This is a genomic window from Streptomyces sp. C1-1, from assembly GCF_050214755.1.
Classification (GTDB): Bacteria; Actinomycetota; Actinomycetes; order Streptomycetales; family Streptomycetaceae; genus Streptomyces.
In genome coordinates, this window is sequence record NZ_CP189826.1 from 858,332 (window position 1) to 1,083,648 (window position 225,317).

The 225,317-nt window shown below is 70.7% G+C and carries 213 protein-coding genes and 10 pseudogenes (2 of these 223 running past the window's edge); 110 read left to right on the plus strand and 113 right to left on the minus strand.

Annotated features, from left to right (window positions below; genetic code table 11):
• Positions 1–1,248 carry the 3' portion of a SpoIIE family protein phosphatase gene (locus ACQF4J_RS03800; RefSeq protein WP_351575941.1) on the plus strand. It extends 1,173 nt beyond the left edge of the window, so only the last 1,248 of its 2,421 coding nucleotides appear in the window; the start codon falls outside the window, past its left edge; it ends in the stop codon at positions 1,246–1,248.
• 219 nt (positions 1,249–1,467) lie between these two features.
• Here the strand turns inward: ACQF4J_RS03800 and ACQF4J_RS03805 are convergent, their stop codons facing one another.
• Entirely contained in the window at positions 1,468–2,517 is a 1,050-nt protein-coding gene (locus ACQF4J_RS03805; protein WP_427164542.1) for an aldo/keto reductase, read from the minus strand.
• A gap of 116 nt (positions 2,518–2,633) precedes the next feature.
• On the opposite strand from ACQF4J_RS03805, the gene ACQF4J_RS03810 reads away from it, so the two are divergent.
• Entirely contained in the window at positions 2,634–3,170 is a 537-nt protein-coding gene (locus ACQF4J_RS03810; protein WP_351801161.1) for a TetR/AcrR family transcriptional regulator, read from the plus strand.
• 48 nt (positions 3,171–3,218) lie between these two features.
• On the opposite strand, the gene ACQF4J_RS03815 is transcribed toward ACQF4J_RS03810, so the two are convergent.
• Together ACQF4J_RS03815 and ACQF4J_RS03820 are read right to left on the minus strand one after the other, a co-directional pair.
• Positions 3,219–3,716, minus strand: coding sequence for a pyridoxamine 5'-phosphate oxidase family protein (locus ACQF4J_RS03815; RefSeq protein ID WP_427164544.1), 498 nt, complete (start codon positions 3,714–3,716; stop codon positions 3,219–3,221).
• Positions 3,717–3,895: 179 nt separating this feature from the next.
• Positions 3,896–4,270 carry a hypothetical protein gene (locus ACQF4J_RS03820; protein ID WP_351575929.1) on the minus strand — a complete coding sequence of 125 codons (375 nt, stop codon included), beginning with the start codon at positions 4,268–4,270 and terminating at the stop codon, positions 3,896–3,898.
• A 279-nt stretch (positions 4,271–4,549) separates the two neighbouring features.
• Here ACQF4J_RS03820 and ACQF4J_RS03825 point away from each other — a divergent pair, with 279 nt between their 5' ends.
• The 4 genes from ACQF4J_RS03825 to ACQF4J_RS03840 all read left to right on the plus strand — a co-directional run bounded on the left by ACQF4J_RS03825 (position 4,550) and on the right by ACQF4J_RS03840 (position 9,648).
• Positions 4,550–5,353 carry an alpha/beta fold hydrolase gene (locus tag ACQF4J_RS03825; RefSeq protein WP_351801165.1) on the plus strand — a complete coding sequence of 268 codons (804 nt, stop codon included), beginning with the start codon at positions 4,550–4,552 and terminating at the stop codon, positions 5,351–5,353.
• Complete coding sequence (locus tag ACQF4J_RS03830; RefSeq protein WP_351576089.1) at positions 5,353–6,669, plus strand: PP2C family protein-serine/threonine phosphatase; 1,317 nt, start codon at positions 5,353–5,355, stop codon at positions 6,667–6,669. Before ACQF4J_RS03825 ends, ACQF4J_RS03830 begins: the two co-directional genes overlap by 1 nt.
• Positions 6,666–7,004 carry an STAS domain-containing protein gene (locus ACQF4J_RS03835; RefSeq protein ID WP_427164545.1) on the plus strand — a complete coding sequence of 113 codons (339 nt, stop codon included), beginning with the start codon at positions 6,666–6,668 and terminating at the stop codon, positions 7,002–7,004. The genes ACQF4J_RS03830 and ACQF4J_RS03835 overlap by 4 nt, the downstream gene beginning before the upstream one ends.
• Before the next feature lie 367 nt (positions 7,005–7,371).
• Positions 7,372–9,648 carry a catalase gene (locus ACQF4J_RS03840; protein WP_427164546.1) on the plus strand — a complete coding sequence of 759 codons (2,277 nt, stop codon included), beginning with the start codon at positions 7,372–7,374 and terminating at the stop codon, positions 9,646–9,648.
• A 74-nt stretch (positions 9,649–9,722) separates the two neighbouring features.
• Here ACQF4J_RS03840 and ACQF4J_RS03845 read toward each other — a convergent pair whose 3' ends face one another.
• Complete coding sequence (locus ACQF4J_RS03845) at positions 9,723–10,796, minus strand: alkene reductase (RefSeq protein WP_427164547.1); 1,074 nt, start codon at positions 10,794–10,796, stop codon at positions 9,723–9,725.
• A gap of 118 nt (positions 10,797–10,914) precedes the next feature.
• On the opposite strand from ACQF4J_RS03845, the gene ACQF4J_RS03850 reads away from it, so the two are divergent.
• Entirely contained in the window at positions 10,915–11,295 is a 381-nt protein-coding gene (locus ACQF4J_RS03850) for a MerR family transcriptional regulator (RefSeq protein ID WP_351575917.1), read from the plus strand.
• A gap of 18 nt (positions 11,296–11,313) precedes the next feature.
• On the opposite strand, the gene ACQF4J_RS03855 is transcribed toward ACQF4J_RS03850, so the two are convergent.
• Together ACQF4J_RS03855 and ACQF4J_RS03860 are read right to left on the minus strand one after the other, a co-directional pair.
• Complete coding sequence (locus ACQF4J_RS03855; RefSeq protein ID WP_427164549.1) at positions 11,314–12,507, minus strand: hypothetical protein; 1,194 nt, start codon at positions 12,505–12,507, stop codon at positions 11,314–11,316.
• 652 nt (positions 12,508–13,159) lie between these two features.
• A complete protein-coding gene (locus ACQF4J_RS03860; protein ID WP_427168555.1) occupies positions 13,160–13,594 on the minus strand; it encodes a MarR family winged helix-turn-helix transcriptional regulator in 435 nt (144 codons plus the stop codon).
• A gap of 186 nt (positions 13,595–13,780) precedes the next feature.
• Between ACQF4J_RS03860 and ACQF4J_RS03865 the strand changes: the two genes are divergently transcribed.
• From ACQF4J_RS03865 to ACQF4J_RS03895, 7 genes are all read left to right on the plus strand, one after another.
• Positions 13,781–14,953, plus strand: a complete 1,173-nt coding sequence (locus tag ACQF4J_RS03865; protein ID WP_351801175.1) for a PP2C family protein-serine/threonine phosphatase — start codon at positions 13,781–13,783, stop codon at positions 14,951–14,953.
• 133 nt (positions 14,954–15,086) lie between these two features.
• Entirely contained in the window at positions 15,087–15,986 is a 900-nt protein-coding gene (locus tag ACQF4J_RS03870; RefSeq protein WP_427164551.1) for an STAS domain-containing protein, read from the plus strand.
• The gene (locus ACQF4J_RS03875) at positions 15,983–16,402 is read left to right on the plus strand and encodes an STAS domain-containing protein (RefSeq protein WP_427164552.1); all 420 of its coding nucleotides are present in this window, start codon (positions 15,983–15,985) and stop codon (positions 16,400–16,402) included. Before ACQF4J_RS03870 ends, ACQF4J_RS03875 begins: the two co-directional genes overlap by 4 nt.
• A complete protein-coding gene (locus ACQF4J_RS03880; protein WP_351576083.1) occupies positions 16,402–16,845 on the plus strand; it encodes an anti-sigma regulatory factor in 444 nt (147 codons plus the stop codon). The genes ACQF4J_RS03875 and ACQF4J_RS03880 overlap by 1 nt, the downstream gene beginning before the upstream one ends.
• Positions 16,842–17,915: a SpoIIE family protein phosphatase gene (locus ACQF4J_RS03885; protein WP_351575899.1), complete on the plus strand. Its 1,074-nt coding sequence runs from the start codon at positions 16,842–16,844 to the stop codon at positions 17,913–17,915. The genes ACQF4J_RS03880 and ACQF4J_RS03885 overlap by 4 nt, the downstream gene beginning before the upstream one ends.
• On the plus strand, positions 17,912–18,787 hold the full coding sequence (locus tag ACQF4J_RS03890) for a hypothetical protein (RefSeq protein WP_351575896.1): 876 nt from the start codon (positions 17,912–17,914) through the stop codon (positions 18,785–18,787). Before ACQF4J_RS03885 ends, ACQF4J_RS03890 begins: the two co-directional genes overlap by 4 nt.
• Positions 18,765–19,949, plus strand: a complete 1,185-nt coding sequence (locus ACQF4J_RS03895; RefSeq protein WP_351575893.1) for a PP2C family protein-serine/threonine phosphatase — start codon at positions 18,765–18,767, stop codon at positions 19,947–19,949. The genes ACQF4J_RS03890 and ACQF4J_RS03895 overlap by 23 nt, the downstream gene beginning before the upstream one ends.
• Before the next feature lie 10 nt (positions 19,950–19,959).
• Here the strand turns inward: ACQF4J_RS03895 and ACQF4J_RS03900 are convergent, their stop codons facing one another.
• Positions 19,960–20,463 carry a MarR family winged helix-turn-helix transcriptional regulator gene (locus ACQF4J_RS03900; RefSeq protein ID WP_351801183.1) on the minus strand — a complete coding sequence of 168 codons (504 nt, stop codon included), beginning with the start codon at positions 20,461–20,463 and terminating at the stop codon, positions 19,960–19,962.
• Positions 20,464–20,650: 187 nt separating this feature from the next.
• Between ACQF4J_RS03900 and ACQF4J_RS03905 the strand changes: the two genes are divergently transcribed.
• Both ACQF4J_RS03905 and ACQF4J_RS03910 read left to right on the plus strand, forming a co-directional pair.
• Positions 20,651–21,106: an ATP-binding cassette domain-containing protein gene (locus tag ACQF4J_RS03905; RefSeq protein WP_427164554.1), complete on the plus strand. Its 456-nt coding sequence runs from the start codon at positions 20,651–20,653 to the stop codon at positions 21,104–21,106.
• Positions 21,106–21,249, plus strand: coding sequence for a hypothetical protein (locus ACQF4J_RS03910; protein WP_427164555.1), 144 nt, complete (start codon positions 21,106–21,108; stop codon positions 21,247–21,249). Before ACQF4J_RS03905 ends, ACQF4J_RS03910 begins: the two co-directional genes overlap by 1 nt.
• Before the next feature lie 76 nt (positions 21,250–21,325).
• Here ACQF4J_RS03910 and pntB read toward each other — a convergent pair whose 3' ends face one another.
• Both pntB and ACQF4J_RS03920 read right to left on the minus strand, forming a co-directional pair.
• The gene (gene pntB, locus ACQF4J_RS03915; RefSeq protein ID WP_351575887.1) at positions 21,326–22,792 is read right to left on the minus strand and encodes a Re/Si-specific NAD(P)(+) transhydrogenase subunit beta; all 1,467 of its coding nucleotides are present in this window, start codon (positions 22,790–22,792) and stop codon (positions 21,326–21,328) included.
• A 6-nt stretch (positions 22,793–22,798) separates the two neighbouring features.
• On the minus strand, positions 22,799–24,355 hold the full coding sequence (locus ACQF4J_RS03920; protein WP_351575884.1) for a Re/Si-specific NAD(P)(+) transhydrogenase subunit alpha: 1,557 nt from the start codon (positions 24,353–24,355) through the stop codon (positions 22,799–22,801).
• Positions 24,356–24,632: 277 nt separating this feature from the next.
• Between ACQF4J_RS03920 and ACQF4J_RS03925 the strand changes: the two genes are divergently transcribed.
• From ACQF4J_RS03925 to ACQF4J_RS03950, 6 genes are all read left to right on the plus strand, one after another.
• Positions 24,633–25,640 (plus strand): NADP-dependent oxidoreductase, encoded by a 1,008-nt coding sequence (locus ACQF4J_RS03925; RefSeq protein ID WP_427164556.1) that lies wholly within the window; start codon positions 24,633–24,635, stop codon positions 25,638–25,640.
• 8 nt (positions 25,641–25,648) lie between these two features.
• On the plus strand, positions 25,649–25,777 hold the full coding sequence (locus tag ACQF4J_RS03930) for a hypothetical protein (protein ID WP_427164558.1): 129 nt from the start codon (positions 25,649–25,651) through the stop codon (positions 25,775–25,777).
• Positions 25,778–26,343: 566 nt separating this feature from the next.
• Entirely contained in the window at positions 26,344–27,942 is a 1,599-nt protein-coding gene (locus ACQF4J_RS03935) for a glycoside hydrolase family 43 protein (protein WP_427164559.1), read from the plus strand.
• A gap of 55 nt (positions 27,943–27,997) precedes the next feature.
• Positions 27,998–29,050, plus strand: a complete 1,053-nt coding sequence (locus ACQF4J_RS03940; RefSeq protein ID WP_427164560.1) for an endo-1,4-beta-xylanase — start codon at positions 27,998–28,000, stop codon at positions 29,048–29,050.
• A gap of 368 nt (positions 29,051–29,418) precedes the next feature.
• Entirely contained in the window at positions 29,419–30,753 is a 1,335-nt protein-coding gene (locus tag ACQF4J_RS03945) for a ferredoxin reductase family protein (protein ID WP_427164561.1), read from the plus strand.
• Positions 30,754–30,909: 156 nt separating this feature from the next.
• Positions 30,910–31,467 carry a hypothetical protein gene (locus ACQF4J_RS03950; protein ID WP_427164562.1) on the plus strand — a complete coding sequence of 186 codons (558 nt, stop codon included), beginning with the start codon at positions 30,910–30,912 and terminating at the stop codon, positions 31,465–31,467.
• Between the two features lie 18 nt (positions 31,468–31,485).
• Here the strand turns inward: ACQF4J_RS03950 and ACQF4J_RS03955 are convergent, their stop codons facing one another.
• The 12 genes and pseudogenes from ACQF4J_RS03955 to ACQF4J_RS04010 form a co-directional block, all read right to left on the minus strand.
• Positions 31,486–31,782 (minus strand): hypothetical protein, encoded by a 297-nt coding sequence (locus ACQF4J_RS03955; protein WP_351584689.1) that lies wholly within the window; start codon positions 31,780–31,782, stop codon positions 31,486–31,488.
• Between the two features lie 128 nt (positions 31,783–31,910).
• Positions 31,911–33,233, minus strand: coding sequence for a ricin-type beta-trefoil lectin domain protein (locus ACQF4J_RS03960; protein ID WP_351584702.1), 1,323 nt, complete (start codon positions 33,231–33,233; stop codon positions 31,911–31,913).
• A 76-nt stretch (positions 33,234–33,309) separates the two neighbouring features.
• Entirely contained in the window at positions 33,310–35,292 is a 1,983-nt protein-coding gene (locus tag ACQF4J_RS03965) for an alpha-L-fucosidase (RefSeq protein WP_351584691.1), read from the minus strand.
• 31 nt (positions 35,293–35,323) lie between these two features.
• The gene (locus ACQF4J_RS03970) at positions 35,324–37,732 is read right to left on the minus strand and encodes a ricin-type beta-trefoil lectin domain protein (protein ID WP_351584696.1); all 2,409 of its coding nucleotides are present in this window, start codon (positions 37,730–37,732) and stop codon (positions 35,324–35,326) included.
• A 48-nt stretch (positions 37,733–37,780) separates the two neighbouring features.
• Entirely contained in the window at positions 37,781–39,613 is a 1,833-nt protein-coding gene (locus ACQF4J_RS03975) for an RICIN domain-containing protein (RefSeq protein ID WP_427164563.1), read from the minus strand.
• A 112-nt stretch (positions 39,614–39,725) separates the two neighbouring features.
• On the minus strand, positions 39,726–41,261 hold the full coding sequence (locus tag ACQF4J_RS03980) for an arabinofuranosidase catalytic domain-containing protein (protein ID WP_351582921.1): 1,536 nt from the start codon (positions 41,259–41,261) through the stop codon (positions 39,726–39,728).
• Positions 41,262–41,300: 39 nt separating this feature from the next.
• Positions 41,301–42,950 carry a glycoside hydrolase family 27 protein gene (locus ACQF4J_RS03985; RefSeq protein ID WP_427164564.1) on the minus strand — a complete coding sequence of 550 codons (1,650 nt, stop codon included), beginning with the start codon at positions 42,948–42,950 and terminating at the stop codon, positions 41,301–41,303.
• Positions 42,951–42,984: 34 nt separating this feature from the next.
• Positions 42,985–44,397 carry an arabinofuranosidase catalytic domain-containing protein gene (locus tag ACQF4J_RS03990; RefSeq protein WP_427168556.1) on the minus strand — a complete coding sequence of 471 codons (1,413 nt, stop codon included), beginning with the start codon at positions 44,395–44,397 and terminating at the stop codon, positions 42,985–42,987.
• A gap of 409 nt (positions 44,398–44,806) precedes the next feature.
• Positions 44,807–45,982, minus strand: a pseudogene (locus ACQF4J_RS03995) (endo-1,4-beta-xylanase); the annotation flags it as partial.
• Positions 45,983–46,067: 85 nt separating this feature from the next.
• On the minus strand, positions 46,068–47,222 hold the full coding sequence (locus ACQF4J_RS04000) for a ricin-type beta-trefoil lectin domain protein (protein WP_427164565.1): 1,155 nt from the start codon (positions 47,220–47,222) through the stop codon (positions 46,068–46,070).
• 53 nt (positions 47,223–47,275) lie between these two features.
• Positions 47,276–49,726, minus strand: a complete 2,451-nt coding sequence (locus ACQF4J_RS04005; RefSeq protein WP_351806896.1) for an RICIN domain-containing protein — start codon at positions 49,724–49,726, stop codon at positions 47,276–47,278.
• A 176-nt stretch (positions 49,727–49,902) separates the two neighbouring features.
• Positions 49,903–51,498: an arabinofuranosidase catalytic domain-containing protein gene (locus ACQF4J_RS04010; RefSeq protein ID WP_351806894.1), complete on the minus strand. Its 1,596-nt coding sequence runs from the start codon at positions 51,496–51,498 to the stop codon at positions 49,903–49,905.
• A 929-nt stretch (positions 51,499–52,427) separates the two neighbouring features.
• Here ACQF4J_RS04010 and ACQF4J_RS04015 point away from each other — a divergent pair.
• On the plus strand, positions 52,428–53,687 hold the full coding sequence (locus ACQF4J_RS04015; protein ID WP_427164567.1) for an RICIN domain-containing protein: 1,260 nt from the start codon (positions 52,428–52,430) through the stop codon (positions 53,685–53,687).
• Positions 53,688–53,771: 84 nt separating this feature from the next.
• Here ACQF4J_RS04015 and ACQF4J_RS04020 read toward each other — a convergent pair whose 3' ends face one another.
• The gene (locus ACQF4J_RS04020; RefSeq protein ID WP_351582917.1) at positions 53,772–54,794 is read right to left on the minus strand and encodes a LacI family DNA-binding transcriptional regulator; all 1,023 of its coding nucleotides are present in this window, start codon (positions 54,792–54,794) and stop codon (positions 53,772–53,774) included.
• Between the two features lie 238 nt (positions 54,795–55,032).
• Positions 55,033–56,157 (minus strand): GH12 family glycosyl hydrolase domain-containing protein, encoded by a 1,125-nt coding sequence (locus ACQF4J_RS04025; RefSeq protein ID WP_351582914.1) that lies wholly within the window; start codon positions 56,155–56,157, stop codon positions 55,033–55,035.
• An 846-nt stretch (positions 56,158–57,003) separates the two neighbouring features.
• Here ACQF4J_RS04025 and ACQF4J_RS04030 point away from each other — a divergent pair.
• Entirely contained in the window at positions 57,004–58,749 is a 1,746-nt protein-coding gene (locus ACQF4J_RS04030) for a glycoside hydrolase family 6 protein (protein ID WP_351582911.1), read from the plus strand.
• A gap of 102 nt (positions 58,750–58,851) precedes the next feature.
• Here the strand turns inward: ACQF4J_RS04030 and ACQF4J_RS04035 are convergent, their stop codons facing one another.
• From ACQF4J_RS04035 to ACQF4J_RS04045, 3 genes are all read right to left on the minus strand, one after another.
• Positions 58,852–59,721, minus strand: a complete 870-nt coding sequence (locus tag ACQF4J_RS04035) for a calcium-binding protein (protein ID WP_427164568.1) — start codon at positions 59,719–59,721, stop codon at positions 58,852–58,854.
• Positions 59,722–59,933: 212 nt separating this feature from the next.
• On the minus strand, positions 59,934–60,683 hold the full coding sequence (locus tag ACQF4J_RS04040; protein WP_351804851.1) for an SDR family NAD(P)-dependent oxidoreductase: 750 nt from the start codon (positions 60,681–60,683) through the stop codon (positions 59,934–59,936).
• Positions 60,684–60,839: 156 nt separating this feature from the next.
• Positions 60,840–61,745 carry an AraC family transcriptional regulator gene (locus tag ACQF4J_RS04045; RefSeq protein ID WP_351582902.1) on the minus strand — a complete coding sequence of 302 codons (906 nt, stop codon included), beginning with the start codon at positions 61,743–61,745 and terminating at the stop codon, positions 60,840–60,842.
• A 153-nt stretch (positions 61,746–61,898) separates the two neighbouring features.
• On the opposite strand from ACQF4J_RS04045, the gene ACQF4J_RS04050 reads away from it, so the two are divergent.
• The 3 genes from ACQF4J_RS04050 (at position 61,899) to ACQF4J_RS04060 (ending at position 63,729) form a co-directional block, all read left to right on the plus strand.
• Positions 61,899–62,216, plus strand: coding sequence for a putative quinol monooxygenase (locus ACQF4J_RS04050; RefSeq protein WP_351582899.1), 318 nt, complete (start codon positions 61,899–61,901; stop codon positions 62,214–62,216).
• 79 nt (positions 62,217–62,295) lie between these two features.
• Entirely contained in the window at positions 62,296–63,252 is a 957-nt protein-coding gene (locus tag ACQF4J_RS04055) for an alpha/beta hydrolase (RefSeq protein ID WP_427164570.1), read from the plus strand.
• Positions 63,253–63,408: 156 nt separating this feature from the next.
• On the plus strand, positions 63,409–63,729 hold the full coding sequence (locus ACQF4J_RS04060) for a hypothetical protein (RefSeq protein WP_351582893.1): 321 nt from the start codon (positions 63,409–63,411) through the stop codon (positions 63,727–63,729).
• A gap of 23 nt (positions 63,730–63,752) precedes the next feature.
• On the opposite strand, the gene ACQF4J_RS04065 is transcribed toward ACQF4J_RS04060, so the two are convergent.
• The 4 genes from ACQF4J_RS04065 to ACQF4J_RS04080 form a co-directional block, all read right to left on the minus strand.
• Positions 63,753–64,088, minus strand: coding sequence for a SpoIIE family protein phosphatase (locus ACQF4J_RS04065; RefSeq protein ID WP_427164572.1), 336 nt, complete (start codon positions 64,086–64,088; stop codon positions 63,753–63,755).
• Complete coding sequence (locus ACQF4J_RS04070; RefSeq protein ID WP_427164573.1) at positions 64,085–64,363, minus strand: GAF domain-containing protein; 279 nt, start codon at positions 64,361–64,363, stop codon at positions 64,085–64,087. The genes ACQF4J_RS04065 and ACQF4J_RS04070 overlap by 4 nt, the downstream gene beginning before the upstream one ends.
• Before the next feature lie 11 nt (positions 64,364–64,374).
• Positions 64,375–64,581 carry a hypothetical protein gene (locus tag ACQF4J_RS04075; RefSeq protein WP_427164575.1) on the minus strand — a complete coding sequence of 69 codons (207 nt, stop codon included), beginning with the start codon at positions 64,579–64,581 and terminating at the stop codon, positions 64,375–64,377.
• Between the two features lie 215 nt (positions 64,582–64,796).
• Complete coding sequence (locus tag ACQF4J_RS04080; protein ID WP_351582877.1) at positions 64,797–65,063, minus strand: hypothetical protein; 267 nt, start codon at positions 65,061–65,063, stop codon at positions 64,797–64,799.
• A gap of 276 nt (positions 65,064–65,339) precedes the next feature.
• Here ACQF4J_RS04080 and ACQF4J_RS04085 point away from each other — a divergent pair, with 276 nt between their 5' ends.
• Positions 65,340–65,699 carry a DUF6204 family protein gene (locus ACQF4J_RS04085; protein ID WP_351582871.1) on the plus strand — a complete coding sequence of 120 codons (360 nt, stop codon included), beginning with the start codon at positions 65,340–65,342 and terminating at the stop codon, positions 65,697–65,699.
• A 29-nt stretch (positions 65,700–65,728) separates the two neighbouring features.
• Here ACQF4J_RS04085 and ACQF4J_RS04090 read toward each other — a convergent pair whose 3' ends face one another.
• Positions 65,729–66,178 carry a spore-associated protein gene (locus ACQF4J_RS04090; RefSeq protein ID WP_351582869.1) on the minus strand — a complete coding sequence of 150 codons (450 nt, stop codon included), beginning with the start codon at positions 66,176–66,178 and terminating at the stop codon, positions 65,729–65,731.
• 154 nt (positions 66,179–66,332) lie between these two features.
• Here ACQF4J_RS04090 and ACQF4J_RS04095 point away from each other — a divergent pair, with 154 nt between their 5' ends.
• The gene (locus ACQF4J_RS04095) at positions 66,333–67,160 is read left to right on the plus strand and encodes an SAM-dependent methyltransferase (RefSeq protein ID WP_351582866.1); all 828 of its coding nucleotides are present in this window, start codon (positions 66,333–66,335) and stop codon (positions 67,158–67,160) included.
• Positions 67,161–67,289: 129 nt separating this feature from the next.
• Positions 67,290–67,610 (plus strand): hypothetical protein, encoded by a 321-nt coding sequence (locus ACQF4J_RS04100; protein WP_351582929.1) that lies wholly within the window; start codon positions 67,290–67,292, stop codon positions 67,608–67,610.
• 104 nt (positions 67,611–67,714) lie between these two features.
• On the opposite strand, the gene ACQF4J_RS04105 is transcribed toward ACQF4J_RS04100, so the two are convergent.
• Positions 67,715–67,906: a hypothetical protein gene (locus tag ACQF4J_RS04105; RefSeq protein WP_351804843.1), complete on the minus strand. Its 192-nt coding sequence runs from the start codon at positions 67,904–67,906 to the stop codon at positions 67,715–67,717.
• A gap of 271 nt (positions 67,907–68,177) precedes the next feature.
• On the opposite strand from ACQF4J_RS04105, the gene ACQF4J_RS04110 reads away from it, so the two are divergent.
• From ACQF4J_RS04110 to ACQF4J_RS04120, 3 genes are all read left to right on the plus strand, one after another.
• Positions 68,178–69,284 (plus strand): GNAT family N-acetyltransferase, encoded by a 1,107-nt coding sequence (locus ACQF4J_RS04110; RefSeq protein ID WP_351804841.1) that lies wholly within the window; start codon positions 68,178–68,180, stop codon positions 69,282–69,284.
• A gap of 47 nt (positions 69,285–69,331) precedes the next feature.
• Entirely contained in the window at positions 69,332–70,576 is a 1,245-nt protein-coding gene (locus ACQF4J_RS04115; RefSeq protein ID WP_427164577.1) for a DegT/DnrJ/EryC1/StrS family aminotransferase, read from the plus strand.
• A 240-nt stretch (positions 70,577–70,816) separates the two neighbouring features.
• Positions 70,817–74,878 (plus strand): beta-galactosidase, encoded by a 4,062-nt coding sequence (locus tag ACQF4J_RS04120; RefSeq protein WP_427168557.1) that lies wholly within the window; start codon positions 70,817–70,819, stop codon positions 74,876–74,878.
• A gap of 84 nt (positions 74,879–74,962) precedes the next feature.
• Here the strand turns inward: ACQF4J_RS04120 and ACQF4J_RS04125 are convergent, their stop codons facing one another.
• Positions 74,963–75,388 (minus strand): DUF6003 family protein, encoded by a 426-nt coding sequence (locus ACQF4J_RS04125; RefSeq protein ID WP_351563664.1) that lies wholly within the window; start codon positions 75,386–75,388, stop codon positions 74,963–74,965.
• 168 nt (positions 75,389–75,556) lie between these two features.
• Positions 75,557–75,835 (minus strand): GlsB/YeaQ/YmgE family stress response membrane protein, encoded by a 279-nt coding sequence (locus ACQF4J_RS04130; RefSeq protein WP_427164578.1) that lies wholly within the window; start codon positions 75,833–75,835, stop codon positions 75,557–75,559.
• Between the two features lie 255 nt (positions 75,836–76,090).
• On the opposite strand from ACQF4J_RS04130, the gene ACQF4J_RS04135 reads away from it, so the two are divergent.
• From ACQF4J_RS04135 to ACQF4J_RS04150, 4 genes are all read left to right on the plus strand, one after another.
• Complete coding sequence (locus ACQF4J_RS04135) at positions 76,091–80,218, plus strand: SpoIIE family protein phosphatase (protein ID WP_427168558.1); 4,128 nt, start codon at positions 76,091–76,093, stop codon at positions 80,216–80,218.
• Positions 80,215–80,517, plus strand: a complete 303-nt coding sequence (locus ACQF4J_RS04140) for an STAS domain-containing protein (protein WP_351804835.1) — start codon at positions 80,215–80,217, stop codon at positions 80,515–80,517. The genes ACQF4J_RS04135 and ACQF4J_RS04140 overlap by 4 nt, the downstream gene beginning before the upstream one ends.
• Positions 80,518–80,683: 166 nt before the next feature.
• On the plus strand, positions 80,684–81,571 hold the full coding sequence (locus ACQF4J_RS04145; RefSeq protein ID WP_351563668.1) for an MEDS domain-containing protein: 888 nt from the start codon (positions 80,684–80,686) through the stop codon (positions 81,569–81,571).
• On the plus strand, positions 81,565–81,981 hold the full coding sequence (locus ACQF4J_RS04150; RefSeq protein ID WP_351563670.1) for an ATP-binding protein: 417 nt from the start codon (positions 81,565–81,567) through the stop codon (positions 81,979–81,981). Before ACQF4J_RS04145 ends, ACQF4J_RS04150 begins: the two co-directional genes overlap by 7 nt.
• 3 nt (positions 81,982–81,984) lie before the next feature.
• Here the strand turns inward: ACQF4J_RS04150 and ACQF4J_RS04155 are convergent, their stop codons facing one another.
• The 4 genes from ACQF4J_RS04155 to ACQF4J_RS04170 all read right to left on the minus strand — a co-directional run bounded on the left by ACQF4J_RS04155 (position 81,985) and on the right by ACQF4J_RS04170 (position 87,572).
• Positions 81,985–84,003, minus strand: coding sequence for a S9 family peptidase (locus ACQF4J_RS04155; protein WP_351563672.1), 2,019 nt, complete (start codon positions 84,001–84,003; stop codon positions 81,985–81,987).
• Positions 83,976–85,760, minus strand: a complete 1,785-nt coding sequence (locus ACQF4J_RS04160) for an N-acetylglutaminylglutamine amidotransferase (protein WP_427164582.1) — start codon at positions 85,758–85,760, stop codon at positions 83,976–83,978. Before ACQF4J_RS04160 ends, ACQF4J_RS04155 begins: the two co-directional genes overlap by 28 nt.
• 160 nt (positions 85,761–85,920) lie before the next feature.
• Positions 85,921–87,105, minus strand: coding sequence for a carboxylate-amine ligase (locus ACQF4J_RS04165; protein WP_427168559.1), 1,185 nt, complete (start codon positions 87,103–87,105; stop codon positions 85,921–85,923).
• Between the two features lie 218 nt (positions 87,106–87,323).
• Positions 87,324–87,572, minus strand: a complete 249-nt coding sequence (locus tag ACQF4J_RS04170) for a DUF5133 domain-containing protein (protein WP_351563678.1) — start codon at positions 87,570–87,572, stop codon at positions 87,324–87,326.
• A 423-nt stretch (positions 87,573–87,995) separates the two neighbouring features.
• Here ACQF4J_RS04170 and ACQF4J_RS04175 point away from each other — a divergent pair, with 423 nt between their 5' ends.
• A complete protein-coding gene (locus ACQF4J_RS04175; protein WP_351563680.1) occupies positions 87,996–88,847 on the plus strand; it encodes a SigB/SigF/SigG family RNA polymerase sigma factor in 852 nt (283 codons plus the stop codon).
• Between the two features lie 22 nt (positions 88,848–88,869).
• Here the strand turns inward: ACQF4J_RS04175 and ACQF4J_RS04180 are convergent, their stop codons facing one another.
• Positions 88,870–89,583 (minus strand): VOC family protein, encoded by a 714-nt coding sequence (locus tag ACQF4J_RS04180; protein ID WP_351563682.1) that lies wholly within the window; start codon positions 89,581–89,583, stop codon positions 88,870–88,872.
• Between the two features lie 193 nt (positions 89,584–89,776).
• Here ACQF4J_RS04180 and ACQF4J_RS04185 point away from each other — a divergent pair, with 193 nt between their 5' ends.
• Both ACQF4J_RS04185 and ACQF4J_RS04190 read left to right on the plus strand, forming a co-directional pair.
• Positions 89,777–90,709: a hypothetical protein gene (locus tag ACQF4J_RS04185; protein ID WP_351563684.1), complete on the plus strand. Its 933-nt coding sequence runs from the start codon at positions 89,777–89,779 to the stop codon at positions 90,707–90,709.
• A gap of 116 nt (positions 90,710–90,825) precedes the next feature.
• Positions 90,826–91,401 carry a DUF4383 domain-containing protein gene (locus tag ACQF4J_RS04190; RefSeq protein ID WP_351563686.1) on the plus strand — a complete coding sequence of 192 codons (576 nt, stop codon included), beginning with the start codon at positions 90,826–90,828 and terminating at the stop codon, positions 91,399–91,401.
• A gap of 84 nt (positions 91,402–91,485) precedes the next feature.
• Here the strand turns inward: ACQF4J_RS04190 and ACQF4J_RS04195 are convergent, their stop codons facing one another.
• Both ACQF4J_RS04195 and ACQF4J_RS04200 read right to left on the minus strand, forming a co-directional pair.
• Positions 91,486–92,511 carry a MerR family transcriptional regulator gene (locus ACQF4J_RS04195; RefSeq protein ID WP_427164584.1) on the minus strand — a complete coding sequence of 342 codons (1,026 nt, stop codon included), beginning with the start codon at positions 92,509–92,511 and terminating at the stop codon, positions 91,486–91,488.
• A gap of 55 nt (positions 92,512–92,566) precedes the next feature.
• Positions 92,567–93,106 (minus strand): SRPBCC family protein, encoded by a 540-nt coding sequence (locus tag ACQF4J_RS04200; protein ID WP_427164585.1) that lies wholly within the window; start codon positions 93,104–93,106, stop codon positions 92,567–92,569.
• A 144-nt stretch (positions 93,107–93,250) separates the two neighbouring features.
• Between ACQF4J_RS04200 and ACQF4J_RS04205 the strand changes: the two genes are divergently transcribed.
• Positions 93,251–93,850, plus strand: coding sequence for a lytic transglycosylase domain-containing protein (locus ACQF4J_RS04205; protein WP_427164587.1), 600 nt, complete (start codon positions 93,251–93,253; stop codon positions 93,848–93,850).
• Between the two features lie 49 nt (positions 93,851–93,899).
• Here ACQF4J_RS04205 and ACQF4J_RS04210 read toward each other — a convergent pair whose 3' ends face one another.
• From ACQF4J_RS04210 to ACQF4J_RS04235, 6 genes and pseudogenes are all read right to left on the minus strand, one after another.
• Positions 93,900–94,439, minus strand: a complete 540-nt coding sequence (locus ACQF4J_RS04210) for an isochorismatase family cysteine hydrolase (protein ID WP_351563694.1) — start codon at positions 94,437–94,439, stop codon at positions 93,900–93,902.
• Between the two features lie 76 nt (positions 94,440–94,515).
• Positions 94,516–94,647, minus strand: coding sequence for a hypothetical protein (locus tag ACQF4J_RS04215; RefSeq protein WP_351563696.1), 132 nt, complete (start codon positions 94,645–94,647; stop codon positions 94,516–94,518).
• Between the two features lie 345 nt (positions 94,648–94,992).
• A complete protein-coding gene (locus ACQF4J_RS04220; RefSeq protein ID WP_351563701.1) occupies positions 94,993–95,565 on the minus strand; it encodes a transcriptional regulator in 573 nt (190 codons plus the stop codon).
• The gene (locus tag ACQF4J_RS04225) at positions 95,558–97,126 is read right to left on the minus strand and encodes a helix-turn-helix domain-containing protein (protein WP_427164588.1); all 1,569 of its coding nucleotides are present in this window, start codon (positions 97,124–97,126) and stop codon (positions 95,558–95,560) included. The genes ACQF4J_RS04220 and ACQF4J_RS04225 overlap by 8 nt, the downstream gene beginning before the upstream one ends.
• Positions 97,126–97,434, minus strand: coding sequence for a helix-turn-helix transcriptional regulator (locus tag ACQF4J_RS04230; RefSeq protein WP_351563705.1), 309 nt, complete (start codon positions 97,432–97,434; stop codon positions 97,126–97,128). Before ACQF4J_RS04230 ends, ACQF4J_RS04225 begins: the two co-directional genes overlap by 1 nt.
• A 51-nt stretch (positions 97,435–97,485) precedes the next feature.
• Positions 97,486–98,040, minus strand: a pseudogene (locus ACQF4J_RS04235) (MarR family transcriptional regulator); the annotation flags it as partial.
• A 225-nt stretch (positions 98,041–98,265) separates the two neighbouring features.
• Between ACQF4J_RS04235 and ACQF4J_RS04240 the strand changes: the two are divergent.
• The 7 genes from ACQF4J_RS04240 (at position 98,266) to ACQF4J_RS04270 (ending at position 103,288) form a co-directional block, all read left to right on the plus strand.
• A complete protein-coding gene (locus ACQF4J_RS04240; protein ID WP_351804810.1) occupies positions 98,266–98,931 on the plus strand; it encodes a DUF4097 family beta strand repeat-containing protein in 666 nt (221 codons plus the stop codon).
• Between the two features lie 177 nt (positions 98,932–99,108).
• On the plus strand, positions 99,109–99,534 hold the full coding sequence (locus ACQF4J_RS04245) for a signal peptidase I (protein ID WP_427164589.1): 426 nt from the start codon (positions 99,109–99,111) through the stop codon (positions 99,532–99,534).
• A gap of 153 nt (positions 99,535–99,687) precedes the next feature.
• Entirely contained in the window at positions 99,688–100,059 is a 372-nt protein-coding gene (locus ACQF4J_RS04250; RefSeq protein ID WP_427164590.1) for a hypothetical protein, read from the plus strand.
• 232 nt (positions 100,060–100,291) lie between these two features.
• Positions 100,292–101,638, plus strand: coding sequence for a GH25 family lysozyme (locus ACQF4J_RS04255; protein ID WP_427164591.1), 1,347 nt, complete (start codon positions 100,292–100,294; stop codon positions 101,636–101,638).
• Positions 101,639–101,664: 26 nt separating this feature from the next.
• Complete coding sequence (locus ACQF4J_RS04260) at positions 101,665–102,060, plus strand: hypothetical protein (RefSeq protein WP_351563716.1); 396 nt, start codon at positions 101,665–101,667, stop codon at positions 102,058–102,060.
• Between the two features lie 25 nt (positions 102,061–102,085).
• Positions 102,086–102,502 (plus strand): hypothetical protein, encoded by a 417-nt coding sequence (locus ACQF4J_RS04265; protein WP_351563718.1) that lies wholly within the window; start codon positions 102,086–102,088, stop codon positions 102,500–102,502.
• Between the two features lie 36 nt (positions 102,503–102,538).
• Positions 102,539–103,288, plus strand: coding sequence for a D-Ala-D-Ala carboxypeptidase family metallohydrolase (locus ACQF4J_RS04270; protein WP_351563720.1), 750 nt, complete (start codon positions 102,539–102,541; stop codon positions 103,286–103,288).
• 62 nt (positions 103,289–103,350) lie between these two features.
• Here the strand turns inward: ACQF4J_RS04270 and ACQF4J_RS04275 are convergent, their stop codons facing one another.
• A complete protein-coding gene (locus ACQF4J_RS04275) occupies positions 103,351–104,499 on the minus strand; it encodes a helix-turn-helix domain-containing protein (protein ID WP_427164593.1) in 1,149 nt (382 codons plus the stop codon).
• 283 nt (positions 104,500–104,782) lie between these two features.
• On the opposite strand from ACQF4J_RS04275, the gene ACQF4J_RS04280 reads away from it, so the two are divergent.
• The 4 genes and pseudogenes from ACQF4J_RS04280 to ACQF4J_RS04295 all read left to right on the plus strand — a co-directional run bounded on the left by ACQF4J_RS04280 (position 104,783) and on the right by ACQF4J_RS04295 (position 107,767).
• Positions 104,783–105,607, plus strand: a complete 825-nt coding sequence (locus ACQF4J_RS04280; RefSeq protein WP_427164594.1) for a class II aldolase/adducin family protein — start codon at positions 104,783–104,785, stop codon at positions 105,605–105,607.
• Between the two features lie 149 nt (positions 105,608–105,756).
• Positions 105,757–106,254: pseudogene (locus ACQF4J_RS04285) on the plus strand (hypothetical protein); the annotation flags it as partial.
• Positions 106,255–106,343: 89 nt separating this feature from the next.
• On the plus strand, positions 106,344–107,003 hold the full coding sequence (locus tag ACQF4J_RS04290; RefSeq protein ID WP_351563726.1) for a vitamin K epoxide reductase family protein: 660 nt from the start codon (positions 106,344–106,346) through the stop codon (positions 107,001–107,003).
• 47 nt (positions 107,004–107,050) lie between these two features.
• Positions 107,051–107,767, plus strand: coding sequence for a response regulator (locus tag ACQF4J_RS04295; protein WP_427164595.1), 717 nt, complete (start codon positions 107,051–107,053; stop codon positions 107,765–107,767).
• Positions 107,768–107,778: 11 nt separating this feature from the next.
• On the opposite strand, the gene ACQF4J_RS04300 is transcribed toward ACQF4J_RS04295, so the two are convergent.
• Positions 107,779–109,401: a GAF domain-containing protein gene (locus ACQF4J_RS04300; RefSeq protein WP_427168560.1), complete on the minus strand. Its 1,623-nt coding sequence runs from the start codon at positions 109,399–109,401 to the stop codon at positions 107,779–107,781.
• A gap of 296 nt (positions 109,402–109,697) precedes the next feature.
• Here ACQF4J_RS04300 and ctaD point away from each other — a divergent pair, with 296 nt between their 5' ends.
• Positions 109,698–111,428, plus strand: a complete 1,731-nt coding sequence (ctaD, locus tag ACQF4J_RS04305; RefSeq protein WP_427164596.1) for a cytochrome c oxidase subunit I — start codon at positions 109,698–109,700, stop codon at positions 111,426–111,428.
• A 1-nt stretch (position 111,429) separates the two neighbouring features.
• Positions 111,430–112,038 (plus strand): hypothetical protein, encoded by a 609-nt coding sequence (locus tag ACQF4J_RS04310; protein ID WP_351563732.1) that lies wholly within the window; start codon positions 111,430–111,432, stop codon positions 112,036–112,038.
• Here ACQF4J_RS04310 and ACQF4J_RS04315 read toward each other — a convergent pair.
• The gene (locus ACQF4J_RS04315) at positions 111,986–112,207 is read right to left on the minus strand and encodes a hypothetical protein (RefSeq protein ID WP_427168711.1); all 222 of its coding nucleotides are present in this window, start codon (positions 112,205–112,207) and stop codon (positions 111,986–111,988) included. The genes ACQF4J_RS04310 and ACQF4J_RS04315 overlap by 53 nt on opposite strands.
• Here ACQF4J_RS04315 and ACQF4J_RS04320 point away from each other — a divergent pair.
• Positions 112,202–112,611 (plus strand): annotated as a pseudogene (locus tag ACQF4J_RS04320) (phospholipase); the annotation flags it as partial. The gene ACQF4J_RS04315 and the pseudogene ACQF4J_RS04320 overlap by 6 nt on opposite strands.
• 76 nt (positions 112,612–112,687) lie before the next feature.
• Here the strand turns inward: ACQF4J_RS04320 and ACQF4J_RS04325 are convergent.
• Positions 112,688–113,365 carry a DUF2202 domain-containing protein gene (locus ACQF4J_RS04325; protein ID WP_427164597.1) on the minus strand — a complete coding sequence of 226 codons (678 nt, stop codon included), beginning with the start codon at positions 113,363–113,365 and terminating at the stop codon, positions 112,688–112,690.
• Positions 113,366–113,537: 172 nt separating this feature from the next.
• On the opposite strand from ACQF4J_RS04325, the gene ACQF4J_RS04330 reads away from it, so the two are divergent.
• The 11 genes and pseudogenes from ACQF4J_RS04330 to ACQF4J_RS04380 all read left to right on the plus strand — a co-directional run bounded on the left by ACQF4J_RS04330 (position 113,538) and on the right by ACQF4J_RS04380 (position 121,986).
• Positions 113,538–114,233, plus strand: coding sequence for a response regulator transcription factor (locus ACQF4J_RS04330; RefSeq protein ID WP_427164598.1), 696 nt, complete (start codon positions 113,538–113,540; stop codon positions 114,231–114,233).
• Positions 114,223–115,680 carry a HAMP domain-containing sensor histidine kinase gene (locus tag ACQF4J_RS04335; RefSeq protein WP_427164599.1) on the plus strand — a complete coding sequence of 486 codons (1,458 nt, stop codon included), beginning with the start codon at positions 114,223–114,225 and terminating at the stop codon, positions 115,678–115,680. Before ACQF4J_RS04330 ends, ACQF4J_RS04335 begins: the two co-directional genes overlap by 11 nt.
• Before the next feature lie 91 nt (positions 115,681–115,771).
• Positions 115,772–116,098 carry a rhodanese-like domain-containing protein gene (locus ACQF4J_RS04340; protein WP_427164600.1) on the plus strand — a complete coding sequence of 109 codons (327 nt, stop codon included), beginning with the start codon at positions 115,772–115,774 and terminating at the stop codon, positions 116,096–116,098.
• 46 nt (positions 116,099–116,144) lie between these two features.
• Positions 116,145–117,374, plus strand: coding sequence for an FAD-dependent oxidoreductase (locus tag ACQF4J_RS04345; RefSeq protein WP_427164601.1), 1,230 nt, complete (start codon positions 116,145–116,147; stop codon positions 117,372–117,374).
• Between the two features lie 126 nt (positions 117,375–117,500).
• The gene (locus ACQF4J_RS04350; protein WP_427164603.1) at positions 117,501–118,886 is read left to right on the plus strand and encodes a rhodanese-like domain-containing protein; all 1,386 of its coding nucleotides are present in this window, start codon (positions 117,501–117,503) and stop codon (positions 118,884–118,886) included.
• 95 nt (positions 118,887–118,981) lie between these two features.
• Entirely contained in the window at positions 118,982–119,563 is a 582-nt protein-coding gene (locus ACQF4J_RS04355; protein WP_427164606.1) for a rhodanese-like domain-containing protein, read from the plus strand.
• Positions 119,560–120,531 carry a sulfite exporter TauE/SafE family protein gene (locus ACQF4J_RS04360; protein WP_427164607.1) on the plus strand — a complete coding sequence of 324 codons (972 nt, stop codon included), beginning with the start codon at positions 119,560–119,562 and terminating at the stop codon, positions 120,529–120,531. The genes ACQF4J_RS04355 and ACQF4J_RS04360 overlap by 4 nt, the downstream gene beginning before the upstream one ends.
• Before the next feature lie 43 nt (positions 120,532–120,574).
• Positions 120,575–120,870: pseudogene (locus ACQF4J_RS04365) on the plus strand (metal-sensitive transcriptional regulator).
• A 30-nt stretch (positions 120,871–120,900) separates the two neighbouring features.
• Entirely contained in the window at positions 120,901–121,206 is a 306-nt protein-coding gene (locus ACQF4J_RS04370) for a three-helix bundle dimerization domain-containing protein (RefSeq protein WP_427164608.1), read from the plus strand.
• A complete protein-coding gene (locus ACQF4J_RS04375; RefSeq protein ID WP_427164609.1) occupies positions 121,203–121,370 on the plus strand; it encodes a hypothetical protein in 168 nt (55 codons plus the stop codon). The genes ACQF4J_RS04370 and ACQF4J_RS04375 overlap by 4 nt, the downstream gene beginning before the upstream one ends.
• Positions 121,371–121,380: 10 nt before the next feature.
• Positions 121,381–121,986, plus strand: coding sequence for a class I SAM-dependent methyltransferase (locus ACQF4J_RS04380; RefSeq protein ID WP_427164610.1), 606 nt, complete (start codon positions 121,381–121,383; stop codon positions 121,984–121,986).
• A gap of 27 nt (positions 121,987–122,013) precedes the next feature.
• Here the strand turns inward: ACQF4J_RS04380 and ACQF4J_RS04385 are convergent, their stop codons facing one another.
• The gene (locus tag ACQF4J_RS04385; protein WP_427164611.1) at positions 122,014–122,688 is read right to left on the minus strand and encodes a peroxiredoxin; all 675 of its coding nucleotides are present in this window, start codon (positions 122,686–122,688) and stop codon (positions 122,014–122,016) included.
• Between the two features lie 278 nt (positions 122,689–122,966).
• On the opposite strand from ACQF4J_RS04385, the gene ACQF4J_RS04390 reads away from it, so the two are divergent.
• Positions 122,967–123,257: a hypothetical protein gene (locus ACQF4J_RS04390; protein ID WP_427164612.1), complete on the plus strand. Its 291-nt coding sequence runs from the start codon at positions 122,967–122,969 to the stop codon at positions 123,255–123,257.
• A 17-nt stretch (positions 123,258–123,274) separates the two neighbouring features.
• On the opposite strand, the gene ACQF4J_RS04395 is transcribed toward ACQF4J_RS04390, so the two are convergent.
• Genes ACQF4J_RS04395 through sqr form a run of 4 tightly spaced genes read right to left on the minus strand, consistent with a single transcriptional unit; the run spans position 123,275 to position 126,026 of the window.
• Positions 123,275–123,946 carry a PIG-L deacetylase family protein gene (locus ACQF4J_RS04395; RefSeq protein ID WP_427164613.1) on the minus strand — a complete coding sequence of 224 codons (672 nt, stop codon included), beginning with the start codon at positions 123,944–123,946 and terminating at the stop codon, positions 123,275–123,277.
• 1 nt (position 123,947) lies between these two features.
• Positions 123,948–124,421, minus strand: a complete 474-nt coding sequence (locus ACQF4J_RS04400) for a DsrE/DsrF/DrsH-like family protein (RefSeq protein ID WP_058921951.1) — start codon at positions 124,419–124,421, stop codon at positions 123,948–123,950.
• Positions 124,422–124,449: 28 nt separating this feature from the next.
• The gene (locus ACQF4J_RS04405; protein WP_427164614.1) at positions 124,450–124,767 is read right to left on the minus strand and encodes a TusE/DsrC/DsvC family sulfur relay protein; all 318 of its coding nucleotides are present in this window, start codon (positions 124,765–124,767) and stop codon (positions 124,450–124,452) included.
• Positions 124,768–124,784: 17 nt separating this feature from the next.
• Complete coding sequence (gene sqr, locus ACQF4J_RS04410; RefSeq protein WP_427164615.1) at positions 124,785–126,026, minus strand: type III sulfide quinone reductase, selenoprotein subtype; 1,242 nt, start codon at positions 126,024–126,026, stop codon at positions 124,785–124,787.
• 277 nt (positions 126,027–126,303) lie between these two features.
• On the opposite strand from sqr, the gene ACQF4J_RS04415 reads away from it, so the two are divergent.
• Genes ACQF4J_RS04415 through trxA form a run of 3 tightly spaced genes read left to right on the plus strand, consistent with a single transcriptional unit; the run spans position 126,304 to position 128,860 of the window.
• Complete coding sequence (locus ACQF4J_RS04415) at positions 126,304–126,756, plus strand: OsmC family protein (RefSeq protein WP_427164616.1); 453 nt, start codon at positions 126,304–126,306, stop codon at positions 126,754–126,756.
• On the plus strand, positions 126,753–128,447 hold the full coding sequence (locus ACQF4J_RS04420) for an aminotransferase class V-fold PLP-dependent enzyme (RefSeq protein WP_427164618.1): 1,695 nt from the start codon (positions 126,753–126,755) through the stop codon (positions 128,445–128,447). Before ACQF4J_RS04415 ends, ACQF4J_RS04420 begins: the two co-directional genes overlap by 4 nt.
• Before the next feature lie 41 nt (positions 128,448–128,488).
• A complete protein-coding gene (gene trxA / locus ACQF4J_RS04425) occupies positions 128,489–128,860 on the plus strand; it encodes a thioredoxin (RefSeq protein ID WP_427164620.1) in 372 nt (123 codons plus the stop codon).
• 47 nt (positions 128,861–128,907) lie between these two features.
• Here trxA and ACQF4J_RS04430 read toward each other — a convergent pair whose 3' ends face one another.
• On the minus strand, positions 128,908–129,495 hold the full coding sequence (locus ACQF4J_RS04430) for a rhodanese-like domain-containing protein (RefSeq protein WP_427164621.1): 588 nt from the start codon (positions 129,493–129,495) through the stop codon (positions 128,908–128,910).
• Positions 129,496–129,577: 82 nt separating this feature from the next.
• On the opposite strand from ACQF4J_RS04430, the gene ACQF4J_RS04435 reads away from it, so the two are divergent.
• Positions 129,578–129,865 (plus strand): metal-sensitive transcriptional regulator, encoded by a 288-nt coding sequence (locus ACQF4J_RS04435; RefSeq protein ID WP_427164623.1) that lies wholly within the window; start codon positions 129,578–129,580, stop codon positions 129,863–129,865.
• An 18-nt stretch (positions 129,866–129,883) separates the two neighbouring features.
• On the opposite strand, the gene ACQF4J_RS04440 is transcribed toward ACQF4J_RS04435, so the two are convergent.
• From ACQF4J_RS04440 to ACQF4J_RS04450, 3 genes and pseudogenes are all read right to left on the minus strand, one after another.
• Positions 129,884–130,630, minus strand: a complete 747-nt coding sequence (locus ACQF4J_RS04440; RefSeq protein WP_427164625.1) for a sulfite exporter TauE/SafE family protein — start codon at positions 130,628–130,630, stop codon at positions 129,884–129,886.
• The gene (locus ACQF4J_RS04445) at positions 130,627–131,016 is read right to left on the minus strand and encodes a rhodanese-like domain-containing protein (protein ID WP_427164626.1); all 390 of its coding nucleotides are present in this window, start codon (positions 131,014–131,016) and stop codon (positions 130,627–130,629) included. The genes ACQF4J_RS04440 and ACQF4J_RS04445 overlap by 4 nt, the downstream gene beginning before the upstream one ends.
• Before the next feature lie 70 nt (positions 131,017–131,086).
• A pseudogene (locus ACQF4J_RS04450) lies at positions 131,087–131,230 on the minus strand (MBL fold metallo-hydrolase); the annotation flags it as partial.
• Positions 131,231–131,494: 264 nt separating this feature from the next.
• On the opposite strand from ACQF4J_RS04450, the gene ACQF4J_RS04455 reads away from it, so the two are divergent.
• A complete protein-coding gene (locus ACQF4J_RS04455) occupies positions 131,495–132,697 on the plus strand; it encodes an IS110 family transposase (protein WP_427164627.1) in 1,203 nt (400 codons plus the stop codon).
• Here ACQF4J_RS04455 and ACQF4J_RS04460 read toward each other — a convergent pair.
• Complete coding sequence (locus ACQF4J_RS04460; protein WP_427164629.1) at positions 132,667–133,944, minus strand: MBL fold metallo-hydrolase; 1,278 nt, start codon at positions 133,942–133,944, stop codon at positions 132,667–132,669. The genes ACQF4J_RS04455 and ACQF4J_RS04460 overlap by 31 nt on opposite strands.
• A gap of 176 nt (positions 133,945–134,120) precedes the next feature.
• Here ACQF4J_RS04460 and ACQF4J_RS04465 point away from each other — a divergent pair, with 176 nt between their 5' ends.
• Positions 134,121–134,525, plus strand: a complete 405-nt coding sequence (locus ACQF4J_RS04465) for a DUF302 domain-containing protein (protein ID WP_427164630.1) — start codon at positions 134,121–134,123, stop codon at positions 134,523–134,525.
• A gap of 683 nt (positions 134,526–135,208) precedes the next feature.
• Here the strand turns inward: ACQF4J_RS04465 and ACQF4J_RS04470 are convergent.
• A complete protein-coding gene (locus ACQF4J_RS04470; protein ID WP_427168713.1) occupies positions 135,209–135,502 on the minus strand; it encodes a hypothetical protein in 294 nt (97 codons plus the stop codon).
• Between the two features lie 137 nt (positions 135,503–135,639).
• On the opposite strand from ACQF4J_RS04470, the gene ACQF4J_RS04475 reads away from it, so the two are divergent.
• Positions 135,640–137,448 carry a copper resistance CopC/CopD family protein gene (locus tag ACQF4J_RS04475; RefSeq protein WP_427164631.1) on the plus strand — a complete coding sequence of 603 codons (1,809 nt, stop codon included), beginning with the start codon at positions 135,640–135,642 and terminating at the stop codon, positions 137,446–137,448.
• Between the two features lie 641 nt (positions 137,449–138,089).
• Here ACQF4J_RS04475 and ACQF4J_RS04480 read toward each other — a convergent pair.
• Positions 138,090–138,401, minus strand: coding sequence for a formate/nitrite transporter family protein (locus tag ACQF4J_RS04480; RefSeq protein WP_427164632.1), 312 nt, complete (start codon positions 138,399–138,401; stop codon positions 138,090–138,092).
• A gap of 170 nt (positions 138,402–138,571) precedes the next feature.
• Here ACQF4J_RS04480 and ACQF4J_RS04485 point away from each other — a divergent pair, with 170 nt between their 5' ends.
• A complete protein-coding gene (locus ACQF4J_RS04485) occupies positions 138,572–139,093 on the plus strand; it encodes a hypothetical protein (RefSeq protein ID WP_427164633.1) in 522 nt (173 codons plus the stop codon).
• A gap of 51 nt (positions 139,094–139,144) precedes the next feature.
• Here the strand turns inward: ACQF4J_RS04485 and ACQF4J_RS04490 are convergent, their stop codons facing one another.
• Both ACQF4J_RS04490 and ACQF4J_RS04495 read right to left on the minus strand, forming a co-directional pair.
• On the minus strand, positions 139,145–139,543 hold the full coding sequence (locus tag ACQF4J_RS04490) for a hypothetical protein (protein WP_427164634.1): 399 nt from the start codon (positions 139,541–139,543) through the stop codon (positions 139,145–139,147).
• Positions 139,544–139,640: 97 nt separating this feature from the next.
• A complete protein-coding gene (locus ACQF4J_RS04495) occupies positions 139,641–140,828 on the minus strand; it encodes an FAD-dependent monooxygenase (RefSeq protein ID WP_427164635.1) in 1,188 nt (395 codons plus the stop codon).
• Between the two features lie 237 nt (positions 140,829–141,065).
• Between ACQF4J_RS04495 and ACQF4J_RS04500 the strand changes: the two genes are divergently transcribed.
• Positions 141,066–142,466: an amino acid permease gene (locus ACQF4J_RS04500; protein ID WP_427164637.1), complete on the plus strand. Its 1,401-nt coding sequence runs from the start codon at positions 141,066–141,068 to the stop codon at positions 142,464–142,466.
• A gap of 16 nt (positions 142,467–142,482) precedes the next feature.
• Here ACQF4J_RS04500 and ACQF4J_RS04505 read toward each other — a convergent pair whose 3' ends face one another.
• Positions 142,483–142,686: a universal stress protein gene (locus tag ACQF4J_RS04505; RefSeq protein WP_427164638.1), complete on the minus strand. Its 204-nt coding sequence runs from the start codon at positions 142,684–142,686 to the stop codon at positions 142,483–142,485.
• Positions 142,644–142,925, minus strand: coding sequence for a universal stress protein (locus tag ACQF4J_RS04510; protein ID WP_427164639.1), 282 nt, complete (start codon positions 142,923–142,925; stop codon positions 142,644–142,646). Before ACQF4J_RS04510 ends, ACQF4J_RS04505 begins: the two co-directional genes overlap by 43 nt.
• Positions 142,926–143,184: 259 nt before the next feature.
• On the opposite strand from ACQF4J_RS04510, the gene ACQF4J_RS04515 reads away from it, so the two are divergent.
• The 5 genes from ACQF4J_RS04515 (at position 143,185) to ACQF4J_RS04535 (ending at position 147,828) form a co-directional block, all read left to right on the plus strand.
• On the plus strand, positions 143,185–144,864 hold the full coding sequence (locus ACQF4J_RS04515; protein ID WP_427164641.1) for a chloride channel protein: 1,680 nt from the start codon (positions 143,185–143,187) through the stop codon (positions 144,862–144,864).
• Positions 144,865–144,966: 102 nt separating this feature from the next.
• A complete protein-coding gene (locus ACQF4J_RS04520) occupies positions 144,967–145,212 on the plus strand; it encodes a hypothetical protein (RefSeq protein WP_427164642.1) in 246 nt (81 codons plus the stop codon).
• Positions 145,213–145,521: 309 nt separating this feature from the next.
• On the plus strand, positions 145,522–146,088 hold the full coding sequence (locus tag ACQF4J_RS04525; RefSeq protein ID WP_427164643.1) for a galactose oxidase early set domain-containing protein: 567 nt from the start codon (positions 145,522–145,524) through the stop codon (positions 146,086–146,088).
• 119 nt (positions 146,089–146,207) lie between these two features.
• The gene (locus tag ACQF4J_RS04530) at positions 146,208–146,972 is read left to right on the plus strand and encodes a DUF4142 domain-containing protein (RefSeq protein WP_427164644.1); all 765 of its coding nucleotides are present in this window, start codon (positions 146,208–146,210) and stop codon (positions 146,970–146,972) included.
• 115 nt (positions 146,973–147,087) lie between these two features.
• Complete coding sequence (locus ACQF4J_RS04535) at positions 147,088–147,828, plus strand: DUF4142 domain-containing protein (protein ID WP_427164646.1); 741 nt, start codon at positions 147,088–147,090, stop codon at positions 147,826–147,828.
• Here the strand turns inward: ACQF4J_RS04535 and ACQF4J_RS04540 are convergent, their stop codons facing one another.
• The 3 genes from ACQF4J_RS04540 to ACQF4J_RS04550 all read right to left on the minus strand — a co-directional run bounded on the left by ACQF4J_RS04540 (position 147,829) and on the right by ACQF4J_RS04550 (position 150,441).
• A complete protein-coding gene (locus ACQF4J_RS04540) occupies positions 147,829–148,509 on the minus strand; it encodes a hypothetical protein (RefSeq protein WP_427164648.1) in 681 nt (226 codons plus the stop codon).
• A gap of 272 nt (positions 148,510–148,781) precedes the next feature.
• On the minus strand, positions 148,782–149,318 hold the full coding sequence (locus ACQF4J_RS04545; protein ID WP_427164650.1) for a MarR family winged helix-turn-helix transcriptional regulator: 537 nt from the start codon (positions 149,316–149,318) through the stop codon (positions 148,782–148,784).
• Positions 149,319–149,352: 34 nt separating this feature from the next.
• Complete coding sequence (locus tag ACQF4J_RS04550) at positions 149,353–150,441, minus strand: PP2C family protein-serine/threonine phosphatase (RefSeq protein WP_427164651.1); 1,089 nt, start codon at positions 150,439–150,441, stop codon at positions 149,353–149,355.
• A 170-nt stretch (positions 150,442–150,611) separates the two neighbouring features.
• On the opposite strand from ACQF4J_RS04550, the gene ACQF4J_RS04555 reads away from it, so the two are divergent.
• From ACQF4J_RS04555 to ACQF4J_RS04580, 6 genes are all read left to right on the plus strand, one after another.
• Positions 150,612–151,118 carry a nitroreductase family deazaflavin-dependent oxidoreductase gene (locus ACQF4J_RS04555; RefSeq protein WP_427164653.1) on the plus strand — a complete coding sequence of 169 codons (507 nt, stop codon included), beginning with the start codon at positions 150,612–150,614 and terminating at the stop codon, positions 151,116–151,118.
• A gap of 297 nt (positions 151,119–151,415) precedes the next feature.
• Positions 151,416–151,961, plus strand: a complete 546-nt coding sequence (locus ACQF4J_RS04560; RefSeq protein ID WP_427164654.1) for a hypothetical protein — start codon at positions 151,416–151,418, stop codon at positions 151,959–151,961.
• A 70-nt stretch (positions 151,962–152,031) separates the two neighbouring features.
• On the plus strand, positions 152,032–152,676 hold the full coding sequence (locus tag ACQF4J_RS04565; RefSeq protein ID WP_427164655.1) for a TetR/AcrR family transcriptional regulator: 645 nt from the start codon (positions 152,032–152,034) through the stop codon (positions 152,674–152,676).
• An 11-nt stretch (positions 152,677–152,687) separates the two neighbouring features.
• Positions 152,688–153,347, plus strand: coding sequence for an ABC transporter ATP-binding protein (locus ACQF4J_RS04570; RefSeq protein ID WP_427164657.1), 660 nt, complete (start codon positions 152,688–152,690; stop codon positions 153,345–153,347).
• A complete protein-coding gene (locus tag ACQF4J_RS04575) occupies positions 153,334–154,134 on the plus strand; it encodes a hypothetical protein (RefSeq protein ID WP_427164659.1) in 801 nt (266 codons plus the stop codon). Before ACQF4J_RS04570 ends, ACQF4J_RS04575 begins: the two co-directional genes overlap by 14 nt.
• 106 nt (positions 154,135–154,240) lie before the next feature.
• Positions 154,241–154,888, plus strand: coding sequence for a hypothetical protein (locus tag ACQF4J_RS04580; protein WP_427164660.1), 648 nt, complete (start codon positions 154,241–154,243; stop codon positions 154,886–154,888).
• Positions 154,889–154,891: 3 nt separating this feature from the next.
• Here the strand turns inward: ACQF4J_RS04580 and ACQF4J_RS04585 are convergent, their stop codons facing one another.
• Positions 154,892–155,614 (minus strand): flavodoxin family protein, encoded by a 723-nt coding sequence (locus ACQF4J_RS04585; protein WP_358593646.1) that lies wholly within the window; start codon positions 155,612–155,614, stop codon positions 154,892–154,894.
• 650 nt (positions 155,615–156,264) lie between these two features.
• Between ACQF4J_RS04585 and ACQF4J_RS04590 the strand changes: the two genes are divergently transcribed.
• Complete coding sequence (locus tag ACQF4J_RS04590; protein ID WP_427164661.1) at positions 156,265–156,594, plus strand: TfoX/Sxy family protein; 330 nt, start codon at positions 156,265–156,267, stop codon at positions 156,592–156,594.
• A gap of 50 nt (positions 156,595–156,644) precedes the next feature.
• Here the strand turns inward: ACQF4J_RS04590 and ACQF4J_RS04595 are convergent, their stop codons facing one another.
• The gene (locus tag ACQF4J_RS04595) at positions 156,645–157,244 is read right to left on the minus strand and encodes a TetR/AcrR family transcriptional regulator (protein WP_427164663.1); all 600 of its coding nucleotides are present in this window, start codon (positions 157,242–157,244) and stop codon (positions 156,645–156,647) included.
• 122 nt (positions 157,245–157,366) lie between these two features.
• On the opposite strand from ACQF4J_RS04595, the gene ACQF4J_RS04600 reads away from it, so the two are divergent.
• Positions 157,367–158,023, plus strand: a complete 657-nt coding sequence (locus ACQF4J_RS04600) for a peroxiredoxin-like family protein (protein ID WP_427164665.1) — start codon at positions 157,367–157,369, stop codon at positions 158,021–158,023.
• On the opposite strand, the pseudogene ACQF4J_RS04605 reads toward ACQF4J_RS04600, so the two are convergent.
• Positions 158,020–159,972 (minus strand): annotated as a pseudogene (locus ACQF4J_RS04605) (galactose oxidase-like domain-containing protein). The gene ACQF4J_RS04600 and the pseudogene ACQF4J_RS04605 sit on opposite strands and share 4 nt — an antisense overlap.
• 242 nt (positions 159,973–160,214) lie before the next feature.
• Here ACQF4J_RS04605 and ACQF4J_RS04610 point away from each other — a divergent pair.
• A complete protein-coding gene (locus tag ACQF4J_RS04610) occupies positions 160,215–160,796 on the plus strand; it encodes an Rv1733c family protein (protein ID WP_427164667.1) in 582 nt (193 codons plus the stop codon).
• Between the two features lie 136 nt (positions 160,797–160,932).
• Complete coding sequence (locus ACQF4J_RS04615) at positions 160,933–161,301, plus strand: hypothetical protein (RefSeq protein WP_427164668.1); 369 nt, start codon at positions 160,933–160,935, stop codon at positions 161,299–161,301.
• Between the two features lie 263 nt (positions 161,302–161,564).
• Here ACQF4J_RS04615 and ACQF4J_RS04620 read toward each other — a convergent pair whose 3' ends face one another.
• The 13 genes from ACQF4J_RS04620 to ACQF4J_RS04680 all read right to left on the minus strand — a co-directional run bounded on the left by ACQF4J_RS04620 (position 161,565) and on the right by ACQF4J_RS04680 (position 176,636).
• Positions 161,565–163,085, minus strand: a complete 1,521-nt coding sequence (locus ACQF4J_RS04620; RefSeq protein WP_427164669.1) for a flotillin family protein — start codon at positions 163,083–163,085, stop codon at positions 161,565–161,567.
• A gap of 102 nt (positions 163,086–163,187) precedes the next feature.
• Entirely contained in the window at positions 163,188–163,697 is a 510-nt protein-coding gene (locus ACQF4J_RS04625; RefSeq protein WP_427164670.1) for a hypothetical protein, read from the minus strand.
• Between the two features lie 172 nt (positions 163,698–163,869).
• A complete protein-coding gene (locus tag ACQF4J_RS04630) occupies positions 163,870–164,229 on the minus strand; it encodes a hypothetical protein (RefSeq protein WP_427164671.1) in 360 nt (119 codons plus the stop codon).
• 90 nt (positions 164,230–164,319) lie between these two features.
• Positions 164,320–166,863, minus strand: coding sequence for an ATP-binding protein (locus ACQF4J_RS04635; RefSeq protein WP_427164672.1), 2,544 nt, complete (start codon positions 166,861–166,863; stop codon positions 164,320–164,322).
• 46 nt (positions 166,864–166,909) lie between these two features.
• Positions 166,910–167,593 carry a response regulator gene (locus tag ACQF4J_RS04640; RefSeq protein ID WP_427164675.1) on the minus strand — a complete coding sequence of 228 codons (684 nt, stop codon included), beginning with the start codon at positions 167,591–167,593 and terminating at the stop codon, positions 166,910–166,912.
• A gap of 115 nt (positions 167,594–167,708) precedes the next feature.
• Complete coding sequence (gene kdpC, locus ACQF4J_RS04645) at positions 167,709–168,320, minus strand: potassium-transporting ATPase subunit KdpC (RefSeq protein WP_427164676.1); 612 nt, start codon at positions 168,318–168,320, stop codon at positions 167,709–167,711.
• 5 nt (positions 168,321–168,325) lie between these two features.
• Complete coding sequence (kdpB, locus tag ACQF4J_RS04650; protein WP_427164678.1) at positions 168,326–170,464, minus strand: potassium-transporting ATPase subunit KdpB; 2,139 nt, start codon at positions 170,462–170,464, stop codon at positions 168,326–168,328.
• Positions 170,464–172,125 (minus strand): potassium-transporting ATPase subunit KdpA, encoded by a 1,662-nt coding sequence (kdpA, locus tag ACQF4J_RS04655; protein WP_427168561.1) that lies wholly within the window; start codon positions 172,123–172,125, stop codon positions 170,464–170,466. Before kdpA ends, kdpB begins: the two co-directional genes overlap by 1 nt.
• Positions 172,126–172,157: 32 nt before the next feature.
• Complete coding sequence (gene kdpF / locus ACQF4J_RS04660; protein WP_033264828.1) at positions 172,158–172,247, minus strand: K(+)-transporting ATPase subunit F; 90 nt, start codon at positions 172,245–172,247, stop codon at positions 172,158–172,160.
• A 228-nt stretch (positions 172,248–172,475) separates the two neighbouring features.
• Positions 172,476–173,234, minus strand: a complete 759-nt coding sequence (locus tag ACQF4J_RS04665) for a DUF4118 domain-containing protein (RefSeq protein WP_427164680.1) — start codon at positions 173,232–173,234, stop codon at positions 172,476–172,478.
• A gap of 198 nt (positions 173,235–173,432) precedes the next feature.
• A complete protein-coding gene (locus ACQF4J_RS04670) occupies positions 173,433–174,731 on the minus strand; it encodes an SLC13 family permease (protein WP_427164682.1) in 1,299 nt (432 codons plus the stop codon).
• Positions 174,728–175,981, minus strand: a complete 1,254-nt coding sequence (locus ACQF4J_RS04675) for a cation:proton antiporter (protein ID WP_427164683.1) — start codon at positions 175,979–175,981, stop codon at positions 174,728–174,730. Before ACQF4J_RS04675 ends, ACQF4J_RS04670 begins: the two co-directional genes overlap by 4 nt.
• Before the next feature lie 193 nt (positions 175,982–176,174).
• Positions 176,175–176,636 (minus strand): CBS domain-containing protein, encoded by a 462-nt coding sequence (locus ACQF4J_RS04680; protein WP_319749337.1) that lies wholly within the window; start codon positions 176,634–176,636, stop codon positions 176,175–176,177.
• 185 nt (positions 176,637–176,821) lie between these two features.
• Here ACQF4J_RS04680 and ACQF4J_RS04685 point away from each other — a divergent pair, with 185 nt between their 5' ends.
• Positions 176,822–177,733, plus strand: coding sequence for an alpha/beta fold hydrolase (locus tag ACQF4J_RS04685; RefSeq protein ID WP_427164684.1), 912 nt, complete (start codon positions 176,822–176,824; stop codon positions 177,731–177,733).
• A 116-nt stretch (positions 177,734–177,849) separates the two neighbouring features.
• On the opposite strand, the gene ACQF4J_RS04690 is transcribed toward ACQF4J_RS04685, so the two are convergent.
• Together ACQF4J_RS04690 and ACQF4J_RS04695 are read right to left on the minus strand one after the other, a co-directional pair.
• A complete protein-coding gene (locus ACQF4J_RS04690; RefSeq protein ID WP_427164685.1) occupies positions 177,850–178,062 on the minus strand; it encodes a hypothetical protein in 213 nt (70 codons plus the stop codon).
• A gap of 44 nt (positions 178,063–178,106) precedes the next feature.
• Positions 178,107–178,553: a hypothetical protein gene (locus ACQF4J_RS04695; protein ID WP_427164686.1), complete on the minus strand. Its 447-nt coding sequence runs from the start codon at positions 178,551–178,553 to the stop codon at positions 178,107–178,109.
• Positions 178,554–178,785: 232 nt separating this feature from the next.
• Between ACQF4J_RS04695 and ACQF4J_RS04700 the strand changes: the two genes are divergently transcribed.
• Complete coding sequence (locus tag ACQF4J_RS04700; protein ID WP_427164688.1) at positions 178,786–179,844, plus strand: PucR family transcriptional regulator; 1,059 nt, start codon at positions 178,786–178,788, stop codon at positions 179,842–179,844.
• Between the two features lie 136 nt (positions 179,845–179,980).
• Here ACQF4J_RS04700 and ACQF4J_RS04705 read toward each other — a convergent pair whose 3' ends face one another.
• Both ACQF4J_RS04705 and ACQF4J_RS04710 read right to left on the minus strand, forming a co-directional pair.
• Positions 179,981–180,505 (minus strand): TerD family protein, encoded by a 525-nt coding sequence (locus ACQF4J_RS04705; RefSeq protein WP_427164690.1) that lies wholly within the window; start codon positions 180,503–180,505, stop codon positions 179,981–179,983.
• Positions 180,506–180,666: 161 nt separating this feature from the next.
• Positions 180,667–181,428, minus strand: a complete 762-nt coding sequence (locus ACQF4J_RS04710; protein ID WP_427164691.1) for a class I SAM-dependent methyltransferase — start codon at positions 181,426–181,428, stop codon at positions 180,667–180,669.
• A 198-nt stretch (positions 181,429–181,626) separates the two neighbouring features.
• Between ACQF4J_RS04710 and ACQF4J_RS04715 the strand changes: the two genes are divergently transcribed.
• Both ACQF4J_RS04715 and ACQF4J_RS04720 read left to right on the plus strand, forming a co-directional pair.
• Positions 181,627–182,469 (plus strand): GNAT family N-acetyltransferase, encoded by an 843-nt coding sequence (locus ACQF4J_RS04715; RefSeq protein ID WP_427164692.1) that lies wholly within the window; start codon positions 181,627–181,629, stop codon positions 182,467–182,469.
• Positions 182,466–183,077 carry a GNAT family N-acetyltransferase gene (locus tag ACQF4J_RS04720; protein WP_427164695.1) on the plus strand — a complete coding sequence of 204 codons (612 nt, stop codon included), beginning with the start codon at positions 182,466–182,468 and terminating at the stop codon, positions 183,075–183,077. Before ACQF4J_RS04715 ends, ACQF4J_RS04720 begins: the two co-directional genes overlap by 4 nt.
• Before the next feature lie 241 nt (positions 183,078–183,318).
• On the opposite strand, the gene ACQF4J_RS04725 is transcribed toward ACQF4J_RS04720, so the two are convergent.
• The gene (locus ACQF4J_RS04725) at positions 183,319–183,825 is read right to left on the minus strand and encodes a MarR family winged helix-turn-helix transcriptional regulator (RefSeq protein WP_427164697.1); all 507 of its coding nucleotides are present in this window, start codon (positions 183,823–183,825) and stop codon (positions 183,319–183,321) included.
• 149 nt (positions 183,826–183,974) lie between these two features.
• Here ACQF4J_RS04725 and lgt point away from each other — a divergent pair, with 149 nt between their 5' ends.
• The gene (gene lgt / locus ACQF4J_RS04730) at positions 183,975–184,865 is read left to right on the plus strand and encodes a prolipoprotein diacylglyceryl transferase (protein ID WP_427164699.1); all 891 of its coding nucleotides are present in this window, start codon (positions 183,975–183,977) and stop codon (positions 184,863–184,865) included.
• Positions 184,862–185,692, plus strand: coding sequence for a phosphatase PAP2 family protein (locus ACQF4J_RS04735; protein ID WP_427164701.1), 831 nt, complete (start codon positions 184,862–184,864; stop codon positions 185,690–185,692). The genes lgt and ACQF4J_RS04735 overlap by 4 nt, the downstream gene beginning before the upstream one ends.
• Here the strand turns inward: ACQF4J_RS04735 and ACQF4J_RS04740 are convergent.
• A complete protein-coding gene (locus ACQF4J_RS04740) occupies positions 185,647–185,841 on the minus strand; it encodes a hypothetical protein (RefSeq protein WP_358593623.1) in 195 nt (64 codons plus the stop codon). The genes ACQF4J_RS04735 and ACQF4J_RS04740 overlap by 46 nt on opposite strands.
• Positions 185,838–187,291 (minus strand): annotated as a pseudogene (locus tag ACQF4J_RS04745) (MFS transporter). Before ACQF4J_RS04745 ends, ACQF4J_RS04740 begins: the two are co-directional and overlap by 4 nt.
• A gap of 241 nt (positions 187,292–187,532) precedes the next feature.
• Here ACQF4J_RS04745 and ACQF4J_RS04750 point away from each other — a divergent pair.
• Positions 187,533–187,652 (plus strand): annotated as a pseudogene (locus tag ACQF4J_RS04750) (three-helix bundle dimerization domain-containing protein); the annotation flags it as partial.
• A 266-nt stretch (positions 187,653–187,918) separates the two neighbouring features.
• Here the strand turns inward: ACQF4J_RS04750 and ACQF4J_RS04755 are convergent.
• Together ACQF4J_RS04755 and ACQF4J_RS04760 are read right to left on the minus strand one after the other, a co-directional pair.
• Positions 187,919–188,146, minus strand: a complete 228-nt coding sequence (locus tag ACQF4J_RS04755; RefSeq protein ID WP_427164703.1) for a hypothetical protein — start codon at positions 188,144–188,146, stop codon at positions 187,919–187,921.
• A gap of 500 nt (positions 188,147–188,646) precedes the next feature.
• On the minus strand, positions 188,647–190,455 hold the full coding sequence (locus ACQF4J_RS04760) for a stealth family protein (RefSeq protein WP_427164704.1): 1,809 nt from the start codon (positions 190,453–190,455) through the stop codon (positions 188,647–188,649).
• A gap of 247 nt (positions 190,456–190,702) precedes the next feature.
• On the opposite strand from ACQF4J_RS04760, the gene ACQF4J_RS04765 reads away from it, so the two are divergent.
• Positions 190,703–191,248 (plus strand): hypothetical protein, encoded by a 546-nt coding sequence (locus ACQF4J_RS04765; protein WP_427164705.1) that lies wholly within the window; start codon positions 190,703–190,705, stop codon positions 191,246–191,248.
• Positions 191,249–191,311: 63 nt separating this feature from the next.
• On the opposite strand, the gene ACQF4J_RS04770 is transcribed toward ACQF4J_RS04765, so the two are convergent.
• Positions 191,312–193,303, minus strand: a complete 1,992-nt coding sequence (locus ACQF4J_RS04770; RefSeq protein ID WP_351563742.1) for a hypothetical protein — start codon at positions 193,301–193,303, stop codon at positions 191,312–191,314.
• 283 nt (positions 193,304–193,586) lie between these two features.
• Between ACQF4J_RS04770 and ACQF4J_RS04775 the strand changes: the two genes are divergently transcribed.
• The 3 genes and pseudogenes from ACQF4J_RS04775 to ACQF4J_RS04785 form a co-directional block, all read left to right on the plus strand.
• Positions 193,587–195,341 carry a SpoIIE family protein phosphatase gene (locus tag ACQF4J_RS04775; protein ID WP_351804792.1) on the plus strand — a complete coding sequence of 585 codons (1,755 nt, stop codon included), beginning with the start codon at positions 193,587–193,589 and terminating at the stop codon, positions 195,339–195,341.
• Positions 195,342–195,398: 57 nt separating this feature from the next.
• Entirely contained in the window at positions 195,399–195,623 is a 225-nt protein-coding gene (locus tag ACQF4J_RS04780) for a hypothetical protein (protein ID WP_351563746.1), read from the plus strand.
• A gap of 68 nt (positions 195,624–195,691) precedes the next feature.
• Positions 195,692–195,823, plus strand: a pseudogene (locus ACQF4J_RS04785) (helicase-related protein); the annotation flags it as partial.
• A gap of 78 nt (positions 195,824–195,901) precedes the next feature.
• Here ACQF4J_RS04785 and ACQF4J_RS04790 read toward each other — a convergent pair.
• Both ACQF4J_RS04790 and ACQF4J_RS04795 read right to left on the minus strand, forming a co-directional pair.
• On the minus strand, positions 195,902–196,597 hold the full coding sequence (locus ACQF4J_RS04790; protein WP_351564033.1) for a GAF and ANTAR domain-containing protein: 696 nt from the start codon (positions 196,595–196,597) through the stop codon (positions 195,902–195,904).
• A gap of 312 nt (positions 196,598–196,909) precedes the next feature.
• Positions 196,910–197,602, minus strand: coding sequence for a GAF and ANTAR domain-containing protein (locus tag ACQF4J_RS04795; protein WP_351563748.1), 693 nt, complete (start codon positions 197,600–197,602; stop codon positions 196,910–196,912).
• Between the two features lie 180 nt (positions 197,603–197,782).
• Here ACQF4J_RS04795 and ACQF4J_RS04800 point away from each other — a divergent pair, with 180 nt between their 5' ends.
• Positions 197,783–198,121 carry a hypothetical protein gene (locus ACQF4J_RS04800; RefSeq protein ID WP_351563750.1) on the plus strand — a complete coding sequence of 113 codons (339 nt, stop codon included), beginning with the start codon at positions 197,783–197,785 and terminating at the stop codon, positions 198,119–198,121.
• Between the two features lie 54 nt (positions 198,122–198,175).
• Positions 198,176–198,919 (plus strand): SAM-dependent methyltransferase, encoded by a 744-nt coding sequence (locus ACQF4J_RS04805; RefSeq protein ID WP_427164709.1) that lies wholly within the window; start codon positions 198,176–198,178, stop codon positions 198,917–198,919.
• 48 nt (positions 198,920–198,967) lie between these two features.
• On the opposite strand, the gene rph is transcribed toward ACQF4J_RS04805, so the two are convergent.
• Both rph and ACQF4J_RS04815 read right to left on the minus strand, forming a co-directional pair.
• The gene (rph, locus tag ACQF4J_RS04810) at positions 198,968–201,568 is read right to left on the minus strand and encodes a rifamycin-inactivating phosphotransferase (RefSeq protein WP_427164712.1); all 2,601 of its coding nucleotides are present in this window, start codon (positions 201,566–201,568) and stop codon (positions 198,968–198,970) included.
• Between the two features lie 224 nt (positions 201,569–201,792).
• A complete protein-coding gene (locus ACQF4J_RS04815; protein ID WP_351563756.1) occupies positions 201,793–202,668 on the minus strand; it encodes a LysR family transcriptional regulator in 876 nt (291 codons plus the stop codon).
• 83 nt (positions 202,669–202,751) lie between these two features.
• Here ACQF4J_RS04815 and ACQF4J_RS04820 point away from each other — a divergent pair, with 83 nt between their 5' ends.
• The gene (locus ACQF4J_RS04820) at positions 202,752–203,477 is read left to right on the plus strand and encodes an SDR family oxidoreductase (RefSeq protein WP_351804781.1); all 726 of its coding nucleotides are present in this window, start codon (positions 202,752–202,754) and stop codon (positions 203,475–203,477) included.
• A gap of 6 nt (positions 203,478–203,483) precedes the next feature.
• On the opposite strand, the gene ACQF4J_RS04825 is transcribed toward ACQF4J_RS04820, so the two are convergent.
• Positions 203,484–204,197, minus strand: a complete 714-nt coding sequence (locus tag ACQF4J_RS04825; protein WP_351563760.1) for an SDR family oxidoreductase — start codon at positions 204,195–204,197, stop codon at positions 203,484–203,486.
• A 116-nt stretch (positions 204,198–204,313) separates the two neighbouring features.
• Between ACQF4J_RS04825 and ACQF4J_RS04830 the strand changes: the two genes are divergently transcribed.
• Complete coding sequence (locus ACQF4J_RS04830; RefSeq protein WP_351563762.1) at positions 204,314–204,925, plus strand: TetR/AcrR family transcriptional regulator; 612 nt, start codon at positions 204,314–204,316, stop codon at positions 204,923–204,925.
• 54 nt (positions 204,926–204,979) lie between these two features.
• Here ACQF4J_RS04830 and ACQF4J_RS04835 read toward each other — a convergent pair whose 3' ends face one another.
• From ACQF4J_RS04835 to ACQF4J_RS04845, 3 genes are all read right to left on the minus strand, one after another.
• The gene (locus ACQF4J_RS04835; protein ID WP_427164715.1) at positions 204,980–206,641 is read right to left on the minus strand and encodes a serine/threonine-protein kinase; all 1,662 of its coding nucleotides are present in this window, start codon (positions 206,639–206,641) and stop codon (positions 204,980–204,982) included.
• Between the two features lie 139 nt (positions 206,642–206,780).
• Positions 206,781–207,554: a polysaccharide deacetylase family protein gene (locus tag ACQF4J_RS04840; RefSeq protein WP_351563766.1), complete on the minus strand. Its 774-nt coding sequence runs from the start codon at positions 207,552–207,554 to the stop codon at positions 206,781–206,783.
• A gap of 197 nt (positions 207,555–207,751) precedes the next feature.
• Positions 207,752–208,888 carry an endonuclease/exonuclease/phosphatase family protein gene (locus ACQF4J_RS04845; protein WP_427168562.1) on the minus strand — a complete coding sequence of 379 codons (1,137 nt, stop codon included), beginning with the start codon at positions 208,886–208,888 and terminating at the stop codon, positions 207,752–207,754.
• 90 nt (positions 208,889–208,978) lie between these two features.
• Between ACQF4J_RS04845 and ACQF4J_RS04850 the strand changes: the two genes are divergently transcribed.
• From ACQF4J_RS04850 to ACQF4J_RS04865, 4 genes are all read left to right on the plus strand, one after another.
• Entirely contained in the window at positions 208,979–209,674 is a 696-nt protein-coding gene (locus ACQF4J_RS04850) for a response regulator transcription factor (protein WP_351563770.1), read from the plus strand.
• Positions 209,667–210,866 carry a sensor histidine kinase gene (locus ACQF4J_RS04855; RefSeq protein ID WP_427164716.1) on the plus strand — a complete coding sequence of 400 codons (1,200 nt, stop codon included), beginning with the start codon at positions 209,667–209,669 and terminating at the stop codon, positions 210,864–210,866. The genes ACQF4J_RS04850 and ACQF4J_RS04855 overlap by 8 nt, the downstream gene beginning before the upstream one ends.
• A 49-nt stretch (positions 210,867–210,915) precedes the next feature.
• A complete protein-coding gene (locus ACQF4J_RS04860; RefSeq protein ID WP_427164719.1) occupies positions 210,916–213,246 on the plus strand; it encodes a heavy metal translocating P-type ATPase in 2,331 nt (776 codons plus the stop codon).
• Positions 213,247–213,374: 128 nt separating this feature from the next.
• Positions 213,375–213,641 (plus strand): 2TM domain-containing protein, encoded by a 267-nt coding sequence (locus ACQF4J_RS04865; RefSeq protein WP_351563776.1) that lies wholly within the window; start codon positions 213,375–213,377, stop codon positions 213,639–213,641.
• A 22-nt stretch (positions 213,642–213,663) separates the two neighbouring features.
• Here ACQF4J_RS04865 and ACQF4J_RS04870 read toward each other — a convergent pair whose 3' ends face one another.
• The 9 genes from ACQF4J_RS04870 to ACQF4J_RS04910 form a co-directional block, all read right to left on the minus strand.
• Entirely contained in the window at positions 213,664–215,172 is a 1,509-nt protein-coding gene (locus ACQF4J_RS04870) for a hypothetical protein (protein WP_427164720.1), read from the minus strand.
• Between the two features lie 172 nt (positions 215,173–215,344).
• The gene (locus tag ACQF4J_RS04875) at positions 215,345–216,202 is read right to left on the minus strand and encodes a metallophosphoesterase family protein (protein WP_351804770.1); all 858 of its coding nucleotides are present in this window, start codon (positions 216,200–216,202) and stop codon (positions 215,345–215,347) included.
• Positions 216,203–216,306: 104 nt separating this feature from the next.
• A complete protein-coding gene (locus tag ACQF4J_RS04880) occupies positions 216,307–218,751 on the minus strand; it encodes an ABC transporter permease (RefSeq protein ID WP_427164722.1) in 2,445 nt (814 codons plus the stop codon).
• 20 nt (positions 218,752–218,771) lie between these two features.
• A complete protein-coding gene (locus ACQF4J_RS04885; protein WP_427164724.1) occupies positions 218,772–219,521 on the minus strand; it encodes an ABC transporter ATP-binding protein in 750 nt (249 codons plus the stop codon).
• Between the two features lie 155 nt (positions 219,522–219,676).
• The gene (locus ACQF4J_RS04890) at positions 219,677–222,376 is read right to left on the minus strand and encodes a cation-translocating P-type ATPase (protein WP_427164726.1); all 2,700 of its coding nucleotides are present in this window, start codon (positions 222,374–222,376) and stop codon (positions 219,677–219,679) included.
• 2 nt (positions 222,377–222,378) lie between these two features.
• Positions 222,379–223,260, minus strand: coding sequence for a universal stress protein (locus ACQF4J_RS04895; RefSeq protein WP_427164728.1), 882 nt, complete (start codon positions 223,258–223,260; stop codon positions 222,379–222,381).
• Between the two features lie 158 nt (positions 223,261–223,418).
• Positions 223,419–224,297 carry a universal stress protein gene (locus ACQF4J_RS04900; RefSeq protein WP_351563787.1) on the minus strand — a complete coding sequence of 293 codons (879 nt, stop codon included), beginning with the start codon at positions 224,295–224,297 and terminating at the stop codon, positions 223,419–223,421.
• 143 nt (positions 224,298–224,440) lie between these two features.
• A complete protein-coding gene (locus ACQF4J_RS04905) occupies positions 224,441–225,118 on the minus strand; it encodes a DUF429 domain-containing protein (RefSeq protein ID WP_351563789.1) in 678 nt (225 codons plus the stop codon).
• A 29-nt stretch (positions 225,119–225,147) separates the two neighbouring features.
• Positions 225,148–225,317, minus strand: partial view of an MFS transporter gene (locus ACQF4J_RS04910; protein WP_427164731.1) — the end only. Its footprint extends 1,090 nt past the window's final position; 170 of the gene's 1,260 nt are visible here — the last part of the coding sequence; the start codon falls outside the window, past its right edge — the gene reads right to left on this strand; its stop codon occupies positions 225,148–225,150.

Sequence of the window (225,317 nt, forward strand, 5' to 3'; positions counted from 1 at the left end):
CCACAGCACTCCACTTTCTCCCTGCGGGTGGCCCGGCTCGGAGAGCACCTCGTCGTCTCCTGGATCCGGCACGACATCGCCGCCCGAGAGGAACAGCGCCTGGCCGCTCTGCAACGCCTGGGCAACCTCGGCTGGGCCGACTGGAACCTCGTCACCGACACCATCACCTGGTCACCTCATGTGTTCACGATCTTCGACCGGGACCAGAGCCTCGGCCCCCTGCGACTGGAGCAACTGCCCGAACACGTCCTGCCGGAGGACCTGCCCGAACTCACCAAGGCCGCCCAGCAACTGCTGAGTGACGGCACCGCCATCGACCAGCCCTTCCGCATCACGACCCGAGCCGGGGTACGGCACCTCCGCATCGTCGCCGAAGCGACCGTCGACGCCGACGGCACACCGCTGGAGGTCCACGGCTTCTTCCAGGACCTCTCCGGCCAGCGCGACGCGGAACTCGCCCTGCTCAGCAGCGAGCGGGCCGTTTCCACCCAGCGCGGCCTGCTCCAGGCCGAACGCAAGGTGGCCGCCCGTCTGCAACAGGCCCTGCTGCCCCTGCCCACCGGCCCCGTCACGCTCGCCGGACTGTGGACCAACGCCTTCTACCACCCCGCGGAACGGGGCATCAGCGTCGGCGGCGACTGGTACAGCGCCATCGAACTCCCCGACGGCGACGCGCTCTTCGTGATCGGTGACGTCATGGGGCACGGCATCAACGCCGTCGCGACCATGGCACAACTACGCTTCACCGCCAAGGGCATGATCATCACCGGGTCCGGTCTGACCGACGCGCTCACGCGGTTGAACGCCCTGCTGATGCACATCCACTCACCCGGCGAGCGCCACACCACCGCGACCATGATCGTGGCGCGCTACCACCCCGCCGACCGCACACTCACCTGGGCACAGGCAGGACACCTGCCTCCCGTGCTGGTCCGCGACGGCGTGGCCCACACCGTCGAACGCCCCACCGGCATCCTGCTGGGCGCCACCCCGACCCCGCGGTTCACCGAGGCCACCCTCCGACTGCGGGAGGGCGATCATCTGCTGCTGTTCACCGACGGCCTGATCGAGCACCCCGGCCAGGACCTGTCGACGGGCCTGAACGCCCTGTCCGCCGCCGCCGCGACCGTACTGACCGCCCGCCCGGACAGTCTGAGCCGCCTGCACGCGTCCATGGCACGCCCCGACCATCGCGACGACGTCTGCGCCCTCCACATCAGCCTGCCGCCCACGTCCTCGGAGGAGTGAGGGATCGGCGCTTCTCACCTGCCGGTCATGCACCGACGCCGTGGGCGAGGAGGCTCTCCGCGTCGTGATCCCGGCCGAGCCGCGGTCGCAGGTCCGGGTTCAGGACGCCCAGGCCGCCGGTGAGCCATACGGGCGGTTCACGGGCGGGGGCCTTCGCGGCGCGCTCTCCGAGACGGTCACTCAGGATGCGGGCGGCCGCGTCGGAGCGGACGACGGCTTTCAGGCGAGGGCCATTCCGGGAACGCGCCGGCGGATGGCCTCCATCTCGGCTTCGTCCGAGATGCCCTGCCAGTCGTACCGGGGCGTGTACGGGGCCTGCAGAGCACGTACGTCGTCATCGGTGAGCACGACATCGAGGGAGGCGACGGCCTCGTCGATCTGCCGGACGGAGCCGGCGCCGACCAGCGGCGCGGTGACGACCTCCTGGCGTCGCAGCCACGCGAGCGCGACCTGGGCGCGGCTGACGCCGTGAGCGTCCGCCACCCGCCCGACGGCGTCGATGATCGCGCGGTTGGATGCCTCCTGCTCGGGCGTGTAGAGCAGGTCCGCGAAGGCGCCGTCCGTCTCGGAGCGCGCCGTCGAACGGGCGTCGTCCCACGCGCGGGCGAGGCGGCCCCGGGCCAAGGGCGACCAGACGATCGTGCCGACGCCCTCGTCCAGGCACAGCGGGATCATCTCCCGCTCCTCCTCGCGGGCGAGGAGGTTGTAGTGGTCCTGCATCGACACGAACCGTGCCCAGCCGTTCTGCTTCTGCAGACGCAGGGCCTTCGCGAACTCCCAGGCGTGCATGGAGGAGGCGCCGAGGTAGCGGACCTTTCCGGCCTTCACGAGGTCGCTGAGTGCCTCGAGCGTCTCCTCCCACGGGGTGGAGTGGTCGTTGCGGTGGATCTGGTAGAGGTCGATGTAGTCGGTTCCGAGGCGGCGCAGCGAATGGTCGACCTCGGTCATGACCGCCTTGCGCGACAGACCCCGGCCGTTCGGACCCAGCCGCATCGGATGGCGCAGCTTCGTGGCGATGACCACGGCGTCGCGGTCGGCGAAGTCCTTCAGCGCGCGGCCGAGGATCTCCTCACTGGAACCGTTGGAGTACATGTTCGCGGTGTCGAAGAAGTTGATCCCGGCCTCCAGCGCATGCCGGATGAGCGGTCGCGCCTCCTGCTCGCCCTTGGACCAGACCGGGTGGCCTCGGTCGGGCTCGCCGTAGGTCATGGCGCCGATCGCGATCGGTGACACGTCCAGACCGGTCGTGCCCAGCTTGATGTAGTGCATGACGCCCCTCTAAAGTAAGTGGAGAACTCTCCGAATAACGGTAGTGGAGAGTTCTCCACTTAGCAACTCCCGTCAGCAACTCCCGTCAGCACCCCGTCTCGGCAAGGTGAGGTCCTGTGGTTCGTTCAGACGCCCGCGAGAACCGGGCACGCATCCTCGCGGCCGCCCGCGAGGCGTTGACGGAGGACGGCGGTGCCTCGATGAACCAGATCGCGCAGCGCGCCGGCGTCGGCGCGGGCACGCTGTACCGCAACTTCCCCACCCGGGAGGCGCTGCTCCTGGCCGTCTACCAGGACGAGGTCGCACGCATCACCGCCACCGTGCCCGACCTGCTGTTCCAGATGCCGCCACTGGAAGCGCTCCGCCACTGGACGACCGACCTCGTCGAGGCCATGCGCAAGAAGCACGGCCTCGGGGACGCCCTCAGCGCCGGCGCCCACCAGGCGATGGCCGAGCAGAGCTACGGCCCCGTCATCACCGCCCTCACCCAGCTCCTCGACGCCGGCAAGAAGGACGGCACCATCCGCCGCGACGCCGACCCCGGCGACTTCCTCCAACTCACCGGCGCACTCTGGCGCGCCGCGTCCACCCCCGAAGACCGCGCCCCCCACATGCTGACCCTCATCCTGGACGGCCTCCGCCCCCACCCGTAGCGGGCCGGACGGCAGAGGCCGGGACGCAACCCCGCGCTCGGAACGGCCTCAGGCCGACTGTCGTTCGGCTCGCTGCCGTACCAGTTCCTCGACCGCGGTGGGGAGGGTGGTTTCGAAGTCGATCAGTTTCGCCCAGGTCGGGGTGATGACAATGCGGACCATGCCGTCGTAGAGGGAGCGCACTTCGGCCTCCCACTCCACCCGCTGCTCGGGGGTCATCTGGTAGCTGCCGTTCATCTGCAGGTACTCCTCCGGGATGCCGTCGACGACGTCGAGTTCGGCACGGCCGCGGATGAGCAGGATCTTGGGCGGGTGCACCTCGGTGTCGATCGTCAGCGCGACCTGGGGATTGCGGCGCAGCGAGGGGAGTTTCGGAGCGTTCCTCGTGGTGCACAGGACGATCTGCGCACCGTTCCACGTGAACGCGATCGGGATGTTGCGAGGCGTCCCGTCCTTGGCGACGTAGGCCAGGCGGCACACGTCACGAGCCAGCAGTTCCTGGCTGATCGGGCGGCTCAGGATCTCGGTGATCTGCTGCTGCTCCATGGTCCACACTCCCGTGGTCGATGCCTCATGGCCGGCCGTCCGGCCGCTCACACCCCTGGGACGGAGCGGGCCGGACGTTCTCGACATCCACGGCGAGGCAACTTCCGCCACGCCGCCACCACGGCGACGGGCCGGGACATCCCACGACGGGGAGTCCCGGCCCGTGCGCGGACAGGCGGCTACGGTCGGTTCAGAACGACCGAGTTGATCGGTGTCAGGTTGACGAGCTGGAAGTAGTTCATCTCGATGGTGATGCCGCAGTCGACGCCGTCGTAGCCGGTGCACAGGTCGGCGGTGGCGTTGGCGCCGCCGTACTGGTTGTTGAGCACGTAGTGGTTGCCGAACTGGTTGCTCAGATTGTGGGCACCGTAGCTGTAGAAGACGTCCGTCGGTGTGCTCGAGTGGATGTCCGCGTCCCGGGGGTAGATGCAGACCGCCCCGCCCGGGCAATGGAAGACGGTCCTGTCGCTCGCGTGTGCCGAGCCGGTGCCGATCGCCGCCATGGCGGCGGTGGCGACGGCGAGCGCTGCGGCGCCCCTCGTGATCCTGCGCATAGTGGTGTCCCTCCGTCCGCGGCCGACCCTCGTCGGCCGTCATCACCACCGACACCCGGCGAATGCCGGGCCGGTCCTCCCCCGACGGGTCGCGACCTGTAGTCGTTGCCCCACCCTGCGACGCTCACGTCGCCCGGTCCATGAATTCGATCCTGTTCAAAGCGCCGTGGCGGCCGGCCTTCCCGGTCGCGTGCGGACGGTTATGCAGGTGAGAGGCGCATTGTGGGCAGATTCGGTGTGGTGCACAAGCATCGGCCGGGAGTTGAGAGACTGGCGGGCATGGACATCGCGCGCAGGAACAACGTCACCGTCACGGGCAACCCGGACGGGCCGGCGGTCGTACTGGCCCACGGGTTCGGCTGCGACCAGAACATGTGGCGGTTGACGGTGCCCGCGCTGGCCCGGGAACACCGGGTCGTGCTGTTCGACTACGTCGGCTCGGGCCGTTCGGAGCTGTCCGCCTTCTCCCCGGACCGGTACGCCACCCTGCACGGCTACGCCCGCGACGTGGTGGAGGTATGCGCATCGCTCGATCTGCGTGAGGCGGTGTTCGTAGGGCACTCGGTCAGTGCGATGATCGGCGTGCTGGCCGCCGACGTGGCTCCCGAGCGGATCGGCGCACTGGTGATGGTCGCCCCGTCCCCGCGCTATATCGACGACGACGGCTACCGAGGCGGGTTCAGTGCGCAGGACATCGAGGAGTTGCTGGAGTCGCTGGAGTCCAACTATCTCGGCTGGTCGGCCGCGATGGCTCCGGTGATCATGGGGAATCCGGAGCGCCCCGAGCTCGGCGAGGAGCTGGAGAACAGCTTCTGCGCCACCGATCCGGACATGGCGCGCGTCTTCGCCCGCACCACGTTCCTGTCCGACTCCCGCGACGATCTGAAGAAGGTGCGCGTGCCCACGCTGGTGCTGGAGTGCACTCAGGACGCCATCGCTCCCCGGGAGGTCGGCGCCTTCGTCCACGCCGCGATCCCCGGCTCGACGCTGGTCACGCTCGATGCCACCGGGCACTGCCCGCACCTGTCGGCGCCCGAGGCCACCAACCACGCGCTCGTGGAGTTCCTGGCGGCCCTGCGATGATGTGCCGCTCCGGACCACAACCGGACCCGTCCGACCCCTGCGACCCCCGGCATTCCGACGACGGGGCAACAGCGAACGCGGCGTTCGCCGCATTGCTGGAGGACAGCGCCGAGGAACTGTACGAATCCGCGCCGTGCGGCTATCTGTCGACGCTGATGGACGGCACCATCGCGAAGATCAACGCCACTTTGCTGGACTGGCTCGGCCTGCCTCGTGAGGCCGTGGTGGGCCGGATGCGCTTCACGGACCTGCTGACCGTGGGCGGGAGGCTGTACCACGAAACGCATTTCGCGCCGCTGCTGCAGATGCAGGGCGCGATCAACGGCATCGCCCTGGACCTGAAAGACGCCGCGGGCGGCCGCATACCGGTCCTGGCCTCCTCGGTCGTCAAGTACGGCAGCATGGGCAGACCACTGCTGATCCGCACGACCCTCTTCGACGCCCGGGACCGCCGCGCCTACGAGGAGGAACTCCTACGCCGCCGTCAAGCGGCCGAAGAGGCCCGCAGACAGGCGGAGGCGGACCGGGCCCGGCTGCAGGACGCCCTCGCCGTGCTCCAGCGGTCCCTGTTGCCCGACACCCTCCCGCTCATCCCGGGTCTGGACACGGCCGCTTACTACCACACGGCCTCGCCCGACCAGCTCGGCGGCGACTTCTACGACGTCTTCCCGGTGGACGGCAAACGCTTCGCCTTCTTCCTCGGCGACGTGTGCGGCAAGGGCCCCCAGGCCGCCGCGCTGACCTCGCTGACCCGCTACACCCTGCGGGCCGCCGCCCTGCACGGACCCGACCCCGAATCCGCCCTGACCACCCTCAACAAGGTGCTGCACGAGCGGTACTCGGCCGGCGGCGACCCGCGCTACTGCACCGCCGTCTTCGGCATCCTCGAGATCGACGGGACCACGGGCCAGGTCTTCGTACAGCTGGCCTCCGGTGGCCATCCACCCGTGCTCGTCCTGCGCGCCGACAGCACGGCCCAGTACCTGCCGACCCCGGGCGGTCTCCTCGTCGGCGTCCTTCCCGAGGCCCGCTTCACCACGGCCACCACCACCCTCCGCCCGGGTGACACCCTCCTGCTCTACACCGACGGTCTGACCGAAGCCCGTACCGGCACGGACCGCTCCAGCCTCTACGGCGAAGACGCCCTGCTCACCTTCGCCACCCGCCACGCCGGAGCCCCCGCGCACGACCTCGTCCAGGCCCTGACCGCGTTGCTCGACGGTTTCGGCGACGGACTCGACGACGACACCGCCCTGCTCGCCCTCGGCGTGCCCGCCCGACCGGCCACCCTCCCGACGAGAAGAAGCCACCCATGACCCCGCTGAAGATCACCGTTCGAGACGCCGGCACCGGTCCCGTCTGGGAGATCACCGGAGCGCTCGACTACACCACCGCCCCCGAGCTGCGCGAACAGCTCACCACCCTCACGCTCCGGCCGGGCCAGCGTCTCGTCCTGGACCTGGCCGGCATGAACTTCTGCGACTCCAGCGGCATCACCGCCCTCATCAGCGCGCACCACCACACCCAGGCCGCACAGGCCGACCTGGCGCTCGCCGCGGTGCCCCCGTCCACGCTGCGCGTCCTAAGTATGGTCGGACTGGACCAGATCATCCCTCTGTACCCGGACACCGAGACCGCCACCGGCCGATGATCCGCGCCGCCCGCCGCTGCCCGCGGCGGGTGGAATCGTCCCTTGATCGCATCCGGCATCTTTCCGCATGCCTTGAGTCCCGCCACCTGGGTACGCAGTCGTGGCGGCAGCCCCATCGGGCGGGCGGAGGAGGGAGCGACATGGTGCCGGACAGGATTCGACCTGCGCCGTCCGGGCGCTTCACTCCCCTGACACGTGCTCGGTGTGCGCGTGATCGCGCCGTGAGACGTTGGCAGCCGTAGGCCCGATCTCGGCGGATTCGGGCATGTTTCGCCCATCGAGGCGCACCCGCCAGTCCTGAGTGATCCCCCCACATGCGCGGCCACGGTGACCGTGGCCGGTGATGAGCAGAGGAATCGGTACATCGATGAGTCAGCCCAACCCCCTCAAGCGGGCAGCAGAGAAGGTCACCGAAGCCGTCCAGGGCGGCGACAGCGGACCGGAGGACGGGATCCCCGGGAAGCCGGGTCCGCAGTCCCCGTCGGTCGCCGAGCCCACCGAACCCCGGGAGCCGCTGCCGCCGAAGCCGGACCAGAGCGGCCCGGAGACCATGTCCCCGACGGGACAGCCGACCGGTGACGCCCAGGCGCGCGTGGCCCAGTCCGGGGCCTATCTGACCGACGCCCAGGGCACCCGGCGGTACGACACCGACCACTCCCTCAAGGCCGGGCCGCGCGGGCCGGTCCTGCTGCAGGACCACCACCTGCGCGAGAAGGTCATGCACTTCGACCACGAGCGCATCCCGGAGCGCGTGGTCCACGCACGCGGCGCCGCGGCGCACGGCATCTTCCGCAGTTACGGCACCGCGGCCTCCGTGACGAAGGCGGCGTTCCTGGCCAAGGACGTGGAGACGCCGGTCTTCGTACGGTTCTCCACGGTGCTGGGGTCCCGCGGTTCGGCCGACACGGTGCGGGACACGCGGGGTTTCGCGACCAAGTTCTACACCGACGAGGGCGTCTTCGACCTGGTCGGCAACAACATGCCCGTCTTCTTCATCCAGGACGCGATCAAGTTCCCAGACGTCATCCACGCGGGCAAGCCGCACCCGGACCGGGAGATCCCGCAGGCCCAGAGCGCGCACGACACCTTCTGGGACTTCGTCACCCTGCACACCGAGGCCGCCCACCACACTCTGTGGAACATGTCCGACCGGGGCATCCCGCGCTCGTACCGCATGATGGAGGGCTTCGGCGTCCACACCTTCCGTCTGGTGGCCCCCGACGGCGCCACCACGCTGGTGAAGTTCCACTGGAAGCCGAAGCTGGGCGTGCACTCCCTGGTCTGGGAGGAGGCGCAGATCGCGGGCGGCGTCGACCCTGACTTCCACCGCCGCGACCTCGCCGACGCCATCGAGGCCGGCGCCCACCCCGAGTGGGAACTGGGCATCCAGACCTTCCCCGACACCCCTGAGCAGACCTTCGAGGGCATCGACCTGCTGGACCCGACGAACCTCGTGCCCGAGGAGCTCGCCCCCGTGCAGCCGATCGGGCTGCTGACGCTCAACCGCAACCCGTCGAACTACTTCGCCGAGACCGAGCAGGTCGCCTTCCACGTCGGCCACCTCGTCCCGGGCATCGACATCACCGACGACCCGCTGCTCGCCGGGCGGCTGTTCTCCTACCTGGACACCCAGATCACCCGTCTGGGCGGCCCCAACTTCCCGCAGCTGCCCATCAACCGGCCGCACTCCCCCGTCAACGACATGCTGCGCGACGGCATGCACCAAACGGCCGTGCACCGGGGCGTGGCACCGTACCGTCCCAACTCCCTCGACGGCGGCTGCCCGTTCACGGCGGGCGCGGACGCGGGTGCGTTCGTGGAGGCCCCCGTGCGCGTGCCGGAGGCGACGAAGGTGCGTGAGGCCCCCGAGTCGTTCGCCGACCACTTCAGCCAGCCCCGCCGGTTCTGGCTGAGCATGAGCCCGGTGGAGCGCGAGCACATCGTCGCGGCCTACACCTTCGAGCTCAACAAGTGCTACGAGCAGGCCGTCAAGGAGCGTGCGCTGCAGGTCCTGGCCAACATCGACCCCGAGCTGTGCGCGGGCGTCGCGGAGGGCCTCGGCCTGCCGGCGCCGAAGCCGAGCGTGCCGCTGGTGGAGGTCGAGCCGAGCCCGGCGCTCTCCCAGGTGGGCCACACCTGGCCGGCGGACGGCCGTGTCGTCGGCATCGTCGCCGGTCCGGACGGGGATCTGGACGCCGTACAGGCCGTACGGGAGGCGATCCTCGGCGCGGGCATGGTCCCTCTGGTCGTCGCGCCCAAGGGCGGCATCCTGGGCTCGGGAGACGCGGCGGTGACGGTCCAGCGGACGTACGCCACCGCGCGGTCCGTCGAGTTCGACGCCCTGCTGGTGGCCGGGCCGCCCGGGGTCGGCGGCGACGCGTTCGGCGCCCGTGACGTGAAGGCCCGGCCCTCGGGCGCGGCTGTCGCCGCGGCCGATCCCCGGGTCGGTCTGCTGCTGTCGGAGGCGTTCCGGCACGGCAAGGCGATCGGCGCCTGGGCCGGCGGCGAGAACGCCCTCCACGCGTCCGGGGTACCCGGTGACGCGCCGGGCGTCGTGGTCACCGAAAGCGGGACGGCCGCGCTGGAGCGGGTGCGGGAGCTGATGGGCTCCCACCGCGTGTGGGAACGCTTCACCGCGGCCTGACCGGTGTCCACCGGGGCCGGGCGGGGCGATCTTCCCGCGACCGCCCGCCCCGGTGGTCCCCACACTCTGTGGGCTCAGGCCGTGTGCTGGTACGAGGGGTGTGTCAGGTATCCCGCGTCGCCGCCCTGGTAGTACGTGGCTTCGTCGACCGGTGCGATCGGCACGCCGGTGCGCAGGCGCTCGACCAGGTCGGGGTTGGCGATGAACGCCCGACCGAAGCTGATGAGTTCGGCGCCCAGCTCCAGCCAGCGGTCGGCGTCGGTACGGCCGGTCTGCTTGGGGCCCATCGGAAGCACCGGGTTGACGATGAGGGTGCCCGGCCAGGCGCGGCGCAGGTCGAGCAGTACGTCGTCGTCCGCGGTCGCCTCCAGGTGGACGTACGCCACGTCCAGCCGGGCGAGCTCGGTCAGCAGCGCGGTGTAGAGCTCGGGGACGTCGCTTTCCTCGACCCCCCAGAACGTCCCGCCCGGCGAGAGCCGGATGCCGGTCCGGGCCCCGCCGATGGCATCGACGGTGGCGGACACGGCCTCGACGGCGAACCGGATCCGGTTGGTGACCGAGCCGCCGTAGCGGTCCGTGCGCAGGTTGGCGTTGGAGGAGAGGAACTGCGAGATCAAGTAGCCGTTGGCGCCGTGCAGTTCCACGCCGTCGAAGCCCGCGTCGACCGCGCGCACGGCCGCCTCGGCGAACGACCGGGCCTGCTCGGGCACTTCGGAGCTGTCCAGCGCACGGGGCACCGGTGCGGGCCGCGGGCCGGCCGGGGTGAACACGTCACCGACCGCGGCGACGGCCGAGGGTGCGACCGGCCGCGAGCCGGTCGTGTCCGGGTGCGAGACGCGGCCGGCGTGCATGAGCTGCGCGAAGATCCGCCCGCCGTTGGTGTGCACGGCGGCGGTCACCGGGCGCCAGGCGGCGACCTGTTCGTCGGTGTGCAGTCCCGGCGTGCCCGGACTCGACTGCCCGAGCAGACTCGGCTGCACGCCCTCGCTCACGATCAGCCCGGCGGTCGCCCGCTGGGCGTAGTACGTCGCCATCGACGCCGTGGCCAGCCCGTCGGCGGCGGCGCGCACTCGTGTCATCGGGGCCATCACCACCCGGTTGGGCAGTGTCAGGTTTCCGAACCGGTAACTGTCGAAAAGGGTCGTCACTTCATGACTCCATCAAGGTCCGCCGCGCCCGGATCTCGGGCACGGCGGTTACGCTAAAACCTCACATGGATGTCAGAGGCAAGGCTTTGTGGCTCAGGTCACAACCCGGAGGTCGACCATGCGCATCGGCGAACTCGCGTCACGGACGGGAGTAAGCGTCAGGTCCCTGCGCTACTACGAGGAGCAGGGGCTGCTCAACAGCTCGCGCAGTGTCAGCGGCCAGCGGCACTACACCGAGGAGGAGGTCGACAGGGTCGCCTTCATCCAACGGCTGTACGCCGCGGGCCTGTCCAGCCGCACCATCGCCGAACTGCTGCCGTGCGTAGACCTGCCCAGCGAGGAGCACTCCGACGCCGCGCTGGAGCGGATGGCACAGGAACGCGACCGGCTCTCCGAGCACATCACCGATCTCGTCCGCACCCGGGACGCGCTCGACGAGTTGATGGCCAAGGCCCGGCAGCACCGTGAAACCCTGCGGACGGCCGCCATGGCCGAGTAACCATCCCCGCACGCCGTCCTATTCGGCCGCGTGCGGTACCCAGACGGCGGCGTGGAACGGGCCGTTGGCCGTGACCGGGTCGGCCGGCGGCAGGGCCGCGCTGCCCGCGACGACGCCGTGACCGTTGACCTGTGCCGCGGCGGAGTTGAGGCCGCCGAGGGAGGGCAGGTAGGTGAAGTCGCCGTTGTCGACACGGGCGACGAAGGCGAACGAGTTGGGGGCGAAGTTGTCGCCGACGACGACGTCGCGGACGATCTGCCGGACCTCGGTGACACCTCGCCCGGACCCGATCATGTGGATCTCGTGTGTCTTGAGGTCGTACGAGCTGGAGAGCAGGCTGTCGCCGCCGACCACGGTGTCTCCGCTGATCAGCTGCGCGATGAGGAATCGCGGCCCCAGGTCCGTGCGGGTACCGGTGCGCAGGTCGTAGGCGTAACCGGACAGAGCGTTCGCGGCCGTTCGGGACTGACCGACCACGGTTGAACCGCTGATGTCGTTGGCCGTGCTGGAACTTCCGCCGAGGGTGCCGAGATCGGTCATCGTCCCGGTGCGCAGGCTGTACGCGAACCCGTGCGTCGTGGAGCCGGGACCGTCCGGCACGGAGGAACTGCCCACCACGATCGCGCCGTCGACGGCCGCCGCACTGCTGTGGCCCGACGGGCCGGCGAGGCTGCCGAGATCGGTCATGGTCCGGGTGCGCAGGCTGTAGGCGAACGCGTGACTGACCGCGTCGCCGGGCAGCGACGACGTCCCCACCACGGTGTCGCCTTCGAGTCCCGTGATGCGGCTGCCGCTCCCGCCGAGGGTGCCGATGTCGACCATGCGCCGGGTCCGGAGGTCGTAGACGAATCCATGATCCGGACCGTCCGCCGAGAGGTCCGACTGGCCGACGACGTAGTGCCTCTCCACGCCGGTCGCCCGGCTGGCCTCCCCCAACGTGCCGAGATCGGTCATGGCGTGCTTGAGCAGGTCGTACGCGAAGGCGTGCTCCGCGGCATCGCCGCTGGTCAGCGAGCTCCCGACGACCGTCTTGCCGTCGATCGCGGTCGCCTTGCTGCGGGTGCCGCCCAGCGTGCCGAGATCGCGCACGCTGTACTGCACGGACCCCACCACCGGCTCGGCCGACGCCGAACCGACCCCGTACGCCGGACCGGCTCCGACGGCGAGCAGCCCCACCCCCACCAGAGCCCACCCACGAAAACGTCTGCGCATGATTCCCCCCTGAACCGATCAGCGACCAGCGCCGCACGCCTCGGCGGCGCGGTGCATCCCCCCGGACACGAATGCACGGCCTTCACTTGTACAACAGTCCCGAACAACCAAACAGCGCACGTTCGGCCACAAATGGGACGCGGGGCCGGGCCGAAGCAGAGCACCCAACATTCCCTGAAATTGGTTGGGTTAGGGCCGCCGATGCGGGGCAAGCGCGTGATGAGAGGTTGCGGCACCCCCCCGCCGCAGAACCTCGCGCGGCGGTTCTTGCGGTACACGGCACGAGAGGCTCCCCCACCTCGACTCCTCCGCAAGGGCCGCCGCCCTTTTGGCAGCCGGGTCCGAAGCGATCGGCGCGTCGCGCGCTCTTCCCCGGTGACTGTCAGTCATGCGCGGTGGGGCATTCGAGAGACAAACCGCACATCCCCCGCAGAAATCCGCCACCGCGGGGTAACCGATAGCGAGTAGGGACCGCGAGACCGACTGTTGCTGTTTGACAATAATGGTCGTGAGGCAACAAAGTGACCGTGGCGGAAGTACGCGGGGAAGGACCTGGAATGCTCCGGTGGACGGAGACCACTCCGTGTGCTGGTCACCCTTGTCGCAAGGTGAGGAAGACACCTAGGGCGCGAGTAGTGGCTCAGGCGATCGCTCAGGCGGTCTGGCTGCGGGGATCGGACGCGTCCTCGTGTATCTGCGCCGCCGCGGCATCGCAGAAGGCCTCCAGCCCTTCCAGCAGTGCGATCCGTTTGGCGGTGGGCATATCCGCCAGGACCGACCGCAGCTCCCTCTCCCTGCGGGCACGCAGGTCGGCGAGGAACGCGCGCCCCCGACTGCTGAGGTGCAGCCGCACCTCACGCCGGTCCTCCGCGCTCACCACGCGCTCGACGAGCCCGGCGGCCACGAGCCGGTCGCACAAGCGGCTGGTGGACGGCGGTGTCGAGGCGAGGGACGCGGCGAGCGAGCGCAGGTTGATGCCGTCATGGTGCTCAAGGATGTGCAGGACGCGCAGCTGGGACGCGGAGGTGGGTGCGGTCGAGGCCCGGCCCCACACCACTTCCAGCAACTCGGCGGCCGTGGTGGTCACACGCGCGACCTCATCGGGCTCGGTGCGGCGGCGGAAGGCAGTCACGATCACACTCTCGCAGGCACTGGGGTGCGTGCCAGCGTACTAGGCCCGACCCGCGGGCCACAGCTCACCAGGGCGATCGACCCGGCTCCTCCGGGAGCGACGCGCCGCGACGCCCGGGGAAAGATAGGTGCATTTTCCATCATGAAGAGATTCGTAGCCGTTGAGCGCGCCCTGCGCACAGCGGCTCCCCACGCACTGCTGGACGCCGTCCGCTCCGTACTGATCGAGCAGTACGGAGCCCAGGACGTCGAGCTTTTCATGGCCGACTACAGCCTGACCGTGCTGCAGCCGGTGTCCGTGCTGCCGCACACGCTGGAACCGGTGTCCGTGCACAGCAGCCCGGCCGGCCGGGCCTTCGGCGCGCAGACGCCGTCCCGCGAGCAGCTGCGCGACGGGCGGGTGCGCCTGCACCTGCCGGTCAGCGTCCGCGGCGACCGGCTCGGCGTGCTGTCGGTGAACTTGCCCGTGAGCGACGCGACACCCGAGTGGGAGGCAGAGCTCGCCGAGGTCGCCAACGTACTGGGCTACCAGGTGATCGTCGCCGAGCGCGACACCGACGTGTACCTCCAGGCAAGGCGCAAGGACCGGCTGACGCTGGCCGCCGAGATGCAGTGGCAGCTCCTGCCCGGCCGTTCCTGCTCACGGCCCGAGTACGACCTCGGCGCCCAGCTGGAGCCCGCCTACGCGATCTTCGGCGACAATTTCGACTGGTCCAGCACCGTCGACCATCTGATGCTGTACGTCACCAACGGGATGGGAGAAGGCATAGAGGCGTCTTTGCTGACGAACCTCGCCATCAACGCTCTGCGCAACGCCCGGCGGGCCGGCCTCTCTCTCGCCGACCAGGCGGCCCTGGCCGACCAGGCCGTCTACGCCCACTACCAGGGGCGCTGCTACCTGTCCGTTTTGATGTTCGACTTCGATCTGGCCAGTGGCCGCGCGCGTGTCGTGGACGCGGGCTCCCCTCAGCTGCTGAGACTGCGCGCCGGCACGGTGGAACGCGTCACCTTCGACGCGCAGCTGCCCCTGGGCATGTTCGAAGAGACCGACTACGTGGAGCAGGAGTTCGACGTCGAGCCCGGCGACCGGCTCGTGTTCGTCAGCGACGGTGTCCACGCCGTCGCCGACCCCAACGGCGAGGCCTACGGAGAGGCCGCCCTGTCGCGGGCCATCCAGGCCACGCGCCTGCTGCCCGCGGCCGAGGTGCCGCGCGCCATCCTGCGGGAGCTGACCGGTCACCGCGGGGCGGCAATGGCGAAGGACGACGCGCTGGTCGTATGCCTGGACTGGCGCGGCCGGACACCGCAAGGGTGACCGGCGAGCCCGCCGACGGACGGCGAGCAGTGGTTGGTCCACGACATCCCCTCGCGCTAATGTTTGCCATGCGGCAATAATTGCCTGATGGCCTGCCGACCGGCGGGCCGCAGCGCCCGGCAGCAGGGAGACGATGCAGGTGGCGGAGCACGACACGGCCCCCGAGGCGGCCAAGGAGCTGGGCGCCTTCCTGGAACGGCGCCGTGAACAGATCGCCCAGCGGTGGGCGGATGCCGCCCTGTTCCGCACGGTCTTCACCGTCTCCCGGGACGAGGCGGTCGAAGCGTGCAAGGCCGTGGTGGACGCGCTGGCCGACGTGGCCCGTTCCGGACGGCTGGAGGACGGCGCGGCTCCCGGCTTCGACGCCGTGCGTGACCAGCTGGGCCGGATGTCCGCCTCCCGCGCACAGGCCGGATTCGGCTCGGTGCACATCGACGGCGAGGTCGTCGGACTGCGCGAGCCGGTGACCGCCATGCTGCGCGCCGAGTGCGCGGACCCCGCGGACCCGGACCTCCACGCCCGCACGCTCGCCCTGACGATCCTGATGGGCACGCTCCGCCTGGTGGTGCTGGACACGACCATGCACGCGGGCCAGGAGCTGATCTCCCGCCAGCGCCAGCAGCTGATGGAGGTGGCGACGCCGGTCATCAAACTGTGGAAGGGCATCGTCGCCGTTCCCCTGATCGGCACCCTGGACAGCGCCCGCAGCCAGGTCGTGATGGAGAGCCTGCTGGAAGCGATCGTCGAGCAGCGGGCCGCCTACGCCATCCTCGACATCACCGGCGTGCCCACGGTGGACTCGCTCGTGGCCCAGCACCTGATGAAGACGGTCGCCGCGGCGCGGCTGATGGGCGCGGAGTGCATCGTCTCCGGCATCCGCCCCGCCATCGCGCAGACCATCGTCCACCTCGGGATCGACCTCGGTTCCATCCTGACGCGGGCCACGCTCGCCGACGCCCTGGCCCACGCCCTCGGCGACCAGGACATCGTCGTCCCCGCACGACCCGTCGCCGTAGGAGCGAGTCCGCGGTGACCGGCTTCTCCGCCGCCCGGTCGGCGCCGGTGCCCGTACTGGCGCTGGGAGACATCCTGCTGGTCACCCTTCAGGGAGACCTGCACGACGGAGCGGCCGAGCAGCTCCAGCACGACATCACGCACCGCATCGCCGCCGGCCCCGCGCGGGTGGGCGGCGTCGTGATCGACATCTCCGGTGTGGAGATCGTCGACTCCTTCCTCGGTCGCGTCCTGGCCGAGATCGCCGCGAACGCGCGCCTGCTGGCCGCACGGACCGTCCTGGCCGGCATGCGCCCGGCCGTGGCCATCACCCTGGTCGAGCTGGGCCTGACCCTTCCCGGTCTGGTCACGGCCCTGAACGTCGAGGACGCCCTCGCCCTGCTGGGCCGCACGCCCTCCGCCGCCCCGCCCCCTCACCCGGAAGAGGGTGCGTGATGCATGCCCGAACCGCCTCGACCTCCCGCCTGCCCATCACCTCGGACGCGGACCTGGCCTGGATCCGCCAGCACGTCCGCCAGGCCGCTGCCGAGGCCGGTTTCAACCTCGTCCAGCAGACGAAGCTGGTGACCGCGACCAGTGAACTGGCCCGCAACACGCTCGTCCACGGCGGCGGCGGCCACATGGAGTCCACGCCGCTCAGAGAAGGTGTGGCCCGCGGACTGCGCCTGTCGTTCGTCGACAGCGGCCCCGGCATCCGGGACCCGGAGCTGGCCATGACCGACGGCTACAGCACCGGCGGCGGCCTCGGCATGGGCCTGAGCGGCGCCAAGCGACTCGTGCAGGAGTTCACCCTCGAAAGCCGACCCGGGCAGGGCACGACCGTCACCATCACCGACTGGGTCTCGGGCGTGCCCGCCCCCCGGACGGGTGCGTCATGACCAGGGTGTGGGACATCCCGGTCCAGGACAGCACCAGGGTCCGGGACGTACGCGTCGCCGTCGAGGCCGCCTGCGCCCACGCGGGACTGGATCCGCACGCCATCGCGGTCGCCGCCCTGGTGGCCACCGAACTGGCGAGCAACCTCGTCAAGCACGCCGTCGGCGGCCGCATCGTCATCAACCTGACCGGGCCCTCGGACACCCTCGCGCCCGACGTGGCCGGTGTGCAGATCACCTCACTCGATCACGGGCCGGGCATCGGGAACGTTGCGGCCGCGCTGCGCGACGGTCACACCACCGCCTCGTCCTCGCTCGGCGCGGGGCTGGGCACCTGTCTGCGCATCGCCCACGCCTTCGACCTGCACAGCCGCCCGGGGCAGGGCACCGTCGCGGTGGCGCGGATCGGCCGGGCGCGGGTGCCGGGCAGTGCCCACGCCGAGCCGCACCGTCTCCGTACGGGCGTCCGGGCCGGAGGGATCACGACTGCCCTGGCCCATGCCGAGCACTCCGGTGACGCCTTCAGCCGGGTGCGTTCCGGCCCGCGCGTCACGCTGATGCTCTCCGACGGACTCGGTCACGGGGACAAGGCCGCCGAGGCGTCCGCGGCCGCGATCGAGGGCCTGCACCGCTGCGCCGACCGGCCCCCCGCGGAGATCCTGCGGCACCTGCACACCGCGCTGCGCGACACCCGGGGCGCGGCCGTCGGCGTCGCACAACTCGACGAGGAGACCGGCCGGTTGTCGTTCGCCGGCGTCGGCAACATCGGCGCCCGGCTGCGCACGGACTCCACCTGGCAGCCCCTGCTCTCCCACCCGGGCATCGTCGGAGCCCACTTCCCCGCCAACGTGCCCGTGCACGAGAGCGCCTGGCGGCCGGACGGCCTGCTCGTCCTGCACAGCGACGGACTGCCCAGCCGCTGGGTGCCCCCGAGTGAGCCCCGGCTGGGCGACCACGACCCGGCCGTGGTGGCCGCGGTCGTCCTCAGGGACGCCGGGAGCGCCGCCCGCCCCCTGCGCGACGACGCCAGCGTGGCCGTACTCGCTCCGCCACCGCCGGACGGACGTCCATGACGCAGGCCACGGACGTCTGGAAGATCACGACGACCGCCGACGCCGCCCGGGCCCGCGCGGCCGTCGACCGCATCGCCATCGCCGGCGGAGCACCGGCACTGCAGCGGGCCCGGTTCCTCACCGCGCTGACGGCACGGCCGCGCCACTGCCTCGGCCAGGGTGGACAGTGGCGACTCCCGCTCCACGTCGAGCAAGGCACCGGCGGAAGGGGCGGGTGCCTGAACGCGTCGTTGACTCCGGCCGGCGCCTGCGCGCCGGAACCGGCCGAAGACCCGGTCCTCACCTGCCCGTTGCCTCATCCGCCCGCCCGCGCCGGCCGCCGTGCCGCCCCGCCGTTGGCGGAGGCGTTGCTCCGCGCGGATCAGGACACGGCGGCCGTCCTGAGCCTCCTCGACGCGCAGGAAGCCCTCCTCCGTCTGCACGGGGACGAACCGCACCAGACCAAACAGGGCGTCCTGGCACTGCACTGCGACCTGGAGGCCGCGGCGCACACCCAGCGCGAGCTGCTCGAGGCCGAGCAGAGCGCACGCGCCGAGGCGGAGCTGTACACCGACGGCCTGGTCGAGCGCCGGGGCGAGGGCATCGATGCCGGGATCGGACGTCTCCGTCAGGCCCTGGAGGCGGTGAGCGCATCCGAACTGGAACAGGACCCGGACGCCGCGGCGGACACCGTGCTCAAGCCTCTTCTGCACGACTCCGAACGCGTCGACGACGTATGCCCGCTGCTGTGCCACACCGTGAAGCCCCCCGCGCCGAGCAGGCACGCGCAGGCGGACCGATCCCCCGTCCATCACGAACCCCCTGGGAACCGGCCCTCTCGCGGTAGCGTGGGGAGCACCAGGCGAGAGAGTGAATGCCGTGAACGCATCTGAACCGCTGCCGTCGGCAGAAGCCCTGCTGCGGACCGCCCCGCCCCACGCGCTGGTCGCCACCGCCCGCCGTCTGCTCGCCGAGCGGATGGGCGCCCAGGAGGTCACCCTGCTGCTGGCCGACTACGGACTGACCGTTCTGCAGCCGGTCACCCACCTGCCGCACACCGACATGCCCGTTCCGTGTGACGAGGGACCGGCCGGCAGCGCCTTCGTCACGCAGAAACCGGTCGTCGAAGTCCTGGACGAGCCCTCCGGCCATCTGGTGCATCTGCCCATCACCGTGCGCGGCGACCGTCTGGGCATCCTCTCCGTACGGCTGCCCGCGCGGACCGTCGCCCCGGACACCGTGCTCCAGCTCGGCGACTTCGCCACGGCACTGGGCCACGAGGTCACCACCGCCGGCCGCGACACCGACCTCTACCTCCAGGCCCGCCGCACCCGGCGCCTCACCCTCGCCGCCGAGATGCAGTGGCAGCTCCTGCCCGGCCGGGGCTGCGCCCGCCGGGAGTACATCATCGGCGCCCACCTCGAACCCGCCTACGCCATCGGCGGCGACAACTTCGACTGGTCCACCAGCGCCGACCACCTCACCCTCACCGTCACCGACGGCATGGGCCAGGGCATAGACGCCTCCCTGCTCACCAGTCTCACGGTCAGCGCCCTGCGCAACGCCCGTCGTGCCGGCATCGGTCTCGCCGACCAGGCGGCCCTGGCCGACCAGGCCGTCTTCGCCCAGTACGGCGGCAAGGCCTACGCCTCCACGCTGTTGCTGCACTTCGATCTGGACACCGGCACCGTGCACGCCGTGGACGCAGGCTCGCCGCAGCTGTTCCGACAGCGCGGCGGCCACACCGAGCGCATCGAGCTGGACGCCCAGCTGCCGCTGGGCATGTTCGAAGAGACCCTCTACGAGGAGCAGACCTTCCACGTCGAGCCCGGCGACCGTCTCATCGCCGTCAGCAGCGGTGTGCACGGCACCCGCTCCGCGGCGGGCGACCTCTTCGGCGAGCGGGTCCTGCGCCAGGTCCTGGGCGCCACCCGCAGCGCGGAGCCGCACGAGGCGGCGCGCGCGGTCGTCGCCGGACTGATCGAGCACTACGGCAGCAGGGAGTTGCTCTCCGACGCCGCCGTGGTCTGTCTCGACTGGAACGGCCGCCGCTGAACCCCGCGCGTCACAGGAAGGTGCCGCCGGCTTCCTTGTCGACACGTTCGTGAGCGTTCCGGAACGCGCGCAGCCCTCCGCTCAGTGCCGCCCGCTCGCCGGGTGTCATGGTCGCGAGGGCCGCGGCGAGCGCCTGCGCCCTGCGCTCGGCCACCTCGCTCAGCACCTGCCGGCCGCGTCCCGTGAGGATCAGCTGCACCTCGCGCCGCTTGTGCGGATGCAGCACGCGCTCGAGCAGACCGGCCGCCTCCAGCCGGTCGCACAGGCGGCTGGCCGTCGGCAGCCCTATGTCCATGCCCTCGGCCAACGCCGTGAGATTTTGCCCCGGCTCCGCCTCCAGGATCCGCAAGGCCCGCAACTGGTGCGGCGAGAGCCTCAGGCTGGCTCCCTGAGCGGCCACCGACCACAGAAGCGCCAGACCGTCCACGGCATCGGCGATCTCCAGCGCAACAGAGCGGGGCTCAGTACCCCGTCCGTTCGTCTGGTCGTCCCCCGCGCCACTGAGACGAGTCACGCACACATCACTTTCAGTAATTTCCTGGTTATACGGATTCCGGCCTCATTCAAACGCGGTACCCGAAGAACCGTCGAACAAGCACATCCCCGGCGGTGCCACTCCACCGGACCACTCCATCCACACACGGTCTTCATACCGGGCGCCGCCTGCTCGCGAAGGGCGGCGACCTCGTGGAGCCGGCGCGGTGACCGGCCGTCGGACGACACGCGGCGAGCCGTGGTTGGGGGGAGCGCACAACCCCCGGCGGGCGGAGTTCGCACATTGTCCGACCCTTGCTCAGGCCCCAGGTGCCACGGCCGCTTCCCGGTCGGGCTCCCGACGGGCCGCGCCGCTGATCCGCGAGGCACCGGAGGAGGCCGTCGCCGCGCGTAGCCGTCAGGGGCGGTGTGGTGATCCGCGACCTGGCCTGCGCGACAACGTCACCTGCACGCTCTCCGGCGGCGAACGCCAACGCATCGCCCTGGCCCGTGCGTTGCTCGTCCGGCCGGCGCTGCTCCTGCTGGACGAGCCCGCCTCGCACCTCGACGCCATCAACGAATCGGCGCTCGCCACCGTCATGAAGGACGTCGCCCAGGAATGCGCCCTGCTGGTCATCGCCCACCGCCCGTGCACCGTGCAACACGCGGCCGGATCGTGGTGATGCGGGACGGCCGCACCGTCGCCTCCGGACGCCACGAGGAGTTGCTCACCCATGGCGTCCCCTACGGCGAACTGGCGGCGAGCCAGATGCTCCGGCCGGGCGGCGATCCCGAACAGGACTGCCGGAGACCGACGGAGGGTTGACGCGACGCCGACGGCCCGGGCGTGGGCATACCCCACACCCGGGCCGTCGCGCCTGCCGCGCCGTAGCGTGATGCCGTCAGTGGCTCGGCACCTTCGCCTGGCGGGTGGCCGGGGCCGCTTCGTGCCGGCCGTCGGTGCCGAGCGCCTGCAGGATCTCCTCGACGCTCTGCTTGGCGTCACCGAAGAGCATGCTGCTGTTCTCGCGGAAGAACAGCGGGTTCTGCACGCCCGCGTAGCCGGATGCCATGGAGCGCTTGAAGACGACGACCTGCTCGGCCTCCCAGACCCGCAGCACCGGCATGCCGGCGATCGGGCTGCTCGGGTCGTCGGTCGCGGCCGGGTTGACGGTGTCGTTGGCACCGATGACCAGCACGACCGAGGTGTCCGCGAAGTCGTCGTTGATCTCGTCCATCTCCAGGACGATGTCGTAGGGCACCTTCGCCTCGGCGAGCAGCACGTTCATGTGCCCGGGCAGCCGCCCGGCGACGGGGTGGACGCCGAAGCGGACCTCGACGCCCCGCTCGCGCAGCCGCCGAGTCAGCTCGGCGACGGGGTGCTGTGCCTGGGCGACGGCCATGCCGTAGCCGGGGGTGATGATCACCGAGCGGGCCCGGGCCAGCATCTCGGCCGCCTCCGCGGCCCGCACCTCGCGGTGCTCGCCGTGCTCCTCCTCGCCACCGGACGGTGCCTCGATACCGAAGCCGCCCGCGATGACGGAGAGGAAGGACCGGTTCATCGCCTTGCACATGATGTAGGACAGGTAGGCGCCGGAGGAGCCCACCAGTGCTCCGGTGACGATGAGCAGGTTGTTGTCCAGCAGGAAGCCGGCCGCGGCCGCCGCCCAGCCCGAGTAGCTGTTCAGCATGGAGACGACGACCGGCATGTCGCCGCCGCCGATCGAGGCGACGAGGTGCCAGCCGAGCGCCAGCGCCAGCACGGTCACCGCGATCATCAGGGGCAGGTTCGGACTGGCGGTGAACCAGGCGGTCAGCGCGACGAACGCCGCGAGGGCGCCGACGTTCAGCGCGTTCTTGCCCGGCAGCATCAGGGGACGGGACTTGATGCGCGCCGAGAGCTTCAGGAACGCCACGATCGAGCCGGTGAAGGTGACCGCGCCGATGAAGATGCCGATGAACACCTCGGCGTGGTGGATGCCCAGCAGGTCGGCGCCGATCTCCGTCTGCGCCGATCCGTGGGACTCCACCTCCAGGTAGCTGTTCCAGCCCACCAGCACCGCGGCGAGGCCGACGAAGCTGTGCAGGACGGCGATCAGTTCGGGCATCTGCGTCATCTCGACGCGGCGGGCCCGCCACAGGCCCATCGCCGCGCCGAGCGCCATCGCCAGCACGATCAGCGCTACCGCGCCGGCGCTGATGCTCTGCGCCGCCACGATCACGGTGGCGACCAGGGCGAGGGCCATGCCGGCGATGCCGTAGACGACGCCGGCCCGGGAGGTGCGGTGCTGGGAGAGGCCGGCCAGGCTCAGGATGAACAGCAGGGCGGCGACCAGGTCGGCCGCGTGAGAGGCCGTCAGGGAGGTCATCTCGGCTCAGCCTTTCGAGAACATGGACAGCATGCGGCGGGTGACGGCGAAGCCTCCGAAGATGTTGACGCTCGTCAGCAGGATCGCCACGAAGGACAGCGTGGTGACGAGCCAGCTCTCGTGGCCGATCTGCAGCAGGGCGCCGATCACGACGATTCCGGAGATCGCGTTGGTCACCGACATCAGCGGGGTGTGCAGCGCGTGGTGCACCTTGCCGATGACGTAGTACCCGATCACCACCGCCAGGGCGAACACCGTGAAGTTCCCGGCGAGTTGGGCGGGCGCGAAGGCCACCAGCAGGAACATCGCGAGCATGCCGAGCCCGATCAGGCCGAAGCGCCGCGCGGGTGTCGGTCCGGCCTGCTTGGGCTCGGGCGCTTCGGGCGCGGCCGCGGGCTGCGCGGCGGGGGCGGCCGAGACCGCGACGGGCGGGGGCGGCCAGGTGACTCCACCGTCGCGTACGACGGTCACCGCCCGCTGCACGACGTCGTCGAAGTCGATCGTCAGCTGCCCGTCCTTGTCCGGGGTGAGCAGCTTCAGCAGGTTCACCAGGTTGGTGCCGAACAGCTGTGAGGCCTGGGCCGGGAGCCGGGAGGCCAGGTCCGTGTAGCCGATGATGGTGACGCCGTTGTCGGTGACCACCGTCCGTCCGGGCACGGTGCCTTCGACGTTGCCGCCCATCGCCGCGGCCATGTCGACGATGACGCTGCCCGGCTTCATCACGGCCACGTCCTCGGCCGTCAGCAGGCGCGGCGCGGGCCGGCCCGGGATCAGCGCCGTGGTGATGACGATGTCCACGTCCTCGGCCTGCTGGTGGTAGAGCTCGGCGGCGGCGCGGTCGTAGTCGGCGGACGTCGCCTTGGCGTAGCCGTCGGTGCTCGCCTCCTGGTCGACGTTCACCGGAAGGTACTCGCCGCCCAGCGACTTCACCTGGTCGGCGACCTCCGGCCGCGGGTCGGTGGCGCGTACGACGGCGCCGAGGCTGGAAGCGGCGCCGATCGCCGCGAGGCCGGCCACGCCCGCGCCGGCCACCAGCACCTTGGCCGGCGGCACCTTGCCCGCCGCGGTGACCTGGCCGGTGAAGAACCGTCCGAATACGTGCGCGGCCTCGATGACGGCGCGGTATCCGGCGATGTTCGCCATCGACGACAGCACGTCCATCGACTGGGCCCGCGAGATGCGGGGCACCGCGTCCAGCGCCAGAGCGGTCACGCCGGCGTTCGCGAGCGCCTGGAGCAGTTCGGGCTTCTGAGCCGGACTCAGCAGGGCCACCACGGTCGCGTCCCGCCGCAGCCGGTGGATCTCAGCGTCGGAAGGGGCGTTCACCTTCAGGACGACGTCCGTGTCCCAGGCCTCGCCGATCCCCGCGCCGGCGTCGGTGTAGGCCTGGTCGTCGAAGCCGGAGGCCTCGCCGGCCCCGGACTCGACGACGACCTCGTAGCCGAGGCCCAGCAGCAGTCGTACCGTAGCCGGGGTCGCCGCGACCCGCGTCTCCCCGGAGACGGACTCGGCCACGACGCCGACGCGGCGCGGGGGGTGGTGTGAGCGTTCTTGAGCAGACATGTCCTGTATCTCTCGTCAAGGGAGGGTGCGAAAGGGAGATCTGCGCTCGGGGGGTTACGACGTCCTGCCCCGTGATCGCTGGAACCTAACCCGTCGGACGAGCACCGGCCAACGTCAACAGACGGTGACTTGCTTCACCTTGCGCTATCGGCCGAAAGAGATAGGACAACCCGAGACCCCACTGTCCGGCCTGCATGTGACCACCGACACACCCCTCTCATACCTACTGGTCGGTACGCTGCCTCGAGCCGCACACTGCCGCACGACAGGAGGCGCGATGTCCGCGACCAACCGCCAGATCCGCTTGGCCGCCCGCCCGACGGGTGACGTGAAAGCCGAGGACTGGGAGCACTGTTCCGCCCCCGTCGAGGAGCCCGGCCCCGGCCTCTTCGCCGGCCGTACGCGCTTCATCTCGCTGGATCCGGCGATGCGGGGCTGGCTGGACGACCGCCCCTCCTACCTGCCGCCCGTGGGCATCGGCGAGGTGATGCGCGCCGGGTCGGTCATCGAGGTCACCGCCTCGAACCATCCCGACTTCCAGCCGGGCGACCACGTGGTCGGCACCTTCGGCGTGCAGGAGTACGTCGTCTCCGACGGCAAGGGCGCCCTGAAGGTCGACACCTCCCTCGCCCCGCCCTCGACTTATCTCGGCGCGCTGGGCATGCCCGGCATGACCGCCTACTTCGGCCTGCTGGACGTCGGGGCGCTGAAGGACGGTGAGACCGTCGTGGTGTCAGGGGCGGCCGGGGCGGTCGGCACCATGGCCGGTCAGATCGCCAAGGCCAAGGGCTGCCGGGTCATCGGCATCGCCGGCGGGCCGGAGAAGTGCGCCCTGCTCGTCGACGAACTCGGATTCGACGCGGCGATCGACTACCGCGCCGAGGACGTCAGGAAGGCGCTGCGGCAGCACGCTCCCGACGGTATCGACGTCTACTTCGACAACGTCGGAGGAGACATCCTCGACGCCGCCCTGACGCGCCTGGCGATGCACGGGCGCGTCGTGATCTGCGGAGCGATCAGCCAGTACAACAACACCGCGCCGGTCAAGGGCCCCTCCAACTACCTCTCACTGCTGGTGCGCCGGGCCCGCATGGAGGGCTTCGTGGTCTTCGACTACGCCAAGCGCTTCCCGCAGGCCGCGCAGGACATCTCCGCCTGGATCGGCACCGGCCGCATCAAGGTCAAGGAGCACCTGGTCGGCGGAACCGTGGACGACTTCCCCGAGATCCTGCAGATGCTCTTCCGCGGGGAGAACGTCGGCAAGCTCGTCCTGGAACTGACCTGACCAGCGGCATGCTCAACATGCTCAACGGCTACACCTGGATCTTCTGGCTCGGCGCCCTGGTCACGGTCGTGGCCCTGGCCCTCTCACTGTTCCTCCCGCCGCTGCGCGACACGGACGGGGACGCACAGCCCGCCTGACCCGCACCCCGCGGCGCCTGCACGCCGGGAAGATCAACGGCCGGGCCGCCATCCTCCCCAACGGCTGAGCAGCGTCGCACGTGCTCCCCGCCGTCCCGCCGTGAACAGCACGGCGGGACGGCGGCCAGTGCCTGTCAGGCGGTGCGAACATCATCGCCACCCACGCACCCTGGCTGCGCTCGGCCGACACCGCGCATCCCTCCCACTCTCGCGCCCCACAGGCACGTTCGTGCCGCCAGGTGCGTGCGCAATTTCGGATCCCATTCGGAAAGTGCCGCTTCCGCGGACGTCGGAGACGGCCGCCGGATATGTCGCGACGCATTGCTGCGCAAGTCCTCCATCCGGAGGAGTTGCCGACTGACGTGCAGGAAACGCACCCTGAGAGCTTCGAATGTTTCGATGCTGAAGGCGAATCATGCGAGAAGGCTTGACGGCCCCGACCAGCCTCCTATCATCCAGGGTGCTCGATGAGTCGATCCGTGTTCGGCATCACGAACACGATGTCTTTCCGGCCCGGGATCACAGGGAGTGTCACGCTCATGGACCTGTCATGTTCTGATCAACCCATGTCCCGTCGTCGGGCCCTGGCCGCGGGCACCGGCCTGTTCACCGGCGTGGCTCTTCCGCAGGCCGGCTCCTCCCGTTCCCATGCCGTAGGCGAAGGCGCTGAGTACACCAACCCGGTCGTTTGGCAGGACTTCGCGGACATCGACGTCATCCGCGTCGGCAGCACCTACTACGCCTCGGCGTCGACGATGCACTACTCCCCCGGCGCGCCCGTTCTGCGCTCCTACGACCTGGTCAACTGGGAGATCGCCGGTCACTCGGTTCCGGTCCTCGATTTCGGCGCCAAGTACGACCTGAACGGCGCCCGGGGCTACGTAAGGGGCATCTGGGCGTCCTCACTGGCTTACCGCCCGAGCAACAGGACGTTCTACTGGCTCGGCCAGATCGACTTCGCGAAGACGTACCTCTACACCGCCACCGCCGTCGAGGGGCCGTGGAGCAGACTGACGACGATCGGTACTGCGTACTACGACGCCGGTCTTCTCATCGACAGCGACGACTCCCTGTACGTCGCCTACGGCAACACCACCATCAGCGTGGCGCAGCTGTCGCCCGACGGCCGCAACCAGGTGCGCACGCAGCAGGTGTTCACCGCACCGTCGAGTGTCGGCACCCTCGAAGGCTCCCGCTTCTACAAGATCAACGGGCAGTACTACATCTTCGTGACCCGTCCCGCCAACGGCCAGTACATCCTGAAGTCGTCGAGCGGCCCCTTCGGTCCGTACACGATGCGGCAGGTCCTCCTCGATCTGCGCGGGCCGATCCCCGGCGGCGGTGTCCCGCACCAGGGCGGGCTGGTGCAGACCCAGGGCGGTGCCTGGTACTACATGGCCTTCGTGGACGCGTATCCCGGCGGACGGGTGCCCGTCCTCGCGCCGGTCACCTGGACCTCGGACGGCTGGCCCGTCGTGCAACTGGTCAACGGCGCGTGGGGCAACGCGTACCCGAGCCCGGCCGTGCCCGCGGCTTCCCGTCGGGTCGCTCCCATGACCGGTGTTGACACCTTCGACGGCACGGCCCTCAAGCCGGCGTGGGAATGGAACCACAACCCGGACAACACCAAGTGGTCCCTCGGCAACGGCCTGACCCTGCGGACCGCCACTGTCACCAACGACCTGTACTGGGCCCGCAACAGCCTCACACACCGCATCCAGGGCCCCACCTCCACGGCCACGGTCCTGATCGACCACTCGGCGATGCGGGACGGCGACCGGGCCGGGCTCGCGCTGCTGCGCGACTCCTCCGCGTGGATCGGGGTCAAGCGCGACGGCGGAGTGAAACGGGTGGCGATGGTCGGCGGGCTGACCATGGACGGCAGCTGGAACACCACCGGGACCGGCACCGAGCTCGCGAGCGCGGCCACGTCGGGCGACCGTGTCTGGCTGCGCGCGACGGCCGACATCCGGCCCGGTTCGGCCCGCCCAGGGACCTTCTCCTACAGCACCGACGGCATCAACTTCACCCGGCTCGGGCCCGCCTTCTCGATGGGCAACGACTGGCGCTTCTTCATGGGCTACCGATTCGCACTCTTCAACCACGCCACACAGGCACTCGGGGGCGCGGTCCGCGTCCTGCGGTTCGAGCTGTCGACGCCCTGATCCCATCCGATCCAGTGCACGGCGCAACCCCCCACCCAACCGTACGAGGAGAGACATGAACCCGCTGAAGCGGCTCGGCCGTCGCCGAGCCTCGGTGTCAGCCCTGCTGGCATTGGCCGCCCTGGTGACACCGGGCGCCGCGAGCGCCGCCCCCGACGCCGTCCGGGCCTCCACGCTCGGCGCCCAGGCCGCCCAGTCCGGCCGTTACTTCGGAACGGCTGTGGCCGCCGGGAAGCTGGGCGACTCGACGTACTCCGGCATCCTGGACCGCGAGTTCAACATGATCACGCCCGAGAACGAGATGAAGTGGGACACCACCGAGCACTCCCGCGGCAGCTTCAACTTCGGGCCCGCCGACCAGATCGTCAGCCACGCCGCCGCGCACGGTCAGCGGATGCGCGGCCACACCCTGGTCTGGCACTCCCAACTGCCGGGCTGGGTCAGCTCCATCACCGACGCGGGCACCCTGCGCAGCGTGATGAACAACCACATCACCACCGAGATGAACCACTTCAAGGGCAGGATCTACGCCTGGGACGTGGTCAACGAGGCCTTCGCCGACGGCGGCAGCGGCCAGCACCGCTCCTCGGTCTTCCAGAACGTCCTCGGCAACGGCTTCATCGAAGAAGCCTTCCGCACCGCACGCAACGCCGATCCGGCCGCCAAGCTCTGCTACAACGACTACAACATCGAGAACTGGTCCGACGCCAAGACCCAGGGCGTCTACAACATGGTCCGCGACTTCAAGAACCGCGGCGTGCCCATCGACTGCGTCGGCTTCCAGTCCCACTTCGGCACCGGCGGACCGCCCGCCGGCTTCCAGACCACGCTGAACAACTTCGCCGCCCTCGGCGTCGACGTACAGATCACCGAACTCGACATCGCCCAGGCCCCGGCGACCGCCTACACCAACACCGTCAAAGCCTGCATGAACATCGCCCGCTGCAAGGGCATCACGGTGTGGGGCATCCGGGACAGCGACTCCTGGCGCAGCGGAGACAACCCCCTGCTGTTCGACCGCAACGGCAACAAGAAGCCCGCCTACAACGCGGCATTGACCGCGCTCGGCGGCGCTGCGGCCGCCGCGCTCCCCTCCAGCTCCGAATAGCGTCCCAGCGGTTCACTCGTCTCCACGCCTCCCGGCCTGCGTACCAGCTTCAGTGACTGGTCGCAGGCCGGTCGGTCACCTCGGCAGGCATCCGCAGCGGGCGCCGTGTCGACCGGCGAGGGACCAGGACCGGCCGCACGAGCCGACGCCGTCTCTCCTCCCGGTCGAGCAGCCTGCCCACCGCCTCCCGTTCGGTTCGTGAAGTAGTCGTGCGTACCCCGACGCTCCTCAACTGCCCTGCGACGGCTTGTGGTTAAGAGCTTAATCAGCCAGCGTGCCCGAACCGACCGGTGCGCATCGCGGCACGAGGACGGTCGAAGTGCCTCACCCGGACGCACACGGACGAACACGGACGAGAAGAGGAAGCAGTGGAAGCGACCTGTACACAGGTGCGGCGGCGCACCGTTCCCCCGGGCCTCGCGGCGCTCTGGGCGCTGTGGACGTTCGTCGTCGTCAACCTGGTGATCGTCGAGGTTCTGTTCCTCAGCGCCGGAACCGGCCAGAACGGGGTGCTCACAGCCGCGAAGTTCTTCGGCATGCATGCCGCCGTGCTGATGCTGCTGCAGTTGCTGCTGGTGGCGCGCCTGCCGTGGTTCGACCGCCGTGTGGGCATGGACCGTTTGACGGTGTGGCACCGATGGGTCGGCGTCACGCTGCTGTGGACCGTCCTCACCCACGCCGTGCTGGTGGTGCTGGGTTACGCGAAACTGAGCGGCACGTCGATGACGAAGACGTTCCTCTCCCTGACCGACGTGCCGGCCTCGCTGCTCGGGATGTGCGCCGCGGCGATCATCGTCGTGGTCGCCGGAGTGTCCGCGCGATATGTGAGACGGCGGCTGCGCTACGAGACCTGGCACGCCCTGCACGTACTGCTGTACCTCGCGTTGGGGCTGGCTTTCGTCCATCAGTTGAGGGAGACCACGACCTTCCGCTCCTCCGCTTTCGCGAGCGTCTACTGGTGGTCCCTGTGGCTGTTCGCCTTCGGTGCCCTCGTGGTGGGACGCATCATCCTGCCCGTCTGGCGCAACGCCTATCACCGGTTCGAGGTCACGGCCGTGGTGCCGGAGTCGGACGACGTGGTGTCGGTGCACGTCACCGGCCGCCACCTCGACAGATTGCCCGCTCGGGCCGGCCAGTTCTGCATCTGGCGGTTCCCCGGGCACAACCACTGGTGGACGGCCAACCCGTTCTCCCTGTCGGCGGCACCCGACGGCCGAACGCTGCGCCTCACCGCCAAAGCGCTCGGCAACACCAGCGCCGGCCTCAAGAACGTGCCGGTCGGCAGCCGCGCGTTCGTCGAGGGTCCGTACGGGGCCTTCACCTCCCTGCACCGGTCACGGTCCGGTGCCCTGCTGATCGCCGGAGGAGTCGGCATCACGCCGGTGCGGGCTCTGCTGGAGGAGTCGGCCGGTGACGTCGTCGTGGTCTACCGGGTGCGCAGCGAGAACGACGCCGTTCTGATCGACGAGGTACGAGACCTGGTCGCCGACCGCGGCGGGCGGCTGCATCTGCTCACCGGCCGGCGGGGAGAGGGAACGTCGCCGTTCGAACCGGACGGTCTCCGTGCCCTGGTTCACGACATAACGGAACGCGATGTGTACGTCTGCGGCCCTCCCGCGATGACATCGGCCGTGCTCGCGGCCTTGCGCACACTGGGAGTTCCCCAACGGCAGGTCCACGCCGAACGCTTCGGCCTGGCCTGACCGCAGAACGTCCCCGATTGCCGAATTCGCCATGGTTCGCCACCCCTTCCGCCAGGTGCAAATATCTACCAGCATGAATGTGCCGGGCCTGGCCGCCCCGGCTGCGTGGAGGAAGTTCGCCCGCCTGCGCGGGCGGAGGAAACTCGGAGGACGACCATGCAGACCGCCATGCGGCAGGCAACGGAGTGGCTCGCGGCCGCTGCGACCGACCCACGCGAGTGCAAGCGCCAGTGGCACGGTGAGTTGGGCATCGCCGCTCTGGCGTGCGGCCGGTTCTGGGACGTTCTGAGCGTGCCCGAGGAACTGGCCCTGCCCGCCCTGGACGCTCTGTTGGGCATCCCGCAGCCACCCGGTCCCGCTCTCGCGGACGCCTGCGCCCGGCGGGTGGCCTTCTTCCTGCCGCCCGACCCCACGGGCCGCTGGATCGGTTCGGGCATCCGCTATGCGGGCAAGGGCGCCTGGATCGCGGTCCCCGCGCCGAACCGTACCGTCGGGCGTCTGCGCTGGCTGGTCCCGCCCAACGGTACCGGCGCCCTCTTCGTTCCGGCAGCCGTGGAACTGGCCTTGCAGCTTGCCCTCGGCCGGCTCTCCTCGCAGGCCCGGAGACGAAGGTGCCCGACCTGCGGGGGCCCGGCCTCTGAAGGCCCCCTTCCCTCCGCAGCCCCGGCCGTCGGACGCACGGAGACCGTCACACGGGACACCGCCGGGCCGTGAGCTCGGCGGTCGGCGGTGTCAGCGTGAGGGCAGCTTGTCGGTACGCCGCCGAACGGGCAGCTTGCCAGCGTGCTCCCAGCGGCCGGCTCGCGCCGGGCCGGGGAACTGCGCCGTGACCGTGGGGCCCATGGCCGTCAGCAGCATCCACTGGGGATCACGGACCCCCGGGACCATCCGGCCGCGCGCCCGCCACTCCCTGACCAGGGCGGCGTAGATGGGTGGGTCCTCGTGCGGCGCCGCATGATGTGTGCCGTACGACGTCTGCTGTTCCTCGTCCTCCGGGACGAGGCATCCGGTGGTCGCGGTGCGGTCCATGCTGAGGCAACGCGCCCGCGCGGAAAGCGGTACGTCTTCGTTCGGTTATGGCCCCATCGGATGAGACCGCGTCCCTCGTTAGGGGCCATGTGTTTGTCCGACGAGATCGTTATCGCGGGACTCCGGCCTTACGCGGACGTGTGCCAGTGCTGGTTCGCACCGCCCGTGCAACTCCACACCTGGACCTTCGTCCCGTTGGCGGTCGCCTGGCCGCTGGCGTCGAGGCACAGGCCCGACTGGGCCGCCGTGATCGTACCGTCGGGGTTGATGTTCCATTGCTGGTCCGACTGACCGCTGCAGTCCCAGATCGCGGCGGGGGTGCCGCTGCCCGCGGACTGGCCGACGCCCAGGCACTTGTTGCCGTAGACGACGAGCTGTTTCGTGGCGGTATAGGTCCAGCGTTGGTTGGAGCCTGCGTTGCAGTCCCACAGTTGAGCCTGCGTGCCGTTGGCCGTCGCGGAGTTGTTGATGTCGAGGCAGCGTCCCGACTGGTCGCCGACGATCTCCTGATTGCCGGCGGGCGGTGGGGGCGGGGGCTGGTTCGAGCCGAACTGGGTGAAGAACTGCCACACCGCTGCCGACGTCCAGGTGCGCCAGCCGTCACCGGTGGAACCGTCGATGGGGCCCGGATCATGGCCGGCTCCGTCGAACGCGGCCCAGACGACGGGGTATCCCGACCTGCAACCCGAGTAGGTGGTGATGATGTGCGTCAGGCTCCCGTAGGCCGGCTCGGGCGGGTTCTGCGGGGTGCAGCCGTTCGTGCGGACGAAGGTGTCGCGCAGTTGCCGTCCCGACGAGATGGGCAGCACGTTGTCCCGGATGCCGTGCAGGCCCATGTAGGCGATGGGCTGGTTGCCGCCGTTGCACCCGCTGAGGTTCGCGCCGGAGTAGACCGCGACCGCGCGGAAGACCGTCGCCCGGGAGCAGGCGAGGGCGTAGGACATGGCACCGCCGTAGCTGAACCCGGCGGCGAACAACTGGGTGGTGTCGACGCACAGGCCTGCCTCGATCTGGCCGACCATGGCGTCGACGAGGGCGATGTCCTGGCCGCCGGAGTTGGCCCACCCGTTGCCGATGCCCTGCGGGGCGACGAAGATCGTGCCGTTGTTCGCGCTGTCCGCCAGGCGGCGCAGGCCGTAGTAGGACCAGTTGTATCCGTCCGTACCGCCCGAGTCGACGTCGCCCGCCGTGCCGCCTCGCCAGTGGAAGCCGAAGACCAGGCGGTAGGGGTGGCCGCTGTCGTACCCGGCGGGGACGCGGAGGATGTAGCTGCGTGTCTGGCCACCGCTCTGGATGGTGTGGGTACCGCTCGTCAGGGCCGGCGCCTTGCCGCAGCCGGCGGTCGCCGAGGCGGCGACGGTGCTCCTGGCCGGCGCGGCCGCCCCGAGGCCGACGGCGAACGAGGTGCCCGCAGCCGACAGGACGAGAAGTAACGCGGCCGCGAGGGCCATGAAAAGTGGTTTGCGTTTCATGCACTCCTACTTCCGTGGTCGGGGGATGAGCAGGGAGCGTCGGTGGTCGGGCGCTTCACGCGCCGGTGATGGTCCATGCGTTGTTGGTGCTGGAGTTCGGCGTCCACATCACCGTGGTCGAGCCCACGGTGGTGCTGCCGCTGCCGTCGAGGGCGGTACCGGTGCCACGGTTGATGATCTGGTACCGGTTGTCGCCGAGGCTCTTCAGCGACCACTGCTGGTTGTCACCGCCGTTCCAAGCCTCCTGCCGGGCGGGAGCGCCGTTGGCGGAGTTGCCCCAGCTGTCGGCCGCCATGCCGTTGGCGCGGTTCATGATGCGGTGGTAGCCGTTGCCGAGGTCGACGAGCTGCCACTGCAGGTTGGCACTGCCGTCGTAGTTCCACTGCTTGAGGTTGGAGCCGGAGGCGACGTTGCCCCCGCTGTCGAGCACCAGCCCGCTGGTCGCGTTGGCGATCTTCACCCAGGTCGTGGAACCGCCCGGTGCGCCCAGCACGGGGATCTCACCGGAGAAGGTGAGCTTGACCGTGTACGCCAGGGCGTTGAACGGCGGGTTGGACGAGGGCATGGCCAGGTGCAGTCCGGAGGCGTCCTGCGTCGGGGCGGGCAGGCTGAGGTACGTGCCGGCGGCGTTGTTCAGCAGTTGGGCGCCGGTCAGGCTGCTGAGGTTGATCTGGTTGGAGTTCAGCGTGGCGATGGTCATGGTCGCGCCCTGCCAGCCCAGGGCGGTGGCATAGAGGACCTTGTTGTCCTGACTGCGGGTGAAGCGGACGTCCTGCGGTTTGCCGGCCACCGGTCCGCTGAAGGAGCCGCCACCCATCTTGGTGGGGCCCTCGCCGTAACTGGACCAGGAGCGGGTTCCGTAGACCGCCTCTCCGAAGCGGCCGAGCCAGTCCCCCATGCCGAGCAGGATCGACTGCTGTCCGGAGGGGATGGTGCCGTCGGCCATCGGGGCGATGTTGAGCAGCATGGTGCCGCCCTTGCTGACGCGGTCGATCAGCGAGTGCAGCAGTGCCTGTGTCGTGTAGTAGCCGATGCCCACCGTGTAGCACCAGCTGGAGGAGGAGATGCTGTCGTCGGTCAGCCAGTACGGGGTGAGCAGTCCGGCCGGGCCGCCGCGCTCGAAGTCGTAGACCTCGCCCTTGTTGTCGAGGCCGTCCTTGTAGGTCGCGACCACGTCCTTGTTCCAGGCGACCGCCTGGTTGTAGTAGTGCGCGAGGAACTGCAGCCGGTAGGACTCCTGCACCAGGTTCAGGTCGAAGTCCTGCCAGAGCAGGTCGGGTTGGTAGCCGTCGACGACCTCGATGAGCTTGTCGTACCAGAGCTTGTTCTCCGCCGCCGAGCCCTGCTGTCCGTACAGGATGCGCAGGGAGGAGTCCGACTGGGACGGCACGTGGTCGTAGAAGCCGTTGAAGTGGTACGCGTGGTGCAGGGAGGCCATGAACTTCAGGCCCTGTCCGCGGATGGCCTGCGCGTGCAGGGAGACGAGGTCGAGTCTGGGACCGTGCTGGACGGAGTTCCACGGGTTGGCGCGGCTGTTCCACATGGAGAACCCGTCGTGGTGCTCGGCGACCGGGCCGGCGAATCGGGCGCCGGCGGACTTGAACAGGCGGGCCCAGGCATCCGGGTCCCAACTGCCTCCCTGGGACACCAACTTGGGTGCGAACTGCACGAAGTGGCCGGCCTTGTCGCGGGCACCGTCGATGAAGTTGTGGTACGGCCACACCGAGGGGTCGCCGTAGGTGGCGATGTGGTGCTTGTTCTCGTTCGAGCCGCCGATGTACATGTTGCGCGGATACCACTCGTTGCCGAACGCGGGGACGCTGAAGACACCCCAGTGGTAGTAGATGCCGAACTTGGCGTCCCTGAACCAGGCCGGGGCCGGGGGGTGCTGGTCGACGGAGGACCAGCTCGCGGTGTAGCTCGCCGGGCCGTCGGTCGCGGCGGCCGCCGGGGCGAACCGCAGCAGGCCGAAGGCCGTGGCCGCGCCGGTCGCCGCCAGCAGACGGCGCCGGCTGATCGGGTGGGGGATGGAAGTCATGCGGGGCCTCTCGACGTCATTGACGAGCTGGTCAGTTGCGCGTCCACTTCTGATTGCCGGCCCCGCTGCAGGTCCACAGCTCCAGCAGGGTGCCGTTGGCCGTTCCCGCGCCGGTGGCGTCCAGGCACAGGCCGGACTGGACGCCGGTGATCGTGCCGTCGGCGTTCAGCGTCCACTGCTGGTTGCCGCCGCCGGTGCAGGTCGCGATGTCGACCTTCGTGCCGGGGCTGGTGCCACTGCCCGCGGCGTCCAGGCAGGCGCTGCCGTACACCCGCAGTTCACCGGCCGGGGTGCTCGTCCACTGCTGGTTGCCGCCGCCGTTGCAGTCCCACAGCTCCACCTGGGTGCCCGGCGTCTGCGACTGGTTGGGCACGTCGACGCACCTGCCGGAGGCGACCCCGACGAGCGTGCCGGTCGTACCGCCGCCGCTGCCGCCGCTGCCGGGGGTGAGGGACAGGTTGTCGAACTGCGCCGTCTCGCCCTGACCGGTCGCGTAGCCGACCTGCCCGGCGGCCCAGGTGCGGTCGTTGGCGGAGCCGACCGTGGAACCGTCGACGACGGCGGTGACGGTGGTGCCGGAGAAGGTCAGCGCCAGGGTGTGCCAGCGGTTGGTGCCCAGCGCCGTGGTGGTGCCGTGGGCGAGGGTGGAGACGCTGCCGTTGGTGTTGGTGTTCAGGATCGACCAGGCGCCGGTGTCGCCGACCCGCAGGTGGTAGGCGTTCAGTCCGCCGGTGCTGCTGTAGTCCTGCCCGTTGGCGCGGCCTATCAGCTCGGCATACCCCGGTTGTTCGAGCAGCACGTCGGACGAGACGGTGTAGTTGCTCCAGCCGACGTCACCGAGGAGGGCGTGCGGATCGGACAGCGCGTCCCAGGTGATCGGTTTCTGGGGGCTCATCTGGCGCACGCACTTGCCGCTGCGGCCGCCGCCGCAGGCCGCCACCTCGAAGGCGCCCTGCCAGTCCATGAGGTACTTCGCCTCACTGCCGGTGGTGTAGCCGTCGAAGGAGTCGCTGTACGGCAGGTTCATCGCGCCCTGGGCGGGTGCGGTGGCGGTGCCCTTGCCCTGCCCGGTCGTGGTGGTCAGGGTGTAGACGTGGTGGGGCTGTACGGTCAGGCTGAAGCCGCCGCCGGACGGGGTGAGGTCCGCGGTGTGCACGAAGTAGTCGGCGGCGTTGCCGGAGTTGACGTCGGTCGACCACACGTGGACGGTCCCGCTGGACAGTCCTCCGGTGACGTTGAAGTTCAGTGTCTGGGCGCTGCCCGCGTCCATCGTCTCGATGACCGTGGAGTAGTCGGAGTTGTTCGTGGACTTCAGCGAGACGTAGCTGCCGTTGTTGCGGTTGCCGCCGATGTAGCCGCTGGCGGAGTCGAGGTACTGCCAGCCCGGGGCGGTGAACTGGCTGGTGTGCGCCATGACCCAGGTGTTCTTGCCGATCGCGTAGTGCCCCGACCACGGCTGCGAGGCCAGGGCGAGACCCATGGTGGGATACGGCAGGTTCGGCGTGATCGCCGCGACGACCGGCCAGTTGAGATAGGCGGTCATGCGGCCGTCGATGTACCCGCGGTTGATGCCGCGGGCCATGGCCGTCGCTCCCCCGTTGTAGTCGTCCGAGCCGTTCTCGCTCGCCCACAGCGGCTTGCCGGAGGATGTGGCGGCCGACGGCACCGAGCAGTTGGACTGGGAGGAGCGGTAGCCGCATGGGTAGTGGGTGCCGATGACGTTCACGGCGGCAGCGAACGCCGGGTTGGAGTTCACGTCGTTCGCCACGGCCCAGTCCGAGTCGGCCGCTACGATCTTGACGCCGCCGTAGCCGTTGGAGTTGAGCGTGCTGCGCAACTGCTCGTACCAGGAGGCGTTGTAGCCGCGCTCGTTCCAGCCGCCGAGGTAGTCGATGGAGAGCCCGTGCTTCTTGGCGCAACCCAGCCACGAAACCAGGTAGTTGACCATGTCGGTGGACCAGAAGTTCCCGCCGCCGATCCATCCCGGGGCACCCCAGGCGAGCCCGTACAGCTTGATGTTCGGATTGCGGGCCTTGGCCTGCTCCATCAGCCACCATTCGTAGCCCCGGTCGCAGTTGAGGTCGGCACGGGTGTGCTGGTGGCTCGGCTCGGCTCCGGAGGTGGAGTTGGTGTCGCCGCCGATCTCGGCCTTGAGGATGTGCAGGGCGGCGCCGTAGCCGGGTTTGAACAGGTAGTCGAGGATCTGCCCGCGCTGGGGCTCGGGGTAGTCGATCAGGAGTCTGCTGTTGCCGCCTCCGCCGCTGATCGCGCCGACGCCGTCGAACGTCCGGCCCGAGGAGGTGCCGTTGACGGTGATGGAGGTGGCGGCCCGGGCCGGGGCGGCGCTCGTGCCCACGAGGCCGCCGGCGGCCAGGAGGAGGCCCGTGAGCACGGCCGTCGAGGCGCGCAGGCGCCGCAGCAGCCGTCCGAATGCTGACACGGTGGGGGTTCCTTTCGCAGGTCGGTGGGGTCCGCGTCGGATGCGCTGTCAGCGGACGGTGAAGTCCTGATTGGTGCCGGGCGCGTTCTTGCACTGCCACTGGTCCAGTTGCTGTCCCGCGTTGCCGCCGGCGCCGTAGGCGTCCAGGCACAGGCCGCTGTTGCGGTTCTGGAAGGCGTACGAGCCGTCCGACTGCCGTACCGGCAGCCAGAGGCCGTTGGCCGCTGTGCCGGAAGCCTGCTGGACGATGTCCGGGACGCCGGCCGCCGTGGAGCCTCCCGCGACCGCTACGTCCTGACCGGAGCTCCGGGCGCGCAGTTCGCCGTAGCCGCCCGCAGCCGGTACGAACCGGAACTGCTGGTTGCTCTGCCCGTTGCAGGTCCACTGGTCGATCGCGGCCCCCTCCGCCCCGGAGTCGCCGTACACGTCCAGGCACAACTGATTGGTGGCGAAGACGAGTTGGTGGTCGCCGTCCGGGAAGGCTCCGCCGCCGGACGAGGCGGGTGTCAGGTAGACGGCGAACGCGTCGTGCGCGCCCTGGAAGGTGAACGGCACGGTGATCGAACCGCCCGTGGCGCTCACGTTCTGGTCGTACACGGTCTGCGGCGCACTGAGCGGTGCCTGGTCCGGGATGCGGTGCACGGTGACGTGCACGCTGCCGGAGTTCGTCAGCCAGGGGACGGACGACAGCCCGTTGAAGGTCACGGACGCGGCGCCGGTGTATCCGTTGGAGTCGCCGATGACGGCGACCGCCCGCTTGGCGGCGGAGTCCTCGGCGGCGGAGACGGCCGTGGAGCCGACCTGGCCGGAGGTGTCGACGAGGGTGCCGGTCATGTCGGCGTAGTCGCGAAGCGCCCACCAGTTGCCGGTCGGCTGCCAACTGCCCCCGCTCTGGGTGAGAACTCCCGTCAGGTTCGGGGTCACGCAGCACACCCAGTTGCCGCGCATCGCGTTGGTGTACCGGGACTGCGCAAACCGCGCCAGGTACCAGGCCGTCACCCCGGCGGTCTGCCGGTCGGCGGGCTGGTACTCGTTCGAGGACAACGGCAAGCGGCCGATCCCCGCCGAGGTCAGCGCGTTGTCGAGGCTCTGACCGACGGTGACCGGATCGTCGACGTCGCCCTCGTTGTGATTGGTGATCATGTCCGGCACGGTCCCGGCCGCCTTCACATGCGCGAGCCAGGTCTGCCACTCCGCCGGGTTGCGCTGCGGGGTGAAGGCGAGAGACGGTCCCACGATCTGCGCCCCGGGGGCGATCCGCCGGATCTCCCGGTAGGCGCTGTCCCACATCTGGAAGTACTGGGCGCTGTTCACCCCCCGGGTCCAGAAGACGGAGATGTCCGGCTCGTTCCAGATGTCGTAGGCGAAGGTCAGGCCCGAAGCCTGCAGCGCTCCCACCGTGGAGTCGATGAACCCGATCCAGTTGGAGCAGTCGCCGTTGTCGCACGGGTACCTGGTGTTCGACGGCTGGCCGCCGTTCGCGCCGTAGATGTCACTGACGAGCACCTGGTACTGCGCGTGGTAGGGCGGGCGAGTGAGCCGTTTCGCCTGCGCGACGATGGAGTCGATGTCGGCCCGGGTGGCCGAACCGTTCTGGTAGCCGTCCTTGATCCAGCCGCCGGAGAACCATCCGCCGCCGCGGAAGGCGTTGATTCCCAGCGGCTGCAGGAACCGGTCCGCGGGCTGGCCGCCGTCTTCGCTGATGCCGTAGAGGAACCCCTCCCCCACACCCATCGACGGTCCTCGCGTCGACGCCAGGTTCACGCTCAGCGACAGGGCCGGGGCGGCCTGGCTCGGTGCCGTCGACAGCAGCGCCAGCACGAGTGCCAGGACGATGCCGGCCACCAGCGCCGGACGACCGGGTCGCGCTCTGGTCCTCATTCGATCCTCCTGTGGTCGGCGCCGGCGCCGGCGCGTCGCGGCGCGGCGCGGCGACAGCCCGGGGCGGCGTCGGGATGCCGCCCCGGAGTCGAGCGGGGCATGTCTCTTGGGGTCAGTTGAGCGTCCATCGCTGGTTGGTCTGGCCGTTGCAGGTCCACAGCTGTGCTGGAGTGCCGTTGGCGGTGGCGGCGCCGGTGACGTCCAGGCACAGGCCCGAAGGGGCGCTGGTGATCGTGCCGTTGGCGTTGAGCGTCCACTGCTGGTTGGCCTGGTTGTTGCAGCTCCACGTGATGACCTTGGTGCCGGGGCTGGTGCCCTGTCCCGAGGCGTCCAGGCACAGACGGCTGCCGCCCATGGTGACGCTCAGCTCGTGAGAGGAGCTCTGGGACCAGGTCTGGTTCGCCGCGCCGGTGCAGTCACGGATCTGCGTCTGCGTGCCCGGCGTCGTGGAACCGCCCGGCACCTCCAGGCACTTGCCCGCACCCACCGCACGCAGCGCACCCGTCGTACCGCCCCCGCCGCTTCCCGTCCCGTAGCCGGCCGCGGTGATACTGGCCTGGACGGCGTTCTCGGTGGCGTCGGAGGGGTAGCCCGTCGTCATCGCGCCTTCGAAGAACTCGCCTTGTCCCGAAGGACTGTTGTCGCCGCCGGTGCCGAGCAGGACCGAGCTGTCGACCTTCATCGGCGAGTAGCCGTTGGGCAGCGGCCCGGAGAAGGTGGTGTTCAGCCCTCCGCCGGCACCGTTGCCGTATTTGAGGGTGAAGTTGGTGGTGCCGTTGTTCTTCAGCCACGCGCTGACGAACGGGTAGTGCACGCCGGGGTTGTTCGGGTCCTTGTTGGAGCCTGTGTTGGTGTGGAACATGCCGTTCTCCAGGTCGGCCTCGACCCACGGGCCACTGCCCGTGCAACCGCCGAACCAGCAGGCGTTGCCCCAGTAGATGGCGTTCATGGTGGCGTTGCCGGTGTCGGTGTGGGAGTTCTCGCCGCTGCCGTAGTCGAAGCAGCACCACTGGTTGGTGTAGTTCGACGAGGTCACCATGTAGATGCCTTCGGGCTGGGAGCCGGTGGCCACGCCGCTCGCGTGGTCGAGCCGGTAGCCGACGCCGGGGGTGACCTTGACGCCGAACACCGGGTGACCGGCCGCGGTCACGGGCAGGGCCATGGCGTCCGCGCCCACGTCGGAGCCGTTGGGGCCGGGCCCTTTCCAGTAGCCGCCCCAGGAGATCGGCAGGTCATTGTGTCTGGCGGTCTGGTCGTAGATCTTCGTGATCGTGCACGACGTGCCCGCGCAGAACGACACCTGGGAGGCGGCGTCGGCGTACCCGCCCGCGGCGAGCACCCCGATGTCGCGGTAGGTGTGGTCGGAGGACCGCTGGATCTGGTACAGCGGCCCGTTGTAGGCGGTGAAGAGCGCCCTGGTCGTGGAGTGCGCCGTCACGCACGGCGTGCCGCCCGCGGCGTAGATGTCGCAGGGAAGCGACGCGTCCGCGGCGGCTGCGGGGGCCGACGTGTGGACGGCGCTACGGGTGCCGGCCCCCGGTGACGTGGCGAACGCCGGTGTGCCCAGCGCTGCCAGGGCCATCGCCAGGGCGATCAGGAACGCGGCCGGGAATCGCCTGCGTCGGCGATCCATTGCTGATCCGGGCAAGGGAATCTCCTCTGTGGCGGTGGTGACGAGCAGGGGGACTCAGCCCAGCCTCCATTGCTGGCTGCTGCTTCCGTTACAGGTCCGCAGCTCGGCGAGGGTGCCGTCGGCCGTGGCCCCTCCGGCGACGTCCAGGCACAGGCCGGACTGGCGGCCGGTGATCGTGCCGTCGGAGTTCAGCGACCACTGCTGGTTGCTCTGGCCGTTGCACTGCCAGATCTCCACCTTCGTCCCGGGCGTGGTCTGGTTGTCGTAGGCGTCCAGGCACATCTGACCGCTGCCGGAGTAGACGGTGAGCTGGTCGGAGGCGGTGTGGGTCCAGGTCTGGTTGGCACCGCCGTTGCAGCTCCAGATCTCCACCTGGGTGCCCGCGGTCGTGGTCGAGTTCGGTACGTCCAGGCACTTGCCCGACCCGACGGCGTGCAGCGGGCCGGTGACACCGGTGGAGCCGCCGCTGGTGCCGCCCGCGACCCGGTACATCACCGTGCCGTGCCCCGGCACCGAGGCGCTGATGGCCCCGGAGGTCGTCGAGGACGCGCCCGACCACAGGTCGGTCAGGGAGTACGTGGACGCCCCGGTCTTGCCTATCGCGGCCGCGCTGGTGGTGATGGTCGCCGTGGAGCCCGTCTCGTTGAACAGCGCCACCGACACGTCCCCGTTGGCCAGCGGCTTGGCCAGCACGTCCAGGCCGCCCGAGGAGGAGACCATGGTGCCCTGCTTGCCCAGGGGGTCCTGGTCGACCGCGATCACCCGGGAGTTGGTCAGGACGGACAGGGTGGCCGAGCCGGCCTGGGGGATGTCGGTGCCCGCGATGAGCGGCGCGGCCATCTCCGCCCAGAGGCTGAACTCGCTGCGGTTCTCGGTCGCCGTCATCGAGCCGTTGCCGATCTCCAGCATGTCCGGGTCGTTCCAGTGGCCGGGGCCGGCGTAGGAGGCCAGTCCGACGTTGCTGTGGAAGATCGACAGCATGCTGGAGTAGGTGGGGCTGATGTCTCCGGTCGTGCGCCAGCTGTTGCCCACGCTCGCGCCCCAGGTCCACACGTTCTCCTGGCCCCAGTTGCACAGGCTGTACAGGATCGGTCGGCCGGTGGCCGCGAGGGCGTCCCTCATGGTGGTGTACCGGGTGCGCGCGGGAACGCCGGTGTTGTTACAGTTGTCGTACTTCAGGTAGTCCACGCCCCACGACGCGAACGACTGCGCGTCCGTGGTCTCGTGCCCGAGGCTGCCCGGGTATCCGGCGCAGGTCGCGGTGCCCGCGTCCTCGTAGATCCCCAGCTTCAGCCCCAGCGAGTGGACGTAGTCGGCGGTCCCCTTGATGCCGTCGGGGAACTTGGCCGGGTCCGGCACCAGGTGACCGCCGGAGTCCCGGTTGTGGGTCATCCAGCAGTCGTCGATGTTGACGTATGTATAGCCCGCCGCCTGCATGCCGTTGGTGTGCATCGCCTGGGCGGTGGACTTGATCAGTGACTCCGAGACGTTGCAGCCGTACGCGTTCCAGTCGTTGAAGCCCATCTGCGGAGTCGGCGCGAGCCCGTTGCCGAGCGCGGCGGCGGGGTGCGCCGTGCCGAGGGAGAGGAGAGGAACGGCAAAGGTGAGCAGCACGGTCGAGAACATGAGCGCCAGGGTTCTGCGCAGGGACGGCAGCGGAGGCAGGGGCCGTGGGCGCCTGGGTCTCATGGTGGTCGGGGGCATACGTCATCGACTCCTGGGGCGAGTTGGAGGTGGGTCAGCGGTAGCCGGCGGCGGTGATGTTGGCCTGTACTGCGCTGTCGGTGGCGTCGGAGGGATAGCCGGCGACCATGGCGCCCTCGTAGAAGGTGCCGGCGCTCAGGTTCGCGCCGCCGCCCGGCTTGCAGCAGTCGCCGCCGCTGCCCAGGACGATGGCTCCCTGCTTCTTCATGGGGCTGTATCCGGCGGGCAGTCCGCCGTCCCACAAGGTGGTCAGGCTCCCTGACTGGGCGTTGCCGCCTTTGAGGGCGAACCTCGACGTGCCGTTGTTCTTCAGCATCGCGGTGACGAACTTGGTCGGAAACGCACGCTGGTTGGGGTTCCAGGACTGGCTGCCGCCCGAGTACAGGCCCCACTCGAGGTCGGCCTGCACCCAGGGGCCGCTGCCGGAACAGCCGCCGAACCAGCACTCGGTACCGAAGTTGATCGCGTCCATGGCTCCGGCGGCGTCGGCCTTCCTGGTCGTCTCGCTGTTGCCGTAGTCGAAGCAGCAGCCGCCGTTGACATGGGTGCCGCTGGTCACCATGTACGCCCCCTCGGGCGCGGAGCCGGTCGGTACCCCGGTCAGATGTCCGTCCCGCCAGTAGCTGTTGCCGGGGTTGATGTAGAGCGAGTACGCCTTGGCGCCTCCGGCGGTCAGCGACTCCGAGGTCGCCTTCGCGGGACTGCTCTGGTTCGACCCCGGGACCTGGGCCGAGCCCTGGTACCACAGGTCGTTGCCGTGGCCGGACTGATCGCGCACGACCGTGATCACGCACGTGGTGCCCGCGCAGAACGCGTCCTGTGCCGCCGCGTCGGCGAACCCGCCCGGCGCCAGTACTCCGATGTCCCTGGTCGCGTTGTCCGAGGCGCGCCTGACCTGGTACAGGGTGCCGTTGTAGGAACCGTAGAGCGCCCGCACGGTGCTGTGCGCGGCCACGCACGGCGTGCCGCCGGCGGCGTAGATGTCGCACGGGCCCGAGCCGCCGGGCGGGGGCGGAGCCGTCGCCATCGTCCACTTCTGATTGCTCTGGCCGTTGCAGGTCCACAGGATGACCGCGGTCCCGTTGGCCGTCGCCGCCCCGTTGACGTCCAGGCAGAACCCGGACGCGGTTCCGGTGACGGACCCGTCGGAGTTCTCCCGCCACGCCTGGGTGGTACGTCCGTCGCACGGGCGGATGACCACCGGGGCCCCGGGCGCCGTCCGGTTGTCGTAGGCATCCACGCACCGGATGCCGTTCATCGTCCTCAGCTCGCCCGCCGCCGTGAGCTCGAACGCCTGGTTGACCTGGCCGTTGCAGTCCCAGATCTGCAGCGCAGTGCCCGACGTGTCGACATCGCCCTTGACGTCCAGGCAGCGTCCCGACGCGGAACTCACCAGGGGCGCCGCGGCCGCCGATGCCGACCAGGTCGGCGCGGTGGCCAGCACCATGGCCAGGAGTGCGAGCACGCATACGGCCGCGACCGCCGGTAAGCGTGGTGCGCGAGCCGCGGGGCGGCAGGGCGGAGCGAATGAAGGCTGCATTCCGTGTCCTCGATATGCGGGGGGGGAAGGGGACGGAAAGTGCTGTGCCTGCCCGAAAGGGCTCGAGAAGGGGTGTCGACCGCTCCGTCAGCGCGCCCGAGAGCGCCCACAGGGAACACTCAGACATCCCATGACGCATAGTGATCCCACAGCCTCGTTGCCATGTCAATAGGCCTGTCTCCGCGACCAAGGGCGATATCCATCCCATGTCTGTCCCTTGGTCGAGACGGTTCGAGGGCATGCCGAAACCCGCGTCCGGCGACGGCCGCCGTGCCGGACGCGGGCTTCACTGGCCCCGGTCACCTCACATGAAGTTCCAGTGCTGGTTGGCACCGCCGTTGGAGTCGAGGACCTGGACGGGGCTCCCGTTGGCGCTCTGCGCCGACGGAACCTCCAGCGCCCGGCCCGAAGCGACGTCGGTCAGCGAGTCCACCGCTCCCGAGACGATGCCACCCGAGTTCCCCGCAGCGCCGCCGAGCGCGGTCAATGCCGCGTTGTAGGCGGGCTTCTTGTTGCCGTTGCGGTCGAACAGCAGGGGGTTGTCTCCGCTGCGCCAGGAGTCGCTGTCCCGGATGCCCCACACCGTGATGCCCTTGCAGCGGGCGATGTTCATGCAGGCTTTGACGGTGTTGGTGTAGGCGGTCGCCGGGGCCTGGGCGATGTCGAGTTCGGTGATCTGTACGTCGACGCCGAGGGCGGCGAAGTTGTTCAGCGTGGTCTGGAAGCCGGCGGGCGGTCCGCCGGTGCCGAAGTGGGACTGGAAGCCGACGCAGTCGATGGGCACGCCGCGGTTCTTGAAGTCGCGGACCATGTTGTAGACGCCCTGGGTCTTGGCGTCGGACCAGTTCTCGATGTTGTAGTCGTTGTAGCAGAGCTTGGCGGCCGGATCGGCGTTGCGTGCGGTGCGGAAGGCTTCTTCGATGAAGCCGTTGCCGAGGACGTTCTGGAAGACCGAGGAGCGGTGCTGGCCGCTGCCGCCGTCGGCGAAGGCCTCGTTGACCACGTCCCAGGCGTAGATCCTGCCCTTGAAGTGGTTCATCTCGGTGGTGATGTGGTTGTTCATCACGCTGCGCAGGGTGCCCGCGTCGGTGATGGAGCTGACCCAGCCCGGCAGTTGGGAGTGCCAGACCAGGGTGTGGCCGCGCATCCGCTGACCGTGCGCGGCGGCGTGGCTGACGATCTGGTCGGCGGGCCCGAAGTTGAAGCTGCCGCGGGAGCGCTCGGTGGTGTCCCACTTCATCTCGTTCTCGGGCGTGATCATGTTGAACTCGCGGTCCAGGATGCCGGAGTACGTCGAGTCGCCCAGCTTCCCGGCGGCCACGGCCGTGCCGAAGTAACGGCCGCTGTCGGCCGCCGCGGCACCCAGTGTGCCGGAGGCCGCGTGGGCGGCCGGGTTCCCCGGGCCGGCCAGGGCCAGTGCCGCACCGGCTGCCACGCCGGCGGCCAGGGCCAGGGCCCGGCGCAGACGGGGCTCTTCATTGAGCCAGGACATGAGGGATCAGTCTCCTTGTATATGTGGGGGGTGCGTGTGGGGGGTTGTGACACCGACGACGCGTCGGTGTCTCTGCCGAGCCGGGTTACGCAGCCGAGGTGACCGGCAGCGCGGTCCATTGCTGGTTGGCGCCACCGTTGCAGTCCCACAGGACGAGTTGCGTACCGTCGGTGGTGGACGACTGGGGATCGTCGAGGCAGCGTCCGGAGGCAGGGTTGCGGTAACCGCCGGCGTTGGACTGCCATTGCTGGTTGCTGCCGCCGTTGCAGTCCCAGACCTGCATCTTGGTGCCGTTGGCGGTGCCGCGGCCGCTGGCGTCAAGGCATTTGCCGAGCGCGCGCAGGGTGCCGTCGGAGCGCGCAGACCACGCTTGCGCGGCGGAGCCGTTGCACGTCGCGATGTCGACGGCGGTCCCGTCGGCGCTGTTGCCGCCGCTCACGTCCAGACACTTGCCCGCGATTCCGGAGCGCACCTGACCGTCCGCCGAAGCCGGCGACCTGATCCAGCCGGCCGCGTCCGCGGCCTGCACGCCCGCGTTGAAGGCGTCCGCCATCTTGCGGAAGCCGTTGTCGTTGGGATGCAGGGAGTCGGACAGGTCCGCGCTGGTCAGGGCGCTCATATCCACCAGGCGTACATGCTTGCCGGCGGCCTGCTCGGCCTGGACGATCCCGGGCAGCTTGGCGTTGAAGGCGGGCCGGTTGGCCTCCTCGATGCCGCTCGTGGAGACGATCACGGTGCCGACGAGGACGGTCGCGTCGGGGGCGTCGCGCGTGATCTGGTCGATGAGCGCACGCAGCCGGTCAGGAGCGGTCGGGATCTGATAGTTGCCGTTCAGATCGTTGGTGCCGATCTCCAGGGTCACCACGTTCGGGCGGTAACGGGCCAGTACGGAGTCCGCGATGCCGCCGATCTGGTCGATCCGCCAGCCGGAGTGGCCTTCGTTGTCCGGGTCGGACATGGTGCCGTTGCGGCCCGAGCCGACGAAGTCCAGGGCGTGTCCCTCGGCCGCCAGCTGGTTCCACAGGAAGCTCCGGTAGCTGTTCCCCGACGGGCTGCCGACGCCCCAGGTGATCGAGTCGCCCAAGGGCATCAGCCGCAGGGTGGCGGGCGCTGCGGGGGCGGCGGCACGATGCGCGGAGGACGGCGGCCCGGAGCCGGCGCCGGCCGCCGCGGGTGACGCGGCGCCGATGCCCAGTACGGCCGTCAGCGCGACGGCCAGGGGTACCGAGTGCTTCTTCATAGGCGTTCCTCACTGGTGCGGGCAGTGGGTGGGGTGAACGAGCACTCGGCCGGTCAGCGAGGGTCGAAGTCCTGGTTGCTGCCGGCCGTGTTCTTGCACGGCCATTGGTCCAGCTGCTGGCCGGGGTTGCTGCCGCCGCCGTAGACGTCCAGGCACAGGCCGCTGTTCTGGTTCCGGAAGGAGTACGAGCCGTCGGACTGCTGTACCGGGAGCCACAGAGCGCCGGCCGTTCCGTTGGGGGTCTGCTGCACGATGTCCGGCGTACCGGCGGCCGTCGAGCCGTCGGACACCGCCACCATCAGGCCGGAGTTCTGTGCCTGCAGTTGTCCGTAGCCACCTGCCGCCGGGACGAACCGGAACTGCTGGTTGCTCTGACCGTTGCAGGTCCACTGGTCGACCGCGGCGCCCGCGCTGCCGGAGTTGCCGTGCACGTCCAGGCACAGGCCGTCGCTGCCGACGACCAACCGGTGGTAGCCGCTGGGGAAACCGCCACCGCCGCCCGAGGATTGGACGCCCGCCTGCTGTATGACCTGCCGGGCGTCCTGAGGCCAGTTGGTTCCGCTGACCTGGACGTTTCCGGTGAGCACGTTGTGGTGCGGAGGGCCGGTGGCCACGTACGCGTTGCCGCCGTTGTACCAGTTGCCGGAGAACGTGCTGTCGTCGGTGTGGTTGTTCGCGTTGGCGTTGGTGAGAGCCCAGTTGCTCGCGTCCTGAACCACGTTGTTCGACACCGTCAGGTAACGGGAGCCCTCGTCGAGGTAGAGCGCGGTGGTGTGGTTGTTGTCGTACATGTAGTTGTCGGAGATCACCGAGCCGGGGTTCGCGGACAGGTTGTAGATGCTGCCGCCGTCGAACATCGCGTTCTTGGTGTCGTAGATCAGGTTGTGGGAGACCGTGGTGTTCTTCAGCGTCGTGGGGGTGCTGTAGACGGGCTGGTAGGCGTACGTGCCCCGGTTGACGTAGTCCTGGCTGCCGCCGGGGTCGTTGACGCCCCAGCCCCAGCCGATGTCGATCCCGTCGTAGGGCAGGTGATCGCACTGGTTGTGGGTGATCGTCGCGCCGGTGACGTAGGTGGACAGGATCGCGGCGGTCTCCTTGTAGTCGGTGCCCACCCCGCTCACCTTGTTGTTGCTGATGGTGATGTTCTGGTTGGTCATCTGCGGGTTGCCGGGATGGTGCGCGTCCGGCTGGATGCCGCCCACCTGGATGCCACTGCCGGCGTCGTCGGTGAAGGTGTTGCCGGTGATGGTGACGCCGTTGGCGCCGAGTCCGGTGCCGGAGGCCGTGGCGACGCCGTCATTGCCCACGCCCAGTCCGGCTTGACCCAGTTCGGAGAAGGTGTCGCCGGAGAATGTGATGCCGGTGGCGGCGGAGACCTGCACGGCCGCGGGCATCTGCGCCCAGTGGTTACGGGTGGCCTCGAACTGCGTGCAGCCCGATTTGCATGTGCTCAGCCAGTTGGCGGGCATCGCGTAGGCACCGGTGATGTGTGCGCCGCTCTGCTGGTCCGCGTAGCCCTCGGGTCCGCTCGGGCCGAGCCAGGAGGTTCCCGTGAACCGGATGCCGGTGAAGGCCAGACCGGCCGCGGGTGTGCCGTGGCTGCCGCTGATGCCCAGCAGGCTCTGCAACCGGGGCAGTTCGACGTCGTAACCGTTGGGGTTCTGCCCGGCAGGGGCGCGGTAGTACAGGTCGCCGGTGGACGAGTCGAGATACCACTGTCCGGCCTGCTGCAGGAAGGCGTAGTTGTTCTCCAGGTACATCGTCCCGCCGGCGAACGGCGCATTGATGGTGTCGTAGCCCCAGGAGTTGTTGTTCCACGCGGGCTGCCGCATGGTGATGGTCCTGCCGGAGATCGACTGCACCGGCGCGTAGCGGTCGGTGAAGGAGTTGATGCTCTCGACTTCCATGTGGTCCTGGTCCGAGAGGCCGGCCAGGTAGTCGAGGGAGGAGTCGGTGACGGCCAGGCCGGTCTGGGTGAAGGTGAAGGCGGAGCGGGGCACCTGGATCGACGCGCGGGGTGCCTCCCTGCCATTGACGTAGAGCTGGCGCGTGTTCACACCCGTGCCGACGTGGACCGACCAGATGTTCTTCGACAGATCATGCACCTGCCAACCTGTGATCTGCTGGGCTCCTGTCACCATCGGTTGCTGAGCGGAGGCACCCTGGTAGGTGATGGTGTGGCCGTTCTGACCGCCGTCGCCGGAACCGAAGGTCAGTGGCTCGGAGAGGCGGTAGGTGCCGCCGGCCAGGTGGACGACGACGTCCGTATCGGCCGAGAGACGGTGCGCGGGCTGCTGCGCCTGGTCGATGGTGGCGAACGGCTGCTCGGCGCTGCCGTTCCCGCCCGGAGCCGCGTCCGGCGCCACATACAGGTCGGCGGCCGCCGCCTGGCGCGCTGTCGGCGGCGCGTGGGCGACGCCGGCGGTGGCCGGGCTGCCGATCAGCAGGGCGAGCAGAGCTACGGGGACGGCCCACAGACCGCGAAGTGCTCTGGCTCTGGACATGGTCATCCTCCGGTGGTGGCGCGTGTGGTCCCGTCTTGCGCGAGGACGGGTGCTTGCCGCACTTCCGCCCCCCGTGCGCGTCGCCGGCATGACATGCCTGCCGGGGCGGCCCTGCGAGCGTCGGGTGGCGAGTCCGTGGCCGGCGACGCACCGGCCACGGAGGGGAGCCTCTCAGGTCAACTGAGGCTCCATTGCTGGTTGGAGCCGCCGTTGCACGGCCAGAGTTCGGCCAGGGCACCGTTGGCCGTGGAGGCACCGGTGACATCGAGGCAGAGCCCCGACTGGGTGCCGGTGACGGTGCCGTCCGAATTGACCTGCCACTGCTGGTTGGACCCGCCGTTGCACGGCCAGGTCACCACCTTGGTACCGGCGGACGTCTGGTTGTTGTACGCGTCCAGGCACAGCTGGCTGCCGCCGCTGTAGACGGTCAGCTGGTTGGAGGACGTGCGGGTCCAGGTCTGGTTGGCACCACCGCTGCAGTCCCAGATCTGCAGCTGCGTACCGGCCGTGGTGGAAGAGTTCGGCACGTCCAGGCACTTGCCCGCGCCCACCGCGTGCAGCGCGCCGGTACCCGTACCGCCCCCGGAGGAGTTGCCGTATCCGACCGCGGTGATGTTGGCCTGTACGGCGTTCTCGGTGGCGTCCGACGGGTAGCCGGAGGTCATCACGCCCTCGTAGAAGGTGCCTTGGGCGCCCTTGCTGTTGTCGCCGCCGATCCCCAGGATGATGGCGCCCTGCTTGCGCATCGGGTTGTAGCCGGCGACGTTGGGGCGCACTCCGTCGTAGAAGGTGGACAGGGAACCGGACTGCGCGTTGCCGCCGCGGATCGCCCAGTGGTTCGGGCCGCCCTTGATGATGGCGGTCGTGTACCGGTAGTTGATGGTCGGGTCGTTGGCGTTGTAATGCTGGTTCACCCCGGAGAACAGGCCGTTCTCCAGGTCGGCCATGATCCAGGGACCGTTGCCGCTGCCGTATCCCCAGACCTTGATGTTGCCGAAGTAGATGGCCTCCATGGTGCCGTTGCCGTCGTCGTTGCTGTCCGTCTCGGCATTGCCGTAGTCGAAGCAGCAGCCGCCGTTGTAGTGCGTGCCGTCGAAGATCGCGTACATGCCTTCGGGGTTGTCCCCGGTGGCGACGCCGTTGGTGTGGTTGTTGCGGTAACCGGTGCCGGGTGCCACGAAGACGCCGTAGGCCTTGTGACCGCCCACCGTGGTCGGCGCGGCGGTCGCGTTCGCGAGATTGTCCGGGCCGCCCGCCGCACCGCCGCCGGGCGCCTGGGTGAGGTTGTTGCCGCGGCCCGACTGGTCGTAGATGACCGTGATCAGGCAGGTCGTCCCCGAGCAGAACGAGTCCTGGGCGGAGGCGTCGGCATACCCGCCCGCGCTCAGGACGCCGATGTTCCGGGTGGTGTTGTCCGAGGAACGCCGGACCTGGTACAGCGGTCCGTTGTACGAGGCGTACAGGGCGCGTGTCGTGCTGTGCGCCGCCACGCAGGACGTACCGCCCGACGCGTAGATGTCACAGGGGCCGGACGTGGCCGCGCGGGCTGTTCCGGCGGTGGCCGTCGCCCCCGCCAGGGTTCCGGCGACGAGCGCGGCCGCGGTACCCGCCCGGGCCAACGTCCCCCAACGGGAGCGGACAGGGCGCGCCGGCGACACCGGTGTCCGAGATGACGCGGCCCACGGCCTGCCACGGTGCCGTACCGCCGCGAGCAACCGCTCGACGCCGCCCCGCACGGACAGCGGGTGGCGTCTTGTACGTATGGTTCCCATCTGATCTCCCTACCGTGCCGGCGCAACCCGCTCGGGGTGTGGTGATGGCATCGGCGGATGCCGAGGCGCTCGGACGTGCCGTTGTGCAGTGGGATTGCAGCGAGGTTTCGGGGGAGACGGTGCTCCCGGTCTCGCGGGGCCGTGACGTGTGCCGTGCTCCCTGCTGTGAACCTCGTTGCGGAATCGATTCGACTGCTTATTCCCGCGGTTCGCAAGCCGTCTGCGCCGTCGAAAAGTTGCGGTGTGGCGGCAGGTGGACGACCGTTCCGCCACCAGCCGTTCGGGAACCGCGAGTCGCGCGAGAGCGGACGGCAGCCGTTGCGAATTCTCCCGAGGCCTCGCCATCATGGCGATGAGCAGGGACGCAGTCATGTATACGGGCCGCGGGTCCGGAGGCCGGCCGGAGCCGGCGGCCCCTGACCACGCGTCGGATTCGCATTCGACTCACGGCCCGCCATTGACCCCGTAGACCACCGGTCGTAGCATCCCGTCGAAGCGCTTGCGTCGAACCGATTCGCCTCACATCTCGGGTACTTGTGAGACGCGGAACGCACGTCGGCTCCGGCAGCCCGGCGCCGTTCCCCCGAACCCTTGCCTCCCGGGTCCGCCCGGCCGGTCACGTTACGACGCCGCCGGCGCGGCGCCGTTGTGCGACACGGGTTCGTCCAGCACCACTCACAGCGGGTCCCTTCAGTGCGGCCGCACCACCGAACGCGCGGCTCACCGCCGCGGACCCATCACCCCTGCGCCGCGCACCGCAGAGAAGCGGCTCGGAATCCGGTGTGCCACCACCGAGACCGCAACCGCATGAAACGACAAGGAGATTGCCGATGCCAAGCACCGCCCTTCCACCCCGGGCTTCCGAGGAGGCTCCGTCCGCCCGGACGCGACCCGGCTTACGGGCACGACCCCTCAGGACGGTCACGGCCGTGATCGTGACCGTGGCCGGGCTCATCGCGGCCATGCTCTCGTCCCTTCAGCCGGCCGCCGCCGCCGGCAACCCCTACCAGCGCGGTCCGGATCCCACGGTGGCCAGCGTCGCCGCCACCCGCGGCCCCTTCACCACCGCCTCGGTCAATGTGGCACCGGGCAACGGGTTCAACGGCGGCACCGTCTACTACCCCACCGACAGCACTCTGGGCACCTGGGGCGCCGTCGCGATCGTCCCCGGCTACACCGCCCGCTTCGCCGACGAAGAAGCGTGGATGGGGCCATGGCTGTCGTCCTTCGGGTTCGTCGTGATCGGCGTCGAGACCAACAGCCGCACCGACTACGACACCGCCCGCGGAACCCAGCTGCTGGCAGCGCTGGACTACCTCACGCGGCAGAGCCCCGTGCGTGACCGGGTCGACCCCGACCGGCTGGCGGTCATCGGCCACTCGATGGGCGGCGGGGGCGTCATCAGCGCCTCCGAACGGCGGCCCGCACTGAAAGCCGCGATAGCCCTCGCGCCCTTCTCCCCCTCGCAGAACCTGGCCACCGACCGGGTACCGACGATGGTCATCGGCGGACAGAACGACACCGTGGTCACCCCGTCCTACCTCGACGGGCTGTACGCCACCATGCCCGCCGCGACCCAGAGCGCCTTTCTGCAGATCGCCGGAGCCGACCACGTCTACTACACCCATCCCAACAACACCGAGATGAAGGTCCTGATCCCCTGGCTGAAGACCTTCGTCGACAACGACACCCGCTACACCCAGTTCCTCTGCCCGACCCTGGCCGATCCCGCCGGCATCTCGATCTACCGCGGCAAGTGCCCGTACGTGCCGACGGGCAGCACGCCGCCCAGCGATAGCGGTTTGCTGCGTGCGGTGGGTGCGGGCAAGTGCCTGGAGGTGCCGGGCGGTTCCACGACGCCGGGCACGCAGACGCAGATCCGTGACTGCACCGGCGCGGCGAACCAGACCTGGTCCCAGAGCTCCTCTCACGAGCTGAGCGTCACCATGGGCGGCAGCCGTCTGTGCCTGGACGCCTCGGGACAGGGCACCAGCCCCGGCACCAAGGTCATCACGTGGAGCTGCAACAACCAGGCCAACCAGCAGTGGACGCTCAACGCCAACGGCACGATCACCAGCGCCCCTTCGGGCCTGTGCCTGGACGTCACCGGCGCCGCCACCGCCAACGGCACTCCAGCACAGCTGTGGACCTGCAACGGCCAGACCAACCAGCGATGGACGCTCAACTGACCCCAAGAGACATGCCCCGCGACTTGCCGTGAACTGCCCGCCCCGCACGTCCGGTTCGGGTCTGCGGGCGGGCAGGGACCGTCGTCAGGCCGATTCGCGGACGATCAGTTCCGTGCGCAGGATGACGTGGCGCCAGGCGACGAAGGGCTCCTCCATCTCCTCCAGCAACAGTCGGATCATGACCCGCCCCATTTCCTCCACCGGCTGACGCACGGTCGTCAGGCGTGGTTCGGTGCGCTGGGCCAAGGAGAAGTCGTCGAATCCGATCACGGCGACGTCCTCCGGCACCCGCCGCCCCGCGGCACGCAGCGTCTGCAGTGCCCCTGCCGCCGCGGTGTCGGACGCCGCGAGGACGCCGTCGATCTCCGGGTGCCGCCGGAGGAGTTCCTCCATGGCGCGGCGCCCGCTGTCCTCGGTGAAGTCGCCCTCGGCGACCAGGGACCGCGAGCCTTTCAGGCCGGCCGTCTCCAAGGCCTCCTGATAGCCGCGCAGCCGGCATTGGGCGACGTACATGTCCAGCGGGCCGGTGATCGTGGCGATCGCTCTGCGGCCCTGGTTCAGCAGATGGGACACGGCGTTGCGGGCACCGCCGACGTTGTCCGCGTCCACATAGCTGACGTACTCGTCGCCCGAGCGGCGTCCGAGCAGCACGGTCGGCAGCCGCGCCTCGGCCAGCATGTCCGGCAGTTGATCGTCGGCGTGCACGGACATCATCAGGACCCCGTCGACCCGGCCGCCCCGTGCGTACTCCAGGAATCGCCGGCGCTCGTCCTCCGAACGCACCAGGGTCAGCAGCAGTTGCATCCCGGTGTCCGCCAGTGCGTCGCCGAGCGAGCGGACGATCTCCGAGAAGAACGGCTCGGCGAACATCCTCCAGTCCGGCTCCGTGAGCACCAGCGCCACGGCGTCGGCCCGTCGCCCGGCCAGCGACCGGGCGGCGAGATTGGGCACGTACCCCAGTTCCTCGATGGCGCGTTGCACGGCCCGGCGTGTCGACTCCTTCACTCCGGCCGCGTTGTTGACGACTCGGGAGACCGTGCCCCGCCCCACCCCGGCGTGGGCGGCCACCTCTTCCAGCGTCGGCGCCCCAGGGCGTCGCTTGCCCATCACCACCTCCCCCACGAGATCACCGATCCTACGGCCCCGGGTACCGGGCACACGACTTTCGGCGCGTCATCAACTGAGCGCTGAGACACGGGAGTCGGGATCGAAGACCGTCGCGGGGTGGGGGTCGTTGCCGGAGGTGGGGGTCGTTGCCGGAGGTGGGGGTCGTTGCCGGGGTGGCGGACGGTCGCTCCCGTCCGCTCCCGGTGGGCGAGCCGTCAGCCGACGCGCGCCTGCGCCTTTACGCCGCGGTGCAGGCCGTTCCGTTCAGGGTGAAGCCTGCCGGTTTGGCGAAGGTGCCGTCGTACGTGCCCTGGAACCCGAAGGACACCTGCCCGCCGGCCGCGATGTTCCCGTTGTACTGCGTACCGCCGGCCGTCACCGCCCCCGACGAGCCGGAGAGGTTGGCGTTCCACGCGCTCGTGACCTTCTGTCCCGCGGGCAGGGTGAACGCGAGGTTCCAGCCGTTCACCGGGGAGGAACCGCCGTTGGCCACCGTGACGTCGGCGGTGAAGCCGCCCTGCCACACGTTCGTGCCGTAGGTCACCTTGCAGGCCGATGAGCCGCCCGGGCCGCCGGGCGTGCCGCCGCCGAGGTTCACGGTCGAGGAGAACGACGTCACGGCCAGTCCGGCACCGTTCTGCCAGGGCTCGAAGCCCGCCTGAACACTCGTCAGATACCAGTTGTCCTGCGCGAGTCCGCGGGAGACGGCCTGCCGGAGGAAGTCCATCACGTCGAAGCTCCAGCCGCCGATGGCCGACGGTGCGACGAAGGACAGTACGTCGTTGGAGCCGTTGTTGCCGGACCACACCTGCCACGAACGCCCGGCGACGGTGGCGGTGCCGGTCTGTGAGCCGACCGGCTGGACAGGCCCGACATGGTTGAGCCAGACCATGATCTCGGTGCGGTTCACGCCGTCGGTGCGGGGCGTGGGGTCCAGCCAGATGTCGTAGGCGGCGTCGTAGACCGCGTTGCTCACATAGCTGTAGGAGATGCTGGTGGGCGCGCTCGAGATCGAGCTCAGCCTGGCCGGGAGGTTGGTGCCGGGTGAGCAGTTGGTGTAGTGGCAGCCGTTGAACACCGACGGATAGGACTTCGGGGCGCCGTTGGTCGAGACCGAGCCGTCGGCCTGGGCGATCCTGAAGCCGGAGTCGGTGACCGTGATGCACTGGGTGGCGCTGGTCCCCCAACGGTTGTTCTGGACGACGTAGCGGCCCTGGATCGTGGTCGAGCCGTACTGCTCGCAGATGGTCGTGTCGGCATGCGACGGCGAAGTGGCGGTGAGGAGAGCCGTCAGCGCGAGAAGCGATGTGAGCAGGGTGCCGAGCAGGGCTCGCGCCCTGGCTCGCGGTTTCGACTGTTGCATGCGGTTCCTCCGCGGGGGTGTGAGGGGATGGCGAGAGCACCCCATCGGATTGGGAGCGCTCCCAAATCGGTCTCGCAGGGCGGACGTAGTGATCATGTGCCTGACAAGATGGGGTGCCGGACGACCCTCGGGGGTTGAGGACCGCCCGGCGAGGTGACTCCGTCGACCTGCGACGGAGTCATGCACGCGGAGCTTCAGAGGGGGCTGTTTCGAGGGGCTCCGCGCACGAGCCGACGGCCGCCGGCGAGATGTCCGCCGGCGGATCGTGACATTCGGGCCGTGCGCCGCGCCGGCCGGCGTTCGACACGGACCAAGGCCCGACTCCGTGCACGCGTCCGGAATCCATGTTTCTGGTTCCCTCCTTGCGAGTGCGGCTCGAGGGGGGTCAAGGCTTGAACCAGTGGGAGCGCTCCCAATAGTGGGGACGGGTGCGGCTGCGGTCAAGACGTTAAGAAGTTGAATCGTTCGAACCGAACCAGCTCGGAAAAGTCGAGCAACACCCCTGTGCAATCAGTTGTGTTGGCGCTACCGTCCGTTGCACCAGTGGGAGCGGTTCCATCAGTCGACGCGTCCGTCACGACGCGCCAAGCTGCAAGGAGTCGCTCATGCGACACCCCCCGCCTTCAGCACCTTGAGCCATCGCCGGGAAGGCCGCGCCCGACGCGAGCGCGTGCGATCAGCCTCTCCCCGGCCCGCGGGCTCGACCCCATCGCACCAGGCGTCCCGCTCCTCGCATGACGACGCCGCGCCCCACCGCGCGCGCTCCTTCGGGCTGCGCGAACTCCCGCACGTCCTCAACCCGTGATCACCACTCATGATCACCCAAGGGAGAAGGAACCCGTACTCATGAGTCGTACCAGACTGCCCCTTGTCGCCGCGCTGGCACTGGTCGCCGGAACCTCGGGGACGGCGCTCCTCGCGTCACCGGCCGGTGCCGCCGTCACGTCGGTTCCCTGCACCGTGGACTACAAGATCCAGAGCCAGTGGGACACCGGCTTCACCGCCGCCGTCACGATCACCAACAACGCTTCCGCCAAGTCGAGTTGGTCGCTGAAATGGTCGTACGCCGGTGACCAGCGGGTGACCAACGGCTGGAGCGCGAAGATCACTCAGAGCGGTGCCGCGGTGACCGCCACCAACGAGACCTACAACGCCGCGCTGGCGACCGGCGGTTCGGTCAGTTTCGGCTTCAACGGCTCCTACAGCGGCACCAACACCGTGCCCGCGACCTTCACCCTCGACGGTGTCACCTGCAATGTCGACGACGGCAGCGGCTCGGGCGGCGGGGGCGGCACCGGGGGCGGAGGGGGCGGTGGGACCGGCGGCGGCAACACCGGCGGCCGGGTCGACAATCCCTATGCCGGGGCCAAGGGGTATGTGAATCCGGAGTGGTCGGCCCACGCCGCCGCCGAACCGGGCGGCAGCCGTATCGCCGACCAGCCCACCGCCGTATGGCTCGACCGGATCGCCGCGATCAACGGGGTCAGCGGCGGCATGGGCCTGCGCGCACACCTCGACGAGGCACTGAAGCAGAAGGGCTCCGGCGACCTGGTCGTGCAGCTGGTCATCTACGACCTGCCCGGCCGCGACTGCGCCGCTCTCGCCTCCAACGGCGAACTCGGACCGGACGACATCGACAAGTACAAGTCCCAGTACATCGACCCCATCGCCGCGATCCTCTCCGACCCCAAGTACGCGGGCCTGCGGATCGCCACGGTCATCGAACCCGACTCGCTGCCCAACCTGGTCACCAACGCCGGCGGCACCAACAGCACCACCGCCGCCTGCGTGACCATGAAGAGCAACGGCAACTACGAGAAGGGCGTGTCCTACGCACTGGCCAAGCTCGGTGCCATCTCCAACGTCTACAACTACATCGACGCCGGTCACCACGGGTGGCTGGGCTGGGACAGCAACCTCGGGCCGGCCGTGCAGGAGTTCGCCAAGGTCGCCACGACCAACGGCGCGAGCGTGAACGACGTGACCGGATTCATCACCGACACCGCCAACTACAGCCCCACCAAGGAACCGAACTTCAAGGTCACCGACACGGTGAACGGCCAGACCGTGCGCCAGTCGAAGTGGGTCGACTGGAACCAGTACGTGGACGAGCAGTCGTACGCCGTCGCCCTGCGGGACAAGCTGGTCGCGGCCGGGTTCAACTCCGGTCTCGGCATGCTGATCGACACCTCCCGCAACGGCTGGGGCGGCTCGGCCCGGCCCACCGGCCCGGGACCGCTGACGTCCGTCGACGACTACGTCAACGGCAGCCGCATCGACCGGCGCATCCACGCCGGGAACTGGTGCAACCAGAGCGGCGCCGGCCTCGGCGAACGGCCCACCGCGTCCCCGGCCGCCGGAATCGACGCCTACGTGTGGGTCAAGCCCCCGGGCGAGTCCGACGGTTCCAGCTCCGCCGTCTCCAACGACGAGGGTAAGGGCTTCGACCGCATGTGTGACCCCACCTACGGTGGCAACGTCCTCAACGGCAACAACCCCACCGGCGCCCTGCCGAACGCGCCGCTGGCCGGCCACTGGTTCTCCGCCCAGTTCCGGCAACTCATGCAGAACGCCTACCCGCCGCTGCCGTGAAGCGGTGACGCCGTGAAGGAGTGAATTGGTGAGTGCCCTTCGGGGCCGGCCCTGGGCGAGGGCCGGCCCCGAAGGATCACGCTCAGGTGCCGGGTTCGTGTGTCAGGGGCGTACGTCGACGTAGTCGCCGGCGGCCTTGGCGGGCCCGGTGGTCGTGGTGCCCGCGAAGTTCCAGCGCCAGTAGCCGTCCCGGACCGCCTTGACCTTGGTGGACAGAGTGCCGGTGTTGCTGGTGGTCACCGTGGCCACGGTGGTGTAGGTGCTGCTGTCCTTCGGGCGGAACTGGAGTTTCACGGCCCGGCCCGCGTAACCCGCGTACCGGTAGGTGTCCCAGTTGGCCCGGACGAGCTTGCCGGTGACGGTGATCCAGGCGCCCTTGGCGACCGGTTCCGATGCGGCGTTCACGGTCAGCTGCGCCGCCCGCTTGAGGCCGAACGACGCCACGTTCGGGGCGAACACGGAGCCGCCGTCGTTGGCGTCGACCAAGGTGTCGGCCGACCAGGTGCCCGCGTTGGCGTTCGCCAGGTCCACCGGGTCGTCGCTTCCCGGGGCCGGGTGGGCGTTGACGGTGAACACCATCGTGCACGTCGTTCCGTTCTCGCACATGGCGTCGGTGGTGTAGAAGCCGCCGTGCGGCCCTTTCAGATCCACATCCGCGGAGAGCAGGCCGGAGTCGTCCGACCCGGTGACCGTCACGGGGAACGACACGTTGTGCGTGATGCCCACGATCACGTCGTGCCCTGAGTTGACGGTGACCCCGCTGACCACGGGGTCGCTGAGCGCGGTGCCGGACGCGGCGCCGGCCGAGGCGCCGGTCCCCACCACGAGGCCGGCGACGACCCCGACCACCGCGCCGCGACGTATCACCCCGGCAACAGGTCTGCGGGGCCGGGCAGTTGTGAGGGCGGGTGGGGTGGTCCCACTCCCGCCGTCCTGCCCGTCGTCGCTCAGCGGCTCGGCGAAGCGGCTCATGATTCCTCCCGGGTACGAAGGCCCTGCTGCCAACCACCCGCGAAGAAAGGCGTCTGGCGGTGAGAGCTGCGGACTGACGTGTGTCACCCCGTACGACTACCGAACCCGGCCGACCGTTGCCCTGAGTTTGACAGCGCGCAAACACCGGCCCAACTGGAAGACGCAGAACGCTACTTGGTGGCGGCGCGATGTCATCTCGTACCGCAGTGCGGTCACTTCGCCTGGGCGAGCCGGACCGCGTCGGGGCCGGCGGGGAACCGGAGCTGTCCGGTCGTGTCGTGCACGGCTCGCCACACCGTCTCCGCCACGTCACTTTCCTGAGTGAAGAGGTCCTGGCCGGTGAAGTCGTCCATGGCCTTCTTCGCGAAGGCCCGGTAGGGCTCCGGCACCAGCTCGTCCGGTGCGGTGCCGTTCGTCGCCCTGACCGCGAAGTTCGTCGTCAGGCAAGCGCCCGGCTCGACCGTCTTGGCCCGCACACCGAACGGCTCGAGTTCGAGGGCGAGGGACGCCGTGAACCCCTCGACGGCCATCTTGCTCGCCTTGTAGACGGCCGACAGCGGCATGTGCCCCAGCACCACACTGGAGGTCACGTTGACCACCACTCCGGAACCGCGCTCGCGGAACTGGGGCAGCACCGCCTGCGTCGTCGCCATCACGCCGAAGGTGTTGGTCTCGAAGACCTCGCGTACGCGGGCCATCGACGTGCCCTCGAACACGCCGATGGACGGCACGCCCGCGTTGTTGACCAGGACGTCGATGGGGCCCGCCGCCTCGATGGCGGCGGCGATGCTCTCCGGCCGGGTCACGTCGAGGGCGACGACGCGGAACCGGTCCGACTCGGGCAGGAGACCCGGGCGCGGGGTGCGCATGGTGGCGATGACGTTCCACCCCTGCGCGTGGAAGTGGCGGGCGGTCTGCTGTCCGTAGCCGGACGAAGTGCCGGTGATCAGAACCGTGTTCATGGCGGAGTCCTCATGGCGAGATGGGATCCACGGGGCAGGATTTTCCTGTCCCGCGGAGCAACCGTGGGGTTACGGATTCCATTTCACCGCTCTGACCTGGGCAGATGGTAGAACTATCCTCGCCGCTCCTTGCACGATCCTGCCAGCTCGCCTTCCTCAGGGCAGGACGGTCGCGGGGACGCGTACAGAGTCCCGGAGGCGGGCCGCGTCCAGGCTCGGGGGTGCGCCGAACTGGCGGCGGTACTCCCGGCTGAACTGCGAGGGATTGTCGTACCCGACGCGCCGGCCGACCCCGGTGACGTCGCCGGGGTGGGTGGCGAGCAGCAGTCGGGCCTCCTGCAGCCGGATCTGCTTCTGGAACTGGATGGGGCTCATCGCGGTCACCGCCTGGAAGTTGCGGTAGAAGGCGGAGGCGCTCATGCCGGACATGTGCGCGACGTCCTCGACCCGGAAGGGCTCCGCGTAGTGCTCGCGGATCCAGCGCACGGCCCGGGAGATGTGGCTCAGGCCGCTGTCGGCCAGGCCGAGCTGACGCACGGTCGCCCCCTGCTCGCCGGTGATCAGCCGCCACAGGATCTCGCGCTTGATCAGGGGTGCCAGCACGGCCCGGTCACGGGGTTCGTCCAGCAGGCGCAGCAGCCGGACCACCGCGTCCAGCAGCGCGGCGGGGGCGTCGCTGACCGCGATGCCCGAGGGCACGGCGGTACCGGCGCGGGGGATGTCTCCGGGCCCTGCCCGCAGCAGCAGTTCGGCGATGACGGACGCGTCCAGCGTGAGGCCGAAGCCGAGGGCCGGCCGCTCGGAGTCGGCCTGGGTGAACTCCCCCGTGACGGGCAGGTCGACGGAGGCGACCAGGTACTGGCCGGGACCGTACGCGTAGACGCGGTCGCCCAGGGCGAGGCGCTTGGCTCCCTGCGCGATGACGGCGAGGACCGTCCCGGACATCGACGGCGACGGCGGATCCGGCCGGTCCACCTTCGAGATCAGGACGCCGTCGACGGCCGTGGTCCAGTCGGGGCGGGCGTGCCGGGCCAGCAACGCGCGGAACTCTTCGAGGCACATGCCCCCATTGCAGCACCGATCGGCACCGCTACTCCCCGAGTCGCGAGGATCGTGCAAGCGACGGAGAGCATCGTTCTACCGTTTGTGCAGGTCAGAGCGGTTGACTGGCATCAGCAGGCACAACGCCACTCCATCGACCGAGAAGAGGCATCCGTGATCGCCACCTATGGTTTCCACGCCACTCTGACCGCCCGGCCGGGCCTGGGCGACCGGCTCGTCGAACTGCTGCTGACCGGCCTGGACGAGGGCAGCCCGGGGGCGAGCGAGCACTGCGTCGTCTATCTCGTCTCGCGCTCCGCGTCCGACCCCGACGTCGTTCACGTCACCGAGGGCTGGACCAGCGAGGAGGACCACCACCGGCTCTTCGCCGGCGAGGCCGCCCAGGCCATCGTGGCGCAGATCGACGGGTTGCTGGCCAAGGAGTCCGCGTACAGCGACTACGTCCCGGTCCTCGGCAAGGCCGCGTTCTGAGCCGGCCGCCTGCCGCGCTTCCCCTCCCGCTCCCCCGGCACCACTCCACTCCACTTCACTCCACGAAAGGCAGCACCCCATGACCACCGCACGCCCTGCCCTCGACCCCGAACTGCGCGAGCTGCTGGCCGACGTGCCGCTCATGTCCCGGCTCGACTCGGAAGTCCTCGGCGCATTGCGTCAGCTCCCCTCGACCCCCGTCGACGCCCTCCTCGCCCACCGACAGGTCGACCGCCGCGAGATCGCCGTGCCCGCCAAGGACGGTGTTCCCATCCCCCTGTCGGTCTTCCGCCCCGCGCAGGTCGACCAGCCCGAGGCCGCGCCCTGCGTCTACTGGATCCACGGCGGCGGAATGGTCATGGGCGACCGGTTCTCGCAGATCGACATCCCCCTGGAATGGCTCGACGAGCTCGGCGCGGTCGTGGTGAGCGTCGAGTACCGGCTCGCTCCCGAAGCCACCGGCACCACCCCCGTCGACGACTGTCACCGGGGACTGCTGTGGGTCGCGGAGCATGCCACCGAGCTCGGCATCGATCCCGACCGGATCGTCGTCGCGGGCGCCAGCGCGGGCGGCGGCCTCGCCGCCGGTGTCACCCTGCTGGCCCGCGATCTCGGCACTCCGGCGATCGCCGCCCAGGTCCTGATCTGCCCCATGCTCGACCACCGCAACACCACGCCCTCCAGCCGCCAGTACACCGGCGTGCCCGGCGTATGGACCGGTGAGATGAACGCCTTCGGATGGCGCGCCGTCCTCGGTGACCTCACCGACGACGAGATCCCCGCGTACGTCTCACCCGCTCTCGCCGACGACCTCTCCGGCCTGCCCACCACCTACATCGACACCGGCTCGGCGGAGGTCTTCCGCGACGAGGACGCCGACTACGCCTCCCGCATCTGGGCGGCCGGCGGCCAGGCCGAGCTCCACGTCTGGGCCGGTGGCTTCCACGGCTTCGACGCGCTGTTCCCCCAGGCACGGATCTCGGCCACGGCCCGCCGCACCCGCACGGACTGGCTCGCCCGGCACCTCGCGCCATGACCGGCGCGTTCAGGGCGCATCCGGGGCATTGCTCCAGGGAGAAGGGGCGTCGGAACCCGTACGCGTCGGCGTCGTGCCACACTGCTTGAAACCTCGACGCCGGCCCGTGCAATCCGGGTGGGACAAGTGTTCTCTGCTTCACGACAAGGCGGTCACATGCAGTCGCCAACGCCGCAGTCCCGTTTCAGGGAACTGTCGACGGCCACCGTCCACCCGGAGTTGACCGATGCCGAGCACACCCGGCTGAGCCGCGTGCTGGCCGCACGATCCACCATCCACATGGCGGAGGGCGCACTGATGGTGCTCGGCCCCATGGCGCTCGACGATGCGGGCCAGGGCCTGATCGACCTCTCCCTCACTCTCACCATGCACCGGCACATCGTGGCGGAACACGTACTGGATCTCGTGCAGGGAAAGCCCGTTCCCCACCATGTGAGCGACGCTCTGCACGACGTCCTGACCCAGTACCGAGCCTGAGAGAGCCACGGCGTCGACGCGGATCAGGCCTCGGCCACCGCGCGCCGGGAACGCTCGGGCAGTCGGGCGACGGGGACGGCGACGTCGTCGGCGTGGTCGGTGGCCAGCCCGGTGAGGAGCTCGTCGCAGAAGATCTCCAGCGGCTCACGGGCAAGGGCCGCGGCGTGCTGACGCAGTCGGGTCATCCCCGCGTCCAGGCCCTCGCCGCGGCGCTCGATCAGGCCATCGGTGTGCAGCAGCACGGTCGAGCCGGCGGGCAGTACTTCGACGGCGTGCGGGCGCGGCTCATCGGGGTCGACGCCGAGGAGGAGGCCCTGGCCACCGGTCAGACAGCGGGTGTCGCCGTCGTGGGTGATCACAGGGACCGCTGGAGGCGTTCGGCGATGTGCTGCGTCTCCCGGTGCAGCCGCGCGTTGTCCACCCCCAGCCCCATGCGATGCACCAGGTCATCCACCATCGCCAGGTCACTGCTGGTCAACGGCGCCCGCCCGGCACTGCGGCCGACGGTCACCGCGCCCAGTACCTGGTGTCGGGCCCGTAGCGGAGCGACGACCGCGGTGTCCGTACCGAGCTGGTCGAACAGCTCCAGCTGCCGCGCGTGCAGGGGATCGACGGCCTGGGTGACGGGGGGCATGTCCGCGGACGTCAGCAACAGCGGGCCGGCCCCGCCGGAACCCTGGCCAGCGGCCCCACGGCCACCTCGGGAACGGGCGGCAGCACCCCGGTCAGACCGCCTACCGGCAGGACCTCGGGGTCGTGGTGCACGACGCTGATACGGCGCCGCCGGCCGTCGTCCTCGATCAGGTCCACCGCGGCCCAGTCCGCCGGCTGCGGGACGAGGATCCGGCACACCCGCTCAGTCCGTTGTGCGAGTCGAGCGTGCTGGACAGTGCGGTCGTCGCCTCGGCCGGCAGCGTCAGCCGGTCCAGCGCCCGCTGCACCACATCACCGACCTCGAAGTCGTCCACCGTCTCCGACTTCCCATCCCACGCCCCTTTCCACGCCGACCTCGGCGTCGTCATCCGCTCCGAGGAGTCGACGAGTGCCGCCGTCAGGTGTCGGAGGGGTCAGGCCAGGGCCCGGTATCCGTGCGCATCCAGCCAGCCGATCAGGACGTCTCTCTCCCTCAGGGCCGTGGCTCGCGCCGCTCCGGCGCTGGTGCGCCGTGCTCCCGCGTCCAGGACGCGGTTGGCCGCCCATAGTCGCAGCTGGCTGACCGTGAGCCGGTCCAGCTCTCCGGTGTCCGACCAGCGCCGCGCCTGCGCGGTGGCCGACTGGCCTTGGGCGAAGAACTGATCGACAAGACCTTCGGCCACGGAATCGAGGTTCGTCATGGCGGCCTCCCGTGGGGTACGACAACACGGTGCGCCCCTCGGCCGGTCCCGGCGTAGGGTCCACCGGTACCTCCTCCGCAGCCGGCCAGCCCCTCCGCACGGCACCGACGGCCCCGGCGCTCGACCCGTTCCGCACTCCGCACTCCGGCCTGCAGGTGCGCAGCGGAGCGTGCCGGCGGCGGACCTGCTCGCGCCCTCGCCGTCCGAGGCGCCCAGGCGCTGACGCGGCACCTGAATTCGGTGGAGGCCGCCGATCTTGCTGGTTAGGGTCGCGGAATGAGCACTCGTACTTTCCGGATCACGGTCCGCGGTGTCTTCGACGGGCTGGGCGCGGACCAGCGAGCCGAACTGCTGGCCCGCGCCGCGGAGCACGACGTACTGCGCGCGGCCTTCACGCCCGAGGGGCACCTCAGTTACGACCTGGCGGCGCGTTCCGCCTTCACCTTCCGGTTCCTTGATTCCGGAGAGGAAGAGGAGGACATCCTGGAGGCGTCCGAGCGCGCCGAGGAGGCGGCGAAGGCGTGGCTGACCGAGCGCGGGTACGGCTACAAGAACCTCCGCTCCCAGGCGGAGGACCTCTCTCAGGCGCCCCTGGGCAAACGGCAACGTCGCGCCGCCGCCCAGAAGGACGCCTGATCCCGCCGCGCGGGCCCAGGGTCTGCGTGTCAGCGGGTGAAGGTGACCCGCTGCTCCTTCAGGGTGCCGCAGTTGGAGTTGTTCACCTGGACGTACACGTTGTCGATGTTGCCGCCCCAGCTGACGCAGTGGCCCTTGCCGTAGACGTAGGTCGGCCCCGCGTACGACGCGTACTGCCCGAAGTCGTCGTCGCCCTGTTCGGTGTCGGGGACGTAGATCCAGGCGGACATGTCCAGGACCGTGCCCGGGTTGCTGCGGATGGTCGCGACGCAGTTCTTGCCGTTCGACGCGTTGTACGTCAGGTAGACGGTGCCCCGCGAGCCGACGGCCGCCGAGTTCACCGTCTTGTAGCCGCTGCCGCAGACCTTCTGCGGTGTGGTGTTGGGCGCCGCGGAGGCCGGCGCCGCCATGGCGGTGACGGTTCCCAGGGACAGGGCCGCTAACGCCGAGGCGACCAGAACAGAACGATTCAACATCACATTTCCCCCTTGCGGTCATCGGTCGTGATTGCTCTCGTCTGTGTGACCCGCGAGGCATTCGCATGGTTGCACCACGTTCGCAAGGGAATCGGGTCACCCCGTGAGCCTTGGAGGAATTCAAAAAGGCGGTCGTCAGGGCCCGTTGCGGGGAAGAATGTGCGCCATGACGTACGAAGGCTCCTCCATCGACCCGAACAAGCCCAGCATCGCCCGCGTGTACGACTACTTGCTCGGCGGCAAGGACAACTACGCCGTGGACCGCGAGATCGGCGATGTGTTCAAACGTGATCTGCCCGGGTCGGTGGCCATCGCCTTCGCCAACCGCGCGGCCCTGACCCGTGCGGTCAGGGAGATCGCGAAGACCACCGGGGTACGGCAGTTCATCGACCTGGGCAGCGGTCTGCCGACCGCCGACAATGTCCACCAGGTCGCGCAACGCCACGCTCCGGAGTCCCGCGTCGTCTACGTCGACATCGATCCGCAGGTGCTGGTCCACGGCCGTGCCCTGCTGGAGAACAACGAGTTCACGCGCGTCGTGGCGGCCGACGTGCGCGACCCCGAGGCCATCCGCACCCACCCGGACACCGTCAAGATGATCGACTTCAGTCGTCCCGTCGCCGTCATGTTCAGCGCCATCCTTCACCACGTCAACGACGAGGAGGACCCGGCCGGCCTCGTCCGCTTCTGGCGTGACCAGGTGCCCTCCGGCAGCTACTTCTTCATCAGCCACTTCCGCTCCGGCAACAACCCGGAGACGGAGGAGGCCGAGAAGGTCCTGCAGCAGACCTTCGGCCGCGGCCGGTGGCGCACCGACGACGAGATAGCCTCCCTGCTCGACGGCCTGGAGATCCTCGAACCCGGCATCGTGCCCGCCTCCCTGTGGCGCCCCGAGAAGAACGACAACCCGTGGACCGCCGACGGGGAACGGGAACTCACCGTCTGGGAACGCCTCATCGCCGCCGGCCTGGCCCGCAAGCCCTAGCTTGACGAGGGCGCGGAACCGTGTGCGGTCGACCGCGTCATCGTACGCCCGCAGCACATACGTGGCTCCGCCCTTAGGATCACGGGCATGTCCATCCGACTTCGTATGCGTCAGGCACTGCCCGAAGCGATGCGCGCCCGCGACAAGGCGGCGGTGAGCGCCCTGCGTTCGACCCTTGCCGCGCTGGACAACGCCGAGGCGGTGCCCGTGGACGAGGCGGAACCGCGCGGCTCCGCCCTCGAGCAGTCCCCGGTCGGTGTCGGTGTCACCGAGGCGGCGCGGCGTGAGCTGACCGAGCACCGGGTGGTGGACGTCGTACGCGCCGAGGCCGCCGAACGGCTGGAGGCGGCGGCGCAGTTGACGGCTCCCGCGCACGCCGACCGGGCCGCGCGGCTCCGCGCGGAGGCCGACGTGCTGCTTCGCCTCCTGGACGAGGCAGGCACCGCATAGGCCATCGGCGGGTTCTCAGGCGTGCGGGTGCCCGTGCTCCAGCAGGGCGACGCCCAGGGACGTGATGGTGTGCAGCACCGCCCTGCCCTCGCGCCGGGTGGCGATCAGACGGCGGCCAGCGGGCCCACCTGTTGGCCGAGGCGTCCGCGCACCGACACCTGCCGGCGGCGAAAGGCCAGGCCGGCGTCGCGGTCCTTCAGGAGTTTCACCGTGTCGTACGTCTCCGCCGCCACGCCGATCGTCGTGGCCACCCGGGTCCGCGCCAGGTCCTCCGCCGTGAAGTGGATGCGTTTCACCGAGTGTCCCGTCCTCCGCGTCGCCGTTGGCCCACAGCAGTCTCGGTTTCGGACGGGAGTCGCACAATGATCAATCAGGCCATGGTCGGCCGGGGGGCGTCGGGGTCGTACACGCGCGGCGTAGGGGGCACGCACGCGCCGCGCAGGGGCTGTGCGGCCTTCTTCGGGGCCCGTCCAGCCCAAGCGCCCGAAGTGAGCCGGCACGACTCTGGTAGGTGGCACACCCGGTTGCACGTCCCCTTCCGCCATCAGGCAGGACGGCAGGTCCGACATGGACGTCACGATGCACGCGGCCGATGAGCTGAGCCCCGCGATCGTCCGGGCCTGGCACCGTGCGACGGACGAGTCGCCGCAGTACGCCAACCCGTTCCTGGCACCGGAGTTCGCGGCGGCGACGGCCCGCCACCGGCGTGGGTGCGTGGTGGCGGTCCTGTGGGAGGAGGCGGAGCCCGTCGGCTTCTTCCCCCACCAGCGCAGTGCCCTCGGCGTGGGGCGGGCCATCGGTTACGGCCTGTCCGACTGCCAGGCTCTCGTGCACCGCCCCGGCGTCACCTGGGACCCGCCGGAGCTGTTGCGGGCCTGCGGTCTCTCGGTGTTCGAGTTCGACCATCTCGTCGAGGAGCAGAAGCCGTTCGACGGGTATCTCACGGGTACCTTCGCCTCGCCGGTGATCGACCTTCCGGACGAGGGCGACGGCTACGTCGAGTGGCTGCGCCGCACCTCCCCGCGGCACACCAAGACGACGCTCGCCAAGGAGCGCCGCCTGCGGAGCGACGCGGGCGAGGTGCGCTTCGTGCTCGACGAGCGCGACCGGCGGGTGCTGGGCACGCTCATGCGGTGGAAGTCCGCCCAGTACCGCCGGACCGGACGGATGGACCGCTTCGCACGGCCGTGGATCGTGGACCTGGTGGACGACCTCTTCGCCGTCCGCGCGGAGCACCTCACCGGCATGCTGTCCGTGCTGTACGCCGACGACCGTCCCGTGGCCGCCCACTTCGGGCCGCGGTCCCACACGGTCCTCGCGGGCTGGTTCACCGCCTACGATCCCGCGTTCAGCCGCTACTCCCCCGGGTTGATCATGCATCTGCGGATGGTCGAGGCGGCGGGCCGCCACGGGGTGCGGCTCGTGGACCTGGGACGCGGCGACATGGAGTACAAGAACTGGCTCAAGACCCGTGAACTGCGGGTCGGCGAAGGCCTCGCGTACCGCGCCAGCCCGGTGGCGGTGGCACACCGGCTGTGGCGCAGGCCGGTACGCGGCCTGCGCAACACCGTCCTGGCCCATCCCGGACTGCGGCGGCCCGCCGACCGGCTCCTGAGGACGGCCGGCCGGCTGCGCACCTCCGGCCCGCCGGGCGCGGGTTCCGAGGCGCGTTAGCCGCTCCCCTGTCGGACTCGACGACCGGTCACCACAGGAAGGCACTCATGCCGTACGGATCCCGACTCGCCGCGATGATGGCCCGGCGGCTGGGACGCGAATGCGTCTACACGCCCTCGGCACGGCTGGCTCTCTACCTGGCCCTGAGGCGCTGGTGCCGGCCGGGGGCACGGCTGCTCATGTCCCCGGTGACCGACGACGTGATCCTCTTCGTGGTCCTCGCGGCCGGTCTGCGCCCGGTCCTGGCTCCGGTGTCGGTCCGCGACGGCAACATCGACCCGGCGGCCGTACCGGAGTCCGTGTGGCGCGGCGTCGACGCGGTGCTGACCACGAACCTGTACGGCATGCCGGACCGGATGGAGCAACTGGGCCGCCGTTGCGAGGAGTTGGGCATCCCGCTGTTCGAGGACGCGGCGCATGCCATGGGCACGCACGTGGCGGGCCGACCGATCGGCACCTTCGGGACGGCCGCCGCCTTCAGCCTGTCCAAGCACGCGGGAGGGAAGGCAGGCGGCTTCCTCGCCGTCGAAAGCGCCCGCACTCGACGGGAGTTGGAGGCTCTGCGCGACGACCTCCTGGTGCCGGGCCGGCTCGGCGACGACCTGGCCACGACGCTGCGGCCGCTGGCCCGCTCCGCGGTGCGCGGCTGCCATCTGGTGAGTCCCGTGTGGCGGACGATGCAGCGCCTGCGGCTGCTGGAGCGCGACGGCTACCGCATGGAGCTGCGCGCGCCGCTGCTGGCCGCCTGCGCCCTCAAGGCACCGGGCCTGACCGCCTACGAGCCGTGGATGCGGGTCGACCTGCACGGCTTCCGAAACCGTCACGGGCTGCTCGTCCAGGCGCCGTTGGCGCTGCGGATGGCCCGCCTCGACGACAGTCTCGCCCGGCGCAGGGCCGGCGTCCGGCTGCTGTCCGACACGCCTTGGGCCGCGCCCGCCCTGCGCGAGCGGACGGCGTACGACGGCGCTCTGCCCCTGTTCCGGGTGCCGCTCCTCGTCCACGACCGTGACGTCCTCGTCGACCGCCTGGTGCGGCACGGCGTGGTCACCGGATACGTCTTCGACCCTCCGCTCGACGACTACGCGGGTGGCGAGTTCGTCGACCCCTCCCCCGATCCGTCGGCCGCCCGCTGGTTCGCCTCCCACGTGCTGCCTGCCGATCCACTGCTGGCCCACAGCGTGGTCACAGCGCTGACCCGTGCGCGGGCGACCGAGGCTGCCGCACCCGACCTGCGGGCGGCCACCTCGCACGATGCGTCCCGCCCGCCCCACCGATCACCGAACAGCCCGTAGCCGACGGGAGGTTGGGCAACGCCCCCGCCGTCCCGACCGTGTTCTCCCGCCCCATTGTGTTGAGCCTTGCGCCCCCTTACTGTTCGACTTTGCCTGAGTCTGTTGGATGTTGATTGCTCAGGCGGTATGGAGGCCGCAGTGTGGAGTGATCGGTTCGGTTCGAAAGCTGCGAGACCCGGCCGCGGCCGGTGGTGGAAGGCGGCCCTCGCGACCGCCGCCACCATCGCCCTGGCCGCGGGCATGACCGCGCCCGCCGCGGCGCGGGAGAGCGGCGGGCGACCACCCGCCGCCTCGGCCACCCAGGCGCACACGGTGAGCCTCGACGGCTACTCGTTCCTCGTCGACGGCAAGCGCACCTACCTGTGGTCCGGCGAGTTCCACTACTTCCGGCTCCCCAGCCCGGACCTGTGGCGCGACATCTTCCAGAAGATGAAGGCCGCCGGATTCAACTCCACGTCGCTGTACTTCGACTGGGGATACCACTCGCCCAAGCCGGGCGTGTACGACTTCAGCGGCGTCCGCGACGTCGACAAGCTGCTCGACATGGCCCAGGAGGCCGGGCTCTACGTCATCGCCCGCCCCGCGCCCTACATCAACGCCGAGGTCGACAGCGGCGGTCTGCCCGGCTGGCTGACCACCAAGGCCGAGAACAACCGCAGTGACGACCCGCGTTTCCTGAAGTACGCGGACGAGTGGCTGACCCGGATCGACCGGATCATCGCCCGCCACCAACTGACCAACGGCACCGGGTCGGTCATCGCCTACCAGGTCGAGAACGAGTACTACAACGGCTCCGCCGCCGGCCACTCCTACATGAAGCACCTGGAGGACAAGGCCCGCGCCGACGGCATCTCCGTCCCGCTGACCGGCAACAACAACGGCACCTTCAACTCCGGCACCGGCGCCCTGGACGTCGACGGCCCCGACTCCTACCCACAGGGCTTCGACTGCTCCAACCCCACGAAGTGGAACGGCGTCCCTGACATCAGCTACGACCACCCGGCCGGCAAGCCGCTGTACTCGCCGGAGTTCCAGGGCGGCGCCTTCGACCCCTGGGGCGGCCCGGGCTACGACAAGTGCGCCCAGCTGATCAACGACCGGTTCGCCGACGTCTTCTACAAGCAGAACATAGCCGTCGGCGCGACCGCGCAGAGCTTCTACATGACCTACGGCGGCACCAACTGGGGCTGGCTGGGCATGCCGCAGAACTACACCTCGTACGACTACGGGGCGGCGATCCGCGAGAACCGCCAGCTCGATCCGAAGTACTACGAGGACAAGCTGATCGGGTACTTCACCCAGTCGGTCGCCCCGCTGACCAAGACCGAGGCGATCAGGACCACGCCGCCGGACGACTCCGCGATCGTCGACACCGCCCGGATGAACCCCGACACCAAGACGCAGTTCCATGTGCTGCGGCACGGGAACTCCACATCCACCGCGGTCGACAGGACGCACATCTCGCTGGACCTCAACGCCCAGCCCGCGAACGACACCACCTACACCTGGGACGACCCCGACTCCGCGCTCCAGTACACCGGTTCGTGGTCGCACGTGCACGACACGAGCTACACCGGGGGCGACTACAAACACACCGAGTCGTTCTCCAACAAGGCCGGCGACTCCCTCACCGTCCCCTTCGACGGCACCGCGATCCGATGGATCGGATCGAAGACCGACAACCACGGCTACGCCGACGTCTACCTCGACGGCACCAAGGTCGCGACGGTCGACGACTCCGGCGGCGAGAACCAGGCGGTGGTCTTCCAGAAGACGGGTCTGCCGTCCGGCGCGCACACCCTGAAGATCGTCGTCGCCGGCGACCACAGCTCGGGCTCCACGGACAACTACGTGTCCATCGACGCCGTCGACGTGCCGACGGCCGCCGCCGCGGAACCGACCTACCCGGTCGTGCCCCAGCAGCCCGGCACCGCGATCACCCTCGACGGGCGCGACTCCCACGTGATCACGGCCGACTACCGGCTCGGCAACGCGCAGTTGCAGTACTCGACCTCCGAGATCATGACCAGCGCGGCCATCGGTGACCGGGACGACGCGGTGCTCTACGGCGACGCGGGCAGCGACGGCGAGACCGTGCTGCGCTACTCCTCCCGGCCCACCGTGACCACCAGCGGCGGCGCGGTCACCACCACCTGGGACGAGGCCAGCGGTGACCTTCGGCTCGACTACACGCACAAGGGACTGATCCGTATCGCCGTCACCGGCGGCGGAAAGCCCCCACTGATGCTGCTCGTCGGTGACAAGGACACCGCCAAGACCTTCTGGCGCCAGGACACGGCGACCGGTCCGGTGCTCGTGCGCGGCACCCACCTGCTGCGCACGGCCACCAGCCTGGACGGCGGCCACACGGTGGCGCTCACCGGCGACAACGCCGACGACAAGGACATCGAGGTGTTCACCTCCGCCGACCATGTCACCTGGAACGGCAGGACGGTGAAGACCCGGGCCACCGACACGGGAAGCCTCACCGGGAAGATCCCGGTGGCCGCCGCCGTGCACCTGCCGGCCCTGAAGAGCTGGAAGCATGCCGAGGAGTCCCCCGAGGCGGCACCGGCCTTCGACGACTCCGGCTGGCAGGTGGCCGACAAGAGCACCACCAACAGCGTCTCCGGCGCCAACTCACTGCCCGTCCTGTACGCGGACGACTACGGCTTCCACACCGGCAACACGTGGTACCGCGGACGCTTCCGCACCACCGGCAAGGAGACCGGCATCCACCTGGTCTCCGACTCCGGCGGAGGGGCGCAGGCGTTCTCCGCCTGGCTCAACGGCACCTTCCTGGGCAGCTCCACCAAGGGCAGCGCCGACTTCTCCTTCCCGGCCGACTCCGTCAAGGCGAAGGGCGACAACGTCCTCTCCGTCCTCACCGTGAACATGGGCCATGAGGAGGACTACAACTCGACCAACGGCAACAAGGCGCCACGCGGCCTGACCAGTGCCTCCCTCGTCGGTGCGCCGCTGACCTCCGTCACCTGGCGGGTGCAGGGCGTACGCGGCGGCGAGGACCTCCACGACACCGTGCGCGGACCGCTCTCGACGGGCGGCCTGTACGGCGAGCGGGCCGGCTGGTCCCTGCCGGGCTACCCGGACGGCAAGTGGAACCGGGTGTCCCTGCCGACGACCGACACCCGCCCCGGCGTCTCCTGGTACCGCACCGACGTCGACCTGGATCTGCCGCACGGCCAGGACACCTCGCTCGGGCTGACGTTCACCGACGACCCGTCACGCAAGTACCGCGCGACGATCTTCGTCAACGGCTGGCAGGTCGGCAACTACGTCAACTACCTCGGCCCGCAGCACACCTTCCCGGTGCCCAACGGCATCCTGGACCCGAACGGCCGCAACAGCGTCGCCATCGCCGTGTGGAACCTCGACGGCAGCACCGGCGGACTGGGCAAGGTCTCCCTCACCGACTACGGCAGCTACGCCTCGTCCCTGCGCGTCGCGCAGAACGACAGCCCCCGCTACGACCCCCGCACGTACGCGATGCCGAAGCGCCCGGGAGCCGACGTCTCCCTGGACGTGCCCGACACCGCTCAGCCGGCGCAGGCCTTCACGGCCCGGGCCACGCTGCGGGTGCCGAAGGACAAGCCGCCCGTGTCCAGTCTGACGGCCTCGCTCTCCGCGCCGGACGGCTGGAGCGTCAGCGCGACGAGCCCGACCTCGGTCGGACGCGTGCCGGCCGGTGGGTCGGCCACGTTCACCTGGAAGGTCCAGCCGCCGAGCGGGACGCTTCCGTCCGCCTCGGCGGTCACCGCGACCGTGCGTTACCGGCAGAGCGGGCGGCAGGCCGTGGGCGAGGACGAGCGCATCGTCGGCGGGATCCCGCCCGCCCCGCCGGCCGGCGAGAACGCGGTGAGCGACCTGCCGTTCCTGTCCGCCACCAACGGATGGGGCCCGGTGGAGCGCGACAGCAGCGTCGGCGAGCAGGCGGCCGGGGACGGCCGTCCGATCCGCATCGCCGGAACCGCCTACACCAAGGGCCTGGGCACCAACTCGGTCAGCGACGTCGCGCTCTATCTCGCCGGGCACTGCTCGCGGTTGACGGCGGACGTCGGCGTCGACGACGAGACGGGCGGCGCGGGAACGGTGACGTTCTCCGTGATCGCCGACGGCAGGACCTTGGTCACCACGCCGACGATCCGGGGCAAGCAGGCCGCGGTGGCGATCGACGTCGACGTCAGCGGCGCCCAGGTGATCGACCTCAAGGTCGGTGACGCCGGCGACGGAAACGGCAACGACCACGGCGACTGGGCGAAGCCCACGCTGACGTGCGGCTGACCGAGAGCACATGTGGGGCGCGGGGAACAGCCGAGTCTGTTCCCCGCGCCCCACACTCCGCACGGCGGCGGAAGGACCGATGTGTCAGCCGTTCGCGGCCGCCGTGACCGTGGCGGGATCCACCCCGGTCAGTTCGACGATCCGGTGCGGCGCCACGCCCGCGGCGAGAGCGCGGCCGATCAGCGCGTCCCGGCCGTCGGCGCAGTCACGGTACGCGAGCAGTTCGTCCTCCACCTGGGCCAGCGGCTGCGCCGACATCGCGTGGCGGACCCGGCCCAACTCCTCGTCGTTCAAGGGGACGGGAAGCCGTTCGGCTCCCTCGGGGATCGCCGCGGTCTCCTCCGGCGGCAGCAGCCGCAGGTGCGGCGAGGTCGCCGTACTCCCCTGCGCGTCCAGCCACGCGCGCACCGCGGGTGTGTCCATGCAGGCGAGGTCACCGACGGCCGCGGGACTCACCCCGAGTTGCGCGGACGCGTCGCCCAGCAGGAACAGATAGGCGTCATCGGTCATCCTCGGCTCCTTCTCAACGGAGGCTGAACGCAATCCCATTACCCCGCCCCGCCCGGATTACCGCCCGCTCACCCCGTGAACAAGGACGCGAACAACGCGACGGCTCCCTCCCCCTCTTCAGGGAAGGGAGCCGTCCGACGGGGCCCGAAGGCGTATGCCACCGACGTGTCAGGCGTGACGGTGCGAGTGTCGATTACCCACGAAGACGCGGTAGAGGGCCAGCAGGATGAGGGAACCGACGATCGCGGCGATCCAGGTGGAAAGGTCGAAGAACCCGTCGATGGAGTCCACACCGAAGATCACCTTGCCCAGCCAGCCGCCCAGCAGGCCGCCCGCGATACCGATGAGCATGGTGATGATGATGCCGCCCGGGTCCTTGCCCGGGATCAGGGCCTTGGCGATGGCGCCGGCGAGCAGGCCGATGAGGATCCACGCGATGATGCCCATTGTCCGTCTCCACTTCGTCGCATAAAGGTTGTGTTAGCTCTTCGTGTGCACCGTCGCCGCTCGAACAAACATCTCTTTTTCGATGTGACTCCGGATGTCCCGCGCTGCATCCGTCAGCGAGGGCGCGGCGGAATATCTCTCGACATCGCGGAAAGCCGGGACAATGCACGTCCGGCTCTCCGCCGGCCTCGGATCAGGAGCAGAAATCGGGTGGGGCACGCGGACAGAGACAACGACCGGAACGGCGACGACGGAATGAGCGCGGCCTGGACCGAGGCGTTCGCCGCCGATCCGGAGGTCGGCGCGGACCTCGCCGCCGTCGACTGGGCGGCCACTCCGCTGGGCCCGCCCGGGGGCTGGCCGCAGAGCTTGCGGACAGCGGTGCGCATCCTGCTGTCGTCGCGGTTCTCCATGTGGATGGCGTGGGGCCCCGACCTCACCTTCTTCTGCAACGCCGCCTATCGCCGCAACACCCTGGGGCGCAAGTACCCCTGGGCGCTGGGCCGGCCGGCGAGCGAGGTGTGGTCGGAGATCTGGTCCGACGTGGGTCCCCGTATCGACCACGTCCTGGCCTCGGGCCAAGCCACCTGGGACGAGGCCCTGTTGCTCTTCCTGGAGCGCTCCGGCTACCGGGAGGAGACCTACCACACGTTCTCGTACAGCCCGCTGCACGACGACGGCGGCACCGTGGTGGGCATGCTCTGCGTGGTCAGTGAGGACACCGAGCGCGTCATCGGGGCGCGCAGGATGGCCACGCTGCGTGACCTGGGCTCCGATCCCACCGTCGTGCGCACGGAGGGCGAGACGCTGGCCTTCTTCGGCCGCCAGCTCGAACGGAACCTCGCCGACCTGCCCTTCACCCTCACTTACCTCCTCCGGGAGGACGGCGCGCACCTGAGCGGCACCACGGGGATCCCGCCGGGGCACCCGGCCGCACCGCCCCTGCTGTCGCCCGAGCAGGCAGCCGGCCCCTGGCCGTGGGCCGATCTCGCCGACGGGACAGCGGTGCTGGTCCCGTTCGACGCCGACGTCGTCGCCGGACTGCCGAGCGGCGACTGGCCCGAACCACCCGGGCAGGCCCTGCTGCTACCGCTCCTGCAACCGGGCGGCACGCCGCACGGCTTCTTCGTCGCCGCGCTGAACCGCTATCGCGCCCTCGACGAGGGCTACCGGGGATTCCTGGAACTGGTGGCCGGACACCTCGCCGCGGGCATCGGCTCCGCCCGCAGCTACCGCGACCAGCAGCGGCGGGCCGAGGAACTGGCCGAGCTCGACCGGGCCAAGACGACGTTCTTCTCCAACATCAGTCACGAGTTCCGCACCCCCCTCGCGCTGATCTCCGGACCCGTGCAGGAGCTGAAGGAACAGCTGACCGAAGCGCCCGCCCAGGTCCGGGAGGAACTGGAGGCGATCCACCGCAACGCGCTGCGGCTCGGGAAGCTCGTCAACACCCTGCTGGACTTCTCCCGCATCGAGGCCGGCCGGATGCAGGCCTCCTACGAGCCGGTCGACCTGGCCGCCGTGACCGCGGAGCTGACCAGCGTCTTCCGCTCCGCCGTCGACCGGGCCGGCCTCACCCTCACCGTCGACTGCCCACCACTGGACCGCCCCGTGCACATCGACCGCGACATGTGGGAGAAGGTGATCCTGAACCTGCTGAGCAACGCGCTGAAGTTCACCTTCGACGGATCGATCCGCGTCACGGTCCGAGCCCAGGACGACCGGGCGGTGGTGACCGTGCACGACACCGGTGTCGGCATCCCCGCACACGAACTGCCCCGGCTGTTCGAACGCTTCCACCGCATCGGCGGTGTCCGCGCGCGCTCGCACGAGGGCAGTGGCATCGGCCTGGCCCTCGTACGGGAACTCGTCGCACTGCACGGCGGCACCATCACGGCGGACAGCAGCCCCGAGAACGGCACGTGCTTCACCGTCCGGTTGCCCTTCGGGTCCGCGCACCTGCCCACCGAGGCCGTCCGCACCTCGTCCCAGGCCCGGGCCGCGTCGGCCACGGCCGTCCCCTTCGTACAGGAGGCGATGCGCTGGCTGCCCGCCGACACCGGCACGGCCGTGCAGGACAAGGCCGGCGCCGACACCGCCGCTCCCGAGCCCGGCTCCGGGGCACCGGTGCGGGCGCGGGTCCTGGTCGCCGACGACAACACCGACATGCGTGAGTACCTCGTGCGCATGCTCAACGGCGCCGGCTACGAGACCGACGCCGTGAGTGACGGCCGGGAGGCGCTCGGCGCCGCCCGCTCCCACACGCCGGACCTGATCGTCAGCGACGTGATGATGCCGATGATGGACGGACTGAGCCTGGTCCGCGCCCTGCGCTCGGACACCAGGACCGCCTCGGTGCCCGTTCTGCTGCTGTCCGCCCGCGCCGGCCAGGAGGCAGCCATCGAAGGACTGACCGCGGGCGCGGACGACTACCTCGTCAAACCGTTCGCCGCGGCCGAGTTGCTGGCCCGTGTGCGTGCCAACGTGGAACTCGCCCACCTGCGCACCCACCACGTGCGCTGGCGTACCGCACTGGTGGACTCCCTGCAGGAAGCGCTGCTCGTCATGGACGAGGACGGTGTGGTGCTGGAGACCAACACCGCGTTCACCACGCTGCTCGGCCACGGCTCCGCGATCCTGCCGTGCGCGCCGCCTCATCCCTGGTGGCCGGATGCCGCGGCCGACCCGGAGGCCCGTCGGACCGTCGCCGACACCTTCGCCGACCTGCTGCGTCAGGGACGGGGCAACCACACCCTTCCCCTCACCCACCGGGACGGGCGCCGCCTGTGGATCAGGGCGGCCTTCAACGACGCCCACGACCCGGACACCGGCAGGCGCATGATCGTCGGCACCTTCCGCGACATCACCGCCGAGCGCTACGCCGCCCAACGCGAAAGCGCCCTGGCCGCCCTCAGCACGGGTCTGGCCGAGACCGCCGGCCTGGACGAAGCGCTCACGACGGCTCTGAGCCAGTTCCGGCAGCTGTGGCAGGCCGAGTACGTCCTCACGGCGCTCTTCACCGCGGACGAGCCCCCAGCACTGACCGCCACCGGCCCGCTGTCCTGGAAGGACCTCCCCGCTCAGCGGCAGGAGGCCATCACGAAGCTGCAGCACCATCCCCCGCTCGCCCCGGTGTGCGAAGGCACCGGGGCGGGCGTCCTGCTGGAGCACCCCGACGGCCCGCTGGCCATGTGGATCGAACTGGGCGCCTCCCGTCGCTTCAGCGGCCAGGACGAAGTGCTGCTCGCGCTGCTGGCCGGCCACCTCGCCCAGGCTCTGGCCCGCAACCACCAGATCGACCAGCAGCGCGACACCGCGCTCGCCCTGCAACGCGCCATCCTCGGCCCCTCCCAGCTGCCCGCCGGCTTCGCCGCACGCTACGAACCCGCCACTCCGCCACTGGAGATCGGCGGCGACTGGTACGACGTCATCACCCTCCCGGACGACCGCACCGGCATCGTGGTCGGCGACTGCGTCGGGCGTGGCCTGGAGGCGGCCACCGTCATGGGCCAACTACGCAGCGCCTGCCGTGCGTTGTTCCTTCAGGACCCCAGCCCCGCGCGCACGCTCATGGCGCTCGACCACTTCGCCGGCGGCATTCCGGGCGCCTTCTGCACGACCGTCTTCTGCGGGGTGCTCGACCCGCGCACCGGAAGCCTCACCTACTCCGCCGCCGGGCACCCGCCGAGCGTGCTCGCCCTTCCCGACGGCACCACGCGCCTGCTCGAAGGCGGCCGCGGGCTGCCGCTGGCCGTCCGTCCCGACCGCGAACGCTCCGACAGCGTCTGCCGACTGCCGGCCCGGTCCACTCTGCTGCTGTACACAGACGGTCTCGTCGAACGCCGCCATCAGGTGCTCGACCAGGGCATCGAGGCGGCGGGCGGGGCCCTCCAGACCGGCCGTGACCTGCCCCCCTCGGAACTGGCCGATCACGTCATGGCCGCACTGGCTCCGGCGGACGGGTACGAGGACGACGTGGCGCTGCTGCTCTACCGCCATCCGGCGCCCCTGCAGATCGCCTTTCCGGCGGAGTCGGGGCAGCTCGCCACCGCGCGCCACGCCCTGCGCGACTGGCTCACCCTGTGCGAACTGCCCGTACGCACCGCTCTGGACGTCCTCATCGCCACCGGTGAGGCCTGCGCCAACGCCGTCGAGCACGCCCACCGCGACAGCCCGGGCGGTACCATCCGGCTGAGCGCCGAGATCCTCACCGACCGCGTGCACGTGACGGTCGCCGACAGCGGGCGGTGGAAGCCCGGCAGTCCGGACCCGACCTCCCTTCGGGGTCGGGGCATCGGCATCATGCACGCCCTGTCCAGCCATGTGACCGTCACACCCGGCCCGTCAGGCACCAGCGTCGAGATGCATACGAGGATCCCGTGACGTCTGCCCAGCTGACCCTCGCCCAAGGACGAACCGCCGACGGAACCGCGCTGTTGACGGCCACGGGAGAGATCGACATGAGCAACAGCGGCCGTCTCGCCGACGCGCTCGATCGCCTGCCGGGGCACGTCGTCATCGACCTGAGCGGCGTGGAGTACCTCGACAGCGCCGGTCTCAACGTGCTGTTCGCCCGCGCCGAACGCATCGAGTTGATCGCCGACGCACTGCTGCGGCCCGTGCTCACGGTCTCCGGTCTCGCCGACCTGGTCCCGGTGCGGCCCGCTCCGGACGGCCGGTGAGGGCTCGCCCGAGGCAGTCGGAAGCGATCACCAAGTGGGCGGCTGCGCGCAGCCGATGCCCTTCGGAGGGCATATGCGTTCGCGCCGGGGGTGGCGGGTGCGCGGGCGGCTACGGTGTGGTGCTACGCAGCTACGGAGTGCGGGCGCCACCAGAGGGGACGCTGGGATGCACGACAGGCAGACTGGCTGTGCCGGCCTCGTTCCGGTGCAGCGGCTCAGGCCCGGCGACCACGCCTTCGTCGGCTACGGCGTCGGTGAATCGCGCTGGCAGGTGCTCACCGCGTACGTCTGGCTGGGTCTCGCCCGCCACGAGAAGGTGATGGTTCTCGCCGACCCGGACATACCCCAGCAGGAGGTCCTCACCCGCCTGGACACGTACGGCCCACAGGCCGCCGCCGCCAGGGCGCGCGGGCAGCTCGTGCTCAGCAGCATGCGGGAGGTGATCCGTCCCGACCTGACCTTCACCATGGACCGGCAGACGACACGGCTGGAGGAGGAGACCGCTCGGGCCCGGCGTGAGGGATACACCGGCCTGCGTGCCTTCATCGACATGCGCTGGGTGCCGGACCTGGACGCCGATGTCGCGGGGGTCGTGCACCGCGAGACGCATGTGGAGCACCTGTTCGCGGGCCGCGCCTACACGGAGGTCTGCGCCTACGACCGCGACTGGTTCGCGCCCGAGGTGGTGGAGGCCATGCATGACGCCCATCCGCGCCGCCTCCACGACTACCTGGGTGTCCTGCTGTCGATCCCCGACGACGACGTGGTGCGGTTCGCCGGGGACGCCGATCTGACCACCCTCGACCAGTTCCGCACGGCCCTCACCGAGGGACTGGCGCAGACCGCCGACCGCGGCCATCTGCTGCTGGACCTCACACAATTGCAGTTCCTCGGTGTCCACTGCGCCCACGACCTGCTGCGCCAGGTCCAACTGGCCGGCGATCACAAACGGATCGAGATCCGCTGCTCGGTCCTCCACGCCGGAATCCTGCGCAAACTCGGCGCGGCCTCCGTGCCCCGGCTCACGCTGAGCGAGGTGCGGGTCGGATGCTGAACTTCTCCGAGGAATCCGTGGACCGCGCGGACGGCCTGTTGCTGGAGCAGCCGTTCACGGCGGACTGCCTGGCTCTGCTGCGGGCCCTGGTCGAGAGTACGGCGGCCAAGGAGGGCCTCGGTGACGACCGGCTGGGCGAATTCGTCCTGGCGGTCGACGAGATCGCCTGCAACGCCGTCGAACACGCCGGTGGCAGCGGTCATCTGGTGCTCCGGCGCCTCGACGGCGCACTGGAGTGCCTGATCACCGACGAGGGCCCCGGGTTCACGCCCGAACTCCCCGAGACTCCTCCGGAGCTGGACAGCACGGGTGGCCGGGGGCTGTGGCTGGCCCGGCTGCTCACCGACCGCCTCACGATCGCCACGGAGGCCGCGGGGGCCGCCGTGACCCTGCTCATGCACCTGCCCTGAACGTCACACCAGGTGCCGCTGCATCCAGTCCGCGGCGGCCCGCCGGAACAGCCGCCGGTTGTCCGCGCGCAGGAACTCGTGGCCCTCGTCGCGCAGGGTGAGTAGTTCGGCCGGGACACCCCGTTCGCGCGCGGCCCGTACGAACTGCTCCGACTCCCCCGGTGGCACGTTGGTGTCGTGCTCGCCGTGGACGGCGAGCAGCGGGACCCGCAGCGCGTCGATGCGGCTCATCGGGGACAGGGAACGCAGCAACTCGAGGTCGTGGACCGGATGACCGTACTTGTGCGCCGCCGACTCCGCGATCCACGGCTCGGTGCCGGCGAAGAAGGTCAGGAGGTCGGACATGCCGCAGACGGCCACCCCGGTACGGAACAGGTCCGGATGCCACACGAGGGAGGCGAACGTCAGATAGCCGCCGTAGGAGCGCCCCATGACCGCCAGCCGGGTGGGATCGGCGAGACCGGCCGTGACGGTGTGCGCCGCGCAGTCCGCGACGTCGTCCAGGGCGGCGAACCGGCCGGTGCCCAGGTCGGCGTCGACGAACGACCTGCCGTGTCCCGAGGAGCCGCGGACGTCGGGCGCGAAGACGTCCAGTCCACGGCCGAGCAGTTCGTGGTACAGCGGGTTGAACACCGGGCGTTCCTGCTCCTCGGGGCCGCCGTGGAGGTGGATCACACAGGGGGCGGGCTCGCCCGGGGCTCGTCCCGGTGCCCTGTAGTACCAGCCGCTCAGGGGCAGCCCGTCCCTCGCCGTCAGGCGCAGGGGGACGGGCTGTACGGGCGGCCGGCCGGGCGGGACGGCGTCCTCGTCGCGCGAGGACCACGGGGTGCGCAGCGGGGACACTCCTTCGTGGGCCCACCACACACCCGGGCGGCGCCGTGAACCGGACAGCGCGAGCAGCAGCCGACCCGCTCCGGCCGCCACGGCACGGGTGACGACCTCGTGCGGCAGGGGCATCGGCCGCGCCGGTCCGGTGGTGTCCGCGGCCGATCGCTCCGCGGTCGCTGCGAGGAGTTCGAGTTCGCTCGCGCCCTGCACGTTCCAGACCAGCACCGCCGTACGGCCGTCCTGTGCCATCGACAGCAATTCCAGCCCGCTGCCCGGGCGTTGGGCCGCGGGCGTTGCCGCGCGCGGCGCGCCGTCCGCGTCGAGTTCAAGGGCGTACAGTGCCGCGAACTCGCGGTCGGCGTCGGTGCGCAGCCACAGTGTCCGCCCGTCGTGCGAGAAGCGGCCGATCCACGGATCGCCGTCGGCCACCGGCATGGTGCAGGTGGTCGCCGAGTCGGCGGTACGCCGGACGACCGCTTCCCGTCGTCCGCGCGGCCCCCGGCGCAGCAGGGCGAGAGTGCCGTCGAAGCTGAGGTCGCACACCCGCAGGGTGGCGGCGTCGGCCTCGGCGGCCAGCAGGGCGGGAGACGCCAGACCGTCGGGATCGAGCAGATAGGCGGACAGTCCGTCACCGGCCCGGGGCGCCGGCGCCGCGAGGGAGGACGCGGTCCCGTCGGGCGAACCGTTCCCGGACGTGCGCACCGCGGGCACGGCGACAGTGACCGCGACGGCCGATCCGTCGTGCGCCCAGCAGCCGAGGTAGGCGGAGCTTTCCGGATCCGCGCCGGCGAGGATACGGCGCCCGGTGCCGTCGGGACGTACGCACAGCACGCGTGTGTGCTCGCCGCCGCCGGGCGCGGCGGTGTACGCGATCCAGCGGCCGTCCGGTGACCACGAGACCTCCGTGACGGGATCCGGGGACGTGTCGAGCAGCCGGACCTCGCCTCCCTGGACCGGCCCGGCCCACAGCTGGGGTACGCCTCCGCGGTCGCAGATGAAGGCCGCTTCAGTGCCGTCGGGGCTCGCGGAGGGGTACCAGCAGCCGTGGGCGCGCAGGCGGGTGACGGCGTCGCGCGGACCCGCCGCCTCGGGCAGGGGCACCGCGACGGGGGCGGTGCCGTTGCCGAGGAGCACCGTCACCGCGGTACTCGTGGCCGGCCGGCCGGTCACTTGATGCCGTGCGTCTGCAGCCATGTCTCCAGCAAAGCTACCTGCCACAGGGCATTGGCTCCGCGCTTGGTCCGGTGCTCGTCGGGCGCGGCGAGGAGCTCGGTGACGTAGGACTCCTGGAACAGTCCGCGTTCCTTCGCCTCGGGTGCCTCGAGCGCGTCGCGCACCCGCTCGAGGACGGGACCCGCCATGTGGCGGACGGCCGGCACGGGGAAGTACCCCTTGGGGCGGTCCACGACTTCCCGGGGCAGCAGTTTGCGCCCGACCTCCTTGAGGACGCCCTTGCCGCCGTCGGCGAGTTTGAGTTCGGGCGGGCAGGCCGCGGCCAGTTCCACCAGTTCGTGGTCCAGGAACGGCACCCGGGCCTCCAGCCCCCACGCCATGGTCATGTTGTCGACGCGCTTGACGGGGTCGTCGACGAGCATGATGTGCGTGTCGAGCCGCAGCGCCGCGTCCAGGGCGGTCTCCGCCCCCGGAAGCGCCATGTGCTCCCTCACGAAGCGGCCCGAGACGTCCTGCGACGGCAGCATGTGCGGCTGCAGGATCCGGGCGAGGTCGGCGTGCGGGCGGTCGAAGTAGGTCTCGGCGTACCGTTCCGGCTCGGCCTCGCGCGCGGCCGCGGCGAGCTGCGGGTACCAGTGGTATCCGGCGAAGACCTCGTCGGCGCCCTGCCCGCTCTGCACGACCTTCACCTCCCGGGAGACCTGCTCGGACAGCAGGTGGAAGGCGACCACGTCGTGGCTGATCATCGGCTCGCTCATCGCGGCGACGGTGTCGTCCAGCGCCGCCGACACGCGGGCGGAGGGAACCGTCGTGCGGCGGTGGTCCGTGGCGAACTCGCGGGCGACGAGATCCGAGTACCGGAACTCGTCGCCCTCCTCCCCGCCCTCGGCCTCGAAGCCGACGCTGAACGTCATCAGCTCGCGCTGGCCCTCCTCGGCCAGCAGCGCGACGATCAGGCTGGAGTCCAGGCCGCCCGAGAGCAGCACGCCGACGGGAACGTCGGAGACCATGCGGCGGCGCACGGCCGTACGCAACGCCTCCAGCACGGCGTCACGCCATTCGTCCGCGCTCATGCCGGCGTACTCGGGCCGACGGGTGTACGACGGCTGCCAGTAGCGGTGGTCCCGGTGGCTGCCGTCCGGCTCGACGATCCGCACGGTGGCCGGGGGCAGCTTGCGCACGCCGTTGAGGACGGTGCGCGGCGCCGCCACGGTGGCGTGCCAGCTCAGGTACTGGTGGACGGCCACCGGGTCGAGAGAGGTGTCGACGTCGCCGGCGGCGAGGAGGGCGGGCAGCGAGGAGGCGAACCGCAGCCTGTCCGGTGCCGGCGCGAGATACAGCGGCTTGATGCCCAGCCGGTCGCGGGCCAGCACGAGCCGGCCGGTGCGGTGCTCGACCAGGGCGAAGGCGAACATGCCGTGGAAGTGCTCGACGCAGGCGGTGCCCCACTGCCGGTAGGCCTTCAGCACCACCTCGGTGTCGGACGTCGACACGAAGCGGTGGCCCAGGGCGCGGAGTTCCTCACGCAGCGCCCGGTAGTTGTAGACGCAGCCGTTGAAGACGCCGGTGATCTCCCCGTCGGCGTCGGTCATCGGCTGGGCTCCGAGGTCGGACAGATCGATGATCTTCAGCCGCCGGTGGGCGAGCGCCACGGCGCCTCGGGTCCAGGTCCCGTGCCCGTCGGGCCCGCGGTCGGCGAGCCGGTCGCTCATGCGCTGCACGGCGGCGAGGTCGGGTCGCCTGCCGTCGAAGCGGATCTCCCCGCTCAGACCGCACACGGTGCGTCACCTCCCGTCCGCGCGGTGACGGCCGCGAATCGGAACGGGCGGGCCGGGCCGCGAGCGCACCTGCCGGTCGCGGCCCGGGCGGTATGGCTGGGCATGACGAAACCTCCCTGGGGTGTCATGAAAAGGGCGGACCCGTGAGGCGGGCCGCGAATCAGCGGCCGACGGCCTCCGGCGCTTCGGCATGGGAAGCGGAGCCTGCCGGGCCCGGGACGGAGAACGGGATCCTCCCGTGGCCGGACGATGTCCTTCTACGGTCCCTGCGCTCACCGCGGGTCTCGGCGATCAGCATGTCGATGCAGGCCAGCAGGTCCTCTTCCTGGGCGGTGCGGCGTATGCGCCGTGCGGCGTCGCCTTCCGCGAGTGCCGACTCGGCCAGCGCGCTGACGGTCTGCCAGTCACCGCGGGCCTCGAGCGCCGGACGCAGGCGGGCGAGCAGCTTGTGCACGACCTCCCCGGCGGGGGCCTCTCCACGGGTCTCGGGATCCACCAGCGTGCCTCCCAGGCCCGACCGGGCGGCCCGCCAGGACGCGCCGCGCACCCATTCGTGGCGGCCGTCGCACGCCGCCGCGCCGGCCGCCCGGCGCTCGAGGGCGTCGGTCACCAGGGCGCGGAAGAGTCCGGCGACGAGCACGACGGTCTCCAGGCGGGGACAGGCGTCGCAGATGCGCAGCTCCAGCGTCTGCAGATGCGCGGAGGGCCGGACGTCGTAGTAGATCATCCCCGCGTCGCTGATGACTCCGCTGCGGACGAGTCCGTCGACGGCGGCGTCGTAGTCGGCCGCGTCGGAGAAGCAGCCCACCGGGCCCGCGGTCGGCCACCGCTGCCACAGCAGCGTGCGCCAGCTCGCGTAGCCGGTGTCGGACCCCTGCCAGAACGGCGAGCTGGCCGTCAGCGCCAGCAGTACCGGCAGCCACGGCGAGAGCACGCACATGATCCCCACGGCCGTGTCGCGGTCGGGCACGTCCACGTGGACCTGAGCGCCGCAGATGAGCTGCTCGTCGGCGACCTGCCGGTACTCCTCGACCATGTGGTGGTAACGGGGGTCGGCGGTGGGATGCCCGGAGGCGGCCGGCGCGAGCGGGGCCGTGCCCGCGGCCACCATCGCCAGCCCCAGTGAGGCGGCGGCCGAGTCCAGGCGCCGTCTCATACCTGCCAGATCGGCGTACAGGTCGTCCAGGGAGTCGTGCACCCCGCTGTTCGACTCCACGGTGGACTGGTGCATCTCCGCGGCGAAACTCCGCGGGGGAAGCCGCCGCAGTACCTGGCCGGCGCGCGGTACGAGAAGTCCGCTCTCCACCTCCAGGATGTGGAATTCCTCCTCGACTCCCATGCGAATGTTCACGGCACTCCTTGAGGTGTTGCTCGAACGTCGGCGCGTCCGGGACATGCGTCCCGGGCTGAGGGTGCGGTGACCTTCAGGTCCTCCAAGTGCCCAGAGCCCGGACAAATAGGCACAACACACTGCCCTTCTGAATCATCCCACTCTCAGATGAGCAGCGCCCGGTCGCACCGGTGACGCCCAGCGGTGGAGGCCGCGGAAGACTTCCCGGCGCCCTAGGCCGCCAGCGTCTTGTCCTGCTGGTCCGGCGTCTGCCGATCGTCCGCGCCGTAGCGGTCGAGGAGGGCATGCGCCGCCGAGACGGCCTGCTCGGCGGTACGGGAGCCGGTCATCACGCACAGCGTGTAGGTGGCGTCCTCCAGCGCGCGGCTCGTCCGTCCGGACGGACGCACATCGTGCGCGATGCGCGCGTCCTCGAAACGGGCCAGTACGGCGCGCAGATCCTTCTCGGCCGGAAGCAGCATGACGATTCCCTCTCCCCACAGGACACGACTCTCACAGCGCGGCCGACACGGCCGCGGGTCAGGCCGCATGAGGCAGGAGGTTCACCCCGTGCACCGCACTCAGCGGCCTTGAGCGATCTTCTGGTGCCCCGCGCCGGTGGATCCACACCTGCCCGGACCCCCGTGTCGCGAGGTCCGCGCCGCCGGCCGGGACCGCGGGGACGAACCGGCACACGTTCCGCGATCGGGGTGTTTGCTGCCGCGACCGGGGGGCAACCGGAACCACACGCTTCGGACCGGAGGCGCACGCCGGGTGGACCTGCCCTCCGAGCCGTCACACGGCTCGGCAGCTCACCGCGGCGAACCCTGACTGCTGCCATACCGTCGGGCGGCCTGGTCCACGACCTCCAGGTCCGCCCCAGATCGTTCGGGGAGCCATTCCGCATGCTCATCGACATGTCGACAAGCCGTCCCGGCACGCCCACGACGACCACCGCTGCCCCCACCGCGCAGCGCGCCCACGACGACGCCCCCGACACCGCGGCGCTCTTCACCCGGCTCGCGGAGCTCGAAGAGGGCCCCGAACGCAGCGCCCTGCGCGACGAACTCGTCGAGGCCTGGCTGCCCATGGCCCGCCGGATCGCCGGCCGCTTCCGCGACCGGGGAGAGAACATCGAGGACCTGCGTCAGGTGGCCGCGCTCGGCCTGGTGAAGGCCGTCGACCGCTACGACCCCTCGCGCGGAGCCTTCGAGAGCTATGCCGTGCCGACCATCACCGGTGAGATCAAGCGGCACTTCCGCGACCGGATGTGGGCCCTGCGGGTGCCGCGCCGGGTGCAGGAGCTGCGCAACAAGGTCCGGGTCGCGCGCCGCGAGCTCACCCAGGCCCCGGGCAGCCACGAACCCACCGTCGCCGACCTCGCCACCCACACCGGCCTCACCGAGGAAGAGGTCTCGGCGGGCATGGAGGCGATGGACAGCTTCAAGACCCTGTCCCTCGACGTCGAAATGTCCTCCGACGGCGACGGCTACAGCTTCGCCGACACCTTCGGTACGACGGAGGCCTCCTACGACGTCGTGCTCGACCGGGAGGCCGTCAAGGAGGGCCTGCGCCGACTGCCCGAACGGGAGCGGGCGATCCTGTACATGCGCTTCTTCGAGGACATGACCCAGAGCAGCATCGCGGAGCGGCTGGGCATCTCCCAGATGCACGTGTCGCGACTGATCACTCGCAGCTGCGCCCTCGTCCGTGAACAGGCACTCGGCCGGCGCTCGGGCGGCGGCTCAACGAGGTGACACCGGCGTCGGGAGCCCGGCCTCAGCCGTGGGCGAGCACGCGGAAGGCGTTGCCGTCCGGGTCGGCCAGCAGGACCGCGCCGCTGCCGTCGTGAGCGGAGTCCAGACGCTTCGCCCCCAGGGAAAGCAGGCGCTCGACCTCCGCCGGCCGATCGCCGTCCGGCGCGAGATCGAGGTGCAGGTCCTTGCAGGGGTCCGGCATCAGGGGCGGCCCGCCCCATGTGAGCTTCGTACCGCCCTTCGGCGACTGGACGGCCGTCTCCTCGTCCTGGTCCCAGACCAGTGGCCAGCCCAGCGCCTCGCTCCAGAAGTACCCCACGGCCTGGGAGCCGTCGCAGGCGAGCGCTCCGATGAAGCCGCAGCCGGCGAGGAATCGGTTGCCCGGCTCCAGGACGCAGAACTCGTTGCCCTCGGGGTCGGCGAGCACCACGTGGGTCGCGTCCGGGCCCTGCCCGACGTCCGCGTGCCGCGCCCCGAGGTCGAGTGCCCTGGCGACCGTCTCCCGCTGGTTCTCGGGCGATGAGCTGGTCAGGTCGAAGTGCGAACGGTTCTGGGCGACTTTCGGCACCTGCGAGGACCGGAAGCCGAGGCGATAGCCGGCGTCGTTCCCGGACAGCAGCGCGACCTCGTCGTGGCCGTCGTCCGCTCGCTCCAGGCCCAGGAGGCCGGACCAGAAATGCGCCAGGCGCTCGGGCCGATGCGCGTCGAAGGAGATCGCGAAGAGGCGGCTGCTCATGGCGCCACGGGCCCCCAGTGTCGATTGCCGACCGTCGTCAGGGCGCCGCAGCGGCACCCTGAGCGTCGATCCTATGGACGAGCCGGTCTGCGTCGCAATGGAATTCGGTGCCGGCGCATCCGGTGGCGGGGCTCGGCGCGAATGCCCGGTATCGCGGGTTCGCAGAGGACCTCTCCGCGCATCAGGAGGCTTCATGCCGGACAGGGCAGTGCACCAGGTGGCCTTGGCCGGGGAGCGTGTCGCCGCGGCTCCCCGGATGTCACGAGAGCAGGAAGCCGGGAGTCCGGACGAACCGCTGACGTGGCACGGTCTGCGGCTCGAGACGATGGCGTGCCTGCTGGTCGTGACGTTGCGCCGGCTCGGGGATCGCTTCTTCGAGGCGCAGTGCCAATGGCCGCGCCTGCACCCTCTCAACGAGCGCGCCACCGCTGTGTCGCACCACCCGCTGATCATCGTCGAGTCCACCCGTCAGCTCGCCATGGCCGTCCAGAACCGGCACCTGCGCCCCGGCGAGGGCCCGCTGCTCGAAGCGGTGGCGGTGAACCTGGGGCTGTACGCGGGCGCGCAGCCCGTCGAGAGCGGCAGCGCCACCCGGGTGGCGGTGCGGGTGATGTTGAGCGACCTCGCGCTTCAGGCAGGCACCCTCACGTCCTTTCGCGTCACCGCCGACTACCTGTACGCCGGGCAGCGGTTCGCCACGTGCGCCATCAGGTTCGCCTCGGCGCCGGCGGAGTCGGCACCGCTCGCCCTCGCGCCGGGTTCCGCGCTGCTGCACCCCGCCGCGGCGGCGGTGGGTGCGGTCTCCGAACCCGACGTGCTCCTCGCCCGGGGGCCTCAGGGCCGGCTGGTGATCGTCCCGCGCGACCCCGCCCATCCCGTCCTGCTGCCGGGGCGCCCGGCCGGCCTGCCCGCCCTGGCCGTGCTGGAAGCGGGCCGGCAGGCCGTCCTGCTGTCGTCCGGCATGACGGCTCGCGCGGTGGCGGGCCTGAGCGTCGACCTCCGCTCGCCGGTACCGGTCAGGGGGGCGGCCGTGGACGTCGTACCGGATCACATGGGAGCCCGCTTCGTCGTGGCGGCCGCCGGCTGGGTCGCGGCGACGGGTGCCGTGACCTTGCTGGGACCGTGACGTACGAGCGTGCAACCGTCAGGGCGATTTGTCGCGAATAGTGCACGAGCAGCCGGCATCGAGCGCTGCTCCGCGGAACGCGAGGGCGCGTTCCGCGGACCGGGAAAGGATTCGCCATGAAACTGAGCGACGAGCTCCCCGTGGACCACAGCCTGGCCACGGTCTACCGGTACGGTGCCGCCTTCTGCGGGCTGACCCTGCTGGTCTTCGGTGTCCTCGGGTTCGCCGACGAACTGAGCCCGTTCAGCACCGGCGGGCAGCGCATCGCCGGCATGTCGACCAATGGTGTGCTCAGCCTGATCTCCGTCGTCGTGGGCCTGGCCCTGATCGGTGGAGGCATCGTCGGAGGCAACTTCGCGTCGACGCTCAACATGGTGGTCGGGACGCTGTTCCTGCTGAGCGGCTTCGCCCACATCTTCATCCTCGACCGCTCGGCCAACATCCTCGACTTCGGCATGACCAACGTCCTGTTCAGCTTCGTCATGGGGCTGATCATCCTGACGTTCGGCATGTACGGGCGGGTCTCGAGCAAGCTGCCGCACGACAATCCGTACTGGCGTCGTCGCCACGCCCGCGAGGCGGCCCGTGAATCGCTCGCGGCGCGCCGCCGCGAGCGGGGGCAGGAGGGTGCTGCGCTGCCTTCGTCCGCGGATCAACGGGCGCTCGCCGCGAGCGCACGGCGCGAGGAGTAGAAGGCGGAACGGACCGGTCGGAACAAGGTGGCCCTCGGCTCGGCGACAGCCGGCGAGGGCCACTTCCGTGTGGGTCGAAGGCCGTCACAGCCCTTCGAGCATGACCAGTGCGTCCCGCAGGCCACGCGGACGCAGCAGGCCGGCACGTTGCCCGCGCCCCCAGCCGGGGCCCGCGAGCAGCACATGGCTCTGCGTACGAGCGCCACGGATGCCCCAGCGGGTCGAGGCGACATGGTGGGCCAGCGGCAGGCTTGCCGTCGAGCCGGACTGCGACCACAGGACCACCGCGCTGGGACCGACGCGCTGCACGGCGGCCGTCAGCGCCTCCGCCGGTACGGCGCTGCCCAGCATGAGCGTCGCGACGCCGCGCTCCGCCAGCGCGGCGTTGAGCGCCTCGAGCGGAAGCGTGTGCTGCTCGCCCGGAAGACAGGCCAGGATCACAGGAGCGGACTTCCACTCCCTCTGCGCGGGCGCGGCGGCCACACAGACGTGCCGGATCGTCGCCGAGATGTGCCAGGACAGCAGATGCTCGACCTCCACGTAGCGCTCGCCGGCCGACTCCCATTTGCGCCCGACGGCCTGTAGTGCCGGGGACAGGATCTCCTCCCAGGTCACCACCAGCCCGTGGGCGCGGATCACCGCGGTGAGCTGCTCCTGTACGGCGACGGCGTCCAGGCGGACGGCGGCGCGCGCGAGGCCCTTGCACTCGTGGCGCACGTTGCCCAGCGGCAGGCCGCTGCCGGACCGCGAGGCATGGACGGGCTGGCCGGGGTCGGCCGGTGCGGCCACGCCATGGTTCGGCGGGCGAGACGGTGCCACGGACAGGGCCACGGGCTGTGGGTGGTGTCCGCCCGTCTGGGCCTTCGCCGCCCTCGCCGCCTCCCCCGGTGGAATGCCGGCGGCCGTCAGACGGCACATCTCGACGACCATGGCGACGTCTTCCGGCGTCCACCGCCGGTGCCGTCCCTGCGCCCTGGTCGCCGGGCCGAGACCGTACCTGCGGTCCCAGGAGCGCAGCGTCGTGGGCGACACGCCCAGGCGTCTGGCGAGGGAACCGGTGCTCACCCCGGTGGACGGCGGCGGGTCCGCCTCGGGCTCGCTCACGTCCATCGGCGGGTCCCGACGGCGGGGGCGGTCCGGGCGGTCCGGGCGGGCCGGGCGCCGCTCACCGAGGGTGCCTTCCTTCGGTTTCCGGGGCCCTCAGCGCACGGTCGACGGCTCGGGGCAGCTGCTCGGACACCTCGTCGGCGAGCCGTTCGAACTCGCGCTTGAGCAGCGGTTGGGCGAGTCGGGCCAGTCCGTTGAAGTCGAGGCGTGCCCGGTAGACGAGCCTTGCGCGGCCTCCGTCTTCCTCGAAGCGCATGTCGTCGGTGGACGTGACCGTCTTGTTGCGGCCCACGAAAGTCAGGTGCCGGGCGTCGTGATGGATCAGCCGGTAGCGCAGCTCGGTGCGGCGGCCCCGGAACTTCGACACGTTGTGCCATTCCGACCCCACGACCGGCTCTCCCTCGCCGATGCGACGACAGGTGACCGTTCCGGGGTCCCACGTCTCGGTGTTCGAGAAGGCCGCCAGGAAAGGCACGACGTCGGCCAAAGGGTGATCCAACGTCACAGCACGCTCGACTTCGATCACAGGGGCCTCCGCTTCGGTGTTCGAACGCCGATCTCCGTTCTGATGTCGGCAGCCTCTGTTCTGGAGCGGCACGGTCGACGGATGCACGGGAGGGCATGCGGTTTGCAGGGCAAAGGAGCGGGCCCTGGATTGAGTGCGCGCCGCGGGGGCACGTGCACTGCGGAATCGTTCACGGTCTGCCGCCCCGCCGGGGTCGGCGAGAAGACGAGGGTGGGGATGGCTGAACCGTCGACGGCGGTGCCGCGGCCGGAGCCGGACGGACCGCATGGCGGTGACGTCCGGACGCCGCCGCTGCGGCCCGGTGACTACGACCCGGCGGACTACGCCGACTACGCCCTGCGCAGCGCCAAGGCGGCGGGGGTGTCGCCCCTGCTGGTGCTGACCGTGCTGTACAACGAGGCGTACAAGCCGCACCACCCGCTGCTGGAACGGTTGTGGCAGTGGTGGAAGCCGGAGGCGTCCTTCGGAGTGGCCAACATGCACCGCGCGACGTTCGAGCAGGTCCGGCGCGCACATGGCCTGTCCGAACGGTGGCACGACCTTCGCGACGATCCCGCGTTCGCCATCCACGCAGCGGCGCTGCATCTCTCCGACCTCGACCGAGCCCTTCCCGCACGGCACGTGCGCCGCTGCACCCGCGAGGAGCTGCTGGCTCTGGGCTACAACGCGGGAGAACGCAACATGCGGGCGTTCGCCCGAGGAGTGCCGCCGGGCCCCATGGCACGGTCCTACCTGCGTCGTTTCCGCACGTACCGGCCCCGAGCGGCAGCGGCGCTGGCGGACGTCCGCGACCGGCGCGACGCTACGGGAGCCTGAGCCGCCGGGGTGACACCGCGAGCCGGCATGCACGGCACACGGCGTGTGCTCAGCCGCGCCACAGATCGTCGCCGTCGCACACCGTGGCACCCATGTTCCGTTCCATCATGCGCAGCGCGGCCTCGGCGAGGTCGGCGTGGATGTGGGCCACGGCGTCACGGGGGACGGTCACCTGCAGGTGACGGATGTGCGCGTCCAGCGCCGAGTAGAGGATGCACTGCTCGGTGACCTGTCCGCACAGCACCACCTCGTCGATGCCCTGCTGGGAGAGCAGGTAGTTCAGGGGCGTCTCGAAGAAGATCGAGTGGCGTGCCTTGACCACGAAGAGGGAGTTGTCGTCGGGCACGAGCGGTTCGACCAGCTTCGCGTGCGGGCCGGCCAGGGCCTTCTCGAGGAGTTCGCCGTGGTGCGAGCGCCATTCGCCGAAGTTGTCATTGACGTAGATGACCGCCGCCTCCTGCTCCCGCGCCCGCTCCAGGAGCGAGGTCACCCTCGGCACGACGTCTGTCACGGAAGGCAGCAACAGGTCGGCGTCGTCGTGGTCATAGGTGTTGATCATGTCGACGACGATCAGCGCGGTCTGGCCCATACCTTGCAGAGTGCCCCACGGGAGCAGCTCATGCAGGTTGGTTCCGTCCCAGTGATAGCCGCTGTCATCGGCATGGTCATTCGTGGGCGGATGTGACCCCGGGGTCGTCGGACCGCTCGCCGGCCGGCGGGGTCAGGCCGTGGCGGACGAGGGCGAGGGCGCGGTCGGCGACGCGGTTCGGGTCGGCTCCGTGTTCGACGGCGGTCATGGCCGCCTGGACGATGCCGCCGACGAGCTGGCCGGTCAGCTCGTCGGCGTCGGCGCCGAGGAGGCCGATCGCGGCCTGCAGGGGGGCGTAGTGGTGGCGGTGGAGTTCGTGGACACGGTCCAGTTACTCGCGGGGCAGGTCGGCCTGCATGAGTGCTTTCGCGGGGCGGTGCAACCCCCGGGCGGCAAGGAGGAGTTCGGTGCGGACGAAGGCGTCGACGCGTGCGGCGGGTTCGGGTACGTCGGCGAGGGCCCCGGTGATGGCGGCGTCGGCGGCGGTGAAGGACTCCTCGACGATGGCCGCGAGCGGGCCGATGACAGGGCGTCCCCCGGCCGACCCCGAAGTTCAGGCGGCGAAGCCGACGTTGGTGACGTACTCGTACTGGCCCCACTGGGAGCCGAGGTCGACGACCTGGTCGACCCAGGCCTCGTCCAGTTCCCGGTCGTCGCCGGCCGCCCAGGCGGCGACGATGCGGTCCCAGCGGCGCACGTTGAGGGTGCGGAACTCCACGACGCGCTGGCGGGGCCGGTCGACGCCGGACTGGTTGAGGGGGTGGATCTCCACGCGGGTGCCGCGGCCGGCGCGGTTGAGGCGGGCGGTCAGGTAGCGGGCGACGTTCTCGCGCCGCACGGTGCGGTACGCCCGCTCGATGCGCTCCACGTTGCGCCGCGAGGGCGACCGGGTGCCCGCCAGCCAGGCGCGCACGGTGCGGTCGGTGACGGTCAGACCGGCGGCCCGGGCCGCGGCGCGGGCGTGGTCGGTGCGGGTGAGGTAGTGCAGGCGGGCCAGCAGACCTCGGCGGAGGGTGACGGGCGTGGCGATGTAGCCGGCGAGCGCGTCCAGTTGGCGGGCCACGGCCTCGTGCCCCTTGATGCCGCGGGCGCCGTACTTGCCGAACTCGAGGTTCCGCTCAGGCATCGTCTCCTCCGTCCTCGGTGCGTGGATCACTGTACGGGCCGGCCCCGACGACGTAGACGTCCTTGACCTTCACCTCGGTCAGGCCACGGCCCTCCTCGAACACGGCCCGCCAGTCGCCGATGACGTGCAGTTCGTCGGTACCCATCGCACGGACGACCGTCAGGCCCTCGTCGTAGGCGCGGTGGGCCTTCCACCACAGGTTCGCGAAGGCCTGCGAGCGGATGAGGTGCATCCAGTCGGTGCGGTACAGCTCCCGGTTGTAGTTCGACTCCCCCAGCGTGGAGACGAACTTGGCGTACATGGCCTTGACGTATTCGAGCGTCACCTCGTCGCCGTCGGCGATCGCCGCGTCCCGGGCGTCCTTCAACGCGACCCGGAACTTCTCCAGCAGACCCTCCGTGGCGCCCGACGTCCATGACTCGTGGATCTCCGGCGGATCGCACAGGCCGTACTTCGGGCCCGACAGGCGCAGCAGCAGGCGCAGGGTCGGCTCGGTCACCCACAGCGGGCCGGGCTCGTCGCGGTTGCCGATCGGGTTGGGCAGCACCGCGTCGTGCTCCCAGACGGGCGGGGTGATCAGGTGGACGCCCGCGCGGCGCCGGTCGTGACGGTCGCCGGTCGAGTGCTCCAACTGGCCGATGGGCAGGTGGGTCTTGAGTGCGGAGAGGTAGGCGCCGTTGATGTCGAGCGCCGTCACCTCGTGCTCGCCGGGCGGCAGTTCGGGGCGGGTCCACTTGGGGCGGGCCTCCCAGACCTGGTCGGCGCCCCGGGAGGTCTGCTTGCGCAGGATGTCGGGCAGCCAGGGGTGGGCGATGACGTCGTAGCGGCCGCCCTTGCGGCTGTGGTCCAGCAGGGCCATCGCGTCCGGGATCGCCCGCTTGATCAGCGCCGCGGTGGCGGCTTCCACGTCCCCGGAGTGTTCGGCGAGGGCGGTCGCGACGGCCGAGGTGATCAGGTCGGGGGTGTCCGCGGGTTGCACGCGGCGCCCGGCGGGCACGATCCGCACACCGGCGGCCGGCCGCCCACCGGGGCGGGGACGCGGTCCTGTCTGCTGTCCGAGACGCGAGGCGGGCGGGGCGTCGGCGGTCACGGCCGCGGCCGCGGCCGCCGCGCATTCGGCCGGGTCGAGATGCTGCGGGTATCCGGCCACCTCGTGGTGGGCCGGCTGCCCGCACAGCACACACGGCTGCGCGACGGCGAGTACGTCGACATCGTCGTCCTGGCCGGCACCCTCCCCGGCATCGCCAGGGACGCCCCGCACCGCATCCTCGGAGACGTCCTCCTCCGACTCCTGGGCCAGGTCGTCCTCGGCGGCGGCAGCCGCCAGCTTGGTCCGTGCTCCCTCGAGGAAGTACGCGTACTTCTCCCGTACTTCGCCGCTCGGGTCGCGCCCCGACTCCCAGCCCGCGACCGTGGAGGGGCCGACCCCCAGCGCCTGGGCGAGTTGGGCGCGCGAGAGGTTCAGCTCCTCACGCAGAGCCCGCCGTTCCTCTGCCGGGGGCAGCGGGACCGGTTTGCCGGCGCGGGCCAGCAGGGCGTCGATCGCCTCGAAGTCGCCCATCACACCTCCCCGTCCGCTACGGCCGCCGGGCGCGCGGTGGTCTGCCGGCCGGGGACGCGACGGCGTCCGGCGGGCAACGCCTCCGCGGCCCGGGTGGGCCCTGCCAGGAGGTCGAGGACGTCGATGCCGTAGTGCGCGGCGACCACCTCGCAGTCGGCCAGACTCCATGCGGCCGCACCCGACTGACGCCGGCTCACCTGCGCCTGGCTCACTCCCAGCGCGCCCGCGAGCTCGGTCTGCGACTCGCCCGCCGCGTGCAGAAGAGCCGCCACGGCGGACCGCACCCGCTCCTCCAGGCTCATGCTCATGACGCCGAGTCTATAGCTCACCCCTCATATTTCATGCGCTGACCGCATCGGTCATGTGAGGTCGGGCTCGGTCGCTCCGGGCTTGCTGTGGAGGATCTCGCGGGCCTGCTCAGCGGCGCGGGCGAGGCTCTCGGAGACGAAGCCGAGGAAGCGGGCGGTGTTCTCGAGGCGTGCGCCGGCCGGGGTGCCGGGGCCGAGGACACCGACGCCCTGCCGTGCCGTCTCGGCGACCTGGGCGGACGCCCGGGCGCTAAACATCATCGCCTGGTACATGACCTCGTCGTCGGCGACGTAGCGCTCGCGGCGGCGTTCGTCTCGTTCCCGGCGCACCAGGTCCTGGCTCTCCAGGAAGGCGATGGCCTTGGAGACGGAGGCCGGGCTGACCTGGAGGCGCTGGACGAGTTCGGCCGCGGTGAGGCTGCCCGTGTCGCTGCTGGTGAGGCAGGCCATCACCCGCGCCATCATCTGGGGCGTGCCCGACTGCATGAAGACGGTGGTGAGCGTCTCTTCGTACGCGCGTACGACCTCGGGATCGCGTCCGTAGGGCTGCGGGGTCGCCTGCGTCCCGCGGGGCGCAACCTGTCTGCGGCGGTGGGCCTGCCGCCCGGCATCGCGGCCTGCTTCTCGGTGCGTGGTGGCCCGACCATAGCGTTCACCAGCATTTCATTGCAACGCAGGATGAGAGTTGTTGCGTTAGTCGACACAGCCGTTGCAACGAAATAGCAGCTTTCACCTGCATTTATTCGACCACCACGCAACAACTTCATTGCCTGAATCGAGAACGCAACGTAGCGTTTCCAATTCCAGAAACAACAATGGCAGGAGAACACCATGCAGAAGTTCGACACCACCGCCCCCGTCCTCGCCGTCCTCGGCATCCCCGCGGGACGCGTGCAGCTCGTCGCCGCCGACCGCGCCGACACCGCGGTCGAGGTCCGGCCGGCGGACGCCTCCAAGGGCCGTGACGTGAAGGCGGCGGAGCAGATCGAGGTCGTCTACGGCGACGGCGTCCTGCGGATCACGGCCCCGGACGCGAAGAACCAGCTCTTCGGCCCCTCCGGCGCCGTCGAGGTGACCGTCCAACTGCCCACCGGTTCCCGCGTGGAGGCGAAGGCCGACGGCGCCGAACTCCGAGCGGTCGGGCGCCTCGGCGGCCTCTCCTTCGAGGGCGCGTACCGCCAGATCAAGATCGACGAGGCCGCGAGCGTCCGGCTCACCGCCGTCGACGGTGACGTCGAGGTCGGCCGACTGGGCGGCTCCGCCCAGATCAGCACCGCACGGGGCGACATCCGGATCGCGGAGGCCGGCCGCGGCACGCTCGACCTGCGCACCGACTCCGGCGACATCACGGTCCTGGCCGCCGCCGACGTCTCGGCCTCCCTGGACGCCGGCACCTCCCACGGCCGGATCGACAACGCACTCAAGAACGACGGCACCGCCGAACTCACCATCCGCGCCACCACCTCGAACGGCGACATCACCGCCCGCAGCCTGTAATCGACCGTCCGCTTCAGGGGGAACCAACGGCATCGTGCTGATGACCATCGGCTCCACCACCATCGGCAGCGCGGTCGCCACGGACATGAACGAGGGCATCATCGCCCGCTTCCGGACCATGGCCAGAGGTAGGTGCCCCGGCGAGAGCCGGGGCACCCTGCTGCTACCTTCCCGGCCATGAACGACAGCGTGTATGTGGGCAATGCGGGCAAAGACGCGGCACTGGACCGGGGATGGATCCTGGGGCATTTCAAGGACGCCTCCGATCCTCGGCACAGCGAGGACGTGGAGATCAAGTGGGGTGTCCACCCGCAGGGCGATGAGCGGGCCCAGTGGGTGACCGGCGAGGAGCGAACCGCCCTGCTGGTCCTCATCAGCGGACGCTTCCGGGTGGAGCTCCCCGGGCGCGATGTCGTTCTGAGCGAGCAGGGTGACTACGTCGTGTGGGGACGGGGAGTCGACCACTCCTGGTTCGCAGAGGAGGAGTCCGTCGTGCTCACGGTTCGCTGGCCCTCCGTCCCGGGCTACAAGGTCGACGAGGCCGACACGGCCAACACCGCCGACACGGCCGACGAGTTCGGAATGACCCGGATGTGCACCTGACCGGCCGCAACAGATCGATGACGGGCGGACGTGGTTCAAGTCCCCTCAATCCACGGCATTCGGTCATGGGCTGAGGACGGGAACCTGACGTGTGCCGGGTGGGAAACCTCTCGGTGCCGCGCACGCGAGGGGGTACGCCAGGTGTGCGCCGACTTGCTCGCGCGAACGGAAGTGGTCCGCGGCGACCACGAGGCCGCGCGGCGCCACAGCCTGGCGGCCCTGGAGGTCAAGCGGCGCCTGAACGACGGGCTGGGGGCGGCGATGTGTCTGGACGTCATCGACGCCGCCGCGGTCGCCGCCGGCCACGCCGAGCGCGCCGCCCGCCTGCTCGGCCTGGCCCAGCAGCAGGGGAACACCCTGGGGCAGCGGCAGCACGGGATTCCGGGATGGGTCGCCGAGCGGGAGGCGTGCGAACGCCCGGCGCGCAGGTGCTGGGCGATCGGACCCGGCGCCTGTGGGACCGCCTACGGCGAGGGCCACACGCTCGCGTGGGACACGGGCATCGCCTGCGCCCTCGGCCACTGAGCCCCCACGGACGCGACGTCCGCCCGCTCCCCCTCACTCCCCCTCGCTCGCCCTCCCGGTCCGGCGCCGTCGTCCCACGGCCGTCCCAGCGGTGATCCGTTCTCGCAGGTCACCCGGGCGCGACCATCCCGGTGTCCCAATCCACGGGTGAGCGGGGCCACTTGGGGACGACCGCTGCCAGCATGATCCGGCGCCGGGAACTCCCGGCCATTCATACGAGGGGGAACACCGGATGGGACAAAGGACGCTTCTGCGGGGTCTGACCCTCGCCGTGGCAGCGGCCCTGCCCCTGTGCGGGCCGACGGTGGTGCAGGCGGCGCAGTCCGCGGCCACCGCGGTCGCGGTCTGCGGGCACACGAGCGCACAGCCCACCCTGCAGCGGGGATCGACGGGGGACCCGGCACTCGAGGCGCAGTGCGAGCTCAACCTGGCGACGAAGCCGAGCCGGTACACGCCGATCGGGGCGGACGGCTCGTTCGGGCCGGCGACGGAGACGCGGGTCAAGGAGTTCCAGCGGTGCGCAGGGCTGACCGTGGACGGTGTCCTCGGCCCGCAGACCTGGGCGGCGCTGAACACCCGGGCCGCGCAACCTCACACCTGCGCCGTGCAGGGCACGTCGAGTTCGGCGGAGTCCGCGGTGTGCGGTCACACCGACACGCGCCCCACCCTGCGCAAGGGCGCCAACGGCATCGAGGTCAAGGAGCTGCAGTGCCGGCTGAACCTGGCCATGGAGCCCTTCCACTACCCGCCGCTGACGATCGACGGTGACTTCGGTGGCGGGACCGAATCCCGGGTCATCGAGCTCCAGCACTGCGCGAACCTCAGTGCCGACGGCGTCGTGGGCCCCAACACCTGGGCCAAGCTGGTGGACTGGTCCGGCCGCAACACGTACTGCGCGCCGCCGCGTCCGGCCGGCTACTCGATCGACGGCCTGGACACGGCCAAGTACCAGCACCCCGGGGGTGCGGCGATCGACTGGAAGGCCGTACGGGCCTCGGGCGTCGAGTTCGCGACGGTCAAGGCGACGCGGGGCACGAACGTCACCGACGAATACCTCGCCACCGACCTGCCGGCGGCCAGGGCGGCGGGGCTGGCCGTGGCGCCGTACCACTTCTACACGGGCTCCTCGCCGGACACGGGTGCCGCGCAGGCCGACCGTTTCATCGCCGCCGTGCGGGCGACCGGCTACACCGGGCAGCGGGCGGGCGACCTGCCGCCGATCTTCGACCTGGAACGCATGGACGACGGCAGCGGTCGCTGCCCGACCTACGGCACGGTCGCAGACGCCAAGGCCTGGCTGGACCGGGTGGAGGCGGCCTTCGGCCGCACTCCGATCATCTACACGCAGAAGTCGTTCCTGGACGACTGCCTGGGCTCGACGACCGCCTTCGCCCGCTATCCGCTGCAACTCGCGGACTACCGCCAGTCGATCACCCAGCCGCCCGTACCCAACGGCTCGACGACCTGGACGATGTGGCAGTACACCGACGCCGCCGTCTTCCCGGGCATCAAGGCACCGGCGACCGCGGACGTGTTCAACGGCACCCAGGCCGATCTGGACCGGCTGGCCAACCGCTGATCCGGCCCGACCACAGGAGAACCCGTATGACCACCCGGTTCACCCGCGCGCTTCCCGTCGCGCTGCTCCTCTGCCTGGGCGTCACCGTCCCGGCGACCGGCTCCGCCTCGGCCGCCCCGGCCACCGCGGCGACCACCTGCTACGGCGGTGCGGTCACCGTGCGCTACGGCGACGCCGTCGAGTTCGGCCCCTACTGGACCACGAGCCGCTGCACCGACATCAACATGCGCGTCATCGGCGGCACCGCCGACTACGTCAACGCCTGCGTGAAGTTCGCGAAGTACGGCACCTGCAACCGCTGGACCAAGGTCGGCCGAAGCTGGACGACCATCGCCACCGACGTCCTGAACGACAGCAAGTTCACGGTGCCCGCCGGCGTGCCCCTGGAGGGCGACGACGCCGTCATGCAGATCGCCTTCTGACCCTCCTCCCCCGACGGAGACCGACATGACCCGTACAAGAGCGTTCGCCTCGGCCCTGCTCACCGCAGCCGCACTGCTGGGAGCGGGCGTCGCACCCGCCTCGGCGCAGACCTCGGCCGCCGCCACCAGCTGCTACGGCGGCGCCAAGACTTTGACGTACCACTACCAGGCCGCCGCCAAGGAGTACGGCACCTACACCACGTCCTCGCGGTGCAACGACATCAACCTCAGGCTCATCACGGACGAACCCGGGGTCTACCTGGACGCCTGCGTGGTGTTCGTCGACCACACCACCAAGTGCAACAACGACGACGCGTACACCACGCACGGCACGGAGTGGGGAACCGTCGCCACCGACGTCAAGGACGGCACCCACTTCGTCGTCCGCATCCACGCCTACGACACCGACGCCCAGAACGTCACCTTCCAGATCGCCTACTGACCTTCCCCCGCACCGCCGTTCACCGAAAGGACGACCATGACCTCCTTCTTCCGTCCCATCGACCGCCGCGCCATGCTGCGTGGCACCCTGGCAGCCGGCGCCGGTGTCGCGTTCGGACAGCTGCTGTTCTCGGGTACCGCGCAGGCCTATGGGTGGTCGCGCACCCTGAACCAGGGCGACAGCGGCGCCGACGTCACCGAACTGCAGATCCGCGTCGCGGGCTGGGCCGCGGACAGCGCCAGTCACAGCCGGGTCAGCATCGACGGGGACTTCGGCCCCGGCACGGCGGCGGCCGTACGCCGGTTCCAGGCGGCGTACGGTCTCTCCGCCGACGGCAGCGCCGGACCCAACACCCAGGCCAAGCTCAACTCCCTGGAGCAGTCCGACGGTTCCACGCTCCACTTCAACTGGAGCGAGTTCGTGAACCAGACGGACGGCACCTTCAACGGCGGCAAGCTGAGCGCCTCGCAGGTCAAGGAGAACGTGCGCCGCTGCATGTACAAGCTGGAGGCGCTGCGCAAGAAGCTGGGCGACAAGCCGATCACCGTCAACTCCGGCTTCCGCAGTATCGCGCACAACGCCGAGATCGGCGGCGCCAGCGACAGCATGCACCTGTACGGCACGGCGGCCGATCTCGACGTGTCCGGCGTGTCCAACAAGACCGTCTACCAGAAGGCGGAGACCTGCGGGTTCTCCGGGCTGGAGACGTACAACACCGACCACCAGCACGTCGACAGCAGGGCCGACCTGGGCCGTGACTGGTGGTGGGAGGACGGCACGGTCTGACGCCGGCCGCCGGTGGTCCGGTGTCCTCGGGTACCGCGGCGGAGTGTCCGAGGCGCCGGGCTTCAGCTCTCAGGCGTGTTCTTCAACGCCGCCTGGCACGACGGCCAGTCGTGGAAGTCGTGCCGGGCGGCCCACAGCCGGTGGGCCGCCCTGATGTTCCAGTCCGGGTCGAACGCCCGCAGCGGTGTGCCGTCCAGGTCCCGGAGGCGGGCGTCGGAGATCTGGAACACCCCCCAGTTGCGGCTGCCGTTGGTGTTGGGCAGCACGTACAGCGGGTCGAGGAAAGACGCGCAGCGGGCGATGGCCACGGCGGTGTCGGGGTCCTCGACGAACACCTCGCGGATCCGCTTCGCCACCCTGGCCGTTGACCAGGTCGACATGGTCACCTTCTGCGCGTAGAGCGCCTTCTTGGTGTCCTCGTCGACCACCCCTCTGGCCGTCACCCCCGCCAGCACCTGGAACGCGGTCACCCTGCGCAGGGTCTCCGGACCGAAGTCCCCGTCGACGGCGAGCCTGCCCTTGGCGCGCACCAGCAGGCGCTGCACCTCACGCACGCACTCGTCGTGCTCCCCCATGCTGACCGTCCCGCACGCCGAGGAGTCCAGCACCTTGTCGCCCGCGGCCGGAGAGTCACCGCCGGTGGGCCCGGAAGGCAGCCACACGAAGCCGGCCACCAGCATCACCGCGAGCACGGCGGCCAGGATCGCCCATCGCGAGGACAGCTTGTCGGGCAGCCGGTACCGTCGCGGCGACCCTTCCTGACCGACGGTGACCTGCGGCGGGGTGACGTCCTCCCCCGGAGCCGGGGCCGTCTTCCCGGCCTCGGCGGGCGGGGCGGGCGTGTCGGAGGCGCATTCCCCACTTTCCTCGATCGATACGGCCGACGCGACCGATGCGGCCGACGCGACCGGCACAGTCGACACCGCCGGCGCGGCCGGCGCGGCCGGTGCGGCCGGCGCGGCCGGTGCGGCCGGTGCGGCCGGCGCGGCCGGTGCGGCCGGCGCGTCGCGGTCGCTGTCCGCCAGCGCCCACAGCCGGTGCAATTCGCGCAGTTCCTCCGCACTGGCGCCGCACACCTTGGCGAAGGCGTGCACCACCCGGTAGTCCGCCGGGACGCCGAGGCCTGAGCAGTACCGATGCAGACTGGAGCCGCTGACGCCCGCCTCCTTGCCGAGGCGGTCGTACCCCCGGCCACTGCGGTCCTTCAGCATGCGAAGGTGAGCGGCGAATTTCTCTATGTGCGGAGAGGCAGCCACAGAACCACCCTTGATCAGGCCCCTACTGACGGGTAGAAGCTACACCGCGCGGTAGAGGGCGGTCCGCCTGTTCACACAGGAATGCGGCCGCCAATTCCTTTGTGAATGGGGGCAATTGAAAATCCGCGCTCGTTGACCCGTCGGGCCCCGAGAAGGGGTCGTTCGACTCTGTCCCGGGTGGCGGACCCCGAATAGCGTGAAGACGAGATTGAAACGTTTCAGAAAGGGGTCCCGAGCCATGCCGACGACGACATCCTTCCCGAACCTCGACGACCTGCTCGCCGACATGGGCGCGGCCGGCGGCCGGATCAGCGACATCGGCGCGAGCGAGGCGGCCGCCGGCAACCTCTCGGTGTACATCGGCCGGGACCTCGACCTCGGCGACCGCTTCCCCCACAGCGAGGAGATCGTGCTCCCTCTGCCCGCTCCGGCGCTGGCCGGGCGGACCGTCCTGGTGACCGGCTCGGGACGCAGACTGCGCCAACTCGCCGAGGACCCCCTGGCCGGCATCGGCGCCGTACGCATCCACCGGGACGGACGGACGGCCACCCTGCGCACTTCGCCGCGCCGCCGGTTCGCCCGCCCGACCAGTGAGTTCAACTCCCATCTGGCGGTCCATCAGGACCAGGTGGCGCGGCGCGGCCTGGCCTTCCATGCGGCGGTCCACGCCCAGCCCCCGCACCTGACCTACCTCAGTCACGTCCCCGCCTACCGCAGTACGGCTGCCCTCAGCCCCCGCATCCTGCGCTGGGAGCCGGAAGCGGTCGTCAGCCTGCCGGAGGGCGTCGTGGTCCTCGACTTCATGGTCCCCGGCTCGGCGGAGCTCATGGCGGCCAACGTCGAGGGGCTGCGGGACGCGCAGGTGGTGCTGTGGAGCAAGCACGGGGTGATGGCCCGCTCCGACGTGTCGGTCACCCACGCCGTCGACCGGATCGAGTACGCCGAGACCGGTGCGCGCTACGAGTACCTGGATCTGGTCGCCGGACGGCGGGCCGAGGGCCTGACCAGGGACGAGATCAAGCGCGTCGCCACCGTCTTCGACATCGACTCGCCCTGGGCATGAGCCCGCGCGGCCGCCGGGTCGCGGACGGGCGGAGCGAGGACCTTCGGCCCTTGTCGGCCCTCGGCGCGCTGGCTTCACTGAGCCAGCGGGGCCGAAAGCACCCAAGGGGGCCGGGAAACGTGAACGTCGTAGGGCGGGAGGCTGGCGGAATGATCGCGGCGGTGGGGCACACCGATCTGACCGGGGACACGCTGGACCTGGTGGAGTCCGAGCTGCGGGCGGCCCTGGCCCGGCTGCCCGGCGGTACGCCGGGGCTGGTGCGGGCGGGAGCCGGTGTGCCGGTGGCGTTCGGCCGGGCCGCGCGGGCGACGGGGCGTGATCTGATCGTTCTGACGCCCACCCAGGGGCTCGTCCCCGCGCTGCTGCCCGAACGGGACCGGATGGCGACGGGCGAGCTGCTGCTCCTCGCCTGTCAGGTACGGCTGCTGCCCTACGACCCGGCGGACCGGGACGCCTGCGTCGCGGCCGACGAGCAGATGATCGCCGAATGCCGGCACCTGTTCGCCGTCTGGGACGGCTCGCCCTCCAACGGTCGTGACGCCACCGCCCACCTGGTGGCGTACGCGCGTGCCCGCGGCATCGAGGTCGAGGTCGTCTGGCCCGAGAAGGCGGCCCGCGGGACGGCACCCGGCGAACCGGCGCATCCCGCCGGTCGCCGTCCGCACGCGGTCGCCCGCCCTTCCACCTCCCTCGACCCGGAACCCGTACTGACCAGCGGCAAGGCGGAACACCTTCGATGAGCGGCACGACCACCGCCACCCCAGAGGCACGACGGGCACCGGAAGGGGGCGGGCAGATCTCCCCACGCGGCGCGGCGAGTGGTGCCTCGCGTGGCTTCGCCTGGCTGCTGATCGTCTCCGGCGCACTCGGCGCACTCGCCTCCTTCGTGATCACGATCGACAAGATCCGGCTCCTGCAGGACCCCCTCTTCTCGCCCTCGTGCAATCTCAGCCCGGTCCTGTCGTGCGGCAGCGTCATGAAGAGCGCCCAGGCGTCCGTGTTCGGCTTCCCCAACCCGGTGCTCGGCCTGCTCGCCTATCCGGTGGTCGTCACGGTCGGCGTCGTGCTGCTGTCCGGCGCCCGTTTCCCGCGCTGGTTCTGGCTGGGGCTGAACGCGGGCACGCTGCTCGGCGCGGCCTTCTGCATGTGGCTGATGACGCAGGCCCTGTACGAGATCGGTGCGCTGTGCCTGTGGTGCTGCCTGGCCTGGGCGGCCACCATCGCGATGTTCTGGTACACCACGGCGCACAACCTGCGGCACGGCGTCGTCGGCGCTCCCCGCGCGGTGGTCGCGGGGGTGCTGGAGTTCCACTGGGTGGTACCGCTCACCTGGTGTCTGAGCATCGTGATGCTGATCGCCACCCGCTGGTGGGACTACTGGCAGACCCTCCTGTGACCCCTCCGACCCCTCGTCTCGTCGTCCGACCCTCCGTGGAAGCCCCCATGCACACCGACTCCGCCCCCTCCCCCGCATCCGCCGCACCGCTGCGGGTGTTCATCCTCGACGACCACGAGGTGGTGCGCCGGGGGGTGCGCGACCTGCTGGAGGCCGAACCGGACATCACCGTGGCCGGGGAGGCGGCGACCGCCCAGGAGGCGCTCGCCCGGGTGCCCGCCGTCCGCCCGCAGGTCGCCGTTCTGGACGTGCGGCTGGGCGACGACGGCAGCGGCGACCGTGCCGGGGTCGAGGTGTGCCGCGAACTGCGGGCGCGGTTGCCGGAGTTGGCCTGTCTGATGCTGACGTCGTTCGACGACGACGAGGCGCTGTTCGACGCGATCATGGCGGGCGCGGCCGGGTATGTGCTCAAGCGCATCGACGGCTCCGACCTGGTGGAGGCCGTGCGCAAGGTGGCGGGTGGGCAGTCCCTGCTGGATCCGAGGGCGACCGCACGGGTGATGGCGAGGCTGCGGGCCCCGCTGCCGGCGCCCGAGCCGGCCGTGTCGCCCGAGCTGGAGCGGCTGTCACCGCGCGAACTGGAGATCCTGGACCTGATCGGCGAGGGACTGACGAACCGCCAGATCGCCGAGCGACTGTTCCTCGCCGAGAAGACCATCAAGAACCGGGTCTCGTCCATCCTGTCCAAGCTGGGCGTGGACCGCCGGGTCCAGGCGGCGCTGCTGGCCGGCCGGTTGCGCGAGCGGCAGGGGCCCTCGCGGTAGGCGGCGGCCGTTCAGTCGGCGGGCAGCCGTGTCCGCCACGTCAGCCGGGTGCCGCTGTCGACGGAGGACTCGACGGTCAGTGTCCCGCCGTACCGCTCAGTGTGCGAGCGCGGGCCGGGCGGCCCGGCGCAGGCCTTCTCCCCGTGCGGGGCCGCGCCGTCGTCCGTCACCGTGAGGGTGAGGCGGTCCCCGGTCATCGGCACGGCCAGCACCACGTCCGCCCGGGTGGCGCCGGTGTGCCGGGCGATGCCGTCGAGCGCCTCGGCGGTCACGGCGAGCACCTGCTCGGCCACCTCGGCGGGAACCGTGGAGTCCACCGGGCCCTCGATCCGCAGAGCGGGACTGAACCCCAGGGACCCGGCGGCGAGCCGGACGGCCTCGGGCATACGACGGCGCAGTCCCGCCCCGCCCCGGTCGTCACCGGCGGACCGCAGCTCGAAGATGGCCGTACGGATGATCTCGACGGTGGTGTCCAGGTCCCGCACCGCCCGTCCGACGCGTTCGACGGCGTCCGCGCCGCCCAGAGTGCGGGTGGTGCTCCGCAGGGTCATGCCGGTGGCGAACAGCCGCTGGACGGCGAGGTCGTGCAGGTCGCGGGCGATGCGGTCGCGTTCGCGCAGGACGGCGAGTTCCCCGGACTCCGCGCGGCGGCGGGCGAGTTCGAGGGCGAGGGCGGCCTGGTCGGCGAAACGGGAGACGAGAAGCACCTCGGTGTCGTCGAAGGCCGCCCGTCCGCTGCGCCGGCTCAGCCGCAGCGCGCCGCAGGCCGCGGCGTCGAGCGGCAGCGGGACCGCGACGACGGGCCCGTACGAGCCCGTGCCGTCCCCGGCGCCGAGCGGGCGCACCCGGGGGTCGTTCTCGGCGTCCGCGGTGGCCACGGCCCTGCCGGTGCGCGCGGCCTGACCGGCGAGGGACCCGTGGGCCGGGAAGGACAGACCCGGCAGGTCCCCGGCGTCGGGCCCGTGCGTGGTCTCGACGGTGAGCCGGTCGCCGTGCGGTCCGGACGGGAGCAGGACGACGGCCTGGTCGGCGTCGGCCAGCTCGCCGGCCCGCCGGGCGATCAGGCCCAGCACCGCGTGTGTCTCGGTGCCGGCGAGGAGACTGCGGCTGATCTCGCCGAGCGCCTCCAGCCACCGCTCCCGGCGGCGACTGTCGTGATACCTGCGGGCGTTGTCGATGGCCACGCCGGCGGCCTTGGCCAGCGTGGTCACAAGGGCCTCGTCGTCGGCGTCGAAGTCCGCGCCGTCCCGCTTCTCGGTCAGGTACAGATTGCCGAACACCTCGTCCCGCACGCGGATGGGCACCCCCAGGAAGCTGCGCATCGGGGGATGGTGCTCGGGGAGACGGAGGCTGCCGGGGTGCCGGGTCAGGTCGGTCAGACGCAACGGAACCGGGTGGCGGATCAGTTCACCGAGGATGCCCCGCCCGCGAGGGGGCCCGCCGATCCGGGCCGCCGAGTCGTCGGGGATGCCCACCGTCAGGAACTGCGACAGCCGCTGTCCCTCGCCGATCACGCCCAGGGCGCCGTACTCGGCGTCGGTGAGCTCGACGGCCGCCTCCACGATGCTCCGCAGCACCTGGGACAGCTCCAGCCCGCGCCCCAGGTTCATGACCGCGTTCAGGAGACCGTGCATCCGCTCCGGCACGTCGAGCCGTGGGCGTGACGGGAGCGCCGCCTGCGCTGGTGATTCGGACATACCCGCCGTTCCTGGGCCGGTCTGGTGCTCAGCAGCGTACGACACGCGAGGTCCTGACCGGGACTCCGTCGGACCGTCGGCGCGAAGAGGGGCCGTTGGGCCCCCTCGGGGTGTCGGCGTGGGGGACTTTGGACCCTATCGGGACCGGGTGCCCCTCGGCCGATCATGTGGCGACGGCCCGGAAGGCCCGGTCACGTCCCTCACTCGTGGCGCTTCCCGGCTCGTCGCACGACATGAGCAGATCGGGAGGACTCCGTCCGGTGGACGAGGCACAGATACAGCAGGTGGGAACCGCGCGCCCCGAGGCCGTGGTCGCCGTGGCCGGACAGCCGGCCGCGGTCGGACGGGCGGAGAGCCGGCCGGCCTGGACGGATTGGCTGACGACCACCGACCACAAGAAGATCGGGACGATGTACCTCGTCACCGCCTTCGTGTTCTTCCTGGTGGGCGGTGTGATGGCGCTGCTGATGCGCGCCGAGCTCGCCCGGCCCGGGCTGCAGATCATGTCGCAGGAGCAGTTCAACCAGGCGTTCACCATGCACGGCTCGATCATGCTGCTGATGTTCGCCATGCCCCTGTTCACCGGATTCGCCAACTGGATCATGCCGCTGCAGATCGGCGCCCCCGACGTGGCCTTCCCCCGGCTGAACATGCTGGCCTACTGGCTCTTCCTGTTCGGCTCCTCGATCGCCGCGTTCGGCTTCCTCACCCCGGGCGGTGCCGCCGACTTCGGCTGGTTCCTGTACGCCCCGCTGTCCGACGCGGTCCACTCACCGGGGCTCGGCGCCGACCTGTGGATCATGGGGGTGGCGCTGTCCGGCTTCGGGTCGATCCTGGGCGCGGTCAACTTCATCACGACCATCGTCTGCATGCGCGCGCCCGGCATGACGATGTTCCGCATGCCGATCTTCGTGTGGAACGTGCTGCTGACCGCGGTACTGATCCTCATCGTGTTCCCGGTGCTGGCGGCCGCGCTGTTCGCGCTGGAGGCGGACCGCAAGTTCGGGGCACACGTCTTCGACGCGGCCAACGGCGGCGCGTTGTTGTGGCAGCACCTCTTCTGGTTCTTCGGCCATCCCGAGGTGTACATCCTGGCGCTGCCGTTCTTCGGGATCGTCTCCGAGGTCATCCCGGTCTTCTCCCGCAAGCCGATGTTCGGTTACATGGGCCTGATCGGCGCGACCATCGCGATCGCGGGTCTGTCCGTCACGGTGTGGGCGCACCACATGTACGTCACCGGCGGTGTGCTGCTGCCGTTCTTCTCCTTCATGACCTTCCTCATCGCGGTCCCGACCGGTGTGAAGTTCTTCAACTGGATCGGCACGATGTGGAAGGGGTCCCTGTCCTTCGAGACGCCGATGCTGTGGACCACCGGCTTCCTGATCACCTTCACCTTCGGCGGCCTGACCGGCGTCATCCTCGCCTCGCCGCCGATGGACTTCCACCTCTCCGACTCCTACTTCGTGGTCGCGCACTTCCACTACACGGTGTTCGGCACGGTGGTGTACGCGATGTTCGCGGGATTCCACTTCTGGTGGCCGAAGATGACCGGCAAGATGCTCGACGAGCGCCTCGGCAAGATCACGTTCTGGACCCTGACCATCGGCTTCCACACCACGTTCCTGGTGCAGCACTGGCTGGGCGCCGAGGGCATGCCGCGCCGGTACGCCGACTACCTGGCGGCCGACGGCTTCACCGCCCTGAACACGGTCTCGACGATCGGCTCGTTCCTGCTCGGCATGTCGATCCTTCCCTTCATCTACAACGTCTGGAAGACCGCCAAGTACGGCAAGCCGGTCAACGTCGACGACCCCTGGGGCTACGGCCGTTCGCTGGAGTGGGCGACCTCCTGCCCGCCCCCGCGCCACAACTTCGCCTCGCTGCCCCGGATCCGGTCCGAGTCCCCGGCGTTCGACCTGCACCACCCGGAGATCGCCGCACTCGAGGCCGAGGCGGTGAGGTGACATGGCACAGGCCGTGCTGGCGGTCGGCACCGCCTTGGTGACCGCGTCCGGCTGTGTCTGGTACGTCCCCGCCCTCGTCGACCTGCGCGCGGGAGCCGACCGGCCCGACTCCCGCCGCTTCGCCGCGGCGGCCTGTCTGAGCGGCTGGGGCACGGCCGGCGTCGTCGCCGTCCTGCTCCTCGTGGCGGAGACATGGTGGCTGGTCGCCGGGACGGCCGCGGCGGGCGCTGTCGCCACGGTCGGCCTGCGCATCCGGTCCTTCGTCCGGCGCCGGGACGAGCGGCGGGAAGTGGCCCGGCACTGGGCGGCGTTGACCCCGGACCCGCCCCGGCACGGCAGGGGCGACGACAGCGCCCGGTACGTGTTCGCCGCCCTTCTGGGCTCCGCCCTGGCGGTCGCCGCGGTCGCCGCCGCCGTCGCGGTGAGTCCGGGGACGGGCGGCGGGATCGACTGGCTGGTGGCCGCGGCGCCGGTCGCGGTCGCGGGCCTGATCCTCGTCCTCGCGGCCACGCACGCTCGCACGGCCCGCCGCCGCCCGGCGGAAGGCGGCTTCCCGGCTACCAGCGCAGCGGAAGGGCGGCGAGCCGGTCGTCGAGGAGACCGGAGATGATCCGGTGGTCGTGGACGGAGGGGTGCCAGTCGCAGCCCAGGTAGTCCAGGCCCGCGCCGTCGTAGTACCAGTGGCGGACCCGGTCGTCGCCCTGCTCGTTCCGGGTCCGCACGATCCGTCGGGTCGTCTCGGCGAACACCGTGGTGTCGGCGAGTCGGGTGGCGACCACACTGCGACCGAGCAGGCGTCGATCACGAAGTTCATCGAGAACAACTGGGGCACCGGCCGTATCGGTGACGCCTCCTCGACCGGCGGGCGGGCAGCCTGAGCGGCCTGTTCGACTTCCGGCACCCCAACAACAAGCAGGTGCTGCTGAACGCGGACGGCTCGGTGAAGTCCGTGAAGCCGATCCCGCACCACTACGCACAGACGGGGTCCTCTGCCTCCGCGCACGCCCCGTGCCCGGCGTACGTGCAGGACCTCAAGGCGCAGAACGTCGCCGCCGCGAGCTCCACCTCGCCGGCCCTGCCGATCGTCATCGGCGCCGGTCTGCTGACAACCGGCACGATGACCACCGTGTTCGCGCTGCGCCGCCGCAGGGCGCGTGCGGGGGCCCCGACGGCCGCCGTGTAGACAGCCGGACCTCCGCTCCGACGAACCCCGACGGTCCCGGCCAGGTACAGGCCGGGACCGTCTCCTTTTTCTCGTCCTACTCGTCGGCGATCCAGTGCTCGAATGCCGTCAGGTGCTGCTCGGAGGCGGCGAGCAGGTTGGTGTACACCTGGCGCGTGTCCGGGGCGGTGAGTCCGGACAGCGCCTTGGTCAGCGCGGCGATGTCGTCGGTCTCGAACGTACGGCCCGCCTCCAGGGCACCGGACAGGCTGCCCTCGCCCTGCTTCAGGAGCCGGTCGTAGGCGGCTTGGACGGCCGGGTCGGTGAACTCACCGGCCGGCTTGCCGGCGGTCGGGTCGGTGACGTCGTAGCGGTCCAGCAGGGTGCGCACGGCGGTCAGGTGCTGGGTCTCGGCCGTCGCGATCCGCTCGAAGACGCGCACGTCGTAGCGTTCTGCGAATGCCGTGTAGAGGTCGTGCGCGAGCTTCTCCTCCTCGGCCATGCTCGTCAGCGTGGCCTTCTGTGCGGCGGTCAGGGTGCCTTGCGACGCCAGGGCGGCTCCGGTGCAGGTTCCGTCGTGCCGGATGCCGTCAGCGTCGTCGCCGTGGTGGCGCGCCTGATGCTGACCGTTCGTCAGCATGCTCTGGGATGTGGTCTGCCTGGCCACCGGCGCGGCACCGCCCGTGTCCGCGGTCACCGGGCCCACCGCCAGCACGCCGCCGACGGCCAGAGCGCCTGCGGCGACAGCCGTTGCGATCTTGATGTTGCGCTTCATGGCGAACCTCCTCGAATCCCCGGGAACGTCTTCCGTTCCCACACCGTCACCGTCGCGCCGGGCCCTGCAGTCGGCGTGCTGCGGGTGTGGAGACGGCATGGAGACATCGGCCGGGCGGGTTGGGGCTGTTCGGCCCTCGCCGGGACGCACCCGAGGCGCGTAGGTGTGGGACATGGCTGCCACCGTGCTCGTCGTCGAGGACGAGAAGGAGATCCGCGAACTGCTGCGCCGCTACCTGGAACGGGCGGGCTACGCGGTGGTGACGACCGCGTCGGGCGCGGAGGCGGTACGACTGCTGGGCGAGCGGGCGGTCGACCTGACGCTGCTCGATCTGGGGCTGCCGGACGTCGACGGTGACGAGGTACTGCGCGAGGCCCGCGAGCGGGGCGCGGTACCGGTGGTGGTGCTCACAGCCCGCAGCACCGTCGAGGACCGCATCCACGGGCTGCGGCTGGGCGCCGACGACTATGTGACCAAGCCGTTCAGCCCCACCGAGGTGGTTCTCAGGGTGGGCGCGGTCCTGCAGCGCGCCCGGGGTACGGCAGCGGATGCGGCGCAGGTCTCGTCGTACGGCGGGGGGCGGCTGCGGATCGACGAGGCCCGGCACGAGGCGGTCCTGGACGGCACGGCGGTGGAACTGACGCCCACCGAGTGGGGTCTGCTGACCGCGCTGGCGTCAGTGCCCGGACGGGTGTACTCGCGTTATGAGCTGGTCAACCGGGTGCGCGGCTACGAGTTCGCCGGATACGAGCGGACGATCGACTCACATGTGAAGAACCTGCGCCACAAGCTCGGGGACGTCGGCCCCGGGCTTGTGGTGACCGTGCTGGGAGTGGGCTATCGGCTGGGGTGGACCCGTGACCCGTGAGCCCCGTTCGCAACGCGCCGGCGAGAGGCCGTCCGGCGGTCTCGGCCCGCTCGGGCGACGCCTGTTCGCCGCGTTCGCCGTCGTGGCGCTCGCTTCCGTGGCCCTGCTGACGGCGGCGGCGCTCGTCGGTGCCGACCGCGGGATCAGCAGTGCCCACCAGGCGGACCGTCAGCGCACCGCCTCCCGGGTGGCCGCGGCCGCCGCCGACGCCTACCGGACGGCGGGCGGCTGGTCGGCGGCCGACCTGTCGGCGGCGCGCTCCGTCGCCGCCGGCGCCGGGGCGGTGCTCACGGTGCGAAACGCGGACGGCGAGATGATGTCCGGTGACGACGGGGCGGAGAACGACCACGGCATGTCCGGCTCGGGCCGCGGACGTCACGGACAGAGCGCCGGCTCCGGGCCCGGCGCGAGCGCGCCCGTGGTGGTCGACGGCCACACCGTCGGCTCGGTGTATCTGGTCTTCCCGGCCGGCTCCGGGTCGGCCGGCCTGCCCATCGCGTGGGGCTGGGTGGCCGCGGCCGCCGCAGGCGCGCTCGCCCTGGCGCTCGGCGTCAGCTGGTTCGTCACCCGCCGCCTGACCGCTCCCGTCGTCCGCGTCGCCGCGACCGCCCGTGCGCTTGCCGCCGGCGACCGCACCGCACGAGCCCGCGTCGACGCACCCGGAGAACTGGGCGACCTCGCCCACGCCTTCGACGCCATGGCCGACGACGTCGGCCACGCTGAACAGGCCCGCCACCGGCTCGCCGCGGACGTCGCCCACGAACTGCGCACGCCCCTGGCTTCCCTCCAGGCGGGCCTGGAGGAACTGCGCGACGGCTACGCCGACCCGTCGGCGCAGCGCCTGGCCTCCCTGCACGACCAGGCGCTGCGGCTGGGCCGCATCATCGACGACCTCGGGGAACTGGCGGAGGCGGAGTCGGCCCGGCTGTCCCTGCACCTGGCCGAGGTGGATGTGACCGCCCTGGCTCGCGCCGCCGTGGCCGAGCGGGAGGCCGAGCTGCGCACGGCAGGGCTGACGGTACGCATCGTCCCTGACCCCGCTCCCCTGCTCGTCCGCGCGGACGCCGACCGGCTGCATCAGGCCCTGGGCAACCTGCTGAGCAACGCCGCCCGGCACTGCCGCCCCGGCGACTCCGTCACCGTCACCACGTCCTCGACGCCCGCCGAAGCGCTCGTGGAGGTGGCCGACACCGGTCCCGGCATCCCCGGCGACGAGCTGCCGCACGTCTTCGAGCGTCTGTGGCGCGGAGCCCACGCTCGCACCGTGGGCGGCAGCGGCATCGGCCTCGCGGTCGTCAAAGAACTGGTCACCGCCCACGGCGGCACGGTCACCGCCGATTCCGAACCAGGCCGCGGGACGCGGATGACCCTCCGGCTGCCCAGGACCGGCGCACGCCACGAGGGAGCGCGCCGGGAAGCTCGCGCAGCACCACGAGTTACCTCTTAGACAAATACCCCCTGGGGTATTTGACGCCACTCTCCGAGCCGCCGTACTCTCGCCAGAGGGATACCCCCGGGGTAATTAAGGAGGCAATGAAGTGGCTCGTGAAGTGACACAGGAAGCGTTCGCGGCGGCCTGGGCCGACGGCGCACTCGTCATCGACGTACGGGAGGCGGACGAGTACGCGGCCGGGCACGTCCCGGGCGCCCGCCTGATGCCGCTGCGGACCGTGCCCGGCCAGTGCGGTGAACTGCCCGCCGGCCGGCCGGTGTTCGTGATCTGCGCCAGCGGCAACCGCAGCAGGACCGCCGTCGACCGGATGACCTCCCGCGGCATCGACGCCTACTCCGTGGCGGGCGGCACTGGCGCCTGGACCCGCGGCGGGCGTCCCGTCGCGGCCGGTTCCCACGAGCACGCCGCCTGACCCCGGTCCGCCCCCGCACACCGGCCAGTCGGAAAGGAGTACCACCTTGGCCGCCACCCCTTCCCCCACCGACGCACCGCTCGACGGCCGTCACCGCGTCGCCGTCATCGGCGGAGGCAGCGCCGGCATCAGCGTCGCTGCCCGCCTGCGCCACGCCGGCATCAGCGACATCACCCTGATCGAACCGTCCGACACCCACTGGTACCAGCCGCTGTGGACCCTCGTCGGCGGGGGCCAGGCGCCCCTGAGCACCACCCGCCGGTCCGAGGGGTCGGTGATACCCGACGGGGTGCGCTGGATCCGCCGCCGCGCCCTGGCCGTCGACCCCGAGGCCCGCACGGTGACCCTGTCCGACGGCGCAGAACTCACCTACGAATACCTGGTCATGGCACCCGGCCTCCAGCTCGACTGGGACGGCGTGCCGGGCCTGGCCGAGGCCGTCGGACACGACCGGGTGAGCAGCAACTACGCGCCCGAGTACGCCCCGCGCACCTGGGAACTGATTCGCCAGATGCGCTCCGGCACGGCCGTCTTCACCCACCCGGCCACCCCGCTGAAGTGCGGCGGCGCCCCGCAGAAGATCGCCTACCTGGCAGCCGACCACTGGCGTCGGCACAAGGTCCTCGACGACATCCGTGTCGTCCTCGTCATCCCCGACCCCGCGATGTTCAAGGTCCCCGCCTGGTCGCAGGTCCTGGAGAAGGTCGCCGCCCGCTACGGCATCGAGGTGCGGCTGCGCTCCGAGATGACGGCCGTCGACGGCGACGCCCGCGAACTCACCGTCACCGACCACGCGAACGGCACGAAGGAGACCCTCGGCTACGACCTCCTGCACGCCGTCCCGCCGCAAAGCGCCCCCGACTGGGTCAAGGAGAGCCCCCTCGCCGACCCCGCCAGCCCGCAGGGCTTCGTCGCCGCCGACAAACACACCCTCCGACACCCGTCCTACGAGAACGTCTTCGCCCTCGGCGACGTGGCCAACCTGCCCACCTCGAAGACCGGTGCCGCGGTGCGCAAGCAGGCCCCGGCGGTCGCCGCGAATCTGCTCGACGTCATGAACGGCCGCGAGCCGTCGCACCGCTACGACGGCTACACGTCCTGCCCGCTGGTGACCGCCCGCGACCGGATGCTGCTGGCCGAGTTCGACTACGACCTCAAGCCCACGCCCACCTTCCCGCTGCTCGACCCCTTCAAGGAGCGGCGCACGATGTGGCTGTTCAAGCGGTACGGCCTGCCGCCGGTGTACTGGCACGGCATGCTCACCGGCCGCCTCTGACCGGTCGGCCCGGGCATCCCCCGACCCGGGCCGACCACCACCCCCGCCCTTCGACAAGGGCGGACCAGACCCTTCTATATACCCCCCGGGGTAATACAACCCTTCCGACATGGAGGTCACCCGACCATGTTCTTCGCCCAGTACTACCTCGACTGCCTCTCCCAGGCGTCGTACATGATCGCCGACGAGACCACCGGCAAGGCCGTCGTCGTCGATCCGCGCCGCGACGTCTCCGAGTACCTCACCGACGCCGCCGCCCACGGTTTCACCATCGAGGCCGTCATCAACACCCACTTCCACGCCGACTTCCTCGCCGGCCACCTCGAACTCGCCGACCGCACCGGCGCCTGGATCGGCTACGGACAGCGCGCCGAGGCCGAATACCCCATCCACAAACTGACCGACGGCGAGCGCATCAGCCTCGGCGACGTGCAGCTGCAGATCCTCGAAACGCCCGGTCACACCCCCGAGTCGATCAGCGTCCTGGTGTACGAGCACGCAGGCGACACCGTCCCCCACGGCGTGCTGACAGGCGACGCGCTGTTCATCGGCGACGTCGGACGGCCCGACCTGCTCGCCTCCATCGGCGTCACCGCCGACGAACTCGGCAAGATGCTCTACGACACCATCCAGCACAAACTGATGGCCCTCCCGGACGCGGTACGGGTCTTCCCCGCCCACGGCGCCGGATCCGCCTGCGGCAAGAACCTCTCCACCCAGCGCCAGTCCACCATCGGCGAACAGCGCGCCACCAACTACGCCTGCCGGCCCATGAGCGAGGAGAAGTTCGTGGAGCTGGTGACCGCGGGGCAGCCCTCCGCGCCCGCCTACTTCGTCTACGACGCCATCCTCAACCGCAAGGAGCACGGCCTGTTCGACGCGGCCGCCGCACCCCGGCCGCTGTCGGTCGAGGAGTTCATGCAACGGCGCGCGGGCGGAGCGGTCGTGGTGGACGCCCGCTCGCCGCAGGACTTCGCCCCGGGGTATCTGCGCGGCTCGGTCAACGTGCCCGCCGACGGCCGCTTCGCCGAACAGGCCGGCATGGTCGTCACCCCCGAGCAGGACGTGGTCGTCATCGCGCCGCAGGACCGCGAGGAGGAGGTCGTCACCCGCCTCGCCCGGATCGGCTTCGACAAGGTCGGCGGCTATCTGCGCGAACCCGAAGGCGCCTTCCCCGCCCTGGCCGACGAGATGGAACAGGCGAGCCGCCTGACCGCCGACGAGCTGCGCCGCCTGCTGGACGGCGACGAGCCCCCGCTGGTGCTGGACGTGCGCAACACCGCCGAACGCGAGGAGGGCTTCATCGAGGGCTCGCTGCACATCCCGCTGGCCGAACTCGCCCGCCGCATCGACGAGATCCCCACCGGCCGACCCCTGGTCGTGCACTGCGCGGGCGGCCACCGCTCCTCCATCGCCGCCAGCCTGCTGCGACACGAGGACCGCACCGACGTCTCCGACCTGCTCGGCGGCTACGGCGCCTGGCTCGCCCTCCCCGCATCCGCCGACGTCTGATCCACCGCACTCCGCACTCCGCACTCCGGGCGGCGGTCACGGGAATCGGCCGCCGCCCGCCCCCAACCCCTTCGAAGACATCAAGGAACCCAGCGATGACCATCCATGCCGACAAGCCACGACTCGATCCCGCCGCCCTGCGCGACCTCACCCGGGGCGGAGAGGGCCCGCGGCTGCTGGACGTGCGCACGCCCGGCGAGTTCCGCGCCGCCCACATCCCCGGCTCCTACAACGTCCCCCTCGACACCCTGCGCGAGCACCGCGCCGAACTGCGCCACCACCTGAATGAGGACGTCATCCTCATCTGCCGCTCCGGCGCCCGCGCCGCCCAGGCCGAACAAGCCCTCGCCCAGGCCGGACTGCCCAACCTGCGCGTCCTCGACGGCGGCGTCATGGCCTGGGAGAACGCCGGCGGCCCGCTCACCCGCGGCCCCCAGCGCTGGGATTTGGAACGACAGGTCCGACTCGTCGCCGGAGCCCTCGTCCTGGTGACCGGCGTCGCGGGCCTGTTCGTGCCCGGACTGCACCTGATCGGCACGGCCGTCGGCGCCGGGCTGACCGTCGCCGCGCTCACCAACACCTGCGCCATGGGCATGCTGCTGTCGAAGCTGCCCTACAACCGCGGACCACGCACCGACCTCGACACCGTCGTCGCCGCCCTGCGGGGCACGTCATGATCGCCGTCATCATCGCCGCCTCCCTGCTCATCGGCGTCAGCCTCGGCGTCCTGGGCGGCGGCGGGTCCATCCTGACCGTGCCCATCCTGATCTACCTGGCCGGCATGGAGACCAAGGAGGCTATCGCCACCTCGCTGTTCGTCGTGGGCGTCACCAGCGCCGCCGGCGTCGTCTCCCACGCGCGGGCCGGACGCGTCCGCTGGCGTACGGGACTGTTGTTCGGGCTCGCCGGCATGACCGGCGCCTACGCGGGCGGTCGACTGGCCGAGTACATCCCCGGCGGCGTCCTGCTGCTCGCCTTCGCCCTCATGATGATCGCCACGGCCGTCGCCATGATCCGCGGCCGCCGGCAGGCGCCGCAGAAAGTCCACCACGAACTCCCCGTCCTGCACGTCCTGTTGGACGGCATCGTCGTGGGCCTGGTGACCGGACTGGTCGGCGCCGGCGGAGGCTTCCTCGTCGTTCCCGCGCTCGCGCTGCTCGGCGGGCTGCCGATGACCGTCGCGGTCGGCACCTCCCTGCTGGTCATCTCCATGAAGTCCTTCGCGGGCCTGGCCGGTTACCTCGCCAGCGTGCACATCGACTGGGGCTTCGCGGCGCTCGTCACGGCGACCGCCGTGGTCGGCAGCCTGCTCGGCGGCCTGCTCGCCGGGCGGATCCCGCAGGACGCACTGCGCAAGTCCTTCGGCTGGTTCGTCGCCGTCATGGGCGTCTTCGTCCTAGGCCAGCAGATTAGCTCCGACCTTCGTCACACCCTGCTCACCAGCCCCTGGACATGGGCCTCCGTGGCCGCGGCGGCGGGGATCGCCCTCAGCTGGTACATGCTCAGGCGCTCCGGACGAACGCCGGACCAGCCGAGCGACGCCCCAGCTGTGCCGGATGATGCAAGCGGGCCCGCGGTCTCGCTCGCCGTCCGTGCCGAGACCGTAGGCGGCAACGGCGCGACCGCGTCGCCTCAGAACACGTAGGGGCGCGGTACACGCCCCGAACCCGGCCCTGAGGAGGTGCCCGGTGAACACCACCGAAGTCGTGAGCGCCGACAACACGGAAGCGGACTCGTGGGCCGAGGTGCTCAACCGGCTGCGCCGGGCCCAGGGACAACTGGCAGCGGTCATCGCCATGGTCGAGGCGGAGCGCGACCGCAAGGACGTCGTCACCCAGCTGGCCGCGGTCACCCACGCCCTGGACCGGGCCGGCTTCAAGATAGTCGCGGGCGCATTCGCCAGTGCCTCACCGAACGACAGCGGGGACACGTCCCTCCGCTGAGTGAGGCCGAACTGGAGAAGTTGTTCCTCACGCTCGCCTGACCCGGACCCCACCCTTGAGGGGGTGCAGAAGTGAACTCCCGCGCCATCATGACCGACTGGGCCGTCCAGCCGGGCGGCCACTGCCCCGACACCCGACCGACCGGACCGCCGACACCGGCGGCGGAGCAACGCGCCCGCGAGGCCGTCCAAGAGCGGCTCACACACCGATTTCCAGATCTCCCGTCCGAGGCACTGGCGACGGCAGCGGAGGAGGCGTTCGCGCTCTTCACCGACGCGCGCGTACGGCACTACGTTCCCGTCCTGGCCTTCAAACGTGCCTCGGGGGAGCTGTCCGAACGCCTCGCCGCCCTGGACGAGAAAGGCGGCGAGACGTGAGACCGACCCCGAAGTGTGTCCTCGACCGATCCCGCCCCTGCAACGCCTGCATCGCTCCGGATCCCAGCAGCTGCCCCTACCCCTATCTGCTCGCAGGGGACGACATCATGGCCCCGGACGACGACATCGACACGGATGACGATTCCGCGCACGCGGAGAAATGAGGCGGAGGACATGGACGCGGCGAGCTGGGACGAGCGCTACCGCGGCAGCGAACTGGTGTGGAAGGCCGAGCCCAACCGCTTCGTCGCCGAGGAGCTGGCCGGTCTGAAGCCGTCCGGGCGGGCCGTCGACCTCGCCGCCGGCGAAGGCCGCAACGCGGTGTGGCTCGCGGAGCGGGGCTGGGAGGTGGACGCCGTCGACTTCTCCGCCGTAGCGCTGGAGAAGGCCGAGGAGCTGGCCGCCGAACGGGGTGTGCGGCTGCGGACCGTCCGCGCCGACCTCACCCTCTGGGCGCCCCCGGAGGCGACGTACGACCTGGTACTGATCGCGTATCTGCACCTGCCGTGGCCGGACATGGCCCAGGTGCTGCCCCGGGCCGCCGCTGCCGTCCGCTCGGGCGGCATCCTGCTGCTCGTCGGCCATGACGCAGCCAATCCCGAACACGGGTACGGCGGCCCGCAGGATCCGCGCGTGCTGTACACGCCTGAACAGGTGGCCGACCAGTGGCGACCTCACGCCGAGATCCTGCGGGCCGAGACGGTCTCCCGGCCGGTGACCGACGCCGAGGGCGGCAGCCGCACGGCCCTCGACACGCTCGTCCATGCCGTGCGGACGTGACACCGTCCCGCGAGATCGCGCCGCGGGTCAGGCCGGTGTTCCGGGCCTGGTCGCCAGATACCAGTCGGTGAGCTTGACGCTGTCGTCGGCCAGCCGTGCCTCCAGTTCCGCCTGGGTGCGGGGAGCGCCCAGGACGACGTCCTCGCCCGGGTGCCAGTTGGCCGGGCAGGAGACGCCGTCGCGGTCGGAAGTCTGCAGGGCGTCGAGGAGCCGCAGGATCTCGGGGATCATGCGTCCGGCGTTCATCGGGTAGTACAGCACCGCCCGCACGGTCTGTTCCGGGTCGATGACGAAGACGGCGCGTACGGCGGCGGTGCCCGAGGTGTTGGGGTGGAGCATGCCGTAGGCGTGCGCGACGCGCATGTCCAGGTCGGCGATGATCGGGAACGGAATGCGCACGCCAAGCTTCTCTTCGATCGCACGGGTCCAGGCGAGGTGGCTGTGAACGGAGTCCACCGAGTTGCCGAGCAGGGCGGTGTCGCGGGCGGCGAACTCGTCGGCGAGTTCGGTGAAGGCGACGAACTCGGTGGTGCACACCGGAGTGAAGTCCGCCGGGTGGCTGAAGAGCACGAGCCACTTGCCCGCGCAGTCGGCCAGCCGGACTAGGTCATGAGTGGATTCGGCCTCGAAGTCCGGTGCCCTGTCGCCGATCAGCGGCAGGCCGACGTTGATGGGAGAGGCTGACTGATCAGAGACGGCCATCGGAGGATCCCTCCCGAGCGATCACGGATTCGGATACCCCACACGGTATTTTCACGATCCGAGCTCCTGGAGGGCCGGACGGCCCCAGCAACTCCCCCTTCGCCCCTTGCGCCGGCTGTCCGACCGAGACACCCCCGTCGCGCGAGAAGGGCCGCACGCGCGCGAGCACGGGAACAATGCGGCCTTGCGCGACGCTGACACTTATACCCCGCCGGGTATACAAGTCCAGGAAGACGCCCGCCGGGGACCGTCACCGCCCGCGGAGGAGCGTGAGAACGATGGCGACGACAGGACCCGACCGACTCGCTACGAGCGAGGACGGCTTTGTCGTGACCGCCTGCGGGCGCAGGATCGCCGTGAGATGCCTACGGCTGGCAGCCGCGGAACGGCCCATCAGCCGGGTCACCCTGGACGTGGGCCGGGACCAAGGGGGCGAGCCGGGAGTGTGGGCGTCGCTCACCGCCGACGAGGCACGCGACCTGGCCAGCCTGCTCCTCGTGCAGGCCGACCTGGCCGAGCACGGGACCAAGTCCGCCGGCCCGTCCCGGACGGGCTCCCCCGCCTTCTGACGTCGCCACGGTCCGGGTCACTGCAGGATCCGCAGATGTTCCCGGTCACCCAGGAGTTCCAGACGCCGCCAGAGCACCGGGTTGTCGGACGACTGGCTGGCATGACAGGCGATGGCACGGCGTTGCCGCTCGCGCGGCACCGGCTCAACGACACGGCACTCTGCCGGGGCCCGACCGATGAAGGACGTACCGAACTCGGCGTTCAGCCGGTCCGCCACCCGCTGCGGCAGGGTCCATCCCAGCACTGAGACACCGGACCGGCGGGCGGCGAGCAGCGCGGCGCCGGTCGCCCGCTGGTGGTCCCGGTGCCCGGTGACGCCTCCCATGTCGAACACGAGCAGGTGGCTGGGGCGCTGCTCGCCGATCAGGCGGGCCACCTCCGCGGCAAGCCGGGGCAACGGGATGTCGACGAGAGCGCCGTCCGCGTGGTCGGCCAGTTCCACGCGCTCGACGCCCAGTTCCCGTGCGGCGCAGGCAAGTTCGTCCGCGCGCAGGGTGTGCAGGTCGCCGGGCCTGCCGTGCAGGGTGGACGCCTCACCGTGAGTGAAGCAGAGCACTGCCGCGGGTACCCCGCCGCCGGTCAGCAGGGCCAGGAGGCCGCCCAGCCCGAACGACTCGTCGTCGGGATGTGCAACCACCGCCAACACCCGCCGCACCTCGTCCGGCAGGCCGGCCACGGTGCCGGTCATCTCAGGTGTAGATGATCTGGCCGCCGGCCGCGTGCTCGTAGAACTCGCCGACCGTGATGATGCCCTGGACCTGCTCGATGAGGTCGTCCTTGTCGAGTTCGAAGAGGTCGACGGACGCCTTGCAGGCATAGATCCCGGCGCCGGTGTCGGAGATCATCTCGATGAACTCGGGGATGGGCGGGATGTCGAGCTTCTCCATCTTGCGTTCCATGTACCGGGTGATCAGATCCGGGACGCCGGGAAGGCCGCCCAGGAGGGTGGGCAGGTGCAGGCCGGGGTTGCCGACGGTGGCCAGCTTGATGTGGTCGTACTGCTTCTTCGTGATGGCGTCGAGGCCGAAGAAGGTGAAGAACAGGTCGGCCTCGATGCCCTCGGCGCGGGCGCCGTTGGCCATGATCAGGGCCGGGTAGATCCCTTCCAGGGATCCCTTGGAGACGATGATCGAAACCTTCTCGATCGTGGCGGTGTCGGCCATGGCAGAACGCTCCTCGATGGCAGAAATGTCAGATGCAGCCGCGCGGCTTGGGAATCCCGGCGATCTTCGCGGCCGTCTTCGCCGGCCCCTTCGGGAAGAGCTGGTAGAGCTCCTTGACGCTCACGCCGGAGGTCTTGCCGAGCACCCGAACGGTGGGGCCGGTGCCCTTCTCCGCGTACTGGGCACGCATGAAGCGGATGACCGTCCAGTGCCGGTCGGTCAATGTGTCGATGCCGAGTTCCTTGGCGATCTGTTCGGCCATCGGCTCGGTCCATCGGCCGGGGTCGGTGAAGAAGCCTTCGTCGTCGACCGGGACGGGGGTGCCGTCATAGGTGGCGGTGGGCATGGCGGTGCTCCTTTGGTTCAGGTGTGGGCGTGGCGCTTGCCGTGCTCGGGCATCGTCGAGCCGATGCCGGGCAGCTCCCGGCCAGGCAGCAGGCTGTGCCAGTACAGCCACTCGAAGGCGAGCTTGCCGAGGTGGTTGGCGTGCGACTCCTTCAGCAGCGGCAGGCCGACGGAGGCCGGGAAGTGGCCGGGCAGCGGCTCGGTCTCGTAGTTGAAGTCGATCAGCAGGGCCTTGTGGAAGCCCGTCTCCACGAAGCAGTTGGCGTGCCCGTCGAAGGAGGCGTCCACGGCCTGTCCGGCGAGGAAGCGGGCGATGTTGTGCACCAGCACCTCGCCCTCGAAATGGGCCACCGAACCGGCCTTGGAGGCCGGCAGACCCGCCGCGTCGCCGATCGCGAACACCTCGGGGTGCTCGGGGTGCTGGAGGGTGTGCGGGTCGACGGGCACGAAGTCCAGCTCGTCGCCGAGACCTTCGGAGCGTCCGACGTACTCCGCTCCCCCGTGCAGCGGGACAACGACCGCCAGGTCGAACGGCACCTCCCGCTCGTCGTACGACACCAGCCGCCCGCCCGGGCCGTCCACCTCGCCCAGCGTGAACTCGGTGACCAGTTCGATGCCCTTGTCCGCCAGCAGGCCGCCCAACGCCTTCGCCGCGACCGGCTTGGTGAAGGCGGCGTCCAACGGGGTGGCGTAGGTCAGCTGGACCTTGTCGCGGATGCCGCGTCGCTGGAAGTACCAGTCGGCGAGGAAGGCGAACTCCAACGGAGCCACGGGGCACTTGAGCGGCAGGTCCGCCACGTCGATCACGACGCGGCCGCCGTCGAAGCGCTCCAGTGCATGGTGCAGACCGACGGCGCCCGGCAGGTCGTAGAAGGTGAAGACCTTCTCGCCCCAGCCGGGGCCGGTCAGCCCCTCGGTCTCCTCCGGCAGCAGCCGGGCTCCGGTGGCGACCACCAGGACGTCGTAGGACAGCCGGATGCCACCGCCGAGGTACACCGTCCGCTCGTTCAGGTCCACTCGCTCGATCCGGGCCGACTTGTAGTCGATGCCCTCGCGCAGCTGCCGCGGGCGGGAGCGGACGAGGTGGTGCGGCTGGGCGAGCCCGAAGGGGACGAACAGCAGGCCGGGCTGATAGACGTGGTCGTCGTTCTGGTCGACGACCGTGATCCGGAAATCCCGCTCGTCATACATGCGATGCAGGCGGTTGGCCGTCAAGGTGCCGGCGGTTCCGCTTCCGAGAATCACCATGTGTTTACCCATGCCCCCACTGTTGTGCGGCAGATGAGAGCAAGACATGGGCCGCTGGTCCCCACCCAAGTACCCACCGGGGTATATCTTCACCCGCCGCCTTTGCCTCCCACAGCCCACTTGCTCGCCGTAAACCCGCTGATAAAATACCCAGCAGGGTATATAGACACGGCAGCATGCACGAGGGTCGAACGGCCCCTGTCGCACCCCGACGGCCTCTCGATCCGCCGCATCCTCCGCGATCGAATGGAATCCGGCAGCAGTCGGCACCAGCGAGAAGGGCCCGGCCATGACCGGCAGCACGCAGCAGATCCTCAGCACGAATCGGCCACAGAACGCGGACGTGCACAGTTTCGAGGTTACCCACGTCGAGCGAGACGCCTACGCGGTGGACATCCGCGGCCATCGCCTCCAGGTCGACCAGCCCATCGAGGCCGGCGGTACGGACACCGCGCCCACCCCCACCGAGCTGTTCGCCGCCTCCCTGGCCACCTGTATCGCCTTCTACGCGGGCCGCTTCCTCCACCGGCACGGCCTCAGCCAGACAGGACTGCGGGTCCGTACGGAGTTCACCATGGCCACCGACCGCCCCGCCCGGGTCGCCTCCCTGCGCGTCGCGGTCATCCCACCGCCGGATCTCCCGGAGCAGCGCCGGGCGGCCCTGCTGGCCGTGGCTTCGCACTGCACGGTGCACAACACCCTCCACCAGCCACCCGAGATCGACATCGAGTTGGAGCCATGAGCACGTCCCTGGCGCCGGCCGCGGCGTCGCTCCTGGACCGCATCCGCCACGGGCTCATCGGGGACGACGAGGTGTTGGACGGCCCCTACGGCCCGAAGCGGATCGTCTACGCGGACTACACCGCCTCCGGCCGCTCGCTGGACTTCGTCGAGGACTTCGTCCGCGAACAGGTGCTGCCGCGCTACGGCAACACCCACACGGAGAGTTCCAGCACCGGTCTGCAGACCACCCGGCTGCGCGAGGACGCCCGCCGGATCATCCGCGACGCGGTCGGCGGCACCGAGGACGACCTGGTGATCTTCTGTGGCTCGGGTGCCACTGCCGCGGTCAACAAACTGGTCGGCATCCTGGCACTGCGCCGCCCGGACCGGCCGCCGCCGGCACAGCGGCCGGTGGTGTTCGTGGGCCCTTACGAACACCATTCCAACGAGTTGCCGTGGCGCGAGTCGGCCGCCGACGTCGTGGTGATCGACGAGGACGCGGACGGCCACATCGACCTCGCACAGCTTGAAGCGGGGCTGCGGCGCTACACCGGCCGCCCGTTGCTGATCGGCAGCTTCTCCGCCGCGTCGAACGTCACCGGCATCCTCACCGACACCGACCGCGTCGCCGCCCTGCTCCACGCGCACGGCGCCCTGTCCTTCTGGGACTACGCGGCCGCGGCACCGTACATCCCGATCCGGACGGCCGAGAGCACACCGGGGGCCGGGGACCACAAGGACGCGCTGTTCCTGTCCCCGCACAAGTTCGTCGGCGGCCCGCAGACCCCGGGCGCGCTCGTCGTGCGACGAGCGCTGGTGCGCAACCCGGTGCCCACCGCTCCCGGCGGCGGCACCGTCGCCTTCGTCGACCCCCACGGCCACCGCTACCTCGACGATCCGGTCGCGCGTGAAGAGGGCGGCACCCCGGCGATCGTCGAGTCCGTCCGGGCCGGTCTGGTCTTCGCCCTCAAGCAGGCGGTCGGCACCGACACCATCCAGGCCGCCGAGGAACGCCACTGGCGCCGCGCCCTCGCGGCCTGGGAGCGCAACCCCGGCATCGAGGTCCTCGGAAACCACCACGCCCGCCGGCTGTCCATCGTCTCCTTCCGCATCCGCCACGGCGAGCACGCCTATCTGCACCACCACTACGTCGCCGCCCTGCTCAACGACCTCTTCGGCATCCAGGCCCGCGGCGGCTGCTCCTGCGCGGGCCCCTACGGCCACCGCCTGCTGGCCATCGACGCGGCCACCTCGCACGCCCTGCTCGACGAGGTCGTGCACGGATGCGACGGCATCAAACCCGGCTGGACCCGCCTGAACTTCAACTACTTCATCAGCGACACGGTCCGCGACTACCTCGTCGACGCCGTCGACCTGATCGCCACGCACGGCCACCGGCTCCTGCCCGACTACCGCTTCGACCCGCACACCGGGCAGTGGCACCACCACCACGGCCCCACGCAGCCCCCGCTGCGGCTGACGGACGTGCGCTTCGGCGCCGACGGGCGGATCACCGCCCCGGCCGTCCGCCATCGCCGACTGGGCGAGGAGGCGCTGGCAGCCCAACTCGACGCCGCCCGTGCGGTGCTGGCCGCCCGTCCCGACCGGCTCGACGACGGCATCACCGGACTGCCGGCCGACTTCGAGCGCATGCGCTGGTTCCCGCTGCCGCCCGTCTGTCTGGAACAAACCCGGACCGGCACCGGTTGAACCAGATACCCCACCGGGTATATGAGAGGAGACCGGAAACCATGCCCACCATGGAACTGACCAAGGACAACTTCGAAGAGACCATCACCGGTTCGGAGATCGTGCTCATCGACTTCTGGGCCGCCTGGTGCGGACCGTGCCGCATGTTTGCCCCCGTCTACGAGAAGGCGGCCGCGCGCCACCCCGACATCGTCTTCGGCAAGGTCGACACCGAGGCACAGCCCGAACTCGCGGGCGCCTTCCAGATCTCCTCCATCCCCACTCTGATGGCCGTCCGCGACCGGACCGTGCTGTACGCCCAGCCCGGCGCCCTGCCGCCGCAGGCCCTGGAGGAACTCATCACCAAGATCCGTGCCGTGGACATGGAGGACGTACGCCGGAAGGCCGCCGCAGGCTCCAGCGGAGCCAACTGACACCGAGACACCCGTGGAGCGCCCACAGTTGCCGCGGCCCGCGGAGTTCAGCGGGTGCGAAGTGCGGCCAGCGCGTCGTCGAGGTCGGCCGCGCGGGGGCGGTTGTGCGGCAGCTTGCCGAGCACGGCCGCCATGCCGCAGGTGTTGGTGAGGGCGGAGAAGACCAGGCCGCCCGCGACACCGGCCGAGATCAGCAGGAGGGCCGGATGTACGAGCAGGCCGAGGACCAGGCCGAGGAGCACCAGGGCGCCGGCGGTGAACCGGACCTGGCGTTCCATGCTCCAGCCGGCCCGCGTGTCGCAGGCGGCGGGCTGGTGCAGGTCGTGGCCGTCGGCGGCCCAGGCGCCGGTGCCGCCCGCGAGGGTTGCCGTAGTGATGCCCTGTTCAGCAAGGAGCTTGCAGGCGTTCTCGGAGCGGGCTCCGGAAGCGCACACGACGAGGACGTCACCGTGCTCGGCGGCGTGCCGTATCTCCGGCAGGGCCCGCCGGATGTGGTCCAGGGGGATGTTCAGGGCGCCGGGCAGGTGGCCGGAGGCGTACTCGGCGGGCGTGCGCACGTCAATGACGGTGAGTTCGTGCAGCCGGGTGCGGGCCTGGTCGGTGCCGAGGGTGGCGGGGGTGGGGGAGCTGGTCATGGCAGATGTGATCCTTAATGGTCGACGCCGTCCCGAACCGGGACGTACAGTACCCCTAGGGGTATTTTTTCGAGGAGTGATCGTGGAACTGGAGCTTGAGGGTGCGGACCTGAAGGCCGTGCTGAACCGGCTGCGCCGGGCGCAGGGTCAGATCTCCGGTGTGATCCGGATGATCGAGGAGGGGCGCGACTGCGAGGACGTCGTCACTCAGCTCGCCGCCGCCTCCCGCGCACTGGACCGGGCCGGCTTCGCGATCATCGCAACGGGCCTGCAGCAGTGCGTGGCCGACATGGAGTCGGGCCGCAAGAACGGTGAGGACCCGGAGGCGATGCGCGCCCGGCTGGAGAAGTTGTTCCTGTCCCTGGCGTGATCATGCGCGGTGGCCGCTTCACACGACCGCGTCGATCAGCATGAACGCGGCCACGGCCAGCAGCACCAGGGCGAAGATACGCTGCAGCGTAGGCCCGGAGACCTTCGCGGCCAGCCGCTTGCCATCCCATGCGCCGAGGATGGCGGCCCCGACGAACGGCCCTACGACCGCCCAGTCCAACCCCTCGACCGTTCCGGCCCGGGTCGCCAGTGCGGCCAGGGAGTTGACGGTGATGACCAGCAGGCTGGTACCCACCGCGTTACGCATCCGCATGCCGAGCACGCTTACCAGCGCCGGTACGGCCAGGAAGCCGCCGCCGACACCGAGGACGCCGGTGACCGCGCCGAGCCCGGCCCCGGCGGCCGCGGCCCGTACCGGCCGCGGCGGCACGGTCCCCTCCGCAGCCGGCCCGGAGCGCAGCATGCGCAGCGCGGCCGCTCCCGCGACCAGGGCGAAGGCCGCCGTCAGTACGGCCGCCGGGATACTGGCGGACAGCGCCCCGCCCAGCATCGCCGGGCCGATCCCGGCCGCCGCGAACAGCAATCCCGTACGCCAGCGCACGTTCCCGTCCCGGGCGTGCGCGACCAGCGCGGTGACCGAGGTGAGCGTCACGATGACCAGACTCGCGGTCGTCGCCCCGACCGGACTGAAGCCGAGCAGGTAGATGAGTGCGGGGACGGCCAGGACGCTCCCACCGCCCCCGAGCGCGCCGAGCGCCAGACCGATGACCGCGCCGGCGGCCAGGGCGAGTAGGAGGGCACTCACGCTATCGTGCCGTTCCCACCGCGCGCGTCCACCACCGGCAGACCCGCTCCGGTCCAGTCGTGCATGCCGCCGATCACGTCCACAGCCTGCGCGCCACGGGCGACGAGCAGCTCGGCGGCCTGCCGGGAGCGGTTGCCGGAACGGCAGATCACGATCAGGGGCCGCGCCTGCGCTTCCGAGGGCAGTCCCGCGCCGGCGGCCAACGCCGACAGGGACAGGTGCACGGCGCGCGGCGCGTGACCGGCCTGCCACTCGTACGGCTCGCGCACGTCCAGCAGCACGGCGTCACCTGCGCTGTCGGCGATGTCGCCGTGGCCGGTGCGCGCGGCTGCCTCCTGCACGGTCACGCGGCCGGGGCCCCTTTGGCCTCGTCGGAAAATGCTCATCTCGACTTCTCGCTCCTGTTTCCCGTGTCGGTACGGAAGATCGGCGGGGTCTGTGCGGCGCCTCGCGCCGTCAGGGGTTGCGGACGGTGAGCCCGGCCTTCTCGGCCGCGTCGAAGGAGTCGTCCACGGCGACGACGTCACGGCCGGCGGCGTCCAGCAGGGAGGCGGCGATGGCGGCGCGCATGCCGCCCGCGCAGTGCACCCACACCTCCCCCCGTTATGTTTTCCGCGGTCCTGCAAGAGGACCGCTGGCCTCCGGGCCCGGCATGACTGTTCCCCCCTGTCGAACGGATGACCTGGGGGGTGGTGTCACCGGGCCTGGGAGGCGCCGTTGGAGACGCTGATGAGAGGTCCGACTACCGCCTGGCCTGGCGCAATGCCTGGCCGCTTGCGGGCGGCAGGTCTGCATAACGTGGATGCGCGCATACGACGCCAACGCCCTGGCCAGCACCGCATGAGCCCCGTTCGGGAGGATGGGTTGGACGACATCGACGACGTGGGCGTCTTCCTCGGCCTGGACGTCGGCAAGAGCGCCCATCACGGGCACGGGCTGACCCCGGCCGGGAAGAAGGTCTTCGACAAGCAGCTGCCCAACAGCGAGCCGAAGCTGCGGGCCGTCTTCGACAAGCTGGCCGCGAAGTTCGGCACCGTACTGGTGATCGTGGACCAGCCCGCCTCGATCGGAGCCCTGCCTCTGACCGTCGCCCGGGACGCCGGCTGCAAGGTCGCCTACCTGCCCGGCCTGTCCATGCGGCGGATCGCCGATCTCTACCCGGGCGAGGCAAAGACCGACGCGAAGGACGCCGCAGTGATCGCGGACGCCGCACGGACCATGCCGCACACTCTGCGCTCGTTGGAACTGACCGACGAGATCACCGCCGAGCTGACCGTGCTGGTCGGCTTCGACCAGGACCTCGCGGCCGAGGCGACCCGCACCTCGAACCGGATACGCGGCCTGCTCACCCAGTTCCACCCCAGCCTTGAGCGCGTCCTGGGCCCGCGCCTGGACCACCCCGCCGTGACCTGGCTGCTGGAACGCTACGGATCCCCAGCCGCCCTGCGGAAAGCCGGACGCCGCAAGCTGGTTGAGGTGATCCGGCCCAAGGCCCCGCGCATGGCCCAGCGGCTGATCGACGAGGTGTTCGATGCGCTCGACGAGCAGACCGTCGTGGTCCCGGGCACCGGCACCCTCGACCTCGTGATCCCCTCCCTCGCCCGCTCGCTCGCGGCCGTCCACGAACAGCGACGAGCCCTGGAAACGCAGATCGGACAACTGCTGGAGGCTCACCCTCTTTCCGCGGTCCTGACCTCGATTCCGGGGGTCGCGGTCAGGACCGCCGCCACCTTGCTGGTCACCGTCGGCGACGGCACCAGCTTCCCCACCGCCGCCCACCTGGCCTCCTACGCCGGCCTCGCCCCGACGACCAAGTCGTCGGGGACCTCGATCCACGGCGAACACGCTCCACGAGGCGGCAACCGGCAGCTGAAACGCGCGATGTTCCTGTCGGCATTCGCCGCGCTGCACGATCCCGCCTCCCGCACCTACTACGACCGATGCCGGGCCCGCGGGAAGACCCACACCCAGGCACTTCTCCGCCTGGCCCGACAGCGGATCAACGTGCTATTCGCGATGCTCCGCGACGGCACCTTCTACGAACCCAGAACCCCACGCCTCACTTGACGAAAGACATAGAGGCACCCCCCCCCGGGGACCTCGCCGAGGCGGCGGTGCAGGGTGTGGATCGGTATGTGGACCGAACCCTCGATGTACCCGCCCACCCGCTCCGAGCCGCGCCGGACGTCGAGGACTACGACACCCTCAGCCGGGTACCGGCCCGCGAGGTCGGCGAAGGTCGCCCGAGGGAAAGTGACCGGCTTGTCGCCGTCACGTACCCAGTCGGCGGGCTCGCCGGTGGCCGCGGCGGCCGGCCGGTCAATGCCCACCCGGACCAACTCACGCTGGGCGGCAGCCAATTGCGCGGGCGACTCGGCGAGCAGCGTGACCGGTTTACCCCACGGAATCAGCCAGGCCAGATAGGTGGCGAGCTGTCCCTCCGCCTCGAAGTTCAACGAGCCCGCGACATGCCCTTCAGCGAAGGCGACCCGGTTGCGCAGGTCGACCACCCACTCCCCCGCGGCCAGCCGGGCGGCGATCTCCTCGGCGTGCGCGACGGCGGGCGGCGTCAGATCGACCGGCGCGGGTCCGGCGGCATTGGCCGGGCCCATGTGCGTGTAGTACGCGGGGATGTCGTCCAGACCGGCCAGCAGGTCGGCGACGAAGTCGTCCACGTCCCGGGTGAGGGCCTCGTTGGACGCCTTCTCCTTGCCGATGGTCGTGTCACTGCCCTCCGCCTGGGACGACGAACAGAAGCTGCCGAACCCGTGCGTGGGCAGTACTGCAGTCTCCTCGGGCAGCTCGGCGGCCAGCCGGTGCGCCGAGGCGTGCTGCGCTCGGGCGAGGCCCTCGGTCAGCCGCGGCTCGACCAGATCCGGGCGGCCGACGGTGCCGATCAGCAGGGACCCGCCGGTGAACACCGCGACCGCCGTGCCGTTCTCCTCCAGCACATAGGAAGTGTGGTGCGGGGTGTGCCCGGGCGTCGCCAGCGCCCGTAGGGTCAGGCCGGCGGCGGTGTCGATCTCCGTCCGGTCGCCGTCGTGGACAGGTACGCGCTCGAAGGAGACGCGAGCCGCTGCGGGGACCAGGTAGGCGGCGCCGGTGAGCCGGGCGAGCTCCAGGCCCCCGGTGACGTAGTCGTTGTGCACGTGCGTCTCGACGACGTGCGAGATCCGCACCCCGCGCCGAGCGGCAGCCGCGATCACCTGGTCGACGTCGCGTGGCGGGTCGACCGCCACCGCGCTCACCTCACCACCCGCGAGATAGCTCCGGTTGCCGAGACCCGACACCTCGATCGTGTCGACGAAGAACACGAGGTACTCCCTTCCAGTGCAGAATTACCCCGGGGGGTATGCTTGCGAAGGTAACACAAGTACCCCCCGGGGTATTTCAAAGGACAGGGAAAGCCCAGGAAACGCCTCGCGAGTACCTCGCACACGGCCCGGCACCCGTCCCGCCCAGCCCAAGCCGACAAGAAGGCCCCACACCCATGCGCTACGACCGCACCGTCCACCTGGATGCCGACTTCGCCACCGCCGTCGCCCGCATCCGCGACGCCCTCGCGGCACAGGGATTCGGCATCCTGACCGAGATCGACGTCACCGCCACCCTCAAGGCGAAGCTCGACCACGACATGGAGGACTACGTCATCCTCGGCGCCTGCAACCCGCCCCTCGCCCAGCGCGCCTTGGAGACCGACCGCACCATAGGCCTGCTGCTGCCCTGCAACGTCGTCGTCCGCCGCGACGGCGACCACACCGCCGTACAGGCCCTCGACCCGAACACCATGGTCGCGCTCACCGAACTGGACGCCCTGCGCCCGGTCGCCGAGGAGGCCACCCGCCGCCTCGACGCCGCCCTCACCTCACTCACCACGCCCGGCACGAGCATCTGAATCCACCGGCTCGGCACACCACGCACCGGACGGCCCCGCAGGACCGCGCCGCTGCCGATTCCACGGAGCCTCCCGCCCCAGCGCCGCCTAGGACAGCAAGCACAGCGGCCAGGCGCAGTGCGACGCTGCCCGATCAACGTCGACAGCGCGGCAGCGACGACGCGCACGGCTCCACCACTCGCCGGTCGGGCACCCTCGGGTCGCCGTCGGCCCTCCGCGCGCTTCGGAAACCGCATCCGTGCGCAGCGCGGCCGGTGCCTCAGTGCCGTCGGCGCAGCAAGCGGAGGATCTTCGGCACGGCTCCGCCAAGGATGGGGAGACGCAAGAGGCAGCACGACGTCGGACCACGGGGCGCGGATGGGCTTGTATGTGGCGCTCCCGTCCCGGATCTCGATGTAGCCGAGGAGTTTGGCCTCGGCTCCTCCTCCGCAGCCTCCGCCCTCACCGGTCTTGGTGGCGCCCCCTTAGCGTCCGGCTCCGCCGCCGAAGCCGAAGCCGAAGCCGACCTTGGTACCGGGATGACGGTGGCGCCGTCGGCGGTGACGGGTTCGCCTGCCCGGCGGTCGCCGAGGCCCAGCCGCCGAGTTTGTCGGCCAGGCGTTCCGGGAGGGTGACGGAGGCGTGGGCCGCCGACAGATCCGTGTCCGGAAGGCCCGTGGGCGCGGTCTCCTGCTCGGGATTGGTCATGGGGTACCTCCCGAGCGGGGGCGCTCGGCGGTGCCGAGGATGTGCGTGGCCGCTGGCGACGGGAGGCGAGTCTGCGGGAAGGCGAACTTTTCCAGCGAGGTGATGGTGAATCCTGCACCGGTCAGCGCGGTTTGGGTGTCGCGTCCGGTGCGGCAGCCGCCTGCCAGCCGGGGCCAGACGGTGGCGTCCAGGACGCGTTGTACGCGGCGCATGGCGGGTGAGTCGGCGCGTACGTGCTCGAAGAAGCGGAGCTGCCCGCCGGGCCGCAGGAACCTCTCCGTCGGTGACACGGTGTGGGTCAACCTCGACCACGGCCTGCACGGCATCGGCACCGGCTCCTGCGGTCCGGGCGTGCTGCCGCAGTACCAGCCGACTTCGTCCGCTGCGACCAAATCCGTGACCTAGGAACCGGCCCCGGAGACATGACGTGGTGCGACGACAGGTGGACGACGGAAGGCGCACGATCGGCTCGCTTCTGGTGGTGGTCGCCGTCCTTGCCTGTGCCCTTCTCCAGAGTGCTGTTCCAGCGTCCGCGCACGCGGTGCTGACAGGCAGCGACCCTCGTGAGAACAGCGTGCTGAAGGCCGCTCCGAGGCAGATCACCGTGACCTTCGACGAGTCGGTCGCGCTCGTCGAGGATTCCTTGCGTGTGCTCGATCCCGAAAACCGACCGGTGACGGACGGCGATCCCAAGCATGCGAACGGTCGGGGCAACACGGACAGCGTGCGGCTGGGGAGCGGACTGTCGCAGGGCACGTACACCGTGTCCTGGCGGGTGGTGTCGGCGGACAGCCACGCCGTTTCCGGCGCCTTCACCTTCTCCATCGGCAAGCCGACAGCGACCCGGGCCACCGCCGCTCCCCCGCCCGCCGTGAATCCCACCGTCGGCGCGTTGTACGGGGTCGGCCGCTACGTCGCCTATGCCGGGCTGGCGCTACTGATCGGCCTCGCCGTGTTCGTCCTGGCCTGTTGGCGCTCCGCGACTGCCGCACGCCTGGTGCGTCGGCCGTTCCTGGTCGGTTGGTGGGCGCTGTTCGTGTCAACCCTCGCGCTGATGCTGTTGCGCGGACCCTACGACAGCGGTGACGGCCTGAGCGGCGTGCTCGACCCGGGTGCGCTGCGGCAGACGGCCGACAGCCGTCCCGGACTCGCGCTACTGGCCCGGTTGATGCTGCTTGTGGTGGTGGCCCTCGCGGTGCGGAACCGGCGGGCGGAGCAGATGCCCGGCCGCAGCGCCCTCGCCGGTGCCGGCGTGCTCGTCCTCGGTCTGGCCACCACCTGGGCGGCGGCCGAGCACGCGTCCGTCGGCATCCAGGTGCCCGTGGCCGTGGCCTCCTCCATGCTGCATCTGCTGGCCATGGCAGTATGGCTTGGGGGGCTGGCCGCATTACTGCTCGCGCTTTACCGGGCACCGGACGAGGATCCCCTCCCACCCAATGCCGTCGTCCGCTTCTCCCGCATCGCACTGACCTCGGTGGCCGTGCTGGCTGTCACAGGTGTCTACCAGTCCTGGCGCGGGCTGGGCTCCTGGGACGCGTTCTCCACGACCTACGGCAGGATCCTGGTCTTCAAGGTCTGGGGCGTGCTGGTAATGCTGCTGGCGGCCTCGTACTCCCGGCGATGGACCGCCCGCCTGTTGCACGCTCCGCAGGAGCAGCGGGTGTTGGTGGCCGTGGGGCACGGCGAGGGCCCTCCCACTCCTCCCGGGAACGAGGACAGCACGGACGAATCCGTCGGGCCGGAGGCGCACGGGCGCGGACTGCGCCGGTCCGTGCTGGCCGAGGTCGCGGTCGGCGTGCTGGTCCTCGTCCTGACGACGGTGCTGACCGGCACCGAGACCGGCCGGGCCTCGGAGACCGCGTCGGTCAGCTCAGTGGCCGGGCAGCCCGAGGTGTCCCTGACCCTGATCCCGTACAACACCGGCAAGAACACCCTCTCCGGGCGCGGCAAGGTGCAGGTCACTCTGGAGCCGGGCCGAGTGGGCCGGAACGTCGTGGAGGCGATCGTCTACGGCGCCGACGACAGCCCTGTCGGCATCCCCGAACTCCGCCTGACCTTCACCCTCGCCGAGCAGCGGGTCGGACCGCTGGATGCCAATCTCGTCGACGAACGCGGATACTGGGGCAGCGACACCCTCGACCTCCCTATCGCCGGGACCTGGACGATGAAAGCCACCGTCCGCGTCTCCGACATCGATCAGGTCACCGTGTCCAAGACCGTGAAGGTCGGGCGATGACCTACCGCCACCGACGCACGCAGCGCGGCCCGACGCCGGGGCGCGAACGCGGACGCCCGGCCATCCGTGCCCAACGAAAGCCCGAAACGGGCCCAGCACAAGCGGATTGGCCTCTGGGAGTCGTCGAATACCTCCGAGGCAACCGCTACGTCGGACCGATCCCGGGGCGGCTTCCCTACGCCGTCGGCCGAGGTCGCGTCGGCGCCCTGATCGTCGGCGGAGGCGCCATCGCCGTACGCGTTCGACACGGAGCCCGGCGGACAGGGAGGGGGGAGTCGGCGCCTGGTGAAGCAGGAACGGGGTACGCCGGCGGCTGGCCCGCCCGGCGAGGCTTGAGCAGGGCTCACGGCTGCTGACATGCCACGACAGGCTGTCCCGGCTCTGCCTGTAGCGCGGGCCAGGACATCCCGGTCATGACCCGACCGCACACGGCTACCTGATCTGGCGCGGCGGGAGCGACGGCCGGGTGCGAAACCCTGCGGCTGGGAGCGGCGCGGGCGTGGGTCCCGCACAGCGTCAGCCCCACGAAGGTGATGCCGCCGACCAGATTTCCGAGCATGGCGGGGATCTCGTTCCACATTGGGTAGTCCCCGACGTGAGGTGTCCGCCGAGCATCAGGCCGGACGGGGACAGGAACATGTTCACGACGGAGTGCTCGAAGCCCTGTAGAAGAAGACCAGGATGGGCATCCGCATGGCGATCACCTGGCCGGACACGGACATCGACATCATCGCGGCGACGACGCCGGTGGAGACCATCCCGTTGCACAGCACACCGCGGAGGAACAGCGTCAGCATGCCGGCCGCGCCGTGTGCGGCGTAGCCGAGCGGGCGGTTCTCGCCGATGTGGTCGATCTTCTGCCCGATCTCGTTCGGGTCCATGGTGAAGGGGGGGAAGATCACCGCCGTGATCACCACGACGGTGAGGGCGCCGGCGAAGTTGCCGACGAACACCGAGCGCCATCGACTTCCGCGTCGACATCGCCCGCCACCCCGATCCTGAGGGGGGCCGTGTCGTCGTCACCTTCGACGGCAAGGTTCCTCGACTACAGGTGGTGCCCCGGTGCCGCCCTCGTGGAGGGGGTGGCGCTCCGCCCGAAAACCGACCTTGGCATACTGCAAAGATGGCAGGCACAGCCCCGCGCACCCGCACACCCCTGGCAGCATCCCTGTCCGTGGCACTCGCCGTCCTGACCGCCGGCTGCTCGGACCATTCCTCCACCCAGGGCACCGCCCCCGCTCCCGCGTCCACCGGCTCGGCCGTCCCGGGCCGTATCCATGTGGACGTCGCCGACGTCGACATGACGATCACGGGTGCCGTGGCGCACCTCGACCGTTCGGGCAATGGCTCGCTCAGCATGAGCGTGCGCAACGACGACGGCGTTCCCGAGCACCTCGGCATGGTCGCGACCCCGGACGGTGGGCGGGGCGAACTGGTCGGGGGAAAGTCGGCCGAGGGCAACGGCTCGCTGTCCACCGCCGGCATCCTGCTCCTGAACGGCACCACCGTGACCTTCGGCGGCGGCGGACCGCGCGTGCTGCTGCACCACGTGCACGGCACCACCGCACAGCACACACTGCCCTTGGCCCTGCAGTTCGGTGTGGCCGGTCTGGTCCGGTTCCAGGCACGCGTCACATCACCCTGAGCGCCCTGCCTGCGACCCGCGCGCACGCATGCGGGCCGACACCCCTCCGCATCAGGCCGTGATCCCGGTGAAAGCCGCCTCCAGCGCCTCGGCCCGGTCGGCGTAGCCCGTGATGCGCGTGATCAACCCGCCGGTGACATCGAAGACGTGATACACGACGTTCTCCGGGTCGGCCGGAGGCACGGCCCCGTGGATGCGCAGGCCGAGGACGACGGCCGCCGGGTAGATGAAGGTCTCCTCGACGTCGGCCGTCAGGCCGAGGGCACCCAGGCGGGCACAGCGGCTGAGGACGTGGGAGCGGGTATGGCAGCCGGTGCCGTCTTCGTCGCGCGGGTTCCAGCGCACGTTCGGGTGCAGGACATCACCGAGCGACCTGCAGTCGGCGGCGTCCAGGGCTTTGCGCAGCCGAGCGGCGACGGAGCCGGGGCCGGACCGGGAACTGGGTGACATCTGGACCTCTCAGGTGCGCGGGGGCGGTCGGTGCCGAACCGTTCCCACCCGCCGGGGCATCGCTAGGCACGGCGCCATGCACCCTGCCTATGATCAACTATGCGGGCACTGCGGCGAGTTGCCGCAGCGACGGCCGTCGCTTCCCCGTCAGCGCGGTGCCGGCCAAGAGCCGGGCACCCGGCAGGCCGGCGAAGCGCAGGGCGGCACGGCGGATGTTCAGCTGTCGCTCCGACTCGGGGACGAACCAGCGGGCCGTTCTGCGGGCGGCGCGCTGTCTGTCCCTGACGACCGGCCGCCACAGGCGCTCGTAGCCGTGCAGTGCGTCCTCGACGCGGCGGGCAGAGGCGAGTTGGTCGGCCAGGACGTAGGCGCCGGCGATCGCCAGGGAGGCCCCCTGTCCGGCGAGCAGGGACACGGCCTGACAGGCGTCACCGACCAGGACGACCCGCCCGCGGCTCCAGGCCGGCAGATCGGTCTGGGCGACCTGGTCGTAGTAGACCCGCGCGGACGGCGGACAGCCGGCCAGTGCGCGCGGCACCAGCCAGCCGAGGGAGCCGTATCCGCGATACAGCGCGGCCCGCGCGTCGTCCGGGCGGCGGGGATCGGCGCTGCGGTGGACGGCGAAGGCGGCGACCTTGCCGTTCCGCAGGGCGTACAGGCCCATCTGCCGGTCGACGCTGTCGGAGAGACAGAACCGGCCGCCGAGTTCCGCGTGCACCTGGGGGTCGTCGAAGGTGAACGCGGCGGTGTGGTAGCCGAGGTAGCGCACGTACCGCTGCTCCTCGCCGAAAACCATGGCCCGCACGGTGGAGTGGAGACCGTCGGCTCCGACGAGGAGGTCGGCGTCGAGGGTACTGCCGTCGGTGAGGGTGAGGCGGATGCCGTAGGTGCTCGGGTCGATGCGTGCCGGGCCGACGCCGAACCGCAGGCCGACGGCGAAGGACAGCCGTTCGCGCAGGGCGAGTTCGAGGTCGGGCCGCATGATGCTCAGCAGGCGGCCGTCGAGGGAGCGGGCGAGGCGGTCGTAGCCCAGCCGGGCACGGCACTGCCCCGAGTCGTCGACGAAGGCGGCCTCGGAGACCGGGTAGCTGAGTTCCTCCAGCCAGGGCAGCATGCCCATGGCCTCGGCCGCGTCGTACCCCGGGCCGAAGAAGTCGATCATGTATCCCTCGGTGCGGGGGCACGGAGCCTTCTCCAGGACCACGACCTCCCAGCCGAGCGCGTTGTGCAGACGGCCTGCCAGCGCCAGTCCGGCGATACCCGCTCCGCAGATCACTGCTCTCATCGGTGTGCTTCGCCTCTTCCGCTCCGGGCGTTCCTCCCCTCCCCACACTTTTGCACTATGCAAAGCTTGGGCGCAAGAAGGCTCTGCTCGCCCCGCCAGTCGGCCAGGAATCTTGATGCACTCCTAACGCCTCGCTGATGGCCCTTTGACGTAGCGTTGACATCGGTGTGCCGGGAAGACGGGTCGGCGAAGTGGCTTGGTGAAGCGTCCGTTAAGGACATCGAGGAAGGTCTTCGCGTGATCCCGTCGAAGTCGGCTGCCGCCGTCGCGTCCGCCCCGTCCATCGGAGTGCGCGGCCGCGGTCCGCGCCGTTCCGTTCTCTTCTTCGCGTTCGCCTTCGCGGTGATCGCCGACCCGGTCTCCTCCGTCGCGTACGCGATCGAGGCCGCGTTGCGCGCCCTGCACGGTGACCTGGCGCTGCTGCTGCCGACGATGAGCCTGGTGATCGGGCTCGTGGTGGTCGTGACCGCGAACTACTGGCAGCTGGTGCGGCGCTTCCCGAAGGGCGGCGGCGCGGCGGCAGCGGCCGGCCGGGCCTTCGGCGCCCGCTGGACGTTCCTGCCCATCGGCGCCCTGGTGGTCGACTTCGTCCTGACCATCGGCATCTCCATCGCCGCGGCGGCCAGCGCGGTCATCGCTCTGTTCCCCGGCCTGGCCGCGTGGCGCATCCCGCTGGCGCTGGTGCTGCTGGTCGTGGTGGCCGGGCTGACCTGGTTCGGGCACGGCGGACGGTTGCTGTTCGCCGTGATGACCGTCGCGTTCGTCGTGATCTCCGTGGCCGTACTGATCCTGGGCTTCACCTCTCCGCACGCCACCGGCCACGCAGCCACGTCCACCGCCCCGGGCCACTCCGCCGTACTGGCCGTGGTGCTCGCCTTCCCGGTCGCGATGGCGCTGGCCACCGGCATCGAGGCGCCCTCCACGGCGATCGCCCAGCTCGGCCAGCTCGACGACACCTACCGCCGTCGCTTCGGCCGCGGCACCCTCGCGCTCCTTCTCGTCATCGTCGGCGGCCTCACCCTGGCTCTCACCGCGCTGGCCGTGCAGCTGCACATCGGCATCCCCGGCGCCGACTCCACCCAGATCGCCGACATCGCGCACGCCGCCGCCGGACCCGGCTGGCTCTACGGCGCCTTCCAGCTGACCAGCTCACTGCTGCTGCTCGCCGCCGCCAGCTCCTCCTTCCAGGCCGGACCCGGACTGCTCAAGGCCCTGTCCGGCACGGCCGAGCGGCCCGGCGTGCTGCCGCCGGTGCTCGGCCGGACCAACCACCACCACACCCCGTACTGGTCGGTCGTGGTCTACCTGGCGGCCTCCGCGCTCATCATCGTCGCGGCGGCGGGCCAGGAGCAGGAGCTCGTGCTCTTCTACGCCGTCGCGGTCTTCGTCAGCTTCCTCGTCGGGCTGCTCGCCATGGCCCGCTTCGCCCGCCGGGAACGCAAGACGGCCCTGGCCTGGGTCAACGCACTGGCGGCCGCAGCCGTCGCCTTCACCCTGGCGGTGAACCTGCTGCGCGGCTGGCCGATGCTGTCCCTGGCCGCGACCCTGCTGATCGCGGCGGGCCTGTACGTCCGCTGGACGCGGGCCGGACGCCCCAGCGGCATCGAGGACGTCGAGGCCCGCGCCGAAGCGGACTGACACCACAGCAGGCGAGTCAGGTCCTCACGGGCCGGTCCGTGCCGGCACGGACGACGAGGACCGGGCAGGTGGCGTGGTGCACGCAGTGGTGGCTGACCGAACCGAGCAGCATCCCGGTGAAGGCACCGTGCCCGTGACTGCCGACCACCAGCAGCTCGGCCCCCTTCGCGGCCTCGGTCAGCACCGCCGCCGGGTGACCCTCGACGACCTGAGGGTCCATTGCTCCGCCAGCGTCTCCTCGACCGTGCGCCGCAGGCTCTCGCGGGCCTGCTTCTCGAAGTCGGCGTCCGAGTAGTCCACCGGCATGCCGTACGTAGCCGGCAGCCGCCATGCCTGGATGGGGCGTAGTTCTGCGCCGGTCAGATCGGCCTGGCGGGCGGCCCAGCGCAGCGCCGCCCGGCTCGCCTCGGACCCGTCGACGCCCACCACGATCAGTGGTGGGGAAATCCGGCTGCTCACTGTTCACCTCCGTGGCTCCTACGCCTACCGACCTTCGCGCGGGCGCGCTTCGGATCAACGAGGCCCACCGGCCCTCATGGGTGGACAAGGTCCCGTGACGCACACCCTTGACTCGTTTTGCATAATGCAAAGATAGGGAAGGGGAGCGATGAGCGCCATACCGGCAGCGAAGGACGGGAAGCACGTGCCCAGCGCAACAACAAGTGGAATCACAGCCGCACCCAGGCTCACGGACCTACGTACCGCCCCGTGGGGCCTGATGGCACTGGCGGTCGTGGTCGGCGGCGGGGCCGGTGCGGGTTCGATCGTCTTCCGCTGGTGCATCAAGACGTTCACCCGCCTGTTCTCCGGCCACGCCGACTACGCCGCCTCCCCCGGCGCGAGCAACCCGCACGTGCCGTGGCTCGGCCCGTACTTCGTGCTCCTCGCCCCGGTGGTCGGCGGCCTGCTGTACGGGCCTCTGGTGAACCGGTTCGCCAAGGAGGCCCGCGGACACGGGGTGCCCGAAGTGATGCTGGCCGTCGCCCAACGCGGCGGCCGGATCAGCCCCAAGGTCGCCGTGGTCAAGACGCTCGCCTCCGCCCTGTGCATCGGCTCGGGCGGCTCGGTGGGCCGCGAGGGCCCGATCGTGCAGATCGGCTCGGCGCTCGGCTCCACGCTGGGCCGGGTGACGAAGGTGACCGAGGGCCGGATGAAGCTGCTCGTCGCGTGCGGCGCGGCAGGCGGCATCGCGGCCACCTTCAACGCGCCGCTCGCCGGCGTGTTCTTCGCCATGGAACTCATCCTGGGCACCTTCAGCGCGGAAGCCTTCGGCGCGACCGTGCTGGCCAGCGTCACCGCGAGCGTCATCGGACGCGCCGCCTTCGGCAACACCCCCTTCCTGAGCCTCCCCGACTTCCACGTCGACCACCTCGCCCAGTACGGCCTGTTCGCCGCGCTCGGCATCGGCGCCGCGGTGGTGGGGGTGGGCTTCTCCCGGTTCCTGTACCTGATCGAGGACGCCTGCGACTGGCTGTGGCGCGGCCCGGAATGGCTGCGCCCGGCGGTCGGCGGGCTGGTACTCGGCGCGCTCCTGCTGGCGCTGCCGGAGATGTACGGCGTGGGATACCCGGTGCTGCAGAAGGCGACCGAGGGCGGCTACGCGGTCGGCTTCCTGCTCCTGCTGCTGGCGGGCAAGATGCTGGCGACGAGCCTGACCATCGGCATCGGCGGCTCGGGCGGGGTGTTCGCGCCCAGCCTGTTCATCGGGGCGATGCTGGGCTCGGCGTACGGCGTCGGCGTCCACCACCTGATGCCCGGTTCCGCCGGCGCGGTGGGCGCGTACGCGCTGGTCGGCATGGGCGCGGTGTTCGCCGGCGCGGCACGGGCGCCGATCACCGCCGTGGTCATCCTTTTCGAGCTCACCGGCGAGTACTCGATCATCCTGCCGCTGATGCTGGCCATCGTGCTGGCCACCGCCACCAGCCGCCTGCTCTCGCACGACACCATCTACACCCTCAAGCTGCGCCGCCGCGGCATCGACCTCGAAGGTGCCGCCCCCGGAGCCCGGATCGGCACCCAGCACGTCGACGCCGTCATGGAATCGCTGCCCTCCCCCCTGGCCACCTCCACAACCTTGGCGGACGCAGCCGACCTGCTGAGCCTGTCGGGCCACGGCGCCCTTCCGGTGGTCGACGACACCGGGAACTACGTCGGTGTCGTCACCGCACAGGCGGTGGCCGAGGCACTCGCGGAACAGCCGGAGGACGCACCGACGCGGATCGGACAGCTCGCCGAAAGTCCGACGCCCATCCTGGCCGACCAGCCGCTCGCCCAGGCCCTGCACGCCCTGCTGTCGGCCGCGGGAACCGGCGTCCCGGTCCTCGAATCGGAGCACGGCAAGCCGGTCGGCTGGCTCAGTCACCAGAGCGCCTTGCGCGCGGTGCACACGGCCGCCTGAGGCCATTGCGCCCAGCCGACCCGGACCCGAAATTCTGTTTTTGCACTGTGCAAAAATGGGTACGAGGGTCTAGGTCCTCGTATCTCTCCAGGGAGGTGGACCATGCACACGGAGCACGTCCAACGCTCCTACTCGTTCGCGTGCCTGGACTGTGGGCACGGGTGGGAGGCGACGTACGACGTCGACGTAACCGTGGATGAGCACGCCAGGATCAGCGCCGTCTACCACCTCGACGACAAACGCGTACCGTCGCCACTGCGGTCCCCCCACTGCCCCGCCTGCGAGAGCCGCAAGATACGCATCATGCGACCGGGGCGCGTCGCGACGGCCCACCTGCACGAGAGGTGACGCCAACGGAAACGCACCACTGGCGTCCGGCCTGACTGCGCGAACATCTGCGGCGCCAGTGGGACACACGCTCGTTGCACCCGATTACAGCCCGGTACCAGGATTAGACCACCCCGTGGCTCTACGTCCGTCACGGCCGGCTCACCTCTCGTCCGGCAATCGGCCTCGTACGGGGTTTGACGCAGTTCCCCTTGGCCGTCGGCCTCTTCGCGGCCCGGCCGGTCATCGGCCGACTGGTCCGCGCCGGACGGATCGGCCGCGACCGCGCCGACATGGCGCCGGGCGACCCGCTACCTGAACAGCGTGATCATGCCGGACGACACCGTAATCACCACCGGCGGCAGTTCCGGCTATCGCGGCAAGGGCACCAGCGACATCCTCAGGGCGCAGTTCTCCAATCCCGCCGCCGACACCTTCACCCCGGCCGCCGCCCCCACCGTCCGCTGCGAGTACCACACCGAGGCCCTGCTCCTGCCCGACGGCCGCATCGCGGTCTTCGCCGACAAGGCCGACTCCCGCCCCGGCCACTTCAAGCAGCGCGTCGAGGTCTACTCCCCGCCGTACCTCTTCCACGGCGTACGGCCTCGCCTGGACCTCGGCGGCAGAACGCGGGCCTCCCGAGGAGACGAGCTCACCCTGGGGTCGGCAGAAGCGGCCCGGATCACGCGTGTCCGGCTCCTGCGCCCCGGATCGGCCACCCATGTCACGGACTTCGACCGGCGCTCCGTCGCCCTCGACGTGATCCGCCGCGCCGACACATCGCTCACGGTACGAATCCCCGACGATCCGTCACTGGTCCCGCCGGGCTGGTACATGGTCGTCGCCACGGACGGCGGTGGCACTCCGTCCAAGGCCCTGTGGCTGCGCGTCCGCTAAGGATCGGCAGCCCAAGAAACCCAACTTGGCATAGTGCAAGCTTTACCTTGAGCAAGGGTTTTCTTTCCCTTGCGGGCCCGTACCCGCCGATGCACTCACCGTTCACACCGGGAGACACCATGCCCATATCGCGCAACACGATCGGAACCGTCTTCGTGGGCGGCGCGCTGAGCGTCACGCTCGCCGCCCTGGCCTACCCAAGCATGCTCGGCATCCAGACGACGTCCTCCAACCAGTCGCGCGTGATCGCCAGCACCCAATGGGGCCCGCTCACAGAGGCCGACCGCAACTTTGTCGTCTTCGTCCGCTCCGCCGGGCTGTGGGAGGGCCCCTCCGGGGACCTGGCCATGAAGAAGGGGACAACCCAGGCGGTGCGCGAGGCAGGCCGGCACCTGGTCATCGGGCACGCCGCACTCGATGCCAACTGCCGCAAGATCGCGCCCGAGCTCAACATCACCATCCCCAACCAGCCCACTCCACAGCAGCAGGGCTTCCTGGACACGTTCAAGTCCGACACCGGCAAGCAGTTCGACTCAGACTTCGCCAACATCCTGCGCGTCACCCACGGCTCGATCTTCAACACCATCGCCAAGATCCGCTCCACCACCCAGAACACCCTCGTGCGCCAACTGGCCGACCAGGCCAACGACGTGGTCCTGGATCACATCACGCAGATGGAGAACACCGGGCTCGTCAACTTCACCCAGGTCAACTTCCAGGAGACGACCCCACCGAAGCTTCCGTCCAGCCAGGTCACACCACCGGTGCCGCAGCCGGGGGCGCCCATGATCACCCTCACCGTGCCCCCCGGACTGCCGACCGAGGGCGTACCGACAGGCCCGGCCACAACGCCCTCGCCGTCCCCCTCTCCCCCAGCCGGATAACCTCGGGTGTGACACACAACACATGGCTGCGTGCAAAATTTATCCAGAGCAATGATCGGTTGTCCCGGCCTTTCCGTACCCCCTGGCGTACCAGCCGCTCACGCCTGGAGGCCGCATGCCCATCTCCCGCAACATGGTCGGATCCGTCGTCGTGGTCGGCGCGCTCGGCCTGACCCTCTCCGCACTCGCCTACCCCGCCATGCTCGGTGTGCAGACCGTCTCCAGCGATCCGAACCGGGTCATCGCCAGCACGCAGTACGGTCCACTCACGGAGGGCGACCGTGATTTCGTCGTCAAGGTGCGCTCCGCCGGATTGTGGGAGTACCCGCTGGGCGAGCTGGCGCTGGAGAAGGGCTCCACTCCGGAGATGCGGGAGGCCGGCAAGCACCTGATCGTGGGGCACGCCGGTCTCGACGAACTGTGCCGCAAGATCGCCCCCGAGCTGAACATCACGCTGCCCAACCAGGCCACCCCGCAACAGCAGCAGTTCGTGCAGACCTCGGCGGCCGAGTCCGGTACGCAGTTCGACACCACCGCCGCCAACATCATGCGCGTGACCCACGGCCAGATCTTCCCGGCCATCGCCAAGATCCGCGCCAGCACCAAGAACACCCTCGTGCGTCAGCTCGCCGACCTGGCCAACGACACGGTCCTCGACCACATCACCGTGCTGGAGAAGACCGGCGTCGTGAACTTCGACCAGGTCAACTTCCAGCAGACCACCCCGCCCAAGCTCCCCAAGGAGCAGCTCACGCCACCCGCAGCCCAGCCGGGTGCCCCGATCGCCGTCCTCACCGCCCGCCCCGATCTGGGCATCAACACCGCTTCCCCGACGCCCAGCCCCTCGGCCGGCTGATCAGCGGTGGCCGGCTTGACCCGTGCCGAACGGGATCGCGGTCTCCGCTGGGCGGGAGAGCCGGTAGGAGCGGACGACGGCGACCAGGCATCCGGCGACGAGGGCCGCGGCCCAGGGGGCCAGGTCGCGCAGCGGCCCCGCCACACCGGCCCCCGCCTGCGCACCGCGCGGGGGCACCCGTCCCTGGGGATCCGACACCACGGCGAGCGCGTCCCCGGGCCGGGTCGCTTCTCCGCAGCCACGCCAGATGCGTACCTTGAGCGGGACGCCGTCGGTGCCCGCCACCGAACACAGATAGCGGGCATGCCCGCCTTCCGCCGCCCGGCCGTCCTCGACCGACGTCACCACCACGGACTGCACCTGACCCCGTTCGGCCAGCACTATCCCGGCGGCTGCCTGCGGGGCCTGCACTGCGAGGCACACACCGAGCAGCGCGGCGATGCCGATCAGCGCACGTCCGGCCCCCACGAAGGACAGATACACGGCCAGCGCACCCGCGCACACCAGGCCCGCCTCGCCGTCGGCCAGCGACAGTCGGCCGGTCCAGGCGCCGAAGAGCGTCGTACCGACGATCGCCCCGGCACCGAGGACCCCCGCCAGGAGCCCCTCTCCCACGAGCCACCAGGGCGGCCGCCCGACGAACTCCGCCGGGCCCCACACCGAGGTGCGCAAGTACGCCATCAGGTGACGCTCACACGGGGACGAGTGATGACGCTTCCGGCGCACGCGTGTCACACCCCCCGCATTCTTCCCGTCCATGGCGACCACTCACTCCACGGCTCGCAGACGCACTCCGCGACCGGCACCCGCACGTCGGGCGCACTGTCGGAGCACTGCAGCACAGCCGACGTTCACAATTCCCTTGCATTATGCAAAATCTTTCGGACGCGGAAAAGAGCCGTCCGGGAATCGCGGCAACAGCCGGGAGGAGCGTCAGGTGTCAGGGAGGAGCGTCAGGTGTCGTGCGCCATCACGCCGTCGACGACCCAGCCGAGCGGATGCGGTTCCGGGTCGTCCAGGGCGGGGGCGGGGGGCTCGCCTCCCGCCTTGTTGAAGGCGCCCAGGGCCTCGACGAGCGCCAGCCGCTGGATCGGGGAGAGCCGCTCGACGATGGCGGCGATCTCGGTGCGGCGCCTGGCGGTGACGTCCTCGACGGTGCGCCGGCCTTCCTCGGTGAGCTGCAGCAGGGTCTCGCGGCGGTTGCCCGGGTTGGTCTGCCGGTCGGCGAGCCCGGCCGCGATCAGCCGGTCGACCATCCGCATCGCCGTCGACGGCGCCACCTGGAGCAGATCGGCCAGCGTCACCAGCTTGGTGGCTCCGCGGGTGGAGAGCACGACCAGCATACGGAACTGCGGAAGCGTCACCCGTTCCTCGACCTCGGCAAGCGAGCGGGCGGAGACCGCCACCAGCAGGCGGGACGCGGTCAGCACCGCACGGGTCACCGCATCGACGTCGTCCATCGTCCCCGCGGGGTTCTCACGCTCCGGCATGTGTCCTTTCTACCTTGCCGAAGGTGGTGCCCCCTCACCCGATGGGAACAGATTTTCCTTCCCCATGACCGTGATACCGCAGCAGCAGCATCGCGGCGTCGTCATGGAGCGGTCCTGCGACGTGGCGCACCAGGTCCTCGCGCAGCGCCTCCAGGGCGCGGCCGGCGTCGGGCTCCTTGAGCAGGTCGGCCCTCTCGCCGAGGGGGTAGAAGGAGCCGTTCGTGTCCCGGGCCTCGGTGACCCCGTCGGTGTACAGCAGCAGCTGTTCGCCGGGGGCGAAGTCCACCCGATAGGGTTTGGGCCCTTCGCTGCCGTGGGCACCCAGTCCCAGGGGGAGGGCGTACGCGAGCGGCTGCGGGAAGTCGACGCCACCGCCGTGGCGTACGACCATCGGCGCCGGATGACCGTAGTTGAGGAAAACGACCCCGTGGTCCGAACCGATCTCGGCGAGCACGGCAGTGACGAACTTCTCCCCCTCCAACTCCCGGGCCACGCTCCGCTCCAGCCGCTCGCCCAACCCGACCAGGTCGGGTTCGTCGTGGGCCGCCTCCCGGAAGGCGCCGAGCACCACGGCGGCCGTCTCCACCGCGGCGAGCCCCTTGCCCTGCACGTCGCCCACGATCACCCGGATCCCGTGTGGCGAGGCCACCACCTCATACAGGTCGCCGCCGATCCGCGCCTCGGCGACGGCTGAGGTGTACGACACCGCCGCCTGCAGCGGGCCCGCGGTGCGTGGCACCGGGCGCAACAGCACCCGCTGCGCCACCTCCGCGATCGACCGGACACTGGCCAGCTCCGCCTCCCTGCGCGAGCGTGTCACCGCGGCCGCGATGCCCACGCCGGTGACCCCCGCCACCGACGCCATCGCCGCGAAGCCCCGCCGCTCCTCGAACAGCCCGTCGTACATCCCGAGTGCCACGCACACGAGCAGCGCCAGCGCACCGATCAGCGCTGTACGCCGCCATCCGCCGACCAGCCCGGAGAACGCCGGCCCGAGCGAGACCAGCGGCAGGAGGCCCACCCCCGGCCCGGCGACGACATCCGCCCCGGCCACCACGGCCATCGCCGCCACCGGCATCCAGGACAGCACCGCAGAACCCTGCGCCGGCCTCCGCTCGGTCATGCGTCCTCCAGAAAAAGTTCCAGCGCATGAGAGCCGTCTGATCGCTCTGGGCACAGACGCCCCTCCCCGGATTTAGACTATGCAAATGTCCCTGTGAGGAAGGTGCTCTCGGTCGAGCCCTTTACCCAATAGAGGCCGAGAGCCGACATGTCCGACGTCGGAAGGCGAAGATGCCCCACAGACAGACCGCACCGGACCGACCCCGGCTCCCCGTCGGCTGGCGGCGGTTCCTCGTCCGCCTGCCGATTCTTCTCTTCCACTGCGGGCTGGGATGGATCTTCGGCAAACGACTGCTCCTCCTGCACCATGCCGGCCGCGTCACCGGACTCGACCGACAGGTGGTCCTCGAAGTAGTGGAGTACGAGCCGGACGACGGCAGTTGGACCGTCGCGTCCGGCTTCGGCCCGAAGGCGGCCTGGTACCGCAATCTGCGCGCAGAGCCGAAGACCCTCATCGAGGTGGGCACCCGCCGTCACGCCGTCACGGCCCACTTCCTCACACCGGACGAGGGCGCCGAGGTCATGGCCCGCTATGCCCGTCGCCACCCACGAACCGCACGCCGCCTGTGCGCGTTCATGGGCTTCCTGTCGGACGGCACCGACGCCGGGTTCCGAGAGGCGGGCCGGGCCGTCCCCTTCGTACGCCTGAACGCCGGCCCGGGAACCCGGCTGCCGTGAAGCCCAGGCACTACGCGGGTTCAACTCCAGACCAAGACCACCCCAAAGCCCTGGCCTTCAGATTTTGCACTGTGCAAAACTTGCACTCGGGGGACCGAGTCGGCGGTCGGTGTCGCCCAGCGCCCAGGAGTGATCGGCACGCTGTCCGGAGTGAGGGCGCCACACCGACCGCCGACAGGTCTCCCACCAATCGGTTCTCGGAAGTGCGCGCACTCCGCACCCTCTCCGCCGATCCGTGCGGTCCGCTGCGGCCCGCAGAACGGACCCGGCCGAGGAAGGCCGAGGAGGACGGGGACCGTGGTCGCTGAAGACCCAGGCCAGGGCGGAACACCGGACGAGGAGGGGGCTGTTCCGCCCATCCCGGACACCATATGGCGGCGGTTTCTCGGCGACACCGAGCAGGCCATCCGGGCCTCCGCACCCAGGGAACCCTCCGCACGGGAGCGGGCAGCCGGGAGCCACCCCGATCCGGCGGACTCACACGGCGTGCGGCAGGAGCGGCGAGAGGATGCGCCCGCCGAACCCTGGTCGGCATCTTTCGATGCGGTGGGCGAGGTGTGGCAGCCGGAGGAACGGCGGCCCGCCCCTGCATGGCGGGACATGGACGGCCCGACCCGGTGGCGACGGGTGGGCCACGTCCTCGCGACGGTCGCCGCGGTGCTCGTGGCCGTCGGAGCCCTCTCCCAGGCGTCCAGCCGTTCGGGCACCCCCGGCGGCACACCCACGGTCGCCACTTCACAGCAGTCCGATGAGGTGCTGCCGGACGACGTGCCCACCGCGAACGCCCCGCCGTCCGCTCCGGCCCACGCGGGCACGCTCCCGCCGAGGCCCCGTACCGGGTGACGCGCCCCGTAGACACACGGCGTTCCGCCTCCCCTCGACAGCGATTGAACGCTCGTTTAGTATTCTGCACATGCGTTCAATCCGTGACGACCGGACCACCCGCGCGGTCATCCGTGACGAGGCCCTGCGCCTGTTCGCCGCGAGCGGGTGGGAGGCGGTGACGATGCGGCAGATCGCCGCAGCCGCCGGCGTGTCGCCCGGGCTGGTCATGCACCACTTCGGGTCGAAGGAAGGCCTGCGACAGGAGGTCGACCAGTACGTCCTGGACGTCTTCGAGGCGATGCTTGGCGAGCTGACGGGTGACGGCGGGGCGGAGCTGCTCGATCCCGGGGCCGGGGCGAGTTCGCTGAGCGAGGTGTTCGCCCGGCACCTGCCCGACGACTCACCGCTGCCCAGCTACCTGCGCCGACTCCTGCTGTCTGACACGGACGCCGCGCAGTTGCTGTTCCGGCGCCTGTACGAACTGAGCAGGGCCGCGCTGGACGGCCTGGCGGCAGCGGGACTGGCCGCCCCCGGAAGGGATCCGGCGGTGCGCGCCGCCCTGCTCCTCGCCAACGACCTCGCCCTGTTCCTGCTGCGCGACCGCCTGGCCGAAGTCCTCGGCGCAGACCCGCTGTCGGTCGACGGGATGACCCGCTGGGCCCCGGAGATGCTCAGTATCTACGCGGGCGGACTGAACGCGATACCACCGGAACCGCAAGGAGACGCACCCTAGGGAGGCGGCGCATGGCGCCCGGCTCAACACCCGCACCCACACCCGTACTTCAGGCCCACAACATCCACAAGTCCTACGGCAAGCATCCCGTCCTGCGCGGCGCCGACCTCACCGTCGCCCCTGGGCAACTCGTCGCCGTCGTGGGCGAGAACGGCGCGGGCAAGTCGACGCTTCTGAAGATCCTGTCCGGCACCCTGCCCGTGGACCGCGGCGAGGTCGTCCTGTCCGGCACCCTCGGCTACTGCCCGCAGGACCCCGTCCTGAACGCGAGCCTCACCGTCGAACAGCACCTGCGCTACTTCGCCGCCGCCCACCGCCTGCCCGACCTGGACCGCGGCCGGGAACTCGTCCGCCTCCTCGGCTACGAGCAGTACGGAGCGTCCCCCGCCGACGAACTGTCCGGCGGCACAAGGCAGAAGCTCAATCTCACCCTGGCCCTGTTGCACGACCCGGACGTTCTCCTCCTCGACGAGCCCTACCAGGGCTTCGACTGGGATACCTACCTGCGGTTCTGGGACCTGGTCGAGGAACTGCGCACCCGTGGCAAGGCCATCGTGGTCATCACCCACCTCGTGTTCGAACAGGACCGCTTCGACCTGCTGGCCGATCTCACCGACGGCCGGCTCACCCCGCGCACGACGTCGAGGGAGGACGACCATGTCGGTGCCTGACGCACTCCGGCTGCGGCCGCCGTACGGGCAGTTCCCCACCGCCCTGCGCTTCTGCGTGCGCGACCAGACCCGCAACCGGCTCGCCGCACTGCTGCTCGTCCTCTTCGTCCCCGCCTGGTACCTGATGATGGACGCCCTGGCCGGACACGCGCCACTGGACTTCAAGCTCTATGCCACCGGCCGGGTCCTGCACGTCGACGGCGGCCACCTGACCCTGATCTCGGCCGGCCTCAACTCCGTCACGATCATTGCCGGATTCGTCGTCTTCGACGCCGTACGCAAGGCCCTCACCTTCGACCGCCGCCTGGTGTTCGCCGGATACCGGCAGAGCACGCTCATCAGTGCCAAGGCGCTGGCGATCGCCCTGGTCGCGGGGGCGATCGCGCTCTACACCGCGCTCGCGGTGCTTCCCTTCTGGCGTCCGGATCCCGGCGGCTGGTTCGCCGTGCTGGCCGGCTTCACCGCCATCGCGCTCACCTATGGCGCGCTGGGCCTGTTCCTCGGCGTCCTGGTCAAGCACGACCTGGAGGGCTTCTTCTTGATCATCATGGGCGGGCTGATGGACACCTTCCTGCAGAACCCGCTGGGCAACCCCCTCGCCAACAAGCCCGTCCTGGAGTGGTTCCCCTCTTTCGGGCCCATGCAGTTCGCCGTCGGCGGCTCCTTCGGGAACACCGCGTTGTGGAGCCACCTCGCGCTCGGCCTGAGCTGGGCGGCCGGGTTCGCCGCGGTCGGGCTGGTGATCTTCCGGATCAGGACCCGCAACCGCACGCGCACCGGTGGCTGAGGGCCGCCGTACTCCCGCCGCAGTAGCCCTCCACTCCCCTCGGAGTAACCCCAACCCGCTCCCTCCGTACGACGACCGCGGCGGCACGCCGACCGAGCATGAAGGCATGATTCTCATCGAGCTCTTCGCACCCGCGGGCGTTCTCGACCCGGCACGACACCAACGGCTCGGCACGCGGCTCATCGACGCGCTCATGGGCACCGAGGACGCCCACGCCGAAGCCGTCATGGACTCCGCACGCGCCCTCACCCAGGTCCTCATCCACGAACCCGCCGCATGGATCACCGGCGACCGTCCCCCGGTCGACCCCGCCGACCCGCCCCGCTACCTGATCCGCGTCAGCGCACCGGCCCCCTGGCGCAAGGAGATGAGCGCCCACGCGATCGACCGGCTCACCCAGGCCCTGGCAGAGACCGAGGAGCAGGCGGGCCGGGATCCCGACCGGCTGCGCGACCAACCGCACGCCCTGATCCAGGTCGTCGGCGTCCAGGAAGGCAGCCTCGGGCTGTACGGACGTCCGATGGGCAGCCTGGATCTCATCCAGCACATGACCGCCCCGCACCGCGACACCATCGCCCGCCTGCCCACCGACGACCTGCCGCCCGGCACGGTCATCGACCCGGTGTGCGGCATGACCGTCGACCTGAACGCCACCGACCTCACCCTGGAGGTCGAGGGAACGCTGCACGGCTTCTGCAACGGCCAGTGCCGGCGCATCTTCGCCGACGAGCACGGCGTGCCGCTGAGCGCGTAGGGGTCAGCGGTAGTCGGGGTTGGGGGCGTCGAGGCGGCAGCCCGCGTCCCACTCCGAGCGTTGGTTGCCGTGGGCGGGGATGCCCTTGGCGCGCTTGAGCATGGCCGCCAGGTGCATCAGGTTCCAGGTCATGAAGGTGGTGTTGCGGTTGGTGAAGTCGTTCTCGGGGCCGCCCGAGCCCGGGTCGAGGTAGGAGGGGCCGGGGCCCGCCGGGCCGATCCAGCCGGCGTCGGCCTGCGGCGGGATGGTGTAGCCGAGGTGCTGGAGGCTGTAGAGGACGTTCATCGCGCAGTGCTTGACACCGTCCTCGTTGCCGGTGATCAGACAGCCGCCGACGCGGCCGTAATAGGCGTACTGGCCCTCGGAGTTGAGTAGACCGGAGCAGCCGTAGAGGCGCTCGATGACCTTCTTCGTGACCGAACTGTTGTCGCCCAGCCAGATCGGCCCGGCGATCACCAGGATGTCGGCGGCCATCACCTGCTCGTACAGCGCGGGCCACTCGTCCGTCGCGAAACCGTGCTGGGTCATGTCCGGGTAGACGCCGGTGGCGATGTCATGGTCGACGGCGCGGATCTCGGACGTGGTGACCCCGCGCGACATCATGATCTCCGCGCTCTTGTCGATGAGCCCCTGGGTGTGACTCTGCTGCGGGGACGGCTTGAGCGTGCAGTTGACGAACAGGGCGGTGAGGTCGTCGAAGCGATAGCTGTCGTCGGTGGCGTTCACGGCGGCTCCTTGCGCGCGAGGCGGTGTTTCGTCCCGGGAAGGGGACGGATCCAGCCGCAGCTTCTCGCGAGGATCTCCGTTTGTCGCGCTTTGTCGGGCATCCGTCACCCTTCCGACCGATGTCGCGCGCACCGGCACGCCGACTGGGATCCTGGGCCCGTGGCATTCGACGTGACGGTACGGCGTGTGATCCCGCTGCGGCCCGAGCAGGCGGCGGCGTACGCCATGGACTGGTGTCACGACACCTGGGGGCACCTCCCATGCCCGTTCAGGGCCATGGGGGAGGATCCAGGGCATCCGGCAGGCGGAGCTCACCAGGGAAGCGGACGGCGGCGGATTCGGAGTGGGCGCCGAGCCGACCCGTACGGCGTACTTCCTCGGCCGGCGCATCCACTACGTCCTGCCGGTGACCGCGCACGAGCCACCACTGCTGCTGGCCATGATCGCCACGGCCGCCCCCATGCCCATGCACGTCACCTACACCTTCGAGGCCCACCCACGCGGCACCCTGGCCGGCATCCGGGTGCGCGGCGGCCCGGGCGGGCTGCTGCGTCTCGCGGCGCCTTTGATGTCGCGCACGTCCGATCGAATCTCACCAAGGACCTGCGCGACCTCGAACGACGGCTCACCGACCGGAAAGGGAGCGCATGATGGCGTACGACGAAGGGCTGGCCGAACGCATCCGGGAGCGGTTGGGCGCCGATCCCGACATCACGGAGAAGCGCATGTTCGGAGGCATCGCCTTCCTCCACCGCGGCAACATGGCCGTCGGCGTGAGCGGCGACGACCTCATGGTCCGTGTCGGGCCCGACGCCACGGACGAGGCCCTGGCCCGGCCGGGTGCACGGATCTTCGACATGACCGGCCGCCCGATGCGCGGCTGGATCGTGGTCGCGGCCTCCGCCGTCGCGGAGGACGAGGCGCTCGGCGAGTGGATCGAACAGGGCCACGCGTTCGCGGCGAGCCTGCCGCCCAAGTGAGATCGGGTCCCGGCCTTCGCCGAAGAGCATCCTCAACCGGCGGCCCCTTGTCACACCCCGATTCGGCCACCGAAGGCTCGCAGGGCAGCGCTCACCGTCGCGTGCAACGCTTCTGAGTCGGCCCCCGAGCGTGAGCGCAGGTTCACGCCGTAAGCGAGCAACGCCAGCAGTTCGGCAGCAGCGTCCGGATCCGTTCCGGCAGAGAGTTGCCCTCGCCCCTGAGCCGTGACGAGCGCTGCGCACAGCGCGTCCCTCAACTCCCGGTGGTGCCGGTCGAGAAGGGCTCGGACCTCGGGATCGCCGTTCTCGGCTCCGGCGTGGGCGTTGGAGACCATGCAGCCCCAGCGGGCGTGTTCGCCCGAGCAGCGCGCCTCGATCAGCCCGGCGAAGAAGTCCGCGACGGCGGGCAGCCCCCGGCCGTCCTCGGCAAGGCGGCGGAAGGCCGGCTGGGATCGCTGCTTGAGGTAGCGGCGCAGTGCGGCACGGTAGAGCTCCTGCTTGCCGCCGAACGTGGCGTACAGGCTGGAGCGGTTGAGCCCGGTCGCCGTGACGACGTCCTGGATCCCGGTCGCGGCCACGCCCTGCCGCCAGAACAGCCGGACCACGGACTCCAGGGCCTGATCCGGGTCGAAGTGCTTGACGTCCGGCATCGCGTTACCTGCCCTCCCTCGACCCACCATCTTGAAACGAGGGTTCCAGGATAAGCCCGACCCCGTTATCTTGGAACGGTCGTTCCGAGTTGATCGATCCATGCCTCAGGAGGACCGTTCCCATGCCCCTGAACGCCGAGCTGCGTGCCTTCTACGAAGCCCGACAGCAGCAGATCCCCGCCGAGATACGGGAGATCATGCGCCGGGCCGGACAGGAGCTCGCCGACTCCGGTCAGGCCGACCGCGCCCTGACCGTCGGCGACCAAGCCCCGCCCTTCCGATTGCCATCCGCCACCGGGGAGTCCGTCGCGCTGGACAACCTGCTCGCCCGCGGCCCGGTCGTGCTGGCCTTCTACCGCGGCGCCTGGTGCCCGTACTGCAACATCGCCCTGCGCGCACTCCAGCAGCACTACGACGCCATCACCGCGCGCGGGGCTCACCTGGTGGCCGTCTCCCCGCAGGTCCCGGACGAGTCGCTGACATTGACCGAGAAACACGAACTCGCCTTCGGCGTGCTCAGCGACATCGGCTCCGAGACCGCCCGGCAGTATGGCCTCGCCTTCGACCTCCCCGACGACCTCGCCGCCGTCTACGACAAGCTCGGCTTCGACCTCCAGCGCGTCAACGGCGGCCACCCGCGTACCCTGCCGCTGCCCGCCACCTATGTCATCGACCGCGACGGCGTGATCCGCTGGGCGTTCGTCCACACCGACTACACCCTCCGCGCCGAACCCGCCGACATCCTCGCCGCGTTGGACGCCCTCGGCACAACCCGCTAGGGCACGCGCACCCACAGCGCCTTGGACGGTGTGCCCTGGTCGTCGGTCGCGAAGAGCATGTACCAGCCGGCCGGGACGAGGTCGCGGTTCTTCGGGGCGGTGACCTGGATGCCCCTGCCGTCCTTCGTCTTCTTGAAGTCGAGGGCGACGGAGCGCTGTTCGACGTCGATGACGTGGGTGGTGGAGCCGGGGTGGATCAGCCGCGCCGTCTTGATGACCGAGGCGTACTTGGTGGCGAAGGTCGCTGTCTGGCCGAGCTTGACGGTTTTCGGCCCGCCCGTGAGTGAGGGCCGCGAGCCCCGGTACAGGTACGGCGGGGTGTAGATCTCCAGGCGCTGCTCGAAGACGCCGGGCCTGGACTTGGCCTTGTCGGCGAAGAGGGAGTCGCCGCCGAAGGTGATCACGCGGCCGTCGGGCAGGAGGATGGAGCCGGAGTGGTGGTTGCGGCCGACCTCGGGGTCGGCGACGCGGCGCATCCTGCCGGTCTTGGCGTCGTAGATGCGGGCCTGGGTGGATGTTCTCCGCCGACGGGCCGCGGTAGTCCTCGGAGCCGCCGGTGATCAGCACGGTGTCGTCGGGCAGGATCGACAGTTCCGGATAGCGGGTGCCCTCCGTCAGCTGTGGCCCGTCCGTGAAGTGGGGGCTGGTCGCCTTGAGGTCGATGATCCGGGTCTTCTTCGACGACTTGGGCGATTCGCCGATGCCGCCACCCCCAGCGACCATGAACTTCTGGTCCTGGGCGGGCGGCAGCAGGACCGTGCCCGAGGTCACCGTCAGGTGCGCGTCGTCCAGGCCGGGCAGCTTGGTGAACCTGTTGGTGTCGACCTGCCAGATCCCCGGGGTGCGGCCCACGTTGTTCGGGCCGTAGCCGGCGTTGGAGCCGGAGTACAAGAAGGTGCCGTCGGGCAGCTGGAAGACGGCCGGGTAGGTGGGGAACTGGCGGATCTTTCCGCTGTAGTGCCAGGTCTTGGTCTTCGGGTCGTAGATCTCGCTCTTGCCGGGCACGACCTGGCCGATGTCGTCCAGGCCGGACAGGGCCAGCACCCGGCCGTCCGCGAGCCGGGTCAGGGTCGGGTACCAGCGCGCCTCGCTCATCGGGGCGACCTTGGTGAACTTCTCGGTGTACGGGTTGAACTCCTACGCCTGCCGGATGCCCTGGAAGTCCTTCTTGTCCAGGCCGAGTTTGTTGGCGATGCCGTACACGTTGTGGGTGTCGGAGCCGGTCAGACCCTCGATGCGGTAGTTCTCCTGGGCGCCGGTCTCGTACTTGGCACCCTTCTTCTGCGCCTCGACGTAGATACGGCCCAGGCTCGCCTCGGTCCGCAGGAACTTCTCGGTCTTCTTGTCGAAGATCTTCTTCGCCGGCTTGACGGTGACCGGATCCTTGGAGACGAAAGTCTTGTGATTCTGCTTGCCGGTGAAGTGAGTCCCGGCGGGCAGGGTGATCGGCTTGTCCGGGTTCTCGTTGTGGACGACCATCAGGCCGCCGGCCTTGGTGACGTCGCCCTTGAGCTTCTCGTAGCGCTTGGTGCCGCCGGCGAACAGCAGGTTGCCGTCGGCGAGATGGATGTGGCCGGTGCAGAACAGGTCGGCCGGAGTCTTGACCTCGTCGTACGTGTTCTTGACGGATCCCACACCACCGAGCGGAAGTTCTTCGCGTCGAAGTTGTCGAGGTTGTTGCCAGAGCCGGCGACCAGCAGCACCTTGCCGGTCTGCAGCAGCGCCCCGTGGATGGTGTTCTGCCGGAACTGCCTTGGGACGTTCACCACGTCCCAGTGGCCGTTCTCGGCCTTGTACTCCGGTCTGTTGATCTTGTACGTGTGGTACTTCTCGCTCCCGAAGCGGTACAGCCACGGCCCGCTCGGCCCGGCCAACGCCAGCACCAGCACGGTGCCGACGGCGAGACGGCGGGCGCGACGGCGCGAGCCGAAATCACGTGCGGAACTCATACCCACATCCCCCCGGAATGGGTGCCGCAGCGATCAACGACCACCCAAAGCGGCGGCCGCGCGACAAAGAGCCATCCTATTTTGCGCCATGCGAAGGAGAGCCCAAACTCGTGTACCGGCTGCGATAACGACGCCACGCCTGCGCCACCCGCCGCACGCGTCCGGTCGTCGGGAGCATCGACAGGAGGACACTAAAAACGAAGTCGACGGACCTGTCAGTGCTCGCGAAGGGGGTGTCGGCCATGGCAAAGACCCGATGCGGCAAGGGGTGGATGTGGCGCTGGCGCCGCAATCCGCTCAGGCGCCGCAGTGACGTCGTCGACGCCTGGATCGTGCTCGCGGCATGGTTGATCGCGCTCTGTGGAGGTGTGCTCACGGGACTGGCGGCAGGGTCCGCGGTGGACCACGGGCTGGACCGGCAACGGGCGGAGCGCCACTTGGTCTCCGCCGTCCTCACCGAGAACGCGCCGGGCGGGACGTCGGCATCGGCGCTCGATGGCAGTCACGTCTGGGCCATCGTGCGCTGGACGGCGCCGGACGGCTCGACGCATACCGGCCGGGCGAAGGTGCACCCCGGTGCGAAGGCGGGCACCCTGGCCACGGTGTGGGTCGACCGGCGGGGCCGGCTGACGTCGAAGCCGCTCGCGCACGGTGAAGCGTCGTTCCAGGCGGCCTGGACCGGCGTGCTGGTCAGCCTGGGGGTGGCCGGAGCTCTGCTCGGCGGCGCCCAGCTGGTCCGTCTCCACCTGGCCCGGCGGCAGTCGAGGCATTGGGACGAGGAGTGGGCGCGTGTCGACACGCCCTGGGGATGGAAGGCCGGCTGACACGGCATGGGGCAGCGCCATGAAGGACGACGTCGTACAGCTGCCCGACCGTTTCCAGGGCCAGACATCACGAATCGTGGCACGATGCAAAGACGGCCGGAACACAGGCTCGTGCCGCACGACGAGGGGGCTGACCGTGTCCGCCATCACCATCGCGATGCGCCAGGCCATGCGCCTCGACGGAGCGCTCGGCGTGGCGGTCGTCGACTACGTCAGCCGTATGACGCTCGGCACCCTCGGCGGGCCGGACGGCCTCGACCTCGCCAAGGCCGCGAGCGGCGGCACGGACGTCGTTCGCGCCAAACTCTCGGCCATGGGCCTGATCGGTTACGCACCGGCGCGGCTGGTGGACATCCTCATCACCCTGGATACGGAGTACCACCTGATTCGGCCTCTGACCCGCCGCACGCACGAAGGACTCTTCCTCTACGTTGTCCTCGACCGGGACCGCACCGATCTGCCCAGCATCCGCAAGGAGTTGCGGCAGATCGAGCGGCTCCTGTGACTACTCTCCGCCAGCCACTCACGGCACCGACGCGGCGGAGATGAGGATGCGCCCGACCTGTCCCAGTCGATCGCGGCAGCCGGCCCAAGACGATCGCCCGCCGTGTGCGGCGATGCCCGGCCCTCAGCACCCCACGCCCCGCCCGACAGCCGGGAGTTCCTCAACCCGCTCCGGTAGAGGAGAGTGCGCAGGACCCGGCTAGTTCTGGCTGATCAGCACGGGCGGTCGCCTCCCGTGCTCCTTGCCCTGATACGTCGACCGGATCAGCCGCCGATCTCGATCTTTCCGTTGGCCTCCGGCGCCGGCTGCGCGGTCTCTGCCCGTCGTGTGATGCCCTTCAGCAACTCGGCGAGGTCGACTCCGGTGGTGGAGCTGAGGAGTTCGACGCCCTGAGCGACGTTGTCGGCGACGGTGCGCGACAACTGGCTCGCGCCGTCGGTGGAGATGACGGTCATCTTGTCCACCGCGCTGAGCGGCTCGGACGCCTTGGCGACGACCTGCGGGAGCACCTCGACGAGCATCTGGAGGATCGCCGCGTCGCCGTACTGCCCGAACGCGTCGGCCTTCTTCCGCATCGCCTCCGCCTCCGCCGCGCCCTTGGCGCCGATCGCCGAAGCCTCGGCCTCGCCCTCCAGCCGGACCGCCTCCGCGATCGCCGCACGCCGGGACCGCTCGGCCTCGCCCTGCTTGAGGCCCTCGACGGCCTCCGCCTCGGCGAGCGCACTGCGCCGCTGCTTCTCGCCCTCACCGGTCAGCCGGGCCCGCTCGGCCTCCGCCTGGGCGGCCGCGATGCCAGCCGCCTTGTCCGCCTCGGCCTGCTTGACGCGCGCCACCCGCCTGGCCTCGGCCTCCTGCTCGGCGGCGTACCGCTGGGCGTCGGCCGGCTTGCGGACCTGGGTGTCGAGCTGCCGGTCGGTCAGTGCGGCCTGCCGCTCGGCGACCTTCTCCTGCTGGGTGAGGATCTCCTGCTGCCGGGCCGCCTCGGCCAGCGGGCCCGCGGCGGCGGCACGGGCCGCGGCCTCGTCGGTCTCGGCCTTGATCTCCGCCTGCCGCAGGTTGAACGTCCGTTGCGCGACGGCGATCTCCTCCGCGGCCTTCAGCCGCGCCTGCTCGGCCGCACGCTGGGCCACCGCCTCGGCGATGTCGGCCTCCTGCTTGGCGCGGGCCGCCTCCGGGCGGCCGAGGTCCTCCAGGTAGGAGCCCTCGGTGGTGATGTCCTGGATCTGGAAGGCGTCCAGCACCAGGCCCTGCCCGGACAGGCTCGCCTCCGCCTCCTCCGCGACCTGCCCCGCGAAGGCCGCCCGGTCACGGATGACGTCCTCCACCGACATCCGGCCGACGATCGCGCGCAGGGCGCCGGACAGGACCTCCTGGGTGAAGCCGACGATGCCGTCCTGCTGCATCAAAAACCGCTGGGCCGCGGCGCGGATGGAGTCCTCGGTACCTCCGACCTTGACGATGGCGACACCGTCCAGGTTGGCCTTCACCCCGCGCAGGGTGACCGCGCCGCGCACCGCGACCGGGATGTGCCGCGAGGACAAGTCGAGGGTGAACTTCTGCTGCACGAACGGCACGACGAACACGCCGCCGCCGACCACGACCTTCTGCCCGCTGTTGTCGGTGAACACCCGGCCGGTCTCCGGATCGGTGGCCTTCTTGCCCCGCCGGCCCGTGACGATGAACGCCTCGCTCGGCCCGGCCACCTTGTAGCGGCTGATGACGACGAGAGCCGACAGGACGAGGAGTACGACGACTCCGACCACGGCGACGACGACAGGACTCATGGCAGTGCCCCCAGACACGTAGTACCCCGGAGGGGTGGAAAGGCCCCACATGGGGCGGTCAGCAGAAAAGGAGGAGCGGGCCGTCGGCCGGCGCAGCAGAGCTCAGCGGTCCACCGGGCGCACGAGGACGGAGGTCGCGGACGGCGCCGCCTCCACCCACACCTCGGCACCCCGGGCCACCGGCCCGGCACTGCGGGCGGCGAACTTCACCGGCTGTCCGGCGAGTTGGAGCAGTACCTCACCGAACCCGTCGGCGGGGATGGCCGTCACCACACTCCCGGACGTACCGATGAGATCGGCCCCGGTGGGCGTCACCGCCGTCTGATCACGCATCAGGGCACGGCTGAAGCGATATGTCAGCCAAGCCGTGCCCACCCCCGACAGTGCGCCGGCGGCGGTGGCGCCCAAGGGGCCGACCCCCGTGGTCACCTGGGCGATGACTCCGCCGAAGCCGGTCATCGCCAGGAAACCGGCGACGACCGGCAGCGACAGCCACCCGTCGAGACCGCCGCCCAGCGCACCGTCGAGCGCGCCGTCCAGCAGCCCGTCGAAGACCAGCGACAGGGCGAGCAGCACGACCCCCGTGATGCCGAGTCCAAGAAACCAGGCCATGCGCGCCGTCCCCCTCTCACCTGCCGCTGATCTCCGGCTTGACGGAATCCTGACACGGTGGGGCGCGCTGTTTCATTGCCGTGTTCCGGCAATGTTTACGCGATTTTGATGCCGTCCATCGGCGAGGTGCCACGCCCTCTCACGGGAGGGCTACGGGCGTACCGCGGTCGGGTCAGCCGCGCGGCCGGCGCCGTCCCCGGGTCACGAGGCGGGCGGCCAGGGTGGCCAGCGCGAGCGAGGTGACGAGGAGCAGGGCGGCCAGGACCGCTGCCAGTGGTTGGGCGGCCTCGTGGGGACGCAGCAGCACAGAGCCGCCGAGGCTCAGGATCCAGGCGAGGGCGATGACCAGGGATGCCTCGGCGATGACCGGGGTGGCGCGCACGACTGATGGGGCGGCGTCCGGGCGGCGGGCCGGCCGGTCGTGTGCCGACGGGTCCAGCAGAATCAGCACCCAGAAGCCGACGACCAGGACGAGCGCCGCCGTGAACGCGGCCGTGGGGAAGCGGAGAGCGGCTTCGGTGATCTCGCGCACGACACAACCGTATGCCTCCCGGGTGCCTGACGGGAGGCTCCCGCAGCAGGGATGTCAGCCCTCGCCCGGGCCGGATCACCTACGGCGTGTCTACGAGGCTGTCGTGGCGGAGAGGTCTGACACCGCCTGCGGGCTGTCCGCCGTGGGGAGGCTGAGGACCATGGTGAGGCCGCCGCCGGGGGTGTCCTCGGCGCGCAGGGTGCCGCCCATCGCCTCGGCGAAACCGCGGGCGACGGCGAGGCCGAGGCCGACCCCGTTGCCGCGCGGAGCGTCGCCGTACCGCTGGAAGGGTTCGAAGATGCGGTCCTTGGCCTCGTCGGGGACGCCGGGGCCGCGGTCGACGACCCGGACCTCGACACGCTCGCCGAGAACGCTCGCGGACACGAGGACCGGCTCCTCGGCGGGGGCGTACTTCACCGCGTTCTCGACGACGTTGGCGACCACGCGCTCCAACAGGCCCTTGTCCACGCAGACCATGGGCAGCGTCTCGGGGATGTCCAGCTCCACACCGTCCTCCGGCACGCCGGCCAGGGACATCGGGACAACCTCGTCGAGGTCGATGTCCCGGATCAGCGGCGCCACGGTGCCGGTCTGCACCCGGGACATGTCCAGCAGGTTGCCGATGAGATGGTCGAGGCGGTCGCAGCCCTCCTCGATGCCGGCCAGGAGTTCGGCCTGGTCCTGCTCCGACCAGGCGACGTCCTCCGACCGCAGCGAGGTGACGGCCGCCTTGATGCCTGCGAGAGGCGTGCGCAGGTCGTGGCTGACCGCGGCGAGCAGCGCGGTGCGCATCCGGTTCGCCTCGGCGAGCACCTTGGACCGGTCGGCCTCCTCCTGGAGGCGGCGGCGGTCCACGACCACGGCCGCCTGAGCGGCGAAGGCGGCCAGCACCCGGCGATCCTCGGCCGGCAGCACCCGCCCGCAGAGGGCCAGCGCCATATGGTCGCCGACGGGTACGTCGACGTCGGCGTCCTCGGGGCGTCCGGTCGGTGCGTCCGGGCCCACGCAGCCCGCGACGGTCCAGGGCGCGGAGTCGCTCTCGCGTTCCAGCAAGGCCACGGACCGCATCACGAACGTCTCGCGCACCCGCTCCAGCAGCTCCTCCAGACTGGTCTCACCGCGCAGCACGTTGCCCGCGAGGAAGGACAGGATCTCCGACTCGGCCCGCAACCGGGCCGCCTGGTGAGTACGCCGGGCCGCCAGATCGACGACCGACGCCACCGACACGGCCACCGCCACGAAGATCACCAGGGCGAGGATGTTCTTCGGGTCGGCGATCGTGATCCGGTGCACCGGTGGCGTGAAGTACCAGTTCAGCAGCATGGACCCGAACGCCGCCGAGGCGAGCGCCGGCAGCAGGCCGCCGAGGAGGGCTGCCGCCACCGTCAGCGTCAGGAACAGCAGCATGTCGTTCGTCAGGCCGAGGTCGGCGTCCACGTGGGTCAGCAGCAGCGTCAGGAGTAGCGGGCCGGCGACACCCGCGAACCAGCCCCAGAGGATGCGCGAGCGCCCCAGCCGACCGCCCCGCGCGACGGGCAGCCCCCGGCCCTTGCCCGCCTCGTCGTGGGTGATCAGGTGGACGTCGAGGTCGGGGCCGGAGTCCCGGGCCACCGTCGCGCCGACACCGGGCCCGAGGACGTACTGCCAGCTCTTGCGGCGCGAGACGCCGAGCACGATCTGGGTGGCGTTGACCCCGCGCGCGAAGTCCAGCAGCGCCGCCGGGACGTCGTCGCCGACGACCTGGTGGAAGGTCCCGCCCAGGTCCTCGACCAGGGTGCGCTGGACCGCCAGCTCCTTCGGCGAGGCGGACGTGAGACCGTCGCTGCGGGTGACGTACACGGCGAGCACCTCGCCGCCGGCCCCCTTCTCGGCCAGCCGGGCTGCCCGCCGGATCAGCGTCCGTCCTTCCGGACCGCCGGTCAGGCCGACGACGATCCGCTCGCGCGAGCCCCAGATTTTCGACACCCGGTGCTCGCTGCGGTACTGGTTCAGGTACTCGTCGACCCGGTCGGCCACCCACAGCAGCGCCAGCTCGCGCAGGGCGGTGAGGTTGCCCGGCCGGAAGTAGTTGGAGAGGGCCGCGTCGACCTTGTCGGGCTTGTAGATGTTGCCGTGCGCCATCCGGCGGCGCAGCGCCTCGGGTGACATGTCGACCAGCTCTATCTGGTCCGCGCGCCGGACGAGCTCGTCGGGGACGGTCTCCTGCTGTCGTACGCCGGTGATCGACTCGACGACGTCGCCCAGCGACTCCAGGTGCTGGATGTTCACCGAGGAGACGACGTCGATGCCGGCGGCGAGCAGTTCCTCCACATCCTGCCAGCGCTTGGTGTTGCGCGAGCCGGGGATGTTCGTGTGCGCGAGCTCGTCCACGAGCGCGACCTGCGGGCGACGCGCCAGCACCGCGTCGACGTCCATCTCGGTGAAGAGGGCTTCCCGGTACTCCAGTTCCCTGCGCGAGATCTCCTCCAGGCCATGCAGCATCACCTCGGTGCGCGGCCGGCCGTGGTGCTCCACGAAGGCGACCACGCAGTCGGTGCCCCGCTCGATGCGGCGGTGAGCCTCGGAGAGCATCGCGTAGGTCTTGCCGACGCCCGGCGCCGCACCCAGGTAAATCCGAAGCTTGCCGCGTGCCATGTCTCTCGTCTCTTCGCCGCTACGCCCGTACGTCTGTCTGTGCCGGTCATCCCTCAAAGCGGTAGCCCATGCCCGGCTCCGTGATCAGATAACGGGGATGGGCCGGATCCGCCTCCAGTTTGCGACGCAGCTGGGCCATGTAGACCCGCAGGTAGTTGGTCTTGGTGCTCTGCGAGACGCCCCAGACCTCCTGCAGCAGGTATGTCTGGGTGATCAATCGGCCCGGGTTGGTGACCAGGATCTCCAGCAGATGCCACTCGGTGGGGGTGAGCCGTACGTCCCGGCCGCCCCTGGCCGCCCTCTTCGCCATCAGGTCGATCGTGAACTCGTCGGTCCTGACCAGTGTCGTCTCGGAGACGAGTGATCTCTCCTCGGTGCGACGCACGGCAGCCCGCAGCCGTGCCATGAGTTCGTCCATGCTGAACGGCTTTGTGATGTAGTCGTCCGCGCCCGCGTCGAGCGCGGCGACCTTCTCGTCCGAGGCACGGCGCGCGGACAGCACCAGGACGGGCACCCGGGTCCAGCCCCGCAGGGCCTTGATCACGTCCACGCCGTCCATGTCGGGCAGGCCTAGGTCCAGTATCACTACGTCCGGCTGGCGGGCAGCGGCCAGACGGAGGGCGGTGGCGCCGTCCGGCGCCGCGTCCACTCCGTACTGCCTGGCCTGCATGTTGATCACGAGGGCCCGTACGAGTTGCGGGTCGTCCTCCACCACCAGCACCCGGGTCATCGGTGCGCGGCCTTCCTCTTGTCGGTGGGGTCAGCGGCGTAGATGCGGCGGTGGGAGCCGGCGGACCGGAGGTTCCCGGTTCGCCGGCTCCCGGCCGTCGGTGTCCGTAATCCCACTATTTCTGGGCCAGTTCCTTGAGGGCGATGTTGAGTTCCAGGACGTTGACGTGCGGCTCGCCCATAAAGCCGAGACTGCGCCCGTCGGTGTGGTCCTTGACCAGCTTCTCCACCTGGGCCACGGACAGCGCGTTCGCCTTGGCGACCCGGTTGACCTGGATGTCCGCGTAAGCCGGGGAAATGTCCGGGTCGACGGCGGAGGCCGAGCCGGTGACCGCGTCGGCGGGCACCTTCGACTCGGGTACGCCGTTGAAGGCGGCGACCTGCTTCTTGGCCGCCTCGACCATCTTCACCAGCTTGGGGTTGCTGGCGCTGAGCTGGCTGGAGCCGGTGGCCAGCGGGTCGTAGTTGCTGTTGGACGGGCGCGGCTGGAACCACTTCGGGTCCGGCTTGTCGGTGCCCTTGATGTTCCAGCTCTGACCGATCAGCTTCGAGCCGACCTCCTTGCCGTCGACCTTCACGATCGAGCCGTTGGCCTTGCCGTGGAACAGAGCCTGGCCAATGCCGGTGACGACGAGGGGGTAGACGATGCCGGTCACGACGGTGAGGACGAGCAGCATGCGCAACGCCGCCCACGCCATGCGACCGGAGTTCACGAGAGAGGTGTTCATGTCCTTCACCCGATCCCGGGGAACAGAGAGATGAGCAGGTCGATGAGCTTGATGCCGATGAACGGGGCGATCAGCCCGCCGATGCCGTAGATCGTGAGGTTGCGCCGCAGCAGTTTGTCGGCGCTCACCGGCCGGTACTGCACGCCCTTCAGGGACAGCGGCACCAACGCGATGATGATCAGCGCGTTGAAGATGACCGCCGACAGGATCGCGGAGTCCGGCGAGGACAGGCCCATGATGTTGAGCTTGTCCAGGCCCGGGTACACGGCCGCGAACAGCGCCGGGATGATCGCGAAGTACTTCGCGACGTCGTTGGCGATGGAGAACGTCGTCAGCGCACCGCGCGTGATCAGCAGCTGCTTGCCGATCTCGACGATCTCGATCAGCTTGGTCGGGTTGGAGTCGAGGTCGACCATGTTGCCGGCCTCCTTCGCGGCCGACGTACCGGTGTTCATCGCCACGCCGACGTCCGCCTGCGCGAGGGCCGGCGCGTCGTTGGTGCCGTCACCGGTCATCGCGACGAGCTTGCCGCCCGCCTGCTCCCGCTTGATGAGCGCCATCTTGTCCTCGGGCGTGGCCTCCGCGAGGAAGTCGTCGACACCCGCCTCCTCGGCGATCGCCTTGGCCGTCAGCGGGTTGTCACCCGTGATCATGACGGTCTTGATGCCCATCCGGCGCAGTTCGTCGAACCGCTCCCGCATGCCTTCCTTGACGACGTCCTTGAGGTGGATGACACCCAACACCCGTGCCCCGTCGGCGTCTTCGACCGCCACCAGCAGCGGCGTACCGCCCGCCTCGGAGATACGGCCCGCGATGCCGTCCGCGTCCTCCGCGACTGTGCCACCCTCCTCCCGCACCCAGGCGACGACCGAACCGGCCGCTCCCTTGCGGATCCTGCGCCCGTCGACGTCCACGCCCGACATCCGGGTCTGCGCGGTGAAGGCGATCCACTCGGCACCCGCGAGCTCGCCCTGGTGGCGCTCGCGCAGTCCGTACCTCTCCTTCGCCAGTACGACGACGGAGCGGCCCTCGGGCGTCTCGTCGGCCAACGAGGAGAGCTGCGCGGCGTCGGCCACCTCGGCCTCCGTCGTCCCGCGTACCGGCACGAACTCGGAGGCCTGCCGGTTGCCGAGGGTGATCGTGCCGGTCTTGTCGAGGAGCAGCGTCGAGACGTCGCCGGCGGCCTCGACCGCCCTGCCGGACATGGCGAGGACATTGCGCTGGACCAGACGGTCCATACCTGCGATGCCGATCGCGGAGAGCAGCGCGCCGATCGTGGTCGGAATCAGGCAGACCAGCAGCGCCACCAGCACGACCATGCTGAGGTTGGAATGCGCGTAGTTGGCGAACGGCGGCAGGGTGGCCACCGCCAGCAGGAAGACGATCGTCAGAGAGGCAAGCAGGATGTTCAGCGCGATCTCGTTGGGCGTCTTCTGCCGGGCCGCGCCTTCGACGAGGTTGATCATCCGGTCGATGAAGGTCTCACCGGGCTTCGTCGTGATCTTGATGACGATCCGGTCGGACAGCACCTTCGTCCCGCCGGTAACCGCTGAACGGTCGCCGCCGGACTCCCGGATGACCGGGGCCGACTCACCCGTGATCGCCGACTCGTCGACCGAGGCGACGCCCTCGACGACATCGCCGTCACCGGGAATGACGTCACCGGCCTCGCAGACCACCAGGTCGCCGATCTTCAGCTCGGTGCCGGGCACCTGCTCCTCACGCTCGCCCGCGAGCCGCCGGGCCACCGTGTCGGTCTTGGCCTTGCGCAGGGTGTCCGCCTGCGCCTTGCCGCGGCCCTCGGCGACGGCCTCGGCCAGGTTGGCGAAGACCACCGTCAGCCACAGCCAGGCGCTGATCGCCCAGCCGAACCAGTCCCCCGGGTCCTTGAAGGAGAAGACGGTCGTCAGCACGGACCCGATCCAGACCACGAACATCACGGGCGACTTGACCATCACCCGCGGATCGAGCTTGCGGACGGCGTCCGGCAGCGACTTGACCAGCTGCTTCGGATCGAACAGTCCCGCGCCGACACGTCCTTCGGCGGGCTTGTGACCCGTCGGCGCGTCCTGGTGAGGCGCGAGGGTGGGAGTGGACATGGAGTCCCGCTTCTTCACGTCGGTTTTCCGGGTGTCGGTCGTCATCACGCCAGCCCCTCGGCCAGGGGCCCCAGCGCCAGCGCCGGGAAGAACGTCAGCCCGGTGATGATCAGGATCGCGCCCACCAACAGGCCAGTGAATAGCGGTTTCTCGGTGCGCAGGGTGCCCGCCGTCATGGGGATCGGCTTCTGTTCGGCGAGTGAGCCGGCCAGCGCCAGCACGAACACCATCGGCAGGAAGCGGCCCAGTAGCATGCACAGGCCCAGCATCGTGTTGTGGTACTCGGTGTTCGCGCCGAACCCGGCGAACGCCGAGCCGTTGTTGTTGCTGGCCGAGGTGTAGGCGTACAGCACTTCGGAGAAGCCGTGCGCACCCGTGTTCGTCATCGACGACTGGCCCTTGCCCAGCGCCATCGCCAGCCCGGCGCCGATCAGCACCAGCGCCGGGGTGATGAGGATGTAGCAGGCCGCCAGCTTGATCTCACGCGAGCCGATCTTCTTGCCCAGGTACTCGGGCGTACGCCCCACCATCAGACCGGCGATGAACACCGCGATGATCGCCATGATCAGCATGCCGTAGAGGCCGGAGCCGGTGCCGCCGGGCGCGATCTCGCCCAGCATCATGCCCAGCAGCAGCACGCCGCCGGACAGACCGCTGAAGGAGTCGTGGAAGGAGTCGACCGAGCCGGTCGAGGTCATGGTGGTGGAGACCGCGAACGCCGAGGAGTTGCCCTCGCCGAAGCGCTGTTCCTTGCCCTCCATCGCGCCACCCGCGAGCTGCGAGGCAGTGCCGGGATGGGCGTATTCGAGCCAGGTCACGGCGATCACGGCGAGGAACCAGATGATGCCCATGGCGGCGACGATCGCGTAGCCCTGCTTGACCGAGCCGACCATCTTGCCGAAGGTGCGCGGCAGCGAGAACGGGATCACCAGGAGCAGGAAGATCTCCAGCCAGTTGGTGAAGCCGTTGGGGTTCTCGAACGGGTGGGCGGAGTTGGCGTTGAAGAAACCGCCGCCGTTGGTGCCCAGGTCCTTGATGGCTTCCTGGGACGCCACGGCGCCCGGGCTGATGGCCTGCTTGTCGCCGGTCAGCGTGGTGACGTGGTGGATGTCGCCGAAGTTCTGGATGGCGCCCGCCGCGATCAGGATCACGGCTGCGATCACGGAGAGCGGGATCAGGATCCGGATGATGCAGCGCACCAGGTCGGCCCAGAAGTTGCCCAAGTCTCCGGTGCGGGAGCGGGCGAAGCCACGCACCAGCGCCACCGCGACGGCGATACCGACGGCGGCGGAGACGAAGTTCTGCACGGCCAGGCCGGCGGTCTGGGTGACGTGGCTCATCGCCACCTCGCCCGAGTACGACTGCCAGTTCGTGTTCGACACGAAGGAGGCGGCCGTGTTGAACGCCTGGTCCGGAGTGATGGCCTTGAAGCCGAGCGACAGTGGCAGCTTGTCCTGTACCCGCTGCAGCAGGTACAGGAACAGCACGCTCACCGCCGAGAAGACCAGCATGCCGCGCAGGTAGGCCGGCCAGCGCATCTCGGCGTCCGGGTCGGCGCCCACCGAGCGGTAGATCCAGCGCTCGATGCGCAGGTGCTTCCTGGACTGGAAGACGGCGGCCATGTAGTCGCCGAGGGGACGGTGTGCCAGAGCGAGCGCGCCGATCAGCGCGGTCACGAAGAGCACGTCAGCAAGTACGGGACCCATGTCGCCCGCTGCGGAGGCAGCTGATGTCACCGTCAGAACCTCTCCGGGAAGACGAGGGCGAGGACGAGGTAACCCAGGAGCGCGACAGCCACGACCAGGCCGACGATGTTCTCAGCGGTCACAGCTTCGCCACCCCCTTGGCGACAAGGGCCACCAGCGCGAACGCCGCGATGACGGCGATGACGAAGGCCACGTCGGCCATCGAGAGCTCCTGAATGAGGTCGGTTCGTTGGATCAGACCCGTACAGGAAACCCGCTGATCGGCCGGATTCCGCTTCCCTTAACGGGCCTCATACGGCAGCTCGGGCAGCCTTGACGCCCCTCTTACGGCTCGTACGGTTCTTCCGGCCTCAGGCCGGCGTGCGGCCGTTCGTCAGGCCCGCCGTGTCCAGGGCGGCACCCGCCTGGTCCGCCAGCGTCACCGCGACCAGGCGGGCCTTGAGCGACGGGGCGCTCCCGGGTGCAGGGGCCATCATGAACCGCCCGAAGTAGTGGCCGTTGCCGTACGCCCGCAGCTCGATCTCGCCCTCCGGCCAGCCTGCCACGTCGACATCCCAGTGCCGTCGGCCCACCGCCACCGACCCGTCCTGCTCCAGCCTGGGCGGTCGTCCCATGAGCGTGCCGTACTCGAAACGGCACGTACGCAGTCCGAGCAGTTCGATCAGCTGACGCCGTACGTGCTCGACCACGGGGTCGGCCGAGCGGCTGGTCCGGGCGAGGTCGGCCGTCTCGTGGATACGGTGGAGGTGGTCGGCGTCGGTCACGGTGACCACTTCCAAACGCCGGGCGTGCACCGCGAGTTGGGAGACGATGAGGCCGACGGCCAGGAGCAGGACAGCGGTTTCGATGTCGTCGGTCTCCGTCATGGTGAACCGCTCGTAGGGTTCGGTGAGGAAGAAGTCGAACCACGCGGCCGCGGACAGCGCGGCGAGCGCGCCCGTGATCCGGTTGCCGACCGCCGCGACCGCGACGACCATCACGACCAGGATCAGGGCCGCGTTCGTGTTCGAGAGGTCGGTGCGGAAGGGCACGAGTGCCAGGGCAACCAGGAACGGCCCGAGCAGCGCGCCGGCCGCGGCGATCCGGTCCCGCAGCGGAAAGCCGGTCATGTGTCCTCGCCTCCTGTGGTCTGCGTGGCACGTGCCGCCCCTGCTCAGCGACGGCAGGCACGGGCGGGCTGCCGGCGGCATCCACCTGCTGCCCAAGGAGACACTCCCCTCACCGAAGCGCTTCGGCCGACCGCCGGACACGGTTTTGACACATCCCTGGCGCCTGACACCTGGGTCTTGACGCCTTCTTGATGCTGGTCACGCGAGCGCGAAGTAACGCAGCCAAACGTAAGCCAGGGAGATCGCCACGGTCACGGCGGTCACGACCAGCCCGTACTTGGTGAACTGCCAGAAGGAGATGGGCTGCCGGTTGCGCTCGGCGATCCCGAGGACGACCACGTTGGCGGAGGCCCCGATGGCGGTGGCGTTGCCGCCCAGGTCGGCGCCCAGCGCGAGGGCCCACCACATGACATGGTCGCTCGCGCCGCCCACGTCACGCACCAGGTCGGCGGTGATCGGGGCCATCGTGGCGACGTAGGGAATGTTGTCCACGATGCCCGACAGCACCGCCGATCCACCGAGCAGGGTCAGGGAGCCGCCCAGCTCGTTGCCGCCGATCAGGTCCGCCAGTTTCTGCGAGATCTCGCCGACGACGCCGGTGTCGATGAGACCGCCGATCATGACGAACAGGCCGGCGAAGAAGGCCAGGGTGGGCCATTCCACCTCGGCCAGGACGTCGTGGGTGTCGACGGTGGAGACGGCGATCAGCAGTCCCGCGCCGAGCAGGGCGACGATGCTGGGCTCGTAGTGCAGCACCGGATGCAGAACGAAGCCCGCGACCACGAGGGCGAGGACGACCAGGCCCTGGACGAGCAGACGCCGGTCCCTGATGGCCTCGTCCTCCTGCAGTGCCATGATCTCGGCGGCTCGCTCCTCGTCGTAGACGAAGGACTTGCGGAACATCACCCGGCACAGAGCGAGCAGGACGACCACCAGCAGGGCGGAGAGCGGGGCGAGGTGGACGAGGAAGTCGTTGAAGGTGAGGCCGGCCCGGCTGGCGATGATGATGTTCGGCGGGTCACCCACGAGGGTGGCCGTGCCGCCGACGTTCGAGGCCATGACCTCGGCGATCAGGAACGGCGCGGCCGGCAGCACGAGGCGTTCGCAGACCAGCAGGGTGACTGGGGCGATGAGCAGGACCGTGGTGACGTTGTCGAGGAGCGCGGACGCGACCGCGGTGATCACGACGAGCATGGTCATGACCCGGAAGGGTTTCGCGCGGGCCCGCTTGACCGCCCAGATCGCCAGGTACTCGAACATGCCGGTCTTCTTCAGCACGCCGACGATCATCATCATGCCCATCAGCAGGAAGATGACGTTCCAGTCGACGCCGGAGTCCTCGGAGTAGAACGCCGAGACGTCGTCGGTCGCCCCGATCGCCAGCATCAGCCCGGCGCCGCCGAGGGCGACGGCGACGCGGTGGATCTTCTCGCTGATGATCAGGGCGTACGCGCCGACGAAGACGATGATCGCGGCCCAGCTGTGCCAGTCGTTCACGTTCCTCCGGTTCCTGGGTGCACCTGCAGTGATGCGGTCTGGGGGGTGTTCGTGTGGTGGGGGCGGTCCGGGAGGCCGGCCAGGTCCTCGACGTCGAAAGCGCGGGCGATCGGTACGTCCGTGGAGCTGTGGGCCACGATCGAGAACGCGATGCACACGGCGATGAGCGTGAACGCCTCTTCGGCCTGCGGGATGCCGGACTGCAGCACCAGCAGGCCGTACACCACCGATGCGAAGCCCTTCGGGCCGAACCAGGCCGCGACCAGCTTCTCCCGGCGGGAAAGGCGGGTGCCGAGCAGCGACAGCAGGAGTGAGGCCGGGCGGATCAGGAAGATCGCCAGGATCACGGCCGCGTAGCCGCCGAGCGACAGGTCGCTGAACAGGTGCGGGGTGAGCAGGGCGCCGAAGACCAGCAGAGCCGCGAACTTCGCCAGCTCCGCCAGGGCTTCGCCCAGCGGTTCGAAGGACACCCTCGCCTCCGGTGAGACGTGCGCGAGGACCGCACCCGCCGAGAACGCCGCGAGGTAGGGGTTGGCGTGGGTGAGGTGGCAGGCCGCGTACAGGATGATGCCGGTCGCCAGCGGCAGCAGCGGTTGCAGTTTGGGCTCGGCGCCGAGCAGCCGGAACCGCACCAGCCAGTTGACCAGCAGGGGCAGCGTGATGCCGAAGAGCAGGCCGAGCAGCAGCTCCACGGCGATCTTGCCTGGAGACGCCTCCATGCCGGACGCCGTGGGCCCCGCCGCCGCGATGAGGAGCATCACCACGGGCAGGGCAAGCCCGTCGTTGATGCCGCTCTCCACGTTCAGCAGCTGGCGCAGCTTTGCCGGAACCTCCCTGCGGCCCACGATCGCCGAGGCGAACACCGGGTCGGTGGGCGCGAGCACCGCGCCGACCAGGAACGACGTCGTCCAGTCCAGGCCCACCAGGAAGTGGGTGACCAGTGCCATGAAGACGAACCCGAGCGGCATACCGAGGCCGAGGGCGCGGGCCGGGTTCTTCCAGTTGGCGCGCAGCTTCGGCAGCGAGACGTGCATGCCATCGGTGAACAGCACCGCGAACAGGGCTAGATCGGCCGTTGCAGAGACCATCTCGCTGTCCGGCGTGATGTGGATCAGCCCGAGGAAGCCGTCGCTCACGAGCGCCCCGCCGGCCAGGAAGAGGAAGGACGTGGACAGCACCGTCCGTGCCGCCAGGCCCGACAGCAGCACCGCCACCAGCAGCGCTACGCCGAACACCACCACCAGCACCATGGCAAACGCCCCGATCGGAAGAGAGATCTGTCCTCAACTCGCCGACCAGGCTTCCCGGCACACCGGGTGGAACCTTACCTGCTCTTGATACGTCTTTGACAGGTTGCTTATACCCACGCCTCGGGCCCGAAGATTGCCGGACACCGGCAAGTTCGGGGTGGCGGGCGACGTCACGGACCTTGCCCGGGCCCGCTCAAGAGGCGGCGTTCAGCAGCCGCTCCAGCAGGTGGGCGGCAGTGATCACACCGAGCAGCCGCACACCGCTCTTGTCCTTGTCCACTACCGCCACCAGTGGGCTGCGCACCTGCGCCATCAGCGCGGCGACCTCCAGCGCGGTCGCGTCCGGCTCGGCGACCGGCGGCGCGGGCAGGCTCTTGGACAGGCAGTCGCGGACCGTACGGCCCGCAAGCGCCTTGCACAGCTTGTCGGCATGGCGTTCGTCGACGACTGCGGCCAGGGTCGGGTCATCGATGACGTACGCCGGCACGACAACCTTGATCATCTGGGATGCCGGCAGGATCGCCTTCGGCGCACCCTTCTCATCGAGCACCAAGAGGGCGGGCAGCCTGTGCTCGGCCATCAGCCGCGCCGCCGCCATGGCGTCGGTGTCGACGCCGACTGTCTCGTACTCCACTGCCAGGTCTCGTGCCCGCACGGTCGGCTCCTGATTTTCGTTCTGTGTCCCGTTGGGGGGACGCGGCACGCGGACCAGCCGTCGCGCGGGACCTCCCAGGTCATTGTGATGCAATCGAAGCGAGCGGCCACGCCCGCGTTCTTCCGGTTTCCGAGCGGGTGGGACACAGCAGGCGCAGCCGCCTTCCGCCATCCCGAGGGCATGCTGTGAGACGCACACTGATACATGGTGATGACGACGACCCGGCCACGGAAGTCGTCGAGTTGACGGTGGGAAAGGTCGAGTACCGCTTGCAGCGTCGCGGCCGGGCGACGGTCATCGTCTTCTACGGTGGCCACATGCGGGCGGGCCTCGCCCTCGGCGAGGACGTCTTCGCCGACGCGGACTGCTCCGTGCTGGTTCCGTCGCGGCCCGGGTACGGCCACACCCCTGTCTCGACCGGCCGGTCGGCCAGCGGCTTCGCCGACGTCACGGCCGCGCTGTGTGCGCGGCTCGGCATCACCAACGTCGCGGCGGTGGTCGGTGTCTCCGGCGGAGGACCCACCGCGGTCGCGATGGCCGCGCGCCATCCGGCGATCGTCGAACGGCTGATTCTGCAGAGCGCCGTGGGACCGCTGCCCTGGCCCGATCGCCACACCTACCTCGGCGCACAGGTGATCTTCGGACCGGGCCGGGAGCGGGCCACCTGGGCGCTCGTGCGCGCTCTCGTCCGGCGCGCCCCGGACACGGCTCTACGACTGTTGCTGCGCGACCTCACGACCCTTCCGGCCGCCGAGATGGTGGCGGGCCTGCGGCCCGAGGACCGGGTGCAGCTGACAGCACTGTTCTCACGGATGAGATCGGGCCACGGTTTCCTCAACGACCTCAGGGACCTCAGGGCTGATGCCGATCCAAGGCTCCTGCTGGCCGACGTCACCCAGCCGAGCCTGGTCATCGCGAGCCGTCGTGACGGCGCCGTGCCGTTCACCCATGCCCAGGCCCTGGCCGCGGGGCTACGGCACGCGGATCTTCTGGAGAGCTCGGCGGACAGCCACTTCGTCTGGTTCGGCGACGACTGGCCGGCGGTCGCGGCACGTATGCGGAACTTCCTGTCGGCCGGCCCGGCGTCGGCCTTGTAAGTGCAGGCCGCGTGGCACCGGGACACGAAGCAGGATCGGCCCCACCCGCAAGCGCTGACGCCGCAGCCTTACGCGCATCCAGCCCGCCGGACACCTCAGCCGAAGCCGCAACCGCCTCAGGCCCGATCGGCCACCACCGCCATCGCTGCCCCCACGACAGCGCCGCCCACGACCGCCAGCACCCAGGCGGCGAGCAGCACCCAGGCTTCGACGAGATCGCTGGTCCGTCGCAGCGGACGCGCCGCCACCGCCACAGGACCACGGTCGTCAGCCGGCGCCCACGCCACACCTCCGCCATGTGCTGTCACCTCCTCGTCCACGAGCGGCACGCCATCGTCAGTCTGCTCCTGCCCCAGCCTCAAGGTGAGGGCTGCTACTGGTCGTTGGGCCGCACCGCATGCCGGTCCTGGAAACCGGTCGTGAGCCCGATCTCGGTGAGGGCATGGCCGGAGCGGCACTGGTCGGAGAAGCAGCGGCGCAACCGCCGGACGAAGAAACACGTCAGCCACCAGGCGGCGAACAGCCCCACCACCGGTACCACCAGCCGCAGTATCCCGGTCAGGGTCCCCGTCGGCGACAACGCCGTGAGCAGCACGGCCGCTCCGACGCCGAGGATCCAGGCGAGCACCGTCAGCAGGGACACCGCGACGGCCACCGGCACACCGCCCATTCCCAGGCCGTCGAGATCCGTGTCGGCGTCGAAGCTGTCCGAGGCGGTGATACCGAGGGCCACCAGCACCCAGAAGCCCACGACTACGACCATTGCCGCGGTGAACAGGATCACGGGCAGGCCGGTGGCGGCCTCCACGAGCATCCGCATCTTCCGGCCCCCCTCCGTGTACGGCCCGGACGGACGACACGCTGCGCCCGCGCCGGGCCCCGGGCGGCTGCCAGTGCCCGGCATCGGAACCTTCCGCACTGCTCCCCGCACGTCATGGTGTACGCCTGCGACCCGCCGCGCATTGCCGGTCCCCGGCAGTGTTCATTAGTGTCTGCGTGCCGGTGAACCGCCAAGAAACCATCACCGAGACATAAAGATTCCGGGGGACGACGTGACCGAGCGGGAGATACCCGACGCGTATCTGGAGGGCTACGCCCGGATCCTGGCCGAGGTCTCGGCCACCGGCCGGCGCCTGACCCGCCAGGAGATCGAATCGCGCCGCGCGCTCGGGGAACAGGCCGCGGACGCCGGCCATGGACTGCGTGCCCTGGTAGGAGCCCACCTGGCCGCGGCCCGCACGGCCCGGCTCGGCGCTCCCGGATCGGTCGACAGCACGCTCGCCGCCGTACAGCAGGTCATCGACGCCTTCGCCGAGGGCTACGAGCGCGCCCAGCTGCTCGCCGTACGCCAGGAGGAGGCCGCACGCCGGGAGTTCATCGACGACCTCCTGTACGGCCGCAGCGACCTGGGCCGCCTCGCCGAACGCGCCGAGCGCTTCGGGCTGCGCCTCTCCCACGCCCACGCGGTCGCCGTCGCCCAGGGCCGCGCCGCCTACGGCGAGGGCGACCCAGTACCCAGGCAGGTGGAGCACGCGCTCATCGCCCGCTTCGGCAACCGCAACGTGCTGCTCACCACCAAGGACGGCCGGCTGCTGTGCGTCGCGCCCGGCCACGAGGACGAGGTCCTGCCCTACTTCGCCAAACAGGCGCACGCCGCCACCGAGGGCGGCCGGGTTGCCATCGGCCGCCCGCAACCGGGCCCGGGCGGAGTCGTCCAGTCCTACGAAGAAGCCCTCAGCGCCCTGGCGATGGCCGAGCGCCTCGGGCTCGACGACCCGGTGCTGCGCGCCGCCGACCTGCTCGTCTACCCGGTCCTCACCCGAGACCGTCAGGCCATGGCCGACCTCGTGGTGAACACGCTCGGCCCCCTCACCACCGCCCGGGGCGGCGCCCAGCCCCTCCTCGACACCCTCACCGCGTACTTCGAATCCGGCTGCGTCGCGGCCGAGGCCGCCCGCCGTCTGTCCCTGAGCGTGCGGGCCATGACCTACCGCCTTGACCGCATCCACCAGCTCACCGGCGCCAACCCGGCTGATCCAGCGCACCGTTACAAACTCCAGACCGCCGTCATCGGCGCCCGGCTCCTGGACTGGCCGGCCGAAGAGCTGTGACAGCGGCGGCCGTCAGTCGGGGCAGCAGAACGAAGCCTCCGAAGGCGACCCCTACCCGGCCGTGCGGAACCCGACGGCACTTGCAACCCGCGCGAACCGCCGACCTGCGGCTGTCGGCGGCGATCCGACATCACGGCTACCGGGTGCTGCCCATCTCCGCGGCGAACAGCACCGGGTCGGCGTCGAACCCCCGGACCATCTCGCGAAATGCCCACCCGGACGTTTCTCTGCCGAACTCCGCGACCGTCGCCGCCGTCGCATCGGCGACCTGCGCGAAATCGTCCACCAGCAGCTCCCGGTACCCCTCGACGACAACCACCCCGGCGTTCGACAGGTCACCGAAGGTACGGGGACCGCCATCCTGGTGGATCGCCACTCCGCCCACCACCCGCCCGTATGCGGGCGACATCCGGTCGAACTCCAGCACCATCACCTCGACGAACCCGAAGCCCATCCCGGTCTCGCTGTGCCGGCTCATGGTGATCGTGCCGTCCGGCGACCGGCTCTCGGTGTGGACGACGTACACGGGCCGCCCGTAGGGATCGTCCACCGCATAGGTCGCGGCGATGATGTCGAGATGCCGAGGCGGCTCCCCATACGGACTCGGATCCCACCGGAGCTTCACCTCGGCCCTGCCCAGGGCCTCACCGACACCGCTCACCCTGCCACTCCCGGTCAGGCACCGCGAAACACCCCCGCAACGTCAAGTATGTGCTCTGACCAGGATCTTGACGCCTCCTTAGCTCGATTCTCCAGAAGTCGCCGAGTCGAGAGCGGGGTACCGGGGCCCCTCGCTATTCGGACCGGGCAGACCGCACAAGATCACGAGCGCACGGCCACCAGCAGATCAACCAGGTAGCTCTCCTCGACCGTGCCATGCGGGAAGGATTCACCCAGGAGCTTGCGTTCACCGGCGAAGAACGTACGCCGGCGGGTCTCGTCCAGGACGAGGAACGCCGAGCGGCTACCGATGTTGGCCAGGTGCACGTCGAGGGAGACCACCCGGGTCCAGCGCACCTGGCGGCGTGTGACCCGCAGACCTGTCAGGCCCGCCAGCCGGACGGCATCGCTGTCGTCTGGGCGTGTGGCGGGCCGCGGTCTCGTCCCGCAGCAACGCGTGATGCGCTCGTGCTGTGAACGGATCCACGGAACGTCGAAGGCCGTGGTGTTCCACCAGATCGCCAGCGCACCGCTCGGGCGCAGGACACGAAGCGCCTCCGGGACGGAGCGGGCCGGATCGGTCCACTGCCAGGACTGCGCGTAGGTGATGAGGTCGCAGGAAGCACCGGCCAGCGGCAGGGCGTTGCCGTCTCCGCGCACGACCGGCACGTGCGAGAGCGCCCTGCTGCACTCGCGTGCCATGGCCTCACCGGGCTCGACGGCGATCACCTCGGCGCCTCTCTTACACAGCAGCGCGGTGGCAATCCCTGTGCCCGCCCCGACATCGGCGACACGGGCACCGGCCAGGGCGCCACCCGTCAGTTCCTCGACGGCGTCGAAGAGCGCAGGCGGATACGACGGCCGGCTGGCCGCGTACTGGGCGGCGGCCATGTCGAACGACTGTGCACGAGAGCTGACTGTCATCTCCTCATCATCGGGCCGCACTTGGGCAAAACGAGACCGACCGCCACTCCGGTGATCGTTTCCGGTCACGGCAGCGGGCGGCGGCGAGGAGAGGTCCGGCCCCGGGTGTGGACGATTTCCGCTCCGAAACCGTAAGGATTTCCCCCGGCCCGGCTCAGCAGGTGGCGGCTAGCCTCGGACCATGAATGTGGAGACGGGATGCCGCCGAACATGAACCATGTGCCGCTGTTCTGCGATGTCGCCCTGGCGGAGCGCATCGAGCACGCCGAGACTCAGCTGATGGCCGCGGCGGCCGAAGCGGCCCGGCTGCGACGGGGTGACGACACCGGGTTCGTCGTGCGCGTGGCCGGCGGGGTGGCCACGTACGCCGAGGACGGCTCGCCCTTCAACAAGATCGCGGGACTCGGCTTCGACCGCGTCCCCGACGTAGCCGCGCTCGACGGCATCGAGAACGCCTTCGCCGAGCGGGGCGCTCCCGTCCAGGCCGAAGTGGCACATCTGACGGATCCGGCGGTCGGCGCTCTGCTGACGGAGCGCGGATACCGGCTGGCCTCCTTCGAGAACGTGCTCGGTCTTGCCCTCAAGGGCGGCCACGAGCGAGTGGTCCCACCCGGCATCGAGGTCCGCGTGTGCCGCGACGACGAGTTCGACGCATGGCTGGAAGCCGTGGCCGACGGCTTCGCCCACCCCGATGCCCAAGGCGTTCCCGCGCACGAGGATTTCCCCCGTGAGGTGCTTGCCGCCGCCGAGCGGGACTTCACCGCGGCGGGTGTGGTGCACTACGTCGCCCTGTGCGACGGCGTCGTCGCCGGAGGCGGCAGTCTCCGCACGGCGGACGGCATCGCCCAGCTCACCGGCGCGGCGACCGCTCCCGCGTACCGCCGGCGCGGCGTCCAGACGGCCCTCCTCTCGGCCCGGCTCGCCGACGCTGCCGCCGCTGGCTGCGATATCGCCGTGGTGACCACGCAGCCCGGTTCCAGGTCCCAGCAGAACGTGCAGCGCCGGGGTTCCACCTGCTGTACACCCGAGCCGTACTGGTGAAGGACGCACCACCGCCCGGCACCGCGGTTCACTCCGACGCGTCGCTCGCCGACCGGGCAGCTCGCACGGCCCAGGGAGCGTGGGACGAGACCCCGGACGGGGTGCGCGTGGTGGAGTACGAGGGCTCGCGGGAGAAGCTCAGGCCGTTGTTCGCACTGGCCGAGGACTCACCGGAGCAACTCGCGTCCTACATCGAGGACGGGCGCGTGCTCGTCGCGTTGCGAGGAACGGACGTACTCGGTCATCTGCAATTGGTGGGCACCGCTCAGGCCGGCGAGTTCGAGATCAAGAACATGGCCGTACGGGAAGACCTTCAGCGCACCGGTGTCGGCAGGCGTCTGGTGCAGTGCGCGATGGACCTGGCAGCCGGCGAATCAGCTCAACGCCTGCTGGTCGCCACGGCCACGGCCGACACCGGGAACCTGCGCTTCTACCAGCGACAGGGGTTCCGTCTGCAGACCATCGAACGGGACGCCTTCACCGCCCGCACCGGCTACCCACCCGGCCTGCTGATCGACGGCATCGCACTACGCGACCGGATCTGGCTCGACTACCCGCTCGCCCCGGCCACACCGAACTGCCCCACCCGTCCGCCCAGCGAGATCTGATGACGCCCGTGGCCCCACGAGGGACCCGCGCGCACGCGGCGAAGCGGTCTCCATCCTCACGCACACCGTCTCGGATGAACCGCCTCCAGGATTGAGGCCAGCCGTCCTTTTCCGTTCCCTGACCGGCTCTGACCGCCCAGCACTGCTCGCAACGCTCCATGACCAACGTCTCCGGCATCGAGAGGCCGGTGCTGACGCTGCGGTTGCCGTGTGCAGCCGGCCAACGGCCTGATACGACGGGTCAGTCCATCGCCGGGCCATCACCCGGCTCGCCCAGGTTCTCGGCGAGCTGGAAGAGGGCGGGCAGCGCGGCGGCGAGGGCCGCGCGATCGGCATCACCGAGGGCGGCGAGCGCCGCGTCCATACGGCGTTCGTGGGCGCCGGTCCACGCCACGAGCTGCTCGCGACCGGCGTCGGTGAGGGTGACGACCGAGGCACGGCGGTCGACGGGATCGACCGCGCGAACCACCAGCCCAGCGGTGATCATCTGGCCGATCAGTCCGCTGACCGTGCTGGGAGCCAGACGCTGGCGAGTGGCCAGCTCACTGACCCGGGCGGGCGAGTGCTCGCCCAGCACCTGCAGCAACTCGACCTGCGCCATGGGGAGGGCTTCCCACGGGTAGTCGGTGCGGATCGAGGAGCGCAGTGCGCGACGCAGCCGGGTCACGGCCTCGGTGAGCAGGCGGGCGTCCGACGCCTCGCCGGTGGGCGGCGGCAGGGGGATATCGGAGCGGGGCTGCGCGGACATGCGGCAAGGGTAGCCGGGACAGCCGTGTACCCCTGTTCGTCCGGCGTGACGCCCGCCCGTCAATTGCTTCGGTGTCCGATGTATTGTCATCCAGATCCCTCCCCGGCCCCGGCGGCCGGTCCCCCGCGCACGCGAGAACGGTCGAGCCCATGAACCTCGCCTACCTGCCCAGCCCCTCACAAGGGGTGTGGCACCTCGGGCCGCTGCCGATCCGCGCGTACGCGCTGTGCATCCTGGCCGGCATCTTCACGGCTGTATGGCTCACCGGCCGCCGCTGGGAAGCGGGGGGCGGGCGGCGTGAGGACATCGCCGACATCGCGATCTGGGCGGTACCGTTCGGCATCCTCGGCGGGCGCCTCTACCACGTGATCACCGACCCCGAGCTGTACTTCGCCGCCGGCAAGCAGCCCCTGCACGCCCTGTTCATCTGGGACGGCGGCCTGGGCATCCCCGGCGCGGTGGCCCTGGGCGCGGTCGGCGCCTGGCTCGGCTGCCGTCGCCGCGGCATCAAGCTCGCCGACTTCGCCGACGCCGTCGCGCCCGGCCTGGTACTCGCCCAGGCGATCGGCCGCTGGGGCAACTACTTCAACCAAGAGCTGTACGGCCGCCCCACCCAACTGCCCTGGGCGTTGTACATCGCCCCGGCCAACCGCCCCGCGGACACCCCCACCGTCGCCCTATACCACCCGACCTTCCTGTACGAGTCCCTGTGGGACCTCGGCGTCATGGCACTGCTGCTCTGGCTGGACGCCCGCCACCACCAACGCCTGCGCCGCGGGCGCCTGTTCGTCTGCTACGTCCTCGCCTACACCACGGGACGGGCCTGGATCGAGGCGCTGCGCATCGACCACGCCAACCACTTCCTGGGCCTGCGCCTCAACGACTACGTCTCCCTGCTGCTGTTCACCGGCGCACTCGTCTACCTGATCGCCAGCCGGCGCCCCCGCAGCGGCGACGACGCCCCGTACCCGCCAGCCGACGATCGAAAGAACGCTCTGAGGTCAATCGCGAACCGCGCTTCCGGCCGGGAGCGGGTGTGAGCGCGGCTCCTGATGCCACGCGGGTCGGCGCTGGCGAGGCCCGTGCCGGGTGGCGTCCGGGTCCGCTGCTGCCCGCGAGGTTGCGCCCCCTGGACCGGCCCCGCCTGTGGACGGAGCTGGTCTGCACCGGACTGCTGTACTGGGCCTACACCCTCACCCGCAACGCCGTGCCCGCCCATCGCACCGCCGCCCTGCACCGCGCGCACGCCATCTGGCACGCCGAGCAGGAACTGCACCTGAACATCGAACTGACCGTGAACCGCGCGGCCGACCGCGTCGGCTGGCTGATCGTGGGGATGAACTACTACTACGCCACCCTGCACTTCATCGTCACCATCGGCGTACTGGTGTGGCTGTACGTCCGGCGCAGCGGCCACTACCGCTCCGTGCGCACGGCGCTCTACACGGCAACCCTGCTGGCCCTGATCGGCTTCGCCTTCTGTGCCACGGCGCCACCCCGCTTCCTGGCCGGGCAGGGGTTCATCGACACGGTGGTCGTCCACCACACCTGGGGCTCCTGGGCCTCCGGAGACGTGGCGTCGCTGTCCAACCAGTACGCCGCCATGCCCTCGGTGCACATCGTGTGGTCCGCCTGGTCCGGCCTGACGGTGGCCTTCCTGGCCCGCCGCACCTGGGTACGCGTCCTGGGCGTCTGCTACCCGCTGGCGACCTTGACCGTCATCCTGGCCACTGCCAACCACTTCGTCACCGACGCCGTCGCCGGGGCCGCCATCCTCACACTCGGCTTCCTCATCCAGCGTCTGCTCACCGGCCGCCCGGCCTACGCACCACTGCGGCGGAACGCCCTGACCGCCAGCCAGCCCTGACGCAGCGCCAGCACCGCCCACACCCCCGCCACCGCGGCCAGCCAGCGCGCCTTTAGCATCACCGCCCCGGTCGCGGTCAGGGCAGTGACCACGACATCCGTACCGGCCATCAACGCGTCCGGCACCCAGGCGGCCACCTGCCAGTTCACCGTGTCCGCACCCGCCCGGCGACCCGTCGCCGTGGTCCCGGAGCCGCCGAGCCAACAGCGACTGCGGACGCCCCGACCAGGACCAGCGACGCCCAGCGAGCGTCGGCCGAGACCCCTCCGCCGGCGAGGTGCAGCGCGAGCGCGACGAGCGCGACGCCCAGCGCCGTACCCAGACCTCGGGCCATGTTGACCAGTCCGCCACCCGTACCGGACGAATGCGCAGGGATCGCCCCCATGATCAGCGTGTTGTTGGCGGGCGTGAACGTGCCCAGCCCGAGCCCGGTCAGCAACAGCAACGGCGCGAGCCCGGACACGGTCAGCGGCACCACCAGTAGCCCGGACACCGCCACGGTGAAGAGAAGAGCACCCATCAGACAGCGGCCCCGGTCCGTCAACGCGCACGGCAGCAGACGATCGCCGCCGGTCGCAGCCAGCGCGAACCCGGCTGGCAGCGCCGTCAGTACCAGCCCCGCGGTCAGTTCCGACACTCCCCGCGCGGTCAGCACCACGGGTACGAGCACCAGCGGCCCGAACAGCACCAGGTATCCGCTCAGTGCGCCGACCAGACCGAAAGCCACCGACCGAACCCGCAGCAGCGCCAGGTCCAGCAGCGGCGCCGGGGCCCTTCCTTGCCGGGCGACGAACCCCCAGCCCGCCAGGGCCGCCACGGCGAACAGCAGGCCGACGCCCCATCCGGGCATGGCCAGCCCGGAAGCCGCCGACACGCTCAGCAACGCAGCCGTGGTCGCCACCGTCAGCAGCCCCAGCCCTCCCCAGTCGAACTCTCCGACGCGCGTCCTGGCGCGCGTACGCGGCAGCAGATAGTGACCGGCCACCAGCGCGACCAGTCCGATCGGCACATTGACACCGAACACCCACCGCCAGCCGAGCGTGGACACCAAGGCCCCGCCCACAGTCGGGCCCAAGGCAAGCCCGAGGGCCTGCGCGGCGGCCTGCACCCCAGGGCGGTGCGCATCCGTTCCCGCGGCGCGCTCGTGGTCACCAACGCCACACTGTTGGCCTGCATCAGCGCGGCCCCGGCCGCCTGTACGACGCGGAAAGTCACCAGCGCCGTCAATGACGGGGCCAGACCACAGGCGGCAGACGCCAGTGTGAACACCGCGAACCCGTACAGGTACAGAAGTTTGCGGCCGTGGGCGTCCGCCAGCCGCCCGGCCGGGACCAACAGCGCCACCAAGGTGAGCAGATACGCCAGCGACACCCACTCCACCGCCGCCAGCGAGGCACGGAACTCGGTGCGCAGGCTTCCGTAGGTCAGCGTCACGATGCTCGCGTCCAGCTGCCCCATGAACGCCCCGAAGCACACCGTGCCCACCGCCAGCCACCAGGCGTTCGGCCGCGACCGTATGCCCTCCGGGCGGGCCCGCTCCCGCGTGAGTGCGACGGACAAACGACCCCTGCTCCGGCGGCGAGTCATTTGCGTGACCATGACCCCCACATTACAACGGCTACCGAACTATTCTGCTACCGTCCCATCTCGGGGCCCGACGGCAGCACCGCCAACCGGCCGGCCGAGGAATGTCCAACGGCGCTGTCGCGGGCCCTGCCCGAGAAGTCACTGAGCCCCGACGTCAAGGGGAGTCATGCTGATCGAACCCGACGAGGACGTCGCCATCGGCCGCGTCACCGACAACCTCAAGACCTCATAGAACGACAGCCGCACGCCCAGCGAGGTCGAGGCCGCCGTCGACATCGCCTACGCCTCCTTCAAGGGCCTGCCCATCCGGACCTACGTCCCCGTCCTGGTGGAACGCCAGGCACGCCGCATCCTGAGCGAGCACTCCGGCTGATCGCCGCCGACACCCAAGGCCCCGCCTTTCATGAGAGGCAGATTTGTCTGCACGGCCGTCAGCAGTTCCGTCTGAGTCGGGCGGGCCTGCAGCGGCGCAGATTCAGCCTCCCGCCACGGCGAGAGCGCTAACGGTGACCGCCCGAGCGATGAGCATCAGACCTTGTCCGGAGCACGGCCCACGGTGTGGCGCAGAACAGGCGGCACATCAGCCGTGGTCGGCGGGGGTGTGCGCGCCGGTTAGGCAGTGGGCGAGGTGGGACGCTCTCACGCCCCGGCGCCACTCCCCTCCCCTGCGGGGCGGTGGGCCTCCTGCGCGTGCTGACGATAACTGCGAATCTCCCTGAGCGGCAGCACGACGACCGCGAGGTTCAGGGGGAAGGCGATCGCATTGGCCACTTCCGGGATGTCGAAAGCGCGCAGCAGACTCGCCCCGGCAGCGATCAGGAAGAAGGCGAGCGGCAAGGACCTTCGCCAGGTGGGAAGGTCGGGCATCCGGGCGACGGTGACAGCGCACCACAGGGTGAGGCAGAAGAAGGTGATCCCGAAAGCAGCGACTGTCCGCCCTGGCGGGAGACGCGACCGCGGCGGCCAGGCCCGCCGCCAAGCCGGTCATCAGCGTCCTGCGGGACGGGCCGGGCGTCGGGAGCAGCTGCATACGGCCATCCTTCGATCGGTCGGTCGGTGACGGCGGTTCAGGCGTGGCGGGAAGCCGGCGGCCGCTGGAGCCGGTGCCCGAGGGACAGACGCGGGAGCGCTCCCACGGGCAGCCGCCCTTCAAGGTGACCGCCTCACCCGTCCCGGTCAACCCCTCGCGTAAGAAGCCGCGACTCTCTTCACGAAGGAAAAGGGTGGGGCGGCGCACGACCTCCCCAGGACCGCGCCGCCCCACTCCGGTTGATACGGCGCCCCTCTACCCCGGCTCACCGCGATCAATCCCCGGGCCCGGCGAGATCTCCGGCCGGCGTCGAGCGGGCCGCTCGACCGCGGGCGGTTCAGGTCCGTGTCTCGTACGGGCCGGGAAGCGGGAAGTACGCGTTCAAGAACGCGACCAGCAGGGCCTGTTGGGCCGGCAGGTCCTGTTCCTGCGAGACCGTGTCGTTGAGACAGAACACGTGCCGGTCCCGACGCGCCAGCAGGCTGCCCAGGCGGGCCGCGAGCGCCGGGTGGGAGAGGTCGAGGTAGGCGTAGCGAAGCCGGGCGGGGACGGCGCGGGCGGTGTGGAAGGCGTAGTAGTGATGCAGGGAGGAGACGATCGACAGGTCGTCGAGGCTGCGCACCCGGTGGCTCGCGGTGGCGTGATGCCGACGGGGGAACCTCTCCTCGATCTCGTACAGGACGCTGCGCCGCAGCGCGTGCGGTGTGTGCTTCATCTTCTGGCTGATCGTGGTGCCGAAGGCGGCCTCGATCAGGGCCCGGTTGTTCTTGCCCGCGGCGGCGACGGGCGTGTCCTCCTCGGACGGCGGGCCCTGGGGGATGAGGGCGGTCGAGGGGAAGAACTTGGTGAGGCCGTTGGCGAGGAAGAAGTCCTGGGGCGTGGTGGGCCGGCCGAGGAAGACGTCGTCGTTGAAGTACAGGAAGTGTTCGGACAGGCCGTCGATGTGGTGCAGTTGGCTTTCGATGGCGTGGGAGTTGTACGTGGGCAGCAGGCTCGGGTCGTCGAAGATGTCCTTGTGGCTGACGACGCGCAGACCGGGCACGCTCACGTCCAGCCAGGAGGGGGTCTGCTCGTCGGTGACGAGATAGACCGTGCGCACCCAGGGTGCGTAGAGGTGCAGGGAGCGCAGTGAGTAGCGCAGTTCGTCGCGGTTGAGATAGCGGGCCGCGTTCGCCGCCTCCTGGTGATAGCCCTGCCCGGTGCAGGCCTCGCGGCGGCGCAGCCACTCCGGGTCGTCGCCGTCGACCCATGTGTACACGGCGTCCACGGGGAAGCGGATGTCGTCGGGCGCGGGACGGGCGAACTCCCTTCGCGTACGCACCCGCGGCAACGGGGGTTCGGCGGGGGCGAGCCAGGTGAACAGGGAGTCGGAGGCGTACACCGGGGCGTCCGTGCGCGGCACCCGGTCGGCCGTGGGGTTGGGCCGCGGGGCGAGCAGGGTGTCGCCTTCCCGGGGCCAGAACTCCACGTCGCAGCCGTACTTGGGCCCCAGCGTCAGTCGACCGTCGGGATCACCGTAGTACCAGGTCACTCGGATGACGTCGGCGAGAGCCAGTCGTCGCCAGGCGGCGCGGTGGAAGCCCGGGCGGGTCGCCCGTCGCTCGTGCCACCGCGTGTCGAGGGAGCAGACGTAGCCGGGTCGGGCCCGGCACGCCGCCGCCAGGGCCCGCAGAACGGGCCGCCGGTCGTCGGCGGCGACCGCGACGGCCGCCGCGGTGTGGCTGCGGCCGCGGACGCAGAAGTAGTCGATGCCCGCGTCGTCGAGGGTGCGGCGCACCGCCGCCGCGTTGGCGTTGCGCGCCGCCAGCGGTGAGATGTCCGGCCCTACCGTCACCGCCTTGGGGACGTCCCGCACCAGACGCACGGCACGGTCAGGGCCCCCGTACAGGCCCGGTCGCAGGCACCGCAGCCAGTACGCGCGCATCCTGCCCAGAAGGTGCCGCAGGGACGGCACCACCGCGATGTACTGCTTCATCCGCGCGCGGGCCGCGGTGGACGTACGGGCCGCGACGGCGCGTCTGACCCGTGCGGGAACGAGGCGGCGATAGGTGCGCAGCAGCGCGGACCCCTCGAGGCTACGCCGGACCGCGGGTGCCGCCCGCGTCGCCCTGGACGGCGTACGTCTGTGGGGAGTTGCCGTACTCATGATGCCGTCCTCCCCCCCCCCGTGCGTCACGTGGCTTCACTGATCAATGTCTCGCCGTGGGGAGCGTCGGCGCGCGGGTCCGGCGTCCCCGATCGAGGGCCGGACGGGCAGGCAACCGCGGGACGTTCGGATACTCACGCCCCGGCAGGACGTCCGCGTTCACGCAGAGGCGGCCGCACGTCTGGCGCCTTCATCCGTGAACGCGGAGCATGCTGGTGGGTACAGGAACGGGTCGGGAGGTGGGCGGATGCGGTGGTGGGCCGGAGCATGGGCGGTCGCCGCGGTGCTGGCGCTGGCCGCGTGCGGCGCGTCGGACGGCGGCGGGTCGGCGGCGGGCAGCCCCTCGGGCCGCCCCTCGCCGGAGCCCTCGGCCGGCACCCCGGCGCAGTCGTCCCGGCCGCCCTCGTCCTCCGCGTCGTCCGGAGCGGCCGCCTCGCCCTCCCCCTCGGCCACCGGCTGTGTCGCGGGGCTGGCGCGGGTCACCGTCGGACCGGGCGACCCGGTTCAGCGACGGTTGTGCGCACGACCGGGAACCGTGATCTCCCTGGTGCTGCGGCCCCGGGTGGACGACAAACGGTGGACGGACGTGCTGAGTTCCGCGCCGGTCTTCGTCGTGGTGACCGGCTGGCGTCTGGACACCGACGGCACCGCGCACGCCACCCTGCGGTGCGCGGGGACCCGGGGCGGCACCGCCAGGGTCACCGCGCCGGCGAAGGCACCGGACGTGGCGGGCGCGGCGCGGGTCGCGTTCACACTGGACGTGACCGTGACCCCGTATCCGCGGGAGGGCTGAGCCGGCGGCTCCCAGGACCGGCCTTGCGCCGGCCGGCCCTGACGCGTCGGTGCCCGGGTGCGCTCATCCGACGAGGTCGGTCGACTCCCACAGTGGCCGGTCCTCGGCGAGCTCCGCCGCGCCCTTGTCGGCCAGGGCGTTGACGGCGGCGTTGAACCGCGCCATGGAGGTGGGCCGGTCCGGGCCCAGGACGTACTCCTTGAGCGTGCGGCGGTGCGGGGCCATCGGGTCGTGCCGCGGCTCACGCACCGAACGCAGGATGTCCGTCAGGCGACCGCAGGCGCGGTCCAGCAGATAGGCGCCGCCCGCCGTGGTGTAGGCGGCCCGGAACTCCTCGTCGGACAGGTCGTGGGCGTTGGTCAGCACATACGGCTTGAGACTGGCGACGAAGTCGGCGACCACGGAGGACACGTCGCTGATGAGCACGTCGGCCTGGTTGAAGCACTCGTAGAGGGTGGGAAGTTGCTCCAGGACCACGTGGTGCGCGACCGGGCCGCGGCTCTCCCAGAAGAGCCGGTGCCACTCGGCGTGCAGGTCGTGCCACTCGGCGGCGTCGTCGTGCTCGGGCACACGCGCCTCGCGGGTCTGCTGGGCGTCGTCACCGGCCTGCCGTCCGGCCAGTTCGTCGAGCCGCGACCGGATCTGCGTCAGCCGCGAGCGGACCGCGGCGGAGGCCGACCGCGCAGGCACCGCCTCCCGGCGCTCGTTGTCGGCGTCCAGCAGCTCGCGGATCGCCCGGTCCGCGGCGGCCGCTTCGGCCGAACGACGGCCGGTGAGCGGATGCGGCTTGTAGAGGATCCGGACGTCTTCGGCGAGGAGCTTCTCGATGAGGGGAACGCCCATCGGGATCAGGGAGGTGTGGCAGTCGTCGTCGCTCCAGCCCTCCCAGGTGGGGGCGTACATGACGACCGGCCGGGGGCCCGGTGTGTGATCGGCGTGCAGCCGGATCGGCGCCAGCTGCGGGCGGCCCACCTCGACGATGGCGTCCTCGCTGATGGCGTGCCGGACGCGGCGGTAGCGGTCGCGGCCGGCCCGGCCCGCCACCCAGATCTCGTCGTAGACCTTGCTGACCCGGTTGCTGCTGGCCAGCTTGTCGCTGTCGCCGTGGCCGATGAAGACGTGTTTGGCCTCGGCCACGCGCAGCATGTGCACGTTCTTGCCGGCGTTGCCGGGATAGAGGACGACCCGGATGCCGGACAGGTCGAGCTCGGCGAGATCATCGGCCTTGGGCACGCAGAGGACGGGGAGCCGGGTGCGGCTGAGATGACGGAACGAGGCCCGTTCACGCAGGATGATCAGCGGGCGCCGGTCGAGCCGCTCCAGCGTCTCGATCCACATGTTGACCTGGTACATGAAGTCCCGGGACACCGCGGCGAAGCTGAAGTACAGCGCCACCTCGGGCCGGTAGGCGGCGAGTTGGCGATTGACCTCGGCGAAGATCTCCTCTCGCGGCGGCATGCGGCGCGCCCGGACGTACTGCCCCAGCAGCGCGGCCACCGCGACCAGGGTCACGCCGACGGTCAGGGCGAGGCCGACGTACGCCGACTCCCAGCGGCCGGTGGCCAGCGCGGCCAGCAGTCCCACGTGGGCGGCGAGGTCCAGGTGGAGGAGCTTGCGCAGGAAACGCCGGAAGAGCGCGGCGGGCGGCTGCTTCGGGATGGGCAGCGCGCTCATGTCGAGGTTGCGCGCCACCAGCGGCAGCACCCGCCGTCTGCGGATCGCGTGGTGCAGCGCGGTGAACAGCATCACCAGCGCGAAATGAGCGCTGAAGACGGCGAGTGCGGCGACCAGCACAAAGTCGGGCGCGTTCATCCGGTCGGCCAGGGCGAGCAACATCACCGTCCGCACGGCGAACCGCAGCGTGCGGTCGAGCTGCAGCGTGGCCAGCCGGCGGACGAAACCGGGAGCGCGGATGTGCAGCGCCTCGTCCGCGAGATAACTGACGGTCGACGCCACGGCGAAACCGCCCAGCGACGGCAGCAGCGCGCAGACGGGCAGGGCCGCGAAACCGGCGGCCAGCAAAAGGACGAGGAGCAGGTCAGAGGTACCGCGCACGCGCAGGACACCACACAACCGACGGGCCATCATGGACAAGGTTCCCCCCACGGGACTGACTACTGGCGGTAGCACCGCGCATGCCAGTTCGACTTGGACAGAGGGCGCATGGTTGTGCACCTTGGGAGCGGAAGTTGTTCACCTTTGATTCACACCGGTTTTCACTCCGCTTCCCCGTGGGCCTCGGAGGTGGAGCGAATCGACGTGCACTTCCCCTTCAAAGGGGTACGGGGAGGGCACCCGGGACTGGTGGTGGCAGCGCGAGCGACGAGGAGGTGAGGACATGGCCGAGTCGGTGACCGGACGGACCGCGCGGCAAGGGGCCGCGCCGGCGCCGTCCGCCGAGCTGACCACGGCGCTGGAGGCCATCGGGGCCGGGGCGTACGTCGTGGACGAGGAAGGGCGCATCATCGCCGCCAACGTCCTCGCCGAGCGGCTGCTGGCCTGGTCGGCCGAGGACCTGCTGGGCCACGACGCACACGAGCTGCTGCACCGCGGACCGCAGGGTCAGACCCTGCCGAGGACGCAGTGCCGGATGCGCCAGTCGTTCCACGACAGGCGCCCGGCCCAGGCCGACATCGACTACTTCGCGCGCGGGGACGGCACACTGCTGCCCATCTCCTGGATGATCACCCCGTACGACGTCGCCGCAGACGGGGACCGCACGCTCATCGTCTTCCACGCCAACGAGGACCCGCTGGAGACGGTGCCGCAGCCGGAGCCGGCTGCCGAGCCGATGCCGGAGCTGGAACGGCTGGCCCTGCTGGCCGAGACCACCACGCGGCTCACGTCCACGCTGGACACCGAGGAGACGCTGCGCCGGCTGGTGGAACTGGTCGTGCCCCGGCTGGCGGACTGGGCGGTCGTCGACCTGATCAGCGAGCGCGACGAGGTGTGGCGCACCGTCGTGGTCCACGCCGAGGAGGACGGCACGCTGGTCCACCGGGAGGACCTGCAGGGCCCGATGCCGCCCGTACCGCAGGCATCCCCGATGCCGCTCTCCCGTGCCCTGCGCGGGGTCGCCTCGACCCTGGCGGACCAGCAGACCTACCGGCAGCCGCCGGACGCGGGCATAGCGGTCGAGCAGCGCCACCTGTTCGACGCCACCGGCATGCACTCCGCGGCCATCGCGCCCATCCGCAGCACACGCGACGTGCTGGGCGCCCTGACGGTGGGCCGCTCCGAGAACCCGGTGGCCTTCACCTCCGCCGAACTGCCGCTGATCGAGGACATCGCACGCCGCGCCGGTCTCGCGCTGGACAACGCCCGCCTCTACCAGCGTCAACGCAAGGTCGCCGAGACCATGCAGAACCATCTGCTGCCCCAGATGCCGGGCGTGCCGGACCTGCAGATGACGGTCCGCTACCTGCCCGCGCCGCACGCCTCGCAGGTGGGCGGCGACTGGTACGACGCCTTTCGCCTGTCCGACGGCTCCACCGCCCTGGCCATCGGAGACGTCGTCGGCCATGACCTGGAGGCCGCGGCCGGCATGGCCCAGGTCCGCAACATGCTCCGCGCCTACGCCTGGTCGCAGCAGGAACCGCCCAGCCGTATCGTCGAACGGCTCGACGAGGCGATCCATCACATCACCGACGTCTCCATGGCCACCGTGATCTTCGGGCGGATCCAGGCCGCGGGCGACGGCCACTGGCAGCTGTCCTGGACCAACGCGGGCCACCCTCCGCCGTTGCTGATCAGCCGCGACGGCCTGACCCAGTACCTCACCGAGGGCCATGGCCTCCTTCTGGGCACCGGCGCCAGGGCCCCGCGCCCCGACGCCACGATCTCCCTCCCGCCCGGTTCCACCCTGGTGCTCTACACCGACGGACTGGTCGAGGCACGCGGCCACACCCTGGACGTGGGCCTGAACCGGCTGCGTCGGCACGCCGCCGCCCTCGCCCACCGCCCCCTCGGCTCGTTCACCGACCAGTTGCTGCGCCGGGTCCGGCCCGCCGAGAACGACGACGACGTCGCCCTCCTGGCCCTGCGGACCCCCGGCCACGCGACGGACTGGGACGCTTCGGGCCACGGGCGGTGAACCGCCCCGGTCCGGGTACTCGCGCCGCGCCGATGTTCTTCGACCGGAGGCGATCTCATGACCGACCGTGACGAAGGACAGCCCGCCCAGGCGCCCGACGACGGGGACGACGGGTCACCGCGCACCGCTCCGGCGGACGGCCCCGGCGTCATGGAGGAGGAGCCCTCCGTGCGGGAGGCCATCGACGACGACACCGGCGCCGCCGTGTTCACCGTCCACGACGCCGAGGACCGGGGCCCGCTCGCCCCCGACTTCCGGGAGCCGACGCAGGACGCCGAGTGAACGAGGAAGTGGGACGGCATGCCGGGCGGGAACGGCGGCGGTGTTTCACGGCGGCTGCGACGGACGGCGGCATGGGCATCGACAAGGAGGACGTGCGGCTCGTGCTGCACGCGTCCGTGCCGGGGTCGCTCGACGCCTACTGCCAGGAGATCGGCCGCGCGGGCCGCGACGGGGAACCCGCCGTCGCGGTTCTGCGCTTCACCGCGACCCAACCGGTCCGGGTACTCAAACGCGGCGCCTGCCGTCAGGCGCCGCGCATTGCCCGTTCCGTCAGGGCGTCACGGTCGGGGACGCAGTGGCGGACGCGGCGTCGGTGGCCGGCCGGCGAGGTTGGTCAGCAGCCGCGTGCAGACGTCCCGGAGCTTGAGGTTGGTCTCCTGCGACAGCCGGCGCAGGAGGTCGAAGGCTTCCTCCTCCGTGCACTCGCGCTGCGCCATGACGACGCCGATGGCCTGGTCGATGACGCGGCGGGAGGTGAGCGCGGTCTGCAGGTCGCGGGTGAAGTCCTCCGTGTCGGCCAGTCGCTGCGCCAGCGCGATGGCGCCACCGGCCTGGGCGGCGCACGACGCCAGGGCGGAGCGGTCGCTCTCCGTGAAGGCGTCCGGTTGTGCGGCGTAGAAGTTCAGCGCCCCGGCGGTGTGCGTGCCCACCGGTACCGGAAGGGACAGCGAGGAACGGATGCCCAGGTCGGCCGCGAACGACGGGTAGGAACCCCAGCGGCCCTCGTTCAGTGTGTCCGGCACATGGACGACCGCCCCGGTGCGCAGGGCCTGCAGGCACGGGCCGTCGTCCAGGCCGTACTGCTTCTCGTCCAGTTTGTCCGCCACTCCCCCGGTGCTGACCACGGTCAGCGGCCGCTCGCGTCGTTGCAGCGTCACCCCGCAGCCGTCCGCTCCCGAGTTGCCCACGGCGTCGTCCACGAGGTGCTGCAGGAAGTCGCGTACCGAGGCGGTCTCCGTCAGCCAGTCGATCATGTCGAGCGCGCGCTGGTTGCCATCCAGCCGATCCACCGCCCGTCACCTCCCACGTCAGGGCCTCCTACGGCTCCGAGCCTTGCTGTTACCCGCTGAGCGCCGTGATGCGACATGGGCCGACGTTTCCGCGATCACAGGACGTCGTACGAGGAGCACGTGTGACGCATGCGGTGCGCGGTGCGCTGTAACCGGTGGGCCCTGATCAAGGCCCGCAAGGCCCGCTTCCCCCGTGCGGGTCCTTGCCCACGGGCCGGGCGGGTGCGATTCCCCCCGACACCTGCCCGCCCGTGGCCCGCCCTGCGGACGTAGTGATCAGCGCTGTTTCGGAGGGTCCTTGCGGACCCGCTGGGCGACGTCGCGCAGTTTGACGTTGTGCTGCTGGGAGATGCGGCGCAGGACGTTGAAGGCGTCGTCCTCGCTCAGATTGTGGCGTTCCATCAGGATGCCCATGGCCTCGCCGATGGCGTGCCGGGTCTTCATGGCGTCCTCGAGCTGGTCGATGGTGCGGGCGTCGGCCAGGGCGACGGCGGCGTGCGAGGCCAGCAGCCAGCCGGCGGTCTCGATGTCCTTGCCGAAGGCGCCCGGGCTGCCGGCGTACAGGTTCAGCGCGCCGAAGTCCTCGTCGTGGGTGTAGAGCAGCACCCCGGTCATGCTGCCGATCCCCAGGTCGCGGGCGGCCGCGGCGAACCGCGGCCAGGACTCCTGCGGCCGCGTCATGTCCTCGATCCGGAAGACCCTTTCGCCGTTCGCCCGCTGTGCCAGATCGAAACACGGGCCCTCGGCCAGCTCGCCCTGCAGACGGTCGGAGGCCTCGACCACGTCCCCGCAGGCGGACAGGGTGACCGCCCGGCCCTTGCGCACCGCCAGGATGCCGGCGGCGTCGCAGCCCTCCACCAGCCGCACCGCCGACTTCACGATCTCGTCCAGTGTCCCCTGCACCGACTCCTGCGCCAGCAGGTTCCGCGCGAGCTGGGCCATCGCCTCGGCGAACTCTCGCCACTCCACCGCCACCACCCGCCTCGATCACCGGTCCGGCCAGCCTACCGCCCGCCGCTTCGCGGGTCCGGGACCACGCGGACGGGAGGATCCGCCGACGGTGAGGGTGATGTGACCATGGGCTCTTCGCGCTATCGAGCCGGTGATTGCGGGTAAATGGACGTTCCCAGCTCATGCCAAGGCGGTCGTATGAACTTCCCCAGACCGGAATCCCGCTTCGCCGACATCCTCTCGACCTCCGTCCTCCGGCAGGACCTGACCGCGTCGGAGGACGACCAGTTCCGTCGCGCCCTGGCCGCACAGTCCGCCGTCCACATGGCGGAAGGCGCTCTGACCGTGCTCGGGCCCGTGCCCATCGGTGAGGCGAGGCAGGTACTGGCGGACCTGGGCCGGGCCGTCGGGATGGACATCGCCACCGTGGCGGAACATCTGCTGAACGTGGTCCAGGGACTGGACGCGCCCGCCGTGGTGACGGACGAGCTGCACCGCGTGCTGGCGCCGTACCGGCAGGACGAGCCGCCCCTGTGACGAGGCGGGCCTAAATGAGGTGCGGGCGCGCGCCGCCGTTGGCACGCTGCCCCGGTGAATCGCGAACAGATCTCCCGCATCGCTCATACCGAACACCCGATCAAGTCCCCGCTCTCCGACGACTCGGTGCGCCGCCTGCTGGAACGCGGGCTGCCCAGGGGTGACGAGCGGGTCCTCGACCTCGGCTGCGGCACCGGGGAATGGCTGCTGCGCGCCCTGGCCGTGCGGCCGGGCGTGCGTGCCGAAGGCGTGGACATCTCGGAGGAGGCCCTCGCCGAGGCGGCCGCACGGGCGAGCGATCTCGGTGTCCGGGACCGTCTCGTCCTGCACCACCGCAAGGCCGAGGAGTTCGTGTCCCAGGAGCCGTTCGACGTCGTCCTCAGCTTCGGGGCCGCGCACGCCTTCGGCGGTTTGATCCCGACGCTCGCCGCGGCCCGCCGGCATCTGGCTCCCGGGGGCCGTGTCCTCATCGGTGACGGATTCTGGGAGCGGCCTCCCTCGCAGGAGGCCGTCGAGATGCTCGGGGACTTCACGGACCTGGCGACGACCGTGGACCGGGTAGTCGCCGAGGGCTGGACTCCGGTGGACGGGCACGTCAGCACACGTCAGGAACTGGACGACTACGAATGGGCCTGCTGGGGCTTCCTGGCCGCCTGGGCTCTGGATCACCCCGACGATCCGGACAGCGCGCAGGCACTGCGGACGGCCACGACCCGGCGCGCGGAGTGGCTTCACGTCTACCGGGACCCCTTCGGCTTCTTCTCCCTGGTACTGCGTCGCACACCCGGCTCCGCCTGAGCCGGCCGCGACGCCGGGCGCGCCGGCATCGCGGTGCGGCTCAGGCGGTCAGGGCAGGATCTCCACGTACCCGTCCGTTCCGTGCACGCGGATACGGCGGCCGTCCTGGATCAGCCGGGTGGCCCCCTCCACGCCCACGACGGCCGGCAGGCCGTACTCCCGGGCGATCACCGCGCCGTGCGTCATCAGGCCACCGACCTCCGTCACCAGGCCCGCGATTGCGACGAACAGGGGCGACCAGCTCGGGTCCGTACAGGTCGTGACCAGAATGTCGCCGGCCTCGAGATCGGCCTGCGCCATGTCGAGGATGACGCGGGCCCGTCCCTCGACGGTCCCGGCGGAGACCGGCAGGCCGATCAGGGCGCCGGCGGGTACGTCGTCGCGTCGGTACGCCCCGTTGAGGGTCTCGCCGTCCGACGTGAGCACCCGCGGCGGCGTGAGCGCCTGGTACGAGCGGAACGCCTCTTCGCGTCGCCGGATGAGCTGCTCGTCCACCCGCATCGCGCGTGCGGCCTCGTGGAACTCCTGGAAGGTGAGGTAGAAGACGTCCTCCTTCTCCCGGAACACGCCGGCCTCCACGAGGCGTTCGGCCTCTTCGAGCAGCGCCTGCTTGTAGACGAAGTAGCGGCTGACGATGGCGTACTTGGGGTACTCCCGGTACCCGATGAAGGTCCGCACCCGGTCGATCATCCGCTTGGTCTCGTCGGCTTTGCGGTCGCCGTCCGGCAGTGCCCGCAGACGGGACAGCACCTCGTGTTCCTTCTCCCGCGCCCGCTGCCGGCCCTGCTCGAACCGCCGCTCGGCGGCGCCCGGTTCGAAGTTCCTGACGTTGTCGAGGATCAACGGCAGGAGCGTGTCGGGGCGCTCGCGCCACCGCGGCCTGGTGATGTCGATCTCGCCTACGCAGCGCATGCCGTACCGGTCGAGGTACGCCTCGATGGCGTCGCGCGCCGCGATCCCGCCGGGGAGTCCGGCCAGTTCGTCCAGGAAGTCCTCGTCCTCGACCCCCTGCAGGAACGCCACCACCTCCGGGTGCGGGCGGACGGCGTCCGCGACGTCGAGCAGCGCCAGCCCCATCTCCGACGTGACGTTGCCGGGTGCGGACAGCGTGAGGGTGTCGGCCGCGTTCTTCTCGCCCAGCCACTCCAGCAGATTGTCGTTGAGCCACCAGGTGGCCTCCATCCCCGCCATGATCGCGGGGAGGTTGAGCGGATCGGTGAGCACCCGCTTGTGCTCCTCGAATGCCTCCAGCAGGAAGTCGAACAGCGCCGGTCCGGTCCGGTTCGGGATGTCGTGCTCGAGGGCGGCGAGGAACTCCTCGTTGCGCTTGATCAGTTCGGTGACGACGGCCGGATCGGTCTCGATCGACGGGGCCGCCGCGCCCCCGGCCGGCGGGCCGCCGGGACCCGCGTCCGGGAGCGTCGGGATGAAACCGTCGCGGTCGAGGACGGTCTCCAGCGCGTCCCTGGTCAGCGGATCCCCCCGTCCGATGAGGTCCAGGAGGCGGGCTCGGCCCGCGGGCGAGGAGAGCTGCCGGGTGACGTCGACGAACAGCCTCCCGCCGGCCTCGCGCATCGGTGCCATGGCCGTCAGCCGCCACACGGAGAGCCCCAGCGGCCTCATGGCGTCGGTCATCATCTGCTGGTGGCCGACGGAGACGTAGACGTGAGCGTCCTGGTCGTCGGTCTCGGGGACGGGGAACAGCGTCGTGACGGGCCTGCTCTGGACGAACCGGAAGTCGTCGTCGACCAGGCACCATTCGATGTCCTGGGGACGCCCGAAGTGCGCCTCGATGTCGCGGCCGAGCCGCACGAGCCGCAGCACCTGCTCGTCCGTCAGCGCCGGCTGCTCCCGCAGCCGCGCGTCGACCGCCTTCTCCTGGGTACCGCCGTCCGGCAGGGCGTGCAGGGCCCGCTCTTTGGCGGCGATCGTCCTGGCGATCACCTCGCCGTCCCGCACCTTGAACACGTCCGGGTTCACCAGGCCGGAGACCAGGGCCTCACCGAGGCCGAAGCCGGCGTCCACGGTGGCGACCTTCCGGTCGCCGGTGACGGGGTCGGCCGTGAACAGGATGCCGGCCGCCTGGGGGCGGACCATCCGCTGTACGACCACGGCCATCTGGACGGTGCGGTGGTCGATGCCGTTCCGCTGCCGGTAGGTCACGGCCCGTTCCGTGAACAGGGAGGCCCAGCAGCGGCTGATGTGCCGCAGGACCGCCGTCGTCCCTACGACGTTGAGGTACGTGTCCTGCTGGCCCGCGAAGGACGCCGTCGGCAGGTCCTCCGCCGTCGCGCTGGAGCGGACGGCGTAGGCGGCGTGTTCGCCGTGCCGGGCGAGCGCGCCGGTGACGGCCGCCGCCAGGTCGTCCGGTAGGGCGATCCCCTCGACGGCCCGGCGGATCCGCGCGCTGAGTGTGCCGATCTCCTCCCGATCACCGGGGTTCAGGTGCGACAGCTCGTCGAGCCGGTCCCCCATCGCGGGGACCCGCGCCATGATGCGCTGGAAGGCGTCCGTCGTGACGCAGAAGCCACCCGGCACGCGGACGCCGTCGATCCGTGCCAGGCCACCCAGGTGGGCGGCCTTGCCGCCGACCAACGCGACCTGCGTCTCGTCGACCTCTTCGAGATCCAACACGTACTGCTCGCTCATCGCGACTCCCCCCGGGCAGCCGTGCCCTCTCGCCCCGCACCGGCCGGTCGAACGCCCGCCCCCGTTGACAGCCCACACATCGTCGTGCCCTCATTCCGCAGGTCGTGGCCTCGGCCGACGATTCTGCGCCGTCACCGGGGCCTTGCCGCAAGCCCCCCAGTGCGCTATAAGTTGAGAGTGGCAAGGAGAGGTCTCCTTGCCTTTCCTGTTTTCCGGCGCCGTTGTCACGCGTGCGCGGGCGGCGCCGTGTCGCGGAGTGCCGCCGCCGAGCGCACGAGAGCCGCCACGGCGAGGGAGTTGCTGCCGGACGGCCACGCGAGCACCGTCGTGACCGAGGGGGCGTCGACGACGGGCACGGCGACGTGTTCGGGCCACTGCCAGGCACGGCTGGACGCCGGGATGACGAGCAGCGTCCTGCCGAGCGCCACGAGCTGGGCGAGCTTCGACTGGGTGCGCGCCTCCGGGCCGGGACCGTCCGGATAGGAGCCGTCGAGGCGGGGCCATCGGGCGATCGGCAGGTCCGGCACATCGCTCACGTCCGCCAGCGTGAGCTTTTCGCGCGCGGCCAGCGGATGTTCCGCGGGAAGGATGGCGACCTGGCCCTCGACGCGAAGGTCTTCGGTGTCGAACCCGGCGAGGTCGTCGTAGGGGCGATGCATGAGCGCCACGTCGGCGCGGCCGTCGCGGAGCAGTCGTGCCTGTTCGCCGACCTCGCACAGGAGGACCTCGACCGGTACGGCACCGGGTTCCGCCGCCTGCGCGTCCAGGAGCCGTCGCAGCACATCGTGGGACGCGCCGGCCTTCGTCACCAGGACGAGCGGCCGCTTCGGGTCCGCGGCACGCTGTGTCCGACGCGCCGCGGCCGCCACCGCGTCGAGGGCCGTCGCGGCCTCCCGGAGCAGCACCCTTCCGGCCTCGGTGAGCGCCACGCCGCGACGGTCCCGGTCGAGGAGCTGGACGCCGAGGCGCCGCTCCAGCAGGCGGATCGCGCGCGACAGGGGCGGCTGCGCGATGCCGAGCCGGTCGGCGGCGCGTCCGAAGTGCAGTTCCTCGGCGACGGCGACGAAGTACCGAAGCTCGCGAGTCTCGAGATCGACCACGTGAGCAGCCTACTGACCGATACCCGGCGGGTATCACAGCGGCCCCAAACGGTATTGGACCGTGCACGCGCGGCACGCCGAGCATGGACCGCGTGAACGACACGAAGACCGCGCTGGTCACCGGCGCGAACAAGGGAATCGGTTTCGCCATCGCCCAGGGCCTCGGGGCGATCGGCTTCACGGTGGCGGTGGGCGCTCGCGACGACGCCAGGCGCGATGAGGCCGTCGCGCGACTACGTGCCGCGGGAGCCGACGCGTTCGGGGTCGCCCTCGACGTCACCTCCGACGGCAGTGCCGCCGAGGCGGCGGCCGTCGTCGAGCGGACGACGGGGCGGCTCGACGTACTCGTCAACAACGCGGGCATCTCCGGGCGCATCGACGGGGACGGACAGGATCCGACGACACTCGACCTCGACGTCGTCCGCTCGGTCCTCGACACGAACGTCTTCGGGGTCGTGCGGGTGACGAACGCGATGCTTCCGCTGCTCCGCAGCGCCACTTCTCCGCGCATCGTCAACATGTCGAGCAGCATGGGCTCGCTGACCCTGCGGACGGGCCCGGTCATGGCCGCGTACGCGCCGTCGAAGTCGATGCTCAACAGCGTCACGACGCAGTACGCCCGGCAGCTCGCCGACACGCATGTCATCGTCAACGCCTGCTGCCCCGGCTATGTGGCGACCGACTTCACCGGTTTCAACGCGCCGCGGACGCCCGAGCAGGGTGCCGCGATCGCGATCCGGCTCGCCACCCTGCCGGACGACGGACCGCGTGGCGGCTTCTTCGACGACGAAGGCGTCGTCCCCTGGTGATGGTTCTCAAGGCCGGGCGTGCACGCCCATGCCGCCGGAGACGACGAGGTCGCCGCCGGTGATGTAGCCGGCGGCGTCCGAGGCGAGGAAGGCCACGGCTTCGGCGACGTCGGCGGGGGCTCCGACGCGGCCGAGCGGGATGTCGGCGGCCCAGGAGTCGATCATCTCGCGGGTGACGCCCAGCTTGCCGTAGACGGGCGTGTCGATCAGTCCCGGGCTGACGGCGTTGACGCGGATGCGGCGGGGGGCGAGTTCGAGCGCGAGGGACCGCACGAGGGGTGTCAGGGCACCCTTGGCGGCGGTCGTCGCGGCTCCGATCCCTTCGCCGGCCCCCACCGTGAACACGACCGAGGCGCCGTCGTTGAGGAGGGGAAGGGCCTTCTGCAGGGTGAAGAAGCCGCCTTTGACGTTGATGTCGAAGAGGTCGTCGAAGGCTTCTTCGTCGGTCGACGCGATCGGGCCGGGGCGCGAGACGCCAGCGTTGAGGAAGAGCAGGTCGAGGGAGCCGAGATGACGGCGTGCCCGCTCCATCGCGTGGTCGATGTCCGGCAGGGACCGTGCGTCGGCCCGGACGACGAGGACGTCGTCGGGAAGCCCGGCGTCGGCGACGTTCCGTACGCCGGTGACCATGACCCGGTGACCGCGGGAGTGGAGGAGTTCGGCGGTCGCCTTGCCGATGCCGCTGGTTCCGCCGGTGATCAGAGCAGTGCGTTGAGACATGGTGCGTTCCTTCGCGTTCCACCGGGAAGCAGATGCTGACACCGTATGCCCGATTGACAGCGACTGCCAAGTGTCCTCCGAGTGTCACCCTGACAGCGCGACGCTACTGTGGGGGCATGAAGCGGGAAGCCAAGGCAGCGACCGGAGCGTCGGCCACTCTGTGGGACCGGACGCGGCAGCTGGCCTCTCAGGAGATCCTCGAGACGGCCCTGCGCCTGTTCACCGAGCAGGGGTACGACGAGACGACCATCGCCCAGATCGCCCGGGAGGCCGGCGTCTCCCAGCGCACCCTCTTCCGCTACTTCGGCAGCAAGGAGGACCTGCTCGGCGGTGGCCAGGACCGCTTCGGGCAGGTCCTGACGGACACGATCGGCGAACTGCCCGCGGATGCCGACGCCTGGGAGGTCCTGCGCGCGGGCCTCGCGGCCGTGCTGGCCCTGCACGACAGCCGGGAACAGGCCCTCGAGAGGTTCCGCCTCCTGCACAACACGGCCTCGCTGCGCGCCGGTTGGCTCGAGAAGCGACTGCGCTTCCAGGAGGATCTGCTGCCGCTCATCGAGGCGCGCATGGACCGCGGCGCGGCCGGCGGTACGGCCCTCAGGGCCCGCGCCGTGATCGCGACGGCGTTCGCGTGCCTGGACGCCGCGTCGATGACGTGGGTCGACTGCGACGGTGAGGGCGAGATCATGGACCTGTACGACGCGTGCCTGGCCGCCGTGCGCGGCTGAACCGCGACCACCGACCGACGGCGCCCCGATGACCGTGTCCGCTCACCCGCGTGGTCAGCGTGCCGGTGGTTCCGACGCGGTGAAGCGTTCGAAACCCGCATGGAAAGCCGTGTCCCGCGGGTCGGTCGCGCTGTAGTGGAAGGCGGCCACGCCGCAGCCCCGCTGATCGAAGGCGGCTCCGGTGTAGGAGGCCACCTGGGTGCCGTCGACGGTCAGTTCCACCTTGATCAGACCCGCGCCGGCCGACGAGCAGTTCATCGCCATGTCGACCAGCTGCTGGCTGTCCACCTTCAGTCCCACGTCCGCGAGGTTCACCTCGACGACCCGGTCGTGCTGGAAGGCTCCCTTGAACCGGAACTCGCGCACGATCAACGCCTCCTGACCGGTGGTCAGGTACGTCGCCCAACGGGAACCCGTGCGGAAGTCGCCCGAGCCGTTGCACCACAGCCCGACCCCGCCCTCACCCCCGTACCAGGCCGTCTGGGTGCTGAGCCGGACCGCGAACGACGACGGCTCGAAGGGCGCCTGCGGCCACACCTCCAGCTCGGACCTGGGGTCCACCAGCATGGTCCCGCCCTCGTGCGTGATCCTGGCGAGGGCCGGGTCCTTGTGCGTCCAGTCGCCCGAGTCGGTCAGATCATCGGTGTACGACTGGAGTGGGGAGCCCGCTGATCTCTTGGCGGTCCCGGCCGACGCGGAGACGGAACCGTGGGCCTGCGGGCCGCCCTTGGCCGGCGATCCGCCCGAGGTGGTGCTGAGGACGACGGCGAGCAGCACCGCCACCGCGGCGCTGCCGGCCGCGAGGGCCCACAGCCGTAGCTGCTTGCCGCTCGGGCCGCCCCCCGTGTCGCCGCTCCCGGGCCCGGGTGACGGCGGCAGCGGTGGTGCCGGCGCGGCCGCCCGGGCGTGCGCGCTCTCCGCCGCCCCGGCGAGCCGGGTGACGAGTTCGGCCGCGGTGGGGCGTCGCGCCGGGTCCTTGCTCAGACAGTCGGCGATGACCGAGCGGACCGGCTCGGGCACCCCCGTGAGGTCCGCCTCGCGCTCGCACACGGCGACGAGCACCTCGTAGTCGCTCTCCCCGTCGAAGGGATGCCGCCCCGTGGCGGCGAAGTACAGCGTGCCGCCGAGGGAGAACACGTCGGAGGCACTGGTCACCCGGTGGGACTTCACCTGCTCCGGAGACATGTAGGCGGGCGAGCCCAGCACACTGCCCGGCGTGGTGAGGGCCGACTCCAGGAGCCGGTCGTCACGGGCGATGCCGAAGTCGATGATCCGCGGGCCGTCCGGGGAGAGCAGGATGTTGGACGGTTTGATGTCCCGGTGCACCACACCCACGCGGTGCACCTGGGCCAGCGCGTGCGCCACCGCCAGCGCCACGGACTGCAGCCGCCCGGAGGCCAACGGGCCGCCCGCCGCGACGTGTTGGTGCATGGTGGGCCCGGGCACGAACTCGCTGACGATGTACGGGTGCGGCCCGGAGAGGTCGGCGTCCAGGACCCGCGCCGTGGCCAGCTCACCCACCCGGCTCGCCGCGCCGAACTCCCGGCGCACCCGCGCGAGGGCGACCTCGTCGTACTCCTTGCCCGGCAGCAGGAACTTCACCACGACCTGGCGTCCCGCCCGGTCCCGGGCGAGCCACACCACACCCTGCCCACCCCGGCCGAGCTCGCGCTCGTAGACGTATCCGCCCACCGACAACTGCATCCGAGGATCCATGCCCCCGCCCCCCAGCCCCGCCCCCGGCTCCTGGCCGTCCTTCAGCGTATGGGGTTTCCGGGGCCGTAACAGGACTTTTGGCGGGGTCTGCTGACAAAGAGAGCATCAAGCCCGCGCGCGGTGCCGTCCTCCGCGCGGTTCAGCGCACCGGGAAGCCGAACGAATAGCCCTGCTGCTTGAGTTGGGGCAGGATCCGGCGCAGCGCCTCGACGGTCTGGGAGCGGTCGCCGCCGGCGTCGTGGAAGAGCAGCGTCGGCCCGTTGGGCAGCTCTCGTTCCACGGTGGCGACGATGGCGTCCGTGCCCGGCCGTTCGAAGTCCTTGGAGTCGACGTTCCAGCCCAGCGGACGCATGCCGTGGGAGGCTGCGAGCTTGCGGCTGTAAGGGGTGAACGCGCCGCCGGGCGCCCGGTAGTACATGGGCCGCACGCCCCCGGACGCCTCGGTGATCATGCGTTCGGCGCCGAGTATCTCCTGGGACTGGTAGGCCTCGGACTTCTTGTCCATGGCGGTGTCGTGCGACACCGAGTGGTCGCACAGCCGGTGTCCGGCGGCGACCACCTTCTTCACGAGGTCGGGGTGCGCCTGAGCCTGCGTCCCGACCATGCAGAACGTGGCCTTCACCCCGTACTGGCGGAGCACGTCGAGGACTTGCGGGGTCCACTCGGGGTCGGGGCCGTCGTCGATGGTGATGTTCACCCCGCGCGCACCCTTGTCCGAGGCGTGCACGATGGTCACCGCCACCGGCTTGACCTCGCCGCCGTGCGCGGCCGAGGCGGCCGCCTTCGGCGACGATCCGCCCACGACGCCGGCCTGGGCGGTCCACACCGAGGCACCGGCGGCCAGTGCGGTCACTCCGACCGCCGCCACGACCACCTTGCCGTACCAGCCCCGCCCGCCGCCGTGCCGTGCCATGTCCGCCCCGCTTCCGCGCAGTTCCTCGCCGATTCCTTGGTCGACTTCCGACCACCTGACGAGACGAGCGGCGGCGGCTGCGGGATGCGTCCGTTACCGATCACGGACAATTCCGGGGGCGTTCGCGGACAACTCGGCAACCGGCGGGCGCCACAGGGCGGTCGAGCAGGCACCACGGCGGGGCCCGGCGTGCGGCCTCACCAGCTGATCCGGGCCGCCACGGGCAGGTGGTCGCTGCCGGTGGACGGCAGCACCCACGAACTCCGCGGCTGCACGCCCCGGACCAGGATCTGGTCGATCCTCGCCACCGGGAACCTCGCCGGCCAGGTGAAGCCGAAGCCGTCCCCGGCCGCCTCCTGGGCCGAGCGCAGCCTGGAGGTGATGGCGTCGAACGCGCGGTCGTCCGTGGTGCCGTTGAGGTCCCCGAGGAGCACCACCCGCCGGTTCGGCTCGGCGGCGAGGGCCTTGCCGAGCGCCTTGGCGTTGCGGTCCCGGCTGCCCGTCCAGAAGCCGCTCCTCGGCAGCACGCGTACGGACCCGAAGTGCGCCACGTAGACGGCGACGGGCCCCTTGGCGGTGGTCACCGTGGTGCGCAGTGCCCGGTTGCCGGCCAGTTTGACGTCGGCCGGCTTGGTGGCGGCCAGCGGCCCGTAGTCCGTCTCGATGTCGACCGGCCGGGTGTCGGACAGCGGCAGCTTGCTCCACAGCCCGACCGTGCCCTGCACGGTGTGGTACCGGTACGCCTTCGCCAGCCCCTTGTCGTACGCGCCCACGGCCTGCGGGGTCAGTTCCTCCAGCGCGAGCACGTCCGCTCCGCAGGCGGCGAGCTCGCGCGCGGTGCCGGCCGGGTCGGGGTTGCCGGCGTCGACGTTGTGGCTGACCACGGTGAGGTCGCCGCCGGGGCGGGACTTGTCGCCGAGCAGCCCGCCGAAGAGGTTCAGCCACACCACGACCGGCAGCAGCAGCGCGGTCACCGCGGAGGCGGAGCGGCGCCACAGCGCCCCCGCGAGCAGCACCGGGACGAACACGCCGAACCAGGGCAGGAAGCTCTCCACCAGGCTGCCGAGACTCCCCCGGTCCGTGATCCGCGCGTGCAGCAGCATGACCAGGCCGAGCAGCAGGGCCAGCGCCGCGAGCACGGACCCGCGCCTCCAGGGACCCGGCCGGGCGAGGGCGCGGACCGCCCGCCGGATACCCGCGCCTGGAGCAGCGGGGCCGGTGTCGTGGGGGCCGGTGCGGCCCGCCGTCTCGGTATCGCCGTACTCGACCCCGGAGGGCGGTGCGGACGGATCGTGCGGAGGGGACGCCTTCGGTGCTGACGGTGTGGACCACATCATGCTCGCAGTCAAGGCGGCCTGGTGTTGCGGGCATGTATGCGGTTTTCGATATGCCGACGATAGGCGCCGGTTCGTAGCATCGAGGGCATGCGTGTGCTGATCGTCGAGGACGAGCCCTATCTGGCGGAGGCCATCCGCGACGGTCTGCGTCTGGAGGCGATCGCCGCCGACATCGCGGGCGACGGCGACACCGCGCTGGAGCTGCTGGGCATCAACGCCTACGACATCGCCGTCCTCGACCGCGACGTCCCCGGACCTTCCGGCGACGAGATCGCCGAGCGCATCGTCGCCTCAGGCAGCGGCATGCCGATCCTGATGCTCACGGCGGCCGACCGCCTCGACGACAAGGCCTCCGGTTTCGAGCTCGGCGCCGACGACTACCTGACGAAGCCCTTCGAGCTGCGCGAGCTCGCGCTCAGGCTCCGGGCACTCGACCGCAGACGTGCCCACAGCAGGCCCCCGGTCCGGGAGATCGCCGGTGTGCGCCTCGACCCGTTCCGCAGGGAGGTGTACCGGGACGGCCGCTTCGTCGCGTTGACCAGGAAGCAGTTCGCCGTGCTCGAAGTCCTGGTCGCCGCCGAGGGCGGGGTCGTCAGCGCCGAGGAACTGCTGGAACGCGCGTGGGACGAGAACGCCGACCCCTTCACCAACGCCGTACGCATCACCGTATCGGCGCTGCGCAAGCGGCTCGGCGAGCCCTGGGTCATCGCCACCGTGCCGGGTGTGGGCTACCGCATCGACGCGCGGCCGGAGGCCGCGGACGAGGGAGGCAGCCGTGGATAGGGCGCCCGGTGTGAGCGTTCGCCTCAAACTCACCCTGAGCTACGCCGGGTTCCTCATGCTCGCCGGCGTCCTGCTGCTGACGGCGGTGTGGGTGTTCCTGCTGCGCTACGTCCCCAACCGCGCGATGCTCATCAACCCCGACGACAGGCCCACGGGCGTCTTCCCCATCCGGTCCGCCCTCCTGGACGTCTTCGCTCCCAGGGCGGCCGCGGTCCTGGCGTTCCTGCTGCTCTTCGGGCTTCTGGGAGGGTGGGTCCTCGCCGGGCGCATGCTCGCCCCGCTGACCCGGATCACGGACGCCACACGCAGGGCCACGAGCGGCTCGCTCTCCCACCGCGTCCGGCTGCGCGGCCGCAGGGACGAGTTCCGCGAACTCGCCGACGCCTTCGACGCGATGCTCGCACGGCTCGAAGCACACGTCGCCGAACAGCGCAGATTCGCCGCCAACGCCTCGCACGAACTGCGCACCCCGCTCGCCGTCTCCAAGGCGCTTCTCGACGTGGCCCGCGCCGATCCGCACCACGACACCCGTGAGCTCATCGACCGGCTCCACGCCGTCAACACCCGGGCGATCGGCCTCACCGAGGCGCTGCTGCTGCTCAGCCGCGCCGACCAGCGGTCCTTCGTCCGCGAGCCCGTCGACCTGTCCCTCGTGGCGGAGGAAGCCGCCGAAACACTCCTTCCGCTCGCCGAGAAGCACGGCGTCACCGTCGAGGCGTGCGGCGACGTCGCCCCCACGACCGGATCGCAGGCACTCCTGCTGCAGCTGACCACGAACCTCGTGCACAACTCGATCGTGCACAACCTGCCCCGACAGGGCACCGTGCGGGTGCACACCGCCGTCCGTCCCGGGACAGTGGTGCTCACCGTCGAGAACAGCGGCGACCACGTCACCCCGGAGCTGGCCGAGACGCTCGCCGAACCGTTCCAGCGCGGCACCGAACGCACACACGGCGACCACGCGGGCGTCGGCCTCGGCCTGGCGATCGTCAAGACCATCACCCACGCGCACGACGGAACGCTCACCCTCACACCGCGCCCGGCCGGCGGGCTCCGCGTCACCGTGGAACTCCCCCGCCACGACCCAGCGCCGGGCGCGTCCCCGGCCGGTGCCGACCGGGGCACCGGTCGTTCGGCCCCGACGCAGGGCCGGACGTCCCCTCCCGCGGGGCCCGGTGCCGCGATGGGATGAAGAGAGACCGGCGTGGCGGCCGCCGCGCCGCCCCACCGAGGTGTGTGTCATGAACCACTCCGATCGCATCGCACGACTGCGCCGCCTGCCCTCCGCAGTGGTGAGCCCACGGCTCGAACCCGTCCTCCTGGCCGTCACGGCGGCAGCTCTGACCGGCGGCGTCATCGCCTGGCTCGCGGGCGCCGGGGGCCTCGCCGACCTGTTCTGGGGCCTGGGCACCGTGTCCGCCGTCGTCCCCGCGGTGGGGTGGGTGCTGAGCGCGCTGCGGCGCGGGCAGGCGGGCGTGGATCTGATCGCCGTACTCGCGCTCGGGGGCACGCTGGCCGTCGGCGAGTACCTGGCCGGTGCGCTGATCGCGCTCATGCTCGCCACCGGCCGCACTCTGGAGGCGGCCGCCCAGCGGCGGGCCTCCCACGACCTGCGCGCCCTGCTCGAACACGCCCCCCGTTCGGCGCACCGCCGCACGGACGCCGGGGTCGACACCGTGCCGCTGGCCGAGGTCGCCGTCGGCGACCTGCTCGTCGTGCGGCCCGGCGAGGTCGTCCCCGTGGACGGCCGCGTCGAGAGCACGGCCGCGGTCCTCGACGAGTCGGTGCTCACCGGTGAGCCGCTCCAGGTCGAGCGGATCCAGGGCGAAGGAGTGCGCAGCGGTGCCGTGAACGCCGGGGGCGCCTTCGAGCTGCGGGCGACCGCCACCGAGCAGGACAGCACCTACGCCGGGATCGTACGGCTGGCCCAGCAGGCGGGGGCCGAATCGGCGCCCGTCGTGCGGCTCGCCGACCGGTACGCGGCCTGGTTCCTGCCCCTTTCCCTCGTGGTCGCGGGCCTGGCGTGGCTGATCAGCGGCTCCGCCGTACGCGCGGTGGCGGTCCTGGTCGTCGCCACCCCCTGCCCGCTGCTGCTGGCCGCCCCGGTGGCCATCGTCTCCGGCCTGTCCCGGGCCTCCCGCCTCGGTGTGGTCATCCGTGACGGCGGCGCCCTGGAGAACCTGGGCCGCGCCCGCACCCTGCTGCTCGACAAGACCGGCACCCTCACCCGAGGACGTCCGCGCGTCCTCGACGTCACCGCCGCCCCCGGCCTGAAGCCCGCCGAGGTACTGCGACTGGCGGCCTCGCTCGACCAGTACTCGCCACACGTCCTGGCCCAGGCCATCGTCGACACCGCCCGGGAACGCAAGCTGGAGCTGTCGGCCCCCACGGACGTCACCGAGGAACCGGGCCGCGGCGCCACCGGCGTCGTCGACGGACACCGGGTCTCCATCGGGCGCCTCGGCCGCGAGGACGAACCTCCCGTCTGGGCCAAGGCGGTCGACAACCGCGCCCTCCTCGACGGTGCGGCCATCGCCTGGCTCACCCTCGACGGCGAACCCGCCGGCGCCGTCCTCCTGCGCGACCCGCTGCGCCACGACGCCCCGCGCACCCTGCGCCACCTGCGGGCCGCCGGCATCCAGCGGCTGCTGATGCTCACCGGCGACCGCGCCGCCCCGGCCCACGAAGTCGCAGCCGTCCTCGGCCTGGACGAGGTGCGCGCCGAACTCGGCCCGGCCGACAAGGTCGCCGCCGTCCGCGCCGAGCGCGAGCGCGCGGTCACCGTGATGGTCGGCGACGGCGTCAACGACGCCCCCGCCCTCGCCGCCGCCGACATCGGCGTGGCCATGGGGGCCCGCGGCTCCACGGCCTCCTCCGAAGCCGCCGACATCGTCCTGACCACCGACCGCGTCGACCGGCTCGCCGACGCCGTCACCATCGCCCAGCGCGCCCGCCGCATCGCCGTACAGAGCGCCCTCGGCGGGATGCTGATGTCCCTGGCCGCCATGGCCGCGGCCGCCTTCGGGCTGCTCCCGCCCGCCGCCGGCGCCCTGCTCCAGGAGGGCATCGACGTCGCCGTCATCCTCAACGCCCTGCGCGCCCTGCGCGTCGACCAGGCCGCCCGCCCGCCGCTGACACCCGCCGCCGAAGCCCTCATCCACCGCTTCGCCGCCGAACACGACGACCTGCAGGACGTCCTCGAATCCGTGAGGGCCGCCGCCGACCGCCTCTCCGACACCCCAGGACCCAAGGCCCTCGCCAGCGTCGAGGAGACCCACCGGCTGCTCACCGAACGCCTGCTGCCCCACGAGTACGCCGAGGAGCACCAGCTCTACCCCGCCCTCGCCCCCACCCTCGGCGGTCCCGAGGCCACCGCCACCATGAGCCGCGCCCACACCGAGATCGAACGCCTCTCCCGGCGCATCGCCACGCATCTGCAACTGGCGCACGCCGAAGGCGGTCTGGCGCCCGAACAACTCGACGACCTGCGCTCCTGCCTCTACGGCCTCAACACCGTCCTGCGCCTGCACTTCACCCAGGAAGAGGAGAACTACTTCTCCCTCGCCCCGTAGACACCCCGCCCGGCGACCTCCCAGCTGGCGGGGACCAACGTCCCGCCGGTGCGGGACGAACGGCCCCGAACTCCTCGCGCCGACGGCGGGACGATGAAGGTGAGGCGATTCCCCGAGGGGGTGACGTCATGACTCACACCAGTACGTCACCGGACTACGAGCGGGCACGGACACGTGCCCAGAAGAAGCGGAAGTGGCGCGGCGACCTGATGGCGTACGCCATCATCAACGCCTTCCTCATCGGCGTCTGGGCGATCACCGGCCTCGGCTACTTCTGGCCGGGCTGGGTCCTGGGCGTGTGGGGCCTGTTCCTGGTCCTGTCCGCATGGGACCTGTACTTCCGCCACGACGTGACAGCCGAGGAGATCGAACGAGAGCTGCACAGGCACGCATGACCACGTGTCCCCGGACCTGCCTCTACGGGTGCGGGAGCGGGCTGAGATAGGCGTACACCGGTCCGTCCAGGTGGACCGGGTGCCAGCCGCGCGCGTACGACGGCGCACGGCCGGTGGCGGTGGTGAGGACCGCGACCGGCATGCGCCGCGCGGTCCGCGCGAGCTGCGCGGCCGTCGTGTTGGCGTTGTGCCCCTTCGTCGCGGCGGAGGAGCATCCGGCGTAGAACGCGATCGGTATGGGCGGCGTGTCGGTGCCGTGGCTGGCGACCACACAGGGCGGCCGGACACCCGCGCGATGCAGCGCGGCGGCCGTGCGCGCCCAGTCGCGATGGCTGGCGGTGGCGCGGTCCACGGTGCGTTCCAGCACCACGTACTGCACCGCCAGATGTCCGGCCAGCCCCACCGCGACGAGCACCGTGGCAAGGCCCCGCCATGGCTTGGCCGGCGCCGTCACCAGCCACACGAGCGCGTCGGCGACCGGAACGGCCACCAGGGCGTAGGCGGGCAGGAGGAAGCGGGGCGCCGCGTAGTCGATCATGAACAGGTAGGGGGCCGCGGCCGTCGCGGCGCAGGCCAGCGGCAGCAACGTGGGCAGGCTACGGCGGGCCCGGACGGCGATCAGCAGTCCAACGGCGGCGAGCACGGGCAGCGCCAGCCACCAGGCGTACACCGCCGGATGGGGCATGGCTCCGGTGCACGGGCGGCACAGCGACCGGCCGCCGAGGCTGCGCAGTTGGTCGTCGACGGCGAGGTTCCAGCCCAGCCCGCCCTGGATGTCGGAGCCTTCGGACAGCCGCTCGGCGACACCGCCGAAGCTCACATACGCCTCGACCACCCACTGAGCCGCCCCGGCGACCAGCCCTCCGACCAGCGCGAGCAGCAGCCGCGGCTGCCGGAACCGCCGGACGGCCGGCGGCAGCACGAGCATCGGCAACGCCGCCCACACGGCGTCCGTGGGCCGCATCAGGGCCATCAGCGCCGCGCTGAACGCCAGCCCCCACAGCGGGGCGCGGCGGGTGCGGTCGGCCGCGGCCCGCAGGAAGCAGCCGACGGCGGCGAGCGCGCCGAGGGCCACCCAGAGGTTGGCCATCGCCTGCGGGCCGTAGAACAGGGTCACCCACAAGGTGGCGAACAGCGCGCCGCCGGCGGCCAGGACGCGCGCCGGGAACACACCCCGCCAGCAGCGCAGGGCCAGGTACAGGCCGAGCCCCGAAAGCAGCGCCAGGTACACCCGCAGTAACGGTGTCGACGTCGACCAGGCGGCGACGGGCGCCACCAGCACGGAGACCCCGCGGGTGCGTGGCGCGCTGAAGAAGGCCGCCGGTGCCTGCGGGCTGACCTGGCTGACGTACACCGTCTCGTCCCAGCCCAGACCCATGCCGGGCCGGACGAGGACCAGCTGCGCCAGGGTGAAGGCGGCCGCCACCAGCGCCGGCCAGGCGCGGCCGTCCCGGCGGCCCCACCACGGCTCGTCGTTCAAGGGCACTTCGCTCCGGACGACACTGGTGTCCGCGTGCAGGTTTCTGGTCATGTCCCCGCTCCCCCTCGCAAGATGGTGACCTTCCGCTGCCGCACATGGCGCAGGCACGGCGGACAGCCCATGAACGGCAGGGAACGACACCGCCAACGTAACGCGCCCCGGGCACGGACGCGGGCCGGTGCTCGGCCGGACGTGGCACCGCGACGGGCCGCGCGGGCGCGCCTCACGGACGCGGCACGGGCAGGACGACGCGGTCCAGGACAGCGCCGTCGTCGCTCACAGCGGTCACGGTCACGCGGGTCGCGCCGACCTCGACGGCGGTGAAGTGGTGACGCGAGGCTGCGGCCGCGCGGTGCGGGGTACGGCAGCCCGACGCGACGGGGTACAACTCGGCGCCGCCGCCTCCCGTCACGATGTACGTGACCCCGCGCGGCGAGGTGAACCGCTGGTAGTTGTGGTCGTGGCCGTTCAGCACGAGCGTGACGCGGTGGCGTTCCAGGACGGGAACCCAGCGTGCGTCCACGGCGGGCGTGGACCCGTGCAGGGAGCAGGACCAGGCGGGCTGGTGGAAGACCACCACGCGTACGGGTGGTCCGGCGGCGGACAGGCGGTCCTCCAGCCAGTGGGTCTGGGCGGCGTCGGGGCGGTCGGCGTCGAGGAACAGCAGCTGCACGCCGGGCAGCCGCTTGGCGTACGGCACCTTCGGCAGGCCCAGATGACGCAGTTCCGCGTTCCCGTGGCCGTTCTGGACGTCGTGGTTGCCGAGGGCGACCCACATGGGGCGTCGCAGGGTGCGGTAGGGCTGGTCGAGCCGGGACGCGAACAGGCTCGGGCTGCCGTCGGGATAGACGTTGTCGCCGGTGGTGACCAGCGCGTCCACCCGGTGCCCGGTGCGCGCCCAGGTCCGCATGGCCCGGGCCACCGCGCGCTGCGCCGCGTCGCCGGTGCCGAAGTCCCCGAACGCGACGAAGCCCGACCGTACGTCCGCCGCACGCGACGCGGATACGGGCGGGGCCGGGGGTGTCGTGCCGGCGGCCGGTCCGGACCGCCCGCCGCACGCGCTGCCCGACAGCAGGATCACGGCGGCGCCCAGGGCGGCGCGGCGGAGCAGCCGGCACCGGGGGCCGACGCGCCCGGTGGGTCCCTCCCGGCGGGATTGGCACCTGTTCGGTGACCCGTGCCCGGTCATTCGACCACTCGCAGGGTCGCGGGGATGTCCATGCGCCGCAGACGGCGGGCGGTCAGCAGCGGGGTGAGGGCCACGGCGACGATGCCGAGCAGGAGCGCGGTCAGATAGGTGCCCGGGGCGAGGGTGACGTCGAAGCCGATCTCCGGCATGGTCCGGGCGAGTTGGACCCGGACCATCCAGCGGTCGATGCCCTGGCCCAGCACGATCCCGGCGGCGGTGCCGAGCGTGCCGAGGAGGGCGCTCTCGGCCACGGCCATGCCCAGGACGCTACGGACGGGCAGTCCGAAGGCGAACATGGTGGCATTCTCCCGGGAACGCTCGTCGGCGGAGATGCTCGCGGCGTTGAAGGCGATCAGCACCGCCAGGGCGAGGGTCACACCGGCGGCGATGTCGAGGATGCCGGTGAACTCCTCGACGCCCTTGCGCAGCGCGTCCACGCTCTCGGTGGCCGTCTGCACCCCGGTCACCCCGGGGGTGGCGAAGAGGGTCCGCTTGAGCGAGCCGGGATCGGTGCCGGAGGCGGGCAGCACCTCGACCGCGTTGGTGGTCCCGGCGAGTCCGAACAGGCCGGCCCGCGACCGGTCGAGGTAGGCCACCGTACGCAGCGGGTTGGGATGTACGGCGGCCACCGTGACGCGGCTGTCCGTGAGGGCGAACGTCCCCTGTGCCGAGCGTCGGGGGTGACGCAGGACCAGGGAGTCGCCCGGGCGGACGCCGAGGTCGTGCGCGGCCTTCTCCGAGAGCACCAGACCACCGGGGTGGCGGCCGAGGCTGCCCGCGGTGAGCGTGGGCCGCCACCCACCGCCGCCGAGGTCGCGCAGTTCGACGAGCAGGGTGACACTCCTGCCGTCGGCGTCGCGGGCGGTGGCGGGCACGGTCAGCAGGGGTGCGGCCCGGTCGACGCCGGGCGCGGCGGCCACCGCCCGCACCCGGGCGGAGTCGTCGGCCCGGTAGCCGTCGAGCTGGGCGACGACCCGGCCGCCGCCACCGCGGGTCGCCTCCTGTTCGCTGTCGCCGAGCATCGCGCCGAACGAGTCCAGCATGCCGAAGACGGTGATCATGATGGCGACGGCCGCGCCGATGCCGAGCGAGGTGAGCACCGTCCGGCGCGGGGTACGCAGCACATTGCGCAGGGGCAGCTGCCGGTAGCCGCGTCCGGGAACGGGCAGGCGGCGCAGCAGCGGGGCCAGGCCGCCGCCCCGCGCGGCCAGGTGGCCGACCCTGATGGCGTCCACGGGACGGACGCGGACCGCCCGCCACACGGGCCAGGCCACGGCGAGCAGCGGCAGGGCGAAGCCGAGCAACGCGGCGAGCAGGAAGGTGCGGTACTGGAACGGGGTGTTCCAGAGGGGCAGGGGCAGCAGGTCCGTCAGCAGGCCGGCCATGGCCCGGCTGACGACCGTGCCGACGCCGAGCCCGAGAGCGACACCGAGCAGGGCGATCTGGACGCCCAGCAGCATCGGCCGGGCGGCGATGCGCGTCCGTGGCACCCCCAGTGCCATGCCGATCCCGATCTCCCGGCGTTGCGCCTCCACGACCCTGCTGGTGAGGTTGAAGGCGCCGAACGCCGCTCCCAGCAGCAACAGCAGCGCGATGATGTCGAAGAACCTGGCGTCGCCGTTGATGTCCTCGTACAACGCGTGGTAGCCGACCTCGTCGTCGCGGACGGTCACGGTGCCGGACAGCGGAGCGGGACCGCGGCCGAGCGCCCGCTCCAGCCGGTCGGCGACCGCTTTCGGGTCCGTGCCGGGGGCCAGGGTCAGGACGACCTCGTTGACCTGCCCCGGGGCGTCTGCCAGCCGCTGCGCGGTGGCGAGGGGCACGAACAGCACCGCGAAGCCGGATTCGCCGATCATCGGGATGCCGCTGTCGGACGCCGGGCTGAAGTAGTCGGGCGCGGTGCCCTGGCCGACGTAGTGGACACGGGTGCCGCCCGATACCCGTACGGTGCCGGAGGACGGCAGGTCGTGGTGGCGGGCGAAGGCGCGCTCGAGCACGGCGACCGCCCGGCCGCCTTCGTCGGCGGTGACCTGCCTGCCCGTGTAGACGTGGACGCGGTCCACGGCCGTGCCGGCGGCCGCCCCCACCAGCCTGCCCGCCACGAGTACCTGGCGTCCGTCGTGTGCGGCGGCGACCTGGGTGGGGACGACGAGGCGTTCGGCGACCGACCGGACGCGGTCGCCCGACGGTGTTGCGGTGACCAGTCGCCGCAGGGTGCCGGCGGGCGCTGTGGTGCCCTTGGTGAGGGTCACGCGCACGTCGTGCATGCGGAGCTTGGCGTAACTGGCGTCGTAGGACCGGGTGCGCCAGTCGGCGGTGCCGGTGAAGCCCGCGTAGGCGCCGGTGCCCAGGGCGATGGTGAGGGCGATGGCCAGCACCAGCACCCACCGCTGCCGCAGGTCCCGCCAGGACCAGCGGAGCCACATCAGCCGGCTCGTCATCAGCGCATCGCCGCCCCCCGCTACCAGCGCAGCTCGGAGACGTCCGCGCGGCCCACCAACGGCGGGCCGTCGCTGACGACGCGGCCGCTGGAGAGCTCGATCACGCGGTCGGCGACCCGGGAGATCTCCCGGTTGTGCGTCACCACCAGCACCGTCTTGCCCGCCAGGGCCTGTTCCCGCAGCAGCCCCAGGATCTGCACGCCGGTCCCGAAGTCCAGTTCACCCGTCGGCTCGTCCGCCAGCAGCACCGGGTTGCCGGTGGCCAGCGCCCGCGCGATGGCGACCCGCTGCTGTTCCCCGCCGGACAGTTCGTGCGGGAAGTGCCGCACGCGGTCCCCGAGCCCGACCTGCCCCAGGGTGTCCGCGGCGAGCCCGCCCGCGTCCCGTCGGCCGGCGACGTCGGCGCCGAACTGCACGTTCTCCAGGGCGGTGAGACCGGGGAAGAGGTTGAAGCTCTGGAAGACGAAGCTCACCGTACGACGGCGGAAACGCTGCAGTTCACGGGGGCCGGCGGCGGTGATGTCCTGTCCGGCGATCCGGATCCGTCCCGCGCTCGGCGCGTCGAGCGCCCCCATCAGGTTGAGCAGTGTGGTCTTGCCCGATCCGGAAGGGCCCAGCACGACGACGAAGGCGTTCTCGTCCACGTGCAGATCGACGTCGTCCAGCGCGGTGACGGTGGTCTGCCCCACCCGGTAACGACGGCACACCCCGTCCAGGTCGATCCTCGTACCCGTCGCCGCACGGCCGGCCGTCCCGACTGCGGTGTCCACGTCGGCCACCTCCTGACCTCGCTTCGCTCAGGCCGTCGCGTGCCACCCGCTCCCGCGACCGACGCTATGCCGGCCGGCATACGGTCCCAAGGGCCGTTGGGCCCGGACATCCTGCCGATGAGCCTCTCGGCAGGACGCCCCGTCCGCGTCGGCGGTCAGCCGGACGGGCGGAAGAACCGCGTGCGCGCGGCGCGCCAGAGGTGTTCGGTCAGGAGCACGGTGGAGGCGGTGGCCAGGCAGATCGCCCACTGGGCGAGATCGAGGGAGACGGTGTCGAACACGCCGTGCGCGAACGGCACTTGTACGGCGACGACCTGCAGGACGAGGACGACGGCCAGGCAGCTCCACAGGACGCGGTTGTGCAGTTGGTGGCGGCCCAGGACGGGGCCGTCCTCGCTGCGGGCCGTCAGGGCGTTGCAGAGCTGGTAGAGCACGAAGGTGGTGAACGCCATGGTGGCGGCGGTCGTCTCGTCGGTGAGCTGTCGGGCGGCGGCGAAGACCGCGACCGTGCCGAGGGCCATGACGGCACCGGAGCGGGTGATGGCGGTCAGCCGGCGCGCGTTCAGCATGCGTTCGCCGGGGGCGCGGGGCGGGCGGTGCATGACGTCGTCCCTGGGCGGGTCGACGCCCAGGGCCATGGCGGGCGGCCCGTCCATGATGATGTTGATCCACAGCAACTGGATCGCGGACATGGGGGCGGGCAGTCCGGCCAGCACGGTGACCAGGAGCGTCATGATGGCGCCGATGTTGGTGGACAGCTGGAAGCGGACGAAGGTCACGATGTTGTCGTAGATGGAGCGGCCCTCGCGCACCGCGCGGACGATGGTGGAGAAGTCGTCGTCGGTGAGGACCATGTCGGCGGCCTCTTTGGCGACGTCGGTGCCGGTCCCGCCCATCGCGACGCCGATGTGGGCGGCGCGCAGGGCGGCGGCGTCGTTCACGCCGTCACCGGTCATGGCCACGATGTGGCCGCGCCGGGACAGGGCGCGGACGATGGCGACCTTGTGCTCGGGGGCGACGCGGGCGAAGACACCGATGTCCTCGATGCGGCCGGCGAGGTCCTGCTCGCTCATCCGGGCCAGGTCGGTGCCGGTGAGGACGTCACCGGTGATGCCGAGTTCGCCGGCGACGGCGGCGGCGGTGTCGGCATGGTCGCCGGTGACCATCTTGACGGCGACGCCGGCGCCGCGGGCCAGGGTGACGGCCTCGCGGGCCCGCGGGCGCGGCGGGTCGGCGATGCCGGCGACCGCGGTCAGGGTCAGCCCCGTCACCTCCCGGGCGGCCGCGTGGTCGGCGGTGGCGGCGGCGAGGACCCGCAGGCCCTTGCTGCCCATCCGCCGGGCGACCTCGGTGACCTCGCGTCGGCGCTCGGCGGTGAGCGGCGCGGGGCCGTGCGCGGTCAGTACGTCGGTGCACCGGTCCAGGAGGACGTCGACGGCGCCCTTGACGTGGACGCGGGTGCGGCCGTCGGTGCCGGTGTGGAAGGTGGCCATGTACTTGACGGCGGGGTCGAAGGGCACCTCGCCGTCGCGCGGGGTGCGGGCGCGCAGGGCCTCGACGTCGAGGCCGGTCTTGGCGGCGAGTACGACGAGGGCCGCCTCGGTGGGGTCGCCGATGGGGCCGTCCGGGGTGAGGCGGGCGTCGTTGCACAGCGCGAACGGCCGGACCGCGTCGAGCAGTTCGGCCGGCTGTCCGGGTCCGGTGGAGCGGACGGTGCCGGCGGTGTCGTAGCCCTCGCCGGTGACGTCGTAGCGGCGGCCCGCCGCCCACAGCGCGCGGGCGGTCATCTCGTTCAGGGTCAGAGTGCCGGTCTTGTCGCTGCACACCACGGTCGCGGAGCCCAGCGCCTCGACCGAGGCCAGGCGTTTGACGATCGCGCCGCGGCCGGCCATGCGGTAGACGCCGAGGGCCAGGGTGAGGGCGATGACGGCGGGCAGCCCCTCGGGGATCGCGGCGACCGCCAGGGCCACCGCGCGCAGCGCCAGGTCGGCCAGGTCCTCGCCGCGCAGAAGCGCGACGAGCGCGTAGGCGGCCACGGCGACACCGCTGACCAGGGCCAGGCGGCGGCCCAGACTGTCCATCTGGACCGTCAGCGGGCTGGGTGGTTCGCCCTCGGTGCGCAGGGCCTCGGCGATGGCTCCGACCTCGGTGCGCATGCCGGTGGCGGTGACGATCATCTCGGCGCGGCCCCGGGTCAGCGCGGTGTTCATGAAGAGCATGCCGGTGCGCTCCGCGACGGGGACGGCCCCGTCGTCGGCCGCGCTCGGCGCCGTGGTCTTGGCGACCGGCTGGGACTCTCCCGTCAGCGCGGCCTCGGCGGCCTCGACGGATGCGGCAACCACGAGACGGCCGTCGGCGGGGACCCGGTCGCCCGCTTCCAGCAGGACCGTGTCGCCGGGCACCAGGGTGCGGGCGGGCACCTCCCTCACGCGGCCGTCGCGGCGCACCCGGGCGGTGGGCACCAGCATCTGCCGCAGGGCCTCCAGGCTGCGTTCGGCGCGGCGTTCCTGCAGGTAGCCGAGGGTTGCGTTGATGAGCAGGACGATGGCGATGACGACGGCGTCCCTGATGTCGCCGATGATCCCGGCGACGACGGCTGCGGCGATCAGGATGCCGATCAGGAAGCTGCGGAACTGATCCAGCAGGCGCAGCCATTGCGGCCGGCGGGCGGGTTCGGCCAGTTCGTTGGCGCCCCATGTGCCGGCGCGGTGTTCGGCGTCGGCCGTGGTCAGGCCGGTGGCCGGGTTCACGCCGAGCAGGGCGGCCACCTCGTCGGCCTCCCGCCGGTGAGCGTCCGTCACCGGTTCGGCGAGGGGCTCGTGGAGCGCCGGCGTGGACGGTGCCTGCTGGGGCATGGTCACTCCTTGCCTCGGACGACGGTGACGGGGCAGTGGGCGTGGTGCAGGAGGGCCTGGCCGACGGAGCCGAGGAGCAGGCCGGTGAAGCCGCCACGGCCCCGGGCCCCGACCACCATCAGCTGGGCGCCCCGGCTGGCGTCGATGAGGGCGGGGCGGATCCGGGAGCGCACCAGGCGCCGCTCGACGTCGATCGTCGGCCGGTTCTCACGGCGGTGTGCGACCGTCTCGTCCAGCAGGCGCTGCTCGGCTTCGCGGAGGTGGTCGACGTCCGACACGACGGCGATCGGCGGGGCACCGGGGCTTTCGTGGGTGCGCGCACTCCAGGTGTTCCACACGTGCAGGGCCACCAGCGGTGCGTCGCGCAGCGCCGCCTCCGTGAAGGCGAACTCCACCGCCGCCTCCCCCGCCGGGGAGCCGTCCACGGCCAGCAGCACCGGGCCGGCGGGGGCGGGGCGGCCGCGGACCACCATCAGCGGACAGCGGCCGTGAGCGGCCAGTTGCGCCGCCGTCGAGCCGAGCAGCAGCCCGGCGAAGGCGGACCGGCCCCGGCCGCCGACCACCGCCAGCGCCGCCGAGCGGGACTCGACCTCCAGCACCTCGAGCGTCTCGGCGGCCACCACCGACAGGAAGACGTCGATGTCCGGCGCCGCCTCGGACGCCCGTTCCTCGGCCCGGGTCAGCACCCCTTGCACCGTCGGCTCAAGCAAGGGATCGAACGGGGGCCAGGGCGCCGCGCCGGGTGGGAGGTACGGCGGAGGGGGGCCGCAGGCGTGCACGATCCGCAGGGGCGCATCCCGGAGGTGGGCCTCACGGGCCGCCACCGCGACCGCGTTGAGGCCGGAGACGGAACCGTCCACTCCGACGACCACCGGATCACTCATGGCGCGCTCCCGTCCCGAAGGACCACCGGAGAGCGGTCGCTCCCAGCTTCCGCCTCCCAGCTTCGACGCGGCCGCCGCCGGCGGGCAGGGGCCATCCGACCGCCACGGGGACCGGTCGGCCCCCTTCGGCGTGTCCGGCCGACCCGAGCCTCCCGGCGTCAGTGGTGCGTGTCGTCTCCCCGTACCACCGCGACCGGGCAGTGCGCGTGATGCAGCAGCGCCTGGCTGACGGAGCCCAGCAGCAGGCCCGCGAAGCCGTCGCGGCCGCGGGCACCGACCACCATCAGCTGGGCGGACCGGCTGGCCTCGATCAGCGTCTCGCGCGTCCTGCCGTGCACCACCCGATGCTCCACGGCCACCTCCGGATACCGTTCCCGGTGTCCGGCGAGGGCCTCGAACAGCAGGCGCTCCTCCTCGGCGGCCAGCGTGCCCGGCGGGTTCGCGTACGGCATGGCGGCGTCCGGCGGCGGAGGCAGCGGCGCGTTCCAGGTGGTCCAGGCGTGCACCGCCGTCAGGCCGGTGCCGCGCAGCGTCGCCTCGGCGAAGGCGAAGTCCACCGCCCGCTCATTCGCGGGCGAGCCGTCCACGCCCAGCACGATCGGCCCGTCGGCGCTCGGCCGTTCGCGCACCACCAGCACGGGGCAGCGGCCGTGCGCCACCAGGTGCACCGCCGTCGATCCCACCAGCAGTCCGACGAACCCGCCCATCCCTCGGGACCCGACCACCACCAGTTCGGCGGCCCTCGACTGGGCCTCCAGAACGGTCAGCGGTTCACCGGTCACCACGACATGGCTGACCTCGACTTCCGGTGCCGCCTTGTTCGCCCGCTCCACCGCCTCGGCCACGAGGTGTTCGACCATCTTCCGGACACCGCCCTCGGGCGGCCCCAGGGGTACGTGGGTCGCGGGCCACAGGAAGGCGTGCACCACCCGCAGATCGGCCTCGCGCGACCGGGCCTCGCGGGCCGCCGCGTCGACCGCGGCGAGGCTCGAGGCCGAACCGTCCACGCCCACGACCACCAGACGGCTCGTCGTCATGGTTCCCACCTCCAGACATGGAAGCGTCTCCACTTTCAGACTCACCCGGCGGGCCCCGCCGTCATAGGGCCGATCGGCCACCACGGCGGCCGACCGGCGCCACCCGCCGACGGCCGCCCGGTCGTCCGCCGTACGGCAGCCGGTCAGAACCGGATCTCGACGGCGCGGCCTTCCGCGTCCGGTTCGGGCACCTCGGGAACCCGGCCGGCGGTGCCCCGGGCGATCCGGTGCGCCGACCAGGCGGCCACGGCGGCGTCGAGGACGTCGTCGGCGGGAACGCGGTCCGCCTCGCCCAGCGCGTCCGGCAGCACGATCCCGGCCTCGGCCAGCAAGGTGCGGCGCAGGTGCTGACCACGCCAGGTCTTCTTCGGATGGGTCAGCGGCACCCCGCCCGCGAGCGTCCGGAAGGACAGCTCGGGGTGCACCTCGTGGAGCCGCCGGTCGGCCAGCCGGCACGCCCGGGCCTCGAGCAGCTTCGGGGCCAGCGCCCACGCCTGACGGCTGAGCCGGCTGCCGGTGAGCTCCTGACACCGATCCGCGGCCGCCGCGTACTCCCGCTCCTGCCAGGCCGGCCGCGGCGCGATGAGGAAGACGCTGCCGCGCCGCACACCGAGCAGGGCCCTGGCCGCGAGGTCCGCGGCGCGCCAGCCCTTCTCGACGAGGCCGAGCGGCATGTCCACCGCGATCACGCCTGCTCCGGTGGCGCGCTCGATCAGCGAGTCGAGCCGGATGTCCACCAGACTGCCCGCGTAGGCGCCGTCGGTGAGCGTGATCCCGACCCAGCCCTGCTTACCGCAGGCGTCGACTCCCAGGACGTCCATTCCACACCGCCTCGCGCAGGGGGCGCAGCCTACCGTGGCCCGTCCACGTGCCGCTCGGTGATCCAGCCGGCGGCGAGCAGACCGGAGGCGGCGGTGAGGACGGCGGCCGCGACGACGGTCGCGTTCAGGCCGAAGGAGTCGGCGAGGACGCCGGCGACCAAGGCGCCGGCGGCGTAGCCGATGTCGCGCCAGAAGCGGT

Bases quoted from the DNA above. Each gene is read 5' to 3' on its own strand.
- ACQF4J_RS03805 (WP_427164542.1), bottom strand. From the start codon at position 2,517: ATGCACTACATCAAGCTGGGCACGACCGGTCTGGACGTGTCACCGATC.
- ACQF4J_RS03815 (WP_427164544.1), bottom strand. From the start codon at position 3,716: ATGGAGCAGCAGCAGATCACCGAGATCCTGAGCCGCCCGATCAGCCAG.
- ACQF4J_RS03820 (WP_351575929.1), bottom strand. From the start codon at position 4,270: ATGCGCAGGATCACGAGGGGCGCCGCAGCGCTCGCCGTCGCCACCGCC.
- ACQF4J_RS03825 (WP_351801165.1), top strand. From the start codon at position 4,550: ATGGACATCGCGCGCAGGAACAACGTCACCGTCACGGGCAACCCGGAC.
- ACQF4J_RS03830 (WP_351576089.1), top strand. From the start codon at position 5,353: ATGTGCCGCTCCGGACCACAACCGGACCCGTCCGACCCCTGCGACCCC.
- ACQF4J_RS03835 (WP_427164545.1), top strand. From the start codon at position 6,666: ATGACCCCGCTGAAGATCACCGTTCGAGACGCCGGCACCGGTCCCGTC.
- ACQF4J_RS03840 (WP_427164546.1), top strand. From the start codon at position 7,372: ATGAGTCAGCCCAACCCCCTCAAGCGGGCAGCAGAGAAGGTCACCGAA.
- ACQF4J_RS03850 (WP_351575917.1), top strand. From the start codon at position 10,915: ATGCGCATCGGCGAACTCGCGTCACGGACGGGAGTAAGCGTCAGGTCC.
- ACQF4J_RS03855 (WP_427164549.1), bottom strand. From the start codon at position 12,507: ATGCGCAGACGTTTTCGTGGGTGGGCTCTGGTGGGGGTGGGGCTGCTC.
- ACQF4J_RS03865 (WP_351801175.1), top strand. From the start codon at position 13,781: ATGAAGAGATTCGTAGCCGTTGAGCGCGCCCTGCGCACAGCGGCTCCC.
- ACQF4J_RS03870 (WP_427164551.1), top strand. From the start codon at position 15,087: ATGCAGGTGGCGGAGCACGACACGGCCCCCGAGGCGGCCAAGGAGCTG.
- ACQF4J_RS03880 (WP_351576083.1), top strand. From the start codon at position 16,402: ATGCATGCCCGAACCGCCTCGACCTCCCGCCTGCCCATCACCTCGGAC.
- ACQF4J_RS03885 (WP_351575899.1), top strand. From the start codon at position 16,842: ATGACCAGGGTGTGGGACATCCCGGTCCAGGACAGCACCAGGGTCCGG.
- ACQF4J_RS03890 (WP_351575896.1), top strand. From the start codon at position 17,912: ATGACGCAGGCCACGGACGTCTGGAAGATCACGACGACCGCCGACGCC.
- ACQF4J_RS03910 (WP_427164555.1), top strand. From the start codon at position 21,106: ATGCGGGACGGCCGCACCGTCGCCTCCGGACGCCACGAGGAGTTGCTC.
- pntB (WP_351575887.1), bottom strand. From the start codon at position 22,792: ATGACCTCCCTGACGGCCTCTCACGCGGCCGACCTGGTCGCCGCCCTG.
- ACQF4J_RS03920 (WP_351575884.1), bottom strand. From the start codon at position 24,355: ATGTCTGCTCAAGAACGCTCACACCACCCCCCGCGCCGCGTCGGCGTC.
- ACQF4J_RS03925 (WP_427164556.1), top strand. From the start codon at position 24,633: ATGTCCGCGACCAACCGCCAGATCCGCTTGGCCGCCCGCCCGACGGGT.
- ACQF4J_RS03930 (WP_427164558.1), top strand. From the start codon at position 25,649: ATGCTCAACATGCTCAACGGCTACACCTGGATCTTCTGGCTCGGCGCC.
- ACQF4J_RS03935 (WP_427164559.1), top strand. From the start codon at position 26,344: ATGTCCCGTCGTCGGGCCCTGGCCGCGGGCACCGGCCTGTTCACCGGC.
- ACQF4J_RS03940 (WP_427164560.1), top strand. From the start codon at position 27,998: ATGAACCCGCTGAAGCGGCTCGGCCGTCGCCGAGCCTCGGTGTCAGCC.
- ACQF4J_RS03950 (WP_427164562.1), top strand. From the start codon at position 30,910: ATGCAGACCGCCATGCGGCAGGCAACGGAGTGGCTCGCGGCCGCTGCG.
- ACQF4J_RS03955 (WP_351584689.1), bottom strand. From the start codon at position 31,782: ATGGACCGCACCGCGACCACCGGATGCCTCGTCCCGGAGGACGAGGAA.
- ACQF4J_RS03960 (WP_351584702.1), bottom strand. From the start codon at position 33,233: ATGGCCCTCGCGGCCGCGTTACTTCTCGTCCTGTCGGCTGCGGGCACC.
- ACQF4J_RS03965 (WP_351584691.1), bottom strand. From the start codon at position 35,292: ATGACTTCCATCCCCCACCCGATCAGCCGGCGCCGTCTGCTGGCGGCG.
- ACQF4J_RS03975 (WP_427164563.1), bottom strand. From the start codon at position 39,613: ATGAGGACCAGAGCGCGACCCGGTCGTCCGGCGCTGGTGGCCGGCATC.
- ACQF4J_RS03985 (WP_427164564.1), bottom strand. From the start codon at position 42,950: ATGCCCCCGACCACCATGAGACCCAGGCGCCCACGGCCCCTGCCTCCG.
- ACQF4J_RS03990 (WP_427168556.1), bottom strand. From the start codon at position 44,397: ATGGTGCTGGCCACCGCGCCGACCTGGTCGGCATCGGCGGCCGCGGCG.
- ACQF4J_RS04000 (WP_427164565.1), bottom strand. From the start codon at position 47,222: ATGAAGAAGCACTCGGTACCCCTGGCCGTCGCGCTGACGGCCGTACTG.
- ACQF4J_RS04005 (WP_351806896.1), bottom strand. From the start codon at position 49,726: ATGTCCAGAGCCAGAGCACTTCGCGGTCTGTGGGCCGTCCCCGTAGCT.
- ACQF4J_RS04010 (WP_351806894.1), bottom strand. From the start codon at position 51,498: ATGGGAACCATACGTACAAGACGCCACCCGCTGTCCGTGCGGGGCGGC.
- ACQF4J_RS04020 (WP_351582917.1), bottom strand. From the start codon at position 54,794: ATGGGCAAGCGACGCCCTGGGGCGCCGACGCTGGAAGAGGTGGCCGCC.
- ACQF4J_RS04025 (WP_351582914.1), bottom strand. From the start codon at position 56,157: ATGCAACAGTCGAAACCGCGAGCCAGGGCGCGAGCCCTGCTCGGCACC.
- ACQF4J_RS04030 (WP_351582911.1), top strand. From the start codon at position 57,004: ATGAGTCGTACCAGACTGCCCCTTGTCGCCGCGCTGGCACTGGTCGCC.
- ACQF4J_RS04035 (WP_427164568.1), bottom strand. From the start codon at position 59,721: ATGAGCCGCTTCGCCGAGCCGCTGAGCGACGACGGGCAGGACGGCGGG.
- ACQF4J_RS04040 (WP_351804851.1), bottom strand. From the start codon at position 60,683: ATGAACACGGTTCTGATCACCGGCACTTCGTCCGGCTACGGACAGCAG.
- ACQF4J_RS04045 (WP_351582902.1), bottom strand. From the start codon at position 61,745: ATGTGCCTCGAAGAGTTCCGCGCGTTGCTGGCCCGGCACGCCCGCCCC.
- ACQF4J_RS04055 (WP_427164570.1), top strand. From the start codon at position 62,296: ATGACCACCGCACGCCCTGCCCTCGACCCCGAACTGCGCGAGCTGCTG.
- ACQF4J_RS04060 (WP_351582893.1), top strand. From the start codon at position 63,409: ATGCAGTCGCCAACGCCGCAGTCCCGTTTCAGGGAACTGTCGACGGCC.
- ACQF4J_RS04070 (WP_427164573.1), bottom strand. From the start codon at position 64,363: ATGCCCCCCGTCACCCAGGCCGTCGATCCCCTGCACGCGCGGCAGCTG.
- ACQF4J_RS04080 (WP_351582877.1), bottom strand. From the start codon at position 65,063: ATGACGAACCTCGATTCCGTGGCCGAAGGTCTTGTCGATCAGTTCTTC.
- ACQF4J_RS04085 (WP_351582871.1), top strand. From the start codon at position 65,340: ATGAGCACTCGTACTTTCCGGATCACGGTCCGCGGTGTCTTCGACGGG.
- ACQF4J_RS04095 (WP_351582866.1), top strand. From the start codon at position 66,333: ATGTGCGCCATGACGTACGAAGGCTCCTCCATCGACCCGAACAAGCCC.
- ACQF4J_RS04100 (WP_351582929.1), top strand. From the start codon at position 67,290: ATGCGCGCCCGCGACAAGGCGGCGGTGAGCGCCCTGCGTTCGACCCTT.
- ACQF4J_RS04110 (WP_351804841.1), top strand. From the start codon at position 68,178: ATGGACGTCACGATGCACGCGGCCGATGAGCTGAGCCCCGCGATCGTC.
- ACQF4J_RS04115 (WP_427164577.1), top strand. From the start codon at position 69,332: ATGCCGTACGGATCCCGACTCGCCGCGATGATGGCCCGGCGGCTGGGA.
- ACQF4J_RS04120 (WP_427168557.1), top strand. From the start codon at position 70,817: ATGACCGCGCCCGCCGCGGCGCGGGAGAGCGGCGGGCGACCACCCGCC.
- ACQF4J_RS04125 (WP_351563664.1), bottom strand. From the start codon at position 75,388: ATGACCGATGACGCCTATCTGTTCCTGCTGGGCGACGCGTCCGCGCAA.
- ACQF4J_RS04130 (WP_427164578.1), bottom strand. From the start codon at position 75,835: ATGGGCATCATCGCGTGGATCCTCATCGGCCTGCTCGCCGGCGCCATC.
- ACQF4J_RS04135 (WP_427168558.1), top strand. From the start codon at position 76,091: ATGAGCGCGGCCTGGACCGAGGCGTTCGCCGCCGATCCGGAGGTCGGC.
- ACQF4J_RS04145 (WP_351563668.1), top strand. From the start codon at position 80,684: ATGCACGACAGGCAGACTGGCTGTGCCGGCCTCGTTCCGGTGCAGCGG.
- ACQF4J_RS04150 (WP_351563670.1), top strand. From the start codon at position 81,565: ATGCTGAACTTCTCCGAGGAATCCGTGGACCGCGCGGACGGCCTGTTG.
- ACQF4J_RS04155 (WP_351563672.1), bottom strand. From the start codon at position 84,003: ATGGCTGCAGACGCACGGCATCAAGTGACCGGCCGGCCGGCCACGAGT.
- ACQF4J_RS04170 (WP_351563678.1), bottom strand. From the start codon at position 87,572: ATGCTGCTTCCGGCCGAGAAGGATCTGCGCGCCGTACTGGCCCGTTTC.
- ACQF4J_RS04175 (WP_351563680.1), top strand. From the start codon at position 87,996: ATGCTCATCGACATGTCGACAAGCCGTCCCGGCACGCCCACGACGACC.
- ACQF4J_RS04180 (WP_351563682.1), bottom strand. From the start codon at position 89,583: ATGAGCAGCCGCCTCTTCGCGATCTCCTTCGACGCGCATCGGCCCGAG.
- ACQF4J_RS04185 (WP_351563684.1), top strand. From the start codon at position 89,777: ATGCCGGACAGGGCAGTGCACCAGGTGGCCTTGGCCGGGGAGCGTGTC.
- ACQF4J_RS04190 (WP_351563686.1), top strand. From the start codon at position 90,826: ATGAAACTGAGCGACGAGCTCCCCGTGGACCACAGCCTGGCCACGGTC.
- ACQF4J_RS04195 (WP_427164584.1), bottom strand. From the start codon at position 92,511: ATGGACGTGAGCGAGCCCGAGGCGGACCCGCCGCCGTCCACCGGGGTG.
- ACQF4J_RS04205 (WP_427164587.1), top strand. From the start codon at position 93,251: ATGGCTGAACCGTCGACGGCGGTGCCGCGGCCGGAGCCGGACGGACCG.
- ACQF4J_RS04210 (WP_351563694.1), bottom strand. From the start codon at position 94,439: ATGGGCCAGACCGCGCTGATCGTCGTCGACATGATCAACACCTATGAC.
- ACQF4J_RS04215 (WP_351563696.1), bottom strand. From the start codon at position 94,647: ATGACCGCCGTCGAACACGGAGCCGACCCGAACCGCGTCGCCGACCGC.
- ACQF4J_RS04220 (WP_351563701.1), bottom strand. From the start codon at position 95,565: ATGCCTGAGCGGAACCTCGAGTTCGGCAAGTACGGCGCCCGCGGCATC.
- ACQF4J_RS04225 (WP_427164588.1), bottom strand. From the start codon at position 97,126: ATGGGCGACTTCGAGGCGATCGACGCCCTGCTGGCCCGCGCCGGCAAA.
- ACQF4J_RS04230 (WP_351563705.1), bottom strand. From the start codon at position 97,434: ATGAGCATGAGCCTGGAGGAGCGGGTGCGGTCCGCCGTGGCGGCTCTT.
- ACQF4J_RS04240 (WP_351804810.1), top strand. From the start codon at position 98,266: ATGCAGAAGTTCGACACCACCGCCCCCGTCCTCGCCGTCCTCGGCATC.
- ACQF4J_RS04245 (WP_427164589.1), top strand. From the start codon at position 99,109: ATGAACGACAGCGTGTATGTGGGCAATGCGGGCAAAGACGCGGCACTG.
- ACQF4J_RS04255 (WP_427164591.1), top strand. From the start codon at position 100,292: ATGGGACAAAGGACGCTTCTGCGGGGTCTGACCCTCGCCGTGGCAGCG.
- ACQF4J_RS04260 (WP_351563716.1), top strand. From the start codon at position 101,665: ATGACCACCCGGTTCACCCGCGCGCTTCCCGTCGCGCTGCTCCTCTGC.
- ACQF4J_RS04265 (WP_351563718.1), top strand. From the start codon at position 102,086: ATGACCCGTACAAGAGCGTTCGCCTCGGCCCTGCTCACCGCAGCCGCA.
- ACQF4J_RS04270 (WP_351563720.1), top strand. From the start codon at position 102,539: ATGACCTCCTTCTTCCGTCCCATCGACCGCCGCGCCATGCTGCGTGGC.
- ACQF4J_RS04275 (WP_427164593.1), bottom strand. From the start codon at position 104,499: ATGCTGAAGGACCGCAGTGGCCGGGGGTACGACCGCCTCGGCAAGGAG.
- ACQF4J_RS04280 (WP_427164594.1), top strand. From the start codon at position 104,783: ATGCCGACGACGACATCCTTCCCGAACCTCGACGACCTGCTCGCCGAC.
- ACQF4J_RS04290 (WP_351563726.1), top strand. From the start codon at position 106,344: ATGAGCGGCACGACCACCGCCACCCCAGAGGCACGACGGGCACCGGAA.
- ACQF4J_RS04295 (WP_427164595.1), top strand. From the start codon at position 107,051: ATGCACACCGACTCCGCCCCCTCCCCCGCATCCGCCGCACCGCTGCGG.
- ACQF4J_RS04300 (WP_427168560.1), bottom strand. From the start codon at position 109,401: ATGCACGGTCTCCTGAACGCGGTCATGAACCTGGGGCGCGGGCTGGAG.
- ctaD (WP_427164596.1), top strand. From the start codon at position 109,698: ATGAGCAGATCGGGAGGACTCCGTCCGGTGGACGAGGCACAGATACAG.
- ACQF4J_RS04310 (WP_351563732.1), top strand. From the start codon at position 111,430: ATGGCACAGGCCGTGCTGGCGGTCGGCACCGCCTTGGTGACCGCGTCC.
- ACQF4J_RS04325 (WP_427164597.1), bottom strand. From the start codon at position 113,365: ATGAAGCGCAACATCAAGATCGCAACGGCTGTCGCCGCAGGCGCTCTG.
- ACQF4J_RS04330 (WP_427164598.1), top strand. From the start codon at position 113,538: ATGGCTGCCACCGTGCTCGTCGTCGAGGACGAGAAGGAGATCCGCGAA.
- ACQF4J_RS04350 (WP_427164603.1), top strand. From the start codon at position 117,501: ATGTTCTTCGCCCAGTACTACCTCGACTGCCTCTCCCAGGCGTCGTAC.
- ACQF4J_RS04355 (WP_427164606.1), top strand. From the start codon at position 118,982: ATGACCATCCATGCCGACAAGCCACGACTCGATCCCGCCGCCCTGCGC.
- ACQF4J_RS04360 (WP_427164607.1), top strand. From the start codon at position 119,560: ATGATCGCCGTCATCATCGCCGCCTCCCTGCTCATCGGCGTCAGCCTC.
- ACQF4J_RS04380 (WP_427164610.1), top strand. From the start codon at position 121,381: ATGGACGCGGCGAGCTGGGACGAGCGCTACCGCGGCAGCGAACTGGTG.
- ACQF4J_RS04385 (WP_427164611.1), bottom strand. From the start codon at position 122,688: ATGGCCGTCTCTGATCAGTCAGCCTCTCCCATCAACGTCGGCCTGCCG.
- ACQF4J_RS04390 (WP_427164612.1), top strand. From the start codon at position 122,967: ATGGCGACGACAGGACCCGACCGACTCGCTACGAGCGAGGACGGCTTT.
- ACQF4J_RS04395 (WP_427164613.1), bottom strand. From the start codon at position 123,946: ATGACCGGCACCGTGGCCGGCCTGCCGGACGAGGTGCGGCGGGTGTTG.
- ACQF4J_RS04400 (WP_058921951.1), bottom strand. From the start codon at position 124,421: ATGGCCGACACCGCCACGATCGAGAAGGTTTCGATCATCGTCTCCAAG.
- ACQF4J_RS04405 (WP_427164614.1), bottom strand. From the start codon at position 124,767: ATGCCCACCGCCACCTATGACGGCACCCCCGTCCCGGTCGACGACGAA.
- sqr (WP_427164615.1), bottom strand. From the start codon at position 126,026: ATGGGTAAACACATGGTGATTCTCGGAAGCGGAACCGCCGGCACCTTG.
- ACQF4J_RS04415 (WP_427164616.1), top strand. From the start codon at position 126,304: ATGACCGGCAGCACGCAGCAGATCCTCAGCACGAATCGGCCACAGAAC.
- ACQF4J_RS04420 (WP_427164618.1), top strand. From the start codon at position 126,753: ATGAGCACGTCCCTGGCGCCGGCCGCGGCGTCGCTCCTGGACCGCATC.
- trxA (WP_427164620.1), top strand. From the start codon at position 128,489: ATGCCCACCATGGAACTGACCAAGGACAACTTCGAAGAGACCATCACC.
- ACQF4J_RS04430 (WP_427164621.1), bottom strand. From the start codon at position 129,495: ATGACCAGCTCCCCCACCCCCGCCACCCTCGGCACCGACCAGGCCCGC.
- ACQF4J_RS04445 (WP_427164626.1), bottom strand. From the start codon at position 131,016: ATGAGCATTTTCCGACGAGGCCAAAGGGGCCCCGGCCGCGTGACCGTG.
- ACQF4J_RS04465 (WP_427164630.1), top strand. From the start codon at position 134,121: ATGCGCTACGACCGCACCGTCCACCTGGATGCCGACTTCGCCACCGCC.
- ACQF4J_RS04485 (WP_427164633.1), top strand. From the start codon at position 138,572: ATGGCAGGCACAGCCCCGCGCACCCGCACACCCCTGGCAGCATCCCTG.
- ACQF4J_RS04490 (WP_427164634.1), bottom strand. From the start codon at position 139,543: ATGTCACCCAGTTCCCGGTCCGGCCCCGGCTCCGTCGCCGCTCGGCTG.
- ACQF4J_RS04495 (WP_427164635.1), bottom strand. From the start codon at position 140,828: ATGAGAGCAGTGATCTGCGGAGCGGGTATCGCCGGACTGGCGCTGGCA.
- ACQF4J_RS04505 (WP_427164638.1), bottom strand. From the start codon at position 142,686: ATGGACCCTCAGGTCGTCGAGGGTCACCCGGCGGCGGTGCTGACCGAG.
- ACQF4J_RS04515 (WP_427164641.1), top strand. From the start codon at position 143,185: ATGGCACTGGCGGTCGTGGTCGGCGGCGGGGCCGGTGCGGGTTCGATC.
- ACQF4J_RS04520 (WP_427164642.1), top strand. From the start codon at position 144,967: ATGCACACGGAGCACGTCCAACGCTCCTACTCGTTCGCGTGCCTGGAC.
- ACQF4J_RS04525 (WP_427164643.1), top strand. From the start codon at position 145,522: ATGCCGGACGACACCGTAATCACCACCGGCGGCAGTTCCGGCTATCGC.
- ACQF4J_RS04530 (WP_427164644.1), top strand. From the start codon at position 146,208: ATGCCCATATCGCGCAACACGATCGGAACCGTCTTCGTGGGCGGCGCG.
- ACQF4J_RS04535 (WP_427164646.1), top strand. From the start codon at position 147,088: ATGCCCATCTCCCGCAACATGGTCGGATCCGTCGTCGTGGTCGGCGCG.
- ACQF4J_RS04540 (WP_427164648.1), bottom strand. From the start codon at position 148,509: ATGGCGTACTTGCGCACCTCGGTGTGGGGCCCGGCGGAGTTCGTCGGG.
- ACQF4J_RS04545 (WP_427164650.1), bottom strand. From the start codon at position 149,318: ATGCCGGAGCGTGAGAACCCCGCGGGGACGATGGACGACGTCGATGCG.
- ACQF4J_RS04550 (WP_427164651.1), bottom strand. From the start codon at position 150,441: ATGACCGAGCGGAGGCCGGCGCAGGGTTCTGCGGTGCTGTCCTGGATG.
- ACQF4J_RS04555 (WP_427164653.1), top strand. From the start codon at position 150,612: ATGCCCCACAGACAGACCGCACCGGACCGACCCCGGCTCCCCGTCGGC.
- ACQF4J_RS04565 (WP_427164655.1), top strand. From the start codon at position 152,032: ATGCGTTCAATCCGTGACGACCGGACCACCCGCGCGGTCATCCGTGAC.
- ACQF4J_RS04570 (WP_427164657.1), top strand. From the start codon at position 152,688: ATGGCGCCCGGCTCAACACCCGCACCCACACCCGTACTTCAGGCCCAC.
- ACQF4J_RS04575 (WP_427164659.1), top strand. From the start codon at position 153,334: ATGTCGGTGCCTGACGCACTCCGGCTGCGGCCGCCGTACGGGCAGTTC.
- ACQF4J_RS04580 (WP_427164660.1), top strand. From the start codon at position 154,241: ATGATTCTCATCGAGCTCTTCGCACCCGCGGGCGTTCTCGACCCGGCA.
- ACQF4J_RS04590 (WP_427164661.1), top strand. From the start codon at position 156,265: ATGGCGTACGACGAAGGGCTGGCCGAACGCATCCGGGAGCGGTTGGGC.
- ACQF4J_RS04595 (WP_427164663.1), bottom strand. From the start codon at position 157,244: ATGCCGGACGTCAAGCACTTCGACCCGGATCAGGCCCTGGAGTCCGTG.
- ACQF4J_RS04600 (WP_427164665.1), top strand. From the start codon at position 157,367: ATGCCCCTGAACGCCGAGCTGCGTGCCTTCTACGAAGCCCGACAGCAG.
- ACQF4J_RS04610 (WP_427164667.1), top strand. From the start codon at position 160,215: ATGGCAAAGACCCGATGCGGCAAGGGGTGGATGTGGCGCTGGCGCCGC.
- ACQF4J_RS04620 (WP_427164669.1), bottom strand. From the start codon at position 163,085: ATGAGTCCTGTCGTCGTCGCCGTGGTCGGAGTCGTCGTACTCCTCGTC.
- ACQF4J_RS04625 (WP_427164670.1), bottom strand. From the start codon at position 163,697: ATGGCCTGGTTTCTTGGACTCGGCATCACGGGGGTCGTGCTGCTCGCC.
- ACQF4J_RS04635 (WP_427164672.1), bottom strand. From the start codon at position 166,863: ATGGCACGCGGCAAGCTTCGGATTTACCTGGGTGCGGCGCCGGGCGTC.
- ACQF4J_RS04640 (WP_427164675.1), bottom strand. From the start codon at position 167,593: ATGACCCGGGTGCTGGTGGTGGAGGACGACCCGCAACTCGTACGGGCC.
- kdpC (WP_427164676.1), bottom strand. From the start codon at position 168,320: ATGAACACCTCTCTCGTGAACTCCGGTCGCATGGCGTGGGCGGCGTTG.
- kdpB (WP_427164678.1), bottom strand. From the start codon at position 170,464: ATGACGACCGACACCCGGAAAACCGACGTGAAGAAGCGGGACTCCATG.
- kdpA (WP_427168561.1), bottom strand. From the start codon at position 172,125: ATGGGTCCCGTACTTGCTGACGTGCTCTTCGTGACCGCGCTGATCGGC.
- ACQF4J_RS04665 (WP_427164680.1), bottom strand. From the start codon at position 173,234: ATGACCGGCTTTCCGCTGCGGGACCGGATCGCCGCGGCCGGCGCGCTG.
- ACQF4J_RS04675 (WP_427164683.1), bottom strand. From the start codon at position 175,981: ATGGTGCTGGTGGTGGTGTTCGGCGTAGCGCTGCTGGTGGCGGTGCTG.
- ACQF4J_RS04695 (WP_427164686.1), bottom strand. From the start codon at position 178,553: ATGCGGATGCTCGTGGAGGCCGCCACCGGCCTGCCCGTGATCCTGTTC.
- ACQF4J_RS04710 (WP_427164691.1), bottom strand. From the start codon at position 181,428: ATGACAGTCAGCTCTCGTGCACAGTCGTTCGACATGGCCGCCGCCCAG.
- ACQF4J_RS04715 (WP_427164692.1), top strand. From the start codon at position 181,627: ATGCCGCCGAACATGAACCATGTGCCGCTGTTCTGCGATGTCGCCCTG.
- ACQF4J_RS04725 (WP_427164697.1), bottom strand. From the start codon at position 183,825: ATGTCCGCGCAGCCCCGCTCCGATATCCCCCTGCCGCCGCCCACCGGC.
- lgt (WP_427164699.1), top strand. From the start codon at position 183,975: ATGAACCTCGCCTACCTGCCCAGCCCCTCACAAGGGGTGTGGCACCTC.
- ACQF4J_RS04755 (WP_427164703.1), bottom strand. From the start codon at position 188,146: ATGCCCGACCTTCCCACCTGGCGAAGGTCCTTGCCGCTCGCCTTCTTC.
- ACQF4J_RS04760 (WP_427164704.1), bottom strand. From the start codon at position 190,455: ATGAGTACGGCAACTCCCCACAGACGTACGCCGTCCAGGGCGACGCGG.
- ACQF4J_RS04765 (WP_427164705.1), top strand. From the start codon at position 190,703: ATGCGGTGGTGGGCCGGAGCATGGGCGGTCGCCGCGGTGCTGGCGCTG.
- ACQF4J_RS04775 (WP_351804792.1), top strand. From the start codon at position 193,587: ATGGCCGAGTCGGTGACCGGACGGACCGCGCGGCAAGGGGCCGCGCCG.
- ACQF4J_RS04780 (WP_351563746.1), top strand. From the start codon at position 195,399: ATGACCGACCGTGACGAAGGACAGCCCGCCCAGGCGCCCGACGACGGG.
- ACQF4J_RS04790 (WP_351564033.1), bottom strand. From the start codon at position 196,597: ATGATCGACTGGCTGACGGAGACCGCCTCGGTACGCGACTTCCTGCAG.
- ACQF4J_RS04800 (WP_351563750.1), top strand. From the start codon at position 197,783: ATGAACTTCCCCAGACCGGAATCCCGCTTCGCCGACATCCTCTCGACC.
- rph (WP_427164712.1), bottom strand. From the start codon at position 201,568: ATGAGCGAGCAGTACGTGTTGGATCTCGAAGAGGTCGACGAGACGCAG.
- ACQF4J_RS04820 (WP_351804781.1), top strand. From the start codon at position 202,752: ATGGACCGCGTGAACGACACGAAGACCGCGCTGGTCACCGGCGCGAAC.
- ACQF4J_RS04825 (WP_351563760.1), bottom strand. From the start codon at position 204,197: ATGTCTCAACGCACTGCTCTGATCACCGGCGGAACCAGCGGCATCGGC.
- ACQF4J_RS04830 (WP_351563762.1), top strand. From the start codon at position 204,314: ATGAAGCGGGAAGCCAAGGCAGCGACCGGAGCGTCGGCCACTCTGTGG.
- ACQF4J_RS04835 (WP_427164715.1), bottom strand. From the start codon at position 206,641: ATGGATCCTCGGATGCAGTTGTCGGTGGGCGGATACGTCTACGAGCGC.
- ACQF4J_RS04840 (WP_351563766.1), bottom strand. From the start codon at position 207,554: ATGGCACGGCACGGCGGCGGGCGGGGCTGGTACGGCAAGGTGGTCGTG.
- ACQF4J_RS04845 (WP_427168562.1), bottom strand. From the start codon at position 208,888: ATGTGGTCCACACCGTCAGCACCGAAGGCGTCCCCTCCGCACGATCCG.
- ACQF4J_RS04850 (WP_351563770.1), top strand. From the start codon at position 208,979: ATGCGTGTGCTGATCGTCGAGGACGAGCCCTATCTGGCGGAGGCCATC.
- ACQF4J_RS04860 (WP_427164719.1), top strand. From the start codon at position 210,916: ATGAACCACTCCGATCGCATCGCACGACTGCGCCGCCTGCCCTCCGCA.
- ACQF4J_RS04865 (WP_351563776.1), top strand. From the start codon at position 213,375: ATGACTCACACCAGTACGTCACCGGACTACGAGCGGGCACGGACACGT.
- ACQF4J_RS04870 (WP_427164720.1), bottom strand. From the start codon at position 215,172: ATGACCAGAAACCTGCACGCGGACACCAGTGTCGTCCGGAGCGAAGTG.
- ACQF4J_RS04880 (WP_427164722.1), bottom strand. From the start codon at position 218,751: ATGACGAGCCGGCTGATGTGGCTCCGCTGGTCCTGGCGGGACCTGCGG.
- ACQF4J_RS04890 (WP_427164726.1), bottom strand. From the start codon at position 222,376: ATGCCCCAGCAGGCACCGTCCACGCCGGCGCTCCACGAGCCCCTCGCC.
- ACQF4J_RS04895 (WP_427164728.1), bottom strand. From the start codon at position 223,260: ATGAGTGATCCGGTGGTCGTCGGAGTGGACGGTTCCGTCTCCGGCCTC.
- ACQF4J_RS04900 (WP_351563787.1), bottom strand. From the start codon at position 224,297: ATGACGACGAGCCGTCTGGTGGTCGTGGGCGTGGACGGTTCGGCCTCG.
- ACQF4J_RS04905 (WP_351563789.1), bottom strand. From the start codon at position 225,118: ATGGACGTCCTGGGAGTCGACGCCTGCGGTAAGCAGGGCTGGGTCGGG.